Here is a 197,110-nt window from a genome sequence, read left to right on the forward strand (position 1 = left end):
AATAGGATTGAAAATAATCAATCCATTCTGCCATGCCCCATCGCCGGACCCTGGTGTAACAGCGTCAGCGTAGGTTGTGTATGCTACCGTCTGGATAGGACTAGTAGGTAGGGTAGGCGTGGGCTTGGGGAAATACTGGTCTAGTATATCCTCGCAGCTACTCAGCGAGGACAATAATAGCACAGCCACGCCCCATTTGGCGAGGGAAGAGAATTTTAGCATAGAACTGAGAAGATAGGATGGAAAGAAGAATGAATATGATTCATGTAATTTTTCATACGTAGCTCGGCAATTCATAGCTGATTGGGCTACTATAATTATTCAAATACCTGAATACAGATTGCGATAAAGCAGATTAGCATTCTTAAAAACCTGATCCTTTCTCTCATAGGCATTGGGTTTGCAAGGCTCAGCATAATTCTGTACCACACCAGCCTGCGCTGATTTGTTGACGATAAGGTGGTGTTTAATAAACAGCGTAGTAAGATCAGAAACCCAGCCCCACAGCTAGGCCAATGGGCGTGACGCTATTGTAGGAGGAACTGGCGAGCGTTACTTGGCCGGTCGCTAAATCAACCTTGTATAAGGCCGAGTTGCCGGCCGCGTTGAGAATGGCATAGCCCGTATTGGTGGTGCCGCCAATGTCAAAACTGCCCGTCAGGACGGCTGGGATGCCCAGATCACCGACTCTTACCAGTGTGCCCTCCTGGGGGGGCATCTGTTGATACAGCGTACCAACCGTGGGAAAGTTGCCCTGGCTCCCACTCACGCGGCCCATGACATAGAGCGTAGACGTTGGGGTACCCGTGAAGTTGTTCGAGTAGGCGGCTGTATAAATTCCTAGGTCGGGAGGCGTGAGGGGGCGCTCGACGGTGGCCGTACCATCGCTGGGATTTATGCTCAGGTTCTGGCCTGAACTGCTTACCACCCGAAGGCGGTCGGTAATGGGATCAAAGTCAAACCCGGGGTCGTCGGAGTCAACTATTACTGGTACATGGCTCACATAATCGGTATCCCCCGTGGCGGGATTAATAGTATATAGGTCATTACCACCCCCACGATTCGAGCCAGGGCATAGAGCTGGCCATTCGAAGGTCGAAAATCCAGCCCTATCCACCTTAGAACGGCCGCGCCGCCGACGGCCGCGCCTATCCTGATGTCTATAGACGGGTTGGTCAAGTCAATAACCAGGAGCCCGCCGCGTGCTACCCCCAAAAAGTATAGGCCACAGGCCGGGTCGGAATAGCGATACTGGTATAGCCCAGGCTGGCATTGTACTGGGCTAAGGGGCGGGCGGCGCCGGTGGACAGGTTCAGCGTGAAGAGCGTGGGCTTCTTATTGACCGGAAAAAGACCTAAGGCCGTGCCGGTCCTGGCATCAATGTCGAAGCCTCCATCGCCGCTGATAGGCAGGTTCAATTTGCCCACTGGCACCAACCGGCTCTCGTCCAGAGCAGAACTGGAGCTAGGATTGGGCGGGGTGAGCAGGTAGAGCTGTTGGTTCTGCGAGTCAATGACATATAGCTCTGTCGTTTTGGCTCCCGCGACATTGTTCGTATAGGCCACCGCTGTGAAGGTTGCCCCGTCCGGTCCGAAGATTGTTCCAGGAAATCTAATCGCGCCCGGAACGGGGTCTACGAACACTCTCTGGCCCATGTTTGTCACCAGACGAATGAGGTCTTGGGTGGGATTGAAGTCAAACCCGAATAAGTCGCCGGCAAGGCTGGGGTTGAAGGCTTGCGTTCCTAGCGCACGGGCTACCCCGGTGTTCTGGTTGATGACGTAGAGGCGGTCAGCGTTGCTGACCCCATAAAGTTGACCCGTGGCGGGGCGGAAGTCCATGGCTAGGATTCGTTCGCCGCTTGGTAAGCCGGTAATTGCCACGGAGCCCGTACGGGTTGCGGGATCTTTCGTGGAATAGGCATCCAGCCGCGTGCCACCGGATAAGGCATAAAAAGGAATGTCCTGCCCTAGGGGAGGAAAGGTGGGCGTAGCAGGTGGCGGGGGAGTAGGCTTGGGTAAGTAATGCTCCAAGATGTCCTCGCAGCTAGAGAGTGACCCCAGCAGCAAGGCCGCGGCCCCGAGCTTGGCAAGCGAAACACGTGTTTTCATAGCGGTATAGTAAAGAGATAGCATTTGAAGAAAATTTAACTAACCCGCTCATGCTGTGGCTGTAGCCTCCAACATCATCCGTAGCGCTTGGACTTCTGCATCAACATAGGGGTAATAGGTAATAGTTGAGGTAGGGAATGGCTGGCTAGAAGCCAAGGCCAAGCGCAAAACCAAAGCCGAGACTGGCAGGATAATGAGCCACAAATGTGGTGGGAGGGGCAGATGGCGAATTCAGATTAATGGTATAGAGATCGGGGCCACTCCCCGCGAATTTAATTAACAGGGCATAGGGCGTATTGCTGGTACCGCCAATATCCATACTGCCCCCGATAATTTGTTCCAGTCCCAATTCTCGCAGTTCTACCGACTGATTCTCACTGGGCCCTGTTAACTGAGTGATCCAAATTCTGGAATCATTCTTATTAAATGGCTCATATTTAAGGCCGTACAAAGTCGTGCTCGTCGCCCCGGCGAAGCTGTTAGTGTGGGCACAGGTAAAAGGAATATCCTCTGAAGGCGTGATAGGGGTGTCCTCTACCACCTCGCCAGTAGTGGGATTAATCAGTAGGTTACGGGATGGGTCATTGCCTCCTCTCCCCATAAAAAGGCGGATACGGTCGGTAACGGGATTAAAATCCATATCCCTTACGCTTAGGTTGGATCCGGGGAGACTAATTGGAGACACGAGCGTCGCGGCTCCCGTAGCCGGATTGATGGTGTAAAGCCGGGTCCTCGGGATATTAGACGAGGTCGCGAGGCCATATAACTGACCGGTGGCGGGGCGAAAATCCAACATGAACACGCCCCCATCCTCACCTAGTCCCGTAATAGGCTTAACAACGAGCGGGGCAGGGTTTGTGGCCGAGGATGGCGTGGTGGGATTAAAAATCACGAGGCTGCTCCCGGCACTGACATAGGCAACCGGCTGGGTAGGAATGGCAATCCCCGTATAGCCCGAACCGGAAGCATATTGGGCGAGGCGCCGCGCCGCGCCGGTGGCTAAGTCTACCGTGAAGAGGGTGGGGCTGCCATTAACTGAATACAAACCCAAAGCAGTACCCGTTTTGGCGTCTATGTCAAAACCCCCGTCGCCGCTAACGTTCAAGTTCAGGTTACCCACGGCTACGAGCGTACCATTGTTAGGCGGGTTAACTAAATAAAGCTGCTGGTTGTGCGTGTTAATGGCATAGAGGGTCGTCGTGGTAGCGCCGGCCGTGTTGTTGGTGTAAGCCGCCCCGGTCACAACCGCGCCCGCTGCGCCATTTATCGCACCATCAATGGCTGCGACGGTGCCCGTCTCCGGATTGAGGCGCAGAAACTGGCCGGTGCTGGTTACCACCCGAATCCAATCTGTGGTTGGATTAAAATCAAAGCCCAACAGATTACCCCTCAGCTCCGGAAAGAAGGTTCCCGTACCGATTGCGCGCGCTACGCCGGTACTCTGGTTGATGACGTAGAGGCGATCAGCATTGCTGACCCCATAAAGCTGGCCCGTAGCCGGTCGGAAGTCCATGGCTAGGATTCGTTCGCCACTAACTAGGCCGGTAATAGCGACGGAAGCCGTGCGCGTGGCGGGGTCCGTCGTGGAATAGGCATCAAGACGAGTGCCGCCGGACAAAGCATAAAAAGGAATGTCCAGGCCTAAGGGAGGGAAGGTAGGGATACTAGGCGGGGTAGGCTTAGGGAAGTACTGCTCCAAGATGTCTTGGCAACTCGTGAGCGAGGCTAGGAGCAAAGCAGCCACGCCACACCTAGCGAGATAATAGAAGGCTTTCATATAATATCATATTAATATTTTATTAAAAATTATAATAATTTTAATTATTGTACAAGTTAAAATGTGCATATCATTCTAAATCACTCGTATAGCTGCACACTGCATAACAACTTTATATGATACTAATAAGCTGTGTTTCAACATTTTATAATAACAAACTGAGCGGACGGGTTCATAAGCCAGTATAAGGCTAAGCGGTGTGGTCATTAAGTCCTGACATTAGTAAGTGCTTAATGACCATGTTCTTGTAGCGTAAGCACCCAAAAAAGCCCCCAGACACGTCTGGGGGCTTTTTTGGGTGCTTAATTGGAAGCTAAGCTTATATTCCTCCGAACGTTACACCGAAGCTGAGCGTCTGGGCCTGGGGGCCGCGGCCGTCTTTGAACAGCTCGTTCAGATTGTACTTGACGAACAAATCCATGCCGCCAATTCCGACTAAGCCTTGCAGGCCGTAGTTGAAATCTTCCAGGTTAAAGCTGCCGCGGTCTTTGTCTTTGCGATTGCGGCCGTCGTTGTCATATTTGATTTTGGTGTGGCTGCCCAGGCGGTAGCCTGCAAAGCCTCCTGCGCCAAGGCGGAAACCGTCGTCGTTGCCTTTCTTATTTTTGGTGTTGAGCACCAGCATGAGGGGCAGATTGATGGTGGTAGTAGAGAGCTTGCTTTTATCAAGGTCAAGGATTGGCTCTGTTTCGATGACCGTGCCGGTGCCGGTGGGCGGGTTGAACAGGCGACGGTTGTTATCGAACATGTAGTTATTGAAGGACAACTCGGGGCCGGTGAGCAGGCGCACGGGGCTGCCCTGAGGGCCTAGGCGGTACAGGTAGTGCCAGTTGAAGCTGATATAGCGCGAGCCGAAGGGGCGCAGGTCGAAGTCTTCGGCGGTGGTGGCATTGCGATTTACCAGCGCGTTCAGCCCCACGTCGATGCCGAAGTCGCTGTGGCCGGGGCGGGCGGCGCGCTCTTGCCGTTTGGCCTCACGCTGGGCGTTGCGGGTGGAGTCGTCGATGGCTGAGGTGCCTACTTTGATGGAAACGTGGTCATCATCGCCATTCTCCACTACCGATACCCCGAAGGCGCGGCCCAACACTACATCTACCCGCTCCGTGTCGCTCTTTTTGCCTTCGTCGGTGCGCACCGTCACCCGAATCTGCTCGGGTACCTGCTTGCCGGGCTGGTCTTTGGCGGGGTAGAACTCCATCGTTACCGTCTCCGTCTTGGAGGTTTTGCCGGCGGCTTCGGCCTGGGTGATGTAGGTATCCAGCAGGATCATCAGCGAGTCGAGCTTGTAGTTGCGCAGCTCGCGCAGCTGGGCTTTGTTCTTGACAAACAGCGTCATTGTAGCCTGGTTGGGCAGTTTTACCACAATGGTGTCATCGGGAGCAGGGGCGGCGGCCAGGGTGCGGCAAGGCGCGGCCAGGGCTAGCAGCACTACTGCCAGCAGGGTGTAGAAGCGGTTCATGATGGAGGAGAAATTAGAGTTGAATGACTAGGGCGTGGTTGGCGCCCGGAGGCCGTACCGTCACGGTCACGTCCTCGGGTAAGCGGGGTAAGGATACTGGTTCGCCGCGCAGAGCATTGGTTACCTGACGCATCACCTGCCCACCGAGGCGGCCCCGGCGCGGCGCCGCCTGGCTGGCTGCCAGGGCCGCCGTTGCTGACGACTGGCGCACTTCCACTTCTATTGGTCCCGTAGGCGCGGCTGAGGTAGTAGTGGCAGCGGCTACGGTTGGGAGCTGCTGGGGGCTTTTAGCTGCGTTTCCTCGGCCACGGGGCGCTCCGGTTGCGCTTTGGTGGGGGTGAGGGAAGCTACCATGGTGTTCTGCGCGGGTTTGGTACTTAGCTTTTTAGGTGATGATGAGCGGGGAACTGCTGTAGCGCGGGCCAGTTGGCGAGTAGCGGCTGGCTTGGAACGAAGCGGCTGCGTTGGTTGCGCATCCAACGCGGGCTGTTTCGTAGGAGCCGTTGCTACGGCGGCTTCTGATGGGGTAGATGGCTGGGCGGTGGGAAGGGTTGCCTGAGAAGATGAATTTTTCGAAGAAACCGCTTCGGTCGTTTTAGCAGCGGGCTGCGTAGTAATTTTTGCTGCCGTACCCACAGCGGGGTCCAGATTTGCCCCCGCCACAGCCACGCGCCGCCGGCCAGCATGAGCAGCGTAATCACGGCTGCCGAGGCGTAGAGCCACATAACGGGGCGCTTGCGGGCGGGCTGCAACTCGGCTTCGAGCTGAGCCCAGAGGTAGTCGGGCGGCGGGGGCGCGTGGCGCTCCAGCTTTTCCCGAAACAGCTTATCAATATCTTCCGGTTGCATAATATTCTTTGGGTGAGGAGGTGGAGGCTGCGGCATTGCTGGCCCCGCCTAAGCGGCGCTGAAGCATGGCCCGAGCCTTACTCAGCTGCGATTTACTGGTGCCCTCCGTAATGCCCAGCAGCTCGGCAATTTCGGGGTGAGTGTAGCCCTCTACGGCGTAAAGGTTAAATACGGTACGATAACCGGCGGGCAATTGGGTAAGCATGTGCATCAAATCGGCCGCGTTCAGATCACTTTCCGCGTCGGCCGCCGTGATGGCTACGTCTACGGGGTAATCGTCGATGGCCAGGTGGAGCGGTTCTTTGCGGCGGAGCTGGCCCAGGGCCTCGTTCACCATTATCTTCCGGATCCACCCTTCAAAGCTGCCTTCGTGGCGGTATTGATCCAAGGCTTTAAATACTTTCACAAAACCCATCAGCATCACTTCTTCCGCGTCTTCGCGGTGGCGCAGGTAGCGTGAGCACACCGACAGCATCAGGCCCGCGAACCGCTCGTAGAGCAGCTTCTGGGCGCGGCTGTTACCTTGGCGGCAAGCAGCAATGAGGTCGGCGTCAGTCACGAGAAAAGCGGAGTAGAAAGAGACAGTAGCAGGGCGTTTGATGGGGTAGATGCAACCTTTGCGGGAGGGGTTGCCTCTGGGGGCTTTTTTTGTGAAAAAAGATTGCTTTCGGCTTTTTGGCAGTAGGCGCCGGGGGTGAGGCCCACGCCAGAACCAAAAAGCCCCCAGGAATACTTCTGGGGGGCTTTTTTATACATCAGCTTACACTTAGTAATTGCCAATCGACAGCATTACCAGCGTGCAGGCTTCTTCCGTTTGAATACCGCGCTCCTGGGCCATGCGCTCCAGTTCCGGGTTTTCAGTGCCAGGATTAAAAATGATGCGCTTGGGCTTCAAATCCAGGATGTAGTCATACCAGGTGGGCTGATTTTGCGGACCTACATAGAGCGTTACGGTGTCTATTTCGGAGTCGGTGGGGCGGTCGGTGTGGATGTCGATGCCGGCAATCTGGCCTTTGCGCAGGCCCACGGGCACTACGTCGTGGCCGTGGCGCTTCAGGGAGTGAACAGCTTTATAGGCATAGCGCGCAGGGTTGTCGCTGGCGCCAAGAACGAGAGTCTTTTTCATATGGCAGGAAGGTGCGTAGAAACGCACCCCATTAGTTGTATAAAGAGTAAACAGCGGAGCTGCCGTTGAGTGTTTATACGGTAAAGAGCAAGGTAGGGAGGATTTCTAGGCTAGCACCGCCAATACTGCCTCCGCGCACCGCTCTCCGTCCATTGCTGCCGACACGATGCCGCCCGCGAAGCCCGCGCCTTCGCCACAGGGAAACAGGCCCGTGATTTCCGGGTGCTGCAAGGTGGCTGGGTCGCGGGGGATGCGCACGGGGGCGGAGGTGCGGCTTTCTACCCCCACAATCTGGGCTGCGTTGGTGGTGTAGCCGGGAATCTTTTGGCCGAACGCCTTGAAGCCCTGACGCAAACGGTCCGTAAGCCCGACGCCCAGCACCTGACTCATGGGCACTGATACCAGGCCCGGCTGGTAAGAGGTTTCCAACAGTTCAGGAGAAAGCTTGTCTTTTAGAAAATCGCCCAGGCGCTGGGCCGGGGCAGCCTGCGAATTGCCCCCCAGCGCACAGGCGCGCTGCTCAATTTCCTGCTGCAAGCGCAAACCGGCCAGCGCTCCGTGTCGCTTCAGGTCCATTTCTTCCAGCTCCACGGCTACCACAATGCCCGAATTGGCAAAGCGCGAGTCGCGGCGGCTCGGCGACATACCGTTCACGACTACCTCGCCGGGAGCCGTGGCGGCGGGCACAATAAAGCCCCCCGGACACATGCAAAACGAGAAAACGCCCCGCTGCTGTCCGCGCCACTGCGTTTGGTGCACCAAAGAATACGAAGCCGCCGGCAGCGGCCCGCGGTCCTGGCGGCGGTACTGGGCCTGGTCGATAAGAGCCTGTGGATGCTCCACGCGCACACCGAGAGCGAAAGGCTTAGCCTCTACGCGCACACCGCGGCGGTGCAAGAGCTCATAAATGTCGCGGGCCGAGTGGCCGGTAGCCAGAATAACCGCATCCGCCTCCACCGCTTCGCCCGTGGCCGTGACAACCCCACGCAGGTGGTTTTTTTCGAGAATCAAATCTTCAACCCGCGTTTCAAACCGCACTTCGCCGCCGGCCTGGCGCACGGAGTCGCGCAGGGCAGCTACCACCTGGGGCAGCTTATTGGTGCCGATGTGGGGGTGGGCATCGACGAGAATATCGGGAGTGGCACCGTGCTGCACCAACAGCTTCAGAATACGGCCCACGTCGCCGCGCTTGGTGGCGCGGGTATAGAGCTTGCCATCGGAGTAAGTGCCCGCGCCGCCTTCGCCGAAGCAGTAGTTGGAGTCGGGATTCACGACGTGGTCTTTGTTCAGGGCCGCTAAGTCGCGGCGGCGGGTACGCACGTCCTTGCCGCGCTCCAGCACGATGGGCCTGATACCCAGCTCAATAGCCCGCAAAGCTGCAAACAAGCCAGCCGGCCCAGCTCCCACAATAATAACCGAGCGCCGAGCCTGACTTACATCAGGATACCGAAACCAGGGACCAAAAATATCGGCGGGCGGGGGCTGAAACCATATATCGGCGCGCAGGCGAACGAGGGGCTGCCGGCCGCGCGCATCGATGGAGCGCTTGCGCAGGTGCACAAAATCGGCCTCGCCGGGCTGGGCGCCCACGGCGTTGAGCAGGGCGCGGTAGCGGGCAAATTCGTCGTAGGCTACTTCGGGCGGAAGAAGCACTTCAATTTCTTTCTTATCGAACATGGGGCGAAAGGGAGTTAACCTTTAAACCGTGAGAAAACGTTGCTGGGGGGCAAATATACGCATGGAACACCGCCACGGGCCGCTTAGTGCACATGGTAGTTCCCTCGTAGCACAATCGGCTGAAAAAAGCGCTAACGGCGCAGACGAGGGGATTCCAACTATTGCGTCTCTACCCCGTTTCAGCGGACCTTCTAAGAAACTTTGCTTGATGAGTGGGGCCGTCTTTACTTACGCTTTGCGCGCTCATATTGCACGGGCCAGGCCAAATCCACATCGAGTTTCTGGGCCGCGTGCAGGGGAAAATATGGGTCGCGCAGAAACTCGCGGGCCAGCAGCACCAGATCAGCCTGCCCGCTGGCCAGAATCTCCTCTGCTTGCTCTGCCGTGGTAATGATGCCAACCGAGCCCGTAGGCATGCCGGTTTCCTGCCGAATGCGCTCAGCAAACTCCACCTGGTAGCCCGGTCCGGCCGGTATCTTGGCATCGGGCACGTTGCCTCCGGTTGAGGCGTCAATCAGGTCCACGCCGTGGTTTTTCAGTTCGCGGGCCAAGGCTACGGAATCGTCGATTGTCCAGCCCCCATCGACCCAATCGGTGGCCGAAATGCGGACGAATAGCGGGTACTCCGCGGGCCAGGTTTCGCGGACAGCAGCCGTTACTTCCAGCAGCAGCCGGATGCGGTTCTCGAAGGAGCCGCCGTAAGCATCGGTGCGCTGGTTGCTGAGGGGCGAAAAAAACTCGTGCAGCAGGTAGCCGTGAGCCCCGTGAATTTCTATCACCTTAAAACCAGCAGTCAGCGCCCGCTGGGTGGCGGCCCGGAAGTCATCTTTTACTTTCTGCAAACCAGCCTCATCCAGAGCCAGCGGCGTGGGGTCGGTGGGGCGGAAGGGGAGGGGGCTGGGCGCTACCGTCTGCCAGCCGCCTTCGGCAACTGGTACTGGCTGGTTGCCTTTCCAGGGGCTGCTGATGCTGGCTTTGCGGCCGGCATGAGCCAACTGCACGCCCGGCACGGCGCCCTGCGCGGTGATAAACGAGGTAATACGCTGCAAGCCAGCAATGTGCTCGTCTTTCCAAAGGCCCAGATCATCGGGCGTGATGCGGCCTTCGGGCGATACGGCAGTGGCTTCAAAGATGATAAGGCCAGCGCCGCCCACGGCTCGGCTACCCAGATGCACTATGTGCCAGTCATTGGCAAACCCATCCTCCGAGGAGTACTGGCACATGGGCGAAACCACAATGCGATTTTTCAACTCAACTCCCCGCAAACGCAGCGGGCTAAAAAGGGTAGCAGCCATATAAAATTGTCAAATGAATTTGTAAAAAAGCCCCCCAGATCTGATCCTACTACATCAGAACGTCATGCAGAGCGGTAGCGAAGCATCTCGCGTGCTGATGTGAGGAGTGCTAATCAACAAAAGAGAACGTCATGCTGAGCCTGTCGAAGCATCTCTACTGGTTACTAACCAATGGCATTACAACGAAGCGGGAGAGATGCTTCGACTCCGCTCAGCATGACGGTTAGCTTGGCAACCTCAGCACGCGAGATGCTTCGCTACCGCTCTGCATGACGGTCTGGGGGCTTTTTTACCCCAAAATTTCCTCAATCGTGCTCAATTGCTCCGCGCTAAACTCCGGGCTTTGCAGGCACTGCAACGAATCCTGGAGCTGGGCGGGGCGGCTGGCGCCGATGAGCACCGATGTCACGCGCGGATCTTTCAGCACCCAGGCCAGCGCCATTTGGGCCAGACTTTGGTTGCGCTCCTGGGCCAGCTGATGCAGGCGGCTGATCTGAGTGAGGCGCTCGGGCGTGAGCTGGTCTTCTTTGAGCGATGGTCCGCCGCGCCCAGCCCGCGAGTCGGCCGGAATGCCGTGTAGGTATTTGTCTGTTAATAGGCCCTGGGCCAGGGGCGAAAACGGGATGCAGCCCACGCCTTCGGCTTCCAGCAAGTCCAGCAGGCCATCTTCTACCCAGCGCTCAAACATGGAGTATTTGGGCTGATGAATCAGGCAGTGCGTGCCTAGCTCGCCCAGAAGCTTGATGGCTTGGGCCGCTTCGGCGGGCTGGTAGTTGGATATACCCACGTACAGGGCCTTGCCCTGACGCACAATCAGGTCGAGGGCGGCCATGGTTTCCTCCAGGGGCGTTTCGGGATCGGGGCGGTGGTGGTAGAAGATGTCCACATAGTCGAGCTTCATGCGGCGCAGGCTTTGGTCGAGGCTGGAAACCAGGTATTTCTTGGAGCCCCAGTCGCCGTAGGGGCCGTCCCACATGGTGTAGCCCGCTTTGGTGGAGATAATCAGCTCGTCGCGGTAGGCCCGGAAGTCTTCTTTCAGGATGCGGCCAAAGTTGGTTTCGGCCGTGCCGGGGGGCGGACCGTAATTATTGGCTAGATCGAAATGCGTCACGCCGTGGTCGAAGGCCAGGCGCAGGGTAGCGCGGAAGTTTTCGAGCACATCAACGTCGCCAAAGTTCTGCCACAAGCCCAGCGACACGGCCGGCAGCTTCAGGCCGCTGCGGCCGCAGCGACGGTACTGCATAATGGAAGAATAGCGCTCCGGGTTGGCGAGGTAAGTCATACAGACGAGGTGAAAACGGACAAGATGGATGGCTTCCGGAGTGCTTCGGCGCTGGTTTGGAATTTCACAAACCACAGCCCCAAGCCCAAAAAAGCCCCCCAGTAAGCCAACCATACGGTTGAACCGGGTTTTAAGCTACAGGCGCCCTTCGGCAGGCCACAATTTTGGTGTCAACTACAACAACCTGTTGGTGAATATTGCGTCATTCACCCTGCTGTTCAATCCTTTACTCATTGCTCGTCTATAACAAAGCGGGCTGAGTTGGTTGTACTGGCATTTCTTTCACTCTAACTACCCAAAACCGTATGAAAACCCCCACTCCCAAATTCCTGCTTCTCTTCGTCTGGGTTATGCTACTGTTCGTGGGCAGCGCCGTTGCTCAAACGACCACCAAAAAAGCCCCCGAAGATAAAAGCAAGCGGCCTAGTCCGCCCGCCACGGTTACCGGCCCCAACTTTACCATCGAGTACAGCCGGCCATCCATGAACGGCCGCAAGATATTCGGCGAGCTGGAGCCCTATGGCAAAGTGTGGCGTACGGGGGCGAATGAGGCCACCACGTTTGAAGCCAAACAGGCCGTTACCATCAACGGGCAGACGCTGCCCGCTGGCAAATACGCTCTGTTCACCATCCCCAATGATCAGGAATGGACGATTATCTTCAATAAAACCGCCAACCAGTGGGGCGCCTTCAAATACGACGAAAAGCAGGATGCCCTGCGCGTAAAAGTGAAGCCCACCAAGACCGCGCAACCCGTGGAGCAGTTCACCATCAAAGCCGATAAAGCCGGCACCGTAACCATGGCCTGGGAAAACTCGCAGGTTGCTTTTAAAGTAGCTGGCGCTGCGAAGGCGCAGTTGTAGCTGTAGTATTTGCTACGGAAGCTGCTTAGAGAGTAACGTAGAATCCAGAATACAACAGAACGTCATGCTGAGCTTGTCGAAGCATCTCTACCGAGTAGTAATCAGTACTATCTCAACGAAGCGATAGAGATGCTTCGACAAGCTCAGCATGACGGTCTTTTAATTTCATAAAGTCTCCAGTAAACACATCGGCCGCCGTTCTTGCTTTGGAAGCAGGAGCGGCGGCCGATGTGTTTTAGCTAACGTGAGGCGTCAAGCAACCATTTTCTAATTTAAGTTATTCGGAACCTGCGCTTCCCCCAACACTTCCTCAACCCAAGCTTTGCCCCATTCCTCCAACTCCTGCTGGGTCCAAAGCTGAGGGTAGAAGATGCGGCGCTGGAACTTGGGGGGCAAATATTTCTTCCAGTTGGTGCCGCCCGTCGCGGCAATGGCGGTAGGGTCGCGCTCCAGGTAGCGCACCGCTGATTTGTAGTGCATCAGGGGCCAGTTCACGTTCACGTTGGCGTCGAGCTGGCGCAGGGCGCGCACCATGCGCGGGTGGCGCTGATCTTCGGCGGGCAGGCGCTCCAGCACGGTCCACACGTTGCGGGTGCGGTAGTGGGCGGCGTGGTCGTGGAGAGTTTGGGTGTATTTCTCCTCAAACTGAATCAGCGTCAGGGCTTTAGCGCCCGATTCCTCGATGGTGGCGCCGGCTTTCCAGTAGATGCAGCCCATCAGCTCCTCGTGGGCGGCCGCTTCGCCCAGCAGGCGGCGCTTCTCCTTATCCACTAGTTTATCGAGGGAAGTAGAAGCCAGCTCAATCATGCGGTACTGCACGCTTTGGAAGCCTGAAGCCGGCATCAAGGCCATGCGGAATTGCAGAAACTGCTGCTTGTCCATGCCGTCCACCATCACGTCGAACGAGTCGATCAGGTTCTCGAAGTAGCGGTTGATACGGTTGATGCGCAGTACTAGCTCGCCCACCGTGGGCTGCTGCAACTCGCCTATCTGTTCGTACTCGCAGAGGCAAAGCTTAAAGTACAACTCCGTGATCTGGTGATACATGATGAAAATCCGCTCGTCCGGAATCTGGGTGAGCGGGCGCTGTAAGCTCAGCAGGGTGTCCAGCTCAATGTAGTCCCAGTAGTTGACGTAGTCGGCGTAAAAGAGGCCTTCGAGGTAAGCAGCCAGGTCCTGGCCGTCGGCGGCGTACTTTGCTTGCAGGCGACGCAGCTGTTCCATCACCTGAGGCGTGAATTCGGACTGGTTGGGGGCATTTCCATAGGAATAGGAGAGCTAAAAAGAACATTTGTAGAGACACATATTTGTGTCTTCTCGCTGAACAAAGGCGTTGTATGATTCACGACCGGGTTGTTCATCGAGGTGACACAAATATGTGTCTCTACCGCGTTCTGGTACTAGGTTTGGCAACAAAGAACGAAAAACCTATCGAAAGCCGGCAGCGCAGGCAACTCTTCTGCACTTACTGGTATCTATATCCATAAGGCCTGAAAAGCCCCCACCCAGCTCCACCGTGGCGGGTCAGACCGCGCGTTGTTTTCCCGACCGAAACATCTACTTTTACCGCTATTATGGCCGAGAAAAGCAGCATTTTTGACATGATTGGACCGGTGATGATTGGGCCCAGCAGCTCGCACACGGCCGGAGTAGTGCGCATCGCGGGCGCCGCGATTCGCATTCTGGGGTCGTTGCCCACGCACGCGACCATCACTTTTTACAACTCTTTCGCCCGCACCTACGAAGGCCACGGCTCCGACCGCGCCATCGTGGCCGGCCTGCTGGGCTACGCCACCGACGACAAGCGCATCCGCGATGCCTTCGACCACGCCAAAGAAGCCGGCCTGCAATACACGTTTCAGAGTGTGGGCAACGCTTCTACCATGCATCCGAACACGATAAAAGTGCAGCTGCGCGACGAGCGCACCGGCCACGCGACGGAGGTTATCGGCCAGAGCAGGGGCGGGGGCGTCATTCGCATAGTGGAGGTAGATGGCTTTCCGGCCGACTTTTCCGCTTCTCTGCACACGCTGATTGTAGACGCCGACGACCGGCAGGGCTCCATTGCCTTCATCGCCTCCGTTATCGCTCACGACGACTGCAACATCGCCACCATGTTCGTGTCGCGCAAAGGCCGCAACGATTTGGCCCGTCAGTTTATCGAGATGGACTCGGGCATCAAGCCAATTACCCTCGAATATCTGCGCCAGCTCAGCTGGGTTCATCAGGTAACCTACATTCCCACCGTCGAATAGGCTGTGTGCGGGGCGGAAAAAGCCCCCAGAAATCGGCTGTCTATATTTTATCAGATAATAACATAGGTACTTTGTGTTGCATAGTACCTTTTATTATATTTAGGCCCTGATCCCGCTCATACTCAGTTTCAAGCGAAGCCTAAAGTCCTAGTTGCCAGAACTCTTACGTCATCAAGACCAAACACACATGAAACGAACTCGTACTCCGCTTTTCTATCGAGTGGCTGCCGTGGGGGCAAGCACTTGGTTGTTGCTGGCCGTACCAGGGTTGGCTCAAACGACTACGCCCGCTCAGCCGCCCGCTGGCACGATTGCCGCCCCGGCGTCCGTGCCCAGCGGCCCCTGGACGCTGCAGCGCGCCGTGGACTACGCCGTGCAGAACAACCTGAACGTGCGTCAAAGCTCGCTTTCAGCTGAGCTCAGCGATGCTGATCTGCGTCAAAGCCGGGCGGCTTTACTACCTACGGCGAACGTGAATGGCACCCAAGCTTGGAACTATGGTACCGGCCTCGACCCGCTGACCAACGACTTCGTGAGTCAGACAATTCGTTCCAACAACTTCTCGGCTAATACCCAGCTGAATGTTTTCTCGGGGTTTCAGCTGCGCAATACCGTGAAGCGCAATGTATTAGACTACAAGGCAAGCCTGGCCGACATCGAGCAGGCCCGCAATGACTTGTCGCTGAATGTGGCCGCGGCCTTTCTGCAGCTTGTCTTAAATCAGGAGTTGGTGCGCACAAATGAGTTGCGGGTAAATACCACCCAGCAGCAGTTGGAACGGACCAAAAAACTGCTCGCGGCTGGCAGCGTGGCCGAAAGCAATCTGCTGGATACCCAGGCGCAGCTGGCTTCCGACGAGCTGAACTTAGTAACCGCGCAAAACCAGCGCGACATTTCGCGCCTGCAGCTAGCCCAGCTGCTTAATCTGGACCCCGCCAGTGCCGCTGCCTTCCAGATTGAAGTACCTAACCTGCCGGACCCCGACGAGCAATCGACGCTAAACTTTGATCCTAACGCCACCTACCAGACAGCACAGGGTTTTTTGCCGCAGATACAAGCAGCCGACCTGCGCGTGCAAAGCTCTATTCGGGGCGTTGAGGTGGCGCGGGGGCTTATTATCCTCGCCTGTTTTTTGGAGCTAGCGTTTTCTCCGGTTTCTCCTCGGCCCGGCTTGCGCGGGTGCTTACCGGCGACTCCATAGCGGGCGCTGCGCTGCCTGTATTTCAGATTGACCCAATAGCTGGGCCGCGCCCCACTAATTTTGCGGTACTCACGCCTCGTCAGCCCAATTTTGAGTTGCTTCCTACCTCGTTCAGCGACCAGGTAAAGGATAATATTGGCCGTGCCCTGCAATTCTCCCTACAAATCCCGATTCTGAATGGCTTGCAGACCCGTACGAACGTGCAGCGCTCCCAGATCGCGGTAAAGCAGGCCGAGCTACGGGCCGCTCAGACGCGCTTGCAGCTTCAGCAAACCATTCAGCAGGCCTACGCCGATGCGGTAGCAGCCCAGCGCCGGTTTGCCTCGGCCAGCCGCCAGGTGGAGGCGCTGAACACCGCCTACAAGAATGCCGAAATTCGCTTCAACAACGGCCTGCTGAACGGCACGGAGTTTAACATTGCCAAAAACAACCTCAACGGAGCTGAATCGAGCATGATTCAGGCAAAGTATGAGTTTATTTTCCGTCGGAAGGTGTTAGAGTTTTACCAGGGCAACCCGCTGACTTTATAAGACTGCCGGAGTTCGGGCTTAGGGCAGAAAGCTGGGGGGCAAAAAAGCCCCCAGCCATCAGAAGGCCCTCAGCGCGGCTGAAATAGATGGGTAAAAAGGCCGTGCGAAGCTCCAGCGTAAGACAGCCATAGAAAACCAGCTACAGGGACACTCTTAGTTTAGTATTAATTGATTTATTTGCCTTCTCTTTCCCTACGCTGGACTTCTTTTCGAACATGAAAAACAACCGCTTACTATACATTCTGCTGGGAGTACTGGTGTTATTAATAGCCGGGTACATGGTGGCCAAAAAGCAAGGATGGATAGGCCAGCCTGCTGGTACCGAAGTTATTACGGCGAAAGCCGGGCCAGCGACTATCGTAGAAAAAGTAAGCGCCTCAGGCAAAGTGCAGCCCGAAACTGAAGTGAAAATATCGCCCGACGTATCGGGGGAAATCACGGAGCTGTATGTGGCCGAAGGCGACTCGGTGAAAAAAGGCCAGCTGCTGCTGCGCATCCGGCCCGACAACTACCAAGCGATGGTCAACATGCAGTCGGCTTCGGTAAACACCCAGCGGGCCAACGTCGGTCAGACCCGGGCGCGGCTTCAGCAGCTGCTGGCTAATGCCAAGCAAACCGAGCTGGCTTATCGTCGCAACGCTTCGCTTTATAAGCAGAAGGTGATTTCTCAGGCTGACTACGAGGCCAGCAAAGCCGCCTACGACGCCAGCCAGGAAGAAATCAACAGTGCGCGCCAGAGCATTCGCGGAGCGCAGTCGGGGGTGGCCAGTGCGCAGGCCTCACTGGATGAGGCCCGCCGCAACCTGGAGAAAACCACTATTTATGCGCCCGTCAGCGGCACCGTCAGCAAGCTGAACGTGGAGCGTGGAGAGCGCGTGGTTGGCACCTCGCAAATGGCTGGTACCGAAATCATGCGCATCGCCGACCTGAACTCGATGGAGGTGCGGGTAAACGTAAACGAGAACCAGATCATCGACGTGAACCTGGGCGACTCAGTGAACGTGGATGTGGACTCGTACGCCAACAAGGACGAGAAATTCCGGGGCATCGTGACCAGCGTGGCCAACACGGCCAAAGACGCACTGACGGCCGAGGCGGTAACCGAGTTTGAAGTGCGGATCCGGCTGGTGCCCGAGTCCTATCAGCACCTAGTGCGCAATGTGGGTGGCCGTACGATTGTCCCGTTCCGCCCCGGTATGACAGCTTCCGTCGACATTATCACCGACCGCAAAAGCAACGTGCTGAGCGTGCCGCTGAATGCCGTAACTACCAAAACCGACAGCTCGGCCATTGCCGGCCCCGACAAAGCCGATGGTCCAAGCGTGCGTGTAGGCCGGGGCGGCGGGGGAATGCGGAGGAAACCGCCCAGGCTGCGCCGACTGATGTGCAGGAAGTGGTATTCGTGATTCGCGACGGTAAGGCCGTGATGGTGCCCGTAAAAACCGGAATCAGCGACATCACCAATATTGAAATCCTCAGCGGCCTGAAAGCGGGCGACGAAGTAGCCAGTGGCCCCTACGCCACGGTGCATAAGAAGCTGAAAGACGGGGCAGTAGTCGTAGTGAAGGATGCAAAATCCATCAACAAAGCAGCCCTGAAAGAAGAAGTCGCCGATGCTGATTAAGCAACCTTAACAGGGCTTATTAGTAAGCAAATGAGAGGCTGGGGGCTTTTTTACCCCAGCCTCTCATTTTTTTTGTCTAAACTCGTCCTTGCGACAAGGTTTGCCGCTGCTGCACCTGCGTTTGGATGCGAGGCCGGTTTAAGTCGTTTAACTAGAGAAGGTGCTACTGCGCCTTCCAATACGTTTGTTTGGTGGAAAAAATAGCCATGATCGGCGGGGGCTCCTGGGCCACTGCTTTGACAAAAATACTATCTGAAAATGGGGCTCAAGTGGGCTGGTGGCTGCGCTCCAAAGATGATGTGCAGCACTTGCTGCGCACCCGTCACAACCCGCGCTACCTCTCGTCGGTGGCCTTCGATTTGAATCGCGTTTTCCCCTCCACCGACCTGAAGGAAGTAGTGGAGGATGCCGACTGGCTGGTGCTGGCCGTGCCCGCCGCCTTTGTGCAGGGCGCCCTCGACAAGCTCGACCGCGACGCCCTCCGCGACAAGCGCGTCATTTCGGCCATCAAGGGCATGATTCCGGGCAAAAACGTGCTGGTAACTGACTACGTGGCCGAGCGTTTCCGCCTCGACGTGGAGCAGCTGGGCGTGGTGGCCGGCCCTTGTCATGCGGAGGAAGTAGCGCTGGAAAAGCAGAGCTACCTCACCATCGGCGGCCCCGATCTGGAACTGGCCGAAGACTTCTGCCAGCTCCTGCGCAACCGCTACGTGAAGGCGCACCCCGCCGCCGACCTCGACGGCATTGAGTACTGCGCCGTGATGAAAAATATCATCGCCCTGACCTGCGGCATCGCCCACGGCCTGGGCTACGGCGACAATTTTCAGGCAGTATTGGTCAGCAACGCGGTGCAGGAAATCCGGCGCTTTCTCTACGCCCTCAGCCCCAACCAGCGCGACCTCAGCGCCAGCGCCTACCTCGGCGACTTACTAGTTACGGCTTACTCTCAGTTCTCCCGCAACCGCACCTTCGGCAACATGGTGGGCCGCGGCTACTCCGTGAAGTCGGCGCAGATGGAGATGAACATGGTGGCCGAAGGCTACTACGCCGTCAAGAGTATTTATGAGCTGAATAAGAAACTGAAAGTGAGCATGCCGATTACCAACGCGGCCTATCACATTCTCTACGAGAAGATTTCGCCCGCCGTGGAGCTGGAGATTCTGAAGGAGAAGCTTAAGTAGGTGCCTAAAATCATTCGGCGAAATGCTGACCAATAAAGATGGCGATCATTACCGCAACTAAAAAGAGCATTAGATAGGGGGTAGCCCGCTCAAAATCTGAATCTAAGGTGAAGTTTTTGGGGTTACTAGCTTCATAGTAAACGGTTACTTTCTCCCCTTTACTATAGACCGGAATAGATATTCCGGTATACCCTTCAACCTCTATAACATCACCCAATTGGGTTGTAAATTGGATTCGTGGGTGCACAGTAGTCGTTCTGCTCCAACGTATTTTGGAGCCTATAACTACGCCAGTAGTTTTGATTCCGTCCTTTCTCAGCCTTGTTGCATCGCGGATATGCTTAATGATTTTAAAAATAAATAAGGCTAGAATACCTCCCCAGATAACAAAAAAGAAGTCCATACGGTAAAGCTACCGTACTAGCTATAAACCTTAACTATACACCGCATGGGAACCTGGGGCTACTACAACTTCGACAACGACGCGGCGGCCGACTTCGCCGAAGACTTCCGCGATAATCACAACGAAGCGAAACTGCTGGAAGCGCTGGTTGCAGTGGCTGAGGAAGAAGACTTTATCGATGGAGACGCGGCCAGCGAAGCTCTGGCTGCCGCCGAAATTGTAGCCGCCATTCTGGGCAAGCCGTCCCGCGATTTCCCCGCCGATCTGATTCCGGTGATCAAGAAGCTCGACGCCGCCGAAAGCGAAGACCTGCGCGAGATGGCCCAGCAAGCCGTGCAGGCCGTGGCCAAAAAATCGCAGCTGCAGGAGATGTGGTCCAAGAATGAGGCAGCCGAAGACTGGCAGCATACCCAGCAGGATTTATTACACCGCCTGACTTAAAGCCGGCTGCATGAACTGGCTTTTACTGGCGGTCATCACGGCCTTTTGCCTGGGGCTCTACAATTTCTTTATCAAGCTGGCCTCGGGCAATATTCACCAGGTTGCCGGCGCTGTGCTGTTGCAACTCGTTGCGGCGGCGGTGGGGGGCTTTTTGCTGCTTTATATCAAGACGACGCGGCAGACAGTGAGCATTTCCCAAACGGGCGTACTGTATTCCTGCCTGGCCGGCCTGAGCGTGGGTGTCGCCGAAATTCTGACCTTTTACGTGTTCACCAAAGGAGCGCCGACCTCGGTGGGTACGCCCATCATCGTGGGTGGCTCCGTGGCTATAGCCGCCGTGCTGGGCTGGTTGGTGCTGCGCGAGCAGATTACGCTGGGCCAGGTGCTGGGCGTGGGGTTGATAATAGCCGGCGTTGTATTGCTCGCCAGGGGGCATTGATAATTTCCATATGAACTATCGACGGTTCAGTTAAGTAGCTTCATGCAGAGCGGCAGCGAAGCATCTCGCTCGCGCCGTTAGATTAGTAATCCATCGTCAGCACGCCAGATGCTTCGGTTCCGCCTCTGCATGACTACCTCTTCTAAATAATTTGAACAGAAGAGACGGTCAATTGCGGCCTTCCGCGGTTATAGTGCCACGCGTCTGTTCTGGCGTTTGCTCACTAGCCCAACCATAACTAAGCGAATTAACTCCGCTCAATTTGCCCCCCATGAAGCGCATTCAAGCCCAGGATATTGAGGCGATGGAGAAGATTTTCCGTCTCAATCTGATTAACTCCATCACCGGCTACAAGCCTGCAAACCTCGTCGGGACGGCCGCGCCTGATGGCCGCACCAATCTGGCAATGTACAGCTCCGTGGTGCATCTGGGCTCCAATCCGCCTTACATCGGCATTTTTACCCGTCCTACCAGCGTGGCGCGCCACACCTACGACAACATCAAGACCAGCGGCTGCTACACCATCAACCACGTACACGCCGACTTTACAGCGGCGGCCCACTACACGTCGGCACCTTTCCCGGAGGATGAATCTGAGTTTGAGAAGTGTGGACTGGGGGCTGAATTTCTGGACGGCTTTCCGGCGCCGTACGTGCGCGAAAGCCAGATAAAAATGGGCCTGCGGCTGGTGGAGGAAATACCCATAAAGGCCACTGGAACCACCTTGCTGGTGGGCAAAATTGAACAAATATACCTGCCCGTCGATTTGCTGGCCGCCGACGGCACGCTTAATCTAGGTGAGGCTGGAACAGCCTGCGTCTCCGGCCTCGATACTTACCATACAGCCCAGGAAATAGGTGCGTATGCCTATGCCCGCGTAGGCGAGGGGCCGCAGCCAAAGTAAGCCTGCACCTTAGGAAAATCAGACAGCCACCAACCCCAGTTTCGCCAGCTCCTCCCACACCCGATGCACGGGCAAGCCCATTACATTGAAGTAGGAGCCTTCCAGACGCGTCACGCCTACCATACCCACCCAATCCTGGGCACCGTAAGCGCCGGCTTTGTCGAGGGGGCTGAAGTTGCGCACATAAAACTCAATTTCGGCAGGGGAGAGGGCGCGAAAATGAACGCGGGTCTGGTCGGAGAAAACCGTGCGCTGGCCGTTGCCGCTGAGCAAACAGACGCCCGTAAATACGTCGTGGGCGCGGCCTTGCAGGCGAGAGAGCATGTGTTTGGCTTCGGCCTCGTCGGCGGGCTTGTTGAGCACGTCATCTTCCAGACACACAATGGTATCGGCCGTGAGGACTACTTCGTGGGGGCTAAATCGGGGGCGTAAGCGGCGGCTTTGTGAGCCGCTAAGTATTCAGCAACCTCGGCGCGACGCAGATGATCGGGGTAGGTTTCATCTACCTCCTGCAGGCGGATTTCGTAGGTCATGCCCAGATCGGTGAGCAGCTGGCGGCGGCGCGGCGAGTTGGACGCCAGCACTAGTTTGGTGACTACACTCATACCTGAAACGGGTGGTCAGCTTCCTCATCGTGAATAGAAGTGAACAGGAAACCACCGATGGTTTTGGGATAAAAGAAAGTGGACTTGGGGGGCATTACGGCTCCGCTATGGCACACGCGCTCCACCTCGGCCATGGTTACCTCATTGGTTATGAAGGCGGCACGCGCCTCTCCCCGGTCGACGCGGGTAAGGCATTCGGTGAAGCTGCGCACGTACGCAATGCCCGGCCACGAGCGCTGCGCATCGGGCCCTGCGATACCCAGCACGCGCTCCAGTACGAAGTAGTGCAACACGGTCAGATCCAGGGCTTTTACTTCAGGCGTAGTATCCCAGGCGAGTTGCGCGTGCACTTCGGGCCGCAGCCGGATTTTGTAAGAATTGCCCCCCAGATACAGTCCAAAGGCCCAAGGCTTGCCCGCAATTATTTCGGGTAAATCGTAGGCGTCGTCTTTGGGCAAAATGGTGAAATAAGGTTCGAGGCGGGTGATGAACTCCTCATCGCTGAGGGCATTGGGCATCTCGAGCAGCAAGCGGTGGGTAGGCAGAATGCGCAGGTCGTTGGCCGCCGAATTGGTCAGATACATCAAATGATAATTCCAGGGCTCTTTTCCCGTGGCCTGCGGGTCAGCGGCCAGGCGCGCCTGACGGTAAGCCAGACTGCCTTCGTAGCGGTGGTGGCCATCGGCCAGAATCACCTGCCGGGGTTCCAGAATCTCCTGAAATCGCCGAATAATAGCCGCATCCTGAATAACCGCCAGCACGTCGCGAGCGCCCTGGTAGTCTTCCTCGGTCTGATACAGCGGGTCGCGCATGGCCTCGTCGAGGTAGCGCTCCAGCTCAAAATCTTCGTCGCGGTAAAGCCCGTGGGTGGCGCTGGTTTGGAACTCGGTGCGTGCCAGCAGCTCAGCGCGGTCATTTACGGAGGCAGGCAAGGTGTTTTCGTGGCGTAGTACTACCTCATCACTCCAGTCATAGGCCCGGATGTGGCACATGAATCCTTTGCGGCAATACTCCTGGGTGTTGCCCGGCAACCGGAAATACTGATAATAGGCATAAATACCCGGCAGCTCATCTTGGCACAACACGCCCTTGGCCTTCCACACTGCCAACCGACGCTCCGCTTCAGTAGCGGCATCCTCCCCGCGTGGCACCGATAAATGAATGCTGTTTAACGGGTTGCGGTACAGCGCCTCCCGCTGCTTGGCCGATACTACATCGAACAATGGCGACACGTAATCATCGATATGCTGACTTAACTCTGAATTATAGCGCCAGCCGCGCACGGGTTGAATTTCAGCCACTCGGAAAGGATAAATATGGAGGCGTAAAGGTAGTAGGCGCGGTCTGACCGGCTAATTTTACTTGGTGTGATGCTCAGGGAGCCAAACGGCTGCGCTTCCACTTGTTGCCAACCCGCTCGTACAAAATGCGGTCGTGGAGGCGGCTGGGGCGGCCCTGCCAGAACTCCACGCGGTGGGGGCGCAAAATAAAGCCACCCCAGTGCGGCGGGAGCGGCAGCGGGTTTTCATTTGCAAAGCGCTGCTCTACTTCACGCTCCCGCTGCTCCAACTCCTCCCGGCTCCCGATTACCTGACTTTGCGGGGAGGCCCAGGCTCCTACCTGGCTGGCCCGCGGCCGGCTCTGAAAATACTGATCTGATAGCTCCTGGGGGCTTTTTCCACGCGTCCTTCCACCCGCACCTGGCGCTCCAGGCCGGGCCAGAAAAAGTTAAGCGCTGCCTGCGGATGGGAGGCTAATTCGTGCCCTTTGCGACTGTTGTAATTGGTATAAAACAAAAACCCGGCGTCGTCGGGGAGGCCTTTGAGGAGCACCACGCGCGTGGTAGGCTGCCCGTCGTCGCCAACAGTGGCCAAGGTCATGGCCGTGGGCTCATCGAGGTGGGCAGCGAGGGCCTCATTTAGCCAGGTCCTAAACTGGTGCACGGCATCGGGCAGCACATCAGCCTCCGTGAGTGTGTGTTGAGCGTACGATTTGCGCAGGTCGGCCAGTTGCTGGTCAGTCATAGAATGCGAATTTTGAATGCGTTAACGGCACTTTGGGTACCAGGCATAAACCGACCAAGTCCCTTACCGATGCAGCAGATGCAGATTTTGCTCGCCAAAAAGCCGGCGCTACGTTCAAATATGGCCAGCTTATCGGGCATGGTTGCAGTTGATAACGGGCGCAAATTATTCAGAAATTAGTTCAGGCACCTTCACCATTTATATGCCACCGCGCCGTTGTAATGAGCATGGCGGGCACCAGGCTATTTTGCGCGGCCGGTTTATTTCCGGGAACCTTAGCCTATTCCCCCGACGTACCAATAATATATACCTGTAATTGAGGCAGACCACAGAATCGTAGCGGAAGGTCAGTGTTAGCGGTCTGTAAGGTTAGGCTGATTAAATTAACGTATTCTAAAAAGAAGCTTGACCTATGAAAGCTGGAAGCCTATTGATTTCGCAGCCCTTCCTGGGCGATCCTAATTTTGAGCGCAGCGTAGTGCTGCTGTGCCGCCACACCGATGAGGAAGGCTCATTTGGCTTAGTGCTTAATCGGGACACCAACCTGCTGCTGGGCGATGTGCTGGAGCTGCCCGGTGGCGATGTGCTGCCCGCCGCCCGCCTGCCCCTGGGCCTGGGCGGGCCCGTGCAGCCCGATACGCTCCATTATCTGCACCGCCGCGCCGATGTGCCGGGTGCCGTAGCGCTGGGGCACGATGTCTATTGGGGCGGCGACTTCGAAGTGCTGCTGGGCTTGCTGCTCAGTGGCGAGGTTGGGGAAGAAGACGTGCGCCTGTACGCGGGCTATTCGGGCTGGACGGCCGACCAGTTGGCGGAGGAGGTGCGCGAAAATGTTTGGATAGTGCATCCCAATGCTGCCGAGAAAGTCTTTACTTTGACTACTGATGCCTTTTGGCAGTCCATTCTGCGCGAAAAAGGCGGTCGGTACCGGATTTTATCTAACTATCCCACAGATCCACGCCTGAATTAGCCCCCCACTGCCGAGCCCATTGTTTTTTCGGGGCCGGCCTTTTCCTTTGAACTATGCTACCTGACAACCACACCACCGACCCCCTACACTCCGACGAAGCATCGGAGTCGCCGATGAGCATTCTGGAGCGTCGGCTGGCCGAGATTCGTGCTAAAGAAGACCCTGCGGCGCAGCCCGTGCCCCCCACGGAGGTGCCCGCTCTCGCGGCCAACATTCCGGCCGAAACTACCGCTACGGCACCTTCTACCACCACCGACGAAATCACGGAGCGTCCCTCACAAGGTACACCACCCATCGCAAATGCCCCCCAGGGAGCCGGCACAGCCGAGGCACCTGCCGCCGAGGTAGCGCCCGAGGCTTCGGGCCACGCAACGCCCGATGCGCCCTCAACTCAGGAGCCAATCTCTGAACCGCTGGCCCGGGCCGAAGCACATTATGGGCTGCAGAACCCCGGTGTGGAAACGGCTACGCACGCTGCTGCGCCTATTACGCCTGAGCCGGAGGCTATGCCAGCCAGCGTAGGAAGTGCGGCTAATGACTTATCGGATCAAAAAGCCCCCAGGCAGCCATAACGCCCGAGCCGGAAGCTTTAACCGGGCAAACCACGGACCCTGAGGAGCCGGAATCGGAAGCGGCGCCAGTTATCGCGATTCGCACGGCCGAAGACCTGGAAAATGCTCCTGACGTGGTTGCTTCCTTGCCTACTTCCGCTACAGCATCAGCGGCCGTAGCGCACGAAGCAGCAGCTGCCCACGAAGGCGAAGAAGAGGAGGAACTGGTGGCCGAAATCCACGGCCCCGATTTCAGTCAGCTTGATTTGGCCGCGCAAGCGTCATTCCTGCTGAATATGGTGCATCGAGCTGATGCCCAGCGCAACCGCAAGCAGATCACGGATTTTTATCGTCAGTACGAAACCGCGTTGGCTGCTGATCGTCAGCGGGTGGAAGAGGCCGCCGCACCTGATGCGGATGCATCGTATCAGGGTCCGGCTGGTCACGCCGAGTTGGTAAAGGCCATGCAGGAGTTTCGCGAGAACCGCGCCCGCGACGCGCGTGCCGAAGACGAGCAGCGTGCCAAAAACCTAGCGCACAAGCAGGAGCTGCTGGCCCAATTGCGGCTATTGGTAGAGTCGGCGGAGACCAAGGATAGCTCTGCGCGCATCAAAACGCTACAAAACGACTGGAAAACCACCGGCCCGGTGCCTCAGAAGGATGCCCAGGAGCTGTGGAACAGCTATCACGCCCTGCTCGACATTTATTATAACAATCGCGGCCTCTTCTTCGAAATGAAGGAGCTGGACCGCCGCCGCAACCTGGAGGCGAAGGAAGCGCTGCTGCGCCGTGCCGAAGCCCTCAGTGAGCAGCCCAGCATTAATAAGGCCTTGCAAGAGCTGCGGCAGCTTCATGAAGAGTGGAAACATATTGGTCCTGTGCCAAATGAGCAGCGCGACGCTATCTGGCAGCGCTTTCTGCAAGCTTCTGAGCAGGTACACGACCGCAAGAAAAGCTTCCTCGATACGCGCTCAACCCAGGAAAACGAGAATCTGACCCGCAAAACGGCACTGCTGGAGCAGATCAGATCGTTCGGGGAGTTCCAGACGGAGCGGGTAAACGAGTGGCGCAGCAAAACCGACGAGTTGCAAAAGCTGAAAGAAGATTGGGATGCTGCCGGCCTCGTGCCGCGCGAAAAAGCCGATCAGCTCAACAAGCAGTTCTGGGGTGCTTATAAAGGCTTTTTCCAGCGCAAAAATCAGTTTTTTAAAGCCCTCGACGAAGAGAAAGGCCAGAACCTCAAGCGTAAGCTGGAGCTATGCGATCAGGCGGAGGCGGCTCTTGAAAATCCTAATTGGGAAGAGGGCCGCGAAATTGTTATTCGGCTGCAAAAAGAGTGGAAGCTGATCGGCCGCGTGCCCGAAAAGCAGTCGGATAAAGTCTGGAACCGCTTCCGCACCGCTTGCGATGCCTTTTTTGACCGTAAAAATCAGGAAGCCAAGCAGCGCGAAGTCAAGGCCCAAATTGTATCGCAGGAGCAGGCTGCCCACCTCGACCGTGTAGCCGACACCGTAGCCGCCCTTACTGCCGATAATCCCGGAACCATCGAAGGCTTTCGGGAGCTCGTAGCAGAGTGGCGCGCCTCCGGTGCCTCGGGCGGGCCACGGGCGGAGGAGAAATTCCAGACGCTCATGGGCAAATACCTCGACACGGTGCCGGGCCTTGCCTATGCCGAACGGGGTGATTTGCTGTTTCAACTGCAAGTTGAGCGCCTCAAGTCGGGTCCTGATGCGCAGCAGGCTCTTTACAAAAAGGAGCAGGGCTTGCGTCGCGACATCAACGAGCTGGAAAACGACATCGCCACGTTACAGACTAACCTTGAGTTCTTTGCGCGTTCCAAAAACGCTAATCAGCTGCGCGAAGAATACCAAGGCCGCATCGACGAAGCCAAACTGCGCATCGACGCGTTGAAAAAACAATTAAAAATTGTGCGTTCATAGTTTGCAAAATGGTCGCAAGGCACTAGTTTTGCGCCACCATTTCGCCTCCTTAGCTCAGCTGGTAGAGCAACTGACTTGTAATCAGTAGGTCGCTGGTTCGATCCCGGCAGGAGGCTCAAATGCTGCTTCAACCCCACCCATCTCGGGTGGGGTTGTTTGTTTTTAGAGGTTTGCAACCTTTCAGGCTCGCTGCGAATCTTACTCCTGAATCATAATTCAATGGAGTATGAAACGAGTCCTTTATGGCGTAATTGCCAGTCTTGTTCTGTTATGCGGAGGCGGAGCATGTACGCCTGAATCGGTGCAGCCTCAGCCTGAGTTTTATGTTAAGGCCAACAAGGACGGCACCGCCTGGCTCGTACCCGGCTCTGGTGTCTACGACAAAGCGCAACGCGAATTTTATGTGTTTGGGGCGCAAAGCGACGGCAGCGCCATACAAGCTTACCTGCGGCTGGGGTTCACCGTTCCTTCAGAGCAGCCCTTGGTAACGGTTGTTCAATCCCCCACCACGCTGTCGTCCATTCCGGCCACGTGGACCGCGCTCCTCGGCGGCGATGTGCTTGTCGATGGCTACACAGCCGATTCTCTGTCCGGAACGCAATTGCTGATTACCCGGCTTGATACGATCCAGAAAGTTGTGGAAGGCACGTTTAACACTGCACTGCGGCGCGATGCGCCCTGGTCCCAGCAAGGAGAGATGATTCGCTTCACCGAGGGTTCTTTTCGGGTCCGGTATCAATAAAGCCAACACAGGAGAAACGCTTGTAGTTGATACTTCTCAAAAAAGCCCCCCAACATCTGACTGGGGGGCTTTTTTGTGTGGCTTCATGATAGGTACATCTGTGTCCAGATAACCACTTGGGCTGTAGGCGCCTTCCGCTATTCAAGACTTGAGTTAAAAGAGTATTTAACTCAAACTCGTGGAGTATATGGCCGCATAATTCAAATGCTAAGTAGCACTATTAGCAGCTCGTCAATGGCGCATTAAATTTAAAGATTCATCTTTGAGCATGAGGCGCACTATTTGTAATGCCAAACTCAACTATTATCGGCTCAATCAGTAATAAGAAATTATGCTAAGTATGGTAGTAAATTCTGGTTACGCCAGTTTACTGCGTATTTGCTAACTGTATAGCTTTTAGGCGCACTTCTACGGATTAAAAGACTGAGAAAGCAGCCTTCGAAAGCGGCGTTCGATTCTGGTAAATTTTCGATTTCATGCAAGACAAAAAGACTTCTTCCCCTGCTGAGTTGCCTACCTTACCCAAAGCGCCGACGGGAATTGAGGGGTTAGATGAAATTACGGAAGGTGGCTTGCCCAAAGGCCGCCCGACGCTGATTTGTGGCAGCGCTGGCTGTGGCAAAACCCTGATGGGGATTGAGTTTTTGGTGAGGGGAGCACTGGAGTTTGGCGAGCCGGGCGTGTTGATGGCTTTTGAGGAAACGGCCGAAGAACTCACCGCCAACGTTACTTCTCTGGGCTTCGATCTGCCGGCTCTTCAGGAGCAGAAGCTGCTGCGTGTTGACCACGTACACGTTGACCGCTCGGAGATTGAGGAAACCGGTGAGTACGACTTGGAAGGCCTGTTTATCCGACTGGGCTATGCTATCGACTCAATCGGTGCCAAGCGTGTCGTGTTGGATACGATTGAGTCTTTATTTGGCGGTTTTCCGAATGAAGCTGTTTTGCGGTCAGAAATCCGTCGGTTGTTCCGCTGGCTTAAGGATAGGGGCGTTACTACCGTCATCACCGCTGAGCGGGGCGATGGTACACTAACCCGGCAAGGGCTGGAAGAGTACGTGTCAGACTGTGTAATTCTGCTCGACAACCGCGTTATTGACCAGATTACCACCCGGCGCCTACGCGTGGTAAAGTACCGCGGCAGCACCCACGGTACGAATGAGTATCCATATCTGATCAGTGAGGAAGGCATTTCCGTGCTGCCTGTAACTTCCCTCAAGCTGGAGCATGAAGTATCCGATCAGATCGTTTCCTCTGGTGTTCCGGCTCTCGATGAGATGTTTGGTCGGAAAGGGTTTTATCAAGGCAGCAGTATCCTGCTGACGGGCACCGCTGGCACGGCCAAAACCACGCTGGCTGCTGCTTTTGCCAACCAAATTGCCAGCCAGAATAAGCGCTGTCTTTATTTTGCCTTCGAAGAGTCGCCGCAGCAGTTGGTGCGCAACATGCGCTCAGTCGGCGTCGATTTAGCTCCCTGGATCGAGCAAGGGTTGCTGCATATTGAAGCGTCGCGGCCTACGCTGAATGGCCTGGAGCGGCACCTGGTTGTTATTCATAAGCTAGTGAAGGAGCTCAAGCCTGATGCAGTCGTGATTGACCCGATCAGCAATCTGATCAACGTCGGTAATGTTAACGAGGTGCGCAGCATGCTCACGCGCCTCATTGATTTCCTGAAAGTAAACAACATCACGGCCCTGTTTACGGCTCTTATCAGCGGCCGCACCAATCAGCTGGACGCGACTGAAGAGGGCGTGTCATCGTTAGTCGATACGTGGATTAGCGTGCGGGATCTGGAAGGCGTAGGTGAGCGCAACCGCGGCCTCAGCATTCTGAAATCGCGGGGCATGTCGCACTCCAATCAAGTACGCGAGTTTGTGGTTACTGACCACGGAATTCAACTCCTGGACGTCGTAATCGGGCCAACAGGCATTGTAACTGGGGCCAGCCGCCTTACTCAGCAGCTACAGGAGCAGGCCCAAGAATTGGCACTTCGGCAAGAGCTGGAGCGCAAAGACAGGGAGCTGGAGCGTCGGCGCCGCGTGTTGGAAGCCACTATTGCTAATTTGCGCACGGAGTTTGAATCAGTCGAAGAAGAGTTGCGGCAAATCAATAGTGAGGAGCTAACCCGGCACCAGACTTTTACCGAAGGCAGAACAGCCGCCGTAAGTGAAATGTCGGGTCGGGGAGCCCCTGGCCACAATACCAAATCAAATAATCAATAAGCCTCTTATCCTGTGATGGAAACGAACCCGGATACGACGACTGAGGGCATGGATAAGGAGTATTGGGAGTTGCGGCTATACGTGGCCGGTCAGACTCCCAAATCGGTGGCTGCCATAGCCAACCTAAAAAAGTACTGCGAACAGCACTTGCTAGGGCGTTATAAATTGGAAGTAATTGACCTACTGCAACACCCTCAGTTAGCTGAGGGCGACCAAATATTGGCTATTCCTACGCTGGTGCGGAAAGTGCCCGTGCCTATTCGCAAAATTATTGGTGACCTTTCTAATGAAGAGCGTGTGTTGGTGGGGCTAGACATCCGGCCTATAGAGAGCAAACTAACCCGATAGAATGGAGGCAGAAGGAAGTTTGGAACAAGAGCCGGAAGCGGCCGAGTACGTACTGCATCTATACATAACCGGAGCTACTCCTAATTCGACGCGGGCGGTGCGAAACATCAAGGAAATCTGTGAGTTGTATCTGCAAGGCCGATATGAGTTGATTATCGTAGATATATACCAACAGCCTGAGCTAGCCCAACAAGAGCAGCTTATTGGAGTACCCACGTTAGTCAAAAAGCGCCCTGGGCTGATTCGTCGGCTTGTGGGTGACCTCTCAAATCGGGAGCGAGTGCTGGCCGCGCTGGGGCTGACATCGCCATCTGACCGCAACAGCACGAATGGCTGAACACCTGCCGCCCTTATCTACTGACTTAGCCCGTGAAAACGAGGAATTGCGTTATCAGCTACAGGAAGCTGAGGAACTCATTTCTGCTATTCGGTCGGGGTCGGTAGATGCGCTGGCGGTGCAGGGAACCGATGGCCCTCGTATTTATACCCTGCAAGGCGCCGATCAGGTTTACCGAACTCTGATTGAGCAGATGAGTGAAGGGGCGCTGCTACTCAGCCAGGATTCCATGATTCTCTATTGCAACGCTAGTCTGGCCCGTCTGCTCGACTGCGCACTAGAGGAATTGATGGGGGGCTTTTTTAACGACTTTGTCCCCGCTGACTTTCGCGCCTATTGGGACGCTTTGCTGGTAGCGGGTTGGGCAGGCAAAAGCAAGGGCGAGCTGCCCCTGCAAACCCAGGCTGGCGTACTGGTGCCCTTCTCTCTGTCGATGAACGTGTTGGAATTCAATGAAGCGCCTGCCCTGGCCGTGATTGTAACCAACCTCTCGGCCCAACGGGAAATAAAGGCCATCCGAGCGCAGGTAGCTGAGCAAAACGAGGTTATTGACCGCAAAAATGAAGAGCTGAAGCGGCAGGAAGCCGCCCGCCTCATAATGGAGCAGGCTGCCGCCGAAGCCAACCGAATGCTGGAAGGAATTCCGCAGATTGCCTGGACGGCTAATGTGGAGGGTAAAAACACCTACCTCAACCGACGCTGGTTTGATTTTATTGGTAAGCCCATTCAGTCCGGATTAGATGAGGGCTTTGAAACTCGCCTACACCCGGATGATGCGGGCCTGGCAAGGGCGCGCTGGCAGCACTGCTTGCGCACCGGGGAGGCATTTGAGATAGAATACCGCTTTCGCGACGGCGCCGATAATTACCGCTGGATGCTGGGCCGAGCGCTACCTTCCTACAATGATCAGGGGGCAATTATGCAGTGGATTGGCACTTTCACTGATATTCACGAGCACAAGCTGGCACTGGAGCGTATAGATCAGGCCCAGCGCCAGCTACACGAAAATAACGATCAGTTGACGCGTGCCAACGTGGATCTGGACAACTTCATCTACACTGCTTCCCACGACTTAAAAGCGCCCATCAGCAATATTGAAGGGTTGTTGCAGGCCTTGCTGGTAGAAATACCGAGTGGCGCTTCTGACAGTCAGCAGGCTGACCAGGTGCAGCCCATTATGGCCATGATGCAGGACTCAGTGGAGCGATTTAAGCGCACCATCGAACACCTGACGGAGGTAACCAAGCTGCAAAAAGAACAGGTGCAGCCCTTGGAGCTAGTGGAGCTGGAGCCTATTATTGAGGATGTGCGGCTGGATCTGGAACCGCTGCTGCGCGAGGCGGAGGGCCTTTTGGAAGTAAATGTGGCCAATTGCCCGGCGGTATCCTTTGCCGAAAAAAACCTGCGCAGTGTCATTTATAATCTGCTCAGCAATGCTATCAAATATCGTTCGCCGGAGCGGGCGCCGCACGTGCGGCTACAGTGCCGCGAGGAGGATGGCTACGCGGTGCTCACAGTGCAGGATAATTGCTTAGGTATCAACCTAGCCAATAATGAAAAGCGGCTCTTTGGCATGTTTCAGCGCCTCCACGACCACGTAGATGGCAGCGGCATCGGTCTGTACATGGTTAAGAAGATGGTAGAGAATGTGGGGGGCAAAATTGAAGTAGAAAGTGAAGTCGGCGTAGGCTCTACCTTCACCGTTTACTTCAAGCGGTAGGTTGCGTTACAGAAGCTCAGCGCTACGGAATTTTGACATACAAAAAGGGCCTTTCCATATGAGGAAAGGCCCTTTTTGTATGCTGTAAATAAGCGGAATGCAAGGGAAGCCTACTTAGGCAGCATCACTTTGTCGATGACGTGAATTACGCCATTGCTTTGCATTACGTCGTAGGTAGAGATGGTAGAAGTATTGCCCGATTCGTCCATCAGGACTACGTTTTTGGGCCCATTCATGGTAGCTTTCAAGGTGCCGCCGCTTACTGTTTTGAGTGTCGCAGTGCCTTTGCCGGCCTTGATGGCAGCCATGATTTTGTCGGCGGTCATGCTGCCGGCTACCACGTGGTAAGTCAGAACTTTGCTTAGCTGAGCCTTATTTTCTGGCTTCAGCAGCGACTCGACTGTGCCAGCGGGTAGGTTTTCGAAGGCATCATTCACTGGAGCAAATACGGTAAAAGGACCCTTGCCCTGCAGCGTTTCAACCAAGCCGGCAGCTTTTACAGCGGCTACAAGCGTGGTGTGGTCGGCAGAATTAAGAGCATTGGCAACAATGTTTTTGCTAGGAAGCATAGCCTGGCCACCTACCATTATATTGGCCATAGCCATCTGGGCCTGGGCGTGAGCCGATTGCACTGTTGCGGTACCAATTAGGCAAAAAAGGGCAATAGAAAGCTTTTTGCGTTTCATGCTTTAGGATGAATTGAAGGTGGGTTTTTGAGGTTGATGGCATTTACGCCCCAACTATGGCAACCGGATTTACCCAAAGCAGAAATATTTTACTTCGCCTATCTACTTTCTGTCAATTCATTCGAAATGAGCCTGTTTCGGCTTTCAAAATAACTGATGCACCTGCGCATCCAATCACTTTACATGCTTGCAACCAAACAGCTAAAAGGAAATAGCTATGGAGGAAGTGAGATTCGCATACCCGCTGACCAGGCGTTTGGAGGAGCGCAAAAAGGTTGGATCGGCGGCCTGGAGCGTGCGGCCTTCCAACCGAACCAACACCTGAGGGCTGGGCGCATAATCCAGATTGAGCGAGCCCCCAGCTACCAAAACATCAGAATCGGTAGGAGCCGGCGCTATGGATGCAATAATGACCCCATGAGCGGCTGCGTAGTATTCGGCTCGGGCGGCCATGGCCCAGGCATCGTTGAATTGGTAGCGCGCCAGTATTGCCGCCGTGTGCCAGGTATCGTAACCGGTGCTCTGGGGGGCTTTTTCTTGCTTGCCTACGTCGAAAACGACCGCTAAGCTAACCTGTGAGATAGGGGTGTAGCGTAAGTAAAAATCATGAAAAAAACGAGGGCGGCGTACGGAGTCGGTAGGCTGCTCATTGCCCAAAAAGGTGCTGGAATTCAGCAGTAGCTTGTCGTTGATTTGCCACTGAACTTGTGTGCCAAATGCTTTGCTGCGGTTGTTTTCGCGGATGTTCTGCCACCCGTTGAGTACCAAGCCGGTGAGCGTAAGTTGGGGGGCAAATTCGTAGGTGAAACGTACGCCGGCTTCGTAGTAGGGCGAGTTCTCGGCCATAAGCGAACGGGTCAGCGTCCAGTTGTCCTTACTCACGGCCGATTCAAAGCCCAGGTGTGACGTGAAAATGCCAGCGTCAATCCAGGCGTGTTCAAAAGGCCGAAACCCAGCGTAGGCCTCGTAGATATGCTTGAGAACAGGATCTTCGGCCGCGTAGTTGGCCGCTACATACGTGCCCGCATGCAGGCCAAAAGCCCCCGAACCCGAAGGTTTTGATAGCGCACGCCCAGCAAGGCGTTATTCACCGCAAACTCGTTTTGACGGTCGTGTGAGTAGAGAAACGATGGTCGGTCGGGGGTAGGTGGTTGGGGGACATCGTAGCCATGATAAGCATCCAAGAAGCCGTAGAACGTGAGCGGATTAGGTGCTGAATGGGCTGAATCAGGAGCGGCTACTGACGTTTGAGCCAGCACCAGCTTCATAGGTAGCAGGCTCAAAAAGCCAAAGAGCAGAAGCTGAAATTTCATGGCGAAGCGAAGGCGCAGGATAAGCTGCGGTGGATGCAATCGAGATATAATAAAGAAGTTCTCTACGGATGAATGGCTTTTCCTGCCTGAACTCAGGCAGGAAAAGCCATTCTGATTTTGGCTCATTCGAAACAATGTTGCCTGGAGGAGCTAAATTTGACACCTTCGTGCTATTCCAAAAGTAGCCGCTCACTTCAATTTCTAACTCCTTGACTGCTCCGCTACACCTCATTGAAGTTTCGACGCCCGAGCACGCCCGCGAGTTTCGGGAGTTTCCGGTGCGCCTCTACCGCTCCGACCCCAACTACATTCGCCCTCTCGACAAGGATATTGAGCAAGTATTCGATACTAAGAAGAATAAGTATTTCCGGGCCGGCGAGCTTACGCGCTGGTTGTTGCAGAATGCTCAGAGCCAGACGATTGGGCGCGTAGCAGCCTTCATCAATAAGCGCACGGCCAAGACTTTCGAGCAGCCCACCGGCGGCATGGGATTTTTTGAGTGCATCGATGATCAGACGGCGGCCAACACGCTATTCGATGCTTGCCGCACTTGGCTCGCTGAGCGTGGCATGGAAGCCATGGACGGCCCCATCAACTTCGGCGACCGTGACCAGTGGTGGGGCCTGCTCATCGATAATTTTGGCGCCCCGCTTTACGGGCAGAATTACAATCCACCTTACTATCGGCGGTTGCTCGAAACCTATGGCTTTCAGGTGTACTTCGAGCAGTTTACTTACTTCCGGAAGGTAGGCGATCCGCTCACGCCAGAATATCAGGAAAAGGCACAACGGATGCTGCTGCATAACTCAAAGTATAGCTTTGAGCATCTTCGGTTAAAAGAGCTAGAGAAGTACGCCGAGGACTTTCGAATTGTGTACAACCAGGCGTGGGTGAAGCACGATGGCGTGAAAGAAATGCGCCCCGAGCAGTCGCGCAGCATTATGAATAAGTTGCGCCCCGTAATTGACGAAAAAGGCTGTTGGTTTGCGTATTACGAAGGCCAGCCAGTGGGTTTTTTTATTGCTTTGCCCGAATTGAATGAGCTTTTTCGGCACGTAAACGGCAACTTAAATTGGTGGGGCAAGCTCAAATTTGCCTACCACCGCTGGCGTGGCTCGGTGCGCACGCTCACCGGCATCGCCTTTGGTATTGCGCCCGCGCACCAGCGCCGCGGCGTAGAAGCTGCCATGGTGCTGGCTGTTGCTAAAGTAGTGCAGGACCGCAGCAAAGTGCAGTACGAGGACTTTGTGATGAACTGGATCGGCGACTTCAACCCCCGCATGATGGCCGTAGCCCAGCAAATCGGCGGCCGAATCTGGCGCACCCACGCAACATTCCGCTACTTGTTCGACCGCGAAAAAGAGTTTAAGCGCGCCCCAATCATTCGGTGATGTTGTGCAAAGCTTAGTTAAGATTATACAGTAAAAAAGCCCCCATATCTGTTGGGGGGCTTTTTTCGTAGGTTCATGCATTCTCCTAAAGTTCTCTCACTTTCGTCACTCATGCGAGTTCTGATCCGACAGGCCGTATTCGGTTTGCTGCTGTCTGCTGCTGCCTGCCAAACCGGCTGCGCCTACGTACGCTATTTCACGCCGCTTACTCTTACCTCCAAAAACAGCCGGCCCGTGAATCACGCGCCGTGGGATGCGCTGCTGAAAAAGCACGTCGATGCGCAGGGCATGGTTAATTATACTGCTTTTCAGGCTGATAGCACGGCGCTTAATACGTATCTGGTAACGCTCAGCGACAATGTGCCGAACAATACCTGGAGCGAACAGGAGCGCCTGGCTTACTGGCTGAATGCCTATAACGCGTTCACCATTCAGCGCGTCATCAGGGCGTATCCACTTAAAAGCATTCGGGATTTGGGCGGGAGCCTGACGCTGGTAAACACCGTTTGGGATCAGCCTTTCATCCGCCTTGGCAACGAAAAGCATACGCTCAACGACATCGAGCAACGCATTATCCGCAAGAAGTTTGAGGAGCCGCGCATTCACTTTGCCCTGGTGTGCGCCGCCATGTCGTGCCCCAGGCTGCGCAACGAAGCCTACATAGCCTCCCGTCTCAACGAGCAGCTTGATGATCAGGCCACTAACTTTATCAACGACCCCACCAAGAACAAACTCACGCCCGCCGACAAGCCCGAAGTTTCGAGCATCTTCAACTTCTATCCCAGAGACTTTGCTCAGGGTGACAACACCATTCAAAAGACCATAAACCGCTACGCAACGCAGAAGATTAACCCAGACGCTACACTGAGTTATTTGACCTATGACTGGTCGGTGAATGAGCAGAGGAAGTAACGCCCTATCCTGTCGATCCACCATACAAAAGCCCCCAGATTTTTCTGGGGGCTTTTGTATATGTTGTGAGAGCGATTTATGAAAAATAAAGTCGAAAAACAGGTTGAAAAATAAGGTTAAAATAATGTAATGGGAAGCTGGCTAATGCCATTATACAAGCGAGTCACCTAAGAATAGGTATAATTTGTTAGTGCTCTTAAGAAGCTTTTTGGCGGCGTAAACCGGAGTAAAAAGTAACCTCAAGTGTATGTTGTCGTAGAATTAAGTAGTTACTAATAAATGCATTACATAAACCATAAATGCATTATATAAACCCGGCTTCAATATAAACCGCTATGAAAACTGTTCGATCAATTTTGCCCATTCTAGCTTTTGCCTTATTTGCTACGGGCTGTGCCCAACAATCCGCTGTAACCGTTGGCAGTGACCAACGCGGCGATACTAACGCCACTGCTAGAGCTGTCGTCAATACCTCCGCCTCCGCCGACGCTCCCGATTTTGATGAGTATAAGACCTACTCTTGGGCCAGCCAAATAACCGATCCGCAAAACAGCGTTTATTTTCTCAATGATCTGCTTTTCAAGGTTATGGTACGCGATGCTGTCGAGCACGAAATGGTTAGCCGAGGCTACACTTACCAACCTACGGGCGGCGACCTAGTGGTTAATTTCCGCACCTTCGATGAACCCGTGGAAATTACGAGCAACTCTAATCTGGGTAATACTTACTGGGCCACTACTGAGCCCTACGCCTACAATGCACAGAACAAAGTAACCCTCGATAAGGGCAGTATTCTGGTACAGATGGTGGACCGGGAAAAGGGCGTGCAAGTATGGCAAGGCTACGCGTCTGGCCTTACCGATGGCAACCTCTTTAATAAGAATAAAGACAAGGTATACGTGGCTGTAGGTCAGATTTTTAACGAGTACAACCATCGCGCGCCCAGCCTGTAAGCGCACCCATAACACTGCTAACAAGCCGGAATATTTATTCCGGCTTTTTTATGCCGCATAATGAGGTGTAAACCCCCGGAGAATAGAACAGGCACGTAGCAGCATATTTCTTTTACTGGCTATACTGCATTTTGCGAATCTTTCTGCCGTCCGCAGATGTTTATCTTCGCATCCTATTCTTAACCTACTAGACGGCAACTGCTGCTTTTTCTTTGCTATTACCTTCCAATTTCGAACATAAAATAGGCTTTGCGCAGCTGCGCGAAATGCTGGATTCCTTGTGTCTGAGCGCTTTAGGTCGGCATTTTGTGGCCAAGATGCAGTTCCAGACCAAGCACGAACAGCTCCAGAAGCTGCTGCTTCAGGCCGATGAGTTCCGCGTCCTGCTCCAGTCGGGCGCCGACTTCCCCAGCCAGCACTACCACGATGTGCACCCGCACCTAGTGCGCGCCAGCATTCCCGGCGCCTACCTGGAGGTGACGGCTTTTTTTGCCGTTAAAATGAGTCTGCGCACCATTCGGCAGGCCCTTACTTTCTTCACCCACGCTGAAGAAACGCTGTATCCAACCCTGCGCCTACTGGGCATTGGGGTGCAGGTAGACCGTAACTTGCTGCTGGCCCTGGACAAAGTAGTGGACGACGAAGGCCAGGTGCGCGATAACGCTTCACCGCTGCTCATGCAGCTCAAGCAGGAGCTGATTGCCCGCCAGGGCCAGCTACGCAAGCAGATTGCTGGCATCCTGCGCCACGCCAAAACCGAAGGCTGGATACCCGGCGACGCCGAGCCCACCATTCGGGGCGGACGCCTCGTGCTGCCCGTCATTGCCGAGCATAAGCGCCGGGTGAAAGGCTTAATTCACGACGAGTCGGCCTCGGGCCAGACGGTGTACATTGAGCCGGAAGCGGTTTTTGAGTTAAACAACGACATCAAAGACCTCGAAAATGCTTACCAGCGCGAACTGATCCGCATTCTCACCCAGCTCACTGACCAGCTGCGACCTCACATCCCGGACTTGCGCAAAGCCTATCAGTACCTGGGCTTGCTGGATTTTATTCGGGCTAAAGCCTTGTTGGCCAACCGTCTGGAAGCGTCGTTGCCGACCTTGCATCCGCGTCCGCTGATCAAGTGGCAGAAGGTGCGCCACCCATTGCTCTACCTCACGTTTCGGGAGCAGCCCAAGGAGACGCGCCGGGAGGTGGTGCCCTTAAGCATCGACCTGAATCCTGACCAGCGCATTCTGTTGATCTCGGGGCCGAACGCGGGGGGCAAATCGGTGGCCATGAAAACTGTGGGTTTGGTGCAGTACATGCTACAATGTGGCCTGCTCATTCCGGCCGGCGACGGCTCCGAAGCGGGCGTATTCGAAGATATTTTCCTGGATATTGGCGACGAGCAAAGCCTGGAGAATGACTTGAGTACGTATTCGTCGCATTTGCTGAATATGAAGCAGTTCCTGCTTTTTGCCGGCAAGAAAAGCCTTGTGCTCATCGACGAATTTGGTACCGGCACCGAGCCTGCCTTGGGCGGCGCCATTGCTGAAGCCGTGCTCGATCAGCTCAATCGCGCCCGCAGCTACGGCGTGATTACGACCCACTACACCAACCTGAAAAACTACGCCGAGCGCTCGCCCGGCATCGTGAACGGGGCTATGCGCTACGACCCGGAGCGTTTGCAGCCGCTGTATCGATTGGAAATTGGCAAACCGGGCTCTTCCTTTGCCATCGAAATTGCCCGTAAAATTGGCTTGCCGGCTCAACTCGTGGAGCGCGCTACCCAGCTTGTAGGCAAAGACAAAATCCGCTACGACCGTTTGCTGGAAGGTCTGGAAAAGGAAAAAGCTGACCTGGAGCTGCGCACCGCCGAAGCCGAAAAGCAGGAGCGTCGCCTCAAAAAAGCCGCCCAGGAATATCAGGACCTCAAGCGCCACCTCGAAGACACCCGCCTCGACGTATTGCGCGATGCGAAAGCCAAAGCCAAGCTGCTGCTCAAGGATACGAATCAGCAAATTGAGGCTACCATTCAGGAAATTCGCACGGCTCAGGCCGATAAGGAGCAAACCAAGCAGGCCCGCCAGAAGCTGGACGACTACGTAAAACTGGAGCTGCAAATCGAGCCCCCCAAAGCTCGCCCGACCCGCGAAACTGCCGATGCCGCCACCCTCAAGGCCGGCGACAAAGTGGCGTTAATCGGGCAGGATGGCTACGGGGAAATCATGAGCGTGAAAGGCAAAACGGCGGAGGTATCGTTTGGTGGAATGAAAACCATCGTCAAGGTTTCTCAGCTCGAGAAGCTGGGCCGCGCCGAAATCAAGGAGCGCGAGAAGAAAGCGGAGCGAAATGCCCCCCAAAGCTCCGGCATGGACATGACCGGCCGCATGGCCAACTTCAGCCCCAACCTCGACCTGCGCGGGGAGCGGGCCGAAGACGCCCTGCAAAAAGTCATGGCCTTCGTGGACGACGCGGTGATGCTCGGCATTCCTGAAATCAAGTTTGTGCACGGCCGCGGCAACGGTATTCTCCGCCAAATAACCCGCGACTACCTGCGCTCCGTGCGCTCCGTGGCCAGCGTAGCCGACGAGCACGCCGAACGCGGCGGTGATGGGGCCACGGTGGCAGTGCTGAAGTAGCCATCTGCTTATGTAAGAACGACCAGCTCCCCTCCTCCGCGGAGGAGGGGAGCTGGTCGTTCTTACATAATATTCACCTCCGGGTGCAGCTCCACGCCGAATTTCTCCCGCACCGAAGCAATAATCTCATGAGCCAGATCCCGAATATTTGCCCCCTGCGCGCCGCCGTGATTTACTAATACTAAGGCTTGATTCTCATGCACGCCGTGGGGGCCGAAGCGGCGGCCTTTCCAGCCGCACTGCTCGATCAACCAGGCAGCGGGCACTTTCACGCCGCCGGGCACGGGGTAGCCGGGCAGGTCGGGGTACTGAGCTTTCAGCTCGTCGAATCGGTGCTGGGAGAGTTCGGGGTTCTTGAAAAAGCTGCCGGCATTGCCGATTTGAGCTGGGTCGGGGAGCTTGCTGCGGCGGATGCGGATGACGGCCTCGCTCACGTCTTGGGGCGTGGGGTCAGACTCGATGCCCATATCGGCGAGGGTGGTGCGCAGGGCGCCGTAGCTGATGTTGAGCCGGTGCTGACGCTGGAGCCGCAGCACCACGCTCGTTACGATAAACTGATTTTTAAGTGGACCCTTGAATACGCTTTCGCGGTAGCCGAAGCCGCACTCCTCGCGGGTAAACGTGCGCAGGCGGCCGGTGCTGATTTCCAGGGCTTCCAGGTGGTCGAAGGTGTCTTGCAACTCGGCCCCGTAGGCGCCGATATTCTGCAAGGGCGCCGCGCCCACCGTCCCCGGAATCAGCGACAAGTTTTCGATGCCGCTCAGGTTTTGCTGCAAGCTGTACTGCACCATGCCGTGCCACGATTCGCCGGCGCCGGCGCGCACCAGAGCGGTGCCGGCGTCTTCATCCTGGGCAATAACTTCGAGGCCTGCTATCTCATTTTTGAGCACTACGCCGTTGAAATCCTGAGTGAAAAGCAGGTTGCTGCCGCCGCCCAGAATAAGTTTTTCGGCCTGCTGCACTTCGGGCAATGCCAGCAAAGCGCGCAATTCGTCTACGCTGCGGAAGCGGGCAAACAAGCGCGCCTTGACGTCGATGCCGAAGGTATTGTAGGGGCGGAGTGAAACGTCGTGTTCGAGAAGGGAGGCCGAAGACATAGGGAAAGCAAAAAGGTAATGCTGCAGTAAAAGTAGCGCCGCGGCCGCGAAAAAAGCCCCCCAGCAGCGATTCACGGCCCCAAATAACTACCGCACCCGGTAGCCGCTTGCCGCATAGTACAGCAGATACGCGTAGCAGAGCGCGGGCACCACGAAAGCCACGCGCAGTCCGCCGCCGTCGGTAGCCAGCCAGCCCATGAGGGGTGGAATAATAGCTCCGCCCACGATGGCCATGATCAGGTAGGATGAGCCTTGCTTGGTGAATTGGCCTAACCCCTTGATTGCTAGAGGGAAAATAACAGGCCACATGATAGAGTTGCAAAGTCCGCAGAGCACAATCAGCCACAAAGCGGCTTCGCCAGTTGTTAAAATAGAAGCCACGACCAGCGCCACGCCAGCCGCGCACACGGCTATCAGCATGCCACGGTTGTTGAAGCGCAGCAAAAGTGGAATTCCCACCAATCGACCTACCAGCGAGCCAAACCAGTAAGACGAAACCAGTACCGCGCCCACCGCTTTTGTAAAGCCCCCCGAAGTGTCGATAGGAGCAGGCTCTTGGCCAAAAAATACCAAGGCATAATTAGTAGCGACATTCAGCCCTTGCACCAGACTTTGGGTGAAGTCGCTAAGCTGCTGGATTCCCTGCGACTCGCCATAGCGAATAAGGAATGAGCCCAAGCCAACCTCCACGCCCACGTACACGAAGATAGCCACGACGCCTAAGGCTAGATGCGGAAACCCTAAGGCATTTTTCCTAGGGGTTACTTTTAACTGTCCATCCTCACTCCACTTCGCACCTTTAACCGCTTCTTCGGCCGGCAAGCTTTCGATTTCGGGTAGTTTTAACAAGAAGAACACCCCGGCCAGAACCATCAGGAAAGCTGCCAAGCCCAGGTACGGGCCCTTCACCAGTTGGGCTTCCTGATCTAAACGCTGCGCTACGGGTAGGGCCGCCAACTGGGCCTTCAGGGCCACTGAGCCGCCGAATAAAATCAACCCGCCAACCAGCGGCGACAAGGCGCCCCCGAAGTTGTTGGCTACTCCTACAATGCTCACCCGTGCCGCGGCATTGCGCGCCGGCCCTAATACCGAAACGTACGGGTTGGCCGCCACTTGCAGCAACGTGATGCCAGCACCTAGTAATCCTAAAGCGGTGAGGAACAGCGCAAACGTGCGCGAATTGGCTGCCGGCACGAACAGCAGGGCTCCGCATGCCATCACCAGCAAACCCAGCACAATTCCATTCTTATACCCCAGCCGCTTCAGCACAAAGCCCGCCGGCAGCGACATTAGAAAATACGCCCCAAAAAAAGCCGATTGCACTAACGACGACTGCAAGTCCGTGAGCTGGCACACGTCCTTGAGGTAGGGCATGAGCACGTCGTTGAAATTGGTGACGGCCCCAAACAGGAAAAACAGGGCCGTCATGGCCATCATGGGCACGACGAAGCTGCGGGTAGTATCGGCCGCGCCGGTGGCGGTGGGAGAGGAGGAAGTAGTAGGAGCAGCCATTGCGGGCAGAAAGGGAAAAGTTGTGGGCCTTAAAGATAGAAATAGTGTGCGAAGCACGAAGGAAGATGCTAGAACGACCAGCTCCCCTCCTCAGCTAAGGAGGAGATGCCGTGCCGCCGGCGCGGCTGGGGTGGTGCCACCGGAGGGGCTCGTTGCTGATGTTGTTTGTGTGTTTAGAAAGGCGGCCCTGCTAGGGTATTCGCTGTTTAAAAGGCCGTCATGCAGAGCGCAGCGAAGCATCTCGCGTGCTGATGAGAGATTACTAATCTCACTACCGCGAGCGAGATGCTTCGCTCCGCTCTGCATGACGGCCTTTATTATCCTTCCTTCAAACAGCTAAACCACGCCCGCAACCACCCCAGCCCCCGCTGCGCGGTGGCGTCCCCTCCTTGGTAGGGAGGAGAGTTGTTGTTCTGTCTGGCTTTTGCCGACCTTTGCCTTTCACCACCTAAAAAAGCCACCCATGGCCGAAAACCGCCGCGACGAACCCTTTTTCATGACGGCTACCACGCAGTTTGGCCTCGAAGACGTGCTGACCCAGGAGCTGGAGCAGCTGGGGGCCAAAATTGAGCAGGTACACAGCCGCGCAATTGAGTTTATGGGCAACAAGCAATTGCTCTACGAAGCAAACCTGTGGTGCCGCACGGCCATGCGCATTCTCAAGCCCTTCGCCGCCTTCTATGCTCCCGACGAAAAAGCCCTGTACCGCGAAGTAGGCCGCGTCGATTGGAGCCGCTACATCCGGCCCGATCAAACCTTTGCCATTACGGCGGTGGTCAATAAATCCACGTTTGAGCACTCGCTGTTTGTGGCCCAGCTCACCAAGGATGCCATCGTGGACCAGTTTCGCGACCGTACCGGCTCACGGCCCAGCGTGGACGTGAACAAGCCCGATATCCGCCTGCATCTGCACATGCTGGACAACGAAGTGACCTTGTCGCTCGACGCCTCGGGCGAGTCGCTGCACCGGCGCGGGTACCGGCAGCAGACGAATGCGGCCCCGCTCAACGAAGTGCTGGCGGCTGGCCTGTTGCTGCTCACCGGCTGGGATGGTAAGAAGACGCTTATTGACCCTATGTGCGGGTCGGGCACCATCCTGACCGAAGCAGCGCTCATTGCCCAGCGCATCGCGCCCGGCCTGTATCACCAAGGCAAATTCGGCTTCGAGAATTGGCCCGACTTCGACCTTGCCCTCTGGGAATCGGTGCAGCTCGACGCCCGCAACGCCCAGATTGAGGAGCCGCAAGCCTACATCGGCGGCTCCGATATTTCACCCGAGTTTCTGGAGCTAGCCCGCCAGAACGTGGAAGCTGCTGGCCTTGAAGATTATATCCGGCTGGCCGTGCGCGACATGCGCGAAGCCAAAGCGCCCAAAGGCGACCCCGGCCTCGTAATTATGAATCCGCCCTACGGGGAGCGAATAGGAGAAGAGGAGCAAATGGCCGAGCTCTACAAAATGATCGGTGACACGCTCAAATCGAATTTCCAAGGCTACGACGCCTATATATTCACCGGCAATCTGGATGCAGCCAAACGCGTGGGCCTGAAAGCCTCTCGCCGCATCCCGCTCTTCAACGGCCCCATTGACTGCCGCTTACTTAAGTATGAACTCTACCAAGGTTCACGTAGAGTAGCCCGGCCCGAGTAAATGATTCAATTATAAGCAAAACAGTAGACCGTCATGCAGAGCGCAGCGAAGCATCTCGCGTGTTTATCAAGATTAGTAATCCAAAGACCGCACGCGAGATGCTTCGCTGCGCTCTGCATGGCGGTCTACTGTTTTGCTTATAATTGTTTGTAATCACAGCACACCCCGGTCCTTTCAACCCACAATCCCACCTTCCAACATGAAAAAACTCTATTCAAAGCTGCTCTTGCTGGTGCTGCTCCTGCCCCTGTGGGCCGTGGCGCAAACGCCGGCTATCCAACGTGTAAACCCCACCAACTGGTGGGTAGGTATGAAGGAGCCGAAGCTACAGCTTCTGGTGTACGGCCCCAATGCCGGCACCCTGACCTATAGCGTTAACTACCCAGGCGTTAAGCTGGTGAAAACCAACACCGTCGAAAACCCGAATTACGCGTTTCTGGACCTGACTATTGTCGGTTCCGCTAAGCCTGGCACCGTTCAGATCGTCGGCAAAAAAGGCCCCCAGACCGTAACACAGACCTGGGAATTGAAAGCCCGCGATAACTCGCCAAAAGGCCAGGGCGTCACGCAGGCAGACTTTATCTATTTGGCCATGCCCGACCGCTTTGCCAACGGCGACCCGAGCAACGACAAGTTTGCCGACATGCGCGACCCCAACCACGACCGGAGCAACGGCTTCCTGCGGCACGGCGGCGACCTGGCGGGGGCTGCGCAGCGCCTGCCGTATCTCAAAGACCTGGGTGTCACGGCCGTGTGGTTTACGCCCGTCATCGAAAACAACCAGCCGCTAACCAATGAAGGCGGCACTATGCGCGCCTCTTACCACGGCTACGGCTTCACGGATCATTACAACGTGGACCGCCGCCTGGGGGGCAATTCGGCCTACAAATCCTTTGTCGATAAGGCTCATGCGGCCGGTATGAAAGTGGTGCAAGATGCTGTGTATAACCACATTGGTAATACCCACTGGTTTATTCAGGATCTGCCCATGAAAAGCTGGCTGCACCAATGGCCGAGCTACACCAACACGTCTTACCGGCAGCAGCCCATCACCGACCCGTATTCTTCCCAGATTGACCGGAAAGTGACGCTCGATGGCTGGTTTGTGCCCTTTCTGCCTGACCTGAACCAGGAAAACCCTTATGTGGCAAACTTCCTGATTCAGCACGCCATCTGGTCGGTGGAGAACTTCGGGGTGGATGCCTGGCGCATTGATACCTATATGTATAACGACCAGCCATTTATGAACCGCTGCAACGCGGCTCTGCTCGCGGAGTATCCGCGCATTCACATCTTCGGGGAGTCGTCGGTGAACAACGTGGTGGATCAGGCGTACTACGTGCGCAACAACATCGACTTCAAGTTCAAGTCGAACCAGCCGGGCGCCCTCGACTTCGTGCTGGAAGGCGCTATGGTTGAAGGCCTGAAGCACGACGGCAGCCCCCAGCGCATGTACGAAGCGCTGGCGCAAGACGCAGTGTATCAGGATCCAGGCAAGTTTGTGACCTTCCTCGATAACCACGACCACGACCGGTTCCTGTCGGTGATGGGCGACGATTACGACAAGTACAAAATGGGTCTGACCTGGCTGCTTACTACTCGCGGCATCCCATCTATGTACTACGGCACCGAGATTCTGATGAAGAACCTAAAAAACCCCACGGATGCGGAAGTACGCAAGGACTTCCCCGGCGGCTGGCCCGGCGACAAGCAGGATAAATTCACGGCTGCCGGCCGCACAGCCAAGGAAAACGAAGCCTTCCAATTCGTGCGTACCCTAGCCACCTACCGCCGCGACCACCCCGTGCTGCACTCCGGCAAGCTCATGCAGTATCTGCCCCAGGATGGCCTCTATGTGTACTTCCGCTACGACGACAAGGGTACAGTGATGGTGGCCACCAACGCCACCGATAAGCCCGTATCGATGCCCACGGCGCGCTTCTCGGAGCGCATGACCGGCTTCACCAAGGCCCGCAACGTGCTCACGAATGAAGCGGTGAGCGATCTGAAAACGTTGAGTCTGCCCGCCAAAACGGCCGTGGTACTGGAGCTTGTGAGGTAACCAAAAAGCATGTTGTCATCCTGACAAAGGAAGGACCTTATCGCAGTTCAACGAGTCGTTGTTCTACTGTGATAAGGTCCTTCCTTCGTCAGGATGACAGCCGATTTACATAGCCTTTTAGCTAATGCTATCCTGCATAGCTCTTGCAGGCTTCCACGCAGGCGCGGCAGGCGGCGGCACACTGCTGGCAGTGGTCATGATCATGTTTGCCGCACTCGTCGGCGCACTTCTGGCAAATTTCAATGCACTCGCGCATGACGTGCTGGGCGTGAGCGGAGCCGCGGGCAATGAAGGCGGCAGTGAGGCGGCAGATATCGGCGCAGTCGCGGTCGAGGCGAATACAGGGCACCATCATCTGGATATTTTCTTCGCTCAGGCAAGCGTCAGAGCACATTTCGCAGGCGGCGATGCAGCGGCTGAGGGCGTCAAGCGCGGCTTGAGCATTTTGGTTTTGGGTGGCGTAGGTGCGGGACTGATTCATGATGAATAGAATTAAAGAGTGAAACAATAGGTACTCCCTATACTTACGGGACAGCTGCTGCAAGAGGACGTGTAGGATTGGGATTAAGATGTATACAATCCTGCTTTAGCGCACGAAAAGCCCCCAGGCAGCACCCACTGCCCTAATAAGACAAGGCGGCACTTTGCGCCAAGGTGTAGCTGTTACCAACTGCCAGTCTTTCCCGAAACGCAGTGCCGATTCATGAAACCCAAGGCGTTTTATCCGGCGTGTTGCCTTTCAACTACCGCTTAGCTAGCGTATTTTTACAGAATGTTATTTGCCCCCAAACCTATTCGCCGACTCTGGAATCTGCTCGAAAAGCCTTAAAGCAATACTACGGTTACGACTCGTTTCGCCCTATGCAAGAGGATATTATCTCTTCTATTCTAGGCGGGCGCGATACGGTAGTGCTGATGCCGACGGGGGCGGTAAGTCGGTGTGCTTTCAGGTGCCGGCCGTAGTGAGCGAGGGCGTATGCGTGGTTGTATCACCGCTGATTGCCTTGATGAAAGATCAGGTGGAGGCGCTGAAGGCCAACGGAATTGCGGCGGCGGGCATCAACAGCAGCATCGGGCAGAGCGAGCAGAACAACATCGGGGCGGCGTGCATGAGCGGCTATCTCAAGCTGCTGTACGTGAGCCCCGAGAAGCTGCTTTCGCCGGGCTTTCTACAATTTCTACAGCGCCTCAAAATCAGCATGTTTGCCATCGACGAGGCGCACTGCATCTCGTCCTGGGGCCACGATTTCCGGCCCGAGTACACCCAGCTGCGGCTCTTGCGCGAGCAGTTTCCGCAGGTGCCCATCATTGCCCTTACCGCCACCGCCGACCGCCTCACCCAGCGCGATATCCAGCAGCAGTTGCGCCTGAGCGAACCTCAGGTTTTCACCGCCAGCTTCGACCGGCCCAACCTCAACCTCATCGTGCGGCCGGGCCAGGACCGCGTGGGGGGCATTTTGGAGTTCCTGGACCGTCATCCTGACCAGCCCGGCATCATCTACTGCCTCTCGCGCAAGCAGTGCGAAACCCTCTCACAGAAGCTGATAGCGAAAGGGTACCGCGCTGGCCACTACCACGCCGGCATGACGCCCAATCAGCGCTCGGCGGTGCAGGAAGGCTTTTTGAAGGACGACTTGCAGGTGATTATCGCCACCATCGCCTTCGGTATGGGCATCGATAAGAGCAACGTGCGCTGGGTGATTCACTATAATCTGCCCAAAAATATCGAGGGCTATTACCAGGAAATCGGGCGCGCCGGCCGTGATGGTACCGATGCCACGGCCGTACTTTTTTACAGCTTCAGCGACGTGATGAGCCTGCGGGAGATGCTGACCAAGGACAACCCGAACCTTACCCAGCTCAACCTAACCAAGCTTGAGCGCATGCAGCAGTTTGCGGAAGCCGCCAGCTGTCGGCGCAAAATTCTGCTCAACTACTTCGGCGAAACCCTGGCCACTGACTGCGGCAACTGCGACATCTGCCGCAACCCGCCCACCACCTTCGATGGCACGCTCATCGCCCAAAAAGCGCTGTCGGCGGTGGTCAGGATGCGGGAGCGGGCCAGCATTGGTCTGCTCATCGACGTGCTGCGCGGCATGCGCAACCAGGCCGTGCTCAGCGGCGGGTACGACCAGATAAAAACCTACGGCGCCGGCGCCGATCTGCCTTACCTGGATTGGTACAGCTACGTGCACCAGATGCTCAATGACGGCCTGCTTTATATTGCCTACGAGGAAGGCTACGCGCTGAAAATCACGGAGCTGGGCAAGGAAGTACTGCAAGGCCAGCGCCAGCTGCCGCTCAAGCAATTCAAGCCCGCTGAGAAAGCCGAAAAAACCACCCGAGTCAGCCGCAAAGCCGCCCAGGCCGCTACCAAGCCGACGGACGCTACGGCCAAGCTATTCGAGCGCCTGCGGCAGCTGCGCAAGCGCATTGCCGATGAGCAGAACGTGCCGCCCTACGTGGTGTTTACGGATGCGACGCTGGAAGAAATGGCTGCCGAGAAACCCGTTTCGCGGGTGGCCATGCTGGCTATTTCGGGCGTGGGCATGAAGAAGTTTGAAACCTACGGCGAGGCCTTTATCAAGGAGATTCTCGAGCATCGGGGTGGGGGCGCACCCGACGCGAGCAACGCTGTGTACGCGGATATTTCGGAGGGACTGGAAGAAATGCCCCCACGCCCGCCCCGCGCAAGCGCGAGGTAGGCGACACTCACGAAACAACGTTTCAGCTGCACCGGGTAGGGCTGAGCGTGGAAGCCATTGCCGAGCGGCGCAACCTGAGCACCGGCACCGTGCGCGCCCACATCGAAACGCTCTACGCCAAGGGCTACCAGATTCGGCTGGAGGAGTTTCTGACGATGGACGAATTTGCTGAAATCCAGACCGCCCGCGACCAGCTCGGCGGCGAGCCGCTGCTACGCGACCTGTTTGACCACCTGCGCGAAAAGCACGACTATTTTAAGCTGCGCCTGGCCGTGCATTATCAGAAACGGCTGCGCGGAGAAGCATAACGGCTAAAAAAGCCCCCCAGAGCTACTCTGGGGGACTTTTTTATAAAAAATTACCCAGGCGAAGTGCACTAATAATGGGCGCCGAACTAAGCGTAACTTTTCTATTAAGAATCTAGCAATTTCAAAAAAATAATAGCTAATTGAATTAGTAAAGCTGCTTGCTTGTTGCTAATTTCACGAGCCGGTAATGTTTTGATGTCGAAGCCTTTCCCGCCTCTTTTTTAGCGATGATCAATACGAACTTAAAATTCTGGCGCCGTGAGCTGGGCCTCACCCAGGCGCAAATGGCCGAGAAGCTAAGCATAAAACGCTCATTGGTAGGTGCCTACGAAGAAGGCCGAGCCGAGCCAAAGCTCACGACCCTCGTGAACATGGCCCGCCTGTTCGGCATTACGCTGGACGCGCTGGTCACCACTGACTTTAGTAAAAAGAGCGTGGCCAAAGCGGCCCTGCGCCACCTGGAGCCTTCGCTGCAAACGCCCGAGCCGCCCCGTCCCGCCGACCGCCTGCGCGTACTGGCCCTCACGGTCGATAAGGAGCAGAACGAGAATATTGAGCTGGTACCGTTGAAGGCTAGCGCCGGTTACCTCAATGGCTACGCCGATGCCGAGTTTATTGAGGAACTGCCCAAGTTCCGCCTGCCTATGCTGGGCTCGGGCGGTACCTACCGCGCCTTCGAGATTGAGGGCGACTCGATGCTGCCTATTGCCTCGGGTACCGTTATTGTGGGCCGCTACGTAGACGACTGGTTAACGCTGAAGGATGGCACGCCTTGCGTGGTAGTGAGCAATAAGGAAGGAATCGTGTTTAAGCGCGTATTCAACCGGCTCAAGCAGGGCGCTATGCTGACGCTGCACTCCGATAACCCCGTGTACTCGCCCTACGAGATTGACGTAGAAGATGTGCTCGAAATCTGGGAGGCCAAAGCCTACATCAGCAGCACGTTCCCCATTGCCGACCTCTCGCTGAACCGCCTGGCCAGCATCGTGCTGGACTTGCAGCAGCAGATGACGACGTTGAAGAAAGCATAAGCTTATCTGCACACTCAGCAACAAGAAAAGGCCCGGACCAAGTTGGTCCGGGCCTTTTCTTGTTGCTGACGCTCAATATATTAGCAACCATTTAGCTGTGGGGGCAAAATGTTAAGCAGGAGTGGGGCGCCAGCGGAATGAGTGCGGATCAATAGCGCGCATGGTGCACAAGATGCCGTCGAGGTGGTCGCACTCGTGCTGAAGCAGCTCGGAGATGCCATCCTGCACGGTCCAGCTTTGGAGTTGCCAGTGTTCATCGCGGTAGCGCACTGTTACCTGCTGATGGCGTTGTACGCGCACCAGCAGGTTTGGAAAGCTCATGCAATCGTCCCACAGCTCAAACGTGGCCGGGCTTAGGTCTACCAGCTCTGGATTGAGCAGCACAAGGGCTGCCCGTCGAGGTGCAGGTACACGAGGCGCTTCATCACCCCAATCTGGGGGGCGGCAATGCCTCGGCCAAAATGGTAAGTGGCTCTGATATCGGCCATTACCGCGTGCAGATCGGCAACCCAGCCGGCCACCAGCGGCAGTTCGGCCTCCAGCACGGGCGCGCACTGCTCATAAAGGCGCGGGTCGCCCAGCAACACAATATCGGCTATGGTTTTCATGTCTCTAAGAAAAGGATAAGTTGCTTATTTTTAATTAATGCCTTAGGCAAGCTGCTGCGGGCTTTTTACTTATAAAAGCCCCCCAGCACCTACCGGAAGATGTGGCGCTAACTTACAACCACTTGCTCGCGTATTGCTAAGCATTGGCCATCAATCCAACATAGCCCTATGCTTACATATATCCCCGCCACCGCGCGCCACCACGCCGCACCTGTACAATGGCTCAGCAGCTACTTCCTGTTCTCCTTCGCCGATTATCACGACAAGGATAACATGCAGTTTGGCCCTTTGCGCGTGTTCAACGACGATACTATAGCGCCCAACTCCGGCTTTCCGCAGCACCCGCACTCCGATATGGAGATTATCACCTTGGTGCTCAGCGGCGAAGTAACCCACGAGGATACGATGGGCAACCGCGCCGTCATTAAGAAGGGGGAAGTGCAGCGCATGACGGCCGGCACTGGCCTGGCCCACGGGGAGCGCAACGAAACGGACGAAGAGCTGCGGATTTATCAGCTTTGGTTTATCCCGAATCAGAAAGGCTTGAGCCCCAGCTATGAGCAGAAGGATGTTGACTTTCTGGATAGCAAGAATGAGCTGATTCCGTTGGTGTCGGGGCAGAAAGTGCTGGAAGATGTGGTGTTCATGAACTCCAACTCGACTGTGTATTGGGCCAATCTGAACGCCGAAAAGACGATTACATTCAAGACCTTTCCCATTCGCAATACCTTCATTTATGTGCGGCAGGGCACTATCTACGTCAATGGCTCCGAAATCGGCCCCAGCGACCAGGCCCGCCTGAGTGATGAGCACGTAGTAGAAATTCGGGCCGAAAAGGACGCGCAGTTCATTCTGATTGATTTGCCTGCAAGCGAGGCAAATTTCTAAAATTAACAGACTACAGATCAGCAGCCGGGCTACCCTCTAGCCCGGCTTTTTTGTGCGCTTGAATCTGCTTTCAGATCGTTTTTCGCTGAGCTCTGGATGATGAGAATGCCTGCGTTCTGCAAGCGCCACAGCAACATTACTACCCCGAGAAAGGTAGAACCGCATGGTTTGACAGAGGAGTTTTTTCTAAAGAGCGTCATGAAAGTACCCCGCCCCAAGATATGGGTAGTCGCAGCTACGGTGCTTTTGTTCTTGCTGGTGATGGGCTTCGAAAACTACCTGACTACCTCCAGGCGAACTGCTTCATCAGGCTTCACGTCCGAAGGCGCGAAGCCGCTGGCGGTGCTGGCTAATCTTATCATACCTCAAAAAACAATCCGAATGGAGCTACCACACCACCCACTTCGCTCCGAGGCCGACCTGGACATATTGCTGCGCGAAATAGGCGATGCGCGCGTGGTTTTGCTCGGCGAGGCTTCGCATGGCACCGCCGAGTATTATACGTGGCGGGCGACCATCACCAAGCGCCTCATTCAGGAAAAAGGATTTGATTTCATTGCCGTAGAAGGCGAATGGGCCGATTCGTACCGGGTCAATAACTTTATAAAAGGCTCCCAGCAGGACAACGCGGCGGCCGTGCAGCTCCTGCGCCACTACAACCGCTGGCCCACCTGGATGTGGGGCAATTATGAAGTTGCTGACTTAGTAACGTGGTTAAATAATTACAACCAACAGCCCGCTGGGGGCAAAAAGCGGGTTTCTTTGGCCTTGATGTTTATTGCCTCTGGGAAGCTCTGGAGGATATAATGCCGTATCTGGAAGGCACTAACAAAGAGGTGCTGCAAGCCGCGCAGCAGGCCCACCGCTGCTTTCAGCCCTACACCGACGATGCCCAGGCGTATGCTATGGCTGTGGCCCGCGCCTCGGATAACTGCCGCACCGAAACCAACCGCTTGTGGCGCCATATGCAGGAGCTGACCAACAACGGTGTGCCCCAAAGCGAAGAGCTGTTTGTGGCTCAGCAGCACGCCCTGGTTGCCTTGAATGGTGAGCGGTACTACCGCGCCATGGTGAGCGACAACTCCGATTCCTGGAACATCCGCGACCGGCACATGGCCGAAACCCTCGACCGCCTGCTGCAACTGCACGGCTCCGGCAGCAAGGCCATCATTTGGGAGCATAACACCCACGTCGGCGATGCTCGCTACACAGATATGGCCCAACGAGGCGAGGTAAACGTGGGCCAGCTGGCGCGCAAGGCATACGGAGAGGAAAATGTGTACATCGTGGGCTTCGGATCTTATCAAGGCTCCGTTATAGCCGCCTCGCGGTGGGGTGCGCCCATCAAAAAGATGCCGGTTCCCGCCGCGCAAGAGGGTAGCTGGGAGCAGCTGCTGCACGCCGACGGCGGCACCGATAAGCTTTTGTTTTCCAAAGATATACGCGATAATAAACGCCTTAAGCGCTCCATTGGTCATCGTGCTATTGGGGTGGTTTATAATCCAAGCCTGGAGCGTTTTGGCAACTACGTGCCATCCATCATACCACAGCGCTACGACGCCTTCATGTTCTTTGATCAAACCGAGGCGCTCCATCCATTAGATACTCCCGTGAAAGGTAACGAACCCCCGGATTTGTATCCATTCGGAACATAAGGCAAGTGGCACCACACTGTAAAGCACAGACTAACAGATGATCTTTTGCTGCTGGCACATTTTGCCGATCTGTTGTCAGCCGAAGTTGAATCCTGAAATATTTAAAACTTCAGCCCCTGGTTGCTTGCGGTGTGCCATCTTGGGGGCATTTTGCGGCTCATTTGGTGCCAAAAATGTACGTGATGAGCCGCTTCTCCTATATCACCCGCGCCGTCTGGCTGCTCTCGCTTATCAGCCTCTTCACCGATCTGGCCAGCGAGATGCTGTACCCGATTATGCCGCTCTACCTGCAATCAATCGGGTTTTCCGTGTTTTTTATTGGGTTGCTCGAAGGGGTGGCCGAAGCCACGGCGGGCCTCAGTAAAGGCTATTTCGGGCAATGGTCTGATCGACTCGGACGCCGGGTGCCGTTTGTGCAGTGGGGCTACGGACTGAGTGCCCTCTCCAAGCCCATGCTGGCAATACTGGCCACGCCAGTTTGGGTACTGCTCGCCCGCACCCTCGACCGATTGGGCAAAGGCCTGCGCACCGGAGCCCGCGACGCCCTCTTGTCCGACGAAACCACCCCGGACAACAAAGGCAAGGTTTTCGGATTTCATCGGTCAATGGATACGCTGGGAGCCGTTTTTGGTCCTACTGTGGCCCTTCTGTGGCTGACCTCACAGCCCGGCGAGTTCCGCCCCTTATTCCTGATTGCTTTTTTGCCTGGTTTGCTGGCCATCGGTATTGCTTTTTTACTGAAAGAGCGCCAAACCGTGCCCTCAAACCGTCCGGTTCAGCCGTTTTGGGCCTCGTTTAGCTACTGGCGGGTAGCCTCGCCAGCGTATCGGCAAGTGGTGGGAGCGTTGGTGCTCTTCGCCTTGTTCAACAGCTCCGACGCCTTTCTGCTGTTGCTCGCCCGACAACGCGGCCTCTCCGATGCCACGGTGGTGGGCCTTTATATCTGGTACAACGCGGTGTACGTGCTCAGCGCTTGGCCCCTCGGTCACCTCGCCGATAAGCTGGGGTCGCGCCGGCTGCTGGTAGCTGGGCTTCTGGTCTTTGCCCTGGTGTACGGCGGCGTAGCGGTGGCGCATACCACCTGGGCCTTCGCCGCTATGTTTGGCCTATACGGTGTGTATGCCGCCGCCACGGAAGGCGTGGGCAAAGCCTGGGTAAGCAACCTCTGCCGCAAAGCCGATGCTGGGGCCGCCCTGGGTACATTCTCCGGGCTCAGCAGCCTGGCCACGCTGGGCGCCAGCGTCGGTGCTGGTCTGCTGTGGCAATGGCGCGGACCAAGCCTTACGTTTGGAGTCACGGCCGTTGTGGCCCTTGGCGTGGCAGGTTACTTAGCCGTAGTACGCCTTCGCGAACAGGCCGCGTGAAGATGTGTATTAGCGTCTCATTATTGAGGAACCGGATCAGCTCTGTATATATAAGCCGCTTGATAAGTTAATACCTCAAGCTTGTCTGCCGTTTGCGCTGAATTATAGTGTAGCGCCAATGTACAGCGTCTATACCCAGGGTTACGAGCAGCGCGTGCGGTAGGGTCACGATTGAAGCCACGAGTAGCGCCAGGCTCACAAAGACAGATTCGGTAGCCGCCTGCCACCAGGCTACTCCGTAAAGCACCGCCAGCCCAGCCAAACTGAGGGCTAACAAGGGTGCTGATCGCCGAAGGAAAAAGCCTAGCTCAGGCCCCAAAAGTAACCGACGACTGAGCATAGGGCGGCCCATGAGCTGGTTCATCCGCAGTACGTGGTGCAAGCTGTGCCAAAACACGAAGTACACCCCCGCTGACAGAAGGGGAGGAAGCACCACAAGCAAGGTGATGAGCAGCCCTGCTTCCAGCATATCCGTGCGGGCCGTTGAGTGGTGGCCGTGGCGGAAGTAGCTGCCCCAGAGCAATAGGTGCCCGCCCGCTACGAGGATGCCCAGCACTAGGGCAATTTGGGAAATGGCGACCGCGCTGACGGGGTCGGCGCCCCCAAGGCTGAGTAAGCCATTTATAATTTCGCGCGTTTCGTCTGCCCAGTATCGCAGCGGCACCGTGAACAGCAAACCGCCCCGCAGCAGGCTGTGCGCTATCCAGTAGCGGGGATGAGTGGCCAGGGTTGGAGCGTCAGCTGAGCCCCAGTGCCAAGCGGTCAGACCAAAGAAAAGTGCCACCGTTACTGCCGGCTGCCACCACCATAAAAGGCCAACCAGCGCGGCCAGTCCCAGATAGCCAACCAAAAAGTACACCCAATAGCGCAGTTGGCTTTGCGACAGTGCAGGATGGGTAGCTGGCACTACAAATTGGTCGCAGGCGCCGTGGGCCACGCCTAGCAACAGCGCTCCAACCAGCAGCAGGGGCGTCAGCAGCCAGAGGGCTAGGCCGGGTATCAGCAGCCATGTGGCTACCGCCGCTAGCACAATCAGGTAGGAAGCGCGGCGCGGTACCGCGCTGCTTCCCAGAGGCAAAGTGACCGAATCAGGCAGTGACATACTCTTTCATACCAAGATCTCTGTATGCGTATTCACATCCACATCGTGGGTGCCAGAAAGTAAGCAACTCCAACTTGTTAAAAACTTATTTCCACCTTCTGCAAAGCATTTGTAGAAGGTGGAAATAAGTTTTTAACAGTTGCAGGTAACACACTACAAATCTGGACGTTTAGCATGGCATGGCGTTTTTGCCCAGCCTGGCTGTTTCCAGTATTAAGGCCAGCGGCTAAGCGGTGGGAGCTAGCTCACGCACGGCCGCCGCGCTTTTACCAGACGCGGCGATGCCATACACCACCAGGCCAAACCCGATTTTGTTGATGGCATCGGCGATGTTATAAAACAAGTCAACGTTAGCCGCCTGCCATCCTAAGCCCGTGTTCAGCCAGCCTCCCGGCATGCACATGTAGCCAATAGGATAGATGGCCCACCCCACCAATACAAACCAGGCCAGCGCTCGGATGCCTTTGATAACAATCGCGTCGCCGGTTTTGCTGGCCAGCTGTGCTACTTCCCCGAACCAGGCAGTATACAGGATGTATACGTATCCCAACGTTGACAGAGACCCCCACAACACCGAGTGCCCCGTAGTGCCATCCGTGAAGGCCTCGCCGATATACCCCGTTACCAGCATAAAAACGGAGGCTGCGACAAGCTTCCACAGTAAGCTAATGCGAGCTCCCGCCGCTTTCGTCAGCAGGTAGAACTCTACGCACATCAAGGGCACCGTAAGCGTCCAGTCAATGTAGCGCAGAGCTGTGGGCGTTTTACCCGTTGCCAGGTAATAGTCCCGCATGTAGTAATAGTGAATGGCAGCAATGCCCGTAATGAGTCCGGAAACCAGCAGCGAAAGCTTCCATTTGCCTTCTACGCTCCCACGCTCCGCGAAGAAAAAAACGGAGGCGGCCAGCATCGCCATGTAGCCTGTAAAGAAAGTAAATGCAATCGGGTCATCAACCCGAATGTCTACCAGCCCGAACAGTGAAGTCGTGTACATTTTGTTTAGGTTTTTGAGTTAAAAAGTTAAACAATATACATATATATTTAACAATTGTTTAGATCGTGGTTAAGTAAATATTTGCGCCTAACTATCTGATTTCTTATAAGATAAAAATGCCATGGAGGAGCTTGCCTCCCAAGGATGCAACAAGGCAAATAGCAGCGAATACCAGATGGGCCTGCCTAATGAAACGGAGATATGCTTAAACAAAAAAGCCCCCAGAGTAGTAGTTCTGGGGGCTTTTTTGCAACGACCTTTCCGGCAGGTGTTCAGAGGCGGTGTCGCGTTGCTACATCGTGTACTTACGCCCTTTGTTCTGTTCCTTCAGATACGCCATTAACGGCTGAAAATAATCGACCATGGCGCGGGCGGATAAGTCTTCGCCAGTCTTTTCTTTCAGCACGGTGCGCCAATCTTTGCTGGCACCGGGACGCATGATGTCGGCCAGAAAAGCGCCTACTTCTTTGCTGCCATAATAATTGGTGACGTGCGGGTCCTGTTTCAGGATCTTCTTCGCGATGTGATCGTGGAGCTGAAATAGGATGACGTAGGAGAGGGCGTAGTCATAATACTGCGCTGGGTCGTCGTTGATGTGGGTTTTGGTAGCGGGGTCGAGGAAGTTTTCACCGCGCGCGGTGGGCGGCGTAATGCCCTGATACTTCTTCACCAGCTCCCACCATTTGGCGTTGAGCTGATCGGGGGGCAAATTCTCGGCGTAGAAGCTATTTTCCCACTCGCTCATCACCCCGGAGGCAAACGGCAGGAAAGTCACGTAGTTAAGCGCTTCCTTGAGCAGCGTCTGCGTCTGATCCGTTTTGGCCGAGGCCGGCACTAGGTCTAAACCAACAAGGAAAGGCTTCTGGGTAGCCGCCAGGCCCATCAGGCTGCCCATGGCCTCGTGGTAGGCGCGATTGGCCCCGCTGCGCAGCAATACTGGCACTTCGGGGTTGGTGTAGCTCATGTAATAGTAGATGTGGCCCAGCTCGTGGTGGGTCGTCTCGTACCACTCCGTGTTGGGCTCCACGCTCATTAGGCTGCGCACGTCGTTCTCCAGGTCCATGTGCCAGGCCGAGGCGTGGTTGTTCTTCTTGTAGTTGGCGCCAGCAGGCAATGGGTACAGACTGCTCTTTTCGTAGAAGCTTGGGGCAAAGCCGCAAAGCCTAAGCTTTGGTAGAAGCGCTCGGCTTGCTTTACCTGCCACTCCGCACCCTTTTTGGCTAATACCGCGTCCAGGTTCAGGCCTTTCACGTCCACCATCGCGCTCCAGTCCTGGCCCCAGCGGTTGGGCAGCCAGTGGGCGGGCAAGTAGTCGGGTACCTGCTTCTGACCGTATTTTTTGGCCAATTCGTAGCGGGCGTACGTGTGCAATTCGCGGTAAAGCGGGCGCAGCTCGTCGTTGATCTGCCGTACCAGCTGCATCATTTCCTCCCGCGTGAGGCCGTAGTCGGAAGCCTGGTACGTGAAGTAGTCGGGGTAGCCGAGGGCCTTCACCGTCTCGTTGCGCAGGCCGCGCAAGTTGAGCAAGCCTTCCTTGAGCGTCGGGCCGATGGCTTTGCTGGCCTCCCAGGCCGCCTGGCGCTTGGCCGGGTTTTTCTCCTTGCGCAGCACTTCGTCAATATCGTTGGTCGTCACCGACTTACCCTGGTATTTATAGTCGAAGCCGTAGAGCTTTTCCACCTGCGCCGTTTCGGCCTTGATGCGGCGCGTTACTACGTCTGCAATAGTCTGGGGTGAGTTGGCAGCGTTGTAAAGAGCGGCTTTCAACTGCTTGACCTGCAACTCACTAAGGTCGGCCTGGTGCTCCAACAGCTCCCGCAAACGGGTAATATTCTCGGTGCTGCCAGTGAAAGCGGCCATTGCCTGATTGGCGCGGGCCGTAGCCGCCGCATTGGTCGTGTCGCCGGGCACGATACGGGTATTCGAGCGCCACTCCGCCTCCGCCGATTGCGTGTAGAGGCGCTGGTATTGGGTGGAGTACTGCTGGAGGAAAGCATCGGCCTGGGTGCGCCAGTCGGGCGCGGCAGGCTGCGTTGCCGCGGGTGTTTCGGTGGCCGTACTGGCCGTGGGGGGCGTTTTGGCGGTAGGCGCACACGACCATAGCGCACTGCCAAGAGCAACGCCGGCCATTCCGGTTAAGAGCGTTTTTTTCATAAATGCTGGAATAGGAACAGAGGTGGGTGGAGTGATGCCCCTAAAGTAATGACTAGCCGACAAGTGCCGACAGCACCTTGATGCCAGCAGATAGAAAGATAGCGTAACGGTCGCGAGTGAGGCTTACGCTGCCGCCTGCTGCTGTAGCAAATGGCAGTCTTTGTACTTCTTGCCGCTGCCGCACGGGCACGGGTCGTTGCGACCAAACTTGCGCCGACTCCGCAGCGTTTTCAGCCATTCGCGCGGATCGACGGCAAAGCGCAGAAAACGCTTCTTGGGGTTTTGGCGCAGCGCACGGCTCAACAGCTGATACAGCTCCGGGTGGTTTTCCTGAAGCTTCTCGGGCTTCTCAAAAAAGTACTCCGTCACGACCGCGAAAAACTCGGCTTCGTTGGTGCCGGCGTAGGAGTTGATGTCGGACTTGCCGTCGCGGATGGCTTCGATTTCACGCTGCATCACCTCGGCCCAAGGCTGGAGCAGTTCGGGGGCAAAGCCATGGAAGGTACGCCGTCAATTACGCCATCGGCCTGGTCGAGCAGGTGAGCGAACTCATGAATACCTACGTTTTGCTTGTCCAATGAATCCTTAAAGCCTTGCTCTAACGAAGCCTTGGAAAGATGCATATAATGAGACGTTTGAAAATTACGGACGCTACCCAGCAACTGGCCTTGCAGGGGCGTCATTTCCTTGTTTGGGTCGTGGGCCTCGCGCCAGGCATCGGGCACAATAAGCACTTCACTCAGGTTGCCATACTCCCAATCGGGAAAGCCAAAAACCGGAATGATGGCCGATGCCGCCACCAGCACCCTCGTGGTATCATCTACTTCGGTCTGCACGCCAGTGATGAGCGTTTGGGCCAGAAAAACCTGCACCGATTTTTCAAACCGCTGCTTTTCATTTTTGGTGAGCGAGAGATAGAAAGCCACGCGCTCCATCAGAATTCGCCGCCACTCGACGGGAAATTCTTCGGCCAAAGCTTCCGTCCGCACGCGCGCATCGCGGGTGATGTAGCGGTAGAAGAGAAAGATAAGGCCGCCGATAATGGCCAAAAAAATAGCGTAGCTCATGAGGGTTCAACTAAATAAACAGGCCTCGTGTACGCACTTATAGCGTTAGTAGCTGAGCTGGGGGGCTTTTTTCTTCATCTTTAAGGTTAAGCTTCCATAAAAAGACGAGGACACTGTATTCTGACTGCTCGACCTGCGCCTTATGCTTAATCGCAAAGGGTTGGTAAGTTGGGGTTTTGAGCGAAGTCAAGCATCTGCTCCAGTTGGCATAGGGTCACCCGGTCGGTGGATAAGGTCAGGTGGTGCAGCTCCGTGCGATGCACCCAGCGTACGCCCACCGTTTCGGGCGTGTCAGCTTGCAAACTGCCACCTACTATATCGCAGAGAACGAACGCTTTGTATACGTACCAGGGCTGCGGCGGGTGCGGGTGCTGCTTCTTATCGAAGAGGGCCAGCAGGCGCACTGCTTGGGTTTCAAGGCCCGTTTCTTCCCGTGCTTCCTTCACCGCTACCTCGAAGGGTGTGTAGCCTACATCGGCCCAGCCGCCGGGCAGCGTCCAGCGGTTTCCGTCTATTTTTTCCTGCACCATCAGGATTTCCTCGGTGCCGCGAAACAGCACCGCCCGCACATCTACTTTAGGAGTAGGGTAGCCCGCCTCGTTAGCAAACAAGGCGTTAAGCTTTGCAATGGGCTCGTTGGTCAGGCTGGCCATCATTTGGAGGCTGAGCGCCTGCACTTCCTCATAGCGCTCAGTATCATAGGCACTGAGCGCATAGGTAAGGCCCGCCTGCGCTAGCGCCTGCAACCGTTGGGCAACAGCCAGCAAGTCGGTAGCAGTCATTCGATTGGGTTTTATCTAGCTAAGAATTTCAAATTATAGCTGAGCGCTACACCACCACCGAAACCCGAATCTTGCGGCCTTTCACCTTAGCGCCCGTTACGCGCTGCGCAACATCCTGCGCAAACTGGCGCGGGACGGCCACGTAGCTGTAGTGGTCGAATACCTCAATGTGGCCTACCGCTTCGCGCTCCAAGCCGCCGTGGGCCACAAAGGTGCCTACCAAGTCGTGGGCACTGACCTTGTCCTTACGGCCGGCAGATACGTGCAGAGTCACGTTTTCGGGGCGGGGCGCTTTGGGCGCGGCGGGCGGCAAAGCCGGCGCGTGCATGGTTTTCCACTTGATACTTTCGGACACGGGCCACTTTTGCACGTGGTTTTGCTCGTGGGGCGTGGCCAGAATGTGAGCCGTACCGACGGCGCCAGCGCGCGCCGTACGACCGGCGCGGTGCTGGAACGAGTCGGCCTTGTCGGGGGCGTCGTATTGGATAACGGTGTCGAGGGCCGTTACGTCGAGGCCGCGCGCGGCTACATCGGTGGCAACCAGGGCCTGAGCCGAGCCATTGCGCAGCTTCATAAGGGCTTTGTCGCGCTCGGGCTGGGGCATTTTGCCGTGCAATACTTCGGCGGCCACGCCACGGCCTACAAGGAAGCGGGAAAGCTCGACGCACCGGTCGCGGGTGTTGCAAAAAATGAGGGCGCGGCCGGTTTCTGGCTGATGCAGCAGGTGGAGCAGGGCGGCGGGCTTTTTCTCAATAGGGCCTACCTGGCCCAGCAACGTCAGGTTTTCGGGCAGCTCATCCGTATCCTCGCCGGCGTTTACCACGCGCGGCCGGGTCAGGTTGGCCCGAATCAGATTCAACACCTTATCCGACATCGTAGCCGAAAACAGCATGGTCTGGCGACGACGGGGCAGGCGCTTGATTATTTCGACCAGCTCATCCTGAAAACCTAGCTCTAGCAGCTTATCAGCTTCATCCAGAATCAGGGTTTTGAGCTGATTGGGAATAATGGTGCGCCGCTCCAGGTGGTCGAGCAGACGGCCCGGCGTGGCCACTACCACGTGGGGCGTCTGCTTCAACGATGCAGTTTCCTCGCGCATGGCGTGACCACCGTAAAAGGCTGTTACGCGCAGGTTGGGAATATATTTGCCTAGTTTTTTAAGCGCGTCGCGCACCTGCAGAGCCAGCTCGCGAGCGGGCACCAGCACCAGAATCTGCATGGTGTCCTGGGTGACATCAATGTGCTGGAGTACGGAGAGTCCGTAGGCGGCCGTTTTGCCCGAGCCGGTGGGCGCCTGGCCCGCTACATCCTGACCGGCCAGGGCCATCGGAATTACTTCCGTCTGTACGGGCGTAGGAGCGGTAAAATTCAGCTCTTCCAGGGCTTGGAGCAGCGAGGGCGCAAGGCCGAGGTCGGAAAAAGAAGTCATAGAAAGCACAAAAGGATACCACAAAGGTAGGCAGCCCGGCGGCAGCAGCCGCAACCCTTTGTGCGGTACCCCGTACCTGCGCTCCGTACCTTTGCACCGGCAGATACATATTCTGCTAACAAAAAAGCCCCCAGGCGCTTTTACGGTCTGCTGAACAGATGCAGCGAGCCTGGATTTACCCGCGCAGCGTGAAGAATGAAGTTGTGATTACTCAAAACAGAACCCAGCACCCAACCGCCGTATTACTCCCAGCTCAGGCCCCGTTCACAAGCGGACTCGTGTGGCTGATGGCCATTACCTGCGGCTTGGTGGTGGCCAATATTTACTACAACCAACCGCTGCTGGTCGAGATTGGCCGCACGTTTCAGGTATCTGATAGCCGGGTGAGCTGGGTTGCTACCATCACGCAGGTGGGCTACACACTGGGACTGCTATTTGCCGTGCCATTGGGCGATAAAGTAGAGCGTAAAGGACTGATTCTGTTACTGCTGCTGTGCGCGGCAGCTTGTTTGGCCGGGGCTGCGTTGGCGCCATCCTTCGTGGTGCTGGTGGCTGCCAGCCTTTTAATTGGCATCTTTTCCGCCGTGCCTCAGCTATTGGTGCCCATGGCCGCCTCTCTGGCCACCGACGCTGAACGGGGCAAGGTGGTCGGTAAAGTGATGAGCGGTTTACTAATCGGAATTCTGCTCTCGCGCACCCTGAGCGGCTACGTGGGAGCGCATTTTGGTTGGCGCACTATGTTTGGCGGCGGCGCTCTAATGATGCTGGTGCTTGTGGCTGTTCTGGCGCTGAGCCTGCCCCGCAACCAACCATCGTTCAAAGGCACCTACGCCAGCCTCATGAAATCTTTGCTGACGCTGACCCGCGATTTGCCGACGCTGCGCCGCTCTTCGCTAGTCGGTGCATGCATGTTTGGCGGGCTTACCGTTTTCTGGACTACACTAGTGTTTTTCCTGGAGGGCGCCCCTTATTTTTATAAAAGCGACGTGGTCGGCTTTTTCGGCGTAATTGGCGCTTGTGGAGCTCTGGCCGCACCTTTAGCGGGCAAATTAGCTGATAAGCGCGGCTCAGACTACGCTTTGAGTATGGGTATTCTGCTGGCGCTGGGGGCTTACCTGTTGCTGGGGGTAAGCGGGGTTTACTTGGTAGGTCTGATTCTCGGAGTTATCATTCTGGATGTGGGCCAGCAGGTGACACACATCTCTAATCAGTCGCGGATTTTCTCTTTGATACCCGAAGCCCGGAGCCGACTGAATACGGTGTACATGACCAGTTCTTTTATTGGCGGGTCATTGGGGTCGCTGGCCGGTGGGTTTGCGTGGGCGCATTGGCAGTGGCCGGGCGTGTGTGCCACGGGCCTGCTTTTCGTAGTAGCGGCATTTCTGATTAACCGATTTTATGGCCGCGCCAATGGCTAGGGGGCTTTTTTAGCCTTTAATCCGCCGTACGCCGTCCTCGGTGATGTCGACTAACCGGTAGCGAACCGCCGACTTCTTGGGCCGAATATCTATGCCGGCATAATGAGCATACACCTTCGTGAAGCAGGCGCCGAAGTAGAAGATCATGGCCGAGTAAAACACGAACAGCAGCACGAGCACAATGCTGGAGGCGGGACCATAAATTGGGCCTAAGTTGCGCGGTACCAGTAGATAGCCGAGGATAAGCTCACCGATGTCGATGCAGACGGCCGTCAGAATTGCCCCCCGAAGCACGGCCCGCCAGGGTACATACGCGCTGCTCAGGTTGCGAAACGTGACGGCAAACCAAGTGGACAAGATCAGCAGCGACGTCGCCAGGCTCAGGCCCTGAAACAGGTAGTAGCCAAAGGTGGCGTCGAAGTCGCGGGTGTAGTCGGCTAAGAAGGCCAGCACGGCATCGGTCAGGAAGGCCAGCAGCGTAAGCAGGGCCGTGGCCAGCAGTACGCCCAGCGAGCGCGCCCGCTCGTGCAGCACTTTGTGAAACTGACCCTCCGTGCGCTGGGGTCGAACCTTCCAAAGCTGGTTTAGCGAATGCTGAATAACGACGAAGAGCGTAGTGGCAATAAAAACCAGAAAGGCTGACCCCAACCACGTCATCAGGCGGCTGCGCTCGATATTGCTTACGTTTTGCAGAATTTGCTCTACCAAGCCCGCCGCCGGATAGCCCAGCAGATTAGAGATTTTTTGCAAGAGCAGCCCGCGCACCGTGGAGGCCGAATAAATGCCTCCCAGCACCTGAATGAGGATAATGAGGATGGGCGGGAGGGCAAACGTGGCAAAGAAAGCAGTAGCCGCGCCCAAACGCAACGGGTCGTTGGCGCCCAGTTCGCGGGCGGCACGCCGGAGCAGAACAAAAAAATCAGTCCAGACTTTGCGCCGGGGCTGACCCGGCTCGCGTACTTTTGTCATGTGCCTCATCTGGTCACTGTGCGGCTACACTATTTACGCGCTTTGCGGCGCCCATTGAGAATGCTAGCGATTCAGATAGTAAAAAAACTCGCCTGCGCTGGCTCCGGCTTTGAAGATGAAATAAGCGGAAAGAATGCACAAAATAACCTTGGCGGGCTTCTGTTCCAGTAAATGAGCGTAGCTACTGAGGTCTTTCATGATCTGTTGTCGTGATGTATGAGTGAGCAAATAATTCCGCAGACATCACCTCCCGACACGTCCACCACGCCGCCCCGCGCCGGTTGGCTGCGACGCCGGATACTCATGCCGCTGCTGGGCTTGCTACAGCAAGGGCTTTCTCCTACGCAGCTGGCCCTCACGGTAGCTTTGGGAGTGGTGTTCGGGCTGATTCCGGTTCTGGGAGTCACGACGCTGCTCAGCACATTTGCGGCCGTAAGGCTGCGCCTGAACGTAGCGGCATTATTACTCATCAGTCATCTAATGAGCCCATTGCAGCTGCTGTTGCTCATTCCGCTGCTCCAACTCGGAGCCCGCGTGGTGGGCGACGGGACGGATACTGAGCTAACCCTGACGCAGCTGCAGCACCTGCTCAGCACCGACTGGGTGGAAGCGGCCCGTTTGCTTTGGCGCGCTAGTCTGGGGGGCTTTTTGCTGTGGCTGCTGGCGTCCGTAGTATTGGTACCCGGCTTGTTCTACGGGTTGCGGCCCGTGTTCGACCGCGTAGCGCGCCAGAAGGCGAAGTAACCCTTTCGGGCTACTCGCTGCGCTTATAAATGGGCTCGTTCTGGTAGAAATAGTGGCTTAGCGGCTCCTCCGACTCGGGGCTAATAAGCACAATATCAACGAACTGATGGCTGGCATCGAGGTGATGCTGAATGACGGCACCAATTTCCTGTAGGAACGAGGTGTCATCGCCTTCTACCTCAAAGCCAAGCAGCAAACGAGCCGGCTCCGGGCTGTCGGGGAGTTGCAGTTCAGCCAGATAAATAGCCCGAATCAGCGGCTGATCGGCGGCATACGTGCTCAGCGATTCTATCAGAGCCGTGGGCACCTCCGCGGGCTGACCCAGGAGTACCTGCGTGTCAGGCGGAATCTGGTGGGCAGGGGCTTGAAATAGATGACCGGCTAATAAATCCTCTAGCTCGTTGGCCATCAGTAGCTTGCCCAGGCTGGAAAACGGGTTCAGCGCACAGTCAGCGCCTTTCACCATCTGAAACAAATCGAAGCCCGACAACCGCAGGTAAGGCACTTCCTCCTTAACGACGCTGCTATCAAAAATCCGCCCTGGCGACGTGAAGACCGGAATTTTGCCATCGTGCAATACCTGTAGCTGCACTTCCATGTTCTCCGTCACGGGTATTTCGCCCCCTGGCTGGCCTTCCTTGGGTTGGGTAAGCACCAATACATCTTCCTGCAACAGAGCCTGATAGAAACCGGGGCGCGCATCGGGGTCGGCGGCGGCGTGCAGCAGCATTTCTTCGAGGCGGTTCACGGGCTCGAAAGAAGGCATGGGAGGAGGTGGGGGTGGCAATACCGGAGCGGGCGGTGGAGGCGCTACGGGCGAGGTAAAATTGGCCCCCTTATAGCGCGGACCCGTAGCTGGCGCAGCGCTGGCAGGAGCAGGATCGGCGGGTGCCGGGGTTTGAACAGGTTGTTTTTTGGATTTCAGAAAGTCGAACAGACCCATAACACTACAGTAATTTGAGATGGCAAGCTAAGGAGGAAAGCTGAGGATAACCGTGAAAAATAGGGGCAATTACAGGTTTGAAGAATACAGTGGCGGGTATCAAACTTATAAATCAGCAAGTTGAAGTGATGCAGGCTTACACTGCGCCTTGCATCATCTGCCCTAATACCAGCTACTGTCCGTCGCTGCCGGCACAGGCCTGGAGCTTCTCCGACACCTCCCGAATCGTGAACGGTTTGCCTTTATTACCCCATGACGACTGCACAAAGTTCAGCAGATTAGTAATTTCCGAATCGGTTAGGTCTTCGTGGCCGGGCATTACCTGGTTGAAGGTGATACCATTAACGACCATGGGCCCGTTCACCCCGCGGCGCACCAGGCAGGCCAGAAAATTGCGGTTTTCGGCCACGTAGTCGGCGCCGGCCAGGGGCGGGATGAGGCGTTTCAATCCTTGGCCCTCGTCGCCGTGGCAGTGCGCGCAGTGCTGGGCATAAAGGCGCGCGCCGGCATTCTGACGATCAGTGAAGCAGCCGGCAGCCAGGGTTCCGGCCGCCAAAAAGCCCCCCAGCCGCAACAAATCTGCTGCGCGCCACCTCATAGCTTAGCCTGGGAAGCGTTTTCGGCTTCTTCTTTCAGTAATACCGGCAAATCCTCCATCAGGCGGGCGACTTCATCTGGGTTCATGCCATCGTAGAGGCCCCGCACGCGGCGCTTGGAGTCAACGAGGGTGAAAGCGCCGCTGTGCGCAAAGCCTCCGGCTACCTTATCGTCTTTTTCGGCCGGCACGTAATAGGCACGAGCCAGGCTGAAAATAGTATCATGCGGAGCGGTGGCGAAGTGCCAGCGGCTGGCGTTCTGAATACCCAAGCGCTGGGCATAGTCGCGCAGCACGGCTACCGAATCGTGCGCCGGGTCGATGGTGTGGGAAAGGAAAAGCACCCGCGGATCATCCTTGAACTTCTCGTACACGCGCAGCATTTCACTCTGCATTTTGGGGCAGATGCTGGGGCAGGTGGCGAAGAAGAAATCGGCCACGTACACCTTGTTTTTGAAGGTGTCGTTGGTGATGGTGATGCTGTCCTGGTTGGTGAGCGTAAAGCGGGGAATGGTGGCGTAGAGCGTGTCGGCCGGGCCGCCATCAGCACGTGGTACTACCTCACGTTCACCCAGATACGGTAGGCGGTCAGCAGCAGTATCGGGTTGGCTCTGACAGGCGGCGAGCAGGAGCAGGGCACCACTGCCCACTAGAATGCCGGCCCGGCGGGCGCGGGTGAAAAGCAAATTTATCATTTGGTAGACGAATTAGAGGAATTACCTGCCTTCGTACCAAGTACCAGGCGGGCCGAATCGATACTGTTGCGCATCAGGCGACCCACAGAATCGATTTTGTGCTCCTGAGCGGCAAAATAAGCCATTACCTGCTCGTGCGCTACCGTGTCGGCGGGGCGACGGTACTGGTGCATCCAGCCCATCATGGCCGCGTCGGCCCGCAGCAGGGAGCGGCGGCGCCGGCCAGCTTCGGTAGTATCGGGCAGGGTGGCGCGCTGAAGCTGCTGGCGCAGCGTATACAGCTGATCCATCTGGGCCATAAACTCATCGTGCTTGGCCATCACAGCTTTTTCAGCGGCTTCGGCCTGCTGCTCCTCGCTTTGCAGCGACAGGCAGGAGGACAGCAGTAAAGCGCCCAGCAGACAGAAAAACGAGGTTGATCGGAAGAATTTCACGGGGCAAAAGTACGGCGCGAACGCTTGCGCTGCGCCTATTTACCTTACTAACAAGTCAACCTTCAAAAACTCTCCCGACTACCACCAGTTTTGCCCCCCATACGTCCACAGCCACTCTACCGCTTCCCATAGTCCCCAGGCCAGCAGTCCAAAAATGATGATCATACCTACCAGCACCACCGCCAGCAGCCCCTTACCGCTGCCTTGGTATTTGCCCTCGGCATAATGGCGGCGCAGCAGGCGCACGTTGCGGTCGTTGGCTTTATAGGCGAAGTCAAATATGTTGCCCAGCACCGGAATGGCTCCGATAATAGTATCGAGCAAGATGTTGAGCACCATGCGAATAACCAGGCTGCCGCTGGCTCCGTGGCGCATCATTGTCAGCACTAGTGCCCCTGATACGGCCATACTCGTCAGGTTGCCCACCACGGGCAGCAGACTCAAAATAGGATCGAGGCCGAAGCGAAAACGGGTACCGGGCAGGGTAAACTGGCTGTCCATGAGGTGAGCGATGCTCTGCACCCAGCGCAGGCGTTCGTCATTTTCGAAGGTTGGGTCAACCGGTCTGGGGGGCATTTTGGGTTGCATAGGGAGAGGGCTTTGCTCGTTAAACGAAAGAACGGCGCGGGCGGGTGCGTTCGGCAAGTTTAGGTCGTTGGCCAGGTTTGCTGAGGGTGAGAAAACCAAATTTTGTGTTTGCCAAACTCAGCCTCCGTTGCCTTTCTCTGCGTTAAGAATGCAGCTAGTCTTATCAATTTGTACCTAATAACAACGATATGCAAACGCGCACTCTAGGCCGCTCAGGTTTAACTGTTTCAGCCATTGGCTTAGGCTGTATGGGTATGTCCGATTTTTATGGAAAGCGCGATGATGAGCAGAGTACGCGCACTATTCATCGTGCTCTGGAACTGGGCGTTACCTTCTTTGATACGGCCGATATGTATGGGCCGTACACCAATGAAGAGTTGGTGGGCCGGGCCCTACGTGACCGACGCAACCAGGCCGTTATTGCCACCAAATTTGGTATTCAGCGCGACCCGAACGACCCGACTAAACGCGGTATAAATGGTCGCCCCGAGTACGTGCGCCAAGCCTGCGAAGGCAGCCTGCGCCGCCTCGGCACCGACTATATCGACCTGTACTATCAACACCGCGTCGATCCGAGTACGCCCATTGAGGACACGGTGGGTGCTATGAGCCGGTTGGTAGAAGAAGGCAAAGTGCGCCATCTGGGCCTTTCGGAGGCCGCTGCCGAAACGGTGCGGCGCGCCAATGCCGTTCACCCCATTGCGGCCCTGCAGAGCGAATACTCACTCTGGAGTCGTGACCCCGAAGATGGCGTGCTGGCCGCTTGCCGCGAATTAGGCGTCAGCCTAGTGGCCTATAGCCCGTTAGGCCGGGGTTTTCTGACAGGCCAGATTCAGCGCTTCGAGGATCTGGACGCGGATGACTACCGCCGCAACACACCCCGTTTCCAGGGCGAAAACTTTCAGCGCAACCTCGATGTAGTTGCACGCATTAAGGAAATGGCAACGCAGAAAAATTGCACTCCGGGTCAGCTGGCACTCGCGTGGGTACTGGCTCAGGGCAACGACATCGTACCGATTCCGGGCACCAAGCGTATCGAATATTTGGAAGAAAATCTGGGTGCGTTGGAAGTACAGCTATCGGCTGCCGAACTGGCGCAGATAGATGAAATTGCCCCCCAGAGCGCTATTGCTGGGTTGCGCTATCCGGAAGCTATGATGGGAAGTATAAATGGTTGATAAGCGGTATGCTACGGATTGTCAATAAAAGTTTTGGTTGAAGATGGATTGCGCTTGCCTTCCCTCAAATATTTATGCAGCGCCCTTGCCACAAGGTATAGCACATACACCCCGAAAATTTGCAGCAGAAGAGTTAAAAGCTGAGCTAGAAACATTATGTAATATCCGAATTCTAAGAAAAGTGAAGGCATAGCTTATGTGTGTTAGATGAGTAGGATAAATAGAGATATAAAGTTATCTGAAAAATTGGGTCTGAGCTACTTAACTCACCGGCGGCAGCAAATCAATCAGGCCATCTTCGCTGACCACCACGGCTAGCACGGCGTACTGGCTACTTTCCACGTAGCGCAAGGCCGAGTTGTAGCGGGAGCCGCGGGAGGAGTCGCCTTTGGCAGTGGCCAGGCCGTCGAGAATGGCGCCAATGGCATGGCAGATGCCGTGTTGGTCTACGAGCACGGCTCCGTCAATATTCGTAACCAGGCGTAGAATGGCGGGCGTCATCAGGCGGGGCACTACCCGGAAGCACTGACGGGTGAGGCGCTGGGCTTCCTGCGCCGCACCTGCCGAAATCACCAGAATAGTGCCGGTAGATTGGGTGCTGGCTTCCTGGGTGAGCCGCCAGAGATACGAAATACCGGCATCTAGTAGCTCGGGCCACTGCTTGCGCACGGCATGCGCGAAATTATCGGCATCGACGCGGCCCTGGGGCAGGCGGGGAGAATTCGACACCACCTTCATCATAATATGATCGGCGTGGGTCAGCTCCCAGCTGTAGTGCTTGGTGAAGTGCACCATAAATAAAGGCTCATAGCTGGGGTGCGTTTCCTCCACCAGATACCCCAAACCGAAGACATGGGTGGCGTCTGTTATCAGCGCCGTATTGTCTTCGCTCAGCTCCAGAAGCTTCCGAATGGAACGGTGGTCGCGGAGGGTAATGGGCGTTTCAAGGGTCAATACGGGCACAATGGCGGGATGGTGGCGGCGCGCCACAATCATCAGCCCGATACCATCGTCGCCTTCGTGCCGAAGCGCGGCCACGCCGTTACAGGCATCGTAGAGGCCGTGGGTGCCGGCTGCCGCTCGCAGCATAAAGCGCCGACCAGCGGCGCGCAGCATCTCGTTGTAGTCGCGGTCGAGGACGGGGTGGGCGTCGTCGGAATCGGATTCGCGCAGGGCGCGGGCGCAATCCTGCAAAAACTCCTGCACGGCCGCGGCCAGCAAGGAGTTGGCGCGGGCCACAATCTTGTCGGGCAGGGCATAATAGCCGTGATATGCTTCGGACGATAGCTGCAATACCACCAGCACCATATACCCATTAAAGCTGACAGGTAGCGAGCAGAAAGAGACGCGCTTCATCGGCTCGGGGGGCATTTCATTCAACGTCAATTCCGTAGCCTGACGGAGCAACTCGTACCAGCGCTGCTTCTCAAAGCGGTCCTGGTCGGTGGGGTGCAGGTGATACACGACCTCGCGGGGCCCTTCAGCCGATTCCAGCGCAGCGGCGCGCACCTTCACTTCCGTAAACTCGGCGCTGGGGTAGCGGTGGTTGGCGGGCTCAAGTACGACAGCCTGTGGCTCGTCGGGTTCTTTTGCGGAGGCCAGGCCAAGTAAAAAAACTTCGGGCTTTAAATTTCTATCCAGCAGATTAAAAACGCCTTCGGCAAACAGCTGGGCCGAGACGCGAAACAGACTTTGGTGCTCCCACATAGGGCGATTTGGGCGGTCAGGAGAAGGAAAGAGCCAGAAAACATTACGGCGTACGCGAAAATGCCCCCAGGGTGGTATATCAGGGCGGCAACATTCCGGCCAGATTAAGGCAACATCCAGCCGCCCGCATAGTTATAGCCAGTATACCGAGGATTGTTGCGCGTTGGGAAACTCTCGCCAATCGCGTATCTTCACAATACCGCTCATCCCATAGCTGCCACCGCCATGTTTGTTGATTTACTGCTGGGCTTTTTGTGCGCTATGTCGTTTCTGCCCTCACCACCGGGTATTGTGCCCATAGCTATGGACGGTCGTTCTGGCTGTGGTTTGCGTTGGGCTGGGTGTTGCCCATTGTCTCGTTCTTTCTGCTTTTTGCCCTTATCTGCCGCAAGCAGCTGAACCCCGGCGAGTGCCTTCTGGACGAAGCAAAAGCCATTCTGGCCGACGCCGAGCAGAAGGCTATTAATAAGTAGGAAACCGCGTTTCTACGCCAGCCGTTTTGTAACGGCATCGGCTACCCAGGCGCCCGTGCTAAAGCAGCCTTGCAGCAGATAGCCGCCCGTGGGCGCTTCCCAATCCAGCATTTCGCCGGCCACAAAGGTGCCGGGTCGCCGGCGCAGCATCAGGTTTTCATCCAGCTCTTCCCACGCTACGCCGCCCGCCGTGCTGATGGCCTCATCCAGCGGCCGCAGCCCACGCACGGGCAAGGGCAGCTGCTGAAGCAGTCGGGCCAGACTTTCGGGTGAACTGGTAATGGTGTCAGGTGGTGCTACTTCACGCAATAGGGTTGGTACGGGTGGGCCTAAGTGTAAGGTTTGCTGCAAAAAAGCCCCCCACGACTTGCTGCCCCGCGGTTTGCTTAGTTTTTGCACCAGCTGATTATGTGTCAGGTCGGGCTTGAGGTTCAGCCACAGCGTTGCCGGTGTTTCCCGACTGAGCGCCGTGCGTAAGGCCGGCGTGAGGGCGTACACCGGCGTGCCTTCCACCCCGTAGTCGGTTAGCATAAGCTCGCCGCGCATGGTTTGGCCTTCGCAGGTCAGGGCAATGTTTTTGAGCGGAGCGCGGACTACTTTTTCTTTGAAAAAAGCCCCCCAGGCTATCTCGGCGCCACAGTTAGCCGGAGCGAAGGGCGTGCAGCGCACTCCTATTTCGGAGAAGGCTGAAGTCCAGCCGCCATCGGAGCCGGTTTTGGCCCAGCTGGCCCCGCCTAAGGCCAACACCACCGCTGGGGAGCAAATTTCCAGCTCCTCGCCGGTCTGCTCATTGCACACGAGCAAGCCGTTGGGTGAGTCGGGCACGAAGCCCAGCCAGCGGTGCCGCGTTTTGATAACCACGCCCAGTGCGGCCAGGCGTGTCAGCCAGGCACGTAATAGTTGGGCAGGCTTGTAGTCAGCCGTGGGAAATATGCGGCCGCTGCTGCCGACAAAGGTTTCTACGCCCAGATCGGCGGCCCAAGCGCGTAGCTGCTCGGGGCCAAAATGCGTGAGAAACGAAGCAAATGGCTCTTGGTGAGCACCATAGCGCTTGCCAAAGGTGGGCAGCGGCTCGCTGTGCGTTAGGTTGAAGCCGCCGTGTCCGGCCACCAGAAACTTGCGCCCCACGGTAGCTTGTGCCTCATACACCGTCACGCGGTGGCCCGCTTCCGCCAAGTGCTGAGCGGCCAGCAAGCCCGCCGGGCCGCCCCCAATAATGGCGATGCTGGGATGGTCAGACATAAATGCAAAGTGGAAAGTAGCGGCCGGCAAGATACGACACTACCGCGCCGCCGTCTGGGCGGGCTCCGTGCATATTAATCCTGCCGCAATTTATACCCGGTGACTATGCCTCTTGGGTTACATCCAAAATGCAAAACGTTTTAATTTGTCGGCGTTCAGGGTTTAGATATGTTAACTTTCCAGCGCCACCGTATAGAAGGCAGTTCTGTCCACGAATTTTCCCAACATGGGTCCTTATACCATCCTGATTGGCCTGAGCCTGGCCGTTGTCTTATCTTACTTGTTTGATCTCGCGGCAAGGGCCACAAAAGTGCCGTCGGTGCTGATGCTACTCTTCACGGGTATCGCGCTAAAGCAGGCTGCCGACTACGGCGACGTGGGCGTATTGATACCCAAAGTAGTACTGGAGATATTTGGTATCATTGGTCTAATACTCATTGTGTTGGAAGGGGCTCTGGATTTAAAGATTAGTCGCGATAAAGCCCCTTTGATCCAGCGTTCCTTCGCGGCGGCCGCACTAATTCTGGTAGTGCAGGCCCTTATTATTGCCGAGCTGCTTCAGCTTTATCTGGATGTCCCATTTCAGACGTGTTTGATTAATGCCGTACCGCTGGCTGTCATCAGCTCGGCTATAGCCATTCCGAGCGTATCCAATCTGGGCGGGGAGAAGCAGGAGTTTATTGTGTACGAAAGCACTTTTTCGGACATCCTCGGCATCATGCTTTTCAACTTTGCCTTGCAGGACAACTTTGCTCAGGGAATATCCATTCTCACGTTCCTTCGCGATGTGGTATTTGTGTCCATTTTAGCCGTCATAAGTACCGCTGTACTGGCTTTTATGCTGGACCGCATCCGACTACACATCAAGTTCTTCCTGATTTTTGCCTTCCTGGTCCTGATTTATAGCTTGGCCAAAAAGCTGCATTTGTCATCCCTGCTATTGGTTCTGGCCTTCGGACTAGCCGTGAACAACGCAGAATTATTCCTTCGGGGACCACTGCGCCGTTTGCTGCACCCTGAGCGTCTGGCCGAGGAACTGCACCAGTTTAAGAGTATCACGGCCGAGTCGGCGTTCCTTATCCGCACGTTCTTCTTTTTGCTGTTTGGCTACTCCATCACCCTCACCAATCTCATCAGTGTCACGCTCCTATGGCAAGGACTCTTGATTGTAGCGGTGCTCACTGTTATCCGCTTTTTCTACCTGCGCTATATCGCCAAATCGGACCTGATACCTGAGCTGTTTATAGCCCCCAAAGGCCTAATTTCCATTCTGTTATTTTATAGCATCCCCGATAATCATCTTATTGGGCAAGTCAGCGAAAACATCCTCTTTGTCGTAATTCTTCTGACGGGCCTGCTCATGATGGTTGGCCTGATGCTGGCCCGTAAGGAGCCGGAGCTGGGCGAGTATTAAGCCTGCTGCCCTGCAATAGAGTAAATTTCTATGTTCAGCTGGGCTTGAAAACACGGCTACCTCACAGAAAATTTTGCGCCTATGGATTTTTCAATTGCTTGGCAGAAGCTAAACCAAATTGGCCGCGACCTCATGGCCGCGTTGCCCAACATTGCTATTGGGATAATTGTATTCTTGCTGTTCATGTTGCTGGCCCGCGGCGTGCGCGCCGGGGTGCGACGCGTTACGCGCGGGATGCGGCAGAATCAGAGTCTGCCGCTGTTACTGAGCCGTCTGGCCTACGTGGCCATGATTATTCTAGGCATCCTCGTAACGGTGACTATCATTCTGCCCGGCTTCACACCCGCTAGTCTGGTGAGCGCTTTAGGCGTGGGCGGTATAGCTATTGGCTTCGCTTTCAAGGATATCTTTCAGAACTTTCTGGCTGGTATCCTGCTACTGCTTACCGAGCCCTTCAAGATTACCGATCAAATTAAGTACAAGGACTTTGAGGGTACCGTAGAATCCATTCAGATGCGTGCCACCACCATCAAAACCTATGATGGCCGCCGAGTGGTTATTCCCAACGCGGAGCTGTTTACCAACGCCGTGACTGTCAATACGGCCTACGACATGCGCCGCTTGCAGTATGACGTAGGCATTGGCTACGGCGACGACATAGCCCAGGCGCGCAAGCTAATGCTGGAAGCAGTGGAAGAAGTAGAAGGGATACTGCGCGAGCCGGCACCCGAAACGCTGGTAATGGAGCTGGCGGAGAGCAGCGTGAACATTCGGGTGCGGTGGTGGGTTAATCCGCCGCGCCAGGCCGACGTGCTCGATGCGCAGGATAAAGTGCTGGAAAGCATCAAAAATAAGCTTACTGCTAATGGCATCGATATGCCATTCCCGACTCAGCAGATCCTGCTACACGACCAGACCGAAGTGACGGATGGTGACCGCCGTACCCAGCGCGAAGGCTGGCCCGCCGGCAAGGGCGATGTGCCGCTTGCCCGTGCCGCGGTACCCGAGCCTAAGCTGAAGGAGGAAGCATAGCTTCGCTCCGGGCCCATATCCAGATAAAATGCCCCCCAAGGCTTACTGCTACTTTTGCTTCAGGGGCACATCCTGCAACACGGACTGTGGGCCGTCGCTCGTGTTTTTGAGAATGCTCAGGTCGCCGCCGGTTTCTAGTACCACTGCGGCGGCATCCGCCAAGCTGGCCACGCCTTGTTCGCGTAAGCCCGCCAGAATCTCTGCTTCGGTAACCCGTTCAGCCTTAAGCGCTGCCGACAAAAAAGCCCCCTGATACACCAAAAGCGTCGGCTCGGACTTAATGAGCTTGCTCACCGTTTTAGAGCGCACAGACAGCCAGGTTAAGGCATATTGCAGAAAAATCAGCAGGGCAAACGCGGTAAGCCCATCGGCCAGCGGGACGCTTTTGTTGAGCAGTACAGTGGCCAGGGTAGAGCCGAGCGCCACGGTAACTATTAAATCAAAGGCGTTCATCTTGGTCAGCGTTCGTTTGCCTGACAGGCGAAGCAGCACAATTAGCCCAGCGTATGCCGCCATTCCAATGACCAGCGTACGGGCGATGCTTGTCCAGTTTGAGAAGAAGAATTGTTCCATAGCATAGGTGGGTTAGGTCGGTTTATATAAGCTACAACGCTTATGCGGTGTACGATAGGTGAACTAGCTCAAGTAAGCAGGCAGCGCAGTTCAGGGCATCTTCGGAGTCAGAAGTTGCTGCTGGCTTGGCTGCATTTTCAGGATTCAAGCAATGCTAGCCGCTCGCGTACCTGGGTGCGCTCGTACTCTGTGTGGAGCGTACGCTCAGCCGCCTCACCGATCAGGCCCCGCTGCTGGTGCAGTACCAGTATGCGCCTGGGGTCGTTGGTGCGCTGCCCGATAACTGAAAGTGCCGTAAGCAGGCGCAGGTAAATGGCCACGTTGCCGTCGGCACAGACACAGATCTGGTCGAAAGCGGTGGTTACGAACTGCTCGAACGAGGGGCGCACTGCCACCACGCGCACACGATTGTTGTTAGTGCGCAGGGGGCTGGCAAGCTGGCGGTCGGCCAGCTGCGCGACCAAAGAGCCGAGATGGTCAATGCAGATGATGGCCGTAGTGGTGTCGTTGACGCCCGGCGAGAGGGCCTTCAGGGCAATATCCACGATTTGCCGCAGGCCAAAGCCAGCATCCTGTTCGATGGTACGCTGACTGCCCAAGCCAAACCTAGAATTGATCTGGTCGGTTAGCTTGTCATCCAGCGCGGGCGCTTCCCCCTGATAAACGGCCACCGATGCCAGCGCCGCACCGCGCGCTACAAAACCGCCGATGCCGTGCTCCATGCGTATCACGCCGTGCAGGTTGCGCGCTAAGTCCAGCAGGCCCTCTTCATCCACGCTCTGCACGTACCCATTCGTTCGGGAAGGAACGGTCAGCCAGCTGAGCTGGCCGGCCTGGCGCAGTAGCTTCTGAGCTTCGTCTGCATCTGCTTCTTGTCCAAGCTGTTCGGGAAACAGGCGTTTGATGGCGGCTTCCGTTTCTTCGGTTGCGTTGCGCACAATATTGGATGCCTGAATGGAATTGGCGATGTGGTGGATAAAGAAAATAAGCACCCCAATACTGACCAGGGCCAGCACCAAACCCATCAATACCGCCAGGGAGGGAATAAAGCTGCCTTCGTCGCCACCGCGGATGGTGCGCAGCACGATGAGGCAGTACACGAAAATGCTGACAAAGAAGCCCAGCACCATCTGATTGGCCCGGTCGCTCATGAAGTTGCGTAGTACCCGCGGGGTGTATTGGCTGGATACCTGCGCCAGTGTGCTCAGCGTAAGCGAGAAAATCAGGCCGGCCACCGTAATCATGGAGCCGGCAATGGCCGTGAGCACGCCGCGCGCACCGTCGGAGCCGGCCCCAAACAGTAAGGGGTATTCCTCCAGCCAGTCGTGCTCAATGCGTAAATCGATGAACACCAAAGCAAAAGCCAGCAAAATGGCCCCCGCAACCATCAGAGTTGGGATAAACCATAAGCTGGCATCCAGATTCAGCCAAAGCGCGCGAAGTCGGTTCATACCCTAGTAGGTACTGCCGAGTATGCGCTAAGGTTGTTGCTTGCTGCTAAGTTGAAGGCTGCTACTCGATTTCCTTTAGCAGCTGCCGCCGATAGTTGGCCAGAATAGTGGATTTGAGCAGGAAGCCCAGATACAGGCCATTGCGAACCACGGGCAAGGCCCAGGCATCGTGGTGTTCCATCTCGCTGAGCGTATCGAGCAGGCTATCTTCCGGTTGGACAACTGCCACCGGCGGCGTCATCAGGTCGCTGACGTAGGTGGTAGTGTAGTGCTCGTCGTCGAAGAGGGCGTCGCGCACTGTGTCGAGCGAGACGATGCCCACGAGCTTATTATCGGCATCGACTACCGGAAACAGGTTGCGGGTGGCATGACGGAAAATATCGACTAGCTCGCCTAGGGTGGTTTCGGGATGGACTGGTACGAAATCGTTTTGTACCAGGGAAAGCGGCTCCAGCTGCGCGAGCAGGCCTCGGTCGCGGTCGGCGTGCATATGCACACCGCGCTGTACCAGCTTGCGGGTGTACACGGAATAAGGCTCGAAGTATTTGGTAATCAAGTAGGAGCTGGAAGTAACCACCATCAGGGGCACAAACAAAGCGTAGCCGCCGGTAATCTCAGCAATCAAGAAGATGGCTGTAAGGGGAGCGTGTACTACGCCGGCTAGCGTGCCCGCCATGCCCAGCACCACAAAATGTACCTCCGATACGGGATACCAGCCGCTCATATTAATCAGGCGGGCCAGCAAAAAGCCCCCAGCGCCCCCGTAAACAGAGATGAGCCGAACATACCACCATTGCCCCCCGAGCCGATGGTGACGCAGGTAGCAAACACCTTAAGCAACATGCTGCTGGCTACCACCAGCAGCAGCAGCCACACGTTCTCGTCGCGGTAAACGGCGAAAATGGATCCTTCTACCAGTCCTTCCGGCCGCCCTTGGAGCAGCATCTCTACAATGTTGTAGCCTTCGCCGTAGAGCGGCGGAAACAAAAACACCATGATGCCCAGCGTGAAGCCGCCAAACACCACCTTGCGAAAAGTGCCGGGAAACCGCTCAAAGTACTTGTCGGAAGCAAAATAAATGCGAATCATGTACACCGACAGGAGCGCGGTGAACAAGCCCAGCATCAGGTAGGAGGGCACGGCTTCTACTGGCCAGGTAGTGGTAATCAGCACGAAGGGCTGGCCCGCGTACAGGGCCTTGGAAACCACCGTGGCTGTAGCCGAGGAAATAAGCAGCGGAATAAAAAACGGCGCCGACAGCTCCGACAGAATTACTTCTACTGCAAACAAAACTCCCGCAATAGGGCTGTTGAAGATAGCCGCTACGCCAGCCGCTGCGCCGCAACCCACTAGCAGGCGCCGCTCGCGGCGACCCACGCGCAGAATGCGCCCGATGTTAGACCCCAGGGCCGAACCCGTTACGGAAATAGGTGCCTCCAGACCCGCCGAGCCGCCAAACGTGACAGTGAGAAAGGAGGAAATGGCCTGCGAATACAGCTTACTGCGTGGCACCACGCTGCCCTGACGGGCAATATTATAAAGAATGGGCCCGATTCCCCGGCTCAACGTGCCGCCCAGCGCATAGCGCGTAAATAGCACCGTGAGCCCGATGCCAAGCATGGGATATAGGAACAGGGCAAAGACCCGATTTTCTTCGGGTACCCAGGAGTACAGCAGGTTCTGGGCCGAATGAACGGAGCTTTTGAGTGCCACCGCCGCCAAACCTGCCCCAATTCCGACCAGCACGCTCACCAGAATCAGGTAGACCCGGTCGTTGACGTGGCGTAGTCGCCACAGCAACAAAGGACCTATTAAACGGTGAAAGGAACTCTTCGGCATGGCAAACGACAACTACAAGCAGCGCTCGATCCGCAAGAAACCGGCCACTAATACAATGTACAAGCAATAAAACGAATAAGCAGCCTCGTGCTGACTAAGTATTAATTCGCCCCCGAAACAACGTAGCCTTCAGCCACTAGCATCGCTTTGCTGCCCTTCAGCAAGTCACTTTTCAACTCCAGGGTGCCACGCCGGTATTCTTCGGAATAGGCCCAGAGATAAATACGCAAGTCGGCGGAGGTAGTCCCCATCTTTTCGACGATAATGTAGGGCGTATGAGGGTCGCGGGTTTCAACGCCTTTGTGGCTGCTCACGTACTTGAGCAACATCTCTTCGATGCGGTCGGAAGTGGTTTCAGTCCCCATATCAACGCTAATCAGGAAGTCCTGCCGGATGAAGCCGTCGCGGGTATAGTTGGTCAGCGGCTCGCGCAGCACAAGGGCGTTGGGCAGGAAGATGTGCTTGCCATCAAAGGTCTTGATGAGCGTTGTGCGCAAATTCAGGGCTTCTACCTCGCCCATCAGATCCTTTACCTGCACGGTGTCGTGGATGCGAAACGGGCGGTTGAAGGCCAGCACTACGCCGGCCAGAAAGTTCTCGGCAATGTCTTTCAGGGCAAAGCCCACGATGAAAGCCGAAAGCCCGGCACCCGCCAGCATTCCACTAGCTACCCCCGACAGGCCGAGGACGTGCATGGCCAGCAATACCCCATCAGCAGCAGCGCCCAGCGGGTAAAGTTGGTCAGGAAATTGGCCAGCAGCGCGTCGTGGGAGCGCTTTCTGAGTCTGCTTCCCAGCAGCTGGCTTACGTGGTTGGCGATGGCCAACCCGATGGCCAGCACTATCAGAGCGATAAATAACTTAGGCAGTAGGTGCACAAACTGGTGCCAGTAGTCGATCAGCACCTCATTCAATTCGTCGATCATAGAGCAGTAGAAAACAAAATTTGCCCCCCAACTGGCGCTGGGTGGCATTTTTATAACCAAACACTAACAGTACGGCGGTAACTAACCCGAAGGTTGGGATTTGCCCCCCAGCAGCTGAGCGCAGTCGGGGCAAAGCCCGCTTGGAGCTTTGCTTTCCTGGTAACTTAGGAGGCGGGAGTGGCGGCTGCTTTTCTAGGCTTGAGGTATTTGGTGGCCTTCGTTTTCAGGTAGGTAGCAGCGGGTACCACGTGGTAGTTTGGGTTGACCGCAAACAGCTCCTGCTGCACGCCCACGTGGGTTTGGCCCAGAATAACCATCACACGCTTGGCCTTCGTTTTGTGCTGGGCCCGCAGAATATTGGAGTAGATTTTCAGGTTGCGGTTGTAGAACAACGTGATGTAGTGGGCACCAATGTAGGCTGTATCCACCTTCCCCAGATCGTTGGTGTTCGGGCCGGTGGCTGAGAAAGTGCCGTTGGTCACCATCGCGGGGTTATTAAACACCACGCGGTGGCTCATCGCCACCAGGTCGGGGTGGTTGGCCAAGGCGATGTAGTCGTAAATCGATAGGCTATCGTGTTGGGCCATCCGTTGCAGGGGGCGGGAGGTAATCTGCATTTCCTTCAGGCCTTTGTTGAAATAGTCGATACCATCGCCGGTGCTCAGCAGCGACTGAGAGGTAGAAGCGTAGTAATCGATGCAGGAGGGGCTGGGCAGCTGGAGCTGTTTGGCCATCGCAAACGCTACCTGGTAGCGCTCGCTGCGCCCGGTGCCCGAAGGCAGCGTGGTCAAATCAAGCTTTCCGTCGCGGTACAGCGCATACAAGCTGTCTATCCGGCCCTGTTCCGACGGCTCGGCTTCTATCATAATGGCATCGGGCCGGAACTTGAGCAGATGCTCCCGCAGCTTGGCTATTTCCGCCTGCTTCTTAGGATTGAACACGTCTGACTGGGGCTCCTTATTATAAATCCCCGCTAGGTGCGCAAAGCCCACTACCATAATTTCCGTGCGATCTTGCTTACCGTTCTGAGCAATGGCTCCGGTACACAGCAACAACATGATGAGGCTGAGCAAACCAATAAACTTCTTCGTAATACGGCTTTGCAGTTGATACAGTATCATAGAATAGAAGGGTGGATAAGGTTCGTGACAAATAAAGCATATAGTACCTTGTAAAACAAGCTACCTGATTTAAAATATCTGTAACGAGAAGTATATAGCGCCTTAACAGCGACAACTACCGGCTCGGAACGCAATATTATTCTTTAACTAAAGCGGGCTTATTCAGCCAAAGCCGAAAAGCCACAGTGCCCACAGCGTAGGCCACCGCATCAAATGGATCGGCAACGGCAGTGGTGGAGAAGTAAGGCAAGATTCCTTCAAACCACAGCGATACGTAGACCCAGGCGGCAATCAGCCAGGTGTTGGGAAACACGAAAGTGCGGGAGTGGGCCACAAAGCGCCGCTGCGCGGCCAGCGCCAGGCTAAGCATGACGGGCATGGCCGCAAGGTCGCCTAAATAGGAGGTGAGCAGCGCGGGCAGAGGCCAGTGGAGCAGATAGCGGTTGAGCAGGTAGCCTGCATACAGAAGCACGGCGACGATAAACAGTGGATGTCTGAATTCGGGCCAGCGCTTCATATCAACCTGCGACCACTGTCACCACCCAGATAATGAAAGACAGAATGGCCGCGAATGCCAGCTGCCCGCCCCGAACGATGGTTTTGAAAAAGCGCGCTAGGCCCTTGTCCTCTGGCTTTATTTCCATTAGAATAAGGGACGACGTCTTCTGGTTTTCCAGCTCGTTGCGTTGGATCGCACTTTGATGGGCCCGCGGATCGAGTAGCTCGCCGCAGTGCTCACAGCGGTCAGTTGGGTTGTGCTGCCACGCGGACCACTGCTGGCAGTGCGGACACTTTTTGGAAGCAAGTAAAGGAGTATCAGCCATCTGTAGAGTACGCACAACTAGGGCGGCAAGGTTAAATAACGTAAAAAAGACCCAAGCCGCTGTATAGTGGAGCTTGGGTCTTTTTTACGTTATCGGACCAGTTTTCCGGCAAAATCAGGAGGTATTACAGCTCCATAATATCCTCGTTCCACAGCGTGGGCTCGGCTTCAATGAATTCCTGCATCATCTGCACGCACTCGTCCAGATCCACGATTTCGACCTCCACGCCGTGCGACTCCAGAAACTCCTGCGACTCGCCAAACGTGCGCGACTCGCCCACCACTACTTTCGGGATTTTGAACTGTACGATGGTGCCCGCGCACATAAAGCAGGGCATGAGGGTGGTGTACAGCACCGTGTCGCGGTAGGTGCGCTGGCGGCCGGCATTGTAGAGGCAATCCATCTCGCCGTGCTTGATGGGATTATTTTCCTGCACTCGTTTATTGCGCCCGCGGGCCACAATTTGCCCCCACGCACCAGCACCGAGCCAATGGGAATACCACCCTCCCGGCGGCCCTGGCGCGCCTCGTCGATGGCGGCTTGCATGAATTCGTCCATAAGTAAAAGTCGTAGGAACACGCTATGGCGCGTTCAATTGTTGAGTGAGATTATGCCGACAAAGAACGGTTATTCGATTTGGATACCGAACGCGACGGTCAGGTTTCTACCGTGCACAAATGCCTTTATAGGGGCAATACTGACACCTTAACAGATCATCCGTTTTGCGAATCGGCTCGGCGGGGTCCAGAATGCGGTGCACGAAGTTGGTCAGCAACTCTTGGCCTTTGTCGAGAAAAGAAGTGCCGTCTTCGGTCAGAAAACCCATGTCGGCCGTCATGGGACCGGCGCTGAGGTTACGTAGTGAAATGATGGCGGCATCGGCGGCGGGGCGGCCGGAGCGCTCCAGCATGAAGCGGTAAAGCCAAAGCTGCCGCACCTTGTCGGCGGAGGGCGTGGCGTCGGTGAGCAGGCGTTGGGTGGCGGCCGTGGCGTCTTCGCCCCGCTTTTGCAGACGCAGCTCGTGGGCGTGTACCAGGCCGGTTTTGTAGTCAACCACGCGCAGACGGCCGTCGGGCAGCTCGTCGAGGCGGTCGGCGATGCCGTAGAGGCGCAGTTGTAAGGTGTCGCCGCCGGGTAAGGTGACAGGAATTTCGGCCTGCAATATTTCTTCTAAGCCGCTGATTTGCAGCGGTAAGGCACCGACTTGCTCCGGTAAGCCTTCGAGGTAGCGACGCACGAGCTGAGCGGCCACCTGGCCCAGTACGTGGTTCAGCCCTTCATCGGGGCGGGCGTGTCGCTCGTCTTCTTCCTGGCGCATGGCCTGGGCAACTTCGGTGGGCACTTGCTGAAGCAGGGCAGGCAGATCGGGGGCCGTCAGGGGCGTTTTTCCTGGGCGAAAGGCCGCAGCAGGTTTTCCAGCACTTCGTGCACCACCGTGCCGAAGCCATCAGCGCCAAGCTTTTCTTCTACTTCTTCGGCTTCCTGAAACTTAGCCAGGCGGGCAAAATAGAATTGGAGAGAGCAGTTCAAAAACTGATTCAGCGCCGAAGGTGAAAGACCACGAATAAGCACCCCGCGCAAGGCGGTGAGCATGTCGAAATCCTTTTCCAGCACAAGGTCACCGACGGGCGTTTGGGTAATTGTGTCACCTTCTACTGCCTCATTATCAGCGCTGTCGGCCATAACCGTGGCGACTACATCGCGCAGCACCAATCCTGGATTCTGGGGGCTAAATCGTTCTCAATCTGAAGCAAAAAGCGGCTTCTCTCGCCCGTGCGGGTGCCTTCGGCGCCCGGCAGTACGTGCAGCAGATCCACCTTGCGGGCGCGCTGAAGCAGGCGCCAGAACTGGTGGGCGGTGGCAGCTTCGTGGTCGGCGTAGGTGGGCAGGTTGAACTCGCGCAGCACGTCGTAGGGAAAGAGCGAGTTGCTGCGCTTGGGCGCGGGCAACACGTTCTCGTTGCAGCTCAGAATAATGACGTGGTCAAAATCCAGAGCGCGGGTTTCGAGCAAACCCATCACCTGCACATCGGCAATGGGCTCACCGCTGAAAGGCAAGCGTGTGCGGGCCATTTGCTCGTACAGAAACCGCCGAAACGAGCGCACCGACAGGCGCTGCTCCCGGCAGTCGAACACCGAATCGAGCCGCTTAACTAGGGTAAAAAACAGGTATAGATATTCCGCCTCCATAGCCGAATGCTGGTCCTGGTAAGCTTTTTTAAGCAGATCAATGAGCGTGTAGCAGGCGGCAATAATATCGTCGCAGGTATCCCAGGTAGCGAATAAAGCGTCCACGAGCGGGTGCTGCTTGCCCAGCTGCAGCAGCTCGCTGGCCGGCAGCAGCACGGCGTTGCGCTTGATAATCTGGTTGCACACCTGTTCGAGCAAACCGTGATACTGGGGGGCATTTTCCTGCTTGTCGAGCCACTGCTGATAGCGGCGCAAAAACGGGTGCTGGAGCAGCTTCGTGACGGCTAGGTGGTGGTAGCGCGGCACCCCGTAGCCCGTCTCGGGCGAGCCTTCACGGATGCCGGTCAAATGCACCTCAAACAGCAGATCCACCAAGTTGAACAGGGGCGTGCTCTGGAAGCTCAAACCCATGGTCACGTTGTACTCGGGTACGGCCTCGGGGGCAAACCGTGCAGCACGGGCAGCAGCAAGGTCTCGTCGGGCAGCACGATGGCGACTTTGGCCCGCGGGTTTTGCAGGCGCGAGGCCGCCAGCAGCTGGCCCGCCACTTTGCCCTGCATGCTGGCATTGGCGACGCCCACAAACTGGATTTCGCGTGGCAGCGTGCGCAGCAGATCGGGTAGGGCGCCGGTGGTGCTGGCGAAGCTCTCGGGGGCAAATCCCACTTGGTGCGGTAGCGGCGCAGGTGCTGGCCGGCCCTGTTGGGCGAGTCCTGCTCCAGGTAAAACGCGTCGCCGTCGAAGCGGACTTCGGCGCGGCCTTGCTTGAGGAGCAGGCGAATTAGTTTTTCTTCGGCTTTGGATAAAGAACCTAAGCCCAGAAATATGTGCTGGGGGGCTTTTTGGCCATTGTTTAGCATGTTTTGCACATGCTCCACGGCCAGTCGGTAAGCTAGGCCGGGGTAGGCTACGCCCTGTTGCTCCATGCGCTTACGCAGGCGCCAGTACACTTTTTCCAGGTCGTCCCAGAAGCGAAAGTAAGCGACGGTAGTGCTGGCCGGCGCGGGCATTTGCTCCAAGGCCCAGCGCTCCAGTGCTTTAGCTTCGGTGAGATAATCGAAGACTTTGGCAGGATAAGCCAGGTTTTGGTCGAGATTGGAAAAGTCCTGCAACAGCAGCCCCGACCAGCCCACAAACTGATCGAAATCCAGCTTCTTGTCGATGTCGCGCAGGATATCGAATAGCATGAGCTGCAAGGCAATAGGCTCTTCTACCTGCACACCGGCCAGCTCCACCATGTAGTCTTCCATGGCCGCGATGCGCGGGCTCCACAGCGCCGTGCCTACTTCCGTGGCCAGGGCCAGCTCGTTTTTCAAGTACACCACGGCCCGCCGCGTAGGCACCACTACTACCACATCCGACAGCTCCGAGCCCGGATAGCGCGCCACCAGGTCGCGGGCCGCCTGGGTCAGGAAGGCTACGGGAGCGGCCTCGGCAGCGGCAGGCGAAAGGGAAGCGGCAAGGGCAGGAGAGGTGGTATAAGACATGGAGGTAGAAGATGATAAATGCCCGTGCGCTGATTATCCTAATGAGGAGCTTGCGTGCGGAGGCACGAAATATGCTGTTAGTCCGATAAAGTACAATTATTGAACACTCCGATTATGCGTCCGGTTCGTTGCTTACTGCTCATTATCTTAATTCTGGCTGCTTTTAACAGCTATGCGCAAATGGGCCGGCTGGGGGCAACCAGGTCCGTTGAGGAGTTTAAATTTAAATCCATTTTTGGTGCGCCCAAGAAAGATAGTACCCTGGCGTACTGCCTGCTGGGAACCGGCTTTTTCAAAAGCAGGCAGGCGCAAGGTGCCGACACGCTGATTGCCAGATGGATAAAGCAGCACCCAGCGGCGCGGGTAATACCCGTATCAACTATTCAATCAACGATGCTTGGAGCCGCCAACTCCAGCATGACCTACTGCTGGATAGTTGATAAGGAGGAAAATCTGAACGTGTACCTGATCCGAAACGGCTATTTTCCGGGGGGCACCATGCAGAAGCCTAAGACCGATGCGAAAACCTACATCAGCAAAAAGGATTACGAAGAGTTTATGCGCCAGATCCGGCTGGCAGAACTTTACGCCCAGAAAAAAAAGCTCGGCGTGTGGGTGAAGCAGTAGGTTGCGGTAACCCTCACGCTGGTTTGTAAATAATTTACGTACAATACTTTAGCAGCATAAAAGGCTGTAAAAAGGCTCGTCGGGTCAGGCTTCGCATACAATGCGCGCCTGGCCCGACGAGCCTTTTTTAGGCCGTGTACCAAAAAAAATTAATCAAACATTTAAAACATTCTCATAAAACGTGGGTTTAAGTCTCCAATCCTGCTCCAGGAAAAGCGAAGCCACTGGCTGGGCGTTTCAGAACATTGGCTGCCAGACCTGGCGAAATTTAACCTCACCGATTACTTTATGTCCGACGAAAACCCGCAGTGCACCGAGCAAAAAATAAAGGAAGCGGCGCGCAAGGTGTTTATAGTGAAGGGGTTCGACGGCACTACTACCCGCGACATAGCCGAGGTAGCCGGTATCAATCAGGCCCTGACGAACTATTATTTCCGCAGTAAGGAAAAGCTATTCAGGTTGATTTTTGAGGACATATACCGGGAGTACTTTCAGGAAATCTTCTGCATCATGGTCCAGCCCGTAGAGTTGCGAGTCAAGATTCCGCAGCTGGTAGAGGCGCACTTCAGCTTGTTTGATCAGAACCCGGATTTGCCCCTGTTTCTGCTCTCCGAGATGCGTCGGCATCCCAATTTGCTGACTCCGGCTAATTATGCGAATAAGGAAAGGCCAGTGTTCGTTTTCCTGCGCCAGCTACAGCAGGCTGCCGACGAAGGCCAGATTCGGCCGGTGGCGCCTATGCATGTGCTGCAGCTGGTAATGGCCAATATTCAGTTTATGTACCTGTCGCGGCCCATCACCATGGAAATTTCGTCCCTGGATGAGGCAGCTCACACCGAGTTCACGCGTCGTCATAAAGACATCGTTATTGATATGCTGATGAACTACCTCTTCATTTATTAAAAAAGCCCCCAGGCCGCAGGAGTTGGCTTAGCCAGCGCTACGGCGGCTGCTTTTTAGGTTGAATACTGATTACAAGATGAAGCATTTATTTGCCCCCCAGCGGTTTGCAGGCCGTGCGTTAATACTTAGCGTAGCACTAGTGTGTAGTTCGCTCTTTGGTTGGGCTCAATCGGGAAGACCGGGCGCGCCGGCGGCGTTGCCCGCCAACGCCACGCTGGAAGAGTGCGTGCAGTTTGCCCTGCGCAATCAGCCGCTGGTGCGGCAAGCGACGATTGATGAAGCTATTGGCGAGCGGCAAATCCGCATCGGCCTGTCTGATTGGCTGCCGCAGGTGCAGGGCGTGGGCTCGTATACCCGCAACCTGATTCTGCCCACCACCGTGCTGCCCAACTTTCAGGACCCCACGGCCGGGCAGCAGCTGGTGCGCATTGGCCTCAACAATACGTCGACCATAGGTTTGCAGGGCACTCAGCTATTGTACAGCAACGACGTGCTGCTGGCGGCCCGCTCCATGCGCTTTGTGAGGCTGAATAACAGCCAGAATACCACCGCTTTCAAGATTGACGTGGTAACCAACGTGAGCAAGGCGTTCTACGATATTCTGCTCACCCAGGAGCAGCTGCGGATTCTGGATGAGGCCATTGTGCGCCAGGAAAAGCAGCTCAAAGATGCTTTTGCGCAGTACGAGGTGGGCATTGCCGACAAGATCGACTACAAGCGCGCCTCCATTTCGGTGAAGAATGCCCGTGCCCAGCGCAAAACCACGGCCGAATCGTTGAAGGGCAAATACGCCACCCTCAAGCAGCTGATGGGCTATGCGCCCGAAAACAACCTGGCGCTGGCCTACGACACGGCCCGCATGATTCAGCAAACCCGCCTGGATACGACCCAGCAGCTCAGCTTCGAAAACCGCATTGAGGTGCAGCGGCTGTTGACCCAGAAGAAGCTGCAGCGCATTAACATCGACTATTACCGGCTGGGGTTTCTGCCCTCGCTTTCGGGCTTCGTGAACTACAACCGCGTGTATCAGAACAACGACTTTTCGGTTCTCTACGACCGCGCGTTTCCGAACTCTCAGGCCGGTTTGCAGCTGGCGCTGCCCATTTTTACGGGCACCCGCCGCACCCAGAACCTGAAAATCGCGGAGCTGCAGGATGAGCGCCTGGATCTGGATTTGTTCGACACCAAAAACCAGATCAACTCCGAGTACGAGCAGGCGCTGGCCACGTATAAAAGCGCTCTCAACGACCTGAGTACGCAGCAGGAAAACGCCCGCGACGCCCAGGAAATCTACGGCATCGTGAAGCTGCAATATGACGAAGGCATCAAAACCTACCTGGAAGTGATTGTGGCCGAAACCGATCTGCGCACTTCACAGCTTAACTATTACAACTCACTGTTTGCCGTGCTGGCCAGCAAGCTGGACGTGGAGAGGGCGCTGGGCACTATTGCGCTGAACTAATGATAATGGAAACTATGGTCGGTGTAGAGATGCAACATGTTGCGTCTCTCACGCCTTCGGATTATGTATCAATAAGAATTTGATCAATCAAAAAAGCCCCCAGCCCCTTGAAATTACCCCAATACCCTACAAACATCAACCCCATGAAGTGGAATCTAGTCCGGCTGCTGCCCTTTGTTATTGGCTCGGTAGCGGCTACGGCCTGCGGCTCGAAGAAAGAGGAAGCTGCGCAAAACGCCGCTCCGGCGGCCGTGCCCGTAACGGTGTACAACGTGACCGAGGAAAGCGTGGTGGGTATCGATACCTACCCCGGCACGGTGGTGCCGCTCAATGAGGTGGAGCTGCGGGCCGAAGTGAGTGGCTACCTGACCAAAAGCTACGTGCAGGACGGACAGCGCGTGACCAAGGGCCAGAAGCTCTACGAGATAGACCAGAGTCGCTACGCGGCGGCCTACCAATCGGCGCAGGCGCAGTTGCGTATCACGCAGGCCAACTATGAGAAGGCTGCCAAGGATGCTGAGCGCTACAACCGCTTGGCCGAGCAGGACGCCATTGCACGCCAGCGCGTCGACTACGCCACCACCGACGTGGCCAATGCCCGCGCCCAGATCAGCGCCGCCCAGGCCAACCTCGCCAACGCTGCCACCGATCTGCGCCGCTCCGTAATTATCGCGCCCTTCAACGGCACTATCGGGTTGGCGCAGGTGAAGCTGGGCTCATTAGTAACGCCTGGCACAACCCTGATTAACACCATCTCATCGGACAACCCCATTGCCGTCGATTTTCCGGTGAACGAGCAACTGATTCCGCGCTTCGCTAAGTTTCAGCAAGCCGCGGGGGCAATTCTGACTCGCTGTTTACCCTGGTGCTGGCCGGCGAGGAGCGCTACCCGGCACCCGGCAAAATCAACACCATTGATAGGGCCGTGGACCCGCAAACCGGTACCATCACCGTGCGGCTGCAATTCCCGAACACCGAGCGCACGCTGCGGGCCGGCATGAACGCTACGGTGCGGGTATTGAACGAAGACACTGGCCGCCAGCTTGTTATTCCGAGCAAAGCGGTAACGGAGCAGATGGGCGAATTCTTTGTGTACGTTGTCGGCGACAGTAGTAAGGTAAATCAGCGCAAAGTGCTGACCGGTACGCGCGTAAAGGATAAAATAGTAGTGCGCGAGGGCCTCAAAGCCAACGAGGTAATTGTCAGCGAAGGAATGCAGAATCTGCGTGAAGGCGCCACAGTGAAGATTGACGAGCCCGCCGCCCCGGTAGCCCAGGGAACGGCAGCAAAGTAATAAGTAGTGAGTACAACATTAGAACGTCATGCAGAGCCAAAGCGAAGCATCTCGCGTGCTGATGTTGGGTTACTACTCCAGCTAAACACGCGAGATGCTTCGCGGTGCTCTGCATGACCGGCTTTGCACTAAAAGGCACAACGACCGCAATGATTCACCAACTGAAGTCCAGCTAAGCTGACGCTTGGTGTTATAATTTTTAGAGTATGATATCTGACGTTTTTATTCGGCGACCGGTCACGGCCATCGTCATTTCGATAGTGATTGTGCTGCTGGGGGTGCTTTCTATCCTGAACCTGCCCGTCAGCCAGTACCCGAACATTTCGCCGCCGGTAGTGCAGGTGGCGGGCAGCTTCACGGGGGCTGATGCCCAAACGGTGGAGCAAACCGTAGTCACGCCCATCGAAACCCAGATCAACGGGACGCCGGGCATGGCCTACATGCAAAGTAATGCCACCAACGACGGCCGCATGAGTACCAACGTCACCTTTGATATTGGTACGAACATCGACATTGCCACCCTTGATGTGCAAAACCGCGTGAGCGTGGCCCAACCCACCTTGCCCGATGAGGTAAAGCGCCTGGGTCTGACGGTTAAAAAGCGTAACCCGACCGTGCTGATGGTGCTGGCTATTTACTCGCCGAAGCGCACCCACAGCACGGCCTTCCTCGATAACTACACCAACGTGTACGTCCGCGACGCCCTATTGCGCGTGCCCGGCGTGGGCGACGTAACCGCTCTGGGTCAGGACTTTAGTATGCGCGTCTGGCTCCAGCCCGACAAAATGGCCCAGCTTGGCCTGAGCGTAACCGAGGTGACCAACGCCCTGCGCGAGCAGAACGTGCAGGTGGCGGCTGGCTCCGTCGGCACGGCCCCGCAGTTCAGCTCCCAGGCCTTTCAGTACACGATTTTTGTGAATGGCCGCCTGAATCAGGTGGAGGAGTTCGAGGAAATTGTGGTGCGTACCAACCCTGAAGATGGCTCGGTGGTGCAACTCAAAGATGTGGCTCGGGTCCAACTCGGGCAGTTCGATTACTCGCGCTACAATACCACCAACGGCATCCCGACCACGCTGCTGCTCGTCAACCAGACGCCCGGCGGCAACGCCCTGCAAACGGCCGACGGAATCTATGCTACCATGGACGCCTTGCAGGAAAAATTTCCGCCTGACGTAGTGTATAGCGCAGCGTTTGAGTCGGTGACGGTGGTGCGCGTATCCATTCGGGAAGTGTTGCAAACGCTGGGCGAAGCGTTGTTGCTGGTGACGCTCGTTGTGTTTCTATTCCTGCAAAGCTGGCGCGCCACGCTTATCCCGATTCTGGCTATTCCGGTGGCTATTGTCGGCACGTTTATCTTCTTTATTCCGCTGGGCTTCACCATTAACACACTGACGCTCTTCGGCTTTGTGCTGGCCATTGGTATTGTGGTCGATGACGCGATTGTGGTGGTGGAAGCCGTGCAGCACTACATCGACAACGAGAAGATTTCGGCCCGCGAAGCTACCATGAAGGCCATGAAGGACATTACGGCCCCGGTTATTGCCATTGCCCTGATTCTGGCGGCGGTGTTCGTGCCGGTGGGCTTTATTCCGGGCATCGTGGGCAAGCTCTACCAGCAGTTTGCCATCACCATTGCCATTTCGGTGGTCCTGTCGGCGTTTATCGCCCTCACGCTGACACCAGCGCTATGCGCCCTGCTTATGCGCCCCACGGAGCAAAACGCCGACTCAAAAGGCCTGAATAAGCTGTTCTACCGGTTCAATATGTGGTTTGGCCGCACCACCGAATCGTACTCGATGGGCGTGCGCAAAGCACTGAAATTTGCCCCGATGGTGATGATTCTGCTGGCCTGCATCTACGCGGGTACCGTGGGCCTTTTCACCGCCAAGCCAACCGGCTTTATTCCGACGGAGGATGAAGGCCGCCTGTTTGTGTCCGTAGAATTGCCGCAGGGTGCGTCCAGTGCCCGCACCAAGCAGGTGCTCGATCAGATGTCGGAGATTATGCGCACCAAAGCGCCCGCCCTGCGCACCTACACGGCTGTGGGGGGCTTAAATGCCCTGAACTTCTCCTTCAAACCTAGCAGCGGCACCTTCTTTATCCAGCTGAAGCCCTGGGATGAGCGCAAGGACGAGTCGTTGCAGCTAGCGGCCGTTATTGCCGGTCTGCAAAAGGAGTTTTCGGTAATTAAGGGAGCCAATATTGTAGTTGTGCCGCCGCCGGCTATTCCGGGTTTGGGCAACACGGGCGGCTTCAGCTTTCAGTTGGAGCAGCGCGAAGGCTCTACTGATATTAAGGCGTTCGAAGCTACCGTTAACAAGTTTGTGGCGGCGGCCAATCAGCGGCCCGAAATCGGACGGGCGTTTACCTTCTTTACCGCCAAAACGCCTGGTTATCAAGTAACCGTAGATCGGGAGAAAGCCAAAAAGCTGGGCGTATCCCTGTCGAACGTGTTTACCACGATGTCAACATACATGGGTTCGGCCTACATCAACGACTTCACCAAATACGGCCGCAACTTCCGCGTCGTGGCCCAGGCCGATACCTTTTACCGAAAGGATATTGAGAATCTGGGGGGCTATTATGTGATGAATCAGCAGGGCCAGAACATCCCGCTGCGCTCCATCATCACGACCAAAGTGGTGGAAAATGCCCCCTGATTTCGCACTACAATCTGTTCCGCTCGGCGGAGATAAACGGCGACGCGGCCCCCGGCTACAGCTCCGGCCAGGCCATTAAAGCCCTGGAAGAAGTGGCCGCCGACGTGCTGCCTGCCGGCTACGGCTACGACTTCTCCGGTTTGAGCCGCGAGGAAATCAGCTCCGGCAACAGCACAATCATCATTTTCGGCCTCTCGATTATGTTCGTGTTCCTGCTGCTGGCGGCATTGTACGAAAGCTGGTCGGTGCCGTTTTCGGTGCTGCTGTCGGTGCCGCTGGGTGCGTTTGGGGCCATGGTGGCGCTGATTTTTCTGCCCAAGCTCACCAACAACGTGTACGCCCAGATTGGTCTGATTACCCTCATTGGTCTGGCGGCCAAAAACGCCATCCTGATCGTGGAATTTGCTAAGGAGCGCGTCGATATCGGCATGAACCTGATTGAAGCTACCATCGACGCGGTGAAGCTGCGCCTGCGGCCCATTATCATGACCTCGCTGGCCTTTATTCTGGGCGTGCTGCCGTTGGCGTTTGCTTCGGGCGCCGGCGCCGTATCGCGCCAGACCATCGGCTGGACGGTGACGGGCGGGATGCTGGCGGCCACGTTCCTGGCCATCTTCATCGTGCCGGTGCTCTACGTGCTCATCACCAAGTTCGCCTACGGCAAAAACCGGCTGGCCGAGCTGGAAGCCAGCTACGACCCCGCCGCCCACGGCCATGAGCAGCACGGTTCCAAAGAGCCAAATACGCCCCCACAGGTCCGGCCGGCCCCAGCAGCAACGGCCACGACATTGAGGAGCGCAAGCGCCGTAAGCAAACGCCCCCGAAATCGGAACATAAGGGATTTGCGCTGCGCAGTATCAGCAAACAAAAAGGCGAAGCTTCTTCTGACATGTCAGGAGAAGCTTCGCCTTTTATAATCAGTAAATCGCGGGCCTATTGTCGCCTTATAGCCAGCACGACGCGCTTATCCTCTTTAGGTACATCATTTCCCTTAGGGTAAGGCATAACTTCCTTTAAAATAATGTTGTACTGCTGGCCATTAGCTTGCACGGGTGCCACTGTATCATTGATGCCGCCTAAGCTTAGTGTGAGCGTCTGGCTGGCTCCGCTCTGGTCCTGGATGCCTAGGTTAGTATATACTACACCTGCCCAAAAGCAAATGACATCGGACGGGCAACGACTGTCGTTTACATCCTTGACGGTGATGGTCAGTTCCGGGGTGTTTTGGTTGGGCAGGGCCGCGCTTTGCTGAAAGCGCAACGTCACGGGCTGATTAAAGGCGGCCGTGAGTAGCGGGGTAGCATCTTCTTTTTGGCAACTAGCTAAGCCTGCGAGGCCTACAACGAACGAATAATAGAGCAACTTCATCGGGAAAATATAAAAGTCGAACCAGGAATGGTCAGTTATAGGGGAGAGTCTATCGGACGCCGCTTGGTTGCAAAGGGGAGTTAAATTGATTAGGACGTATTTGAGTTAGAAGCTAACATTGTGCACCATTTTCCCGACCCTAATGGCGAGAAGCGCCAGCAACTGCCGTGTTTTACACAATGTCAGTGCGTCAATAGCTGCTGAAAAGGAGAAGTAGAGAAGCCCGATCATAAATGCAACTTTGTTGCATTTATGATCGGGCTTCTCTACTTTTGGGTTGAAGGGTATTCTATTGGCTGCATGGCGCAAGCAGTTACCCTGTCACTCTCATGTCTGTAACTATGGCTTCCTCCTTTTCGAAACCGGCACCACAAGCAACCTACGATGTACTAATTATCGGCGGCAGTGCGGCTGGGCTGAGCGCGGCGCTGATGCTGGGCCGCTCGCTTCGCAAGGTGCTGGTTATCGACAGTGGCCAGCCCTGTAACCGGTACACGCCCCATTCACACGGGTTCATGACTCAGGATGGGGAGACGCCCGCGCAACTTTTGGCGCTGGCCAAAGCCCAAGTATTAGCATATCCAACGGTAACATTTTTGGAAAGCTTCGTCACTAGTCTCGCGCAGAATGAAAGCGGATTTATAGTGCAGACCGCCGAGCAGGTAGCTTTTTTGGCGCGCCGCGTATTGTTGGCAACGGGTGTTAAGGACCTGATGCCGCCGATTGAGGGGTTTGGGGAGTGTTGGGGCAAATCGGTGCTGCATTGCCCGTATTGCCACGGCTATGAGGTTCACAGCCAGCCATTAGGACTACTCGGAAATGGCGACGCGGGCTATGAGCTCGTGCGGCTGATTCAGAACTGGAGCAAGGACCTAACGTTGTTCACGAATGGCCCATCCACGTTGAATGAAGAGCAACGGCAGCAGGTACAGCAGTTGGGCATTCCCATTATGGAAGCGCCCATTGCACGGATCGAGCACCAAAACGGGCTCATGCAAGCCATTCATTTGCAAGATGGTTCTCGCGTGCCGCTAACCGCCGTATTTGCCCGCGTTCCGTTTCGACAACATTCCGATCTGGCGGAGCAACTAGGCTGCGAACTGACTGCTACCGGGCTCATTGCCGTGGCGGAGTTTGGCCAAACCAGCGTGCCGGGCGTGTATGCGGCCGGGGATAATAGCAGCCCCATGCGCCAACTAACCATGGCCAGCGCCAGCGGCGTGAAAGCAGGCAGCTGGATAAACCGCGAATTGATTGATGAAGACTTAGCCGCGGTACCTGCTATTGCGCCGAAAACCGAAACGCGGCCGGCGTAACGCCCGTCTTGTTTTTGAACAGGCGAGTGAAGTACTGCGGATACTCGAAGCCAAGTTGAAAGGCCGTTTCGTTGATGGAAAGCGAGGTGGTGAGCAGCAGGCGTTTCGCTTTTTCAATCAGACCGTGGTGCAAATGCTGCTGGGTGGTTTGCCCCGTCAGGCTGCGCAGCATGTCGCTGAGGTAGGCCGGCGACACCCGCAGCTCGTCGGCAAAGTGCTGCACGGTGGGCAAGGGCTGCTCGCCTTCCTCGGCGAAATACGTAGTAAGCAGGGCCTCAAAGCGGGTAAGCAGGTCGTGCTCGGCCGTGCGACGCGTAAGAAACTGCCGGTGATAGAAGCGGTTGGCGTAGTTGAGCAACACCTCCAGCTGGCTTACCAGCACATCCTGGCTGAAGGTATCGATGGGTTGCTCGTATTCGCTTTGAATTCCGTGCAGGATGTCATCCAGCAGGCTTTCCTCGCGGGCCGATAAGTGCAGGGCTTCGTGCAGTTCATAAGAAAAGAAGCCGTAGCTGGCTATTTTCTTACCCAGAGGGTATTTCAATAATAAGTCCGGGTGGAAGACCAGCATCCAGCCGCTTATTTCGGAGGTGTCGAGGGTTTCGCTGACCGCAAACACCTGGCCCGGCCCCAGGAAGACCATGACGCCCTCGCTGAAATCGTAGGATTGGTGTCCGTAAAATAGCTGGCCCTTAAGGTTGCGCTTCAACGAAACAGTATAGAGCTGCTGCACTACGGGCGTCATCACCCGCGGCAGGTTGCGGCAAGCCGCCAGGTCGATGAGCGTGAGCAAGGGATGCGCGGGAGCAGGCAGACCGTAAAACCGGGTATAGTCGGTGACGGTAGACAGTACCCGAAACTCTTTCGTGGGCTGTTTCATGATCTTAAAAAGTGACTGCTTTTCCGCCGTTCGGCTTTGCATACGTGTGGCTGAGCAACAAACGGCGGAAAAGGACAGTAGAGTAATCGATACTAAAAACCAGCCGGATAAGCCGCTCCGGCCGCGCTGCCCACGGGCATAATGGCGTCCAGCGCGGCCAGCTCAGCGGCGCTTAAGCTAATACTGGCGGCGGCCACGTTGGCTTCGAGGTACTTGCGGCGCTTAGTGCCCGGAATGACGACCACATCCTGAGCCAGGACCCAGGCCAGCGCCAGCTGTGCCGCCGTTACGCCTTTCGTTTTCGCCAGGTCAGTAAGCTTCTCAACCAGCCGAATGTTTTTGTAGAAGTTCTCGCCTTGGTAGCGCGGAAAAATGCGGCGCGAGTCGTTGGCCTCGAAGTCGTCGGGGGTTTTAATCTCACCCGACAAAAAACCGCGTCCCAAGGGTGAATAGGCCACAAAGCCAACGCCCATTTCTTTGGCCGCTGCAATTATTCCTTCTTCTACGCGGCGGTCAAACAGGGAATACTCGCTTTGCAGGGCCGTAATGGGGTGCACCTGGTGCGCGGCGCGCAACACATGGGCGGGCACTTCAGATAGGCCCAGGTAACGCACTTTGCCTTCCTCCACCAGACGGCTCATGGCGCCCACGGTTTCCTCAATGGGCGTATTGGGGTCTTGGCGGTGCAGGTAATAAAGGTCCACGTAATCAGTGCCCAGGTTGCGTAAAGAGCGTTCAATGGACTTGCGCACGTAGTCGGGGCGGCCGTTGTAGCTGCCAGTCCAGGTTTCGTTGTCGTCTACTTCGAAGCCAAACTTGGTGGCCACGATATACTGGTCGCGCTTGCCGGCAATGGCTTTGCCCACGAGGCGCTCGTTGTGCATGGGGCCGTACAAATCGGCGGTGTCCAGCATGGTTACGCCCAGCTCCAGCGCCCGATGCAGGGTAGCCAGGCTTTCCGCTTCATCGGCTTCGCCGTAGATACTCATGCCATTCACGCCGCCGGTCATGCCCATGCAGCCGAGCCCTTCCACGGCCACTTCCAGCCCTTGGCTTCCTAATGCTACTTTTTTCAGTGTGCTCATCTTGTGGTTTGGTTAGCGTAAAAATGAATTGCTTTCTTACGCTACAAAGGTGAGGCGGCGCCCTGCGGCCGGACTTACACAAAAACCGGTTTCTGCAACACAAAACGCTGCCGTTGTTTTGCTCTTCCCGTACTTTGGTAGAGTCTTCCAGAATGCTTCTGCCTCGGTCTTTATGTTGCTGTTTATGAAAAAGCTGGTTTCTGTAGCCCTGCTGTGCTTCGTTGCCCAATCCGTTGTTGCTCAGATTCAAACCCTGCCGCTGTATACGGGCACCATTCCGAACTCCAAGCCCAGCAGCGTGCAGGAATCCAGCGTGACGCTGCCCAATGGCGGCGTGCGCATTTCCAACGTGGTGCAGCCCACGCTCACGGTATTTTTGCCCCCAGCGACAAAGCCAACGGCACCGCTGTGGTAATTTGCCCAGGCGGCGGCTACGCGCGTCTTTCCATCGACCACGAGGGCTACGATGTGGCCAAGCGGCTGAATGAGATGGGCGTCGCGGCCTTCGTATTGAAATATCGTTTGCCCAATGACCAGAGCCAGCCCGACAAGTCTATTGCACCCTTACTCGATGCCCAGCAGGCCCTGCGACTGGTGCGCCAGCAGGCCAACAAGTTTAACATCAGCCCCAGCCGCGTCGGGCTGATGGGATTTTCGGCTGGGGGCATTTAGCTTCTACGGCCGGCACTCAGTTTGCCCAGCCCGCAGGCCAGCCCACCGACAAAACCACGTCCGTGCGCCCCGATTTTCTGGTGCTCATGTACCCGGTTATCAGCTTCACCGATAGCCTGAAGCACGCCGGCTCGCGCACCAACCTGATCGGCGAGCAGCCCACCGCCGCCCAAATCCGGCTTTACTCCAACGAAACCCAGGTGACGGCCCAAACGCCCCCCACGTTTCTGGTGCACGCCCAGGACGACGCCACGGTGCCCGTGATGAACAGCATTGTTTTCTATGAAGCCTTGCTGCGCCACAAGGTGCCCACCGAAATGCACCTGTACCCGCGCGGCGGCCACGGCTTCGGCCTGAAAAACAATACCACCCAGGAAGATTGGAGCGCCAGTCTGCAAAACTGGCTGGGGTCGAATGGATGGTTGAAAAAGTAGCTACGCTTTATTAAATCACCGCTTAATTGGTGACACGGGAGGGTCCCAATGTCTAACATGTTGCGGCATTTGTGACAAGCTCGGTTTCTGTCGGTACAATGTCATTGTACAAAAATACCCGTCCAAGCTGGACGGGTAGTTTTGCAGAAGGAGGTACGGAATACCTTATTTACTCACGGCAATACGCTTGGATTGGGTTTTGCCGTTCGCTGTTACTTTGTAGTAATATATGCCGCTGGGTAAGTCAGATCCATTCAGAATAACCGAATTAGTTACTCCGGCTTTGGCCTGCCCATCAAACAATGTGGCTACGCTAGCACCCTTTGAGTTATATACTTTCACTAAGGCGTGGCCACTCTTTGCAACCGCGAAAGTGATGGTGGCATTGCGACCTGTGGGGTTGGGGTAAGCTTCGGTTCGAATCGCATCCTGTGAAATTGCTTTAACCGAATTAGCGCTGGTGACGGCTTGTGAAGATGCTTTTGCCGACGTTGGGGCGACAATAGAGGTGGTAGCTACGGGACAAGTGTTTGTTTTATTATCACAAGTGGTAGCTTCTGAAGTACAACCATCAACGGTTGCGGTAACACTAAAGCCTATACCCGCTACTAAATCTTTGAACTCCAGCGCGCCCGTGGTTGCGTTCACCGTAGGACTTTTAGCAGTACCACCTGGTTGTATAAGTGAATAGGTTGCTCCTGTTATGGGACAGAGTACTGTTATATAGGGTTTTGCTACTGGTCCGCAAAGGGTAGCCTCTGTTATACTTATAACTGGTCTGGCTACTACTGCCGGCTCAATGATAGTTGCCGAATAGGTTGCAGTACAATTGGCAGCATCAGTTACCGTTAAGTCATATGTCCCAGCACCGAGGTTAGTGCGATCTTGTGGATCATTTGTGCCTGGAAGGTCAGCCCAGTCATAAGTAAAGGGAGCTACGCCGCCAAAAACACTGATGTCAATAGCACCCTTGCCTCCATTACAAGCTATTTGAGTTACCAGACCACCAGCACTTAAGCCAGTAGAGACTGCAATGGCTGGCAGAGTCCCACATTTGGGCGCGATTAAGGAAGATTCAAGTGGGCAAGTGCTTTTTGGCGATGCATCTGTCCAGGCTAGGAATAAATTGGTAAGGTCTATTGTCTCGCCGCACTCATACGTAATTTGGTTTCCGGTTATACCGGCGTCAGAATTAGTTGAGTCAATCTCTACATCAATTACATTAACACCAAAGGGCAATTCCGTAGTGGTGTTTTTCAATATCTTGCCGTCACAGCCTGATACTTCAGCTTGATAAACCACATTTCCATATTTGCTTGTGATTACTATATCCCCCCAAAAAGCAAAGCTGGTCCGAGTGGAACCTGTCTTGTTGGCAATGGCTAGCAACAACGGCGCAGTTATCGCTTCACCTGGTTGACAGGATTGACACGCCTCAACGTCCAGCCTAGCACTAACTAGTTCCAAATCTTTGGAGGTACACCTGTCTTCAGAGGGTAAAACTACTGATTGGGCAGAAGAAGTACCAGCCATTAGCAAAAAGGCCACAAATGTCAAGGCAACCCGCCACGTTGCTTTTGGCAGGAGACCAGTAAAAGATTTGTTTTCTGATGACACTTTAGTACTGCCATTCTCTGCAGTAGTGAAAAGCATTAGACAAGGAAAGAAGAGCTTTTTCATGATTTGTGGTGTGTGAAATAGAGGGAATGGGGTAGGAATCGAGAAAGCAGCATACCAAGGCACCAGTAATAGATTCTTAGCCCTGGACCAGAAGAGCGAAAAGCGTGAGTGGGTCTGAAGACTCTTATTGCTTGCTTTTTACTATGCACAAGCACAGCCGTATAATCGGGAAATGGGCGAGGAGAAGGCGCCAGGAAGAATAAAAAGCGCAAAGCAGTAGCATTCTCACGTCCGTGCGTGAGTAAAAAAAGTCTAGGCGAAAGGCGCTAGTGTATCAATCAGGTGCCTAAGAATGATTCATCCTACAGCAAAGCACCAGCCTCCTGCACTTCGGCGAAGTAGCCTAAGAGCAATGCCAGAACAGCTGCTTGCGCTATTCCAGCAGAAGCCTCCTCCAAAGCACAAAACCCCGTAGGCATGCTTTAATCACTATGCTTGCTCAGGAGCATCAGAGGAGAAATATAAAACGATAATGGGGCAAACATTTTTGCCAGTAACATCACATTCAACTATTGAAATGGCAAAGCTCAACCGTACTATTATTGCCAGATACTTTTTAAGTGATGTACACGGCTTTTATTAGATTAACCTAAATTAATATATAAATCATTATAAAGCAATGAGGTAAAAATTAAATTTTAAGGTCAGGTACACCCGTATTCTGCTATTTGAAATGCAGCTATGACAGGTCTTAATTTGCTCGGATCGCGACTTCTACGGCTGCTAGCCCAGACCCGTAAGTGCACTAGTTTATGCTTTCAAGCAGTTAGTCATTTCAGTCAGCTTAATCCAATGGAAAAGGCTAATGCTTAACAACCATCTGGAGCCAATTGAATGCGGATTAAAGCAAATCTGCCTCGCCGGACCACCAGATTTCGGTGCTGGGGGGCAAATCTGCGACGACATCTGATTCTATGAGCAGTACTGCATCCGTTTGCGTTGCTGCTGGCGTGTTGGGCGAAGCTGCGTTGGCTGTCCGCGACATTTTTCCACGCTAGCCACCACCACTTGCTGGCGCCCGTCGGGATAGTGGAGTCGGACTTCGAGCTTGGTGTGTAAGGCAAATTGCTGCAACACGGGCTCCGACGGCCTACCAATAGCCAGCACGCCTAAACCCGTTAGGCGGTAGCTCTCTGCTACGATTAGTAAAAGCTGGGACGTCATACGCACTTAGGATTCCTTTATCTGGACCAGCTTTTCCGGCCGGATGGGTAGCGACCGGATTCGTTTCCCGCAGGCCTGAAACACCGCATTCGCCAGCGCTGCGGACGTAGGACCTTGGGCGGCTTCGCCGGCGCCGAGCGCCTTTTCATTGGGCCGGTCGATGATGGCGACGGTTACGGCGGGTACTTCGTCGAAGCGGAAGATAGGATAGGTTTCCCACTGCCGACTCGTGACGTGCTGCTCATTGAAGAGCACTTCTTCTTTTAACGTCCAGCTGGAAGCCTGTATCATGCCGCCTTCGGTTTGGTTTTTCAGACCATCGGGGTTGATCGTTTCGCCCGCGTCGATGGCGGCCCACAGGTGCAGGGCGCGGATGGTGCCCATTTCTTCGGCCACGTGCACTTTGGCCACCACCGCGCAGTATGCCGCCTGGTTTTTGTATTGGGCGAAGCCAAGGCCGAAACCTTCGCCGGGGGCCAATTTTTCGTTTTTGATCATCTCCCGCGTCCGCCGAATAACGGCTTTGGCGCGCTCATCGGTGAGGTGGCGCAACCGAAATTCCCACGGATCCTGCTTGGCCTGCAAGGCCAATTCATCCATAAACGACTCCAGCGCAAACACATTCCCAAAAGCCCCCAGCCCCCGCAGTGCCGACACGCGCAGCGGCCCCTGCACGTAATGCGCATCAAGGCGTTGGTTGGGAATGGCGTACAGCGGCTCACCATTGCGGTAAATCGCGCTGCTCACTTCCGTCGCCGGCGCGGGCAGGGCCGGCTGCGCCAGCAGTCGGGCGGCCAGCAAGGACTCCGGTTTGCCCCCGGCCGCGTGCTGTGCGTATCCGACCAGATATTGTTTTGCCAGTGCGTAATGCGACCTTCAGCATCAAGGCGCGCATCGAGTTGCATGAGCATGGCGCTGCCGTAAGGCTCCCAGGCATGCTCATCGTCCCGCGACCATTGCAGGCGCACGTGGCGGCCAGGGTAGGCGCGGGCCAGCAGCGCGGCGTCGGCGGCCACATCATCGGCGCCGTTGTGGCCGTAGCAGCCCGAGCCCGGCACCGCCTTCACGTGAATACGCTCGGGGGGATTTTTAGCAGCGCAGCCAGGGTTGCACGCAATGGATATACACCCTGGCTATGTGTCCAAATGTGTAAACTTTCTTCCGAGTCAACTAGCGCCACCGCGCAGCTTGGTCCCACCGAACCGTGCATGAGATAGGGCTTGAAGTAGCGGGCACTAAGCGATGCGGCGGCAGGAGATAAGGCGGTTTTAGCAGTATCAAAGCTGCTCATGTCGCCCTTATTTACGGCGCGCCTGGTAATAGCCGGCAATGTAGTCAGCAGCTCCGGCAAGGGCTGTTTGGCGGGCAAATTGGGGCCATTCGTCCACTGGGCGTGCTGTATACCGTAGTCCTGAGCCTGCTTGGCTTGGTACTCTTTTTTAGCAATAAACCCCACAAAACTGCCGTCAATCACGGTTTTGAGCAAACCTGGTATCTGGTGCTGCATTGCGGCGGTGTCCAGCTTTGCTAATTGCCCCCCATAAGACGCCGGACGCAGTACGCGGGCGTGCACCATGCCCTGAAACCGCAAGTCCTGCACGTACACCGTTTCGGCCCGCACCATACGCTCGATATCATCGCGGAGCACGGGCTTGCCTACGTGTCGGTACTCACTTCTGGCTTTAAGCTGAACCGGCAGTTTTACTTCACCCTGTAAATGTTTGCCTTTTAACAATTGGGTAAAAGTAAGCCGGTGCTTGCCATCGGTGGTGTGTATCACGCCATCGGTCAGGCGGAGCAAGCTGGCTTTTACACGGAGCTGTTGTGCGGCCAAACCAAGTAGCTGCTGCCGTGCCGCAGCCGCGGCGTAGCGAATGCTCATTCCGCTGCTTTCAATGGAGGCGCTGCCGGAAGTGTAGCGCTCATCGGGGGTGCGACCAGTTTCGGCCAACACTACTTCGACGCGCTCCATGGGTAGGTTTAGCTCCTCGGCCGCAAGCTGGGCTACAGCTGTGCGGATGCCCTGACCGATTTCGGTTTTGCCGGTAAGTACCCGCACGCGCCCGTCGGCCAGCACTTCCAGCCAGGCATTGATGCGCGGATTTTTGGCCAGAATTTCCGGCAGCTCGTCCGCCGCCCGGCTTGCGCCCGCCAGCAAATTGGGGCCGCTGCCCAGCACAAAGGCAATGGTCAGGCAGCCGGCGCTTTTCAGGAAATCGCGGCGGGAAGAAGCGGGCTGGGGGGCAATTTCGGGTGTCATTTACACAAATGAGTAAAGTTTGTATAGCTACGATTCCATTGAATCTGCCGCTTTTTTGATGGCTGCTAGCGCCCGCGAATGCACGCCGCAACGGCACAGCACCCGAAACAGCGCATTGCGGATGGTTTGCTCATCGGGCTTGGGGTGCACCGTCAGCAGGGCTACCGCCGATATCACCATACCGTTCAGGCAGTAGCCGCACTGGGCTGCTTGCTCATTTACAAAAGCCTGCTGCACGGGGTGGAGGCTGCCATCGGGGCGAGTGAGGCCTTCCAGGGTGGTGATGGCGGCATTTTGCACATTGGCCACCGGCAGCTGACAACTGGGCCAGGCAATGGTGTCCAGCAATACCATGCAGGAGCCGCACTGCTGCAAGCCGCAGCCAAACTTCGGCCCGTTCAGCCCCAGATCGTCGCGCAGAACATAGAGCAGGGGCGTGGCCGGATCGGCGCGCACCGTGCGCGGCTGGCCGTTTACTTGTAGGGTGAATTCGGTTTCCATACTCAGGCGTTTCCAGAAAATACTCCGACCAGCCGCAAAAGGATATGCTGCGAAGCTCAGCCATTGCCCGGTTTCCTTCCTGTTACCTTCCTGAACCGACATTGGTTCGCCAAAAAAGCCCCCCAGCCAGGGATTCAGGGCAGAAGCTAGCCCCGGCGCCGGGGCTAGCTTCTGCCCTGAATCTTCCGCCCAACTTACCCTCACTGATGCGCGTACGCCAAAGTGTATCTATCTGCCTTTAACCTCAATGCTATGAATCCGACCCAATTAAGCGACGAGCTCCGCAACGCCGACACGCCCGACCTGAACCGTCGGCGCTGGATTGTGGGCCTTTCCATGCTCGGCGCCGCCGCCGGCCAGATTGTGGGCCTCTACCAAACCGGCATCATCAAAACCCTGCCCGATCCGCCGTCTGGGGGGCTTTTCAACTCGTCCAAAGTCGACGCCTCCGACTACGCCTACAAGCGCTTCGACACACCCGATGCCCTGATGATGATCGTGAGCTACGGCATTACGGCCTGGCTGGCCGGGGCGGGGGGCAAAAACCGGGCAGCGCAGGTTCCCGCCTTGCCCATTGCCATGGGCCTCAAAACGCTGGGCGATACGCTGACGGCCGTGAAGCTGGGGCAGGAAGAGTGGGCCGAAAACAAGGCTTTGTGCTTTTACTGTCAGGTAGCTACGGTGGCCTCCGTCGCCTCGGTGGCGCTGGCCGTGCCAGAGGTGATAAAAGCGGTGAAGAATATCAGTAACAGCAGCAATCAGGCTTAGCCTGCTGTTAAATACATACTGCACTACACAACCTAAACAGAGCGCCCCGGCATGCCGGGGCGCTCTGTTTAGGTACCACCAGGGAGGAATAAAACCTCGAAGATTCTAGGCTTCACCGCCCTTCAACGCAAGGTCCTGATCTGGAATAACTGCGTCTTCGGTGGGTACTGCATCCGCGGGCGGCACGTAGCCCGCCAGCGAGCGCATAACAAAGAGCGTACTCACGACCGTAAGCACGGCCCCCGTTAGAAACGCGGCACCCGGAAGGTGCACCGGCGCCTGCGGCCCGCTGAAGTAGGAGAACAGGTTGGTCATTAGCGGCGGCCCTACAATGGACGTGACGCTAATTACGCTAGTTAGCGCGCCTTGCAGTTCGCCCTGCTCATTGGCTGGCACCAGCCCCGACATAATGCCTTGTAAAGCGGGCACTGCAATGCCACCTAAGCCGTATGGTACCAGAAAGACAAACATCATCCACCCTTTCGAGGCAAATGCAAACAGCGTGAAGCCAATAGCATACAGCGTCATACCGACCAGTACCGAGCGCTTAGGCCCCAAGCGTGGGTTGACAATCCGAATAAGTAGTCCTTGTACCAGCACCGTCATTGTGCCCACAGCACCAAGTGAATAGCCAACCCAGGCCTCGTTCCAGCCAAACTTATACATGGTATAATAGGACCATGTACTTTGGGTAGCATGGGCCGCAATGTAAAGCAGTAGCATAGAGCCCACCAGTCCTAGAATAACCGGGTAGCGCCGCAGCTGCTTCAAGGTGCCCACGGCGTTGGCCCGCTTCCAGTCAAATGGTCGTCGGTTTTCTACGGGCAGTGACTCAGGCAGAACGAAGTAGCCGTAGAGCCAATTAAGCATTGTCAGGCTCGCAGCCGCAAAAAAAGGTACTCGTGGACCAAATTGACCCAATAAGCCGCCTATTACTGGCCCAATGATAAAGCCCAAGCCAGCAGCCACTCCAATCATCCCAAAGTTCTGGGCCCGCTTTTCAGGGGGGCTTATATCGGCGATGTAGGCGGAGGCAGTGGTGAAGCTGGCGCCCGTGATACCCGCAATAATGCGCCCCACAAACAGCCAGCCCACGGTAGGAGCGAAGGCCAGAAACAGGTAATCGAGCCCAAACCCAAATAAGGCAAACAGCAGCACCGGGCGCCGGCCGTACTGGTCGGAGAGGTTGCCGAGTACCGGCGAAAACAGAAACTGCATGCCCGCAAACGCAAACAGCATCCAGCCGCCGTACTGCGCCGCCTCGCTCAGCGTACCGCCCGTCAGTTCCCGAATAAGTGTAGGCAGCACCGGAATGATAATGCCGAACCCAATTACGTCCAGCAGCAGCGTGATGAAAATGAAGCCAAGCGCGGCTTTACGGTTTTCGGCCATTGGGGGCTTTTTTATGGGTGAGCAATAAGAAAACCTGACGCCCAAATAACGTCATTAATTGCTAAAATAAATAGTAATAATACTAAATATTGTGGCAAGTGTTTTGAGGGCCTAAAAGATAATTACCTCCTCTGAATCAAAGTAATAGAGAACGTGCTGGACATCGGTGTAGCCTAGCTGCTTGAAAAGCCCCCATACTGCTGAAGCAGGCGGCGGTGCTGGGGCTCGGGTGGCGGAATACGGAAATCGATCAACGTTACGCGGCCGGGCGCGGGGCCCACATTGGGCTCAAACACGATGCGGTCGGGCTTGTAATCCTGGCGGGGGACGCCCCCAATCAGAATTTCGCGCTCTGTCTCGGCTGATACTGCGCGGCTGAAGTAGTGCGTCAATTGCGGGTTTTCTACCGTGCGACTCAGCAGCTTCAGTAGCACAGGACGCTCTTTGGTGCTCACCAGTCCCTCCGCCACGAGGTGAGCGGCCACGCGCTCCACGTCGGCGGCCAGGATGGTGCGGCGCAAAGCGTAGTGGAGCTTGCGGTTCCACTCGCGCTGCACCTGCTGGTCGTCGAAATCGAAGACCGTATTGGCATGTCGGCGCAGGCGCAGCCGTTCTTCCCAAGGTGTGCTGGTAAGGTTGAGCAGGGGCCAATTGCTGGTCGTGGCCGCGTTGCTTTTTACGGCCGGCACCCGATGCTGAGCGTCGGATAGCACGTAGGCGGTACGCTCGTCGTCCCATTGATCGGTGCTGAGCAAGTAGCGATGCAACAACTCAGCTATAGTCTTGGCTTGCTCACTGGGGGGCATTTCTGTCTCAGCGGAGCGCGAGGTGCTGCTTTTCGTTGGCTTAGGCCGCCGGCTGATGGCGTACAGGCGGTGGCGCGGGCGGGTAAAGGCCACGTAAAGCATGTTTAAGCCTTCGAGGAAGGTCTTTTCCAATTCCTCCGTGTATTGCTGGGCCAAGGGGGTTCGAGTCAAAGCTTGCGTCTGGCTGACGACGGCTATGGGGGCATTTCTGGTACTGGCTTTTCCTCTTCAGTCAGGCGGCCCCAAAGCAAGGTGTTGCGGTGGGGTGTCAGGCTCCAGTCGGCGAAGGGCACAATGACCACGCCGTAGGCTAAGCCCTTGGCTTTGTGGACGGTGGTGATGGTGATGGCGTCGCGGCCGGCGGGGGCGTTGATGCTCAGAGAGCTTTTCTTCTGCTGCCAGTAAGCCAGGAAGTTATTGAGGTTGTTGCCGAAGCGCAGACTGAACTCCAGGGTCAGATCGAGGAAGCGGAAGAGGTATTCGCTTTCTGCATTGCGCCCCAGCAGCCCAAACATGCCGATGAGGCGCTCGGTGAGCTCGTAGAGGCCAAGGTTGCCGGTTTCGCGCTCCTGCACGTCGTAGCCCAAGGCACGCAGCTCGTCGAAGAAGGGCAGAGCTTTCTCGTGGTTGGCCAGCTCCGCAATATGGCGGGCGCGGGCCGGCGTGGGGGGCAAATGTCGCACAACTTTATCCACCAGCAACAAAGCTTCGGCCCGCGCTAGCGTATCAGCCGGCTGATTAAGCACCCGAAACACAGCCACCAGCAGATTCACGACCTCCGCAAATTCCAGAGACAACGAATCGGCCGAAATAATGGGGTAGCCACGCTCCTTCAAAAACTTCGCGACTCGCCGGCTACTGTCGCGACGGCGGCAGAGCACGGCAATATCCTGGAGCCGAAACCCATCGGCCAGAGCTTGCTCTACGAGTTGTAGGGTGAGGTAAAGCGTGCTTTCCTCGTAATCGAGCAGGTGCGTAGGTGGCAGGCCGGGGAGGGGCTCGTCGGAATAGGTGCCGGTGGCAGGAGAGTAGCGGCGGGCGGGCGCGGCATCTTCGGTGAAGAGTAATTCCACGTGACCAACCCCGGTAGCTGATGGACTAGGCTGTGAAGCACCAGGTCCTACCTGCCCAAACTCCTCGTCATAAATGCCCCCCACCAGCGGCAACCCCTCGTGCCCCTTGCTCACGAACTCAAAAAACGAGTTATTAAACGCAATAATCCCCGCCGCCGAACGATAATTCACATTCAGATTCTTAGGCTCCAAAGCCTGATCCAGCGTGAAATACCGATCCTCTAACAGCCTGCGCAGTTCATCGTCCGCGACGCGGCCGTACAGATACTCCGTTTCATTCTTGTGCAGACGCAGAATCTGCTCCATCTCGCCGCCCCGCCAGCGGTAAATGGCCTGTTTAGCGTCGCCCACGGCCAGGCTCAAATTACCCCCCGACACGGCATTTTCTACCAGCGGCAGCAGGTTGTTCCATTGCAGCACCGACGTATCCTGAAACTCATCAATCAGCAGGTGCAGGTACCGCTCGCCCAGACGCTCGTAGAGAAACGGCACCGGCTCGCGCAGCACAATGCTGGCAATGCGGCGGTTGAATTCGGCGATGAGCACCACGCCCCGCTCGCGGCTGAGCTGGTCCACGGCCTTGCTCAGCTCGCTCAGCAGCGACACATGAAAAAGGTAGGGCATCATGCCGCTCACCAGCACATAATCGGGTAGGAGAGTAGCGCGCAGGGTTTCCAACTCCACGAAAGCATCCGTCAAATCCGACTTCACGGCGTCGACGCGCTGCTTGTCGGCGGCGGTTTTTACTTTGCCGCTGTACCATTTGTCCTGCTCCATGGTGGCGCGCACGTAGCTGTTGGCCTCCTTGTCGGGCTGCAGGCGCTCGTCCCACTTCGTGAAATAGCCGATGATGCCATTCTTACCCTGGTATAAGTCGGCGTCGGTTACGCCGGCCGCGTCGAGGGTGGCCAGGGCGCGGGTGGCCACAGCTTGCACTTGCTGCTCAATGGCTTCCTTGCGCTGGCGCAGCGTCTCGTGGAGGCGACGGTAATCCTGGAGCGACATCTTCTGCAACTGCTCCACGGCCTCGTGCACGGGCTCAGAGAGCAGGAAGCGACCAAACTGCACCAGCTCGTCGGGGAGGGTGTTCCAGCTGCGGCCTTCCTCGGCTTTGCTCAGGGCGTAGTCGGCCAAGGAGCGGGAAAGCAGGGCCGAGTTGGGGTCGCGGTTTACTTTGTCGAGCAGCAACGCCACGGCGCTTTGCAGCACCGCGTCGCCGTCCAGCTCCACCTCAAAGGTGGCGGGCAGACCCAACTCCCGCGTGAAGGCCTGCACAATGCGCTGCACAAAGGAGTCGATGGTGCTGACGGCAAAATCGGCGTAGTGGTAGAGCACCAGCCGAAACGTGGCCGCCGCCCGCCGCCGCAACTCCTGCTGTTGCTCCTGGGGCGTCTCGGCGAGGCGCGAAAACTGACCCTCGGCGGCCAACTCCGCCGCAATATCGCGCAGCAGCGCATCGTCCTGGTTTTCGGCTGTGGGGTACGCAAACCGCCTTAGCGCCCCAATAATGCGCTCCTTCATCTCCCCGGCCGCATCGTTGGTAAACGTAATGGCCAGAATGCTTTTAAAGTAAGCCGGATCATCGGCCCCAGCGCCAGCTTCAGGTATTCCTTGGTAAGCTGATAGGTTTTGCCGGAGCCGGCGGAAGAAGAATAGATGCGGAAGGTGGCGGGCATTTTGGGGAGGATCGGGGGGCTTTTTTGCAAAAGTAAAGCGGAAGTAGTGGCACTACAGCCGGTTTGGGTAGATTGCTCCGTAATGCGCAATCGGCTAAGATTTGCCGCAGATGTTACAAGCAGCTATTAAGGGGAATTATCACAGGCTCAATGACCATAAACACCATAACACAACCCGGAGATATAATCTCTTACAATGAGATGTGCCTTGAAGTAGGATACTCTTTACAAAGAGGAATGAATTTTCAAGTAGGTGGTGGGACAACTGTGATATTAATGTCGGTACGGAAAGGTGCTCCTTATGCTGATAGAACTGAGGATAATGGAGAAATACTCATTTACGAAGGACATGATGTTCCAAAAAATGAATCACCAAGTCCGAAGACAGTAGATCAGCCCATGACATTGCCCAGCGGGAAACTGACGCAAAACGGTAAGTTCTTTCAGGCGGCAGAGGCCTTTAAAAAGGGTGGCTTACCGGAGCTTGTCAAGGTATATGAGAAAATAAAAGATGGTATCTGGGTGTATAATGGCGTGTTTGAACTGATCGACGCTTGGGTTGAAGAGTCAACTTTAGAGAATAGAAAGGTTTTTAAGTTCAAGCTAAATGTGACCGATAAAAGCATAAATCAGAAGAACAAGAGAGTAGAGGAGCTAAAAGATATTAGTCATAATAGAATGATACCTACCTCGGTCAAACTGGAGGTATGGAAACGTGATAATGGAAAATGTACCCAGTGCGGTAGCGATGATAATTTACACTTTGATCACATTCTGCCTTTCTCAAAAGGCGGGACGTCTTTAAGGTCTGATAACATTCGATTACTCTGTGCGAGACATAATTTGCAAAAGAGTAGTCATATTATTTGACCACTTTAGGCAGACCTATCACCCCACCGGCTCCCACAACCGCTTCTTCACGTCCTCTTCCACGCGCTTGGGCCGTTGCGACTTCGGGTCCAGGAGCACCCATTGGGTTTCGGCTTCGCAGAGCAGCACGTTATCGGCGGCCCGCTCGATGCGTACGAAGCGCTGGGACTGGGCCCGCGCACTTCTCCAACCCAAGTAGTGCAGCGCAGTTCCTCACCCAAAAACGCGGGCTTGTGGTAGCGGATGCGGTGTTCCAGCACCACCCAGATATACTGCTCCCGCTCGCCCTCAGGGATGGCGGTCAGCCAGTGCGCCGCCGCGGTATCCTGCACATACTGTACGTACTGCACATTGTTGACGTGGTTTAGCTCGTCAATGTCGGAGGCTACGACGGTAATCAGGCGGGAAAAGCGGAAGGCAGGCGTGGGTTCGGACATGAGCGTAACAGAATAGTTGTTGCTAACAACGGCTGGCACGCTCTGGCGTTCGGTTGAATACACATCCTCCCGCTTCCGTGCTACAATAACGCTTCCTTGCTTTACTAGCGCCGTAATGCTGTCAACAGCGGATGCCACTCCGTAAGCGTGCCTGCCACACTTATATAAGCGTGTGTTTGAGTATTGTAATGCTGAGCTTGCCGAAGCATCTCTCCCGCTTTGTTAATTATACCAACCAGTAGAAATGCTTCGGCAAGCTCAGCATGACCTAAACGGTGTTTCGCCAAATTTCTAAACACGCTCTAAGTAGTAAGCAAGTTATTTTTTGCCCGCAACATTCATCTTTCGGCTCCACACGCGGGCTAGGTAATCGCGGATGTCGAAGGTTTGGCAGTTGGTGTCGCCGTGGTCAATAACTACTTCGCCAATGCGGTCGGCGGCCTGCTCTGCTAGTTCCCGCAGGCCCTCCGAGCGGCTCCCGATGCTGATAAACGCGGTATTCATGGCTTCCTTGGCGCGGTTGGGCGCTTGGTGAATCGCAGCTTCCATTTGCGGCAGATAGCCCTCGAAGTAGGCGTTCGACACATCTTGGTTATCCAATGCCAGGCGGCTGAGCAAAGCGTAGCCAATGCGCTGATGTCCTTCGTCGGACGCGGCGGTCCATTGCGCTACTTTGGTTGGTGCTAAGGACGTTTGGGCTACCAGCGCGGCAAATAAATCGGCGAGGACGTGGTAGTGAATATCCTGAGCCCAACTATCTGCCTCTGCTTCCGAAAGCTGCTGCGGATCGGCAATCATAGTAGCCAACGACTGCGCGTCGATATTCTGAGTAGGCCACAGTTGCCGGGCTACGGCGTGGGCGTGCGATTTGTCTTTGCCACGGCCCACAAACTCCTTTTTCAGCGCCCCATAGCTGGCAAAGCTCACTCCATAAACATTTGGCCCACTGCCGTGGCGCTGATAGGTTTTGCGGATTTGTTCCGAGCCTAGGGCGCGAAGCTGAGCAATGGTTTCTTCAAAAGTCATAGAAAAAGAAGCTAGCGGATGGCGTTTGGGAAAACGAAATCCGGTTGGAACTAGGCGGAGTCGAAGGAGTGTGATCTAACGCAATTTAATCTTAATCCTAAATCACTAATACTACGTGATTTATGCGGCAGAAATTGCCTGTACATAAATATGCTCGACTATAGCGGAACGCGAATTTTTAAATGGTGTTATAGCACCTCACAGTAGGTAAAGCAGAATATTGGCGTACCATTCAATTTGCCCCCAAGGCTGGCTAAGAGAGCTAAACTTGACACTGGGGGCTTTTTTACGAAATAAAATCGTATCTTTGCACCCGCATTTGAGAATGGCCCCGTTCCGCGCAGCTACGGCTGCTTTTTGTAAATTTCTGGCCGTCACCGTCTTCCGTCCGTTGCTTCCGTCGCTTGTCGTTGTTGAGAGTGTGGGTGAAGAACGTCGCTGAATCTGCTGTTTTCAGAGCTAGTTCATCTCATTCCATCTAAAGACAACATGGAAAAAGTAAAATTTGAAGAACTGTCGTTATCGACAGAAATGCAACGCGCAATTACCGAAATCGGCTACGAAGAGGCTTCGCCGATTCAGTCAGAGGCAATTCCCGCGCTGCTCGCAGGTCGCGACGTGATTGGCCAGGCCCAGACGGGTACCGGCAAAACGGCGGCCTTCAGTATCCCCGCCATCGAAGGCGTCGATACCAATTCACGCAATACCCAAGTACTCGTTCTCTGCCCCACGCGTGAGCTGGCCGTGCAGGTATCGGGTGAAATTCAGAAGCTAGGTAAGTACAAGTCAGGTTTGGCCGTAGTGCCGATCTATGGTGGCTCATCTTACGATCGTCAGTTTCGCGCCCTGGAGCGTGGTGTGCAGATCGTAATTGGTACGCCTGGTCGCGTAATGGACCACTTGGAGCGCGGCACATTGAAGCTGGATCATTGCAAAATGATCATCCTCGACGAAGCCGACGAAATGCTGGACATGGGCTTCCGCGAAGACATCGAGACGGTTCTCAAGCGTATGCCTGAGGAGCGCCAGACGGTTTTCTTCTCGGCTACCATGAGCAAGCCTATCATGGAAATGACGAAGCGGTATCAGAAAGATCCGCAGATCGTGAAGGTAAACCACCAGGAGATGACTGTTTCGAACATCGAGCAGTCGTACTACGAGGTGCGTGGCCCCCAGAAGAAAGACGTTCTTGCTCGCCTGATTGACATGTTCAATCTGAAGTCGGCCATCGTGTTTGCTAACACCAAGCGCATGGTTGACGAAATCGTGGGCGACCTGCAGGCCAAAGGCTATTTCGCTGAAGGTCTGCACGGCGACATGGGCCAGCAGCAGCGTCAGAATACACTCGATAAGTTCCGTAAAGGCACCCTGGAAATCCTCGTAGCCACCGACGTAGCCGCCCGCGGCATCGACGTGGAGAACGTGGAGGCCGTTATCAACTACGACCTGCCCGCCGACGAGGAATACTACGTGCACCGTATCGGCCGCACCGGCCGCGCCGGTAAGTCGGGTCGCGCCTTCACCTTCGTGAGTGGCCGCGACATCTACAAGCTGCGCGACATCATGCGCTTCACCAAGGCTACCATCAAGCAGGAACGCGTTCCGTCGTTTGAGGATGTGACCGAGGTGAAAACTACGCTGTTCCTGACCCAAATCAAGGATGTCATCGAAAAAGGCAACCTCGAGAAGTACGTAGGCCGCGTGCAGCGCTTGTTGGATCAGAGCGAAGAAATTACTTCGCTTGACATTGCTGCTGCCTTGCTCAAAATGAGCATGAAGGAAGAGAAGCGAGTGGAGCAAAGCCTCGACGCTGGTCGTACCCAAGGTGCGCCGCGTGCTGGTTACACCCGCATGTTCGTGACCATGGGCAAGAAGGATCGGATTCACCCACGTGATATCGTTGATCTGATTGCTGAGAGCACGGGCCTGACTGCTGGTAAAGTAGGCGACATCGCCCTTTACGACAAGTTCAGCTTTGTGGAAGTGCCTTCGGAGTTTGCCGAAGAAATTGTTGCCAACCTCGGCCGCGCCAGCATTAATGGTCGTCCGGTTGCCTTCAACGTGGCTACGCCCGTGCAGGAAGGTGATGCCAAGCAGGAAGGTGGTCGTGGCGGCTTCGGTGGCGCCAACGACAACCGCCCCGCGCGTCGTGGTCCAGGTGGCTTCGGTGGCGGTGAGCGTCGCGAAGGAGGCTCCAGCTACGGTGGCAACCGCGGCGGTAGCTACGGCGACCGTCGGGAAGGTGGCTCTAGCTATGGCGGCGGTAGCCGTGGTGGTTCCAGCTTTGGTGGCAACCGCGGTGGCTCCAGCTACGGTGGTGGTTACAAAGGTAACCGCGACGGTGGTGGCTCTAGCTACGGCGGCGGCTATAAAGGCAAGCGCGATGGCGACAGTGGTGCCGGCAATGCTGGTAGCACCGGTGGTGGCTACAAGCCCCGCAGCACTAATGACTTCGACGAATAGATCGTTAAGACTGAGTAATGCTCGCAGCTTATAGCAGCGAGTATTACTAAAAAAGCCCCCAGACCAACGTCTGGGGGCTTTTTGTGGTTATAAAACCAGTATTACTTCTTGCTCGCGTCGCGCAGAGACCTGATGGTGTCATGGGCTTCGCGTACGCCTTGGTATTGCTTCTCGATGATAGACTTCAGCTGGCCGGGCAGGTTTTCCGCTTTCAGAGCCGTCTGGTAGGCTTTTACGGCGTAATCCTCGCCACGCTCGCACTCGTTGAGGATGCTTTCGCGGTCTTTGCTCGTAATGGCCGCTTTGATATTGATGAACGCGCGGTGCACGGTGCCGGTGATGGACGTGTCTTCCTCAGCCTTGAGGTTGAGCTGATGCATCTGGTCTTCGATCTCCGTGAGGTAGCCATCGCGCTGGGCGGCGTATTTCTTGAATACCTCTTTCAGGTCCTGATCTTCAACATCAGTGAGGGCGGTGGCGTAGCCTACTTCGCCGTCTTTCAGGGTTTGAACGAGTTCGTTGAGTAGGGCTTGGGTTGCTTTGGAATCCATGGGGCGTAAGGTTGGGATAGGTAGAACATTAACTGGTATGCTTTACTGTGTCCATACCCGCAAGGTTGCAATCCGGCTATGCGATGCCTAGTACAGCACTGGAGCTGTTCACTGAGCTGCCATTATGCAGGAAGTTGCCTATGGCCGCCAGGGTTTCGATGGGAGCGCTTAAGTGCGGGCAGTGTCCGGTGGCCCGCAAGGTGATTAACCTAGAATCGGGAATGGACTGGTGCACGAAAGCGCCTACTTCGGCGGGCGCAATCATATCCGAGGAGCACTGCAGAATCAACGTCTTGGTCAGTACCTTGGGCAGATCCTGACGATTGTCCGAGAGAAAGGTGACCCGAGCAAACTCCTTGGCAATCGCATTATCGGCGCGGCAGAAGCTCTCCATTAATTCCTGAGCAAGAGAAGGACATTCGGGATTACCCATGATTAAGGGCGCAAATGTGTTGGCCCAGTCCCGAAAATCCTTATTCAGCATGTCTAGCATCGCCTCGATATCAGCCCGCTCAAACCCTCCAAAATAGTCGTGGTCGTTAATGTAGCAAGGCGAAGGGCCGATGAGAATCAGCTTTGAAAAAAGATCCGGCTCCTGAATCGCGCTCAAGACGCTAATCATGGCTCCCACGGAGTGACCCACCAGAATAACATCCTGTAGACCGAGCGTGTGACACACCTCCACTATATCGGCCGCGTAGCCATTTAGTGTTGCGTATTTATCCGGTTCATAGGCAGATAGATCAGAATTGCCAACCCCGACCTGGTCAATAAGCACCAGTTGATAGTTGGCTGATAAGCCCGCCGTGATATAGCGCCAGATGTTTTGATCACAGCCAAAGCCATGAACCAACATCATTGTCTGCTTACCCTGGCCAATAACCTTGACGTTGTTCCGTGTGCGTGCATCCATAGTCCAAGGCAAACTAGATGACCCGGTGCCAGTGGGTACTTTCCTTCTAAAATATGTAATGATTTGCTATCAAAGGATAAAGGCGCACCATTTTTACTTTCGTTGCACAGCAGTATTGGAGATAATAGGCACTTACAAGTCAACAGTGCCTACTTATGGTTTGAATAAAAAATTAAGGTGTTAGGGTTCAGCTCCGTGCTGGCTAACTAAGAATTGCTTGCTGCCATTGCCCGGCCCGCCAGATACCCGGTAGTCCAGGCAGCCTGAAAGTTAAACCCGCCCGTAATGCCATCAATATCAAGGACCTCGCCCGCAAAGTAGAGGCCCGGTACCCGGCGGCTTTCCATGGTATGCATATTTACTTCGCCAAGTACGATGCCGCCACAGGTTACAAACTCCTCCTTGTAAGTGGTTTTGCCCCGCACGGGCAGCGGTGTGCGCAGCAGACTTTCAATCAATCGGTTTTGCAGCTTGGCCGGTAATTCACTCCAGCGCATTTCCGCGCTGATGCCCGCCTGATCAGTGAGCGTGCGCCACAGCCGCTGGGGCAAACCAAATAAGGGGTTGCTCTCCACGGTCTTGCGCCCGTTCTGGTCGCGGAAGGTATGCAGCCACTGGCGAAGCGTTTCCTCGGTATGCGCCGGCACCCAACTCACCAGCGCCGTGCTTTCATAGTTTAGCTCGTGGAGGCGGCGGGCGCCCCAGGCCGACAGCTTGAGTACGGCCGGGCCGCTCACCCCCAGTGCGTTACCAGAATCGGGCCCTCATACTCTAGTTTTTCGCCCGCCACCCGCACGCGCACGTTGGGCACGCTCACGCCTGGCAACTCCCGCAGCGGCGACTCCGGCACGTTGAACGTAAACAGCGACGGCACCGGCTCGGCCACCGTGTGCCCCAGCTGCCGCAACCATTGGTAGCTCTCCGACTTAGGCGCGCCGCCCGTGGCTATGAGCAAGCGGGCCACCTGCATTTCCTGGGCTTGGGCGCCGGTAAGCCGCAAATGGAAGCCGCCGCCGGACTGGGGGGCAATTTCTTCGGCGTTGGTTTGTTGCAGGATGCGTACGCCGGCTCGTTGCGCCGCGTCGAGGAGACACTGGGCAATGGTTTCGGAGGAGTCGGTGGTGGGAAACATACGGCCGTCGGATTCTGTCTTGAGTGCCACACTGCGCTGCTCAAACCAGGCAATAGTGGCGCGGGCATCAAATTCCCGGAAAGCTTCCTTTAGCTGCTTGCCCCGCGCGGGTAGTGCTGGGCCAGCTGCGTGGGCGACTCGCAGGCGTGGGTCACGTTGCAGCGTCCGCCGCCCGAAATGCGCACTTTGCTCAGCAGCTTGCCGGTTTTTTCAATAAGATACACCATTAGGCGTGGGTTGGCTTCGGCGCAGGCAATGGCCCCGAAAAAGCCCGCCGCGCCCCCGCCCAGCACGGCTACGGTGTTGGAATCAGAAAGAGTTTGCACAACTCAAAGATACGAAGCCCGCTGCCTAAAATCTCTCCCCAAAGCAATGGGAGTAAGGCTAGCAAGCCGCCAGTGCCACCTCCAGATCGTCGTGTTGAAAGCGGTAATCCAGGGTCTGCCGAATCAAGGTGCTGTCAATGGTTTTGCCCCCCAGGGCATCGTCCAGGCGAAAATCAGGCGGCTGCAAACCCAACTGCCGGGCAGCTTTCGGATAGAAGTCGCCGCGCACGGGGTGGGAGATGGCGCACGCGTTAAACGTGTATCCCCAGGCTTGCTGGCGAATGATAGCCGAAAGCAAACCCACACAGTCGGTGAGGTGAATCAGGTTGACAGGGGCGTTTGCCTGAGCCACATCCAGCCGCCCGGCCAGAAAACGGCCCGGCGGACGCTGGGGACCAAACAAGCCCGCAAGTCGCACCACGGTATTGCCCGGCTGGCCCTGGCTGGCATCGTGGGGGGCAAAAAGGTCTTCGGCCCGCAGCATATCGGAAGCAGCGTCGGATGCGGCCTGGGCATCCGCTTCGTGCATGGCGCGGGGCTCGTCGGGGTACACGCTGGTCGAGCTGACAAATAGCACGTGACTTACGCGACAAGCCTTGACGGCTTCGGCTACGGGGTGCAGCAGGTTGGAATAGCTGCTGGTTGAGGCGCCACGGCGTGGGGGCACATTGAGTACCAATACATCGGTGCCGCTAAGCAAGGTGTGCAGGGTGTCGCGGTCGGTAGCCGTGAATTTGCCCCCCAGACTCAGCAGATACGGCCGGATGCCGGCATGGCGCATTGTGAGCACACGCGAGGGCGTGGTGGTGGTGCCGCCCACGGAGTAGCCGTCGGCCACGAGAGCCTTGGCGAGGGGCAACCCCAGCCAGCCGCAACCAAGAACGGCTACCGTCGGACGAAGACTTTGAAACGAATCATTCATGTGCGGATCAAAGGTGGCAAAAAATCATTACCGACCAAGCGGCCCACCTCAACCGACAATTCGCGTTCTTGTGCCTTTCCTGATCTTCGTCTTTTAATTTTTCAAACCTCGCCTAACTCTACGCTTTATGTCCGCTCCCTACACCCAACCCATGCTTCGTGATAACGCCCTGCAAGGCAAAACCATCGTCGTGACTGGCGGCGGCACCGGCTTGGGCCGCGCCATGACCACGTATTTTCTCCAGTTGGGAGCCAATGTCACCATCAGCAGCCGCAAGCTGGACGTGCTGGAAAAAACCGCCGCCGAGCTGCGCCAGCAAACCGGCGGCAAGGTGCTGGCCGTGCAGTGCGACGTGCGCAAATACGAGGAGGTGGAAAACATGCTCCAACGCACCATCGATGAGTTTGGGGGCGTCGATGTATTGCTGAATAACGCGGCCGGCAACTTCATTTCGCCGACGGAGCGCCTCAGCCACAAAGCCTTCGACGTAATTGTAGACATCGTGCTACGCGGCTCCTACAACTGCACCCTGGCCTTCGGCAAACGCTGGATTGCCGACAAAAAGCCTGGCACCATCCTCAATATCGTCACTACCTATGCCTCGGTGGGCTCGGCCTACGTGGTGCCCTCGGCGGCGGCCAAAGCCGGCGTGCTGGCCATGACGCGCTCCCTGGCCGTGGAGTGGGCCAAATATGGCATTCGCTCCAATGCCATTGCGCCCGGCCCGTTCCCTACGGAAGGCGCCTGGAGCCGCTTATTTCCCGAGCCGCTGGCCAAAAAGCTTGATCCGGCCGCGTCTGTGCCGCTTAAGCGCGTAGGCGACCACCAGGAATTGGCCAACCTGGCCGCCTACCTCGTATCCGATTTCGCCGCTTATATGAATGGCGAAGTCGTGACTATCGATGGCGGCGAGTGGCTGAATGGGGCGGGCGAGTTCAATAAGCTGGAGCTGATTCCGGCCCCCATGTGGGATGAAATCGAGAAAGCCATGCGCCGCTAGATCGCAGCTTGCGCCGATAGCATCGGTTCCGCTGATGCAGGCGGTAATCCTACGTTAGAGGCATAAAGGTAATTGCGAAACACAAAAAAGCCCCCAGATTGTATCTGGGGGCTTTTTTGACCTAAAAACAGATTGTCGCCTGCATCGGCGCAAGCGGCGATTACAAGTTATAGTTCTTGAACTCCTTCGTGAACTCTTGGGCTGGAATGGGCTGGTTGGCCACTACATCCAAAAACGTGAACTGCTCGAACAGCCCTTTATCATCCTCGGCCCGAATCAATAAGGGCAGATACAGCTTTTTATCCACGCAAATTAAGGTGCGCGAGCCGTAGCTATTCGGTACTTGCAGCACTTTGCCGGTCGGGATGGGTGCGTCGGCGGCTAGCCCGTTTTGCTCCATAATACGGTATTCCCCGCAGCCAAACTTGTCGGCTACCTGGGTTACGGTTTCGCCCTTGCCCGCAGTGTAGGTCACGTAGCGAAACTTTGGGAAGTCGGAGCTGAGCTGATAGCAGGGGCGGCCGGCAATAGTCGTATCGCCGGTGTAGCGAAACGACCGTTCATAAGACTTATCTGGGCGCTGCGCCGAGCCGCGCAGAATATCCGCTATCATGCCATAGCCGGCATCCAGCACGCTATGGTGCTGACCACGGCGCATCAGCATGCCATTCGGGTCGAGGCTCAGCGTGACGTACGGAAAGCTATTCGGATACACCCAGGCATCGCCATCATTCTGGCCCGTCACCCAAAGCACTTCCACGCCTTTTTTATTCCGCAGAAATATCCGCAGGGGAGCGTACCCCAGTTTCATGGTGGAGTTAGCCTGTGTGTATTTGTCCCCCAGGCGTTCCTGGGCATGCACGGTGCACCGCAGGGTCTTTAAATTATCAATGGCCAATCGAAGCTGCGAGACTAGCCGTTCAGTGGTCATGCCTTCCGTAGGTGGCGCCGCCGGCGCAGCACCTGGCAGGAAAATTATAGTAGCAGCTAACAGGCTGGCAGCAGGCACTAATAGCCGGTGATATAAAGGCATAAGGAAGAAAGAAGATGTTTTACAAATGAGTAAAACAAATGGGTAACGTGTAAAGCTGCTATAAAAACTGCGCTTGAATCAGTTAATTAAGACTGAGCCGGGGGAAGCGCGATTTAGCAGAATCAAAAATAAAAAGTTCGTCGATTTCTACCTCCGTTATAAACGAGTAGAGCGGAAACTGTTCAACTACGGCCTGTACTGCTGCTGCATCGTCCGCGTTTATGGTAATCCAGCCACGCGTACGGTCGGCGCTGATGGCGTAGGTTTCAATCACGTGGTCCTCAATGAGCTGCTGAATAAGCGCCCAATGCGATGGAATGAGCGCTATGAACTCTTGGGTGAACAACGCGGGTAGCCGCAAGCTAACTACGAATCTGGGCATAAAGGCAGGAGTGCGGAAAAGAAGCAACGGGGTTATGGCTGCAGAACGCCAGCAGCTGGTGGAAAGTTGATCTTTTACGCTGTTGCCAGTAACTTTTTGAGGCAAAAGGCAGAATAGAGAGCCATGCACTTTTCCGTTATTACTCCCAGCCACAATCGCCGCCAGTACCTGCCCGAAGCGGTGGCCAGCGTACGGGCCAGCATCAGCGCCCCGCTCGACTTTTCATTCGATCATCTTATCTACGACAACGGCTCAACCGATGGCACTGGTGCATGGCTCCGTCAGGCTGCGGCTGAAACGCCAAACCTGCGTACCTGGAGTTATCCTGAGCCGCTAAAGGCAGGGGAGGCCCGCAACCGTATTATCCGCGAAACGCCCCCGATGCCTGGCTGGTGCCCCTCGATGATGACGATATTCTGCTGCAACGCACGCTCTACCACTATGCCGACTTGGTGCAGCGCCACCCCGACGCGCCCTGGTTTGTGGCCGATTTCCTGCGCATTGACCAGGATGGACGCTATCTGCCGAACGAAGACTATTATGCCTGGCGCTTCGATTCGCCGGCTGACATGCTGGGGGCCATTTTTCGGGCCGAGCATTTCATTCAGGGCAACGTGTGCTACAGCCGCAGCCTGTTTGATCAGGTGGGGGCTACGATGGGCAACTGCCCATGGCCGAAGACCTGGACTTATATGTACGCTTCCTGCTAGCCGGCCATTTGCCGGTAGTCTCGCCCCATATCAATCATTTGCACCGGTTTCATACCAGCAACGTCAGCATCGGGGTAGACGGGGAGAAGCATGGAGAAGATTTGCAGGCGATTTACGCTAAATATGCCCCCCAGCTGGAAGCGCTCGGGGTTATTGAGCCCGGCCATTAACTTTGTTCGCTTAAAAGATGGCGTAGTTTGATTTTGTACATTTGAATAAGAATACATTTGGATAATAGAGAAGTTGTTGCCCGGACTGCTGGCTTCATCGAAGCTAAGTTTTTAAACGAGGGCTCCGGTCACGATTGGGCCCACATTCAGCGCGTGTGGTATACAAGCCAGGCGCTTGCCACCCAGACGCCCGGCGTTGATCCTTTTGTCACGGAGCTAGGCGCACTGCTCCACGACGTGGCCGATTGGAAGTTTCACGCCGGCGATGAAGAGGCCGGTCCCCGGGCCGCCCGTGAATGGTTAAACAATCTGGGCGTAGAGGAGGCCGTTATTCAGCGCGTGGAGATGATAATCCGCGAAATCTCCTTTAAAGGAGTGGGTGTGCCTACACCCATGAGCACGCCTGAAGGGGAGATTGTGCAGGATGCCGACCGCCTCGATGCTATCGGCGCCATTGGGGTGGCGCGGGCTTTCGCCTACGGAGGTCATAAAGGGCGTCCGCTCCACGACCCAGCGGTGGCGCCCATTGCCCACGACTCGTTCGAGAGCTACAAGCAGAACACCGCGCCAACCATCAATCACTTCTACGAGAAGCTGCTGCATCTGCAGGAGCGCCTGCACACGCCAGCCGCTCGGGCGGTTGCCAGGCAGCGGCATCAATTTATGGAGGAGTTTCTCGCTCAGTTTCTGCGTGAATGGGAAGGGGAAGACGTTAGGGCAAACGCTCCGGTAGAGTGATAGTTTTACCTAGTGCAAGCTGAACCTTTAACTGAGCGCGCTATAACTCGCAGCGGATGGCTACTTTTAGGGCATGAATCTACGTTTTCTCTATGTTCGGTTGGTGGTGGCCATGTTTCTACTGGTCGCCGCAGCCTCGTGTCGTACCTGCCCAATTGTGTCATGCCACACGCGCAAGCAGCATTTTCACGATGGCACCAAGTTTCGGGGCCAGCCTTTCTTTAAGAAGCAAAACCCCGCTATTGGCGAGAAAATCAAGGTCCACAACGAGGGCAACAGCAAGCGCCGCAAGGCCGACAAAAGCAAGCCGCTGAAATAGGCTGCAATTAGGCAAAACGGCCGTTTTTTCGTACCTTGCGGGCTTCACAAAGTACTCATTCACTGGTGCCGAAATTGCCCCCAGGGGCTTTTTTTCGGCTTACTTAGATTTCTCTATGGCGGAAGGCGAAAAGATCATTCCGATTAACATTGAAGATGAGATGCGCGGAGCCTACATCGACTATTCGATGTCGGTTATTGTATCCCGTGCTCTGCCAGATGTGCGCGACGGTTTGAAACCCGTGCATCGGCGCGTGCTTTATGGCATGAGCGAACTGGGCGTATCCTATAATAAATCCTACAAGAAAAGTGCTCGTATTGTGGGCGAAGTGCTGGGTAAATACCACCCGCACGGCGACTCCTCAGTATATGATACCATGGTGCGTATGGCTCAAGAATGGAGCCTGCGTTATCCACTGGTTGACGGGCAGGGTAACTTTGGTAGCATCGACGGCGACTCGCCGGCGGCCATGCGTTATACCGAGGCTCGTCTCAAGCGTTTGGCGGATGAGCTTTTAGGTGATCTGGACAAAGAGACGGTTGACTTCCAACCCAACTTTGACGACTCCCTGGAAGAGCCATCTGTAATGCCTGCCAAGTTTCCCAACCTGCTGGTAAACGGCACGACGGGTATTGCGGTGGGTATGGCCACCAACATGGCGCCTCACAACCTGACGGAAGTGGTCAGCGGTATCATTGCCTATCTCGACAACTCCGAAATTACCATCGCCGAGCTGATGGAGCACGTTACGGCTCCTGACTTCCCGACGGGGGCACTATTTACGGCTACGAGGGCGTAAAGCAAGCATTCGAAACTGGCCGTGGCCGGGTAGTAATGCGAGCCAAAGCCCACTTTGAAACCCTGCCCAGCGGGAAGGAGCAAATCATCGTCACCGAGATTCCTTATATGGTGAATAAGGCGTCGATGATTGAGAAAACCGCTGCCCTGATCAATGAGAAGCGCATTGAAGGTATTTCGGACCTGCGCGATGAGTCAGACCGCGACGGTTTGCGCATCGTGTACGATCTGAAACGCGATGCCATGCCCAACGTGGTACTCAACAATCTGTACCGCTACACACAGTTACAAAGCAGCTTCGGCGTCAACAACGTGTGCCTGGTAAAAGGCCGCCCGATGACGCTGAATCTGAAGGAACTGATTCACTACTTTGTAGAGCATCGTGCTGATGTAGTCGTGCGCCGTACTCGCTATGAGTTGGCGGAGGCCCAGAAGCGTGCTCATATCCTGGAAGGTCTGCTCATCGCTCTGGACCATCTGGACGAAGTAATTGCGCTGATTCGCGGCTCGCGCGATGGCGAAGTTGCTCGTGCCCAGCTTATCGAGCGTTTCAAGCTCAGCGAAGTACAAGCCCGTGCTATTCTGGATATGCGTCTGCAGCGTCTCACGGGCCTGGAACGCGACAAAATCGTGCAGGAGTACGATGAGCTAATGAAACTCATCGACCATCTTAAAGCGGTATTGGCTTCGGATGAGTTGCAGCGGCAAATCATTAAAGACGAGTTGCTCGACATTCGGGAGCGTTACGGTGATAAGCGCCGGACCATGATTGAGTATGCCGGTGGCGACTTCAGCATGGAGGATATGATTGCCGACGAGAGTATGGTGATTACCATCTCCAACGAAGGCTACATCAAGCGCACCGCCCTCGACGAATACCGGGCTCAGGGTCGGGGAGGAGTTGGCTCCCGCGGCGCCTCATCCAAGCAAGACGACTTTACTTCCAATCTGTTCGTAGCTACTACCCATGAATACCTTTTGTTCTTCACAGAACTGGGTCGTGTGTTCTGGCTGAAAGTATACGAAGTGCCAGAAGGAGGGAAGAACGCCAAAGGCCGCCCCATTCAGAACCTGATTGAGATTCCCCGCGAAGATTCAGTGCGTTCCGTATTGAACGTACGCGGCCTGCGCGACCCGGATTATCTGGAAAATACCTTCCTCATGTTCTGCACCGAGCAAGGAACCGTGAAAAAGACTCCATTAGAAGCTTATTCACGTCCACGCACGGCGGGTATCAATGCCATTACCATCAATGAAGGTGACCGTTTGCTGGACGTGCAGCTCACTACGGGCAGCAGCGAAATAGTGGTGGCCTTGCGTTCGGGTCGGGCAGTGCGTTTCCCCGAAGGCAAAGTGCGTTCGATGGGCCGCAACGCTGCCGGTGTGCGCGGTATCACATTGGCGAATGCTAATGACCGCGTCGTTGGTATGGTGTGCGTATCAGATCCAAGTCAGGAGCTATTGGTTGTATCCGAGAATGGCTACGGCAAACGCTCCGAGCTGGAGGAATACCGTATTACTAACCGTGGCGGTAAAGGTGTGCAGGCGATGAAGGTGACGGAAAAGACTGGTGCACTGGTAGCCATTAAGGATGTAAATGACACGGACGACTTGATGATCATCAACAAGTCGGGTATCATTATACGTCTGCGGGTGGCTGATCTGCGCATAATTGGTCGTGCCACGCAAGGCGTACGTCTACTCAAAATCAGCGCGGGTGATGAAATATCATCGGTTGCTAAAGTAGCCGCTGAGGAAAAGGAGGAAGAAATTCTGAATGGCACTGGCGAAGATCAACCCATTAATGTAGACACGCCAGCTGATTTAGCTACCTTAACTGATCCTGAGCAGCTTAGCGATAACTAAGCGTACTTTTATGGCTGAAAACGGATAGTAATGATGGTTTTTCTGTCGTTACTGTCTTTTTTCAGCCATTTTTGTTTTTCAACCACCTTACTTACAACCCACGGCTGAACCAAGCACATATTTTCCGCGTTTGGCCAGCAATTCCTTTCTTTCACCCTAATTCTTGAGTATCATCTCTATGAAGAAGATTCTTTTGACCCTGGTTGCTGCAGCTACTCTTCATACTGCATCAGCACAGAACTCGGCCGTTACCAACGCGATTCTATTTCAACGTCAGGGCACGCTTGATAAGGCTCGCACGGAAATCGACAAGGCTGTTCAAAATCCGAAGACCTCAACCAAGGCTAAAACCTGGTATACGCGCGGCGAAATCTATGACGGTATGGCTGCCAGCCCCATCTACGGTAAAGCTTTGGGCGCCGGGGAAGGGGCTAAAATTGCGTTCGAATCCTACCAAAAGGCTATTGAGCTAGATGGCAAGGACGGCGAATTCGGTAAGCAGGCTGTGGCCAAAATGGACAACCTGTACGGCCTGGCCCTTAACGCCGGGGTAGAAAGCTACAACGGTAAGAATTTTGATGAGGCTATCAAGTCGTACCAGATGGCCCAGCAGATCCGGCCTCAGGATACAACTGCCTACCTATACGCAGCTTATGCAGCGGAAGCCAAGCAGGATTTTGCGTCGGCCAAGGCTACGTATAGCAAGTTGCAGGCAATGAACTACAAGTCGCCCCAGATGTATGGCCGCTTGTTGCAGATTGCCCGTGAAGAGAAAAACGATGCCGAAGCCATGAAAGTGGTTGAGCAGGCTTTGAAGGCATATCCTAACAACAAGGCATTCATGCTGGAAGAGTTGAATATGTATCTGGCTGCTGGTCGTGGTAAGGAAGCGTTGGACAAAATTGACCGCGCCATTGCTGCTGATCCAACCAACTCTAATCTTTATGCTGTAAAGGGCTCCATTTTGGATTCGAATAAGCAGCCCGAGCAAGCGCTAGCCGCTTACCGCAAAGCCGTTGAGGTTAACCCTGATAACTTTGACGCTCAGTTCAATATGGGCGTATATAACTACAACAAAGCCGCCGAGAACTATACAAAGGCTAGCAAGATGGACATGGCTTCTTACCAGAAGTCTGGCAAGAAGCTTGAAGCAGAAGGCAAAAAATACTTTGAGCAAGCGTTACCGCATTTTGAGAAGGCTTTGCAATTGCAGCCAGACGATCGGGCTACCATTTCGTCCTTGCAGAAAGTATATGTTCGCTTAGGCCGCAACGCTGATGCGGAGAAGATGAACGCGAAGCTTGAGACACTGAAGAAGTAAAGGATAACTACTCCAGCAATGGGGGAGTGAAAATAAAGCAGCCCGGGTATCAGATTGGTGCCCGGGCTGCTTTTCAGAAACACTACTTAACATAATATAAATTATAAGACAAATCAAATGGGGTGTATCTGGGATAGTCAGCTCGCCCGAATATGATCAACAATGATCGGTTTAAGTAACTTATACAGAGATATTCTGGTTGTTATCACTTGGTTATCGTCAGCGGAAACCATTTGATTCACAGCGGTGCGGCTGCATCATTTGGCTCTAAAGAATCTTGGTTAGCAGAACGCAACTCTAGCAGTAAGACATTCCAGCCACAAAAGCGATTAGCTGATGAATTAAACAACAAAGCCTATGACGTGGAACACCGTTGCTACTCTAACATCAATCAGTTATTCTCCAAACATAAACCGGTTCTTATTCATATGAGCACTTATACTGCCTTTCACGCTTACCTATGATTTAACGCTGAATAATGTATCCCACACTAATTTAATCGATTACAGGGCCCCTACTATGCCTATAGCCCCTGTTTACCTCACCTCCTCCCCGTCCTGGGCCGCCTACATTAGGTTAGTATTTAAATATATATGCTATGAGAGGATAGAGTTAAAGTAAAGTGTGTATAAAATAAATCAATATTAGTATAAAAAAGCATAAAATGATATAAATAAGTATTACTTTTTTATACTTTGTACTGCTATTATATACTTATATTGTTTATACTTGTACTTTCATTGTTTATACCTCATCATCTTATATGCCTAAGACCATTGACTATCCCCGCACTAGTTATCTGAGTGCCTGGGAAGTTGCTGAAGTAGTTGATGATACTGGCGGCAAGTGTGCTATTGAAACATGCGCACGCAAGCTTAATAGAAAGGTTAGTGGCTCTTTCAAAGCTATTATTGGTTCCGCTGTTAAGTTTGGCCTTATAACTAGTAAACGAGAGCTACTCACTACTACAAACCTGTTTCGTCGGATCAAGCATGCCTATGACAAGCAGGAAGAGAAGGTTTTCCACCGGGAGGCTTTTCTACATCCGCCGCTATTCACTCAGATCTGCCGTAAGTTCCGGAGCCGCGAGCTGCCAGTGCATATGCTGGATGTAATGTTGATCAGGGAATTCGGCGTTGAGGAGATCAACGCTCAAAATGTAGCGAAGGCCTTTGTGGAAGGCGCTCGGATGGTTGGGGTTATGGACGAGCGTAATGTGGTAGCGGATATCGATCAATTAGCTGCCCAACAACCTCCACGACGCGAACTGGCCAGCACGGACATGCCGATGAACTTGTTCCGGGCGCCCGCTACGGCGACTGCAGGCGCTTCTGTCACTTCAGATACTAGTGCTACAAAGCGAGCCTCCGAAACACCTAGACCCCAAACTACAGATAGTATTAGCTCCATAGGGAATCTTGTACCAAAGGTGTCTTCCAAGGATGCTGTATCTGCGCTGTTTGGACTGGATACTGACGACTTAGAGGAAGAGACGGAACAAATGCCCCCCAGATCGCCTGAACTGGCGCCGTCGGCCTTTATGACTGAGCCTACAGTATCGGGTGCCGCACCCATGAATACTCCGCCGTCAGCGAATATGAACGGCGCTGTTCCAAAGGTTAGCAACAGCGCAGTACCTACACAGACTCAGAGAGTAGTTTCTAATTCCGGGTCAGCACCTTCATACTCTATCCGTATCACCGGACCGGGCATGGATACGCAGTTCAATATTCAGGATCTGGATGATGTGGAGATCGTACGGATACTGTTGGAGAAGATTAGGAGGCAATTGGCTGGCTAAAGCTGACTTCTCCTGCCCTATTGTCAGTAAGGATCTATGCAGGCGATTCCACGCTTATAGATAAATTATGTTAACCATATTTCTCCCTCTTTAGCTTCTTTTAAAATGTCCTTTTTGAAGTTCCGCATACTACTTTCCATCCTGAGCCTGGCTTTACTGGCTGCTTGCGAGCCACAACAAACCACAACTTCCAACCCGGCGGATAGCACCCAGGCTATGCAGCAGGAGAATGACCGACTTAAGAGGCAAAATGATAGCCTTCAGAAGCTGTTGGAAAGCGAACGCATGACGCCTCGCTCAGAAATGCCCCCCACTACCCTCCCGCCAGCATCCGACTCAGCGGCAACGACCAATCCTTAAGCTTCTGTGACATTCTCAACTGCTGCGCCCGCCATCTCTATCGCTGAAGCGTGCGCAGTAGTTGAGGCACGTTGTCTACCTCGATGGCGTCGGGGTGGGCAGCTACCAAGCGCCGGATCGAGCCGGCCGAACGCCCCCCAAACAGCACAGCATCGAAGCCCGCAGCCTGTACCTGTGCAACTTGCGCCGGCGTCGCCAACGCTTTTGGTATCACGATGGCTTGCACCCCGATACCTTTAGCGGCGGCCAACCCAGCCACAAGGTCTTCGCCTTGGGTAATCTCCAGGCCCAGTGGAACCTGCGGAAGCGCCTGCCTGAGTTGGCGCAGCGTGGGTTGATAGGTTGTTAGAATAAGTAGACGGTCGGGGGGCACTTGATAGCGACGTATCAAAGCCGCCAGGGCCCGAGCCAACGCGGGTGAACGGGAATACTCCCCGCCGCACCCATCACGCTCGTGCAAATCGAGATGCAGGTAAGGATACTGAGGATACCGCGCTACGCGCGCCAACAGCGTTTCCAGGGTTATAAGCCGTTCGTTGTGAAACAAATCGTAGCCCCACCCACCCCGATACGGTAGCTTCACCAGTGCCGCCGCTGGCTGCTGACTTACGCAGCCGCTGTCGGTAGTCATGGAGTTGAGCGTTGGATCATGGTAGAGCATAGGGATGCTATCCTGACTTAATTGCACATCAATCTCCACGCCGTCGGCCCCCTGCGACAGGGCCTTCTCCACACCTGCCAGGCTGCTGGGCGGCAAGGGGTTGAAAGGATTCAGGGGAGTAAAAAAGCCGGAGCCAGCGTGCCCAATCACCTGAATATGGCCCGCATGACGGTTGGTGAGCGGGCCGGGAACGGACGCGTTAGACTCCCAAATCAAGTGGCCGGCACCCAGCAGGCCAGCCAAAAGCAGTATGCCCCCTCCTATCCGGCGGGCTCGTTTTGTTCGACGCATAGCGCGCAAGTTCGCAGTTTAAGCTGGCTTCCTGCTTACCCTCAACTGCATAATTCATTCTACCTTTAGCCCCACTTTCCTGCTTTTCCCCGCTTTGCTTATGCCTTCGGTTCTGGTTACGGGTTGCGCCGGCTTTATTGGTTCTCACCTCTGTGAACGCCTGCTGGCCGACGGCTATCAGGTGGTGGGCCTCGACAACTTTGACCCCTTTTATGCCCGCAGCCTCAAGCAGGACAATATGGGGGCTTTTTGCAGCATCCTTCCTTTCGCTTTCTGGAGCTGGATCTGCGCGCCGGCTCCGAGGCCCTGACCCAGGCCCTGGGTGCTACGCCGATCGGGCTGGTGGTGCACCTGGCGGCCAAAGCCGGCGTCGGGCCCTCAGTGCGCGAACCGGCCGCCTACCTGGACAACAATGTGCTGGGCACCACCCATCTGCTGGAATGGATGCGGCAGCAAGGCATAGGCAAGCTTTTTTTTGCCTCCTCGTCATCCGTGTACGGCAACTCCCCCAGCGGCCCTTTCGCGAGGACCAATCCCTTCTCCAGGCCTGCATCTCGCCGTACGCGGCCTCCAAGCTGGCCGGCGAACAATTAACGTATACCTACCATCACCTCTACGGCTTAAGCGTGCTTAATGCCCGCTTTTTTACGGTCTTTGGGCCACGTCAACGGCCCGATCTGGCCATTCATAAGTTTGTGCGCCTCCTACAAGCCGGTGAGCCCATTCCCGTGTTTGGCGACGGCACCACTGCCCGCGACTATACCTATGTGGGCGATACCGTGGAGGGCATCGCCCGGGGCGTGGCGTACTTACTTTCCCAGCCCCCTGGCTTTGAGACAATCAATCTGGGCAACAGCCACCCGGTAGCGCTGCTGGAGTTGATTCACGCCGTCGGGGAAGCGGTCGGAATTGCCCCCCAGCTGGTCTTTCAGCCCATGCAGGCCGGCGACGTGGACGTGACGTACGCCGATAGTAGCAAGGCGCAGGCGTTGCTGGGCTATGCGCCCCAGACTTCCCTGGCGGAAGGCCTCAGGCAGTTTGTAAGCTGGCAACAGAATACTAACGGCTCACCGCTGCAAGCCTAAAGCTTACGCCGCCACGCCGGGCAGCATCTTTTCATTCTGAAGGCGCAGGCGCTGGCAGAGCACGCGCATAATGTTGCGGGCAACCTCTGAGCACTCTTCCATCACATCGTAGAAGTCCTCCTGATCAATGCGGAAGGCTACCACCGGGCTCTGCGCCACGGCCGTGGCGGAGCGGGCTTCGGCATCCAGCAAGGCCAGCTCCCCGAAGAAGTCGCCTTTACGGAAAGTCGTGAGATGAAGAGGCCCGTCGAAGATTCCGACTTCCCCCTGACTTACAATAAACAGGGAGTTGCCCAGGTTTCCTTTAACGAAAATCCCCTGATCGGGCTGAAATGCCACCTCCTTCATGATAGGCACAATGGTACCCAGAACGTTCTCGGGGGTTTCGGCAAACAGGGCGGTGCCTTTCAACAGCAGTACGCGCTCCCGCGCCGATACGCAGGAAGCGGAAGCGTGGGGAGTATTCATAAGCAGCTGATGGGAATCCGGGTACACAGAAATCAGTTGGTCGAAAGCCGCGGGGCGCTGCAGGGGCAGCTGGCGCAGCACCACCATAGCACTCTCCTGAATAAGAATGTTGGCGGACAGCAGGTGTGGATGTAAATACAGGACGGTTTCGGGGTTCGGGTGCCACTGCAGCAGCGCCACGCTAATCGTCCAGGCCGAAAAGGAGGCAGACCCGCGCCGCACAATGGAGGTTTGAATAGGCTCGGCGGAACTCCGAGGACCCAGTAAGCTATCGAAGGTTTGCACCTTATCACGCAAGCGGCCGGTATCGAGCAAGGCTTGCAGGCCTTGGTAAAGCGGACGGGGAATCAGGTTGTCCAGAATCTCCAGGGCATTGGCCTGCCGTTCGCCTGCCGAGTGGGCCACGCCGCGCTGGGCATCCAGAATATGCTGGCGCTCGTAAATCTGCATGAGCAGCCAGAACAGGCGCTGCTGCCCTTTTTTTAGCTCGTAGCGCAAGGCCGCGCGCAGCTCGGCGTTGGCGCTGCTCATGCCATGCAGCACTTGCTGGGCCAGCCGCATTTCCTTCTCTACCAGGCGCTGAAACAGGGGCGCCTCGGCGGGCACGGTGGCGTAGCTGCTCAGCGCCCGCAGCACCGCCGCTCGGGCGTGCAGATTGGAGCTTTGAGCCACCTCCACCAACACCTGCCGGGCTGCCGGGGTAGCCAGCCGGGCACATACCTGCGCCAGCAGCTGCAGGTAGCGCCCATCCGATTCCTTCGTTAAAGAGTCTTTGATCTGGGGCAATGCCGGCGCCCCGATTTCCACCAGGCTGTCGGCCACCGAATGCCTTACCGTTTTGTTGCGCAGCAAGTGCAGCAGATCATCCGTCAGGGCCGGATTGGTCGTGTCAGCGGCGGCGGTTACGGCGGCCTGCACTACCTCCGGAAACGGGCTGTGCAGGCAAGTCGTCAGGAGCTCGCTTTGCTGCTCGGGGGCTAAAAACTGGATCAGCCCCAGCGCCAGAAGGCGGGAGTTGGTGTCGGAGGCAGTCAGGATAGCTCGTAGGCTTTCCCGGGCCTGAACGTCATCGGGCGCTTGCGCCAGCCGGCCCCGCATGGCTCCCCGACGCACCACCATATCCGGATGAAGCAGTAAATCATTCGCCTCGTGGTGGGCTCCGGCCAGGGTGCTGGCGGCTTCGCGCAGCTTCGGGTCGGGGTCGTCGAGGGCCAGACGCCGCAGCAGGCCCGCGTCGGCCTGGTGGCCCACCAGGCTCAGCACGCGCGTGCGCACCCGGCTATCGGTGTGCGAAAGCAGGGCCTCCGCGTTCTTGACCAGCCCGCCGGCTTTCAGCAGCTCATCAATGGCCTGCAACGCTTCCTCCACCCCACTGTCAGGTTCTTCCTCTTCGGGCGCCAGGGAGCCGCTGGGGGGCAAATTTGCCTCGGTGCTGGCTCCAAAGCGCAGGCCCAGCGCGTCTTTCAGCTCATCCAGATATTTCCAGTACGTGCGCTGCAACAGGAAAACAGCCGCCAGCAGCAGCAGCCCCATCCACACAAACGGCACCCACTGGTTAAGGGCCGGTGAGCCATGCAAGCCCAGCAGCAGTAAGCCCCCAGACCCAAGCCCAGCGGCTCGTAGAAGCCTTTAGCCAGGGTATGTCCTTCTAGGCGCTCCAGGGGCGTGAGGGGTTGAAACAGCACCAGAAACACGGGCTCAAACAAGGCCTGGCGCAGTACTTCCAGCGTCAGATAAAGCCCCCCAAAGTACACCAGCAGCACGGCCGGACCGACGGCCGCCACCTCCAAGGCCCCGAACAGCAGAATACCCGCCAGGGCCGTGAGCGGCAGCAAAGCCAGGGTCCAGCGCACCCCAAGCCAGTCGATGCCGCGGCGCGTAAAGAGCAGCTTGAACAGCATGGCCAGCAGATAAGTAAGGGCCAAAACGCCCCCCACGTACTGCAGAATCGTGGTTTGATCCTGCAGCTTGTACTTCACGTTCACAAAGAAGATATACTCCACGCCCACCGCTACGGCGGCAATAGCCGTCAGGCTCAGGCCCATGGCATGAATCAGGGGGCTGGCCCCAAATACCTGGCGTACCAGCGCCGACTGTTCCGGACGCGCCACCCGGGGCGCCCCCGGCCGGGCCACCACCTGCCGCGATTTAAACGTGGCCCGCTGAATTACGGAGGCCAGCACATAGGCCCCGCAGGCGGTCAGCAAAAGCACATACAGCTCATTATAAGCGTGCACCACCACGGCAAGCACGGCACCAATGGCTTTGGCGGGCATATCGCCGGCACTGATGATGCTGAACAGCCGCCGCCCTTGCCGCACGTTGAAAACCACCGCCGACATACCCCAAAACTCAAGGTTGGTAAGCAGATAAATCAGGCGGTAGCCTGTCATAATGGCCACGGCCGTAGTTACGGATGGGCCCAGCAAGAGCAGCAGTGTCAGCACGAGCGTGAGCACCACCGCCACCAGCAGCGCCCGCACGGCCAGCTTCTGCAATAGCCAATGGTGTTCAAAGTGCGCGTACAATTTGCCCACGGCCATCATAGCCAGTGCGCCCACGCAGTACGCGAGGGGCAGATTGCGCTCCGGGTTCACTTCCAGCAGCAGCACGTTGGCCGTCACGTACACCAGAATGGTGCCCATGCCCAGCAAAAAGTTGTGCGCAAAAAACAACCAAACCGTCTTGGTCTCGCCGGGTCGTATTCCCAGAAACCGGGTTAGCTTCTCCATGAGAATTGATCAGTTAAAAAAGCCCCCAACAGCTGCTGGCAGGCCCTTGGCAGGCTGGGCCAGTCCCGACGAGGCGGCTTAGTGCAAGGCGCGCTTCTTGACCAGTCCGCCCTTGGTGTCGTTGATGCTTTGCATGACCACAAAAGCGTTCGGATCGATTTTATGAATCTCATCGGTCAGGCCCACAACCTCCAGGCGGGTAACGACCGTGAAAATGGCTTCTGTTTTCAGGTGCTGATGACCGTGCGAGCCGTAGCCCTGGGTAACCTCGTACACGGTAGCGCCGCGGCGCAGCTTATCGGTTATCATCTGCCGGATTTCGGTGCTGTGGAAGGAGATAATCGTCAGGCCGGTGTATTCCTCAATGCCCACCAGCACAAAATCCACGGTTTTGGCGGCGGATAAGTAGGCCAGAATGGAGTACAAAGCGGTTTCGATGGATAGCAGCCACGCCGCCACGCTAAAGATGATGATATTGATAATCAGTACAATATCGCCAATCGAGAGCGGCAGCTTGCGACTAAGCCAGAGAGCCAGAATTTCGGTGCCATCGAGTACGCCGCCGCCCCGCATGGCCAGGCCAATGCCCGCCCCCAGAAAGAAACCGCCAAACACGGCAATCAGCAGCTTATCCTCCGTCACGCTGGGAAAGGAGACGATCAGCAGCGCCCCAGACAAGGCCATAATGGTAAGCAGGGTTTTAAGCGCAAACTTTCGTCCTAGCTGATAATAGCCCAGAATAATAAAGGGAATATTGATAACCAGAATCAGCACCGACAGGGACATCCCGGTCAGATGCCTTACCAGCAGGGAGATACCCGTAACGCCCCCGTCGATAAACTCGTTGGGCAGCAGAAAGCCCTTCAAACCCAGCGCGGCCGAAAAAACCCCCGCCAGCAGCAGCAGCGTCTGCACTATCGTGCGGCGTACCCAGCGTTGCGACAGCGTATAAAACAGCCTATAATTGGTCGGCTCCGCTGCCGCGTCTTCCACGGGGGCCGCTACCACTTGCTGAGCGTAGCGCTTGGTGCGAAAGCGAGAAGGAATGAGATGATCGAGCAACATTGCCGCCAGCAAAAGCCAGGTGTTCACTACCGATATATTCGCCGCAGGCCAACCAGCCGGGGCTGCGGCCTGACGAAAGCAGAAAACGCCAGTAACGAGCTCCACGCTTGCACCGGCACCGAAGAACCAAATCTGATTTCGTGCCCTTTTTCTCCGCGGAAGACGAAGGGGCACTACTTGAAAATATCGGATTAATTTAATTAAATCGCAAAATAATACTTGAGCTAGGCCAGGCGCTTTTTAGGGTCAATAGGCAGGGAAATGGTAAACTCTGTGTATTCCCCTTCCTTGCTGTCCAGGCTGAGCGTGCCGCCGTGGCCTTTGGTAATGATATCGTAGCTCAGAGAAAGGCCCAGGCCGGTACCCTCGCCGGTGGGCTTAGTGGTGAAAAAGGGCTGGTATATCTTCTCACGTACCGCCGCCGGAATCCCGTTCCCGTTATCGCGCACCCGCACCTGCACCGTGTTGCCCACCGGGCGGGTTTGCACGCACACTTCCGGGCAATAGCCGGGCGGCGCCTGCCGGCTCTTTTCCGTCACGGCATAAAAGGCATTGGTGAGCAGATTCAGAAAGACCCGGCTCAGGTCCTGAGGCAACACCAGTACGGGTTGCAGGTTGGGGTCAAGCTCCGTGAGGAGCGTGGCGTTCGAGTCCTTATTCTTGGCCCGCCAGCCGTGGTAAGCCAGGCGCAGGCTTTCTTCCACCAAGGTATTAATATTTGTGAGCTGGCGCTGGGTGCTGCCGGCCCTGGAGTGCTCCAGCATGCTTTTCACAATGCGGTCGGCCCGATTGCCATGCTGATGTATGCGGCTTTGGTTTTGAATAAGCTCCTGCAGCAGCACCTGGATATTTTGCCTCCCATCCTCCGACAGGTGCTCCTTGGCCAGTTCCTCCTCCAGCTCGGCCACCAAATCCACGCTCAGGTCGGAGAAGTTATTCACAAAGTTCAGCGGGTTCTGAATCTCATGGGCAATGCCGGCCGTGAGCTCGCCCAGGGAGGCCATTTTTTCGCGTTGCACCAGCTGGGTTTGGGTTGTTTTCAGGTCCGCGAGTGCCTGCTCCAGGTCGTTGCGCTGGGCAATTATCTCCGAGGTGCGAGCCGCTACCTGCTGCTCCAGCTGCTCATTCTGCTGGGCCAGAATCTGCTGCTTTTCCTGCTCCTGCACCAGGCGCCGCCGCTGCTCTCGGATCAGAATGGTCACGATGCCCAGGGCCAGCAGCAGCAGGATGGGACCAACGAGCAGAAAAGGAATCAGGGCATCGGGCATGGCACTAGCCAGCTAAGCACAACGTAAAAAAAACGAAGCTATGGTTCTAAGTTAAGCATCTGGGGGGCAAATTCAGCGGCTCTCCGGTTGCTCATTTATCTTGAAGAAGGTGTACCGATTTGGCAAGGTCGGAAGGTGCGCGCAGACCAGCACTGGCCGGCAGTAGGGCCGTAAGCTGCTGGCCCAGCAGCCAATAGGGCCGCCGGCGCCAGCTGCTGTAGTGCAGCCAGCGCGGCAAGGCCGCGCGCGCCGACACGCTTATCGGAAAGAAGCGGAACATCCAGGCAAACAACGCCATGTGCACGGCGGCCAGAAACGTATCGGGGCTGCTCAGGAGCGTGTCGAGGCGGATGATAGTGGCCACATCGTAGTATTCGGCGCTATAGATGATATTGATAGCCGCATACGTTACTACGGAGCAGGAACAGTACACCAAAATGGCGACGCTGAAAAAGAACTCCGGCTGCTTTTCCAGCTCGAAGGGCGAGCTTCGGGTCAGGTACACCACGTGGAGGAGAGCCAGCGTAACCAGAATGGTGCAGCCCAGGGCCTGCGCGTAGCTGTTCACGTCCGTAATAAAACCATTAAGCACGGTGGCATCCAGTAAGGCCACAACCAGAAACATGCCTATACTGAGCCGGATAAGCTGATGCACCCGCCCGGCGGGCAACAGGCGCTGATAGGTGCCCGCCAGCAAAACCACCATGAGCACCGTGCTCAGGTGGAAAAGGTACACGTTGTTGCGAATGGTGATGCGGCTGAGCGTGTCCATGGGAAACAGCACCACTTTGGCGGCCACATAATAGAATACCAGCCGGAAGCGATACGGAATGTGCTGCCGGCGCAGGCATGCGCACGCAAACGGCAGTATAGGTGCAGCCTCCAGTACCCGGTTAATCAAATGAACGACGACCCAAGCATCCATTCGCGTTACTTAATTCTGATCAAAAAATCCGCAGTTTTCAGGACACCTCTCATAGCTTACTCCCATTTTGTAGTCTGACTCAAACACACCGGGTGAAATCTCCTTGTTAATAGGTATCTCTTTACCTGTTTTGTCCACGCCAGTTATGATAACTTTCAATTTGCCTTTTGGCCTGCCCTGGCTATCCTTCTCCTGGCTCCGATAAACACGAAGACCTCTCACCCTTTCGTCTGCTAAAAGCTTCACTATAAGATCTCTACTAAAATAATTACTGGTAATATTTCCATCATATTTTTTTTTGTATCGCCTCACATCCGCAATAGCAGTATCACGGTCTCTCTTACTGGCTATTAACGTACCAGCATCAGGATCAAATGGATCAGGCTCTAGGTTCAATGTTGAGTCAAGCTCTGCTGGTACCACCCCAGTTTCCATAGTCGTACTTGACGAATCTTGAGTTATAGAATTCTGAGAGGCTTGGTTTGCTTGTTGGGACTTATTCTCACACCCAAAAAGCCCCCCAGCACATACTATCAATAAGCAGCCAACCCAACGCAGATTCGTACCTGTTTTCATAGAAGTCAAGATGCAGTGGAAAGTAAAATGATGGGTTATTTTCTTATCTGCGCGCTACTTACTCATATAAAGTAGCGCCAATACAATTCTCCGGGCATTTGTCTTCCGTTATGCCAAACAGATATTTGCCCTGGCTTTTGAGGCCGGTTTGGTCTTCCAGATTTGTGGGAGTAACTAAGTCAGCGCCATCCTTATCCACGCCTATCACCACCATTCTCTCCTGCCCGGCACTATCGGCCAAGTACACGCGTATGCCTTCGCATTTGCCGCTGGATATTAGGTCCTTGACTACCTGCTTGCTGAGGTAGCCATTATGCAGGCCCCCGGCCGAATGCGTTTGCCGGTATTTTTTGACCGATGCAATGGCACTCTCGTAGTCTGCCTTCGTCTTGGGCTTACGGCCGGGCTTGGGCTTTTTGGTCGGTTTTTGCTCTTCCGATTCTGCCTCAGAGCGAAGAACAGCCAGCTGGTACAGCGAAGCATCGGCACTGGCAGGCGGCGGCTGGCTACGGGAAGTCTGGTTGCATCCGGAAAGCGTTCCGCTGGCGACGAACAGTAAACAGCCCAGCCAATAGTGATTAGAATGTGTAGGCATAGAACGGAGCGTAGGTGTGAGGTGAATCTCGGCGACGGAGTGCTGGTTTAAGCGACTTACATTTGAGTGGACTCGTAAGCTTCGATTAAGTGAGCTAAGCCCGTCTAATATCACTAAATTTTCTTTAAATAATATAGCATTGCCATTTACCTATGCTTCGCTGGTACCTGAAGCAGTTTCATCCTTACCCGCCGCCGCAAATTCACTGTTTTCTTTGATGCTGACTTTCACTCGCCGTTTCCCGTTGCACGCGCTTAGAGTCCGTGTGGCTGGGCTCGTATTGCTGCTGGGCACAGGCACGCCGGTATGCGCCCAAATTGCCCCCCAGACGCCCGCCGACACCCTTCGCAAGTATGAATCTCCGGCTGGGGTCACCAGTGCCAAACCCTGGTATCGGGGCAAGCTGGTGCGCGCCACCATTGTGCCGGCGGTGATGATTGGCTACGGCTTTTATACCCACAAGGGCGGAGGGTTTTATACCAACGAGCAGGCCAACCGCGACATTCACAAGCTCTTTCCCACCTACCGCACTCGCCTCGACGACTACCTTCTGCTGGCTCCCTACGCTGAGCTGGGCCTCGTGGCGCTGGCCGGCGTGGAGTCGCGCAGCGACCGGATAAACACGCTGCTTGTCATGGTCAAAGCAGAGGCGATTATGCTCACGTCGGTATTTGCCCTGAAGCATATTACCCGTCGGCCCCGCCCCGATGGCTCCGACAATGAGGCCTTTCCCTCCGGCCACACGGCCCAGGCCTTTCTGGCCGCCAGCATCGTGCACACCGAGTTTCGCGATAAAAGCCAATGGTACGGCATTGGGGCGTATACTATTGCCACGGGCGTGGGCGCGCTGCGCATGATCAACACCAAGCACTGGCAAAGCGACGTGGTGGCCGGCGCGGGCTTTGGCATTCTCTCCGCCCACCTGGCCTACCTGACCCACCGCAACCGCTGGGGACGGAAGCCCCGCCTGCCGGAAGGCATGACCCTGACGCCTACCTTGTATGGAGGAGCTACGGGGCTGTGCTTTACCTGGCAGCCCCGCTAACCTTTCGGTAAATCAGGCACAAAAAAGCCCCCCACTTGAGTAGTGGGGGGCTTTTTTGTGCCTGATTTACGGACAGTAAATTATTCACTAGCACATAGCTGCATCACGTATTACTTCTCAATCTCCTCTACGCGCAGCCCCTTGATTTCGCGGCGCAGCAGCACCACGTTGCGCGCGTACACCACAATGCCCGGCACGTTGCCCAGAATCAGCACATAATCCACGGGGCGGCGCAGCACGGCGTAAGCCAGAATCAGGGCCGAACCGATGAGGCTGACGAGCCAGAAACCCAGCGGCAGCACCGACTCGCCCTTGCGCTCCGAGTACAGCCACTGGTACACAAAGCGCAGCAGAAAGATGGTTTGCCCCACGGCTCCGAGCGCCAAAACGCCCCCCGGAATCCGGTTTTCGAGCATGGTTTTGAGGCTAAAAAACGAGGTGCCCGCCACAAACCAGCCGATAGCCGCTAGGGGAAACGTGTAAGCCCCTGCCCGAAAAGCGCCGTGCAGTTTGCTCCACTCACCCAGCAATTGCAGGTTGCGAATGTAGATGGCGTAGCTGATAAGCTGAGCCGCCAGAATAATCGGGTCGTGGCGAAGCATGCCGTAGAGAATCATCAGAAACGACGACACCAGGCTGATTTGCCAGAATAGCACCGGCACCAGCACCCGCTTGGCCCGCTCGCTCTGAATCCATTGCAGAATAATCCGGCTCGAAAACAACAGCTGGGCAATGAGCCCCACCCCGTACGCGACGACTTCGGTTTTCATGCTCTGGGGCTAGCCTTCGAGCGTGCGGCTGGCCTGAGCCTGCTCTTGGCGCTGCTCCTCCCCGATGGCATAATTCAGCCAGCGGCTCCGAATCCAGCGAAAGCCAAAGGTATCAACCAGGGGCTTCCAGGCGCGGTTCCAGAGGTTGTACTTGGCCGTGCCGGCGAAGCGCGGGAAGTGGCGCACGGGCAGCTGCTTTACTTTGCCGCCCTGCAATTGCACCAGCGCGCCCAGAAAGCGATGCATGCCATGAAACAACGGAATGCGTCGGGCATACTCGATTTTGATGATTTTCAGCGGGCAGCCCGTGTCCTGAATGCCGTCGTTAATGAGCGTACGCCGTACCGTGTTGGCCACCTTCGAGGAGAGCTTCTTGACCAGCGTATCCTGGCGCTTGGCCCGGATGCCGTTCACCATATCGTGCTCGGGCAAAAACTCGAAAAAGGTCAGAAAGTCGAGCGGCATGGTTTGAATGTCGCTGTCGATGTAGCCAATAAGCGTCGTGCGGCAGTGGTCGATTCCGGCTTTGATGGCCGTGCTCAAACCGCGGTTTTGGGCCAGACTAATAAACTCATACTGGCTACCCGCGCGGCAAATATCGCGCAGCAGCGACAGGGAGTTATCCGTGGAGCCGTCGTTGACAAACAAAACGGTGGTCGTAACGGGCGTTTGGGCCAGAAATTTATCCATCTCCACCACAAACTGCGGCAGGCTTTCTTCCTCATTATAAACAGGAACAAGCACCGTAAGCGACTGGGTGGCAAGGTAAGCAGAAGGGGCAGCAGACATAGAAATGCGGTAATGCGGCCGCAAGGTAAAAAGGATTTAGCGCCAGCAGCTTATTAGCAGGTACTGAACGCGAAAATGCCCCCAGAATACTCTTACTTTAAAAAGGCGGTCATGCAGCGCAGCGCGAAGCATCTCGCTCGCGGTCGTTGCCTAACTAAACAACGAAGCAAGCGAGATGCTTCGCGCTGCGCTGCATGACCGCCTTATTTTGGAAGCCTACTTCTCATTAAATGTAAAGCCCTACTCCCGGCGCACACCCGCCGAAATCGTGCTGTGCCGCTCGCGCAGCACGGCTACTACATCGTCCAGCGTCAGGTTGGAAGCGGCCAATAGCACCAGCAGATGATAGAGTAAGTCGGCGGCTTCGCCTTTTAAGCCTTCAAAATTGCCCCCCACGGCGTCGATTACTGTTTCTACGGCTTCCTCACCTACTTTCTGGGCGATTTTGGGCATGCCTTTGCGAAAAAGTGAGGCCGTGTACGACTTCGGATCTTCATCGGGGATGTCGCGGCGGCGCTGCACGAGGCGCTCCAGCTCGGCCAGAAACCCGACCGGGGCGGCGGGAATAGCCGTTTGATCGGGTTGCTCGAAGCAGCTGACGGTGCCGCGGTGGCAGGTGGGGCCGTCGGGCCGGGCGCGGATGAGCACCGCGTCGCCGTCGCAGTCGGGGTGCAGACTTACTACTGTCAGGAAGTTGCCGGAGATTTCGCCCTTGGTCCAGAGGCGGTTTTTGGAGCGGGAGAAGAACGTCACGCGGCCTTCCTGCTGAGTTTTGGCTAGTGCTTCCTGATTCACGTAGCCCAGCATTAGCACCTGGCCCGTCTGGTCGTCCTGCACCACGGCGGGAATTAACCCATCGGGCATTTTATCGAAATCGAATGTCATGGATTAATACCGAGTAGGGAAATAAGCTCTTTGTCAACTTGCACTGCTTCTCCTTTATAGTAGCTATTGAATTTGCCAATACAAAGCGTGTCACTAGTTTGGTTGTTATAGAACAAAATGGCTTTTGCACGAATATCTACTTCGTTGTTTTGCGTGTGTGGCTGAAGACTTCGTAAGTATTTGTCAATGGCCGTAAGCTTCTCTTTGTCAATTATTGAAAATGGTCTGGCCGAAGGGAACTGCTTCTCATATCCTGCGCAGGGTATGGCAATAAATGAACGAATATCAAAAGAGACCGAAGAGCCCTCCACTCGTGTCAATTCCTTTCCATTCACATTAGAATTAGATTCAGGTTGCCTAGAGTTTATTGCCCCCGAGGAACGACCATCTGGTGTATTACATGCGCCTAGAATCAGCAAGCAGACAGTCCTTAACCATTTCATTCCTTCTCGACTTTAGCTATACCAATGCACTACAGTCGCACCGGAATCCCATCCTGGCGCAAGTGTTCTTTTAGCTCCCGAATACCGATTTCGCCGAAGTGAAAGATGCTGGCGGCGAGGCCCGCATCAGCCTGGGCATTCTGGAATACCTCCGTGAAATGCTGCTTGCTGCCCGCGCCGCCCGAAGCCACCACGGGCACGGATACGGCCCGGCTTACGGCCCCGGTGATATCCAGCGCAAATCCGTCCTTGGTGCCGTCGTTGCTCATGCTAGTGAGCAGGATTTCGCCCGCGCCACGCTCAGCGGCTTCCCGACACCACTGCACGGCGTCGCGGCCGGTGTTGTGCGTGCCCGCGCGAGTATAAATCTGCCAGCCTTCGGGCTCGTGAAAGCGGGCGTCGGCGGCCACTACGATGCACTGGGAACCGAAGCGGCGGGCCAGCTCGTCGATCAGCTCGGGGCGATGCAGGGCGGCGGAGTTGATGCTGACTTTATCGGCCCCGTTCATGAGTAAAGCTTCCACGTCGGCCACGGTACCGATGCCGCCGCCCACGGTGAAGGGAATGTCCAGCTCGCGGGCCACGTCGCGCACCAGGGCTACCAGGGTAGCGCGCTTCTGGTTGGTGGCCGTGATGTCGAGAAACACCAGCTCGTCGGCGCCTTCGCGGGCGTAGCGGGAGGCCAGGGCCACCGGGTCGCCGGCGTCGCGCAGGCCCTCGAAGCGCACGCCCTTTACGGTGCGGCCGTCTTTTACATCGAGGCAGGGAATAATACGTTTGGTAAGCATTGGGGGCTTTTTTATGTATGAGTTAGCTTATAGCAAAGCTTGCAGCTGCTCCAGCGTGATGGTGCCTTCGTACAACGCCTTGCCGATAATAGCGCCGTGCATGCCAATGGCGGCCAGCGCCTCCACGTCCTGCATGGTCGTTACGCCGCCGCTGGCCACAAGCTGGGCCTGCGGATATTGCTCCCGCAGCTCCTGATACATGGGCAGCGAGGGGCCTTGCAGCTTGCCGTCCTTACTCACATCAGTGCAGATGAAAGTAGTAGCGCCGGCCTCCAGGTACTCCCCAATAAACGCGCTCAGCGTCCATTCCGACTGGTCGGCCCAGGCATTGATGGCAATATGGTTGTGGCGAAAATCGGCCCCCACGATAATCTTATCGGCCCCAAACGTGGTCAGCCAGTGCTGCACCACGCCCGGCTCGCGGACGGCAATGCTGCCGGCCGTAATCTGCGCCGCGCCCGCATCAAAGGCCTGCCTGACCGACTGCTCGCTTTGCAGCCCGCCCCCAAAATCGATGTGTAGCTGGGTGTGGCGGGCGATTTTCTCCAGCACCGGCAGATTGACCGGATGCCGCGCCCGCGCCCCGTCCAAGTCTACCAGATGCAGCCGCCGCACGCCCTGCTGCTCAAAGCGCTGGGCTACAGCCACCGGATCGGCGTCGTAGGTGGTTTGCTGGGCGAAGTCGCCTTCCGTAAGGCGGACGCACTGCCCGTTGATGAGGTCGATGGCGGGGATGATGTTCATTTGGCAAATGGGAATGCTAAGTTTACACTTAGGGTTTCGTCGGATTGTCGTAGCGCGAACTTGTAGTTCGCCTTTCGTTGCACACCTACACTGGGGGGCATTTTTAGAAACATTTGCTTATTCATTGCAACGAAACGCGAACTACAAGTTCGCGCTACTATCGCGCTAAGCACAAGCTCAACGTTAGAGCTTGAGAAAGTTCTCCAGAATCCGCGTGCCTACCGGGCCGCTTTTTTCGGTGTGAAATTGTACGGCGTAGAAGTTCTTGTGCTGTACGGCCGCGCTGAAGGGTGCAGGATATTCCGCTTCGGCAATCGTATAGTCACCGACCGGCGCGTAATAGCTATGCACGAAGTATACGTAGTCTTCCGCGCCAAGGCCTTCAAACAGTGGAGAGCGCAACCGCTGCAACGTGTTCCAACCCATGTGCGGCACTTTGTACTCCGGCAGCTTTGGGAAGCGTTTTACCTCAAAAGGTAATATACCCAGCATGGTCGCGTCGTTCTCTTCGCTGTGTGTGCCCAGCAGCTGCATACCCAAACATACCCCCAGAAAAGGTTGGGTAATCGTGGGCAGTACTTTATCCAATCCCTGCGCCCGTAGCTCGCGCATAGCCGAGGCCGCTTCACCCTCGCCGGGGAAGATCACCTTGTCGGCCCGCCGTATTACTTCCGGGTCGGCAGTGAGAGTTGGTTGGCATCCCAAGCGTTCCAGCGCAAACAGCACTGACTGCACATTGCCGCCTTTATAATCTATGACTGCTATTTCCATTTGATACTTATTATTTACTCATTTGTTTAAACATTTGAGTAATTATCAATAACCCATATCATGCGGGCCACGTCTGCCCAAGGCCATCAGAACGGTGTAAAAACGCGTATTCGCGTCTCATCATTGAACGACTGGCAGCGCGCCATTTGCATAATTAACCTAAATAACGACCGCGACGGTTAGACGCGAGTACGCGTCTCTACGATGATCTGATGAACTTAGGAATATTATCCAAATGTTAAAACAAATGGGTAATCTTACAAAACCCCTTTGGTACTGGGTATCTCCATCTTAGATGCATCACGCACTAAGGCCATCTTCATAGCTTTGGCTACAGCCTTAAAAATGGATTCGATTTTATGGTGTTCGTTGTCGCCGGCGCACTGAATATTGAGGTTGCAGCGGGCACCATCGGAGAAGCTTTTGAAGAAGTGATAGAACATCTCGGTTGGCATATCGCCTACCCGCTCCCGCTTAAACTCCGCCTCCCACACCAGCCACGGACGACCCGAAAAGTCTATAGCAGCTTGTGCTAACGCGTCGTCCATGGGTAGTAAAAAACCGTAGCGGGCCAGGCCGCGCTTGTCGCCGAGAGCTTGGGCGAATGCTTCGCCGAGCGCCAAGGCAGTGTCCTCGATGGTGTGGTGCTCATCGATGTGCAGGTCGCCTTGTACCTCGATTTTCATATCGACGCCCGAGTGTTTGCTGAGCTGGTCGAGCATGTGGTCGAAGAAACCCAGGCCGGTGTGCATGCTGGGACGGCCCTGCCCGTCGAGGTTTAGCTCGACGCGAATTTTGGTTTCGTTCGTGTCGCGCTGCACGAGGGCCGTGCGGGCCGGCAGGCGGAGGAAGCGGTAGATCTCGTCCCAGCTTTGGGTGGTGAGGGCGGCGCGCTCATCGGCCTCCGCACGGAGCAGTATGGATTGGCAGCCGAGGTTCTGGGCCAGCTCTACATCAGTGAGGCGGTCGCCAATGACGAAAGAGTTTTGCAGGTCGTAACCACTTTCGTTTCCCAGATATTGGGAAAGCATGCCAACGCCGGGTTTGCGGGTAGGCAGATTTTCGTGGGGAAGCTGCGGTCGACGTGCTCGCGGGCAAACTCCACTCCTTCTCCCCGCAGAATATCGAGCATCAGGTTGTGGGCCGGCCAGAATGTTTCTTCAGGAAAACTGGTGGTGCCGAGGCCATCCTGGTTGCTGACCAGCACCAGCTCGTAATCCAGCTCGCGGGCAATGCGGGCCAGGTTGCTGATAGAGCCGGGCAGAAACTGAAACTTATCTGGCGTCAGCGCATCAATCTGCTGACTCGGCTGCGGCTCGATGAGGATGGTGCCGTCGCGGTCGATAAAAAGAACTTTTTTCATGAGTTGTAAAATAGCACCAAGCTTTGGCGGTGTTCCCCGTGAGATGATGCCTCGATACAGGGAGCAAAAAGCCCCCAATGGATATTTACTTTAATACGCGAACTCCCGCAGCGCCGCCAGCAGCTGCTCGTTTTCGGCGGGCGTGCCCACGGTGAGGCGAAGCGTGCCGGCGCAACCAGGCTGAGTAGTGCGGTTGCGCACGACAATACCGCGCGCCAATAAGTAGTCGTACACGGCAGTGGCATCGGGCTTGAAGCGCACTAGCAGGAAGTTGGCATCGGAAGGGAAAACCTCCTCGACAATTTCTACTGCGGGCAAGCGCTCGGCCAGCCACTGCCGGCCCACCAGCAGATCATTGCGCAGGTTGTCAAAATGCCCCCCAGCGGCCAGCGCGGCCAGCGCGTGCTGCTGCGTAGCTTCCGATATATTATAAGGAGGCTTGATTTTGTTGAGATAGACAATGATTTCCGGCGAGGCGAAAGCCATACCGAGGCGCAGGCCGGCCAGGCCCCAGGCTTTGGAGAAGGTTTGCAGAACCACCAGGTTCGGGAACTCGGCCAGGCGGGTGGTCCAGCTGGGCGCGGAGGCGAAGTCGGAGTAGGCTTCATCCACCACAACTAGGCCGCGGAAGCCGCGCAGGATTTCCTCAATGGCGTCGGCGTGGAGCAGGTTGCCGGTCGGGTTATTGGGCGAGCAGACGAAAACCAACTTGGCATCCGAGGCGATGATGCCGGCCACGACTTCGGGGGAAAGTTGAAAATCGGCGGTCAGCGGCAGACGCTGAATGGCTACATCATTGAGGTTGGCGGCCACCTCGTACATGCCATATGTGGGGGGCAAAATCAGGATGCTGTCCTGGCCGGGCACGCAGGTGAGACGCACGAGCAGGTCGATGGCTTCGTCGGAGCCGTTGCCGAGGAAAATTTGCCCCCCAGTTACGCCTTTGATCTTGGCCAGCTCCGCTTTCACGGCCCGCTGCTGCGGGTCGGGGTAACGGTTAAAGGTGGCGGGGCCAGCGCTGCCGAGACTGTTTTCGTTGGCGTCGAGCATCACCTGCGCGTCGCCCTGAAACTCGTCACGCGCCGAGGAGTACGGTTTCATTGCCCGGATATTGGGGCGGACCAGAGATTCTAAATCAAACATTGATTAATCAGTTACGCTATTTCTTAACAAGAACGTCATGCAGAGCGGCAGCGAAGCATCTTGCGTGCTGACGAGAGATTAGTAATCTAACGGCGCGAGCGAGATGCTTCGCTGCCGCTCTGCATGACGTTCTATTTTATTTAATGTGAAGTGTCCAAACTCTCCAGTCGCAACGTGACCGCGCGGGCGTGGGCGTGCAGGCCTTCCGCTTCGGCCATGGTCTCGACGATGGGGCCCACATTGCGCAGGCCTTCAGTGGTCAGGCGCTGGAAGGTAATTTTCTTCAGAAAGGAATCGAGCGAGACGCCGCTGTAGTTGCGGGCGTAGCCGTTGGTGGGCAGCGTATGGTTTGTGCCGGAGGCGTAGTCGCCGACCGCTTCGGGCGTCAGGTGGCCCAGAAAAACCGAGCCCGCGCTGGTGACGCCCGCGCTGTATTGCTCGGCGCCCTCCACGGCCAAAATCAGGTGCTCCGGCGCGTACTGATTGGAGAAATACAGCATTTCCTCGGGCGTACGCAGCAAAATGGCGCGGCTTTCCTGCAAGGCCAGGGCCGCCACTTCGCGCCGCGGCAGCGTGGCCAGCTGGCGCTCCACTTCCGCCGTAACGGCCGCTAGTACCGAATCGGAAGTAGTGAGCAGCAACACCTGGGAATCGGGGCCGTGCTCGGCCTGGCTGAGCAAATCGGCAGCGACGAAAGCCGGATTGGCAGTTGAATCAGCAATAACCAGCACTTCAGAGGGGCCGGCGGGCATGTCGATAGCCACGCCGTAGCGGGTAGCCAGCTGCTTGGCCGCCGTGACGTAGCGGTTGCCGGGGCCGAAGATTTTATCCACGCCCGGCACGCTTTCCGTCCCGCCCGATAAGGCCGCAATAGCCTGTGCGCCACCCGCTTTAACAATGGTGGTGATACCCAATAGCTGCGCCGTAAACAGAATAATGGGGTTCACGGAGCCATCCTGAGCGGGCGGCGTACTGAGCACAATCTCAGAGCACTCGGCCAGGCGGGCGGGCACGCCCAGCATCAATAAGGTGCTGAACAATGGTGCCGAACCACCGGGAATGTATAAGCCTACCCGCTGCACGGGCACCGCGCGGCGCCAGCACTCCACGCCCGGCATAGTCTCGATGCGCTCTTCCACCGGACGCTGGAGAGTATGAAACATGACCAGATTGGCATGCGCCTGCCGAATAGCAGCTTGCAGCGCGACCGGCACCTGGGCAGCGGCCGCGGCCAATTCTTCAGGGCGGACGCGCAAATCGGTGAGCATGGCGCCATCGAACCGTGCGCCGTACTCGCACAGGGCTTCGTCGCCGCGCTGGCGCACATCCTCAAAAATCAGGCGCACGCGTTCTTCCAGTTCGCGGGCCTCGCCAGCGGCGGCGCGCTGCTGCAAAGCCGGCCACTCGGCCAACTCAGGATAGCGGATGAGTTGCATTTACTAAATGGTTAAATGGCTATGGGTTAAATGGTTGATGGTTGAATAAGTAAATGGCTGAATTGCTAAGTGATCAATCGCTTAACGATCAACCATTTAACTTCTAACCATTTAGCCATTCAACCATTAGCCATTTAACTAATCATTTTTTCAATGGGCAGCACCAGAATGCCTTCGGCGCCAACGGCCTTGAGTTGGCCGGTGATGTGCCAGAAGTCATCCTCGTTTACTACCGACTGCACCGATACCCAACCTTCCTCGGCCAGGGGCGTGACGGTGGGCGACTTGATGCCGGGCAGCAAGGCAAATACCGCTTCCAAGGCACTCTGGGGGCATTTAGGATGATGTATTTGTTGCGGCGGGCGCGGCGCACGGCCTGCATCCGAAAGCGCAGCTGATCCAGAATCTCCTGCTTTTCGGCCGACAGATTTTGGGTGGCAATAAGGACTGCTTCCGAGCGAAATACCGTTTCCACTTCGCGCAAACCATTACCTAGCAGCGTGGAGCCCGAGGATACGATGTCGCAAATAGCGTCGGCCAGGCCAATGCTGGGCGCTATTTCCACCGAGCCGCTGATGGTGTGCAGCTGGGCTTGTACGCCTTCGCCGGCCAGATAGCGACCCAGAATCTCGGGGTACGAGGTGGCAATGTTCAGGCCCTGCAAGTCGGCCACCGATGTATAATTTGCCCCCGGGGTATAGCCAACGACAGGCGGCACTTGCTGAAGCCCAGGGCTTCCACCTCCAGCTCGGGGTGGCCAGCTTCCACCAACACATTCTGGCCCACGATGCCCAGATCAGCCACACCGTCCTGGACATAGCCGGGAATATCGTCGTCGCGCAAAAACAGGATTTCGAGGGGAAAATTGGTGGCTTCGGTCTTGAGCTTGTAGGTGCTGCTGACGAAGGAAATACCGCACTCACGGATCAGATTCAGGGAATCTTCGCTGAGGCGGCCTGACTTCTGGATGGCCAGACGAATCATGGGGTCAAATAAAAATGGAAAATGGGAAAGCAAGAAGAGACGCAGGGGCCAAATTCGTACTTCTCTGAACAGAACCACAAAAACCAGGAAATGGCTACAATGTGGTTTAAAATCGGGCAGAAAAGGTCAAAACGACCAGGGCCACCTTTGATGGGTAACCGGGTGGCCAACTGCGGCACACCCCACGGGGACGATATGCTTGTATAATTCCTCTAGAAAGAGGAATGATGCCCGTGATGCAGATGATGCGGCGCGCCTACGCCAGCAACGGCCCCTGAATGCAGGGCAGCCGTGAGGCTTAGGGAGGAAAACTGGCGCGAGGCGAAGGGCATAAAGGCGGATTGCTGGGCAAAAGTACACGCAGATACGAGGTTTGAAAACTTTTGGCCTAAAAAGTTTCTGTCGAGCTGCTGTTGCGTATATAGTAAGTGCGGTGAGTACTTTGGCACTATTGTTACGGATAGAACAAAAGATTCCCGCTTCCGCCCTATTTCACCACCTTGTTGCCTTGTCTGTTATGTTGTCATTGCTTTCACGCTCGTTCTCCCGACTGCTGACTGGCAGCGCTTGCTGCTTGTTGCTGGGACTAGCCAGTGCGCCAGTCTTGGCACAACAGCAGCCAGCAGCCGATATCCCGCAACTGCCATTGCCGCAGGCTAGCCCGCGGGCATATGTGCTGCAAACTATTGGCCTCACCGATGTGTCGGTGGACTACCACGCGCCCGGCGTTCGGGGTCGGCAGATCTGGGGGCAGCTGGTACCGTGGGGGCAAGTGTGGCGGGCGGGCGCCAACGAAAATACGCTCATCACATTTTCGGCCCCGGTAAAAATAAACGGTGAGCCCGTACCGGCGGGCAAGTACTCCTTCTATGTATTGCCCCAGGATAATCAGGACTGGCAGCTTATTCTCAACCGCGTAACCACGCATTGGGGCAGCGAAGGCTACGATGCAAAAGACGATTTGCTTCGGGTGCCGGTTTCCTCCGAAACGGCCCCCATGTATGAAACGCTGGTGTACTGGTTTTCGGAGGTAAAGCCGACGACGGCCCGCCTCAACCTATCCTGGGAAAAGCGCACCGTCAGCATGACCATTGAAACGAATGTGCATGAGCAGGTAGTGAAAGGCATTCAACAAACCCTGGCCGCCGCGCCCAGCAACTGGCAGCTCCTGGCGCAGGCCGCCGACTATCTGGTGCAGAACAACCTTCAAGGCGAGCTGGCTCTACGCTATATTAATGAGTCGATTCGGTTGAAGGATGTGTACACCAATAACTGGATAAAGGCCCGTTTGCTGGCTTCCAAGCAAGATTATAGCACTGCCATCGTGTACGCTCGCAAGGCCATTAAGCTCGGCGACAAAAGCGACGACACATTTAAGGCTCAGCTCCCAGGCATGCGCGTGGCCCTCACTGATTGGCAGGCGAAGGCATATTAAGTGACTAACAAAAACGGGCGCTGGGGGCAAAATACTGTGATTTTGCCCCCAGCGCCCGTTTTACATTTATTTGATGGCTACTTCCTTGCCCCTGACTGATGCCTATTGTGCCGCCCTCGCCCCTTCTTGCTTTGCTGGAAACCATGCAGCCTCTATCGGCGGAGCTGCGGGCTGAGTTGGAGCGGCTGATGCGCCGGGAGCAGCTGCCGCGCGGCACGCACCTGCTGGAGCCGGGGCACGTGGCGCATCGGTTGTATTTTGTGGAGCGGGGCGTGGTGCGCGGGTTTTACCTGAAAGATGGCCGGGAAGTGTCTTCGTGGTTTATGAAGGAGAATGACTTTATCATTTCCATCGTCAGCTTCTTCACCCAAACGCCTTCGCTGGAATATGTGGAGCTGCTGGAAGATGCCACGCTGTGGTCGTTGAGTTATGGGCAGTTGCAGCACCTATACCAGCAGTTTCCGGAGTTCAATTCTATTGGTCGCCGCCTTACCGAGAATTATTACGTGCTCAGCGAACGGCGCACCCTTAACCTGCGTCTACAATCGGCGCCCGCTCGCTACGATCAGTTGCTAACCGATTTTCCGGCCATTTTTCAGCGCGTGCCGCTCAAGCACATTGCCTCCCATCTCGGCCTGACGCCCGAAACGCTAAGCCGCCTGCGCGGCCGGCGGTAAGTGGCCACTTCACGGACGCACCATTTTGCGTCTCCTTGTTGAACGATTGGTGCCGTACCGCTTGGGTAAATGTACCGCTTGGGTAAATAACTTCAGCAACGACGAGATTCCAACTGTTGCGTTTCTACCGCGCATTCACCACTGTTTAGCTTAATAAAAAGCCCCCCACCGAACTTGATCTGCGTCAATTTCGCCTTCCGGTAATGCCTCCACCTTTGGATCAGTCATTCACTTAACCCCAAAGGCCATGCAATTGCTACTTCTCGCCTGCGAATTCGGATTTCCTACCTGGACATGGAGCGCGCCGCCCACTTTGCTCATCATTTTTCTGGTATTCGTAGGCTGCTTTATACTTGAGCGCATCGTTCCAGGCTGGAAATTGCCCCCCGTACCAACCTGGACGCGGCGCGTCCTGGCCCTGAATTTTCTGCAATTGCTGGTAGTGTTGCTGGCCGGCGTGAGCTGGGAGAAGTGGTTTTCGGCTTACTCTGTGTTTCACCTGTCGGAACACGTGAGCCCCGTGGTGAGCGGAATGGGGGCTTATTTCGTGGCCACGTTTATTTTTTACTGGTGGCACCGCTGGCGTCATACCGTTGACTTTCTCTGGCAGCACTTCCACCAGATTCACCACAGCCCTCAGCGCCTCGAAGTCATCACGTCCTTTTACAAGCACCCGCTGGAAATGACGGCCAACTCCCTGCTCGGCGGACTCCTTATATATACGCTGCTGGGCTTGTCGCCGGTGGCGGGGGGCATTTATACGCTCTGCACGGCCTTGGGCGAGTTTTTCTACCATACCAACGTGCGCACCCCGCAGTGGATCGGCTACATTTTTCAGCGCCCCGAAATGCACCGCATTCACCACGAGTACCAGAAACACGCCCACAACTACGGCGACATTGTGTGGTGGGACATGCTTTTCGCCACCTACCGCAACCCCCGCGAGTTCCGCGCCACCTGTGGCTTCGACGCCGACAAGGAAGAGCAGCTACTGCCCATGCTTGGGTTTCGGGATGTGCATAAGGAAAAGAGTACGTAGGTCCTCTAAAGCCAGTGCTACCGGGCGGCCCGCTTCCTGGTAGCACTGGCCGGTGCCAACTCAGCCGAAAGAAGTATACTTGCTCCTACTTCTATTTTATCTACCGGCCCGGTATGTTTTCTCCCAGCTCTATCGTAGCCCTTCGCAAAGAGCGCGGCTTTTCCCAGGAAGTATTGGCCGAGCGCTCGGGCGTGAGTTTGCGCACCATTCAGCGGGTAGAGCGGGGTGAAACCGTGCCCCGAGGGTACACCTTACAAGCCCTGGCCACGGCTCTTGAAAGCTCCATTGCGAACTTTCAAATGACAGAAGAACAGCCAATGCCAGCAGTCCCATTAGCGGATTTGCGCCCCGATCCGCAATTTTTGCAGCTGCTCAATCTGAGTGCCTTAAGCTTTCTGCTGCTTCCACTCCTTAATATTATAGTGCCGGTCGTGCTGTGGCGGGCCCGCAAGCACCAGGTTCAAGACGTGGCCGAGCTAGGTCGCCGGGTCGTTGGCTTCCAGATTCTGTGGCAAGTCGGGTGTTTCTTCCTCTACTTGCTGGCTGTGGCAATGCATCTTGTGGGGGGCTTTTCTACTAAATCAACGTTGCCATTTAGCTTACTCAGCATCCTGTTTGTCACCTATGCGGTGAACGTGGGGGTCATTTGCTACAATGCTTTTCGCCTCCGCCAAGGCCACCTCAACCTGTACCCGATCCGGCTTTGAGCTAAGATTTTCGTGTCTCGAATTTTACCAATAAAGCGCTTTACAGGCTGAGAACAGCTAATGGCGGCCAAATGACGGGAAATTGACGCAAGGTAAGAGGGAACAGCGCGCCTACTTTTGGCTCAGCAAATCACTCTCACTTCTGCTGCATGAAGCCTGCTCTTAAAATTGTCGCTGCTCTAGTATCGCTGCTATTCCTTAGTGGCATCGGTGGCTACTTCTACGTCCGCAAAATGTATGAAGCGCCCGCTAATCAGCTGCAGATAGCTCGCCTGCCTGTAGCCTCATCATTTGTGTGGCTGGCTGATACGCAGGGTACACGCCCGGTGGCACATGCGGCTTTACTCGTTCCGGTTGTTGTGCCTGGCTGCGCCCAAACCTGCTACCTGCAATTCGATTCGGGGGCACCCTACTCCCTACTCTACTCCCACCCACTCACGGCCCTTCAGCAGCAATATCCGGCCATGCGCCTCGCCTACACGGCAGGCCATGATACAGTAACTGATTTTCAGTTCGGTTTAGGCAATGGCCAAATTACTTCCCGAAGCATACAGGTAAGACCAATGGGCGCCCGCCAGCTACCTGCACCTGACAGCAAAAACTATCTTATCATTGGTACCCTGGGCACTGATATAATGGATGGCCGGGTGCTGCTCATCGACTACGCTCGCCAGCAATTTCGCCTTTCCACTGCCATTCCCGATAGCCTTACCCAGCGCCTTGCGTTTGTTCCGCTCTCGTTTGAAAGTCGGCGGGTACAGCTCACGCCAGAGTTGCAAGGCAAGCCCCAACAACTCCTGTTTGATACCGGATCCAGTGCCTTTGCCTTGCTGACCAGCGAAAGCACATGGCAGGATTTAGCCAAAGCCGGGGCTCCTGTTCAAGCGGCCTCCGTCAACTCGTGGGGCAAAAAGCTCACTTCCTATACGGTTCCCAGTACGGCTCAGCTTGGCTTTGACAACCAGACAATTCCCCTGGGCACCGTCACGCACATCGAAGGCACTACTTTCTTTCAGAATGTACTCATGCGCTTTTCCGGCATGGGCGGCATGCTCGGCAACGAACCATTCGCGAACCAAATCATCGTTCTGGATGTGAAAGGCAGACGCTTTGGAATCCTACAACCCAACTAAGTACCAGATTCTTGCCGCTTAATCCTGTGGATCAGAACCGCGCAATCACGCGCAGATTCACCAGGCGCTGCGACAGATAATTCGGGACGGAATAGGTGTCGCCGTTTACATCCTGCAAGTAGCTGTAGCCGCCCACGTTGTTTGCGGCCAGCACATTCAGAATTTCCAGACCCAGCCACAAGCTTTCTAACTGACCCGTACGACGTGGCGTAGCGCCGGCGGTGCGCAGGGTGAGCACTTTGGAAACGCCCAAATCGACGCGCTTGTAGGAGCGGCTGAGCTTGGTGGTGCCGCGCTCTTCAGGCAGGTTGGGCGGGCTGAACGGCAGGCCCGAGCCAAACACAAAGTTCACGTAGCCCTTTACTGAAGGGTTGTTGGGCAGATGGTCCTGAAAGAAAATACCCACGTTCAGGCGCTGGTCGGTGGGGCGGCGGATGTAGCCTTTTTCTTCCCTCCCAATCTCCTTGCCCTCCTCGTCGCGCAGGGTGACGAAGTCGTCGTCCAAGTTTTCGCGGGTGGTGAGCACGCCTAGGCTAAACCACGACTCCGTGCCGGGCACGAACTCGCCGGCCACGCGCGCGTCGAGGCCGGCGGCGTAGGCGGTGGCGTTGTTGCGGGCAAAGTAGCGCAGACGCACATTGTCCAGGTCGTAGGGCACCACGTCGGTGAGATATTTAAAGTAGACTTCTCCGGTGAAGCGGAAAGGCCGCCCCCACTGCTGAAACTTCAGATCCTGGCCGGCGATAACATGCAAGGAGCGCTGGGCCCGCAGCTCCGGGTTCAACTGGCCCAGTTGGTTACGCAGTTCGCGATAAAACGGCGGCTGATAATACACGCCCGCTGCCACTTTGAACGCCAGCTCCGGGTTGCGGCGGGTAATAAACGAGTACTGCACACGGGGACTAAATACCAGCTGGCGGTTTACGCTCCAATAGTGCGCGCGCACTCCATAAGTAAGCGTGCGCAGCGAATCGAACGTAATAGTATGCTGGGCGTAGCCTTGATAACGGTCGCTATTAAGCGTCAGATCGGTGCGCAGGCGAGTATTCCGCGCATCGGGCACAAAGCCTGCCGAATCGACAAAGCCGTACTCATTCAGTGTATCCTCGATGTGCTCGCGGCCCGCTTTTGCCCCCCAGCGCACCGTGTGGCGGCTGGTCGGCGTCCAGGTGCCGCGGGCTTCGAGAGTTGCCAGGCGGGCGCTGAGGGTGTTGCGCGAATGATCGAAGCGCGAGCCCAAGTCGCGGATGCGCACGGGCCGGTTGAAGTCAGGTGAGCTCGGGTCAACGTTGATATCGGCGAAGCGGTAGCTGGCTTCCACGTCCCGAAACTCCAGTTCCCGCGAAATAAGCCCCCCAGCCAGCAGCTCCCCCGTAAACTTGGGGCTGAACTCGTGGCGCAGATTCAGGCCACCCTGGTAGGTGTCGTACTGCATCCGTTCGCGGCCGTCGTAAGCGATGAACAGACGTGTAAACTGGTTGGTGGCCGTGCTGAATGTGCTTTGGCCGGTTTCGGGTGTGAAGCGGTAATCGTTGTGGGCAAACGACGTCAGCAAACCCAAAGTCGTCCGGTTCGGCTCCGATTTGCCCCCCAGCGCGGCGTTGATGTAGAGTTGGCCGTCGTAAAAAGTGGGGTTGTAGCCGCCCTGCGCCTGCCGCAGCGAGCGGAGCACGTACTGAGCATTTTTGTACCGAATTCCGGCCAGATAGCTCACGCGCTTATTGGGCGAAGTGGCTTCTACGTGGGCCGTGCCGCCCACCAGGCTGGCCGTGGCCGAGGCGCCAAATCGAGCGGGCGTTTTGTACTCCACATCCAGCACCGACGAGAGCTTATCGCCAAACTTGGGCTGCCAGCCGCCCGTCGAAAACGCCACCTGGCTCACCAGATCAGGGTTGATAAAGCTCAGGCCTTCCTGCTGGGCAGCCGTTACCAGAAACGGCCGGTACACCTCAATGCCGTTCACGTACACGAGGTTTTCCTCGTAGTTGCCGCCCCGCACCGAGTAAGTGCTGGTCAGCTCATTGTTGGCCACCACACCCGGCAGCGTGGTCAGTATTTTGTTGAAATCACCGAAGGCGGAAGGCAATTCCTTTGCCGCCCGCGGGTTGATGCGCGTCAGGCTGACTTGCTCCCGCGTATCAGCACCTTCTCCCCGGCCGCGCACCGTCACATTGCCCAAGGCGCGGGCATCAGTAGCGAGTGTGAGCCGTTGGGGGGCATTTTTGGTTAAATCCAGGGGCGTGCGCAACACTTTGTAGCCTAGGCGGCGCGCCACGAGCACAGGGGCCGGCGCCCCGGGCGCGGGAGGCGTTACGCGCAGCGAAAATTGCCCCCAGCGTCGGTGGTGGTACCGCCGGGCTGGCCTTCCACGCCTATATCGACAAGCTCCAGTGGCTGCCCATTCGCGTCGCGGACGCTGCCGCTGACCACGACGCGAGTGGCAGTTTGTTGGGCCATCGCCCCCGCCCCGACCAGTACCAGCAGCAAGGTCAGTAACAGAGTAAAGGACTTGTTTATCAGGCGATTAATCAAATGCATCAGGCGTTCAGGCTCTCCTCCGATTCATCCTCCAGCAGCTCGCTTTCGCTTAAGTGCGCCCGCAGGTCAGCCAGCGTAGCCACCGGGTCGGGCGAGCCGAACACGAAGTTACCAGCCACCAGCACATCGGCCCCGGCTTCCACCAAAGCAGCGGCATTATCGAGGCTCACGCCCCGTCAATCTCAATCAGAGCCGAAGAGCCGCTATCTACCAGCAGTTCCTTCAAAGCGGCCACTTTGCGCAGGGTATTCGGAATAAATGCCTGTCCACCAAAACCTGGATTCACCGACATTACGCACACCAAATCCAGATCGGCCGCAATATCTTCCAGCAGCCATACCGGCGTATGCGGATTCAGCGCCACTCCCGCCCGGCATCCGAGCGCTTTGATTTGCTGAATGACGCGGTGTAAATGCGGGCAAGCCTCATAATGCACCGTGATGTTGGTTGCGCCCGCATCGCGCACGGCGGCCAGGTAATTCTGGGGGTCCTCAATCATCAAATGCACATCCAACGGCTGCTTGGCGTGCCGGCCAATGGCTTGCAACACCGGCACCCCAAACGAGATATTCGGCACGAAGCGGCCATCCATAATGTCGCAGTGCAGCCAGTCGGCGGCGCTGCCGGCGAGCCGCTCAATTTCAAATTGCAGATTGGCAAAATCGGCGGCGAGCAGCGAAGGAGCCAGTAATGGGGCTAGGCGGCGGGTAGAAGTCATACCGCGAAGGTAAGCGTTTGGGCGCGAGCTTGGATGCAGTTTTCACTCAACAATTGTCTTACTTAAACTTGCTATCCAAAAGTGAAGATTAACAGCCGTTCATCAAATAAGGCGGTCATGCAGAGCGGTAGCGAAGCAGCTCCGCGTGTTTAGCGGGATTACTAACCTAAATGCCTGAGCGAGCTGCTTCGCTCCGCTCTGCATGACCGCCTTTATGTTAGTCGTTGTTGAGATTATTCCTGATTTTCCGCTTTAATCCGTGGGTCGAAGGCAAACTCCTCGCGACTGCTGATGCGGATCCGGGCAAAGTCGGGGTGGCGGGCGTGCAGAATGTAGTTGAACTCGCTGGCAATAATAGAAGACGGCACCCGCAGCACAGGTGCCGTCTTGCCTTCATACCACGCGTCGCCCAAGGGCTGACAAAGGGAGTAGTTGCGGGTTTTGTGCCAGTTGGGGGGCAATTTTTCCAGCGCAATGGTCTCCACGGTTAAGTCATCGGGAATCTGAATGACTATCACCTTGAACCGCTGATTTAGTCCTTCCCCGCCCCGGTGTACCACGTTTTCCAGGCATGCCAGCGCCCGACTACTGGCCGTATAAATCACGAAATGACCTTTGGAATTCCAGCGTCCGCGGTTGCCTGAGGCATACAAATCCTGTGCGTACTCCGCCAAGCAAATACGGTATACTTCCACCCTACTGCGCGTTTAAGCCAAGTCGCCGTAGGCAATCCGATCCAACTCTTCCAACACCAGATCGATACCACCGCTGGTTTCCAGCAACGTGAGTGGCACTTGCCCATCGAGGCCGTAGGAAGGCTTTTCGAGCCAACGCACAAAGGCATCGGCTTCGCCAAATACCTGCTGCCCGCGCAGATGCAAAGCCAGCAGCTTCAGAGTCTGCTCGCTGTGAGCGGGATTCAGGTTTTTCTGCTCTTGGCGGTAGGTACGCAAGGTTTTGGTTGTGATGTTGAGAATGTCAGCCAACTGCTCAGGGTGCAGATGGAGCAAGCCAGCCACAGCAATAGCCGTAGCAGCCGAAACGCCCTGCCGCGCAGCCATTACCAAAGAGAAAGAATCTTTTACCACCTTCTTAAGCGCCGTCAACTCCGACCCAGCCATGGGAAGGCTGACGATTCCGCCTGCTTTGCGAGTTGTTGCTATGCTGCTCATGATCGAAGTAGTTCTTGGTGTTATTCCAAAGTTAGGAATATTTTCCCTTTAACTCGGAAATTTTTCTTTTTGTTCGGTTATGTTGTCGATTGACTCAGAGCTTGAACCAAATCACCTTATTAAAACAAACCTCCACGAACGTCATGCAGAGCGGCAGCGAAGCATCTCGCTCGCGCTGTTAGATTAATAATCCCTAGCACGCGAGATGCTTCGGCTCCGCCTCTGCATGACCGCCTTGTTTAAGTAGATAAACACATAAGTACAAGCGCACAAAAAAGAAGCTCGAAGCAAATGCTTCGAGCTACGTTCAAACTATACTCTTTATCAACCTTACTTCTCCCCTTTCTTCCAGGGCTGCCAGTCTAATTCGCCATTCTCGCGGCGGCGTAGGAACACGGTTTGGTCGTCTTTTTGAGTTTTGCCGAAGGTCACGTCGCCGCGGCAGTCGAGGCATTTGACGGATGTGTATTTAAATTTATCCTGAGCCACGCGGGAGGTAAGATCGAGGTTATCGGAGCCGCAGAGGCCACAGGCAGGCACATCGGCGAAACTCAGGCGGTCGTACTCGGACACCACGTCGTGGAAGTTGCCTCCCTGCACGGTGAAGTGAAACTGCCGGCGCCCGATGCGCTTGGTAATCATGAGTTGAAGCACAGCAAAAACGTTGGAAAGTGAATACTACTATTGAGGTAAGAATAACAGTTTTACTGCAAACAAAAGTCCACAAAAAAGCCCCCAGGCCGGAAAAACCGTTGCTGGGGGCTTTTTTTGGAGAAAGAATTTAAAGCTTCACGAAACGCACAGTGCGGCGCACCCGGCCTGCACTCACGGAGCAGGTATAGGTGCCTTTCGCCAGCATACCCGGCCGCAGTTCTACCTGCTGAGCGGAGGTCGCGGGCACTTTTTGCTCTACCACCACGCGTCCACGAGCATCGATCAGGCGCACTACCAGTGCTACCTTCTGGAACTCGGGCGTGAGCTGTAAGAACAATCCATCATCGCGCGTTGGGTTGGGGTAAACGGCCAGCTGGCCTGGAGCGGGAGTTGGCGCGGCCACGGGCAGCAGAGTGCCGGCGGCAAGGGTTTGAGCCCGACTAAAATCAGGAATGCCGTAGCCCAGCTCATTATCGGGGCGGGCGGCTTGGGAGCCGGAGCGCTGCAACGTGGCAATTACCTGCTGCGCCGTAAGCGTAGGATTGGCTTGCCAAAAGCCCGCCGCCAGGCCCGCCAGCGTAGGACAAGCGTAGGAAGTTCCGTTGCCATTCACCACCGTACCCCCGGCCGTCAGCACAGCCGAAGCTCGCCCTTGTGCCGCCAGCGCGGGCTTTATGCGCCCGTCGGCCGTAGGCCCAACCGAGCTGAATACGGCCCGCTGGAGCAGCACCGAATCGACAGCGCCAACTGTAAGAATGGAATCTGCGTCGGCGGGAGCGTTCACGTAGCGCCAGGGGCTGCTGCCTTCATTGCCGGCGCTGTTTACCACCAGCATCCCCACGCGTGCCGCCACCGTAGCCGCCCGCGACGAAAGGGCCGTGCGGCCGTTCAAATCGGAGTAGGTATAGTCAGGTGAGGGCTGATCGAAGTCGTTGTAGCCCAGGGAAGAGCTGATAATGTCCACGCCCACCGAGTCGGCGTACTCGGCCGCGAGCAGCCAGTTAGCTTCCTCCACCTGGTGCTCTGATTTTACATCTTCCGTAACCAATAAATGGTAGCTGGCCTTAGGAGCCGTGCCCACAAAGAAGCCGGGCTGGTTGGCGCCCATCGTTGATAAGCACTGGGTTCCGTGCTCATTACGGCCGTACACCGACGTATTATTTTCTACGAAGTTATATGTACTGAGCAGGCGCTTTTCTTCGAACAGAGGGGCAAAAGCCGGTAGGCGGTCAACGCCCGAAAAGCCACCGTCGAATACGGCAATCTGGATACCCTCCCCCCGAAAACCAGCGTCGTGCATGGCCACGGCCCCCAGCATCTGGGCTTGCCCGTATGCTGGCCCGTAAGTAGGACGCCCCGGCGCCGTAGGAGTTGCGGGCGGCACCGTAGCCGGCGGATTGGCCGCTATGGGCGCGGCGGCGGCTGCCTGCGTCCGAATAAGGGTTTGGGTGCCCTGCACCGAAGGAAGCTTGCGAAGGGAAGCCAGCGTGGCGGAGTCGCAGACCACCACGGCGGCATTAAACCAGCGCGATGTATACCACACCTGCACGCCCGGCACTGCCTTCAGCTGGGTTACATAAGCAGGATTGACGGGCAAATCGCGGGGCTGAATAGCAATATTCTGGCGCGTACGGCGCGTAATGGCGCGGGCCGATAAATACGCTTGCGGCTGCGTGATGCTATAAGGAGAATTGGCTTTATCCCGAAAGAAAACCAAGTGCCTACCCACCACGGCCGTTACCTGCGGCGGACCGGCAGGACCCGATGGGGTATTAGCACTACTCAGGTGGCTACTGAGCCCCATCCAGAATAAGACAAGCAGTGAAAGTCGCATTAATGGCGCGGAAAAGAAGCAGAAAAAGAAACAAATCAACGGCTGGCTAGCAGAAAAAAGCCCCCCAGACCACATACAGCACATGCTGAAAACTGTACTAATATCCTACAAAGCCTAACTGCATGTAGTAGGACAATAACACGGATGCCGGCGAAGTCGTTGCATGATCGGGGCGGTAAAAAGCCCCTCAGCAGTTCAACCTATATGTAACAGCGCCCGACAACGGTAGTTATAAAATCTACCATTATCGGGCGTTGCTTCAAACGTTATTTTCACCCTGCCAATGGCTACAGTTTTCCAGCCTCGATCAACACCTCGACCCGGGAGCTGCCTGCCAGTCGGTAGCCGGGTACTAAAGAGCAATCGGCGGGTGAGCCGGGTGGGCAACCATATTGGTAGCGACGACGCCAGCGATGGATAGGGCCCACTTCGCGGGCATACACCTGGCGTTGAATATTAAGGTTAAACAGATCGTAGGCAGTTGTGTCGGCGGTCGTAACGGTCTGCTCGTAGCGCTGGGGCTGGGCAGAAGTCGCTAACTCAAAAGGCTCGCCAACCCGGTCGTAGCCCCGTTTTTCAGCCGTAATCGTATCGCCAGAATTGTAGGCGTTGGAGTTCCATTTACGGCCCGTGCGCACCGGAAATACTAGTTCTACGGTCCGGCGGTTGCTACGGGTAAGCAGCAGCGTGTTCGGGGTGGTCTTGATAATAAATACGCTGTCGTCGCGCCAGGCCGCGGCGGGAGTAGTACGGCGCGACCGCACCACCCGGTAGACGGAGTCGCCGGCGGCATCAATAAACGTTTCGTCTATCCGCTCCCGAAACTGAAAGCGGGTAGCCGTGCCCGTGTTATTCTGATAAATGGAATCTACCACTGCATAAATCCGGTACGCTCCCACCTCCACCGGATAATACTCCAGGCCCATGTCGGGGCCGGGTTCTGTTTCGCGGGTGCAGGCCCCCGCCACTCCTAGCGCCAGCAAACCAGCTATGAAAGCGCGTCTACTCCTAGATAATTTAAAGAAACGCGAACGATAGAAGTGGCTCATGCAAAAGCAGAATTATAGGGCCGAACCGGCAAGCGCCTCAGCCTGAGAAGTAGGATCAGATATCACGTGGCGCTCAATCCAGCCGCCACCCAGCACATCATTGCCTTCGTAAAAAACGGCGGCCTGACCGGGAGTTACAGCATGAACAGGCTCCTCAAAATAAGCATATACTTTGTCGCCAATCTGTTCGAGGAAGGCGGCGGCACCGTCGTGGTTATAGCGAATCTTGGTGGTGGAAGGCACCAAACCCATACCTACCAGCGAAGCATACTTGCCCATATTCAGCTTGCCAACTACAGTCGTGGTGCTGGCCAGATCGTCGAAGTTACCGAGCACAACCTGGTTGGAGTCGGGGCGAATTTCGGTGACGTAGGCCGGAAAACCCAAAGCAATACCGAGCCCCTTGCGCTGCCCAATCGTATAGAACGGGTAGCCCTCGTGCGTACCCACCACCGTGCCATCGCGCAGTACAAATTGCCCCCCAGCCACGCGCGCCTCCAATCCTTCCACGCGCCGCTTCAAAAAGCCGCGGTAGTCGTTGTCAGGGATAAAGCAGATTTCGTAGCTCTCGGGCTTGTTAACCAGTTCTGTGAAACCGCGCCGGCGCGCCTCGTCGTAAATCTCGGTTTTGCGCATGCCGCCCAGCGGAAACAGCGTCCGCGCCAAGCTTTCCTGCGACACGCCCCAGAGGGCATACGACTGGTCTTTATTCTCATCCAGGCCTTTGCTCACCACATAACGACCGTTTTCCTGGCGTATGTTGGCGTAATGACCCGTGGCAATAAACTGACAACCCAGCTGATCGGCGCGGCGCAACAGCGCGTCCCACTTGATGTGTGTGTTGCACAGTACGCACGGATTAGGCGTGCGGCCGGCCAGGTATTCGTCGGTGAAGTTATTGATGACGAAGTCACCAAACTCGTCCCGAATGTCGATGATGAAGTGGGGAAAGCCGAGCTCAACGGCAATCTGCCGAGCGTCGTTGATGGAGTCGAGGGAGCAGCAGCCGGTTTCTTTTTTGGAGCCGCCCGCCGAGGCGTAATCCCAGGTTTTCATGGTCATGCCCACCACTTCATAGCCTTGCTCGTGCAAGAGCACAGCTGCTACAGATGAGTCGATGCCGCCGCTCATAGCGACGAGAACGCGCCCGCGTGGGGACGGCGTTGAGGAAGTATTTTCAGTCATAGAGAAGCGCCCGTGAGGTCAAGGCTCCGGCCGCGATGGCAAAGATAACAGCTGGCACCGACCTACGGTTCAGCACTCGCCTATTAAGCTGTACAAAGTACATGCCGGGCGCTGCAATAGCTCATATTCCTTACTTTCGCGCTTCGTCAATCCCAGATCTGCCTTCCCGCCGGACTTCTATTATTCTAATTATGGCTCTGCTTACTTCCGTGCTGGTGCGCGGCATCAATAACCTTTCCGACGCCCGCTATTGCGCCGGCATGGGCGCCGACGGCCTGATTTTCACCCTAGACCCTGCCCTGCCCGGCGCTGTTGATGCTGCTACCGTACGCGAGCTGGCCGGCTGGGTAGCCGGTGTGGAGCTGATTGGGGAGTTTGACGAGATGCCCGTATCCGAAATCAACCGACTGGTAGAAGAGTGCGGCCTACAGCGAGTACTGCTGCACCAACGGCCCGAAGCGCCGCTCTCGGTACCGGCGCTGCTGCACGCGCCCCTCTTTCTCATCACTTCCAATAGTCTGAGAAACGAGATGCTGCTTCAGTACAGCCCGATTTTTCCCGCTGGCCTGGGCGTGGCCGCCTCCTTGAATATTGACGACTTGCCTGAGGCGCGGCAGGAAGCCCTGGCCGAAGCAGCGACGCAGTTCCCTTTGTGGCTCAGCGGCGCCATTACCGCCGACAATGTAGCCGGTTTGCTCAACGCCATTCACCCAGCTGGCCTTATCCTGGAAGGTGGCAACGAAATCAAGCCGGGCCTGCGTGATTTTGAGGAATTAGAAGCGGTCTTTGAAGCGTTGGAGGCGGAATAGCTGGGGGGCTTTTTTAGCCCATCACCGTTACTAAGTTATACACCTGCTCACCCAAGCGTTCGTCGCCCGTTACCTGTATATGGGCTGCGGCCTGGGTGCGCGGCAGACTTTTGGTAAATAAGCGCCAAGCTACGGCGCCATCAATGGTAACTACTGCCTCGACAGCACCCGTCGCGCTTTCCTGTAATTCCCACTGCCCACCGCTGCTGTACACCAGAAACCAGGTGCCGCCGCCCGCGCCCGTTACCGTGAATTGCAGCGCATGCCCAGGCTCAGCGGCCAGCTGACGGTAGTGGTGCGGCAGCGCCCGAATGCAGGTAGCCAGAAAGGGCTGATACAATTCCGGCGCTACTAATTCGTCTTCGCCCCGCCCCACGGCCTGGCGGATTTGCTGCTGGTGGTGCCACTTTTCAGTGTAGTCGCGGGCAATGTGAAACCAGTTGAGCGAGGTTTGCTCCCCGGCCCAGCCCACGGCAAAAGCGGCCGGCTCCCAAGGGTCTAACGTATGTAAAAAGGCTGTATACTCGCTCCCCGTCGACTCCAACAGCTCTAGCACAATGCGCGGACTCAGCCGCCGGGTGGCTTTTATCCAATCAGCATTCAGCTCGTTCAGAAACCGCACGATACCTTCGTAGCTGTTCGGATCGGCAGGCGTCACCCCAAAGTAGCCGTCGCGCAGCATGGATAGCGTTTGTAGGTTGCCAGCCAGCAAGTGCAAAGCCACGTCCATCACCTTCCATTGCGGTGCCAAAGTTTGTAGCTCCCACTCTGCGGGGTCCAAACCTTTAAGAAACGACAGCAGCTTCTCATCCAGGATGGAAAATAAAGGCAGGGTTTCGATAGGTATAGGGCGCGCAGCGGACATAAATCGACTTTAACTCAGCGTAAACTGAATGTACTTGATAGCGATGCCCTCGCCGCGAAATCGACGCTCGTAATGGGTTTGGATATCTTCGGCGTGGGGCAGCAGCTCAGGCGTGGCGTAAATATCGGCGGTATGGGCTAAAATACGGGCTCCCGGACGGGTTTGCAGCGTTTCAAGTGTGTATTCATACAGCGGCGTATCGTCCGTTTTGAGGTGAACAAGCCCTCCCGTGCGCACTATTTCCTGATACAAATTGAGGAAGCGCGGCGACGTGAGGCGGCGCTTGATATCCCGGTCGCGGGGTCGCGGGTCGGGGAAGGTGACCCATATCTCGGCTAGCTCCTGGGGGGCAAAATGCGCATTCAGCGACTCGGCCCGCGTGCGCAAAAAACCTACGTTCGTCAGGCCCAATTCCTCGGCGCGGGTACTGCCCCGCCAGATTCGGTCGCCCTTGATGTCAAGACCCAAAAAGTTGCGCTCCGGGTAGCGAGCGGCCAGGCCCACCGTGTAGTCACCCTTGCCGCAGCCCATTTCCAGCGTAATGGGGTTATCATTCTGAAAGAAATCCTGATGCCAGCGCCCCCCAACTGCTCATAGTTGGATTTGCCCGGCTCTACAATATCGGTCCGCTCCGCGTTGTGGGCGAAGCGTACAAGTTTCACTCGACTCATTTATTTGATTATTTATCTTATTAATCCCTCAGGGAGAATTGACTGTCATGCAGAGCCGAGGCGAACCATCTTGCTCGCGGTCGTTTAATTAGTACTCCTACTAAACACGCGAGATGCTTCGCTACCGCTCTGCATGTCAGACGGATTGAGATGGTGATTAATCACACCACTAAGCCCCATTCCTATCCGTAAAGCTCCTCGACCTCAGCTACCACAAAGGTACTTCCACCGATAAAAACCACATCATCCGGCCCTGCAGCAGCGCGGGCAGCTTTCACCGCCGCTGCTACAGGTCCATAAATTGCCCCCGGAGCCCAACTACGGCAGCCCGCTCCGCTAGTTCAGCGGCGGGCAAAGCACGCGGAATGCTTGCCTGGCAGAAATAATAGGTGGCCGTGGGGGCAAAAGCGTGAGCATTTTGGTCACGTCCTTATCGTTTACTACACCCAACACTACGTGCAGCTGATGGTACTTGAGTTGTGCCAGTTGGGCAGTTACCAGGCGTAACCCTGCCTCATTATGGGCTGTATCGCATACCACCAACGGGCGGCGCCCGATAATACTCCAGCGCCCTCGAAGCCCCGTAAGCTGGCTCACTTGGCTCAATCCCTGACGCACTGCTGACTCAGGAATTTGGAATCCCTGCCGTTGCAAATCGGCTAAAACGGCTAACACGCCAGGTAAATTAAACCGCTGATATTCACCCAGCAAACCTATCTCAAGCTCATTCAGTACTGGAAGTTCATGTAGCTTTATAGTAAAGCGCTGTGTTTCCGTATCCGATGACTGGGGGGCATTTTTTTCAACTTGATATTGCTGGTCGGCAAACGTCAGGGGCGCGGCCAGTCGGTGGGCTTTTTCCTCAAAAACAGCAGCTACTTCCGGCTGCGTCTGGCTAATAACAACGGGCACGCCCGGCTTGATTATTCCGGCTTTCTCAGCAGCGATGAGCGGCAGCGTGTCTCCCAGCAACGCCTGATGATCGAAGCTGATGTTGGTGATCAGCGAAACCAGTGGCGTAATGATGTTAGTGGAATCCAGCCGGCCGCCCAAGCCCACTTCCACGATGGCGATATCTACTTTCTCTTCGGCAAAATATTGGAAAGCCAACGCCACGCACATCTCAAAAAAGGACGGCTTTACTTCCTCAAACAACGGACGCCATTGCTCCACAAATGCCACCAGATAGCTGGGGGGCAATTCCTGGCCATTGATTTTGATGCGCTCCGTGAACTCACGCAGATGAGGTGAAGTGTACAAGCCTACTTTATATCCCGCCGCCTGCAACACAGCCGCCAGCATGTGGGAGCTACTCCCCTTACCGTTGGTACCGGCTACGTGCACGCTACGAAAGCGACGCTCCGGGTGACCAAGGGCCTCAGCCAGTACTTCCGTATTCCCCAATCCTTCCTTATAGCCTGCTGCTCCTACCCGCTGAAACATAGGCAGTTGCTCGTACAGGTAAGCCAACGTTTCGGCGTAAGTCATGGGAAGTAGAATCAATAAGTAGGTCGAACCCTGCTCAATTATTTTGCTAATGAGCGCTGATGTGAGCGCAAAAGAAAACCGCCGGCCGGATAAATCCGACTGGCGGCTACGTGAATGAAGAAAATAGCTAACTATTCCAGGCGGAACCGAAAGGTAATATACCCTACGCCCCCACCCGGATCAGGGCGCGTTTTGCGGAAGGAGAACTGCTCGCGAATCGTTTTGATGCAAGCCTGCACCTGGGCTGCTGACATGGTGCCGGCAACTTTACCAACCGAAATAATCTCGCCTTCTCCGTCAATTGTAATCTTAAAACGCAAATAACCACCCTGATTATCGACGAGCGGCGGCTGCGGCTTGTTGGCAAATGCCCAGCCACCGTTGCCGAAGCCGTCACCGGAGCCGCTGCCGCCCCCCGAGCCGCCACCATCGCCACCGCCACTGCCGGGCGTACCGTAGAGGGCGCGGGCATCAAGGCTGCCTTTAGGATTGCCCTGGTCGCCTGTCGCGCCGGGGCGGTCGCCGTTATTGTTGCCAGTGGGTGTATTGCTCGTACCGGCAGAACCATTGCCACCGCCATCATCGCTGCCCTTGGGCGTATATAAAGTGCGGGGTTTGGGGGCAGGAGGAGCTTCGCGCACAACTTCCTTCACCGGCTCTGGCTTTTCTACGGGTGGCGTTTCTCGTACAACCGGCTTGGGCGGCGTAGGACGCTCTACTGGTGAAATTTTGACGGGGCTTTCCTCCGCCTCACTAGTCACTATTTTTTCCTCCGCGGCATCGGGCGGCGTGGGGGCTGCAGCCCGCGCTGGCTGTGGTGTGGGCTGCGGATCAGGGTTACGAGCCGGGGGCGGCTGTCCTCGGTATTGCGTGAGTTATTGGCCTGGGCCAGCGTTTGGATATCGCCATAGCCGGCTTCATCCACGCCATAGTTCAGCTCAACACCACCACCACCCATTTCCGTTAAGGGCGGATCTGGCCCCTTGAAAACGGTAAATATGAACAGCAATAACAGCAAGACATGAACGATCACCGTCCCGACTAGCGCCTCCCGGCGGTGATGTTCGCGGTAATCGAGTGCCATGAGTTATCTATAATTAAGTATCGAGTTGTTCAACGCAAACCATAAAGGGCGCGTTCCTACCCGCGCGCGGCGCTTTGCTGTGCCTGCGTGGCCATCACCATTTTCACTTTCAGCCGGTTGCCGATTTCGAGAATATCTACCAGCTTCTGCACGTTCAAAGATGCATCGACGCGCAAGACCACTGTAGGCTGATCGAGACCAGTTATGCGCTTGCTAAGGGCCGATTCCAAATCGGTTGAAGTTACAGGCTGACGATCTAGGAAGTACTGCCCAGCGGCATCAACGGAGATATTGATTGTCTCTTTCATCACGGCCTTGCCTGAGCGGGCATTAGGCAGAAGCAGCTTAATCACGTTGGGATTTACCATCGTACTCACAATCAAAAAGAACAGCATCAGGAAGAACATGATGTCGTTCATCGAGCTAGTCTCGACGTGCGAGGAAAGCTTGCGGCGGCGGCTTAAATCCATTTTTAATTGTTAGATGGCTGAATGGTTAAATAGCTGCATGTTATGGCAAGTCGTGTAACGCCCAGCCATTCACCCTTCAACCATTTATTTTTAATTATCCTGCAGGATGTCCATGAACTCAATGGCCGAGTTTTCCATGCGGAAAACCAGGCGCTCAACCATGATGCTGAGCCAGTGATAGCCAACGTGGGCAATGATGCCGACGATAAGACCAGCCGCTGAGGTTACCATTTTAGTATACAAGCCGCCCGAAATCTGGGCGATACCGAAGTCGCCGGTGGTGCTGATGGCGTAGAAAATTTTGATTACACCGATAATGGTACCCACGAAACCAAGCATGGGTGCAATACCAGCGATGATACCCAAGATGCTGATGTTCTTCTCTAAACGAGCAATCTCGATTTTACCGACGTTCTCGACACTGGTTTCGATGTCTTTCAGGGGCAAGCCAATGCGGCGAATACCCTTCTCAATCATGCGAGCTAAGGGCGAAGCATTTTGCGCGCACAGCATTTTTGCCCCCTGCAAGTCACCTTTCACCATCAGCCCCGAATGCCCCCCATGAAGGAATCAGGGTTGCTGGTGGCTTTGCGAATGGTGATGTAACGCTCCAGAATAATAAAAACAGAGATCGAGAAGAGAATAAAAATGGGAATCATTACCCACCCACCCTGCAGCACCAAATCAATCAGGGACAGTTCGGGGCAGCCGCGTTGGCCGCAGCATTGGCGGCAACAGCCGCAGTATCAAGGGGAGCAGTGGTGGTAATTTGCAGGAGCAACGATGTCATTTTAGTACTTAAGAACCCAGAGTGATGAGCCGTATTGTTTGCGTAATTGAGAAAGGCTGCGGTCGGCGGAAGCGCGGTCGGCAAATTCGCCTACAGTGAGGCGGTAAAAACGGCTGCCAGCGGATGCGCGCGTCGCACGCACGGGCCACAATATCTGCGCAGGACGGTTTTTGCGGGCTAAAGCGGCCCGTGCTTTTTCCACGCTCCGAGGAGTGTCAAAGCTGCCGGCTACCACGTAGAAACGACCTGTCCGGGTTTTAATTGTTGGAGTCGAGGCTGCTGTAGCCGGCGTCGCCGTTGCAGCCGCTTTTACTGCTGGCGCAGGAGCAACAGCCGGTGCCGAGGAGGCTAACGGTTTAACTACTTCTGTCGGCTTTACTGGAATTGCTGGCTTTGCAGAAGGTTTTGCACTAGCCTCGGCAATGGGCTTCTCTACAGTATCTGAAGTGGAGGCAGGCGTATTGGTTGGCTGATTCTTATCCCAGTCAGCAGTTTCGGGAGTCACAACGGCAACCGGTTCGGTTGAATCGGCTGCACCGTCGGGCACGAATTCTTCGCTCCAGCCATGGTTGGCCAACGTAGCCTGCTGCGTGGCTCTGGATTGCGGTTTAATAGTGCTGGGGGCATTTTCTGCTCTTGGGCCACCCACGAGGCCGGCACCGCCCTGAAGCTATCAGGCAAGTGGCCCAGGCGCAGAGCAAACAAGTAACCAGCCGATAACATCAGACCGGTAAGTACGGTGGCGGCGGCAACGTTGAACACCCGAGCTGCCCTCCGTGAACGACCCGCGACGGTGAGCTGGGGCGCCGTAGGCTGCCGCTCGCGAGCCAGCAAGGCATCCGTTGCCCGCACTGGCCGCGATACTAATTCGGGTAGTCCATAACTGGCCGAGAGCAGATTTTGGGTGCCCGTGTATTCAAACTCCAATCCTCTTCCAGCAGCCCGGCGAAATACTCCAATGCCCGGCAGTTCCGTGCGCTGGGCGCTTTCCAACTCAGCCTGCAGATTAGCCACCGCGTTGCGCACCATCTGACGGGCTTCCGAAGCGGGCACATGCAGCGCATGACTCAGGGCATCAACCAGCAAGCCATCGTTGCGGGTCAGAGCACCATTGAAGGCGACGGTTTTGGTTGGTGGAGTCAGCGTGTGGCGCACCGGATGAATCCGGGCCGGCGCATAATCGGCGATAAGGCCGCCGAAACCGGGAATAATCACGCAGTCGTGGTCCCGAAGTAAGCTGAGAATATGGTTGGAAATCGGCAAGGTCGGTTGTGTTTGTGGTGCGTTAATCTTTGCTGCGTTAAGGCTGTAAACAGCTTACTTATCGGAAGTAAGCTTCGGAATATCCTACTATTTACAAGTGCATCAGCGCAGTAAAAAATTAAAAATCATAGGTCACGCCCGCCAGTACGTTGATGCCCTTCACCGGGTAGTTCAGGAAACGCTCGTACTTGCGGCCCAGCAAATTGTTGCCTAAAGCAAAGATTGACAGATTTTCTGAGAAACGATAATCGCCACGCAGGTTCAAATCTACCACTGTGTCCGTAGGACGCACCACCTGCACCAAGTCATCAGCAATGCCGCCGGCCTTATAGCCTACTCCGAAACTAGAGCTATACGTATATAACTCCGCCCCTAGCAACAGTTTATCGCCAACGTTGTGAGTTCCGAACAGCACCGACTGGAAAGCAGGCCGGTGAAAAGCTTCAGCCAAGGTCTTGGTGTTATAGCCATTGTAATCAGCCTTTACGCCCAACCGAAATTGCTCAGCAGCATTATAAATCACTTCCCCGTGCACATTAAGCAATTGTGTTGACTTGCGGTCGTACACTAAGTCAAAACGAGAGGTATCGGTAGGGCTGTTAGCGTAGAAATACAAGTTGCGGTCGTTAGCGGCCGTTACTTTGGCACTTACTGACAGACCCCGAGCAGGTGTCGCCGTAAAGCCTCCGTAAATAGTTGGCCCCCGGTGCGTATCGGCCACGCGCTGGTTAGGAGCCAGCCAGGGGTTTTCGGTGGTCAGATCGTACATAGTCACGCGCTGCAATGCCCCTCCCAGTCCGCCAAACACCACAAATTTATCCTCGGCCACGGTGTAGCCCAAGCGAATTGCCGGATACACATTGAACTGCGAAGCTGTACCAATGGTGTCACCGGTGTAGCCCAGGGTAGCGCCCACCGATACGGCCAACCGGTTCAGATCGGCTTCAAAAGCCGGCGTGAACTGTACGAATGGCCGACTAGTAGTAGTCAACTCGTCCTTTTGCGATATCAGGGATACATCACCATTCAATGCGATTCGACCTTTCTCACCCAACGCATAGCCTGAGCGGAGCGACGCATTGAAGTTGCTTTCGCTAGCCGCAAACCGATCTTTCCAATAGTTAAAGCCTACGCCAAAGTCGTACTGAAAAGCCGCATCGGCGGCGCGGTTGCGGGCATATACCTTCGCGGCGGCGCGGGTGAACACTTGCTTGATGTCATCGACATCGGGGGGCAAATTCTGGGTCTCACGGTTGTAGCCGTAAAAATTATACCGCTCCCGCCCCAAATCTAGCTTGGCGCCCAAGGCAGCAGTACCACTGTAGGTTTCGCCATTCAGCCCCAGGCTGGTCTGGCTGAGGCTGGAGTTCTTACGGTCAACGGGTCCGCGTGAAGAAGAAATGTGGCTAAAATCGAGGCCATAGGAAGCGGCCTCATTGCGCGTGTTATGCAGGTAAGCCTTGCCGTAGATGGTCCCGTAGTTGCCCAGCGCGCCCTTCAGGTAGTTGCCGGTCTGGGGGGCTAATTCTTCCTGTTTGATCGTGAGAACGCGCACCGACGGATTGAGGCGGTCGGCAGGCAGCCGAAAGTCGGGATAAGTGAACTGTACCGTTTGTGCCTGCGGGGTTGGTGCCTCTACTTTGATCTTATCAAAGTTGCGCGTCGCCTCGGGCAGCTCGTTCACGCGCTCCTTTACAATTTCAATTTCAGCGTCTTCAATTTTGCCCCCCGGCCGCTGCTGTGCCCACGAATAGCGGGGCGCGGCCACGGCCAGCAATGTGACCAGAGCCAGGGAATAAGGCGAGCGAAGCATCATAGCAACGGAGTTGGGTTTAATATAAGCTTAGATTTAAATCAGCTTATTCAACCATTTATTAATCAGTTATTTATTATTTCAGCAAAACAGAGTCGCCCTATTCTTCTACGGGTACTGGGGAAGTTGTAGTATCGGTTGGCTGAGTCTGAGTAGGCTGCAAAGCCTGACGCGCAGCAGCCCGACGAGCGGCTGGCGAAGCTGGTTTGGCAGGAGTTGTTTTGGTGCCCGCCGGCGATGTGCTTGTAGGCTTGGCACCACTCGTTGCAGGCGCCGGTGCAGCGCCATCGGCGGGCAGAGCAGCTAGTCGCTGCTTAGCGCCTTCGATGATTTCCGCCACCGGGAATTTGTTGTCGATGATGGAATTCAGCGTGGCACGTGCCTGGAAATTATCACCCTGCAATGCGTAGATATCGGCGATAAGTAGAAAGCCCCGACCCTGCCACAGCTCATATTTGGAGGCGTTGGTTTTGTAGGCCGCATCCAAGGCCTCAGGGTATTTCTTCTGGTCGAATAATACCTGGGCCAAAAGGTATTGCGCCTCTGCGCCATTTTCATCTGTGGCCGTGCTGGCTGCGGTAGTCAGCTCGGGAATGGCTTGGTCCAGGTTGCCAGCTTTGTAGCTGGCTTTGCCCAAATAAAGCAGTGCCGCATTGGTCGCGTTCAGCGAAGCACTACCCAACGCCCGTAGATCCTGAGCCACGCGGCGGGTGCCGTCGTAGTCACCACTTTCGTAGTAGCTCCGCATCAGCCCAATGCCTGCATCAGCTACTTCCCGCTTGTTCTGCGATACTTCTCGCAAACGAATGTAGTATTTGATGGCCTCCGGGTAGTTCTTATTGGCATACTCCAAGTCGGCAACCCGACCTGCGGCGCGGTTGACAAACTCGCTCTTGCCTTCCGTTACCACATTTTTCAACCCAGCTAGGCCCTCGGTTTGCTTACCCGTTTTCAGGTAAGAGTCACTGAGGAAATAGCGGCCATCGGCGGCCAAGGACGTGTTGGGATATTGCTTGAGGTAAGCTTCCAGCCTCGGAATTGCCTGCGCGTACTTCTCAGCGGTGTAAAGTGATTTGGCTGCTTCGAACTCTACACTTTCAGTAGCACCACTCTGTGGGTTTTGCTGCTTGTATTGTCCAAGCGCCTGGTCAAATTCTTCGGTCTTACCCAACGCGGCTAAGCTTTCTTGCAAGCCCGATAGCGCATTGGTTGCCGATTTGGTGCGCGGATACCGCTCCAATACCTGGCGAAAGTCAGCCACGGCCTTATCATGCTGATTGAGGTTGGCGTACGCTACGCCACGCTTCTGTAAGGCCTGCGGAATCAGGGCGCTGTTAGGCCGAGCCCGAATCAGGCGCGAAAAGCCATCAACGGCGGGCTGAAAATTACCAGCCTCAAACTCAAACTGCGCCTGCTGAAATACGGCATTGTCGGCGTAGCGCGACTGGGGGGCAGTTTTGAGCAGGGTATTCAACGTATTGGTAGCTTCACCTTGGCGACCTAATAAGCCCAGTGTTACGCTCTTTTGGTAATAAGCGTAATCCTTGTCGGGCGCATTGGAAGCAATAACCTTGTCGTAGCCAGTCAGGGCCTGCTTGTAGTCTTTGGCCACATAATAAGTATCGGCCAAGCGCAGGGTTACGTCGTAATAGTTGGGGTCATTGGCCGGCTGGCGGGTTTCGGCATCCTTCAGATACGCTTGAAACTGCGGCCGCGCCCGATCATACTGCTTGGTGTTGTAATAAGCATAGCCGAGGCCATAGCGGGCTTTCTGGTCGAAGTCCGTTTCGGCCGCGCTGCCGGAACGGGCCGTGCGGGCCGCTGCGGTATAGCTCTGAATGGCTTCCGGATATTTCTGCCCGATACTGTAAATCTCACCGCGCAGCACCTGAGCGGCGGCCCGCAGGGCGTCGTCCTGGGGGTATTTCAGCGACTTGTCCAGCAACGGCAGTGCCTCGTTGAACTTGCTGTTGTTGTACAGCGTGGCCGCTTGCAAGTACGTTACGCGCTGATAGGTAGCGTTCAGGCGGCTGCTCCGGTTATCCAGGCCTTCGAGGTAAGAAATGGCCTGCGCGTAGTCGGATGAGTTCAGAAAGCTTTCACTCAGAATATCATCGGCGGCAGCCGCATTTTTGGAGCCGGGAAACTTCTTGTTGAAATCCTTTAATGAGGCAATTACTTCCCGACCATTACCCAGCTGGTAGTTTACCTGAGCGTATTTGATGGTGGCATTCTCTGTGATGTTGCGGTCGAAGGTGGCATTGCGGGCCGCGTCGAAGGCATTCAGGGCAGGCTGATTCTGCTTGAGCTGCAAGTAGCTCAGACCCATATGATAGGCCGCGTTCTGGCCCAGCGAGTCCTTGCGGGCGGCTACTCCCTTCAGGCTGTTTACCGCACCCTTGAAGTCGCCCATCTTATAGTTGGCGTACCCGATTTTGTACTGCACCGTCGGGTCCATCTTCTTGCGGCCGGCCGCGTAGCGGTTGAAGTACTCGGCCGCACTCTGGAAGTCGCTTTTCTGGTAGTAAGCATCGCCTACGAGCAGCTGAATTTCATCGGCGCCCTGGGGCGGCGGGGTTTGCGCCAATGCCTTCGATCCATAGGCAATCAGACCCTCGAAGTCGCCTTCCTTGTAATAAATCTGCGTCATGACGGCGGGCACTACGAGGCGGTAGCCGTCGCTTTCCTCGGCCACGGCCAAATCGCGGCGGGCACCGGCAAAATCGCCCGCCCGGAATGCCAGATAGCCCGCGTAGTAGCTGCTGGCGTAGCGATACTCGGAGCTGCCTTGCTTGGTGCGGTCGAACAGCAAACGTGCCTTATCGAATTCCTTCTGAGCGAAGTAGCTGTAGGCCAGTTTAAACTCCGATTCTTCACGCTGCTCCAGCGTCAGGTTATCGGGTCCCACGCGCTGCATGTACTCAGCGGCTTTGGCGTAATTCTTCTTGTCGAAATAGAATTTACCGAGCTGAAAAAAGGCCTCCGCTGCCTTCGGGTGGGCCGGATTGTTGGCCGCGAAGGCTAGAATCCGGTCTTCGGCGTCGGGGTGAAACAGGTAGAGGCCCGACACGGCGTAGTAGTATTCGGCGTCGGTGGTGCGGTCGCGCTGTTCGCCGGTGCGGCGCTGGGTAAGGTCGAGGTAGCGCTGGAAAGACTGTTGCGCGGCGCCGTACTTGCCACGGTCGAAGAGTTCAAGGCCTTCCTGGAAATGACGCTCGTCGGCGGCAAAAACCTGGGTTTGCTGGGCTGCGGCCACCAGTGGGGCCGCCGTGCTAAGCGTGGCGGCCAGCGCCAAGCGGGGAAATAACTTCATTGCGGGGCGTTACAAGAAAGGGCGCTGCGGGCCCGGGAGTGGCCAAAAGTAGCGAAAAAGTGGTGGAGGTTGCACAGAAAAGGCATTCTCACAGCTTGGCAACGCGCTGGGGGGCTTTTTTGGTATAATACCGCCGCACTAGTAAGCTGCCTACAGAATAGCACGGCTTTAGATCAGGCCAGCAAGGCTGCTCCTGCATACAGGGCAAGGCATAAAGGCTACTGAGCCGGCTGGGGGGCTTTTTTACAAGCCAAAATGCATGGTGTAGTCGCCACCATCAGTGATGTGCACGCGCTTAAAACCAAGGGCTTTGAGCTCGATGCATACCTGTTTGATTACCGTATCCTTGCTCTGAGCATCAAAGGATCGCGACGACATAATAATTACGTCGGCTTGTTCCCCTACCACGTTGATCGTGGCTTCCATGCCTTTTTGCAGCAGTTCCTTGGGCAACTGGGCAGCATAGTTCTGGCGCTCCTCTATAGCCACAACGTCTTTGGCTACCACCGTTTTGGGCGTGATGCTTTCAGTAGCCAATGCCGAATCAGGGGCCGTATCAGCCGCTCCGGCCGACGCGGCGGAGGCCAGCAGCGCCGTATCAGATGAGGCAGCCGATGCGGGAGCAAACTTCCTAGATATCTCTTTCGAGCGGGCTTTAGTATCGGCCCTCAACTTGACTGAAGCGGTTGGCGCGTTGAGCGCCAGGTATTCTTCAATGGCTTCTTCCTGGTAGGCTGCAGTTCGCATGGCCGCCAGCAGCCTGTCCGATTCCGCGTCTGCATTCATTGCGTTCGACTGCTCCGTTGTAAATGCTGAACCGGACGCCCCTGCTGCCTGACTCGCGCTGTATAAGGGCGCCGGCCGCGTCCATCGTCCTAGTATAAAGGCCCCTAAAAATGTAAGCAGCGTAATTCCTAACAGACCAAAAAGTGAGTTCCGATTCACAATACAAGAAGTAAACAACTAGTAAAATGCTCGCCGTTGCAGCCACCAATACGCTTACAAGGCCAGAAAGTATACTATGGCAATCGACAAGCCAATTGTTTAGCTTATGTGTTTCATTTCGCCTTCAGTCAGCTGCCACCCAAAGTGTTTCCTGAGCATTTCCCTCACTTTTTCCTTGGTTAGCGGCTTGGTCAGAAAGTCGGCTACATGAAGCTGCTGTCCGCGCTCCACGTCCTGAGAGTTCACCGACGTGGTGAGCATAATGATGACGATGGCCTCTTTGCGAGCCAGCGGCAACTGCTGATAGGAAAACAGAAATTCGAACCCATTCATCACGGGCATATTCACGTCAAGCAGAATCAGGGCCGGACAGGCGGCATCAGGGCATTGCTGATCCAATAAAGCAAAGGCTTCCTGACCATTCAGCGCCACCATTAGCTGGTCAGCAATGGCTAAATCTTCCAGTAGTCGTTGATTAAGAAAGTTGTTAATCGGGTCATCATCAACTAAAAGGATACACGGTAGCTTCTCCACGCAAATACCTAATTATAAATGTTGGGCTAAATAAAAAACGGTTGTTCCCTTGAGGCTAACTCGTTGGGGGGCAAATCTAAGGTTTAAACTGAACAGCGGACTAATAACTGGCCAATGACGTAGTTATTAAATGCTTAGCCCGCTATGGCACTCAGCGGCACGGGGTGCAGCATCAGGAATACCAGCTCGCGCAAAATCTCCCCTTCCGTCATCGAGCCCGACTCGATACCCTTGCTCTGCGCATCGGCGCGGCGCAGCAAGTGAATGATGTCGCGGGTGCGCTGAAAGCTGTAGTTGCGCATGGCCAGCTGCGCATCTTTCTGCTGGAAGCTGTTCACCATGCCCAGTTTTTTGAAGTCAGCATCGGAGGGGCTGCCGATCTGGTGCAGCACGAGCAGCTTGGTAAAAAAGCCGAAGAGCAAGGTAAGGTTCGGGATAATGGGATTAGCCTTCGGGTTAGCTTCGAAGTAATGCAGTATCCGATTGGCCTTAAGCACATCGCGCTGCACCAGGGCGCGCTGTAGCTCAAAGATGTTGTAGTCTTTGCTAATGCCCACCAGGCGCTGCACCAGGTCCTCATCGATGGCCTGGCCGGGCTTCACGTTGAGCAGCAGCTTATCTATTTCATTTGTCAGCCGGCCTAGGTCGGGACCGATATACTCGCTGAGCATCGCCACGGCCTGGGGGGCAATTTGCTGCTGCTTGCTGCGCACGTAGCCCGTCAGCCAGGGTGCTACCTGGTTGTCGTAAAGCTTTTTGCTGGTCAGCACGGCCGCGTGCTTGGTCATAGCTTTGGACAGCGCCTTGCGGCCGTCCAGCGTTTTGTGCTTATAGCAAAACACCAGCACCGTGCTGGCCAGCGGATTTTTCAGGTACGCCTCAAAAAACGGATAGCTACTCTCCCGCTCCAGGTCGGCCACCGACTGCGCTTCCTTCACAATGACCACCGAGCGCTCCGCCATCATCGGAAAGCGCCGCGCCTGCCCCAGAATAGTGGCTATATCCACATCCTTGCCATAAAGCACCACCTGATTGAAGCCGCGCTCATGCTCCGGCATCACGCTTTTCTCAATGATGTCGGCAATCAGATCGATGTAGTACGGCTCCTCCCCTTGCAGGAAATAGATGGGCGCAAACTGCCGTTGCTGGAGCTGCTTCAGAATCTCGTCGGGGCTGAAGTTGGGCACTTCGGTAAAGCGTTGAGTTGAAATATTGCCTGGATACTTTTCTTCCTAAGCCAGGCAAAGGTAAAGCTACGACGCGCCTCACCGCTTACCTTTGCCGCAGAAATGGTTGAATGTGGGCTCACGGTCGTCATTCAACAGTTAACAGTCAAAACTTCTTCTTGCTTTGAATTTACTCGACGAACTCCGCTGGCGCGGAATGCTGCACGATACCATGCCTGGCACGGCAGAGCATCTGGCCGAACATCAGCCCATCAGCGGCTACATCGGCTTCGACCCCACGGCCGCTTCCCTGCACATTGGCAACCTGGCCACTATCATGCTGCTCGTGCATTTGCAGCGGTCGGGCCACCGGCCGGTAGCACTGGTAGGCGGCGCCACCGGCATGATCGGCGACCCCTCTATGAAGTCGTCGGAGCGCAACCTGCTGGATGAGGAAACACTGCGTATAAACCAGGCTGGCATTAGGGCTCAATTAGAGCGGTTTCTAGAGTTTAATGACGGCCCGACTGGCGCTGTCGTGGTCAATAATTACGACTGGTTTAAGGAATTTGGCTTCCTGGAGTTTCTGCGTGATGTAGGCAAGCACATTACGGTAAACTACATGATGGCTAAGGATTCGGTTAAGCGCCGTTTGGGAACTCCCGAGGCGGAAGGCGAGCAACGTGCAGAAGGCCTATCTTACACGGAGTTCAGCTACCAGCTCCTGCAAGGCTACGACTTTAGTCATCTTTATAAAACGCTGAACTGCACCCTGCAAATGGGCGGCTCCGACCAGTGGGGCAACATCACGACGGGCACCGAGCTTATCCGGCGCCTCGACGGCGGCAAGGCGTTCGCTCTTACCTGCCCGCTGGTCACGAAGGCCGACGGCACCAAGTTTGGCAAGTCGGAGGGCGGCAACGTGTGGCTTTCGCCCCAAATGACTTCGCCCTACCAGTTCTACCAGTTCTGGCTCAACGCTGCCGACGCCGACGCCAGCCGCCTAATCCGGGTGTTCACCTTACTCAGCGAGGCCGAAATTCTGGATCTGGAAGCCCAACACGCGCCGGCTCCGCACCAGCGCATTCTGCAGAAGGCCTTGGCCAAAGACGTCACTAGCCGCGTCCACTCCGCCGAGGCGTATGAAGCAGCGGTAGCTGCTTCTGAGATTCTGTTTGGCAAAGGCGACCTCGAAGATCTGCAACGCCTCGACGAAGCTACGCTGCTCGACGTATTCGCCGGCGTGCCGCGCCTTGAAGTGCCGCGCGAGCAAGCTGGCAGCTTGCTGGTAGCTGATTTGCTCAGCGAAGCCACCCAGTACCAGATTTTTCCTTCGAAAAGCGAGGTTAAAAAGATGATTCAAGGCGGTGGCGTGAGCCTGAACCGTCAGAAAGTGGCTGCCGCCGATCAAGCTGTATCTGAGCTTCCTTTGCTCCAGGATAAGTATCTGGTGGCCCAGAAAGGCAAGAAAAATTACTTCTTGATTTCGCTTGTCTAAGGCTCTGCTTTCATCACCCTTTTAGAGCAGGCAGATAAAAGAATTCATTCTATGAGTACGAAAAAGCCCCCAGATCATGTCTGGGGGGCTTTTTTACAGAACAATAAACATGGATTATTTGCCTACCGCGCCGGCAGGAAGCTGTAGCAAAAACTGGCTGCCGCTGCCGCCGCTACCTGAGGTATAGGCCGGTACGGCGCTTCCACCCTTTTCCCAGGCTTCAATCCAGCGCATTTGCACGAGCAGCGGCGTCAGCGACTGTTGCTGCTTTTCGTTGGCATACGCCTGCGCGTCGGCCGCAATGCGAATCGATTTGGCCCGGCCCTCGGCCTCCGCAATGTTGATGCGCGCCTGGGCTTCGGCCTGCCGAATGCGGTTTTCGGTTTGCAGGCCGGTTTGTACGGCGGTGTTTTTCGCGTCGATGGCGGCTTTCAGGCTGGCCGGCGGCTCCAGCTTGGTGGTGATTTGCTGCACGGTGAAGCCCATGGTCTGGAGCTGACCGACGAGGTTGGCCTTCACCTGCGCCTCGTAGCTGCCCCGGTTGCTGATCAGGCTATCGGCCGTGTAGCGGTTGGTAGCTACGCGGTAGGCTTCGTACACGGCCGTTTTAAGGAATCCGTCCTCAATATCGGGCAGCGGGCGCCGGTACTGGCGGAAGATGTCGTCCACCTTATCCGACTGAATAAAATAGTTGAGGCTGGGTGCCACCCCAAAGCCCGAGCCGTCCTTGCTCTGCACCTCAAACTCCTCGTACTCCTTGTGCTGGGTGTACACCGGAAACTCATACACGGCTGTGCTCAGCGGCGTGTAGAATACCCAGCCGGTGGTGTACGTAATATCGTCAACGCCGCGCGAGGAGCCCGCCAGGTTTACTTTAATGCCCACGTTGCCCGCGTCGATGCGCTCTACTTTAATCAGACTGCACCCGGCAATAGTTGCTACTAATAATAAGCTGCCAAAAACGATAGGCTTCAGCCAGCGACGGTTAGAATTTTGTAGAAGATCGGTCATTAAATGAAGATGGTGGAGTAGAAGATGAATGGGATAAGAAGCGGACAAGGCCCCGTGCGGCCTGATACATGGAGAAAGCTACGCCTACAGCCAGTACCGAAAGCCCTGCTATTCCCCAGCCCAGCCACCAGTCGGAAGGGCTGCTAAGCCAGTGGAGGAACATCGGCACGGCATAAGGCAGCACACCAGCGTAGAACAGCGCCCAGGCAGCCATCCACAGATAATAAGTGCGTTTAGTGGGCATAATGAAGTAGCTGAATCAATGGGACAGTGCCGCAATATCTGAACTGTTGCATACACCACCTAATGCTGTCTCTTGGCGTTTCGCCAGAATCCTTACAATCAATAAAAAAAGCCCCCCAGAAAATCCCTGGGGGGCTTTTTAGCAGTAGCAAGGTTCACGGAATAGGCGGAATCTAAAAACTCCGCATAGGGCCGTGAATTACTTCTTCTTTGCTGGAGCGGCTTTTTTGGCAGCGGCTGGAGCAGCTTTCTTAGCAGCTGGAGCAGATTTAGCGCCGGCAGCTTCGCCGCCAGTGTTCTTCATGTTCTGCACTTCGGTGCGGATCTCTTGGGCCATGTTCTTCAACTCCTGCATTCCCTTGCGCACACGGGTACCGGCGGCTGAGTTCTGCTTATCGTAAAACTTGTCGAAGTCACCCTCGAGCGACATTACTAGGTCCTTGAGCTTGCTAAAATTGTTCATTGGAAAAGGGTTTATGGGGGAAGAAAGGTTGTTATTGACTGGCTCTAATATACAGGGATTTCAAATACAAGCAATATTTCTATTTTTTTTCTAAAACGCCCCCCAGCGCTTTATAGGGCGATTTTTGCCCCCCTTACAACCAAATAACACCTCCCCCAACCATGACCATACAACGGGATAATACAAAAAATAACACCGACAACCATTATGATTGTCGGCGTTAACGCTTCCACAAATTGCTAAACTGACTAGGCTTGCACGGATGCAGTAGTCTTAGAATACAGGCCCTTATTGAGCTTTTCAGCCACCGCTTCGAAGGCCGTAATGGTCAGGCGCACGTCTTCGAGCGTATGCACGGCCGTTGGGATAAGGCGGAGCATAATCACGCCCTTTGGAACTACCGGATAAACCACGATAGAGCAGAAAATACCGTGATTCTCGCGTAAATCGAAGGTTATTTGCGTTGCGTCGGGGATTTCGCCGCTCAGGAACACAGGAGTCACCGGCGACTGCGTAGTACCGATATTAAAGCCCTTTTCGCGCAAACCGCTCTGCAAAGCCCTAACCACCGTCCAGAGATTCTCTTTCAGCTCTGGTTGCGTGCGGAGGAGCTCCAAACGCTTCATTGCACCCACTACAAGCGGCATAGGTAGCGATTTGGCGAAAATCTGGCTACGCATATTGTATCGCAAATATTCAATTACGCTCTCAGGGCCCGCTACGAAGGCTCCGATGCTCGCCATGCTCTTCGCAAACGTTGAAAAATAAAGATCAATGCCGTCCTGAACACCCTGTTCTTCGCCCGCTCCAGCGCCGGTAGCGCCCATTGTGCCGAATCCGTGCGCATCGTCAACGAGCAATCGGAACTGATATTTTTCCTTCAGAGCCACCACATCGCGCAGGTTGCCCTGGTTGCCTGACATGCCGAACACACCCTCCGTAATCACGAGAATACCGCCGCCGGTTTCGGCCGTCATGCGGGTGGCCCGCTGCAGCTGCTTTTCGAGGCTTTCCATATCATTGTGCGGATACACAAAGCGCTTGCCCTGGTGCAGCCGTACGCCATCAATAATGCAGGCATGCGACTCGGCGTCGTATACAATCACATCGTGGCGGTTCACCACGGCGTCGATGATAGACACGATGCCCTGGTAGCCAAAGTTGAGCAGCAGGGCATCGGGCTTCTTCACGAAGTCGGCCAGCTCAGCCTCCAGTTGCTCGTGCAGGTTGGAGTTGCCACTCATAATACGGGCGCCCATGGGCGTACCCATACCCCACTCCATGGCAGATTCACCGTCTACCCGGCGCACCTCCGGGTGATTAGCCAAACCTAAGTAGTTATTGAGGCTCCAGGTAAGCACTTCCTTCCCGCGAAAAATCATGCGGGGCTTGATCTCGCCTTCTAGCTTGGGAAAGGTAAAGTAGCCGTGCGCATAGTGCGAGTGGCTGCCCAATGGGCCGCGGTTGGAAGCAATCTTCTCGAAAAGATCCACGGAGGAATAAATTAAATGTGAAACGAATACGGCAGTAGTATGCTGGACACAACCACCGGTCTTGTGCAAAGTTATGGCAATTCACGAAGGTAACTGCGAAAGCCGTGGCTTTCTACTTTGCTGACGCAGCATAAAAATGCCCCCCAGCACTTCCCCGAGCCAACAGAATGGTGTTTCTTTGAGCTAAGTTAGCGGTAAATTGTTCCTTGTCAGTTTCCAGTATAGCACAAAAAACTGACTTTATTGTCCTCCTAAGCTGGCATCTGGTTTCTATTACCAGCCATTTCCCACCCCTTACATGAAGCAAATCAAAAAACTACTGGTTGCCAACCGGGGCGAAATCGCACTCCGTGTGTTGCGCTCGGCCCGCGAGATGGGCATCCAGACCGTAGCTATTTATAGTGAGGCCGACCGCCAGGCCCTGCACGTGCGCTACGCCGATGAGGCCGTGTGCGTGGGGGGTCCACAATCAAGCGAAAGCTACCTGCGCGGCGACAAGATTCTGGAAGTGTGCCGCCAGCTTGGCGTCGACGCCATTCACCCCGGCTACGGCTTTCTGAGCGAGAATGCCGCCTTTGCCCGGAAGGTAAAGGAGGCAGGCTTAATTTTCGTTGGTCCCTCGCCTGAGGCTATGGAGCTGATGGGCTCCAAGCTCGCTGCCAAAGCCGCGGTGGCCGACTTTGATATTCCGATGGTGCCCGGCACCGAGGAGGCCATCACGGATGTGGAAGCCGCCAAAGTAGTGGCGCGCCAGGTTGGTTTCCCTATTCTGATTAAAGCATCTGCGGGCGGTGGCGGCAAGGGCATGCGCATCGTGAATGCGGAAAGCGAGTTTGAGGAGCAGATGCAGCTGGCCGTATCGGAAGCTACCAGTGCTTTTGGCGATGGTGCTGTATTCATTGAAAAGTACATCGGCTCGCCTCGCCACATCGAAATTCAGGTGCTGGGTGATGAGCACGGCAATATTGTACACCTTTTTGAGCGCGAATGCAGCATTCAGCGCCGCCATCAGAAGGTGATTGAGGAAGCGCCCTCCTCCGTGCTCACGCCTGAGCTACGCGAGCAGATGGGCCGCGCGGCCGTGGATGTGGCCCGCGCCTGCAACTATACCGGAGCCGGCACGGTGGAATTTCTGCTCGACGAAAACCACAATTTCTATTTCCTGGAGATGAATACGCGTCTGCAGGTGGAGCACCCCGTCACGGAGCAAATCACAGGCTTGGACCTCGTGAAAGAGCAGATTCGGGTGGCTCAGGGCGAGCCCCTGCCCTTCCAGCAGGATGATCTTACTATTACCGGCCATGCCCTTGAGCTGCGCGTGTACGCCGAGGACCCGGCCAACAACTTCCTGCCCGATATCGGCACGCTCTCTACCTACGTGCGACCCCAGGGCCCTGGCGTCCGCGTTGATGACGGCTTCGAGCAAGGCATGGATATTCCGATCTATTACGACCCCATGATTGCCAAGCTCGTCACCTTCGGCAAAGACCGCGCGGAAGCCATTGCCCGTATGCTGCGCGCCATCGATGAGTACCAGATTACGGGTATTGAAACCACGCTCTCCTTCGGCCGCTTCGTACTTCAGCACCCGGCCTTCGTGGGGGGCAATTTTGACACAAACTTCATCCGCGACCACTTCACCCCCGCCAATTTGGCTATTGGCACCGATGATGAAGCGGAAATCAATAAGCTGGCGGCCGTGCTCGGCGCGACGCTGCTCGCCGAGAAGAAAACGCCAATTGTTGCCGCTACGCCCGAATCTTCCGCTACAGGTTCAGCCTGGAAGCGGAATCGGTTGGGCACGCGCTAACAGAACATTAAGTAAGCATCCTAAAAAAGCCCCCAGAAACATTCTGGGGGGACTTTTTTAGGATGCTTACTTAATGGCAGAGAAGCAGAATTCAATTTTTATCGAAGCTGATTTAAACCAAATCCGACAGCTGCCGCACCCCCAGTGTCCGCTCGCGGGTGAATCCTTCGCCGAACTCTACTCCTATTAAGTGCCCGAACTCACGGGCGCGAGCTTCCATAAACTTCGAAAAGGCCGGCGTAGACAAATACGTAACGGGTTCGGTGCTGTTCGCGTCGAAGAACTGGCTTTTGAAAGCCTGAATTGCCTCCCACTTCTTATCCCAGAACTCCGATATATCAACCACAAAATCGGGCGCAATTTGCCGGTCCTGTATATAGTGATATACCAGTTGGGGCCGCCAGGCGGCCTGGGGCTGGCCATTTTCATCCAGCGTTTCAATCATCTTCAGCCCCGACAGAAAGCACGATTCGGAAGCCAGCTGGGAACCCCGGCCGTGGTCTGGGTGGCGGTCGTGAATGGCATTAAGCAGTACAATATCGGGTCGATAGCGTCGCACGGCGGCAATTATCGGCAATTGGTGTTCCCGGTCGTTATAAAAAAAGCCGTCGGCCAATCCCAGGTTCTCGCGGGCGTGCAGGCCCAGTATTCTGGAAGCGGCGGCGGCCTCTGCAGCTCGTATTTCGGGAGTGCCCCGCGTGCCAAGCTCTCCCCGCGTTAAGTCTACTATTCCTATCTTCTTGCCTCGGGACGCTTCGGCTAGTAAAGTACCGGCACAGGACATTTCCGCATCGTCGGGGTGGGCGGCGATGGCCAGAATATCTAATTTCATGTTGCAGGGGTGGTTAAAACGTCAAATGACTTAGCCGGTAAAAGCTGAGGCGTCTGCTGTTGTAGCAGAACAACCAGCGCTTTACCGGCTAAGTCAGTGAAGAATTCTAGAGGGCAGATTATTTAATACGCAACGTACGACCGATACGTAAGGTTGACGTGCCACCATTCAGCCGCTTAATCTGACTAACCGATACGCCGTATTTTTCAGCTATTTCGGAGAGCGTATCGCCACTTCTGATCCTATGCGTTACAATCCGCCGTGCGGCTGTTGGCTTGCTGCTACTGCTGGAGCCAGACCGTGAGCGGCTCTGTAGGGCTTTACTGTAATAGTTGAACAGAGCCGAGGTAATCTGAAAATTGTCTTGCCGAAGCTTATAATCCGGAAAGTCATACATCCGCTCGGGGTCTATGGGGTTGCCTTCGTAGCGCACCTCATAGTGAAGGTGCGAGCCTGTGCTGCGGCCCGTATTGCCCCCCAGCCCGATAACTTGTCCAGCTTTCACAAAAGTGCCCGTCGTAACAAGCGACTTGCTCAGGTGGCCATATAGGGTTTCAATACCGTTATAGTGACGCACCAGCAGATAGTTTCCGTAGCCGCTTCCGTCCCATTTCGAGATCCGCACTACCCCATCGAAGGCGGCGCGCACGGTGTCGCCGGTATTCAGATCCAGGTCAACGCCATAGTGCCAGCGGCTACCACGAAACCCAAAATCGGAAGTGGTAGGCGTCGTACCCAGAGGCATTTTGGCATATCGCTTCCGCGGCGGATCTACCAGCTTCAGCGTGAGCGTATCGCGCAGCCGGCGACCATCAACGCGATATGGATTGATGTTGCGCGTATCCCAGATGGCGTAATAGCCAGCCACTTTCACCCACGAGCTGTCAATGCGAACCTCGTCAGACACTTCCACGATATGCTGCTCGCCTTCATTCAGTGAGGTGGTATCCTCACTGACCATCGACAGCTTTTTGGCGGGATTGAAGAAGATTGATTTGGCTGCTTCCGAGTTGTCATCGGGCAAATCTTCCGTCTTTATAAGAACAGTCGTATCGGGCCGCACGTAGCGGATCGTGGGCGATTTCATGCGGAAGAAATCCTTCCGCTGGCCCGCCGAGCCACCCTTAGCTTTTGGCTGGGGGCTTTTCGGCGTTGGGCCTGGGCTGAGTTGGGCCACGCAAGCAGCAGCCCAATCATCAACAGGGGCAGTAGCCCATATTTCAAAAAATTCAACAAAAGCGAATGACGTTGAGGCGTTCCTCGCCCCTAAGGGCAGTTTTCAAGATAGCAAGTTAAGCAACCAAACGTGAATGCCTGGTGGCTAGTGTGTGGCTTATAGGCAAAGAGCCTGGAAAACTTAAATTAAAGAGATGTCATACCAAGCTGAACAAAATGTTTTGCCCGGCTTGGTATGACGTGAGTTAAAAAATCCTTTAATGCTCACCTAAAGCAGCCAGATACCGTTCTGCGTCCAAAGCAGCCATACAGCCTGTGCCAGCCGCCGTCACCGCCTGACGATAGGTGTAGTCCTGCACATCACCACAGGCAAACACACCATCGACGTTGGTTTTGGATGAGCCAGGAATCGTTTTCAAATACCCTTGCTCATCGTGGTGCAGAAAGGGCTGAAAAATCTTGGAATTAGGTTCGTGCCCGATAGCAACAAAAAAGCCCTCCACCGGAATTTCACGCGTTTCATGAGTCATCGTATTCTTCACGCGCACCGCTTCCACGGCATGCTCGCCCAGAATTTCGTCGGTTACCGTGTTCCACAGAACCTCTATTTTGGGGTTGTCGACTACACGCTTCTGCATGATTTTCGAAGCGCGCATCTCACCCTTCCGCACAATCATGTACACTTTCGAGCACAGGTTGGCTAGATACGTTGCCTCCTCAGCCGCCGTATCGCCAGCGCCTACAATGGCAACTTCCTTACCGCGATAAAAGAAACCGTCGCAAACAGCACAAGCCGATACACCCGAGCCATTCAGCCGTGCTTCTGACTCTAGGCCAAGCCACTTAGCCGAAGCACCAGTAGCGATAATCACAGTATCGGCGGTGATGGTTTTATGCTCGTCAATAGTTACCTGGTGCGGATGACCCGAAAAGTCCACTGCCGTGGCCAGACCATAACGGACATCCGTTCCAAAGCGCGCCGCCTGGTTTTTCAAGTCTTCCATCATAGCCGGCCCCATCACCCCATCCGGGTAACCAGGAAAGTTCTCGACGTCGTTAGTAATAGTAAGCTGTCCACCGGGCTGCAAACCTTGATACATAACGGGCTGCATATTAGCACGGGCGGCATAAATAGCTGCTGTATAGCCGGCTGGTCCCGAACCGATAATCAAACACTTTACGTGTTCCGAATTGGTATTTTCCATTTCTGGTGAAAGCGGAGATGCAATAAAAAAATTGAATATGGCCTGGGTGCTCGTTTGAGCTTCAAACGCCACAGCAATAGTAGCAAAAAAGCCCCCAGTTATCATTTCAGAGTACATCTGAAGGAATGCTACTACCACGTGTAACAAAAAACCCCAACGAATAGGCTGGGGTTTTTGAGGCTGGGGGGCAAAATTTACCCCAGATAAGGCTTCAGGGCTTTGGAGCGCGAAGTGTGGCGCAAGCGGCGAATAGCCTTCTCTTTGATCTGGCGAACCCGCTCCCGAGTCAGGCTAAACTTCTCACCAATTTCTTCCAGTGTAAGCGAATGCTCGCCATTCAAACCGAAGTAAAGGGTAATCACATCCGCTTCACGCTTGGTAAGCGTAGAGAGGGCGCGCTGCACTTCTTTGCGCAGTGAGTCGTTCATTAGGCCCGTATCAGGCGATTCCTCGTCTTCATTTTCGAGCACGTCGAGTAGGCGGTTCTCTTCGCCTTGCACGAACGGCGCGTCTACGGACACGTGACGGCCTGAAATCTTGAGCGTATCTACTACCTCAGAGGTAGTCAGTTCCAGTACTTCGGCAATCTCTTCGGGCGAGGGCTCCCGCTCAAATTTTTGCTCCAGTTCAGAGAAGGATTTCGAAATTTTGTTTAGGGAACCAACCCGGTTCAGCGGCAAGCGCACAATGCGCGACTGCTCGGCCAAGGCTTGCAGAATGGACTGACGAATCCACCATACGGCATAAGAAATAAACTTAAAGCCGCGGGTTTCATCAAAGCGCTTAGCTGCCTTAATCAAGCCAAGGTTGCCCTCATTGATCAAGTCGCCCAGCGAAAGCCCCTGGTTCTGATATTGCTTGGCTACTGATACCACGAAGCGAAGATTGGCTTTGGTAAGCTTTTCCAGTGCTTGTTGGTCACCTTCCCTAATCCGCTGCGCCAGCGTTACCTCCTCGTCGGGGGTGAGCAAATCCACTTTGCCAATCTCCTGGAGGTATTTATCCAGCGACTGGCTTTCGCGGTTGGTGATTTGCTTGCTGATTTTAAGCTGTCTCATTGCGGGCGCGAAAGAGTTGTATTATGATAGTTATTGAACATTACTGATACCTTTTACGGGTACTGGCTAGTTTTGGGCAACATGCCGGTACCCGCGAAAGTTCGAAGACTAGGCTTGGGCTTCACCATTATCGGCGGCTGTACGCTCGGGCCGTGGCAATAAAACCTTGCGCGAGAGACGGTATTTGCCGGTCTTCTTATCGATATCAAGCAGTTTTACGTCAATTTCCTGACCAACTTCCAGCACACCTTCCAAGCTATTCAGGCGCTCGTGGCCTACTTCTGAAATGTGCAAAAGGCCGTCTTTGCCAGGCATAATTTCTACGAAAGCACCATAAGGCTGGATGCTGCGAACTTTACCCTTGTAGGTTTCACCTATTTCTGGCTGAGCTGCAATAGCACGGATGCGGCCAATGGCTGCTTCCATATCCTCTTGGTTCGATGCGTAAATGCTTACGTGACCTTTCTCGTCCTTCTCCTCGATAATTACCGTAGCGTTGGTGTCCTTCTGGATCTGCTGAATGACTTTGCCACCGGGTCCGATAATAGCACCGATAAACTCTTTCTCAATCAGCATCTTGTGCGAACGAGGTGTATGCGGCTTCATGTCGGCGGCGGGCTGGCTGATGGTTTTAGCCATTTCGCCTAAGATGTGCAGACGGCCTTCGCGAGCCTGGTGCAGAGCAGCAGTCAGGATTTCGCTGCTCAACCCCTGGATTTTGATATCCATCTGGCATGCCACGATTCCTTTCTCAGTGCCCGTCACTTTGAAGTCCATATCACCCAAGTGATCTTCATCACCCAAGATGTCAGACAACACAGCATACTCGCCGGTCTCTTTATCTTGTACAAGGCCCATTGCGATACCGGATACTGCGGCGCGAACTTTCACACCTGCATCCATCAGTGCCAATGAACCAGCACAAACCGTAGCCATCGACGAAGAGCCGTTTGACTCCAGAATATCCGATACAATACGAATAGTGTAAGGGTTCTCGTCTTCACCTGGTAATACACGCTTTAAAGAGCGCATAGCCAAGTTACCGTGGCCAATTTCCCGACGGCCAGGACCGCGGTTAGGTTTTACTTCGCCAGTCGAGAAGGCCGGAAAGTTGTAGTGTAGCATAAACTTGCTATAGCCCGAAAGCATAGCAGAGTCAATAATTTGCTCATCCAATTTAGTACCCAAAGTCACCGTAGTCAGCGACTGAGTTTCACCGCGTGTAAACAAAGCAGAGCCGTGTGCACCGGGCAGATAGTTAATTTCGCTCCAGATAGGACGGATTTCCGTGAGTTGACGACCATCTAAGCGCGTACGCTCCTTGATCATCATGTCGCGGATAGCCTTCTTCTCTGCTGATGCGTGGTAGCGGCTGAACATTTTCATGTTCAGTTCGGGCTGCTCAGCTATAAGTGTTTCGAGCAACTCCTTCTTGATAGCACTAAAGCCTTCCTTACGGCCCGCCTTGCTAGTATTGCCAGAGTAAGCTACGGTATAGGCCTTCTGATAAACAGCATCAGTAATACGCTGCTTCAGTTCGGCATCCTCTTCGTATTTTGGATAATCACGCTTTACAGCAGCCTTCTCCACTACAGCGCCCAGCTCCATCTGCACGCGTACCTGCTCCTTAATCGCTTCATGAGCATAAGCAATGGCTTGCACCATTTCCTCTTCGCTCACTTCATTCATCTCGCCCTCTACCATCGCCACCGAGTCGGCGGTAGCACCAACGATGAGGTCGATGTCTGCGCGGGCAATGTCGGAGGTTTTGGGGTTGATTTGCAGCTTACCATCGATACGCGCTACGCGTACTTCTGAAATAGGGCCAGCAAATGGGATATCAGAAACAGACAGTGCAGCTGAGGCGGCTAGAGCAGCCAAGGCATCAGGCTGGACATCCTTATCTGCTGATATCAGCGAAATCATCACCTGCACCTCATAGTGATAATCCTTGGGGAACATGGGGCGCAAAATGCGGTCGACCAAACGGCTAACGAGGATTTCGGAGTCCGACAAGCGACCTTCGCGGCGCTGAAATGAACCAGGAATTTTGCCGGCCGAGCCAAACTTCTCCTGATAATCAACTGATAAAGGCAAGAAATCAACGCCTTCGCGCTGGCTGGGCTGCGAAACCACCGTAGCCAGCAGCATGGCATCGCCAAGGCGTACCACTACCGCCCCATCGGCGAATTTGGCCAATTTGCCAGTTTCAAGGGTTATCTGCCGACCATCTGGCAGCGTAATAGTTTTGGTAATAGCGTGGTAATTAGGCATCGGAAAGATTGCTTAGAAAAGCGACAGCGGGCGAGCAGCCAAAAAAACAGTACCGGCCTCCGGTATTATTTTACTCTAGAATTGTCTGGGGGGCTTTTTTATAATGTAACAGTTTGCCTTACCCAAAAGGTGACCCAAGGGGTCAAAAAAAGAGCAGGGAACCCTCTAAAGAGGGCTCCCTGCTCCTACGGACGGGATTACTTGCGGATACCCAGCTCCTTAATAATTGCGCGGTAGCGGTTGATCTCGCGGTGCTGCAGATAGTCAAGCAGGCGACGACGCTTACCTACAAGCTTAAGCAAGCCTAAGCGAGTCGAAAAGTCTTTTTTGTTAACCTTCAGGTGCTCCGTCAGGTGATTGATGCGGTGCGTAAACAGCGCAATTTGTGATTCAGCCGAACCGGTATCGGTGGCAGACTTGGATAGGCTATTTTCAGCGAAAATAGTCTGTTTTGCTTCGGTAGTGAGTTTCATCGGCAGATAGGAGTTACCCGTCTGGAATTAAAATATGAGAAAAAAGGCCACCCCGCATCTCGGAGTGGCCGCAAAGGTAAGAGTTTTTATGGCTCGTTGTTCGTTTTTGACCGTTCAGATTTGCACTTCTGGCTTTGGAGCTTGGATTAGATGCCACAAATAAGTAAAAGCAACTAGGATGCGCGGCGGTAACCACGAAAGGGCCAGCGAATTTTGGCTGGTAGTCGGCGCCAGAAATCCACTTCAAGTACGCCCGAGTCGCGCCGTGCTTGGTATAGAAAAAACAGTCCTACAGGCAACAGCAGTGCATCAGCAATCCACATGCCTAGCCCTACCGGCAGCACACCTTCGCGCCCATACTTCTCTCCCATGATGGAGGCCACGTAATAAATAATAAAGAACAGTATAGAAATCAGCACTGGCACGCCCAAGCCACCTTTCTTAATAATGGCCCCCAGCGGTGCGCCAATCAAAAACATAATCAATACAGCAGCTGACTGCGTGTACTTGCGGTAAATCTCAATGCGATAGTTGCCGGTTTCACGGGCTAATGTTGAAAGGCGCTCAACTGAGCTACTCAAGTAGCCACGCAAGTTGCGGGCCCGGTTGGTGGCCTGTTGCACTTGGTTGAGCGTGAGGGGGGCAATTCTTTGGTTGATACCTGCCAGTTCGCCACCCGCTGATTGGCAGCTTGCCCAGTAGTATCAAGCCGCATATGCACATAATAGGGGTTCAGCATCCGCACTTGTTGTTGTCGCTCGGTACCAAGGCGCTTATGCAGCGAATCAGTGTACTGATGCAGACGCGGCAGATCCATCATCATTTTGTTCTCCGTGAACAGCTCCTGCTGCGTCCGGTTCAAATCAAAAGACGCTAAAGAGAACGTAATCAAGTTGCGCGAAAAAGCTTGGCGCACGAAGCTCGCTCCTGCCCTATTTCGAACATCGGGCTGCTCCAGATACATGACGCCATCGAATAACTCCAACCCCAAATATTGCCCCCAAAGCGCATAAACATCCGGCCAGAATCAGCCAGAATAACCTTGGAGTTACCGTCTGTATTGGTGTGGTCATAAATCATGACGCCCTTAAGCAGGTCGCCATTCTCACCAGCCTTCTGATTCACCTTAATAGTATAGCCGGGAATACCGTTATAGAACACACCCTCCCGAATATCCAAGGACAGTTTCTGTTGGCGCACATCCCACAGCAAGCTGTAGGCGTTCAGATTAGCCTTTGGAACGATGGTATTATTAAACCAGAATGCTCCAACGGCCAACACCAAGCTTACCAGCAGCACCGGTCTCAGAATACGGGTTAGCGAAATTCCAGAAGTCTTGATAGCAGTCAGTTCCTGGTGTTCGCCCAATGTTCCATAAGTCATGAGCGACGATAGCAGCACCGCCAAAGGCAGCGCAATTGGTACCATCAGGACACTAAAAAAGAATAATAACTGGCCAATGACCGCGAAACCGAGGTCTTTGCCAATTATATCATCCATGTATTTGAGCATATACTGCGTCAGCAGGATAAACTCCACCACTGCGAACGTAAGTAAAAAAGGGCCAGCAAAGGCCTTCAGAATCAGTTTGTCGAGTTTTTTCATTGATCAACCAGAAATGTACCGCTGGGGGGCATTTCCACTAAAAAGGAGCAGTAGGTAAACGTAGCTACTGCCCGTTTAGCTTCTGCTCCTTCAATTTTTATAATTAACCCGACTTATCCGCCTACTTGTTCCCGCAACTTAACAATCAGGCTATCCCACATTTCCTGCAACTCCTCCTCATCCGTTTCTTCCGAGTAGTCTAGCACCCGCAGATATACCTCTTGTGTTAGCTGAGATTCTTCCAACGTAAAGTCGAGGTAGCTCGCATCCGGCGTCAGTCGTTTGTTCTGATCCAGAAACACATAGCGCACCGACCGATTGGTGCGATGTGAACTCATCTCGGCGTAGTGAGGCTGATTATCCCAGATAAAATTGAAGCGGTGATCCTCATCAATGCGCACGTCCTGACAAAACCACTGCGTCAGCCCTGATGCTGAAGCCAAATATGGGTACAGAATTTTGGTTGATGCATTAATAGGGTATTCCACCGAAAAACGGTGTTTTGAGCGAGTTGCAGAGAGAGGCATAAGGTAGATATATAAAAGAACGGCATCACTCCTACCCAAGACATATGGCAGGTAGTGGGCAATATACACGGGTTTTTTTTTACTAAGGATTGCGTCGGGTCAAATCTTGTGCCTACCTTTGCGGCACCAAAAACCCGGCGGGGTAGCTCAGTTGGTTAGAGCACAGGATTCATAACCCTGAGGTCACGAGTTCAACTCTCGTCCCCGCTACAAGAAAAGGCCTTCCTAACATAGGAAGGCCTTTTTTGCTTTTCCGGGAGATATTTTGAATAGTTCCCTTGTTCAAATCTGAACATACTCGACCTTTCACTACAGCACCAGGCTTTGCTCTTTTTAAGGGGACGTTCAACTAGCATCGCCTTACCCTGCTGAGGTTCTATGGATACTCAATCTTCCAAATCTGATTTATCGTTAGTCTTATTCATCATTCATCGGGCGATTATCAAGGTTCTATAGTAAATCAGTAAGTATAAACAGATAAGCATAGACAGATGAATATAATATTCCAACCCACCCATGCATTGTTCAGCATTGGCAAGAAGTTTTTAAGGAGTCATCATTATAATTTGAATCACTATAATACTCTAAAACATACAAATGTCCCACCTTTCACTACGACGCACTAAACTAGTTTCAAAAAATATTTGCGACATCTATTGCATTGTTAAGAGACATTTTTACCTTTGCACCCCGATCACAGAAAGACTCCATACGGGAGTCGCAAGCTGAAAAAATATTTAAATTTTTTTTGGTTTATCGATAAGGGTTTCTACCTTTGCACCCCCAATCAGAAAGAAGCTTTGTACGAAAGCAAATTTCCTGGTGGTTAAGCGAACTAATAACATTGAGTAAGCTGTTTGTTAAAAGCTCGTTATGAGTTTAAGAACACCAGCAAAAAGAGGTTCCGGCTAGTGGAGGGAAAGGGCTATGGGAGTAGCGGCAAGGTTAGCTCAACAGGAGCTGGCGCACGTTCTTTGAATGATTGGAAAAGACAAATTGGTAAGGCTGCCGGCGGTAGGCAACTACCCACGGTAGCAAGCGTAACAAACGAGTTCAACACAAAGAGTTGGATCAAGCACTCGACAGCAGCTTAGGTTCGCC

General features: G+C 55.6%; 184 protein-coding genes, 2 tRNA genes and 18 pseudogenes (1 of these 204 running past the window's edge). 71 read left to right on the forward strand and 133 right to left on the reverse strand.

The window, feature by feature from the left end:
* The 13 genes from H9L05_RS16795 to mgrA all read right to left on the reverse strand — a co-directional run.
* On the reverse strand, nt 1–222 hold the start of the coding sequence (locus H9L05_RS16795) for a DUF4394 domain-containing protein (RefSeq protein ID WP_187731902.1). The gene continues 708 nt to the left of window position 1, outside the view; 222 of the gene's 930 nt are visible here — the first part of the coding sequence; the start codon lies at nt 220–222; its stop codon lies beyond the left edge, outside the window.
* A gap of 265 nt (nt 223–487) precedes the next feature.
* The gene (locus H9L05_RS16800) at nt 488–1,117 is read right to left on the reverse strand and encodes a DUF4394 domain-containing protein (RefSeq protein WP_187731903.1); all 630 of its coding nucleotides are present in this window, start codon (nt 1,115–1,117) and stop codon (nt 488–490) included.
* A gap of 88 nt (nt 1,118–1,205) precedes the next feature.
* Complete coding sequence (locus H9L05_RS16805) at nt 1,206–2,111, reverse strand: DUF4394 domain-containing protein (protein WP_187731904.1); 906 nt, start codon at nt 2,109–2,111, stop codon at nt 1,206–1,208.
* Between the two features lie 145 nt (nt 2,112–2,256).
* Nucleotides 2,257–3,888 carry a DUF4394 domain-containing protein gene (locus H9L05_RS16810; protein WP_187731905.1) on the reverse strand — a complete coding sequence of 544 codons (1,632 nt, stop codon included), beginning with the start codon at nt 3,886–3,888 and terminating at the stop codon, nt 2,257–2,259.
* A gap of 319 nt (nt 3,889–4,207) precedes the next feature.
* Nucleotides 4,208–5,347 (reverse strand): outer membrane beta-barrel protein, encoded by a 1,140-nt coding sequence (locus H9L05_RS16815; protein WP_187731906.1) that lies wholly within the window; start codon nt 5,345–5,347, stop codon nt 4,208–4,210.
* Nucleotides 5,348–5,360: 13 nt separating this feature from the next.
* Complete coding sequence (locus H9L05_RS16820) at nt 5,361–5,558, reverse strand: hypothetical protein (RefSeq protein WP_187731907.1); 198 nt, start codon at nt 5,556–5,558, stop codon at nt 5,361–5,363.
* A 50-nt stretch (nt 5,559–5,608) separates the two neighbouring features.
* Nucleotides 5,609–5,827 carry a hypothetical protein gene (locus tag H9L05_RS16825; RefSeq protein ID WP_187731908.1) on the reverse strand — a complete coding sequence of 73 codons (219 nt, stop codon included), beginning with the start codon at nt 5,825–5,827 and terminating at the stop codon, nt 5,609–5,611.
* A 26-nt stretch (nt 5,828–5,853) separates the two neighbouring features.
* Nucleotides 5,854–6,195 (reverse strand): hypothetical protein, encoded by a 342-nt coding sequence (locus tag H9L05_RS16830; RefSeq protein ID WP_187731909.1) that lies wholly within the window; start codon nt 6,193–6,195, stop codon nt 5,854–5,856.
* Nucleotides 6,176–6,754, reverse strand: coding sequence for an RNA polymerase sigma factor (locus H9L05_RS16835; RefSeq protein WP_187731910.1), 579 nt, complete (start codon nt 6,752–6,754; stop codon nt 6,176–6,178). The genes H9L05_RS16830 and H9L05_RS16835 overlap by 20 nt, the downstream gene beginning before the upstream one ends.
* Before the next feature lie 207 nt (nt 6,755–6,961).
* Complete coding sequence (locus H9L05_RS16840; RefSeq protein ID WP_187731911.1) at nt 6,962–7,321, reverse strand: CoA-binding protein; 360 nt, start codon at nt 7,319–7,321, stop codon at nt 6,962–6,964.
* A 105-nt stretch (nt 7,322–7,426) separates the two neighbouring features.
* Nucleotides 7,427–8,998, reverse strand: a complete 1,572-nt coding sequence (locus H9L05_RS16845; RefSeq protein ID WP_187731912.1) for an NAD(P)/FAD-dependent oxidoreductase — start codon at nt 8,996–8,998, stop codon at nt 7,427–7,429.
* A gap of 224 nt (nt 8,999–9,222) precedes the next feature.
* A complete protein-coding gene (locus tag H9L05_RS16850) occupies nt 9,223–10,293 on the reverse strand; it encodes an NADH:flavin oxidoreductase/NADH oxidase (RefSeq protein ID WP_187731913.1) in 1,071 nt (356 codons plus the stop codon).
* Between the two features lie 289 nt (nt 10,294–10,582).
* Nucleotides 10,583–11,575: an L-glyceraldehyde 3-phosphate reductase gene (gene mgrA, locus H9L05_RS16855; RefSeq protein WP_187731914.1), complete on the reverse strand. Its 993-nt coding sequence runs from the start codon at nt 11,573–11,575 to the stop codon at nt 10,583–10,585.
* Between the two features lie 305 nt (nt 11,576–11,880).
* Here mgrA and H9L05_RS16860 point away from each other — a divergent pair, with 305 nt between their 5' ends.
* Nucleotides 11,881–12,438, forward strand: coding sequence for a DUF2911 domain-containing protein (locus H9L05_RS16860; protein ID WP_223284522.1), 558 nt, complete (start codon nt 11,881–11,883; stop codon nt 12,436–12,438).
* Nucleotides 12,439–12,705: 267 nt separating this feature from the next.
* On the opposite strand, the gene H9L05_RS16865 is transcribed toward H9L05_RS16860, so the two are convergent.
* Nucleotides 12,706–13,662 carry a tryptophan 2,3-dioxygenase family protein gene (locus H9L05_RS16865; RefSeq protein WP_187731915.1) on the reverse strand — a complete coding sequence of 319 codons (957 nt, stop codon included), beginning with the start codon at nt 13,660–13,662 and terminating at the stop codon, nt 12,706–12,708.
* Between the two features lie 350 nt (nt 13,663–14,012).
* Between H9L05_RS16865 and sdaAB the strand changes: the two genes are divergently transcribed.
* The 6 genes from sdaAB to H9L05_RS16890 all read left to right on the forward strand — a co-directional run bounded on the left by sdaAB (nt 14,013) and on the right by H9L05_RS16890 (nt 19,229).
* Nucleotides 14,013–14,693: an L-serine ammonia-lyase, iron-sulfur-dependent subunit beta gene (gene sdaAB / locus H9L05_RS16870; protein ID WP_187731916.1), complete on the forward strand. Its 681-nt coding sequence runs from the start codon at nt 14,013–14,015 to the stop codon at nt 14,691–14,693.
* A 187-nt stretch (nt 14,694–14,880) separates the two neighbouring features.
* The gene (locus H9L05_RS16875) at nt 14,881–15,894 is read left to right on the forward strand and encodes a TolC family protein (RefSeq protein ID WP_187731917.1); all 1,014 of its coding nucleotides are present in this window, start codon (nt 14,881–14,883) and stop codon (nt 15,892–15,894) included.
* On the forward strand, nt 15,873–16,424 hold the full coding sequence (locus H9L05_RS16880; protein ID WP_187731918.1) for a TolC family protein: 552 nt from the start codon (nt 15,873–15,875) through the stop codon (nt 16,422–16,424). The genes H9L05_RS16875 and H9L05_RS16880 overlap by 22 nt, the downstream gene beginning before the upstream one ends.
* Nucleotides 16,425–16,639: 215 nt before the next feature.
* Complete coding sequence (locus H9L05_RS16885; RefSeq protein WP_223284523.1) at nt 16,640–17,830, forward strand: HlyD family secretion protein; 1,191 nt, start codon at nt 16,640–16,642, stop codon at nt 17,828–17,830.
* The gene (locus H9L05_RS24050) at nt 17,809–18,048 is read left to right on the forward strand and encodes a hypothetical protein (RefSeq protein ID WP_223284524.1); all 240 of its coding nucleotides are present in this window, start codon (nt 17,809–17,811) and stop codon (nt 18,046–18,048) included. The genes H9L05_RS16885 and H9L05_RS24050 overlap by 22 nt, the downstream gene beginning before the upstream one ends.
* 206 nt (nt 18,049–18,254) lie before the next feature.
* Nucleotides 18,255–19,229, forward strand: a complete 975-nt coding sequence (locus H9L05_RS16890; protein ID WP_187734313.1) for an NAD(P)H-dependent glycerol-3-phosphate dehydrogenase — start codon at nt 18,255–18,257, stop codon at nt 19,227–19,229.
* A gap of 10 nt (nt 19,230–19,239) precedes the next feature.
* Here the strand turns inward: H9L05_RS16890 and H9L05_RS16895 are convergent, their stop codons facing one another.
* A complete protein-coding gene (locus tag H9L05_RS16895; protein WP_187731919.1) occupies nt 19,240–19,632 on the reverse strand; it encodes a DUF3592 domain-containing protein in 393 nt (130 codons plus the stop codon).
* Between the two features lie 45 nt (nt 19,633–19,677).
* Between H9L05_RS16895 and H9L05_RS16900 the strand changes: the two genes are divergently transcribed.
* The 3 genes from H9L05_RS16900 (at nt 19,678) to H9L05_RS16910 (ending at nt 21,416) form a co-directional block, all read left to right on the forward strand.
* The gene (locus H9L05_RS16900; protein ID WP_187731920.1) at nt 19,678–20,073 is read left to right on the forward strand and encodes a DUF4259 domain-containing protein; all 396 of its coding nucleotides are present in this window, start codon (nt 19,678–19,680) and stop codon (nt 20,071–20,073) included.
* A gap of 10 nt (nt 20,074–20,083) precedes the next feature.
* Nucleotides 20,084–20,512, forward strand: coding sequence for an EamA family transporter (locus H9L05_RS16905; protein ID WP_187731921.1), 429 nt, complete (start codon nt 20,084–20,086; stop codon nt 20,510–20,512).
* A 271-nt stretch (nt 20,513–20,783) separates the two neighbouring features.
* Nucleotides 20,784–21,416 (forward strand): flavin reductase family protein, encoded by a 633-nt coding sequence (locus tag H9L05_RS16910; protein WP_187731922.1) that lies wholly within the window; start codon nt 20,784–20,786, stop codon nt 21,414–21,416.
* 18 nt (nt 21,417–21,434) lie between these two features.
* Here H9L05_RS16910 and H9L05_RS16915 read toward each other — a convergent pair.
* From H9L05_RS16915 to pdxH, 3 genes and pseudogenes are all read right to left on the reverse strand, one after another.
* Nucleotides 21,435–22,021 (reverse strand): annotated as a pseudogene (locus tag H9L05_RS16915) (Maf family nucleotide pyrophosphatase).
* The gene (locus H9L05_RS16920) at nt 22,018–23,322 is read right to left on the reverse strand and encodes a DUF1015 domain-containing protein (RefSeq protein WP_187731923.1); all 1,305 of its coding nucleotides are present in this window, start codon (nt 23,320–23,322) and stop codon (nt 22,018–22,020) included. The pseudogene H9L05_RS16915 and the gene H9L05_RS16920 overlap by 4 nt, the downstream one beginning before the upstream one ends.
* A 73-nt stretch (nt 23,323–23,395) precedes the next feature.
* Nucleotides 23,396–24,045, reverse strand: a pseudogene (gene pdxH / locus H9L05_RS16925) (pyridoxamine 5'-phosphate oxidase).
* 412 nt (nt 24,046–24,457) lie between these two features.
* On the opposite strand from pdxH, the gene H9L05_RS16930 reads away from it, so the two are divergent.
* From H9L05_RS16930 to H9L05_RS16970, 9 genes are all read left to right on the forward strand, one after another.
* Entirely contained in the window at nt 24,458–25,015 is a 558-nt protein-coding gene (locus tag H9L05_RS16930; RefSeq protein ID WP_187309461.1) for a YqgE/AlgH family protein, read from the forward strand.
* Between the two features lie 53 nt (nt 25,016–25,068).
* On the forward strand, nt 25,069–25,587 hold the full coding sequence (locus H9L05_RS16935; RefSeq protein WP_187731924.1) for a hypothetical protein: 519 nt from the start codon (nt 25,069–25,071) through the stop codon (nt 25,585–25,587).
* Nucleotides 25,588–25,700: 113 nt separating this feature from the next.
* Nucleotides 25,701–27,506, forward strand: a complete 1,806-nt coding sequence (locus tag H9L05_RS16940; RefSeq protein WP_187731925.1) for a DUF349 domain-containing protein — start codon at nt 25,701–25,703, stop codon at nt 27,504–27,506.
* Nucleotides 27,507–27,549: 43 nt separating this feature from the next.
* Nucleotides 27,550–27,622, forward strand: a tRNA-Thr gene (locus tag H9L05_RS16945).
* Between the two features lie 110 nt (nt 27,623–27,732).
* Complete coding sequence (locus tag H9L05_RS16950) at nt 27,733–28,248, forward strand: hypothetical protein (protein WP_187731926.1); 516 nt, start codon at nt 27,733–27,735, stop codon at nt 28,246–28,248.
* A 476-nt stretch (nt 28,249–28,724) separates the two neighbouring features.
* Nucleotides 28,725–30,470 (forward strand): circadian clock protein KaiC, encoded by a 1,746-nt coding sequence (kaiC, locus tag H9L05_RS16955; RefSeq protein ID WP_187731927.1) that lies wholly within the window; start codon nt 28,725–28,727, stop codon nt 30,468–30,470.
* A gap of 15 nt (nt 30,471–30,485) precedes the next feature.
* Entirely contained in the window at nt 30,486–30,818 is a 333-nt protein-coding gene (locus H9L05_RS16960) for a circadian clock KaiB family protein (protein ID WP_223284525.1), read from the forward strand.
* A gap of 1 nt (nt 30,819) precedes the next feature.
* Nucleotides 30,820–31,155 (forward strand): circadian clock KaiB family protein, encoded by a 336-nt coding sequence (locus tag H9L05_RS16965; RefSeq protein WP_187731928.1) that lies wholly within the window; start codon nt 30,820–30,822, stop codon nt 31,153–31,155.
* The gene (locus tag H9L05_RS16970; protein WP_187731929.1) at nt 31,148–32,875 is read left to right on the forward strand and encodes a sensor histidine kinase; all 1,728 of its coding nucleotides are present in this window, start codon (nt 31,148–31,150) and stop codon (nt 32,873–32,875) included. Before H9L05_RS16965 ends, H9L05_RS16970 begins: the two co-directional genes overlap by 8 nt.
* Before the next feature lie 110 nt (nt 32,876–32,985).
* On the opposite strand, the gene H9L05_RS16975 is transcribed toward H9L05_RS16970, so the two are convergent.
* From H9L05_RS16975 to H9L05_RS16985, 3 genes are all read right to left on the reverse strand, one after another.
* The gene (locus tag H9L05_RS16975; RefSeq protein ID WP_187731930.1) at nt 32,986–33,561 is read right to left on the reverse strand and encodes a fasciclin domain-containing protein; all 576 of its coding nucleotides are present in this window, start codon (nt 33,559–33,561) and stop codon (nt 32,986–32,988) included.
* Between the two features lie 201 nt (nt 33,562–33,762).
* On the reverse strand, nt 33,763–34,593 hold the full coding sequence (locus H9L05_RS16980) for an outer membrane beta-barrel protein (RefSeq protein WP_187734314.1): 831 nt from the start codon (nt 34,591–34,593) through the stop codon (nt 33,763–33,765).
* The gene (locus tag H9L05_RS16985) at nt 34,572–34,874 is read right to left on the reverse strand and encodes a hypothetical protein (RefSeq protein WP_187731931.1); all 303 of its coding nucleotides are present in this window, start codon (nt 34,872–34,874) and stop codon (nt 34,572–34,574) included. Before H9L05_RS16985 ends, H9L05_RS16980 begins: the two co-directional genes overlap by 22 nt.
* 209 nt (nt 34,875–35,083) lie before the next feature.
* On the opposite strand from H9L05_RS16985, the gene H9L05_RS16990 reads away from it, so the two are divergent.
* The 4 genes from H9L05_RS16990 to H9L05_RS17005 all read left to right on the forward strand — a co-directional run bounded on the left by H9L05_RS16990 (nt 35,084) and on the right by H9L05_RS17005 (nt 40,757).
* Nucleotides 35,084–36,265 carry a GNAT family N-acetyltransferase gene (locus tag H9L05_RS16990; RefSeq protein ID WP_187731932.1) on the forward strand — a complete coding sequence of 394 codons (1,182 nt, stop codon included), beginning with the start codon at nt 35,084–35,086 and terminating at the stop codon, nt 36,263–36,265.
* Nucleotides 36,266–36,376: 111 nt separating this feature from the next.
* A complete protein-coding gene (locus H9L05_RS16995) occupies nt 36,377–37,177 on the forward strand; it encodes a DUF547 domain-containing protein (RefSeq protein ID WP_187731933.1) in 801 nt (266 codons plus the stop codon).
* A gap of 335 nt (nt 37,178–37,512) precedes the next feature.
* Complete coding sequence (locus tag H9L05_RS17000; protein ID WP_187731934.1) at nt 37,513–38,130, forward strand: DUF4136 domain-containing protein; 618 nt, start codon at nt 37,513–37,515, stop codon at nt 38,128–38,130.
* Between the two features lie 212 nt (nt 38,131–38,342).
* The gene (locus H9L05_RS17005; RefSeq protein ID WP_187731935.1) at nt 38,343–40,757 is read left to right on the forward strand and encodes an endonuclease MutS2; all 2,415 of its coding nucleotides are present in this window, start codon (nt 38,343–38,345) and stop codon (nt 40,755–40,757) included.
* Between the two features lie 62 nt (nt 40,758–40,819).
* Here H9L05_RS17005 and murB read toward each other — a convergent pair whose 3' ends face one another.
* Together murB and H9L05_RS17015 are read right to left on the reverse strand one after the other, a co-directional pair.
* Nucleotides 40,820–41,854 (reverse strand): UDP-N-acetylmuramate dehydrogenase, encoded by a 1,035-nt coding sequence (murB, locus tag H9L05_RS17010; protein WP_187731936.1) that lies wholly within the window; start codon nt 41,852–41,854, stop codon nt 40,820–40,822.
* A gap of 87 nt (nt 41,855–41,941) precedes the next feature.
* Complete coding sequence (locus tag H9L05_RS17015) at nt 41,942–43,366, reverse strand: sugar MFS transporter (protein ID WP_187731937.1); 1,425 nt, start codon at nt 43,364–43,366, stop codon at nt 41,942–41,944.
* Between the two features lie 463 nt (nt 43,367–43,829).
* Here H9L05_RS17015 and H9L05_RS17020 point away from each other — a divergent pair, with 463 nt between their 5' ends.
* The gene (locus H9L05_RS17020) at nt 43,830–45,014 is read left to right on the forward strand and encodes a THUMP domain-containing class I SAM-dependent RNA methyltransferase (protein WP_187731938.1); all 1,185 of its coding nucleotides are present in this window, start codon (nt 43,830–43,832) and stop codon (nt 45,012–45,014) included.
* Nucleotides 45,015–45,213: 199 nt separating this feature from the next.
* Nucleotides 45,214–47,076 carry an alpha-amylase family glycosyl hydrolase gene (locus tag H9L05_RS17025; protein ID WP_187731939.1) on the forward strand — a complete coding sequence of 621 codons (1,863 nt, stop codon included), beginning with the start codon at nt 45,214–45,216 and terminating at the stop codon, nt 47,074–47,076.
* 127 nt (nt 47,077–47,203) lie between these two features.
* Here H9L05_RS17025 and H9L05_RS17030 read toward each other — a convergent pair whose 3' ends face one another.
* Nucleotides 47,204–47,557 (reverse strand): four-helix bundle copper-binding protein, encoded by a 354-nt coding sequence (locus tag H9L05_RS17030; protein WP_187731940.1) that lies wholly within the window; start codon nt 47,555–47,557, stop codon nt 47,204–47,206.
* Nucleotides 47,558–48,014: 457 nt separating this feature from the next.
* Here H9L05_RS17030 and recQ point away from each other — a divergent pair, with 457 nt between their 5' ends.
* The 3 genes from recQ to H9L05_RS17040 all read left to right on the forward strand — a co-directional run bounded on the left by recQ (nt 48,015) and on the right by H9L05_RS17040 (nt 51,120).
* Nucleotides 48,015–49,781: a DNA helicase RecQ gene (recQ, locus tag H9L05_RS17035; protein WP_317174996.1), complete on the forward strand. Its 1,767-nt coding sequence runs from the start codon at nt 48,015–48,017 to the stop codon at nt 49,779–49,781.
* A 47-nt stretch (nt 49,782–49,828) separates the two neighbouring features.
* Nucleotides 49,829–50,089 (forward strand): helix-turn-helix domain-containing protein, encoded by a 261-nt coding sequence (locus H9L05_RS26370; protein WP_317174997.1) that lies wholly within the window; start codon nt 49,829–49,831, stop codon nt 50,087–50,089.
* 227 nt (nt 50,090–50,316) lie between these two features.
* A complete protein-coding gene (locus H9L05_RS17040; protein ID WP_187731941.1) occupies nt 50,317–51,120 on the forward strand; it encodes a LexA family transcriptional regulator in 804 nt (267 codons plus the stop codon).
* 111 nt (nt 51,121–51,231) lie between these two features.
* Here H9L05_RS17040 and H9L05_RS17045 read toward each other — a convergent pair.
* A pseudogene (locus H9L05_RS17045) lies at nt 51,232–51,728 on the reverse strand (peptide deformylase).
* A 168-nt stretch (nt 51,729–51,896) separates the two neighbouring features.
* Here H9L05_RS17045 and H9L05_RS17050 point away from each other — a divergent pair.
* The 3 genes and pseudogenes from H9L05_RS17050 (at nt 51,897) to H9L05_RS17060 (ending at nt 55,635) form a co-directional block, all read left to right on the forward strand.
* Nucleotides 51,897–52,616: a pirin family protein gene (locus H9L05_RS17050; protein ID WP_187731942.1), complete on the forward strand. Its 720-nt coding sequence runs from the start codon at nt 51,897–51,899 to the stop codon at nt 52,614–52,616.
* Between the two features lie 381 nt (nt 52,617–52,997).
* Nucleotides 52,998–54,271 (forward strand): annotated as a pseudogene (locus H9L05_RS17055) (erythromycin esterase family protein).
* Nucleotides 54,272–54,453: 182 nt separating this feature from the next.
* On the forward strand, nt 54,454–55,635 hold the full coding sequence (locus H9L05_RS17060; protein ID WP_187731943.1) for an MFS transporter: 1,182 nt from the start codon (nt 54,454–54,456) through the stop codon (nt 55,633–55,635).
* A 67-nt stretch (nt 55,636–55,702) separates the two neighbouring features.
* Here the strand turns inward: H9L05_RS17060 and H9L05_RS17065 are convergent, their stop codons facing one another.
* The 7 genes and pseudogenes from H9L05_RS17065 to H9L05_RS17090 all read right to left on the reverse strand — a co-directional run bounded on the left by H9L05_RS17065 (nt 55,703) and on the right by H9L05_RS17090 (nt 63,163).
* Entirely contained in the window at nt 55,703–56,737 is a 1,035-nt protein-coding gene (locus H9L05_RS17065) for a Brp/Blh family beta-carotene 15,15'-dioxygenase (RefSeq protein ID WP_187731944.1), read from the reverse strand.
* 226 nt (nt 56,738–56,963) lie between these two features.
* Complete coding sequence (locus H9L05_RS17070; RefSeq protein ID WP_187731945.1) at nt 56,964–57,731, reverse strand: bacteriorhodopsin; 768 nt, start codon at nt 57,729–57,731, stop codon at nt 56,964–56,966.
* Between the two features lie 292 nt (nt 57,732–58,023).
* Nucleotides 58,024–59,885 (reverse strand): annotated as a pseudogene (locus H9L05_RS27005) (M2 family metallopeptidase).
* A 123-nt stretch (nt 59,886–60,008) separates the two neighbouring features.
* The gene (locus H9L05_RS25225; protein WP_262892561.1) at nt 60,009–60,341 is read right to left on the reverse strand and encodes a zinc-dependent peptidase; all 333 of its coding nucleotides are present in this window, start codon (nt 60,339–60,341) and stop codon (nt 60,009–60,011) included.
* Complete coding sequence (locus H9L05_RS17080) at nt 60,341–60,952, reverse strand: zinc-dependent peptidase (RefSeq protein ID WP_262892562.1); 612 nt, start codon at nt 60,950–60,952, stop codon at nt 60,341–60,343. Before H9L05_RS17080 ends, H9L05_RS25225 begins: the two co-directional genes overlap by 1 nt.
* Nucleotides 60,953–61,098: 146 nt before the next feature.
* Nucleotides 61,099–61,734, reverse strand: a complete 636-nt coding sequence (locus tag H9L05_RS17085; RefSeq protein WP_187731946.1) for an NUDIX hydrolase — start codon at nt 61,732–61,734, stop codon at nt 61,099–61,101.
* A 46-nt stretch (nt 61,735–61,780) separates the two neighbouring features.
* Nucleotides 61,781–63,163, reverse strand: a complete 1,383-nt coding sequence (locus H9L05_RS17090) for a DEAD/DEAH box helicase (RefSeq protein WP_187731947.1) — start codon at nt 63,161–63,163, stop codon at nt 61,781–61,783.
* 188 nt (nt 63,164–63,351) lie between these two features.
* On the opposite strand from H9L05_RS17090, the gene H9L05_RS17095 reads away from it, so the two are divergent.
* The gene (locus H9L05_RS17095; RefSeq protein ID WP_223284527.1) at nt 63,352–64,581 is read left to right on the forward strand and encodes an MFS transporter; all 1,230 of its coding nucleotides are present in this window, start codon (nt 63,352–63,354) and stop codon (nt 64,579–64,581) included.
* A gap of 9 nt (nt 64,582–64,590) precedes the next feature.
* Here the strand turns inward: H9L05_RS17095 and H9L05_RS17100 are convergent, their stop codons facing one another.
* Nucleotides 64,591–65,550: a YihY/virulence factor BrkB family protein gene (locus H9L05_RS17100; protein WP_187731948.1), complete on the reverse strand. Its 960-nt coding sequence runs from the start codon at nt 65,548–65,550 to the stop codon at nt 64,591–64,593.
* Nucleotides 65,551–65,613: 63 nt separating this feature from the next.
* Nucleotides 65,614–65,748 (reverse strand): hypothetical protein, encoded by a 135-nt coding sequence (locus H9L05_RS25230; RefSeq protein WP_262892563.1) that lies wholly within the window; start codon nt 65,746–65,748, stop codon nt 65,614–65,616.
* A gap of 18 nt (nt 65,749–65,766) precedes the next feature.
* Between H9L05_RS25230 and H9L05_RS17105 the strand changes: the two genes are divergently transcribed.
* The gene (locus tag H9L05_RS17105; RefSeq protein ID WP_187731949.1) at nt 65,767–66,294 is read left to right on the forward strand and encodes a DUF2062 domain-containing protein; all 528 of its coding nucleotides are present in this window, start codon (nt 65,767–65,769) and stop codon (nt 66,292–66,294) included.
* A 10-nt stretch (nt 66,295–66,304) separates the two neighbouring features.
* Here the strand turns inward: H9L05_RS17105 and H9L05_RS17110 are convergent, their stop codons facing one another.
* The 5 genes from H9L05_RS17110 to H9L05_RS17130 all read right to left on the reverse strand — a co-directional run bounded on the left by H9L05_RS17110 (nt 66,305) and on the right by H9L05_RS17130 (nt 69,549).
* On the reverse strand, nt 66,305–67,237 hold the full coding sequence (locus tag H9L05_RS17110) for an enhanced serine sensitivity protein SseB C-terminal domain-containing protein (protein ID WP_187731950.1): 933 nt from the start codon (nt 67,235–67,237) through the stop codon (nt 66,305–66,307).
* 172 nt (nt 67,238–67,409) lie between these two features.
* A complete protein-coding gene (locus H9L05_RS17115; protein WP_187731951.1) occupies nt 67,410–67,835 on the reverse strand; it encodes a c-type cytochrome in 426 nt (141 codons plus the stop codon).
* A complete protein-coding gene (locus H9L05_RS17120) occupies nt 67,832–68,527 on the reverse strand; it encodes an SCO family protein (protein ID WP_187731952.1) in 696 nt (231 codons plus the stop codon). Before H9L05_RS17120 ends, H9L05_RS17115 begins: the two co-directional genes overlap by 4 nt.
* Nucleotides 68,524–68,961, reverse strand: coding sequence for a hypothetical protein (locus H9L05_RS17125; RefSeq protein ID WP_187731953.1), 438 nt, complete (start codon nt 68,959–68,961; stop codon nt 68,524–68,526). The genes H9L05_RS17120 and H9L05_RS17125 overlap by 4 nt, the downstream gene beginning before the upstream one ends.
* A 78-nt stretch (nt 68,962–69,039) precedes the next feature.
* Entirely contained in the window at nt 69,040–69,549 is a 510-nt protein-coding gene (locus tag H9L05_RS17130) for a DUF4112 domain-containing protein (RefSeq protein WP_223284528.1), read from the reverse strand.
* A gap of 188 nt (nt 69,550–69,737) precedes the next feature.
* On the opposite strand from H9L05_RS17130, the gene H9L05_RS17135 reads away from it, so the two are divergent.
* Nucleotides 69,738–70,727, forward strand: a complete 990-nt coding sequence (locus tag H9L05_RS17135; RefSeq protein ID WP_187731954.1) for an aldo/keto reductase — start codon at nt 69,738–69,740, stop codon at nt 70,725–70,727.
* 261 nt (nt 70,728–70,988) lie between these two features.
* Here the strand turns inward: H9L05_RS17135 and H9L05_RS17140 are convergent, their stop codons facing one another.
* Nucleotides 70,989–72,434: a diadenylate cyclase gene (locus H9L05_RS17140; RefSeq protein WP_187731955.1), complete on the reverse strand. Its 1,446-nt coding sequence runs from the start codon at nt 72,432–72,434 to the stop codon at nt 70,989–70,991.
* A gap of 254 nt (nt 72,435–72,688) precedes the next feature.
* On the opposite strand from H9L05_RS17140, the gene H9L05_RS17145 reads away from it, so the two are divergent.
* Nucleotides 72,689–72,907, forward strand: a complete 219-nt coding sequence (locus tag H9L05_RS17145) for a hypothetical protein (protein WP_187731956.1) — start codon at nt 72,689–72,691, stop codon at nt 72,905–72,907.
* 12 nt (nt 72,908–72,919) lie between these two features.
* On the opposite strand, the gene H9L05_RS17150 is transcribed toward H9L05_RS17145, so the two are convergent.
* The gene (locus H9L05_RS17150; protein ID WP_187731957.1) at nt 72,920–74,149 is read right to left on the reverse strand and encodes a BaiN/RdsA family NAD(P)/FAD-dependent oxidoreductase; all 1,230 of its coding nucleotides are present in this window, start codon (nt 74,147–74,149) and stop codon (nt 72,920–72,922) included.
* A gap of 226 nt (nt 74,150–74,375) precedes the next feature.
* Here H9L05_RS17150 and H9L05_RS17155 point away from each other — a divergent pair, with 226 nt between their 5' ends.
* Both H9L05_RS17155 and H9L05_RS17160 read left to right on the forward strand, forming a co-directional pair.
* Nucleotides 74,376–75,563 carry a cation:proton antiporter domain-containing protein gene (locus H9L05_RS17155; RefSeq protein ID WP_187731958.1) on the forward strand — a complete coding sequence of 396 codons (1,188 nt, stop codon included), beginning with the start codon at nt 74,376–74,378 and terminating at the stop codon, nt 75,561–75,563.
* Nucleotides 75,564–75,644: 81 nt separating this feature from the next.
* Entirely contained in the window at nt 75,645–76,595 is a 951-nt protein-coding gene (locus H9L05_RS17160) for a mechanosensitive ion channel family protein (protein ID WP_187731959.1), read from the forward strand.
* A gap of 48 nt (nt 76,596–76,643) precedes the next feature.
* Here H9L05_RS17160 and H9L05_RS17165 read toward each other — a convergent pair whose 3' ends face one another.
* From H9L05_RS17165 to H9L05_RS24075, 14 genes and pseudogenes are all read right to left on the reverse strand, one after another.
* Complete coding sequence (locus H9L05_RS17165) at nt 76,644–77,168, reverse strand: DUF421 domain-containing protein (RefSeq protein ID WP_187731960.1); 525 nt, start codon at nt 77,166–77,168, stop codon at nt 76,644–76,646.
* 137 nt (nt 77,169–77,305) lie between these two features.
* Nucleotides 77,306–78,619, reverse strand: a complete 1,314-nt coding sequence (locus tag H9L05_RS17170) for a DUF2254 domain-containing protein (RefSeq protein ID WP_187731961.1) — start codon at nt 78,617–78,619, stop codon at nt 77,306–77,308.
* 61 nt (nt 78,620–78,680) lie between these two features.
* Nucleotides 78,681–79,199: a CBS domain-containing protein gene (locus tag H9L05_RS25235; RefSeq protein WP_394368499.1), complete on the reverse strand. Its 519-nt coding sequence runs from the start codon at nt 79,197–79,199 to the stop codon at nt 78,681–78,683.
* A gap of 27 nt (nt 79,200–79,226) precedes the next feature.
* A pseudogene (locus H9L05_RS17180) lies at nt 79,227–80,458 on the reverse strand (chloride channel protein); the annotation flags it as partial.
* Nucleotides 80,459–80,559: 101 nt separating this feature from the next.
* Nucleotides 80,560–81,153, reverse strand: a complete 594-nt coding sequence (locus H9L05_RS17185; RefSeq protein WP_187731964.1) for a mechanosensitive ion channel family protein — start codon at nt 81,151–81,153, stop codon at nt 80,560–80,562.
* Nucleotides 81,126–81,383 carry a mechanosensitive ion channel family protein gene (locus H9L05_RS17190; RefSeq protein WP_187731965.1) on the reverse strand — a complete coding sequence of 86 codons (258 nt, stop codon included), beginning with the start codon at nt 81,381–81,383 and terminating at the stop codon, nt 81,126–81,128. The genes H9L05_RS17185 and H9L05_RS17190 overlap by 28 nt, the downstream gene beginning before the upstream one ends.
* Nucleotides 81,384–81,547: 164 nt before the next feature.
* Nucleotides 81,548–82,504, reverse strand: coding sequence for a DUF5694 domain-containing protein (locus tag H9L05_RS17195; RefSeq protein WP_223284529.1), 957 nt, complete (start codon nt 82,502–82,504; stop codon nt 81,548–81,550).
* Between the two features lie 136 nt (nt 82,505–82,640).
* On the reverse strand, nt 82,641–82,976 hold the full coding sequence (locus H9L05_RS17200; protein WP_187731966.1) for a magnesium citrate secondary transporter: 336 nt from the start codon (nt 82,974–82,976) through the stop codon (nt 82,641–82,643).
* Between the two features lie 46 nt (nt 82,977–83,022).
* Nucleotides 83,023–83,343 (reverse strand): hypothetical protein, encoded by a 321-nt coding sequence (locus H9L05_RS17205; protein WP_187731967.1) that lies wholly within the window; start codon nt 83,341–83,343, stop codon nt 83,023–83,025.
* Between the two features lie 109 nt (nt 83,344–83,452).
* A pseudogene (locus tag H9L05_RS17210) lies at nt 83,453–83,886 on the reverse strand (nucleoside deaminase).
* Between the two features lie 106 nt (nt 83,887–83,992).
* Nucleotides 83,993–84,670 carry a RecB family exonuclease gene (locus H9L05_RS24065; protein ID WP_262892564.1) on the reverse strand — a complete coding sequence of 226 codons (678 nt, stop codon included), beginning with the start codon at nt 84,668–84,670 and terminating at the stop codon, nt 83,993–83,995.
* Nucleotides 84,671–84,702: 32 nt separating this feature from the next.
* Nucleotides 84,703–85,011, reverse strand: coding sequence for a PD-(D/E)XK nuclease family protein (locus H9L05_RS25240; RefSeq protein ID WP_262892565.1), 309 nt, complete (start codon nt 85,009–85,011; stop codon nt 84,703–84,705).
* An 11-nt stretch (nt 85,012–85,022) separates the two neighbouring features.
* A complete protein-coding gene (locus tag H9L05_RS24070; RefSeq protein ID WP_223284530.1) occupies nt 85,023–85,928 on the reverse strand; it encodes a hypothetical protein in 906 nt (301 codons plus the stop codon).
* Nucleotides 85,873–87,003 (reverse strand): hypothetical protein, encoded by a 1,131-nt coding sequence (locus H9L05_RS24075; protein WP_223284531.1) that lies wholly within the window; start codon nt 87,001–87,003, stop codon nt 85,873–85,875. Before H9L05_RS24075 ends, H9L05_RS24070 begins: the two co-directional genes overlap by 56 nt.
* 114 nt (nt 87,004–87,117) lie before the next feature.
* Here H9L05_RS24075 and H9L05_RS17220 point away from each other — a divergent pair, with 114 nt between their 5' ends.
* The 6 genes and pseudogenes from H9L05_RS17220 to H9L05_RS17240 form a co-directional block, all read left to right on the forward strand.
* The gene (locus H9L05_RS17220) at nt 87,118–87,630 is read left to right on the forward strand and encodes a hypothetical protein (protein WP_187731968.1); all 513 of its coding nucleotides are present in this window, start codon (nt 87,118–87,120) and stop codon (nt 87,628–87,630) included.
* Nucleotides 87,631–87,918: 288 nt separating this feature from the next.
* A complete protein-coding gene (locus H9L05_RS17225; protein WP_187731969.1) occupies nt 87,919–88,533 on the forward strand; it encodes a TetR/AcrR family transcriptional regulator in 615 nt (204 codons plus the stop codon).
* A gap of 139 nt (nt 88,534–88,672) precedes the next feature.
* The gene (locus H9L05_RS17230; RefSeq protein ID WP_187731970.1) at nt 88,673–89,995 is read left to right on the forward strand and encodes a TolC family protein; all 1,323 of its coding nucleotides are present in this window, start codon (nt 88,673–88,675) and stop codon (nt 89,993–89,995) included.
* A gap of 143 nt (nt 89,996–90,138) precedes the next feature.
* On the forward strand, nt 90,139–90,996 hold the full coding sequence (locus H9L05_RS17235) for an efflux RND transporter periplasmic adaptor subunit (RefSeq protein WP_262892566.1): 858 nt from the start codon (nt 90,139–90,141) through the stop codon (nt 90,994–90,996).
* On the forward strand, nt 90,909–91,289 hold the full coding sequence (locus tag H9L05_RS25245) for an efflux RND transporter periplasmic adaptor subunit (RefSeq protein ID WP_262892710.1): 381 nt from the start codon (nt 90,909–90,911) through the stop codon (nt 91,287–91,289). The genes H9L05_RS17235 and H9L05_RS25245 overlap by 88 nt, the downstream gene beginning before the upstream one ends.
* Before the next feature lie 206 nt (nt 91,290–91,495).
* Nucleotides 91,496–94,650, forward strand: a pseudogene (locus tag H9L05_RS17240) (efflux RND transporter permease subunit); the annotation flags it as partial.
* A gap of 232 nt (nt 94,651–94,882) precedes the next feature.
* Here the strand turns inward: H9L05_RS17240 and H9L05_RS17245 are convergent.
* On the reverse strand, nt 94,883–95,317 hold the full coding sequence (locus H9L05_RS17245) for a hypothetical protein (RefSeq protein WP_187731971.1): 435 nt from the start codon (nt 95,315–95,317) through the stop codon (nt 94,883–94,885).
* A 341-nt stretch (nt 95,318–95,658) separates the two neighbouring features.
* Here H9L05_RS17245 and H9L05_RS17250 point away from each other — a divergent pair, with 341 nt between their 5' ends.
* A complete protein-coding gene (locus H9L05_RS17250; RefSeq protein WP_187731972.1) occupies nt 95,659–96,633 on the forward strand; it encodes an NAD(P)/FAD-dependent oxidoreductase in 975 nt (324 codons plus the stop codon).
* On the opposite strand, the gene H9L05_RS17255 is transcribed toward H9L05_RS17250, so the two are convergent.
* Both H9L05_RS17255 and H9L05_RS17260 read right to left on the reverse strand, forming a co-directional pair.
* Entirely contained in the window at nt 96,599–97,513 is a 915-nt protein-coding gene (locus H9L05_RS17255; RefSeq protein ID WP_187731973.1) for a helix-turn-helix domain-containing protein, read from the reverse strand. The two genes, H9L05_RS17250 and H9L05_RS17255, sit on opposite strands and share 35 nt — an antisense overlap.
* A gap of 92 nt (nt 97,514–97,605) precedes the next feature.
* Entirely contained in the window at nt 97,606–98,598 is a 993-nt protein-coding gene (locus H9L05_RS17260; protein WP_187731974.1) for an aldo/keto reductase, read from the reverse strand.
* Nucleotides 98,599–98,782: 184 nt separating this feature from the next.
* Between H9L05_RS17260 and H9L05_RS26375 the strand changes: the two genes are divergently transcribed.
* Complete coding sequence (locus tag H9L05_RS26375; protein WP_317174998.1) at nt 98,783–99,013, forward strand: hypothetical protein; 231 nt, start codon at nt 98,783–98,785, stop codon at nt 99,011–99,013.
* Nucleotides 99,007–99,704: pseudogene (locus H9L05_RS17265) on the forward strand (alpha/beta hydrolase). Before H9L05_RS26375 ends, H9L05_RS17265 begins: the two are co-directional and overlap by 7 nt.
* A 165-nt stretch (nt 99,705–99,869) precedes the next feature.
* Here the strand turns inward: H9L05_RS17265 and H9L05_RS17270 are convergent.
* The 6 genes from H9L05_RS17270 to H9L05_RS17285 all read right to left on the reverse strand — a co-directional run bounded on the left by H9L05_RS17270 (nt 99,870) and on the right by H9L05_RS17285 (nt 105,309).
* Nucleotides 99,870–101,384, reverse strand: coding sequence for a T9SS type A sorting domain-containing protein (locus H9L05_RS17270; RefSeq protein ID WP_187731975.1), 1,515 nt, complete (start codon nt 101,382–101,384; stop codon nt 99,870–99,872).
* Nucleotides 101,385–102,296: 912 nt separating this feature from the next.
* Nucleotides 102,297–102,548, reverse strand: coding sequence for a hypothetical protein (locus H9L05_RS17275; protein WP_187731976.1), 252 nt, complete (start codon nt 102,546–102,548; stop codon nt 102,297–102,299).
* A gap of 6 nt (nt 102,549–102,554) precedes the next feature.
* Nucleotides 102,555–103,349, reverse strand: a complete 795-nt coding sequence (locus tag H9L05_RS25250) for a molybdopterin cofactor-binding domain-containing protein (RefSeq protein WP_262892567.1) — start codon at nt 103,347–103,349, stop codon at nt 102,555–102,557.
* On the reverse strand, nt 103,292–103,615 hold the full coding sequence (locus tag H9L05_RS25255) for a molybdopterin-dependent oxidoreductase (protein WP_262892568.1): 324 nt from the start codon (nt 103,613–103,615) through the stop codon (nt 103,292–103,294). The genes H9L05_RS25250 and H9L05_RS25255 overlap by 58 nt, the downstream gene beginning before the upstream one ends.
* Nucleotides 103,612–104,808, reverse strand: coding sequence for a molybdopterin cofactor-binding domain-containing protein (locus tag H9L05_RS24090; RefSeq protein ID WP_223284532.1), 1,197 nt, complete (start codon nt 104,806–104,808; stop codon nt 103,612–103,614). The genes H9L05_RS25255 and H9L05_RS24090 overlap by 4 nt, the downstream gene beginning before the upstream one ends.
* 27 nt (nt 104,809–104,835) lie before the next feature.
* Nucleotides 104,836–105,309: a (2Fe-2S)-binding protein gene (locus tag H9L05_RS17285; RefSeq protein ID WP_187731977.1), complete on the reverse strand. Its 474-nt coding sequence runs from the start codon at nt 105,307–105,309 to the stop codon at nt 104,836–104,838.
* Nucleotides 105,310–105,561: 252 nt separating this feature from the next.
* Between H9L05_RS17285 and H9L05_RS17290 the strand changes: the two genes are divergently transcribed.
* On the forward strand, nt 105,562–106,077 hold the full coding sequence (locus tag H9L05_RS17290) for a vitamin K epoxide reductase family protein (protein WP_187731978.1): 516 nt from the start codon (nt 105,562–105,564) through the stop codon (nt 106,075–106,077).
* Between the two features lie 105 nt (nt 106,078–106,182).
* On the opposite strand, the gene H9L05_RS17295 is transcribed toward H9L05_RS17290, so the two are convergent.
* The 4 genes from H9L05_RS17295 to H9L05_RS17310 form a co-directional block, all read right to left on the reverse strand.
* The gene (locus H9L05_RS17295) at nt 106,183–107,469 is read right to left on the reverse strand and encodes a TCR/Tet family MFS transporter (RefSeq protein ID WP_187731979.1); all 1,287 of its coding nucleotides are present in this window, start codon (nt 107,467–107,469) and stop codon (nt 106,183–106,185) included.
* Nucleotides 107,470–107,642: 173 nt separating this feature from the next.
* A complete protein-coding gene (locus H9L05_RS17300) occupies nt 107,643–108,446 on the reverse strand; it encodes a hypothetical protein (RefSeq protein ID WP_187731980.1) in 804 nt (267 codons plus the stop codon).
* 23 nt (nt 108,447–108,469) lie between these two features.
* Nucleotides 108,470–110,869, reverse strand: coding sequence for a UvrD-helicase domain-containing protein (locus H9L05_RS17305; RefSeq protein ID WP_187731981.1), 2,400 nt, complete (start codon nt 110,867–110,869; stop codon nt 108,470–108,472).
* Entirely contained in the window at nt 110,866–111,024 is a 159-nt protein-coding gene (locus H9L05_RS17310; protein ID WP_187731982.1) for a hypothetical protein, read from the reverse strand. The genes H9L05_RS17305 and H9L05_RS17310 overlap by 4 nt, the downstream gene beginning before the upstream one ends.
* Nucleotides 111,025–111,174: 150 nt before the next feature.
* Between H9L05_RS17310 and H9L05_RS17315 the strand changes: the two genes are divergently transcribed.
* Nucleotides 111,175–111,894, forward strand: coding sequence for an HNH endonuclease (locus tag H9L05_RS17315; RefSeq protein WP_223284533.1), 720 nt, complete (start codon nt 111,175–111,177; stop codon nt 111,892–111,894).
* A gap of 47 nt (nt 111,895–111,941) precedes the next feature.
* Here the strand turns inward: H9L05_RS17315 and H9L05_RS17320 are convergent, their stop codons facing one another.
* Together H9L05_RS17320 and H9L05_RS17325 are read right to left on the reverse strand one after the other, a co-directional pair.
* Nucleotides 111,942–112,469 carry an acyl-CoA thioesterase gene (locus H9L05_RS17320; RefSeq protein WP_187731983.1) on the reverse strand — a complete coding sequence of 176 codons (528 nt, stop codon included), beginning with the start codon at nt 112,467–112,469 and terminating at the stop codon, nt 111,942–111,944.
* A gap of 180 nt (nt 112,470–112,649) precedes the next feature.
* Complete coding sequence (locus H9L05_RS17325) at nt 112,650–113,357, reverse strand: DNA alkylation repair protein (RefSeq protein WP_187731984.1); 708 nt, start codon at nt 113,355–113,357, stop codon at nt 112,650–112,652.
* A gap of 531 nt (nt 113,358–113,888) precedes the next feature.
* Here H9L05_RS17325 and H9L05_RS17330 point away from each other — a divergent pair.
* Nucleotides 113,889–115,820 (forward strand): DEAD/DEAH box helicase, encoded by a 1,932-nt coding sequence (locus H9L05_RS17330; protein WP_223284534.1) that lies wholly within the window; start codon nt 113,889–113,891, stop codon nt 115,818–115,820.
* A gap of 101 nt (nt 115,821–115,921) precedes the next feature.
* Here the strand turns inward: H9L05_RS17330 and H9L05_RS17335 are convergent, their stop codons facing one another.
* The 5 genes and pseudogenes from H9L05_RS17335 to H9L05_RS17350 form a co-directional block, all read right to left on the reverse strand.
* Nucleotides 115,922–116,371, reverse strand: a complete 450-nt coding sequence (locus H9L05_RS17335) for a PA2169 family four-helix-bundle protein (RefSeq protein WP_187731986.1) — start codon at nt 116,369–116,371, stop codon at nt 115,922–115,924.
* Nucleotides 116,372–116,447: 76 nt separating this feature from the next.
* Nucleotides 116,448–117,284, reverse strand: a complete 837-nt coding sequence (locus H9L05_RS17340) for an alpha/beta fold hydrolase (RefSeq protein WP_187731987.1) — start codon at nt 117,282–117,284, stop codon at nt 116,448–116,450.
* Between the two features lie 206 nt (nt 117,285–117,490).
* Complete coding sequence (locus H9L05_RS26380) at nt 117,491–118,021, reverse strand: NAD(P)/FAD-dependent oxidoreductase (protein ID WP_317174999.1); 531 nt, start codon at nt 118,019–118,021, stop codon at nt 117,491–117,493.
* Nucleotides 118,018–118,742 (reverse strand): annotated as a pseudogene (locus tag H9L05_RS26385) (aminoacetone oxidase family FAD-binding enzyme). Before H9L05_RS26385 ends, H9L05_RS26380 begins: the two are co-directional and overlap by 4 nt.
* Nucleotides 118,743–118,800: 58 nt before the next feature.
* Nucleotides 118,801–119,664 carry an NAD(P)H-binding protein gene (locus tag H9L05_RS17350; protein WP_187731988.1) on the reverse strand — a complete coding sequence of 288 codons (864 nt, stop codon included), beginning with the start codon at nt 119,662–119,664 and terminating at the stop codon, nt 118,801–118,803.
* 127 nt (nt 119,665–119,791) lie between these two features.
* Here H9L05_RS17350 and H9L05_RS17355 point away from each other — a divergent pair, with 127 nt between their 5' ends.
* Complete coding sequence (locus H9L05_RS17355) at nt 119,792–120,664, forward strand: SDR family oxidoreductase (RefSeq protein WP_187731989.1); 873 nt, start codon at nt 119,792–119,794, stop codon at nt 120,662–120,664.
* Between the two features lie 160 nt (nt 120,665–120,824).
* Here H9L05_RS17355 and H9L05_RS17360 read toward each other — a convergent pair whose 3' ends face one another.
* Nucleotides 120,825–121,697, reverse strand: coding sequence for a DUF1571 domain-containing protein (locus tag H9L05_RS17360; protein ID WP_187731990.1), 873 nt, complete (start codon nt 121,695–121,697; stop codon nt 120,825–120,827).
* Nucleotides 121,698–121,779: 82 nt separating this feature from the next.
* On the reverse strand, nt 121,780–122,079 hold the full coding sequence (locus H9L05_RS17365) for a hypothetical protein (protein ID WP_187731991.1): 300 nt from the start codon (nt 122,077–122,079) through the stop codon (nt 121,780–121,782).
* A 123-nt stretch (nt 122,080–122,202) separates the two neighbouring features.
* On the opposite strand from H9L05_RS17365, the pseudogene H9L05_RS27010 reads away from it, so the two are divergent.
* From H9L05_RS27010 to H9L05_RS17400, 9 genes and pseudogenes are all read left to right on the forward strand, one after another.
* Nucleotides 122,203–122,439, forward strand: a pseudogene (locus H9L05_RS27010) (glycosyltransferase family 2 protein); the annotation flags it as partial.
* Nucleotides 122,440–122,471: 32 nt separating this feature from the next.
* Nucleotides 122,472–122,789, forward strand: coding sequence for a glycosyltransferase family protein (locus H9L05_RS24100; protein WP_223285006.1), 318 nt, complete (start codon nt 122,472–122,474; stop codon nt 122,787–122,789).
* Nucleotides 122,750–122,959 (forward strand): hypothetical protein, encoded by a 210-nt coding sequence (locus H9L05_RS24105; RefSeq protein ID WP_223285007.1) that lies wholly within the window; start codon nt 122,750–122,752, stop codon nt 122,957–122,959. Before H9L05_RS24100 ends, H9L05_RS24105 begins: the two co-directional genes overlap by 40 nt.
* 57 nt (nt 122,960–123,016) lie before the next feature.
* Nucleotides 123,017–123,697, forward strand: a complete 681-nt coding sequence (locus H9L05_RS17375; protein ID WP_187731993.1) for an HD domain-containing protein — start codon at nt 123,017–123,019, stop codon at nt 123,695–123,697.
* Nucleotides 123,698–123,770: 73 nt separating this feature from the next.
* Nucleotides 123,771–124,016 (forward strand): hypothetical protein, encoded by a 246-nt coding sequence (locus H9L05_RS17380; RefSeq protein ID WP_187731994.1) that lies wholly within the window; start codon nt 123,771–123,773, stop codon nt 124,014–124,016.
* A 115-nt stretch (nt 124,017–124,131) separates the two neighbouring features.
* Nucleotides 124,132–126,680: pseudogene (gene gyrA / locus H9L05_RS17385) on the forward strand (DNA gyrase subunit A).
* A 178-nt stretch (nt 126,681–126,858) separates the two neighbouring features.
* Entirely contained in the window at nt 126,859–128,001 is a 1,143-nt protein-coding gene (locus H9L05_RS17390; protein WP_187731995.1) for a tetratricopeptide repeat protein, read from the forward strand.
* A 763-nt stretch (nt 128,002–128,764) separates the two neighbouring features.
* On the forward strand, nt 128,765–129,802 hold the full coding sequence (locus tag H9L05_RS17395; RefSeq protein WP_187731996.1) for a hypothetical protein: 1,038 nt from the start codon (nt 128,765–128,767) through the stop codon (nt 129,800–129,802).
* 105 nt (nt 129,803–129,907) lie between these two features.
* A complete protein-coding gene (locus tag H9L05_RS17400) occupies nt 129,908–130,162 on the forward strand; it encodes a hypothetical protein (protein WP_187731997.1) in 255 nt (84 codons plus the stop codon).
* Between the two features lie 37 nt (nt 130,163–130,199).
* Here H9L05_RS17400 and H9L05_RS17405 read toward each other — a convergent pair whose 3' ends face one another.
* On the reverse strand, nt 130,200–131,114 hold the full coding sequence (locus tag H9L05_RS17405) for a glycerophosphodiester phosphodiesterase (protein ID WP_187731998.1): 915 nt from the start codon (nt 131,112–131,114) through the stop codon (nt 130,200–130,202).
* A gap of 100 nt (nt 131,115–131,214) precedes the next feature.
* Between H9L05_RS17405 and H9L05_RS26395 the strand changes: the two genes are divergently transcribed.
* Together H9L05_RS26395 and H9L05_RS17410 are read left to right on the forward strand one after the other, a co-directional pair.
* A complete protein-coding gene (locus tag H9L05_RS26395) occupies nt 131,215–131,424 on the forward strand; it encodes an NAD-dependent epimerase/dehydratase family protein (protein WP_317175001.1) in 210 nt (69 codons plus the stop codon).
* Nucleotides 131,364–132,199: pseudogene (locus tag H9L05_RS17410) on the forward strand (GDP-mannose 4,6-dehydratase). The gene H9L05_RS26395 and the pseudogene H9L05_RS17410 overlap by 61 nt, the downstream one beginning before the upstream one ends.
* A gap of 3 nt (nt 132,200–132,202) precedes the next feature.
* Here the strand turns inward: H9L05_RS17410 and H9L05_RS17415 are convergent.
* The 7 genes from H9L05_RS17415 to H9L05_RS17445 form a co-directional block, all read right to left on the reverse strand.
* Nucleotides 132,203–134,245, reverse strand: coding sequence for a cyclic nucleotide-binding domain-containing protein (locus H9L05_RS17415; RefSeq protein ID WP_187731999.1), 2,043 nt, complete (start codon nt 134,243–134,245; stop codon nt 132,203–132,205).
* Entirely contained in the window at nt 134,131–135,399 is a 1,269-nt protein-coding gene (locus H9L05_RS17420; RefSeq protein WP_187732000.1) for a hypothetical protein, read from the reverse strand. Before H9L05_RS17420 ends, H9L05_RS17415 begins: the two co-directional genes overlap by 115 nt.
* A gap of 78 nt (nt 135,400–135,477) precedes the next feature.
* On the reverse strand, nt 135,478–136,569 hold the full coding sequence (locus H9L05_RS17425; RefSeq protein ID WP_223284535.1) for a YitT family protein: 1,092 nt from the start codon (nt 136,567–136,569) through the stop codon (nt 135,478–135,480).
* A gap of 119 nt (nt 136,570–136,688) precedes the next feature.
* Nucleotides 136,689–137,732, reverse strand: a complete 1,044-nt coding sequence (locus H9L05_RS17430; protein ID WP_187732001.1) for a sensor histidine kinase — start codon at nt 137,730–137,732, stop codon at nt 136,689–136,691.
* A 91-nt stretch (nt 137,733–137,823) separates the two neighbouring features.
* Entirely contained in the window at nt 137,824–138,657 is an 834-nt protein-coding gene (locus H9L05_RS17435; RefSeq protein ID WP_187732002.1) for a hypothetical protein, read from the reverse strand.
* Between the two features lie 9 nt (nt 138,658–138,666).
* Nucleotides 138,667–139,092 carry a hypothetical protein gene (locus H9L05_RS17440; protein ID WP_187732003.1) on the reverse strand — a complete coding sequence of 142 codons (426 nt, stop codon included), beginning with the start codon at nt 139,090–139,092 and terminating at the stop codon, nt 138,667–138,669.
* A 199-nt stretch (nt 139,093–139,291) separates the two neighbouring features.
* Complete coding sequence (locus tag H9L05_RS17445) at nt 139,292–139,828, reverse strand: hypothetical protein (protein ID WP_187732004.1); 537 nt, start codon at nt 139,826–139,828, stop codon at nt 139,292–139,294.
* 265 nt (nt 139,829–140,093) lie between these two features.
* Between H9L05_RS17445 and H9L05_RS17450 the strand changes: the two genes are divergently transcribed.
* Nucleotides 140,094–140,873 carry a phosphatase PAP2 family protein gene (locus H9L05_RS17450; RefSeq protein ID WP_187732005.1) on the forward strand — a complete coding sequence of 260 codons (780 nt, stop codon included), beginning with the start codon at nt 140,094–140,096 and terminating at the stop codon, nt 140,871–140,873.
* Between the two features lie 110 nt (nt 140,874–140,983).
* Here the strand turns inward: H9L05_RS17450 and H9L05_RS17455 are convergent, their stop codons facing one another.
* The 11 genes and pseudogenes from H9L05_RS17455 to hisG form a co-directional block, all read right to left on the reverse strand.
* On the reverse strand, nt 140,984–141,643 hold the full coding sequence (locus H9L05_RS17455; RefSeq protein WP_187732006.1) for a lipid-A-disaccharide synthase N-terminal domain-containing protein: 660 nt from the start codon (nt 141,641–141,643) through the stop codon (nt 140,984–140,986).
* A gap of 9 nt (nt 141,644–141,652) precedes the next feature.
* Entirely contained in the window at nt 141,653–142,432 is a 780-nt protein-coding gene (locus H9L05_RS17460) for a glycosyltransferase (RefSeq protein ID WP_187732007.1), read from the reverse strand.
* Between the two features lie 240 nt (nt 142,433–142,672).
* Entirely contained in the window at nt 142,673–143,317 is a 645-nt protein-coding gene (hisIE, locus tag H9L05_RS17465) for a bifunctional phosphoribosyl-AMP cyclohydrolase/phosphoribosyl-ATP diphosphatase HisIE (RefSeq protein ID WP_187732008.1), read from the reverse strand.
* The gene (locus H9L05_RS17470; protein WP_187732009.1) at nt 143,314–143,652 is read right to left on the reverse strand and encodes a hypothetical protein; all 339 of its coding nucleotides are present in this window, start codon (nt 143,650–143,652) and stop codon (nt 143,314–143,316) included. Before H9L05_RS17470 ends, hisIE begins: the two co-directional genes overlap by 4 nt.
* A 137-nt stretch (nt 143,653–143,789) precedes the next feature.
* Nucleotides 143,790–144,548 (reverse strand): imidazole glycerol phosphate synthase subunit HisF, encoded by a 759-nt coding sequence (gene hisF, locus H9L05_RS17475; protein WP_187732010.1) that lies wholly within the window; start codon nt 144,546–144,548, stop codon nt 143,790–143,792.
* 27 nt (nt 144,549–144,575) lie between these two features.
* Nucleotides 144,576–145,292 (reverse strand): 1-(5-phosphoribosyl)-5-[(5-phosphoribosylamino)methylideneamino]imidazole-4-carboxamide isomerase, encoded by a 717-nt coding sequence (hisA, locus tag H9L05_RS17480; protein WP_187732011.1) that lies wholly within the window; start codon nt 145,290–145,292, stop codon nt 144,576–144,578.
* A gap of 183 nt (nt 145,293–145,475) precedes the next feature.
* Nucleotides 145,476–146,063: an imidazole glycerol phosphate synthase subunit HisH gene (gene hisH, locus H9L05_RS17485; protein WP_187732012.1), complete on the reverse strand. Its 588-nt coding sequence runs from the start codon at nt 146,061–146,063 to the stop codon at nt 145,476–145,478.
* A gap of 257 nt (nt 146,064–146,320) precedes the next feature.
* Nucleotides 146,321–147,426: pseudogene (gene hisB / locus H9L05_RS17490) on the reverse strand (bifunctional histidinol-phosphatase/imidazoleglycerol-phosphate dehydratase HisB).
* Between the two features lie 90 nt (nt 147,427–147,516).
* Nucleotides 147,517–148,569 (reverse strand): histidinol-phosphate transaminase, encoded by a 1,053-nt coding sequence (gene hisC, locus H9L05_RS17495; RefSeq protein ID WP_187732013.1) that lies wholly within the window; start codon nt 148,567–148,569, stop codon nt 147,517–147,519.
* 140 nt (nt 148,570–148,709) lie between these two features.
* Nucleotides 148,710–150,005, reverse strand: coding sequence for a histidinol dehydrogenase (gene hisD / locus H9L05_RS17500; protein ID WP_187732014.1), 1,296 nt, complete (start codon nt 150,003–150,005; stop codon nt 148,710–148,712).
* A 134-nt stretch (nt 150,006–150,139) separates the two neighbouring features.
* Nucleotides 150,140–150,989, reverse strand: a pseudogene (hisG, locus tag H9L05_RS17505) (ATP phosphoribosyltransferase).
* A gap of 604 nt (nt 150,990–151,593) precedes the next feature.
* Here hisG and H9L05_RS17510 point away from each other — a divergent pair.
* From H9L05_RS17510 to H9L05_RS17530, 5 genes are all read left to right on the forward strand, one after another.
* Nucleotides 151,594–152,424, forward strand: coding sequence for a DUF2911 domain-containing protein (locus tag H9L05_RS17510; RefSeq protein WP_187732015.1), 831 nt, complete (start codon nt 151,594–151,596; stop codon nt 152,422–152,424).
* Nucleotides 152,425–152,522: 98 nt separating this feature from the next.
* Entirely contained in the window at nt 152,523–153,101 is a 579-nt protein-coding gene (locus tag H9L05_RS17515) for a Crp/Fnr family transcriptional regulator (RefSeq protein ID WP_187732016.1), read from the forward strand.
* 247 nt (nt 153,102–153,348) lie between these two features.
* Nucleotides 153,349–154,140 (forward strand): sterol desaturase family protein, encoded by a 792-nt coding sequence (locus H9L05_RS17520; protein WP_187732017.1) that lies wholly within the window; start codon nt 153,349–153,351, stop codon nt 154,138–154,140.
* A gap of 113 nt (nt 154,141–154,253) precedes the next feature.
* On the forward strand, nt 154,254–154,847 hold the full coding sequence (locus tag H9L05_RS17525) for a helix-turn-helix domain-containing protein (RefSeq protein WP_187732018.1): 594 nt from the start codon (nt 154,254–154,256) through the stop codon (nt 154,845–154,847).
* 149 nt (nt 154,848–154,996) lie between these two features.
* The gene (locus H9L05_RS17530) at nt 154,997–155,980 is read left to right on the forward strand and encodes a hypothetical protein (RefSeq protein WP_187732019.1); all 984 of its coding nucleotides are present in this window, start codon (nt 154,997–154,999) and stop codon (nt 155,978–155,980) included.
* 31 nt (nt 155,981–156,011) lie between these two features.
* Here H9L05_RS17530 and H9L05_RS17535 read toward each other — a convergent pair whose 3' ends face one another.
* The 9 genes and pseudogenes from H9L05_RS17535 to mnmA form a co-directional block, all read right to left on the reverse strand.
* Nucleotides 156,012–158,255 carry a TonB-dependent receptor plug domain-containing protein gene (locus tag H9L05_RS17535; RefSeq protein ID WP_187732020.1) on the reverse strand — a complete coding sequence of 748 codons (2,244 nt, stop codon included), beginning with the start codon at nt 158,253–158,255 and terminating at the stop codon, nt 156,012–156,014.
* A 35-nt stretch (nt 158,256–158,290) separates the two neighbouring features.
* Nucleotides 158,291–158,512, reverse strand: a complete 222-nt coding sequence (locus tag H9L05_RS17540) for a peptidase associated/transthyretin-like domain-containing protein (RefSeq protein WP_187732021.1) — start codon at nt 158,510–158,512, stop codon at nt 158,291–158,293.
* Between the two features lie 5 nt (nt 158,513–158,517).
* Nucleotides 158,518–159,236 (reverse strand): annotated as a pseudogene (gene rpe, locus H9L05_RS17545) (ribulose-phosphate 3-epimerase).
* 233 nt (nt 159,237–159,469) lie between these two features.
* Entirely contained in the window at nt 159,470–159,931 is a 462-nt protein-coding gene (locus tag H9L05_RS17550; protein ID WP_187732022.1) for an RES family NAD+ phosphorylase, read from the reverse strand.
* A 12-nt stretch (nt 159,932–159,943) separates the two neighbouring features.
* Entirely contained in the window at nt 159,944–160,408 is a 465-nt protein-coding gene (gene parS, locus H9L05_RS17555) for a type II RES/Xre toxin-antitoxin system antitoxin (RefSeq protein WP_223284536.1), read from the reverse strand.
* A 330-nt stretch (nt 160,409–160,738) separates the two neighbouring features.
* Nucleotides 160,739–161,050, reverse strand: a complete 312-nt coding sequence (locus H9L05_RS17560; protein ID WP_084447429.1) for a hypothetical protein — start codon at nt 161,048–161,050, stop codon at nt 160,739–160,741.
* A gap of 139 nt (nt 161,051–161,189) precedes the next feature.
* Nucleotides 161,190–162,866, reverse strand: a complete 1,677-nt coding sequence (locus tag H9L05_RS17565; RefSeq protein ID WP_187732023.1) for a S8 family serine peptidase — start codon at nt 162,864–162,866, stop codon at nt 161,190–161,192.
* A gap of 317 nt (nt 162,867–163,183) precedes the next feature.
* On the reverse strand, nt 163,184–163,879 hold the full coding sequence (locus H9L05_RS17570; RefSeq protein WP_187732024.1) for a hypothetical protein: 696 nt from the start codon (nt 163,877–163,879) through the stop codon (nt 163,184–163,186).
* Nucleotides 163,880–163,957: 78 nt separating this feature from the next.
* Complete coding sequence (mnmA, locus tag H9L05_RS17575; protein WP_187732025.1) at nt 163,958–165,130, reverse strand: tRNA 2-thiouridine(34) synthase MnmA; 1,173 nt, start codon at nt 165,128–165,130, stop codon at nt 163,958–163,960.
* Between the two features lie 191 nt (nt 165,131–165,321).
* On the opposite strand from mnmA, the gene H9L05_RS17580 reads away from it, so the two are divergent.
* On the forward strand, nt 165,322–165,939 hold the full coding sequence (locus H9L05_RS17580) for a beta/alpha barrel domain-containing protein (RefSeq protein ID WP_187732026.1): 618 nt from the start codon (nt 165,322–165,324) through the stop codon (nt 165,937–165,939).
* 13 nt (nt 165,940–165,952) lie between these two features.
* Here the strand turns inward: H9L05_RS17580 and H9L05_RS17585 are convergent, their stop codons facing one another.
* The 14 genes and pseudogenes from H9L05_RS17585 to holA all read right to left on the reverse strand — a co-directional run bounded on the left by H9L05_RS17585 (nt 165,953) and on the right by holA (nt 180,362).
* Nucleotides 165,953–166,804: a maleylpyruvate isomerase N-terminal domain-containing protein gene (locus H9L05_RS17585; protein WP_187732027.1), complete on the reverse strand. Its 852-nt coding sequence runs from the start codon at nt 166,802–166,804 to the stop codon at nt 165,953–165,955.
* Nucleotides 166,805–166,813: 9 nt separating this feature from the next.
* A complete protein-coding gene (gene trmB, locus H9L05_RS17590) occupies nt 166,814–167,335 on the reverse strand; it encodes a tRNA (guanosine(46)-N7)-methyltransferase TrmB (protein ID WP_317175002.1) in 522 nt (173 codons plus the stop codon).
* Between the two features lie 322 nt (nt 167,336–167,657).
* Nucleotides 167,658–168,963, reverse strand: a pseudogene (locus tag H9L05_RS17595) (bifunctional folylpolyglutamate synthase/dihydrofolate synthase).
* 131 nt (nt 168,964–169,094) lie between these two features.
* Nucleotides 169,095–169,724 (reverse strand): hypothetical protein, encoded by a 630-nt coding sequence (locus tag H9L05_RS17600; RefSeq protein WP_187732028.1) that lies wholly within the window; start codon nt 169,722–169,724, stop codon nt 169,095–169,097.
* Entirely contained in the window at nt 169,724–170,047 is a 324-nt protein-coding gene (locus H9L05_RS17605; protein ID WP_187732029.1) for a hypothetical protein, read from the reverse strand. Before H9L05_RS17605 ends, H9L05_RS17600 begins: the two co-directional genes overlap by 1 nt.
* Nucleotides 170,048–170,103: 56 nt before the next feature.
* Nucleotides 170,104–170,517 (reverse strand): ExbD/TolR family protein, encoded by a 414-nt coding sequence (locus H9L05_RS17610; RefSeq protein WP_187732030.1) that lies wholly within the window; start codon nt 170,515–170,517, stop codon nt 170,104–170,106.
* A 90-nt stretch (nt 170,518–170,607) separates the two neighbouring features.
* Nucleotides 170,608–171,060: a MotA/TolQ/ExbB proton channel family protein gene (locus tag H9L05_RS24110; RefSeq protein ID WP_223284537.1), complete on the reverse strand. Its 453-nt coding sequence runs from the start codon at nt 171,058–171,060 to the stop codon at nt 170,608–170,610.
* A gap of 248 nt (nt 171,061–171,308) precedes the next feature.
* Complete coding sequence (locus H9L05_RS17620; RefSeq protein WP_187732031.1) at nt 171,309–171,812, reverse strand: SPOR domain-containing protein; 504 nt, start codon at nt 171,810–171,812, stop codon at nt 171,309–171,311.
* A complete protein-coding gene (locus H9L05_RS17625) occupies nt 171,809–172,570 on the reverse strand; it encodes an HU domain-containing protein (protein ID WP_187732032.1) in 762 nt (253 codons plus the stop codon). The genes H9L05_RS17620 and H9L05_RS17625 overlap by 4 nt, the downstream gene beginning before the upstream one ends.
* A gap of 118 nt (nt 172,571–172,688) precedes the next feature.
* Entirely contained in the window at nt 172,689–174,386 is a 1,698-nt protein-coding gene (locus H9L05_RS17630) for a TonB-dependent receptor (RefSeq protein ID WP_187732033.1), read from the reverse strand.
* 97 nt (nt 174,387–174,483) lie between these two features.
* On the reverse strand, nt 174,484–177,696 hold the full coding sequence (locus tag H9L05_RS17635; RefSeq protein ID WP_187732034.1) for a tetratricopeptide repeat protein: 3,213 nt from the start codon (nt 177,694–177,696) through the stop codon (nt 174,484–174,486).
* 243 nt (nt 177,697–177,939) lie between these two features.
* Entirely contained in the window at nt 177,940–178,482 is a 543-nt protein-coding gene (locus H9L05_RS17640; RefSeq protein WP_187732035.1) for a hypothetical protein, read from the reverse strand.
* 258 nt (nt 178,483–178,740) lie between these two features.
* Nucleotides 178,741–179,175 carry a response regulator gene (locus tag H9L05_RS17645; RefSeq protein WP_187732036.1) on the reverse strand — a complete coding sequence of 145 codons (435 nt, stop codon included), beginning with the start codon at nt 179,173–179,175 and terminating at the stop codon, nt 178,741–178,743.
* Between the two features lie 134 nt (nt 179,176–179,309).
* A complete protein-coding gene (gene holA / locus H9L05_RS17650; protein ID WP_187732037.1) occupies nt 179,310–180,362 on the reverse strand; it encodes a DNA polymerase III subunit delta in 1,053 nt (350 codons plus the stop codon).
* Nucleotides 180,363–180,525: 163 nt separating this feature from the next.
* Here holA and tyrS point away from each other — a divergent pair, with 163 nt between their 5' ends.
* Nucleotides 180,526–181,839, forward strand: a complete 1,314-nt coding sequence (gene tyrS / locus H9L05_RS17655; protein ID WP_187732038.1) for a tyrosine--tRNA ligase — start codon at nt 180,526–180,528, stop codon at nt 181,837–181,839.
* Nucleotides 181,840–181,953: 114 nt separating this feature from the next.
* Here the strand turns inward: tyrS and H9L05_RS17660 are convergent, their stop codons facing one another.
* From H9L05_RS17660 to H9L05_RS17675, 4 genes and pseudogenes are all read right to left on the reverse strand, one after another.
* A complete protein-coding gene (locus H9L05_RS17660) occupies nt 181,954–182,850 on the reverse strand; it encodes a prohibitin family protein (protein ID WP_187732039.1) in 897 nt (298 codons plus the stop codon).
* A complete protein-coding gene (locus tag H9L05_RS17665) occupies nt 182,825–183,094 on the reverse strand; it encodes a hypothetical protein (protein WP_187732040.1) in 270 nt (89 codons plus the stop codon). The genes H9L05_RS17660 and H9L05_RS17665 overlap by 26 nt, the downstream gene beginning before the upstream one ends.
* Nucleotides 183,095–183,385: 291 nt before the next feature.
* A pseudogene (locus tag H9L05_RS26400) lies at nt 183,386–183,556 on the reverse strand (histone H1); the annotation flags it as partial.
* Between the two features lie 248 nt (nt 183,557–183,804).
* Nucleotides 183,805–185,049: an aminotransferase class I/II-fold pyridoxal phosphate-dependent enzyme gene (locus tag H9L05_RS17675; protein ID WP_187732042.1), complete on the reverse strand. Its 1,245-nt coding sequence runs from the start codon at nt 185,047–185,049 to the stop codon at nt 183,805–183,807.
* A gap of 298 nt (nt 185,050–185,347) precedes the next feature.
* On the opposite strand from H9L05_RS17675, the gene accC reads away from it, so the two are divergent.
* Complete coding sequence (accC, locus tag H9L05_RS17680; protein ID WP_187732043.1) at nt 185,348–186,859, forward strand: acetyl-CoA carboxylase biotin carboxylase subunit; 1,512 nt, start codon at nt 185,348–185,350, stop codon at nt 186,857–186,859.
* Between the two features lie 112 nt (nt 186,860–186,971).
* On the opposite strand, the gene bshB1 is transcribed toward accC, so the two are convergent.
* The 10 genes from bshB1 to H9L05_RS17720 form a co-directional block, all read right to left on the reverse strand.
* A complete protein-coding gene (gene bshB1 / locus H9L05_RS17685) occupies nt 186,972–187,691 on the reverse strand; it encodes a bacillithiol biosynthesis deacetylase BshB1 (protein WP_187732044.1) in 720 nt (239 codons plus the stop codon).
* 118 nt (nt 187,692–187,809) lie between these two features.
* Nucleotides 187,810–188,778, reverse strand: a complete 969-nt coding sequence (locus H9L05_RS17690; RefSeq protein WP_187732045.1) for a M23 family metallopeptidase — start codon at nt 188,776–188,778, stop codon at nt 187,810–187,812.
* 346 nt (nt 188,779–189,124) lie between these two features.
* Nucleotides 189,125–190,072 (reverse strand): thioredoxin-disulfide reductase, encoded by a 948-nt coding sequence (gene trxB / locus H9L05_RS17695; RefSeq protein WP_187732046.1) that lies wholly within the window; start codon nt 190,070–190,072, stop codon nt 189,125–189,127.
* 194 nt (nt 190,073–190,266) lie between these two features.
* Nucleotides 190,267–191,130 (reverse strand): sigma-70 family RNA polymerase sigma factor, encoded by an 864-nt coding sequence (locus H9L05_RS17700; protein ID WP_084447456.1) that lies wholly within the window; start codon nt 191,128–191,130, stop codon nt 190,267–190,269.
* Nucleotides 191,131–191,238: 108 nt separating this feature from the next.
* Nucleotides 191,239–193,404, reverse strand: coding sequence for a polyribonucleotide nucleotidyltransferase (gene pnp, locus H9L05_RS17705; protein WP_187732047.1), 2,166 nt, complete (start codon nt 193,402–193,404; stop codon nt 191,239–191,241).
* 197 nt (nt 193,405–193,601) lie between these two features.
* On the reverse strand, nt 193,602–193,877 hold the full coding sequence (gene rpsO, locus H9L05_RS17710) for a 30S ribosomal protein S15 (RefSeq protein ID WP_133272904.1): 276 nt from the start codon (nt 193,875–193,877) through the stop codon (nt 193,602–193,604).
* Nucleotides 193,878–194,050: 173 nt separating this feature from the next.
* Nucleotides 194,051–194,500: an LptF/LptG family permease gene (locus H9L05_RS24115; protein ID WP_223284538.1), complete on the reverse strand. Its 450-nt coding sequence runs from the start codon at nt 194,498–194,500 to the stop codon at nt 194,051–194,053.
* Complete coding sequence (locus H9L05_RS24120) at nt 194,455–194,769, reverse strand: hypothetical protein (RefSeq protein WP_223284539.1); 315 nt, start codon at nt 194,767–194,769, stop codon at nt 194,455–194,457. Before H9L05_RS24120 ends, H9L05_RS24115 begins: the two co-directional genes overlap by 46 nt.
* On the reverse strand, nt 194,766–195,482 hold the full coding sequence (locus H9L05_RS24125; protein WP_223284540.1) for an LptF/LptG family permease: 717 nt from the start codon (nt 195,480–195,482) through the stop codon (nt 194,766–194,768). The genes H9L05_RS24120 and H9L05_RS24125 overlap by 4 nt, the downstream gene beginning before the upstream one ends.
* A gap of 113 nt (nt 195,483–195,595) precedes the next feature.
* The gene (locus tag H9L05_RS17720) at nt 195,596–196,009 is read right to left on the reverse strand and encodes an START-like domain-containing protein (RefSeq protein WP_084447460.1); all 414 of its coding nucleotides are present in this window, start codon (nt 196,007–196,009) and stop codon (nt 195,596–195,598) included.
* Between the two features lie 136 nt (nt 196,010–196,145).
* Between H9L05_RS17720 and H9L05_RS17725 the strand changes: the two genes are divergently transcribed.
* A tRNA-Met gene (locus H9L05_RS17725) sits at nt 196,146–196,219 on the forward strand.
* The last annotated feature ends 891 nt before the right edge of the window (nt 196,220–197,110 follow it).

It is taken from the genome of Hymenobacter qilianensis (genome assembly GCF_014489555.1).
In the GTDB taxonomy this organism is placed as follows: Bacteria; Bacteroidota; Bacteroidia; order Cytophagales; family Hymenobacteraceae; genus Hymenobacter; species Hymenobacter qilianensis.

Excerpts from the sequence above, each read along its gene's own strand:
- H9L05_RS17115 (WP_187731951.1), bottom strand. The coding sequence starts at position 67,835 with ATGAGGTGGCGCGCAGCAGATTTGTTGCGGCTGGGGGGCTTTTTGGCG.
- H9L05_RS16885 (WP_223284523.1), top strand. The coding sequence starts at position 16,640 with ATGAAAAACAACCGCTTACTATACATTCTGCTGGGAGTACTGGTGTTA.
- H9L05_RS17190 (WP_187731965.1), bottom strand. The coding sequence starts at position 81,383 with ATGATCGACGAATTGAATGAGGTGCTGATCGACTACTGGCACCAGTTT.
- H9L05_RS17605 (WP_187732029.1), bottom strand. The coding sequence starts at position 170,047 with ATGGCACTCGATTACCGCGAACATCACCGCCGGGAGGCGCTAGTCGGG.
- H9L05_RS17085 (WP_187731946.1), bottom strand. The coding sequence starts at position 61,734 with ATGACTGCTACCGACTTGCTGGCTGTTGCCCAACGGTTGCAGGCGCTA.
- H9L05_RS17245 (WP_187731971.1), bottom strand. The coding sequence starts at position 95,317 with ATGAAGTTGCTCTATTATTCGTTCGTTGTAGGCCTCGCAGGCTTAGCT.
- H9L05_RS17160 (WP_187731959.1), top strand. The coding sequence starts at position 75,645 with ATGGATTTTTCAATTGCTTGGCAGAAGCTAAACCAAATTGGCCGCGAC.
- H9L05_RS17285 (WP_187731977.1), bottom strand. The coding sequence starts at position 105,309 with ATGGAAACCGAATTCACCCTACAAGTAAACGGCCAGCCGCGCACGGTG.
- H9L05_RS17690 (WP_187732045.1), bottom strand. The coding sequence starts at position 188,778 with ATGAAATCGCCCACGATCCGCTACGTGCGGCCCGATACGACTGTTCTT.
- H9L05_RS17360 (WP_187731990.1), bottom strand. The coding sequence starts at position 121,697 with ATGCCTTTATATCACCGGCTATTAGTGCCTGCTGCCAGCCTGTTAGCT.
- H9L05_RS24105 (WP_223285007.1), top strand. The coding sequence starts at position 122,750 with ATGGCCGAAGACCTGGACTTATATGTACGCTTCCTGCTAGCCGGCCAT.
- H9L05_RS16815 (WP_187731906.1), bottom strand. The coding sequence starts at position 5,347 with ATGAACCGCTTCTACACCCTGCTGGCAGTAGTGCTGCTAGCCCTGGCC.
- H9L05_RS16805 (WP_187731904.1), bottom strand. The coding sequence starts at position 2,111 with ATGAAAACACGTGTTTCGCTTGCCAAGCTCGGGGCCGCGGCCTTGCTG.
- murB (WP_187731936.1), bottom strand. The coding sequence starts at position 41,854 with ATGTCTTCGGCCTCCCTTCTCGAACACGACGTTTCACTCCGCCCCTAC.
- H9L05_RS24070 (WP_223284530.1), bottom strand. The coding sequence starts at position 85,928 with ATGGGTTTGAGCTTCCAGAGCACGCCCCTGTTCAACTTGGTGGATCTG.
- H9L05_RS16960 (WP_223284525.1), top strand. The coding sequence starts at position 30,486 with ATGGAAACGAACCCGGATACGACGACTGAGGGCATGGATAAGGAGTAT.
- H9L05_RS17050 (WP_187731942.1), top strand. The coding sequence starts at position 51,897 with ATGCTTACATATATCCCCGCCACCGCGCGCCACCACGCCGCACCTGTA.
- H9L05_RS17185 (WP_187731964.1), bottom strand. The coding sequence starts at position 81,153 with ATGCACGTCCTCGGCCTGTCGGGGGTAGCTAGTGGAATGCTGGCGGGT.
- trxB (WP_187732046.1), bottom strand. The coding sequence starts at position 190,072 with ATGGAAAATACCAATTCGGAACACGTAAAGTGTTTGATTATCGGTTCG.
- H9L05_RS17660 (WP_187732039.1), bottom strand. The coding sequence starts at position 182,850 with ATGACCGATCTTCTACAAAATTCTAACCGTCGCTGGCTGAAGCCTATC.
- H9L05_RS17380 (WP_187731994.1), top strand. The coding sequence starts at position 123,771 with ATGAATCTACGTTTTCTCTATGTTCGGTTGGTGGTGGCCATGTTTCTA.
- H9L05_RS16845 (WP_187731912.1), bottom strand. The coding sequence starts at position 8,998 with ATGTTCGATAAGAAAGAAATTGAAGTGCTTCTTCCGCCCGAAGTAGCC.
- H9L05_RS17255 (WP_187731973.1), bottom strand. The coding sequence starts at position 97,513 with ATGAAACAGCCCACGAAAGAGTTTCGGGTACTGTCTACCGTCACCGAC.
- H9L05_RS16970 (WP_187731929.1), top strand. The coding sequence starts at position 31,148 with ATGGCTGAACACCTGCCGCCCTTATCTACTGACTTAGCCCGTGAAAAC.
- H9L05_RS17445 (WP_187732004.1), bottom strand. The coding sequence starts at position 139,828 with ATGCCTACACATTCTAATCACTATTGGCTGGGCTGTTTACTGTTCGTC.
- hisA (WP_187732011.1), bottom strand. The coding sequence starts at position 145,292 with ATGAACATCATCCCCGCCATCGACCTCATCAACGGGCAGTGCGTCCGC.
- H9L05_RS24110 (WP_223284537.1), bottom strand. The coding sequence starts at position 171,060 with ATGGTGAAAGGTGACTTGCAGGGGGCAAAAATGCTGTGCGCGCAAAAT.
- H9L05_RS25240 (WP_262892565.1), bottom strand. The coding sequence starts at position 85,011 with ATGGCCGACAGCGCTGATAATGAGGCAGTAGAAGGTGACACAATTACC.
- H9L05_RS17130 (WP_223284528.1), bottom strand. The coding sequence starts at position 69,549 with ATGCAACCCAAAATGCCCCCCAGACCGGTTGACCCAACCTTCGAAAAT.
- H9L05_RS17395 (WP_187731996.1), top strand. The coding sequence starts at position 128,765 with ATGCCTAAGACCATTGACTATCCCCGCACTAGTTATCTGAGTGCCTGG.
- H9L05_RS17170 (WP_187731961.1), bottom strand. The coding sequence starts at position 78,619 with ATGAACCGACTTCGCGCGCTTTGGCTGAATCTGGATGCCAGCTTATGG.
- H9L05_RS16950 (WP_187731926.1), top strand. The coding sequence starts at position 27,733 with ATGAAACGAGTCCTTTATGGCGTAATTGCCAGTCTTGTTCTGTTATGC.
- H9L05_RS24075 (WP_223284531.1), bottom strand. The coding sequence starts at position 87,003 with ATGTCTTATACCACCTCTCCTGCCCTTGCCGCTTCCCTTTCGCCTGCC.
- H9L05_RS16830 (WP_187731909.1), bottom strand. The coding sequence starts at position 6,195 with ATGCAACCGGAAGATATTGATAAGCTGTTTCGGGAAAAGCTGGAGCGC.
- H9L05_RS17440 (WP_187732003.1), bottom strand. The coding sequence starts at position 139,092 with ATGGAAACTGGGGTGGTACCAGCAGAGCTTGACTCAACATTGAACCTA.
- H9L05_RS17080 (WP_262892562.1), bottom strand. The coding sequence starts at position 60,952 with ATGAGCTACGCTATTTTTTTGGCCATTATCGGCGGCCTTATCTTTCTC.
- H9L05_RS17640 (WP_187732035.1), bottom strand. The coding sequence starts at position 178,482 with ATGAATGCAGACGCGGAATCGGACAGGCTGCTGGCGGCCATGCGAACT.
- H9L05_RS24125 (WP_223284540.1), bottom strand. The coding sequence starts at position 195,482 with ATGAAAAAACTCGACAAACTGATTCTGAAGGCCTTTGCTGGCCCTTTT.
- H9L05_RS16910 (WP_187731922.1), top strand. The coding sequence starts at position 20,784 with ATGAAGCGCATTCAAGCCCAGGATATTGAGGCGATGGAGAAGATTTTC.
- H9L05_RS17365 (WP_187731991.1), bottom strand. The coding sequence starts at position 122,079 with ATGCCCAGATTCGTAGTTAGCTTGCGGCTACCCGCGTTGTTCACCCAA.
- H9L05_RS17525 (WP_187732018.1), top strand. The coding sequence starts at position 154,254 with ATGTTTTCTCCCAGCTCTATCGTAGCCCTTCGCAAAGAGCGCGGCTTT.
- H9L05_RS17530 (WP_187732019.1), top strand. The coding sequence starts at position 154,997 with ATGAAGCCTGCTCTTAAAATTGTCGCTGCTCTAGTATCGCTGCTATTC.
- H9L05_RS17580 (WP_187732026.1), top strand. The coding sequence starts at position 165,322 with ATGGCTCTGCTTACTTCCGTGCTGGTGCGCGGCATCAATAACCTTTCC.
- H9L05_RS16840 (WP_187731911.1), bottom strand. The coding sequence starts at position 7,321 with ATGAAAAAGACTCTCGTTCTTGGCGCCAGCGACAACCCTGCGCGCTAT.
- H9L05_RS16930 (WP_187309461.1), top strand. The coding sequence starts at position 24,458 with ATGAAAGCTGGAAGCCTATTGATTTCGCAGCCCTTCCTGGGCGATCCT.
- H9L05_RS16850 (WP_187731913.1), bottom strand. The coding sequence starts at position 10,293 with ATGGCTGCTACCCTTTTTAGCCCGCTGCGTTTGCGGGGAGTTGAGTTG.
- kaiC (WP_187731927.1), top strand. The coding sequence starts at position 28,725 with ATGCAAGACAAAAAGACTTCTTCCCCTGCTGAGTTGCCTACCTTACCC.
- H9L05_RS17560 (WP_084447429.1), bottom strand. The coding sequence starts at position 161,050 with ATGATTACCAAGCGCATCGGGCGCCGGCAGTTTCACTTCACCGTGCAG.
- H9L05_RS16810 (WP_187731905.1), bottom strand. The coding sequence starts at position 3,888 with ATGAAAGCCTTCTATTATCTCGCTAGGTGTGGCGTGGCTGCTTTGCTC.
- mgrA (WP_187731914.1), bottom strand. The coding sequence starts at position 11,575 with ATGACTTACCTCGCCAACCCGGAGCGCTATTCTTCCATTATGCAGTAC.
- H9L05_RS17260 (WP_187731974.1), bottom strand. The coding sequence starts at position 98,598 with ATGAGCACACTGAAAAAAGTAGCATTAGGAAGCCAAGGGCTGGAAGTG.
- H9L05_RS17635 (WP_187732034.1), bottom strand. The coding sequence starts at position 177,696 with ATGAAGTTATTTCCCCGCTTGGCGCTGGCCGCCACGCTTAGCACGGCG.
- H9L05_RS17030 (WP_187731940.1), bottom strand. The coding sequence starts at position 47,557 with ATGAATCAGTCCCGCACCTACGCCACCCAAAACCAAAATGCTCAAGCC.
- mnmA (WP_187732025.1), bottom strand. The coding sequence starts at position 165,130 with ATGACTGAAAATACTTCCTCAACGCCGTCCCCACGCGGGCGCGTTCTC.
- H9L05_RS17100 (WP_187731948.1), bottom strand. The coding sequence starts at position 65,550 with ATGACAAAAGTACGCGAGCCGGGTCAGCCCCGGCGCAAAGTCTGGACT.
- hisH (WP_187732012.1), bottom strand. The coding sequence starts at position 146,063 with ATGGAAATAGCAGTCATAGATTATAAAGGCGGCAATGTGCAGTCAGTG.
- H9L05_RS17630 (WP_187732033.1), bottom strand. The coding sequence starts at position 174,386 with ATGATGCTTCGCTCGCCTTATTCCCTGGCTCTGGTCACATTGCTGGCC.
- hisD (WP_187732014.1), bottom strand. The coding sequence starts at position 150,005 with ATGCAACTCATCCGCTATCCTGAGTTGGCCGAGTGGCCGGCTTTGCAG.
- H9L05_RS17455 (WP_187732006.1), bottom strand. The coding sequence starts at position 141,643 with ATGAAAACCGAAGTCGTCGCGTACGGGGTGGGGCTCATTGCCCAGCTG.
- H9L05_RS17565 (WP_187732023.1), bottom strand. The coding sequence starts at position 162,866 with ATGGGGCTCAGTAGCCACCTGAGTAGTGCTAATACCCCATCGGGTCCT.
- hisF (WP_187732010.1), bottom strand. The coding sequence starts at position 144,548 with ATGCTTACCAAACGTATTATTCCCTGCCTCGATGTAAAAGACGGCCGC.
- H9L05_RS16860 (WP_223284522.1), top strand. The coding sequence starts at position 11,881 with ATGAAAACCCCCACTCCCAAATTCCTGCTTCTCTTCGTCTGGGTTATG.
- H9L05_RS25235 (WP_394368499.1), bottom strand. The coding sequence starts at position 79,199 with ATGGTGGTTACTTCCAGCTCCTACTTGATTACCAAATACTTCGAGCCT.
- H9L05_RS17020 (WP_187731938.1), top strand. The coding sequence starts at position 43,830 with ATGGCCGAAAACCGCCGCGACGAACCCTTTTTCATGACGGCTACCACG.
- H9L05_RS17350 (WP_187731988.1), bottom strand. The coding sequence starts at position 119,664 with ATGAATGATTCGTTTCAAAGTCTTCGTCCGACGGTAGCCGTTCTTGGT.
- H9L05_RS17090 (WP_187731947.1), bottom strand. The coding sequence starts at position 63,163 with ATGACTTCTTTTTCCGACCTCGGCCTTGCGCCCTCGCTGCTCCAAGCC.
- H9L05_RS17000 (WP_187731934.1), top strand. The coding sequence starts at position 37,513 with ATGAAAACTGTTCGATCAATTTTGCCCATTCTAGCTTTTGCCTTATTT.
- H9L05_RS17315 (WP_223284533.1), top strand. The coding sequence starts at position 111,175 with ATGACCATAAACACCATAACACAACCCGGAGATATAATCTCTTACAAT.
- H9L05_RS17610 (WP_187732030.1), bottom strand. The coding sequence starts at position 170,517 with ATGGATTTAAGCCGCCGCCGCAAGCTTTCCTCGCACGTCGAGACTAGC.
- pnp (WP_187732047.1), bottom strand. The coding sequence starts at position 193,404 with ATGCCTAATTACCACGCTATTACCAAAACTATTACGCTGCCAGATGGT.
- H9L05_RS17120 (WP_187731952.1), bottom strand. The coding sequence starts at position 68,527 with ATGATAAATTTGCTTTTCACCCGCGCCCGCCGGGCCGGCATTCTAGTG.
- H9L05_RS17295 (WP_187731979.1), bottom strand. The coding sequence starts at position 107,469 with ATGGCCGAAAACCGTAAAGCCGCGCTTGGCTTCATTTTCATCACGCTG.
- H9L05_RS17235 (WP_262892566.1), top strand. The coding sequence starts at position 90,139 with ATGAAGTGGAATCTAGTCCGGCTGCTGCCCTTTGTTATTGGCTCGGTA.
- H9L05_RS17430 (WP_187732001.1), bottom strand. The coding sequence starts at position 137,732 with ATGCCCGATGCCCTGATTCCTTTTCTGCTCGTTGGTCCCATCCTGCTG.
- H9L05_RS17220 (WP_187731968.1), top strand. The coding sequence starts at position 87,118 with ATGCGTCCGGTTCGTTGCTTACTGCTCATTATCTTAATTCTGGCTGCT.
- H9L05_RS17015 (WP_187731937.1), bottom strand. The coding sequence starts at position 43,366 with ATGGCTGCTCCTACTACTTCCTCCTCTCCCACCGCCACCGGCGCGGCC.
- H9L05_RS17700 (WP_084447456.1), bottom strand. The coding sequence starts at position 191,130 with ATGAGACAGCTTAAAATCAGCAAGCAAATCACCAACCGCGAAAGCCAG.
- H9L05_RS17720 (WP_084447460.1), bottom strand. The coding sequence starts at position 196,009 with ATGCCTCTCTCTGCAACTCGCTCAAAACACCGTTTTTCGGTGGAATAC.
- H9L05_RS17025 (WP_187731939.1), top strand. The coding sequence starts at position 45,214 with ATGAAAAAACTCTATTCAAAGCTGCTCTTGCTGGTGCTGCTCCTGCCC.
- bshB1 (WP_187732044.1), bottom strand. The coding sequence starts at position 187,691 with ATGAAATTAGATATTCTGGCCATCGCCGCCCACCCCGACGATGCGGAA.
- H9L05_RS17305 (WP_187731981.1), bottom strand. The coding sequence starts at position 110,869 with ATGAAGGAGCGCATTATTGGGGCGCTAAGGCGGTTTGCGTACCCCACA.
- H9L05_RS17400 (WP_187731997.1), top strand. The coding sequence starts at position 129,908 with ATGTCCTTTTTGAAGTTCCGCATACTACTTTCCATCCTGAGCCTGGCT.
- H9L05_RS16865 (WP_187731915.1), bottom strand. The coding sequence starts at position 13,662 with ATGGAACAGCTGCGTCGCCTGCAAGCAAAGTACGCCGCCGACGGCCAG.
- H9L05_RS16890 (WP_187734313.1), top strand. The coding sequence starts at position 18,255 with ATGATCGGCGGGGGCTCCTGGGCCACTGCTTTGACAAAAATACTATCT.
- H9L05_RS17665 (WP_187732040.1), bottom strand. The coding sequence starts at position 183,094 with ATGCCCACTAAACGCACTTATTATCTGTGGATGGCTGCCTGGGCGCTG.
- H9L05_RS17355 (WP_187731989.1), top strand. The coding sequence starts at position 119,792 with ATGTCCGCTCCCTACACCCAACCCATGCTTCGTGATAACGCCCTGCAA.
- hisC (WP_187732013.1), bottom strand. The coding sequence starts at position 148,569 with ATGTTTGATTTAGAATCTCTGGTCCGCCCCAATATCCGGGCAATGAAA.
- H9L05_RS17405 (WP_187731998.1), bottom strand. The coding sequence starts at position 131,114 with ATGCGTCGAACAAAACGAGCCCGCCGGATAGGAGGGGGCATACTGCTT.
- H9L05_RS17390 (WP_187731995.1), top strand. The coding sequence starts at position 126,859 with ATGAAGAAGATTCTTTTGACCCTGGTTGCTGCAGCTACTCTTCATACT.
- H9L05_RS25225 (WP_262892561.1), bottom strand. The coding sequence starts at position 60,341 with ATGCAGCGTGAAATCGAAGCCATCCGCGACGGCAAGTCCGACATCAAC.
- H9L05_RS17330 (WP_223284534.1), top strand. The coding sequence starts at position 113,889 with ATGCAACGCGCAATTACCGAAATCGGCTACGAAGAGGCTTCGCCGATT.
- H9L05_RS17135 (WP_187731954.1), top strand. The coding sequence starts at position 69,738 with ATGCAAACGCGCACTCTAGGCCGCTCAGGTTTAACTGTTTCAGCCATT.
- H9L05_RS17105 (WP_187731949.1), top strand. The coding sequence starts at position 65,767 with ATGAGTGAGCAAATAATTCCGCAGACATCACCTCCCGACACGTCCACC.
- hisIE (WP_187732008.1), bottom strand. The coding sequence starts at position 143,317 with ATGACATTCGATTTCGATAAAATGCCCGATGGGTTAATTCCCGCCGTG.
- H9L05_RS16965 (WP_187731928.1), top strand. The coding sequence starts at position 30,820 with ATGGAGGCAGAAGGAAGTTTGGAACAAGAGCCGGAAGCGGCCGAGTAC.
- H9L05_RS17270 (WP_187731975.1), bottom strand. The coding sequence starts at position 101,384 with ATGAAAAAGCTCTTCTTTCCTTGTCTAATGCTTTTCACTACTGCAGAG.
- H9L05_RS17435 (WP_187732002.1), bottom strand. The coding sequence starts at position 138,657 with ATGGATGCTTGGGTCGTCGTTCATTTGATTAACCGGGTACTGGAGGCT.
- H9L05_RS17585 (WP_187732027.1), bottom strand. The coding sequence starts at position 166,804 with ATGTCCGCTGCGCGCCCTATACCTATCGAAACCCTGCCTTTATTTTCC.
- H9L05_RS17275 (WP_187731976.1), bottom strand. The coding sequence starts at position 102,548 with ATGACGTCCCAGCTTTTACTAATCGTAGCAGAGAGCTACCGCCTAACG.
- H9L05_RS17150 (WP_187731957.1), bottom strand. The coding sequence starts at position 74,149 with ATGTCTGACCATCCCAGCATCGCCATTATTGGGGGCGGCCCGGCGGGC.
- H9L05_RS16900 (WP_187731920.1), top strand. The coding sequence starts at position 19,678 with ATGGGAACCTGGGGCTACTACAACTTCGACAACGACGCGGCGGCCGAC.
- H9L05_RS17515 (WP_187732016.1), top strand. The coding sequence starts at position 152,523 with ATGCCTATTGTGCCGCCCTCGCCCCTTCTTGCTTTGCTGGAAACCATG.
- H9L05_RS17040 (WP_187731941.1), top strand. The coding sequence starts at position 50,317 with ATGATCAATACGAACTTAAAATTCTGGCGCCGTGAGCTGGGCCTCACC.
- H9L05_RS26395 (WP_317175001.1), top strand. The coding sequence starts at position 131,215 with ATGCCTTCGGTTCTGGTTACGGGTTGCGCCGGCTTTATTGGTTCTCAC.
- H9L05_RS17070 (WP_187731945.1), bottom strand. The coding sequence starts at position 57,731 with ATGTACACGACTTCACTGTTCGGGCTGGTAGACATTCGGGTTGATGAC.
- accC (WP_187732043.1), top strand. The coding sequence starts at position 185,348 with ATGAAGCAAATCAAAAAACTACTGGTTGCCAACCGGGGCGAAATCGCA.
- H9L05_RS17340 (WP_187731987.1), bottom strand. The coding sequence starts at position 117,284 with ATGGATGCACGCACACGGAACAACGTCAAGGTTATTGGCCAGGGTAAG.
- H9L05_RS16975 (WP_187731930.1), bottom strand. The coding sequence starts at position 33,561 with ATGAAACGCAAAAAGCTTTCTATTGCCCTTTTTTGCCTAATTGGTACC.
- H9L05_RS17140 (WP_187731955.1), bottom strand. The coding sequence starts at position 72,434 with ATGTGGGAGCACCAAAGTCTGTTTCGCGTCTCGGCCCAGCTGTTTGCC.
- H9L05_RS17250 (WP_187731972.1), top strand. The coding sequence starts at position 95,659 with ATGGCTTCCTCCTTTTCGAAACCGGCACCACAAGCAACCTACGATGTA.
- H9L05_RS16985 (WP_187731931.1), bottom strand. The coding sequence starts at position 34,874 with ATGAAATTTCAGCTTCTGCTCTTTGGCTTTTTGAGCCTGCTACCTATG.
- sdaAB (WP_187731916.1), top strand. The coding sequence starts at position 14,013 with ATGGCCGAGAAAAGCAGCATTTTTGACATGATTGGACCGGTGATGATT.
- H9L05_RS17155 (WP_187731958.1), top strand. The coding sequence starts at position 74,376 with ATGGGTCCTTATACCATCCTGATTGGCCTGAGCCTGGCCGTTGTCTTA.
- H9L05_RS16905 (WP_187731921.1), top strand. The coding sequence starts at position 20,084 with ATGAACTGGCTTTTACTGGCGGTCATCACGGCCTTTTGCCTGGGGCTC.
- H9L05_RS17110 (WP_187731950.1), bottom strand. The coding sequence starts at position 67,237 with ATGGGTCTGTTCGACTTTCTGAAATCCAAAAAACAACCTGTTCAAACC.
- H9L05_RS16875 (WP_187731917.1), top strand. The coding sequence starts at position 14,881 with ATGAAACGAACTCGTACTCCGCTTTTCTATCGAGTGGCTGCCGTGGGG.
- H9L05_RS25230 (WP_262892563.1), bottom strand. The coding sequence starts at position 65,748 with ATGAAAGACCTCAGTAGCTACGCTCATTTACTGGAACAGAAGCCCGCC.
- H9L05_RS17420 (WP_187732000.1), bottom strand. The coding sequence starts at position 135,399 with ATGGAGAAGCTAACCCGGTTTCTGGGAATACGACCCGGCGAGACCAAG.
- parS (WP_223284536.1), bottom strand. The coding sequence starts at position 160,408 with ATGAGCAGCATAGCAACAACTCGCAAAGCAGGCGGAATCGTCAGCCTT.
- H9L05_RS17310 (WP_187731982.1), bottom strand. The coding sequence starts at position 111,024 with ATGCCCGCCACCTTCCGCATCTATTCTTCTTCCGCCGGCTCCGGCAAA.
- H9L05_RS17290 (WP_187731978.1), top strand. The coding sequence starts at position 105,562 with ATGAATCCGACCCAATTAAGCGACGAGCTCCGCAACGCCGACACGCCC.
- H9L05_RS17195 (WP_223284529.1), bottom strand. The coding sequence starts at position 82,504 with ATGATACTGTATCAACTGCAAAGCCGTATTACGAAGAAGTTTATTGGT.
- H9L05_RS17065 (WP_187731944.1), bottom strand. The coding sequence starts at position 56,737 with ATGTCACTGCCTGATTCGGTCACTTTGCCTCTGGGAAGCAGCGCGGTA.
- H9L05_RS17060 (WP_187731943.1), top strand. The coding sequence starts at position 54,454 with ATGAGCCGCTTCTCCTATATCACCCGCGCCGTCTGGCTGCTCTCGCTT.
- H9L05_RS16935 (WP_187731924.1), top strand. The coding sequence starts at position 25,069 with ATGCTACCTGACAACCACACCACCGACCCCCTACACTCCGACGAAGCA.
- H9L05_RS17165 (WP_187731960.1), bottom strand. The coding sequence starts at position 77,168 with ATGGAACAATTCTTCTTCTCAAACTGGACAAGCATCGCCCGTACGCTG.
- H9L05_RS17335 (WP_187731986.1), bottom strand. The coding sequence starts at position 116,371 with ATGGATTCCAAAGCAACCCAAGCCCTACTCAACGAACTCGTTCAAACC.
- trmB (WP_317175002.1), bottom strand. The coding sequence starts at position 167,335 with ATGGGCTGCGGCAAGGGTGACTACACGGTGGGCCTGGCCGCTCGCTAC.
- rpsO (WP_133272904.1), bottom strand. The coding sequence starts at position 193,877 with ATGAAACTCACTACCGAAGCAAAACAGACTATTTTCGCTGAAAATAGC.
- H9L05_RS26375 (WP_317174998.1), top strand. The coding sequence starts at position 98,783 with ATGAAAAAGCTGGTTTCTGTAGCCCTGCTGTGCTTCGTTGCCCAATCC.
- H9L05_RS17225 (WP_187731969.1), top strand. The coding sequence starts at position 87,919 with ATGTCCGACGAAAACCCGCAGTGCACCGAGCAAAAAATAAAGGAAGCG.
- H9L05_RS24090 (WP_223284532.1), bottom strand. The coding sequence starts at position 104,808 with ATGACACCCGAAATTGCCCCCCAGCCCGCTTCTTCCCGCCGCGATTTC.
- H9L05_RS17325 (WP_187731984.1), bottom strand. The coding sequence starts at position 113,357 with ATGACTTTTGAAGAAACCATTGCTCAGCTTCGCGCCCTAGGCTCGGAA.
- H9L05_RS16895 (WP_187731919.1), bottom strand. The coding sequence starts at position 19,632 with ATGGACTTCTTTTTTGTTATCTGGGGAGGTATTCTAGCCTTATTTATT.
- H9L05_RS17460 (WP_187732007.1), bottom strand. The coding sequence starts at position 142,432 with ATGTCTGCTGCCCCTTCTGCTTACCTTGCCACCCAGTCGCTTACGGTG.
- H9L05_RS16995 (WP_187731933.1), top strand. The coding sequence starts at position 36,377 with ATGCGAGTTCTGATCCGACAGGCCGTATTCGGTTTGCTGCTGTCTGCT.
- H9L05_RS17520 (WP_187732017.1), top strand. The coding sequence starts at position 153,349 with ATGCAATTGCTACTTCTCGCCTGCGAATTCGGATTTCCTACCTGGACA.